Genomic DNA, 230,686 nt, shown 5'->3' with positions numbered 1-230,686 from the left:
AAGCGATAATGGGTTTCTTGACACACCTGGTGCGCGTATGCGGCAGCGCCACCCCTCTTCCGATGCATGTGGGCTCGATGGCCTCGCGTTCGATCACCTCGTGCAGGAAGGTGGCCGGCTCGGCGATGGCCTGTTGCGTCGCCATCTTCGCCACCATCGCGCGGAAGGCCTCGTACTTGTCGTGTGCGTCGAGATCCAGAAAGATCAGGTTTTCCGACAAGTAATCAGACAATTGCACGGGAAAAACTCCAAGGTCCATTCTCAATCGGCAAATGGCTGAGTTGCTTTGCCCTTCTGTTGCTCACCCGCTTCCCGGGGCCTTGCCCAAGATATTTTCCTGTCCTTGGCTTTTATATCACGGGGAATAAAACGTGCTGTCTTTCCTCTCTCCGTTTCATGCAATCCTGTTGCGGAATTTTTTTCGAGACAGCGGAATATAACGTGACGTCATCTAAGAGTCAACTAGTTTGTCGCGGCGGCACGTTCGAACCGCGCAAGTCTCCCCGGTCTGCAGATAATCAGACGGCTGTGCTGGTGCGATTGTTCAAGCAGCAATTTTGTTGTTGAGAGCAAGGCCTGCCCAAACAGGGGGACGGGGTACCGATTCACCGCCGCTTCCAGACTGCGGCAGGGACGGAAACGGCCGGTACCGGCAGCGATCCCGTTTGCTGCCAGGTGCGCAAAAAGCCGTTGCATTCGTATCCGGTTTTTGCGTTATATCCGGCTCGTCCCGGGGCATGCGGCAGAATTTCTGCTTTTTGCCACCAACTTTGTGAAACAATGAAATCCAAAGACGCTGCACGGTTTTTCCCGGTGCTCCCGCCGATCCTCTATGATTTTGAAAATCGTTGCGGCTTCGCGCCTCTGCCCGGGAGTGTCCGCCGTGCCTGAAAAGCCGGTGAGATTGGAATCTCAGCCGGTCATTTCGTTTTGGTTGAAAATGCCCTGTGCCCGATTGAGGCAGGGCGTGCAAAACTTGTCCTGGCGTCGCTTCTGCACGGACATTTTTCACGCAAGCGCCGGGCCGCGGCCGGAATCCTTTCTCAAAAGTTCACCAGGCGTTGCTTGCGTGTCTGTTTTGAAATAAAAAAAATGCCCGGGCGTTTGCCCCGCAGCCTGCACAACCCGATTAAAACTCGCAACGCGTCGCGCCGCAGCGCGCGAGATGTGGTTGTGCGACCGGCACAGTCAAAGAGGACAACGTCACATGTTTTTTCTCGTTGCGTTTGGCCTGTACGCTCTCGCCCATGCTTATGTTGGCTGGCGCCTGTTGTCGCCGCTGGCGCTGAGTGCTGCCCGTCAAAGTCTGGCCTGGCTGGCAATCCTGACAGTCATCGCCCTGCCGCCGCTCTATTTCACTTTTTCCCGCCGCCAGCAACAACGCAGGGCGCGGCGGCGGCTGGCCTGGCTCACGTTTCTGAGCATGGGTGCCCTGAATTTTCTCTTCTTCCTTTTGTTGATTCGCGATCTTGCCGGGCTGGCGCTGTGGGGCGTGCAGCATGCCATAGCCCTGGTGCAGGTTTCGCCGAATGGCGCGGCCTTGCTCAATGGCGAGCAACTGCATGAGCTGCTGCTCGCCACCAATCTCGCGGTGCTGGGATTGACCGCGGTGCTGGTGGGCTACGGTGTTTATCAAGCCCGCCGCACGCCGGCCGTGGTGGAAGTGACCGTGCCACTGCCAAACTTGCCGCCCGAGCTGGAAAGCCTCCGCCTGGTGCAGATCAGTGATTTGCATGTCGGGGATACCATCACAGCCGCCTTCGTGAAAAAAGTGGTGGCGGCCGTCAATCGTCTGGCGCCGGATGTGATCGTTTTCACCGGCGATCTGGCCGACGGCGGGGTGGCTCATCTGCGCGAGGACGTTGCGCCGCTGGCCCAACTCTCCAGCCGCTACGGCAAGTTTCACGTCACCGGCAATCATGAATACTATTCCGGTGCCGAGGCCTGGCTGGCGGAAGCGCGCCGCCTGGGCTTCACCGTGCTGTTGAATGAACATCGCGTGGTGACGCATGGCAGCAGCCGCGTGCTCATCGCGGGCGTGCCGGATTTTGGGGCCGGACCGTTTGTGCCGCATCACGATTCCAATCCCGCACAGGCCCTCGCCAACGCGCCGCCGGCCGAGTTGAAGATTTTGCTGGCGCATCAGCCACGCAGCATTTTCGCGGCAGCCCGGGCCGGCTTCGATCTGCAACTCTCCGGCCACACGCACGGCGGCCAGTTTTTTCCCTGGAATTTTCTCGTGCCGTTGCAACAGCCTTATGTCTCGGGCTTGCACCGCCACGGCAACACCTGGATCTACGTCAGCAACGGCACCGGTTATTGGGGCCCGCCGATTCGCCTGGGCGCGCCCGCGGAAGTGACGGTGATCAAGTTGAAAAGAGGATAGGCAGAACCAGCGCGAGGGCGCAGCTTGCCGCGCCGATCCTGGTGGCATCGGCATTTTCATTTCACCAGAATGGCCTGGCATTGGTGGGAAAAAATGTTATCATTTGCCCCAGCCGCCCCGAATCGGGCAGCATGCAGCAGCGAAGGGCAACGCCCTGGTGACGAAGTCAATCACAGCATCCGCAGGCCTCAGCGGGGCGGAATAGGATCGCGGTGTCGGGATCGAGCGCAGGCAATTCTATCTCACCCCGTCGGGGCTTCATACCCGTGGCGGGGACGTTTTCCAGGGCGATGCCCTTCGCTATCACAATTGTCTCCGTTGGACTGATACCGTTGCCACTTCCCATTCCAAGGAAGACCCGTGAACCCCTCACACGATGCCCCCGCACGCACTTCTTCTGCTGCTCCGCCGCAGCTCTCCCGGCAACTCGGTTTGTTCGACGCCACCATGCTGGTCATGGGCGGCATCATCGGCTCCGGCATTTTCATGAATCCCTACGTCGTCGCACAGCAGGTGCACACGCCGTTTCTCATCCTGGGTGCGTGGCTGTTCGGCGGCGTGATTGCATTGCTCGGCGCGTTCATCTATGCCGAACTGGCCGCCCGCATGCCCCAGGTGGGCGGGCAATATGCCTACCTGCGCGAAGCCTATCACCCGCTGGTGGCGTTCCTTTACGGCTGGTGCCTGCTGCTGGTGGTGCAAACCGGCGGCATGGCCGCGGTGGCCGTCACCTTCGGCCGCTATTTTCTCGAGCTGACCGGTTTGGCGCTGGCGGACTGGCTGGTTGCGGCCGTGGCGCTGGCGGTCCTGACGCTGATCAACTGCCTGGGCGTGCGGCCGGGCAGCACGGTGCAAAGCCTGCTGATGCTGCTGAAAATTGCTGCGATCGTCGGCCTGGTGTTGTGCGGCTTCCTGCTGGCAGATGAATCACGGCTCACCTGGCGGCCGCTGCTGGACCGGCCGCCGGGTCTGCCGTTGCTGTCGGCAATGGCGGCCGCCATCATTCCGGTGTTCTTTGCCTACGGCGGCTGGCAAACTTCGAGTTTTGTGGCCGGCGAAATGCGCCATCCCGGCAGAGATTTGCCGCGCGGCTTGCTGCTCGGCGTCGCGGGCGTGATCGTGCTGTATCTGGCGGTCAATCTCGTGTGCGTGCACGTGCTGGGCGCGGCGGGGCTCGCGCAAACCAACGCGCCCGCCTCGCAAGTCATGCGCGTGGTGCTCGGCGAAAAAGGCGCGGCGGTGATCGCGATCGGCATTGCCATTTCCACTCTCGGCTTTCTGAGTCAGGGCATTCTCACCGCGCCGCGCGTGTACTTTGCGATGGCGGAAGATGGCGTATTCTTCAAAGCCGTGGCGCGGCTGCACCCGCGCACACATGTACCGATTCTGGCAATCACCTTGCAGGGACTGTTCGCCATCATCATCGCCTTCTCCGGCCGCTATGAACAGATTCTCAACTATGTCGTTTCGATTGATTTCATATTCTTCGGATTGACCGCCACCTGTCTGTTCGTGTTGCGCCGGCGGGGCAACCCGCAATCCCCCGGCTATCGCGTGCCCGGCCACCCTTGGACCACGGCCTTCTTCGTGGCCTCGTGCTGGCTGATCGTGCTCAACACCTTCCTTGCCTATCCACAAAATACCTTGATCGGTCTGGCAATTTTGCTCGCCGGCATTCCGGCGTTTTTTTGGTGGCGGGGGAAAAGTGGCAGGCAATGAATCATTTCCAAAGCAGGTGAAATCATGACCCGCGTGATGAGCTCGCCCTACATGGAATGGGCCAAACTGCATTCCGGCAGCCGTTACAATCTCGCTTCGAGCGGCTTGGTGAACTATCCGCTGGCAGAATTGCAGGTGACGCTGGCCGACCTGGAATTGAGCGGGCCGGCGGGTTATGGCTACGCGCCGCTGCAACAGGCAATCGCGCGCCATTGCGGGGTCGATCCCGCTTGTGTGGTGGCGGCCAACGGCACCTCGATGGCCAATCATCTGGCGATGGCGGCGGTGTTTGCGCCCGGTGATGAGGTCTTAATCGAGCATCCGACCTATGAGTTGTTGACCGCCACGGCGCAATTTCTCGGCGCCCGGGTCCGCCATTTCAACCGCAAATGGGCGGACGGTTTTCGGATCGATCCCGCCGAAATCGAGCGCGTACTCACGCCACGCACCCGGCTCATCGTGATTTCCAATCTGCACAATCCCAGCGGCGTGTTCACCGACAACGACACCTTGCGACAAATCGGCGGGCTGGCACGGCGCGTGGGCAGCCGTGTGCTCGTCGACGAAGTCTATCGCGAAGCCCTGTTCGAGGCCCGGCCGCCGAGTGCGATTCAACTTGGTGAAGAGTTCATCGTCACCGGCAGTCTCACCAAAGCCTACGGTCTGAGCGGGCTGCGCTGCGGCTGGATTCTGGCCGAGCCGGAGCTGGCGAAAAGAATCTGGCGCTTGAATGATCTCTTTGGCGTCAACGCGCCTCATGTTGCCGAACGCCTGAGCGTGCTGGCGCTGGCGCAAATCGAACGCCTCGCCCGCCGGGCGCGGGAGATTTTGCAGGCAAACCGCCACGCCTGGCACACCTTCCTCGATTCCCGGCCGGACTTGCAGGCGGTGCGCACCGAATTCGGCATGATCAGTTTTCCGCGGTTGCTGCACGGCAGTGTCGAGGATTTGTGCACCCGCCTGCGCGAACAGCATGACACCACCGTGGTGCCCGGCCACTTTTTCGGCATGTCACCGCATTTTCGTGTTGCCCTGGGCGGGCCGGTGGATATGGTCGCCGCCGGTTTGCAGCGACTGGCCCGGGCGCTCGATGATTTGCATGCCTGATCGCATGCCCGAGCAACCACCCCGCCGGTACAGCGATTGCAAGACACCCCCCGACTTTGCCGACTACAACCGTTTGTCACGAAGCCGGCAACCTTTCCTTACTCGTTCACGTCGAAGTCGCGAAATTTTCCTCCCCAGGTAATTTGCCATGCCGGTATGGGCACCCCTCGGGATGGAAATGTCGCGCAGGCATCTGGACGAGTGTCATAACTTTTCAAACAAAGCAAAAAAAATCTCACGCCAGGAGTTTTTCTGCAGCAATTGCGAAACAACAAGCCGCAACAACACAAAAACAACATCGGCCGTCAGATTTTCCCTCGTGCTTCTGGTGGGTTGCGTGGTTCAAAAATCTTCGCGGCGACAGTTCAGTCCCCTCTCTGATCTGCCACAGCGTGGCCGTGGCACTACTGCAGAGCGCCTCCGCAGAATCGCAAGATAAAGCCACGGTTAAACCATGGCGGAACGGGTACTCTTTGCAAAGTCCCTGCGGCTTCGCGTCTTTGTGTGTTTTGGCTTTTGGATTTTATCGCTTCGAAAAAGTTGGCAGGATTGGACACCCTGTCTGCCGGCAGGCTGGAGGCCTCCGCTGCAGCATTTTCAGAGGAAAATCACAATGATCCACAAGCTGCTCACTGTTGCGTTGTTGTTGCCGGTTGCGGCATCCGCCGCGGCAGCCCGGCCCGCCGCCCAAAAAATTTACCATACCCGGCCTGCCAATCCACACGCGCCGGTCATCGACGGCCGGCTGGATGACCCGGCCTAGGAAAAACTGGAATGGGCCGGCGATTTCACCCAGCGTGAACCCCTTGACGGCAAGCCATCTTCTCTGCCAACCAGCTTCAAGATCACTTATGATGACAGGAACCTCTATGTCGGCATTCGCGCGCATGACGATCAGCCGGAGCGGATCGTGCGGCGCGTCTCGCGTCGCGACTCTTTCGACGGCGACTGGGTCGAGATCAACCTCGACAGTTACTTCGATCATCGCACCGCCTTCTCCTTCACCATCAATGCCGCGGGCGTGAAAGGCGATGAAGCCGTTTCCAACGACGGCAAGACTTGGGATGCCAACTGGAATCCGGTGTGGTTCGCGGAAGTGGCGGTGGACGACCAGGGCTGGTGCGCGGAGATGCGCATTCCCTTCAGCCAGTTGCGCTTCGGTGACAAAGAGGAGCACGTGTGGGGCATGCAAGTGCAGCGCCGCATCTTCCGCAAGCAGGAACGGTCGGTGTGGCAGTACATTCCACAAAACACCGCGGGCTGGGTGAGTTACTTCGGAGAGTTGCACGGCCTGAAAGGCATTCAAGCGGCGCAGCGCATCGAGATTCTGCCCTATGGCGTCAGCAGCCTGCGACGCGCTCAAGAGCAGGCGGGCAATCCCTTCGCGACCGGCGAGCATCGCAAACTTTCCGGCGGACTCGATGCCAAAGCCGGCGTCACCAGTGATCTGACTTTGGATCTCACCCTCAATCCCGATTTCGGCCAGGTCGAAGCCGACCCTTCCGAAGTCAACCTCACTGCCTTTGAATCCTACTTCCGGGAAAAACGGCCGTTCTTCATTGAAGGCCAAAGCATTCTCGATTACCGACTGACCGGCGGCGACGGGTCTTTTTCCAACGACCGGCTGTTCTACTCCCGACGCATTGGCCGGGCGCCGAGCCGCGCGCCGGAGCTGGCTGACGGCGAATTCATTGCAATGCCGGAGAATTCCTCGATCGTGGGTGCCGCCAAATTGACCGGCAAAACGCAAAGCGGACTTTCGCTCGGCCTGCTCGAGGCCGTAACCGAGGAGGAGGAAGCAGAGATTGCTTTCAACAGCCAGCGCCGCCGCCAAGTCGTGGAGCCGCGCACCAATTATTTCATCGGCCGCGTGCAACAGGATTTCAACCGCGGCACCAGCGCCATTGGCGGCATGTTGACCGCCACGCATCGCGATCTCGCCGGCACCGGCATCTCCACCCTGAACCGCGCGGCCTATGCCGGCGGCTTCGACATGCGCCATCAATGGCATGATCGCAAATACTATCTCGAAGCGCTGGGCGTGATCAGTCACATTCGCGGCGACTGGGCGGCAATCGCCGAGGCGCAGCAAGCTTCGCAGCGATATTTTCAGCGCCCCGACGCCGATTATCTCGAGTTCGACCCGCACCGTACTTCGCTCAGCGGCCACGGTGGCAACCTGAGCGTGGGCCATGGCGGCACCAGCCGCTGGCGCGCCAATCTCGCCGTCACCTGGCGGTCCCCCGGTCTGGAACTCAATGACGCCGGTTTCCTGCGCCAGGCCGACCGCGTGATGCAGTCCCTGTGGCTGGGCTACCGCATCACCACTCCCTTCGCCATTTTCAATCGCTTGAACCTCAACGTGAATCAATGGCAGGGCTGGAACTTCGGCGGCGAACGGGTCTTCAGCGGCGGCAACTTCAATGGGGGCGGGCAACTGAAGAACTACTGGTTGATCTGGCTGGGAGTGGGACACGAGGGGGAAAACCTGGCGACCACGGCGCTGCGCGGCGGTCCGGCGTTGCGGCTGCCGGCGCAATGGAATCAGTGGTTCATGCTGGAGAGCGACGAACGCAAGACCGTGCGGGTGGGGATCGAGAGCAGCAACAGTTGGAAAGACCAAGGTTCGACATGCCAGCACGATATTGGCGTCTGGCTGTCGCTGCGTCCGCTCAATGCTCTCGCGCTGCAATGCAATCCCTTCTACAGCTTCAATCGCGATGAGCTGCAATATATCAGCACGCTTGTCCACCGCGGAGAAAACCGTTATCTTTTCGGCCGGCTGCGGCAAAAAACGCTGGCAGTGACTGTGCGCGTGGATTACAGCGTCACGCCCGACTTGTCGGTGCAGTACTATGGCCAGCCCTTCGTCTCGGTGGGAAGATTCTCGCAGTTCAAGCGCATCACGAGCCCGCGCGCGCCCGACTATGCCGCGCGCTTTCACATTTTCACCGCTGAGATCACGCCGGACCAAGCAGGCGGGCAACTGTTGGTGGACGAAGATCGGGACGGCAACACGGACTACGCCTTCGGAAATCCGGATTTCAACTTCCAGCAATTCCGTTCGAACCTGGTGGTGCGCTGGGAATACCGCCCGGGCTCAACCGTCTTTTTGGTGTGGTCGCAGGGCCGCACCGGCACAAGTCCGGCTGGCGGATTTTCCTTCCGGGATAATCTGAATGATCTGTTCAACGTTTATCCCGACAACGTCTTCTTAATCAAACTGAGCCGCTGGCTGTCCTGGTAAGCAGGCATGCACCGGCAGCCGGCGTCAAGACCGTGCCGGCAGCGGGTTGACAGCGTCAACTGCTTGCAAGCCATCAAAGCGCTGCCTCTTGGCGCCAGTGTGGTTCATGACAGGGACGGCGCACGCCGGGTCTTCGCAAAGTGGCATTCATGCCTTTTGCGGCGTTACCGTGCCGTGAAAGTCGTGGCCTTGCTCTCCATACTTCTGCCTTACCCTCAAACGGAAATCGCATGATGCGTCCTCATGTCGAACTTGTTACGATGACAGCCCTGGAGCTGCTGACCCGCGTTGCCGACGGCATCACCACGCATATGGCCACGCCGGACCTGGCGCGGGAGTTGAATCCCCTCGCAAGCGGCGGCTGGCCGGCTTTGATCGCAGCCGCATTGGCTGTCGTGGCCGGTTCAACCTGTCTCCATGCCCAATATCTCTTTCGACCGGTTGACAACTTTCCCTCCACGGCCGCGATGGACCTGCGGGCTTTCAAAAGGCATTATTTCGACCCAAAGGAGAATGCCACGCTCCGGGAGCACCCCTGGAGGGTGGCTGCTTATGTCTTCGGCTATGTAACGCCGCGGACCCTGATATTATGGACGCTGCTGTTGATCGCAAACAATCTGGCGACGGCCGCGCCGGTTGAGTCTTATGTCGAACTCAAACGACAGTATCCGGTGTGGATCGCTTTCTATGCCGCGTTGCCCTTGATCGCGGTGCTGCTGGTGGAACGCCTGCAGCAGCGGGATTTCGCTCGCTATCGCGGCACCCGGCACGGCGTGCCGCCGCCCGGACAGGAGGGCAGGAAGGCTGTACCCTGAGGCGCCAGCCCCGACAGTCGATTCGGTGTGCGTGCCGAGCTGTCCTGCTCCATCGCATTGTGCCCGCCAGCTTGAGGTCCTGCCGCGGGAGGGGCACTATTCACCAGTGTCCTGAGTGGCATACGCGTAATCAGCGGACAACGCCAACATCTCCTACTTCGATCTGCTTATCTTCTGCCTGCCCGCCGTTAAACACCGCGTGACCGGCAACACGAGCTTGCCTGCCACCATTGCTGTGATTCATTCCGTGAGACAACCTGTTTTTGCCGGGGAATGGCCATGTCACGGCACCCATCAGTTATTCCAGTCGAACTACGGCAAAACTTTTTTCGAATGTGGAGTGGCCCTGACTGCGAGATTTGCCCGCTTGCCGATAGCGTCACGGCTTTTCTCCCAAGAAATGTTTTTTTCGTGGGAATCCTGCTTGCGTGGGCGAAATGTTTGTGTTTGAGGTTGAGCGCGACTCATTTTTTCTCTCACGAAAATGGTGTCCCGCAAAATGACTTGTTCCATCCCCTGGGTGGTTGGGCGTCGCGATCAAATCGGCGGTGCTCCCGGAGGGGATCAATCTGGATGCAAAATTCAGGAAGGAAGATGGCGGGGGAAGGCGTTGGCGAGGGTTGCGGGTGACTCAAAACCACCCCGGCATGGCTTTACGGCCATGCCGGGACAGGGGCTGATGTGTTGTCATTGCCGCGCCGGCTTGGTGGCGCAGGTGCTCAATCCCAAAAGCGCATAAAGCGGGCACCAGGACACCAGGCCGGTGAGCAGGGGTACGAAACCTACCAGCGCAAGAAAGCGCAGGTTGCCCTCCAGCACGAAATAGAGACTGAAAAGCACCAGCGCCAGAATCAGGCGGACGGCTTTGTCGAGCGAACCGACATTTGCTTGCATGACACACCTCCGTTGCAGGTGATGGTTCATTCACAACAATTTTCATTCCGCAGCATGTCTGCTGGTTTGCCTGCAAGATAGCAGATTGGCATGCACTTTTCCGTGACTTTGTCACCGAGGCAGCAAAAAAGTGCGCCGCCACGCGGGGGATCGCAAAGCCCTCACCCTGGCATGAGCGGTTGGCGGATCGCGGAAACATGCCGGCCTCATCATCGCGCCGGGATTCCGCAAGCATCCGGGGAAGACAACTGGCGGAGTTTTGCCGGGCAGACCGGGCCGTTGTCGCAGTGCCCCGGTGCGTGGCTTTCAACGGGGCATTACTCTTCCGCCAGGCGGCGCAGCACTTCTTCATTCTGCAGATGCAGCCGGCGGCGGCCCAACGCCACCGCACCCCGGCGCTCGAACTCCTTGAGCAATCTGCTGACGACTTCGCGCGCCGAGCCCAGCTCCGCGGCGATCTGCTCATGGGTGACGGCCAGCGTGCGGCGCGGCCGCCCCTGATTGGCAAAACGTTCGAGCAGAAAGCGTGCGAGCTGGAGGTCCCGTTTGCCAAACGCGACTTCTTCCACCAGGGTCATCACTTCCGCCAGGCGGGTGGCCAGCAATGCGAAAACAAAGCGCCGCACCTCTTCATGGCGGGCAATCCATTCCCGAAACAGTGGCGCCGGATAAAGCACGGCCTCGACCACTTCCTCCGCGACTGCGCTCGCCGGGTAATTGCGATGCCCGAGCAGACAGGCGGCGGTGAGAATGCAGCTTTCTCCCGGCCGTACATGATACAGAGTTATCTCACGACCGCGCTCGCCGCTTTTATAGACGCGCAAGCTGCCGGTGCCCACCAGCGGAATATGATGGCAAACGCCCCCTTCCTGAAAATAAAACTCCCCCGGCAGCAGGCGGGCAGAGCTTGCGGCCTGGAGGAGTTGATCCCGCAGCGTGCCGGGCGCGGCACGATAAAGCGGGAATTTCTGGAGGATCTGACGTTTTTCCATCACGAGCTGGCGGTGCGCGGCGAGAGGCCAAACGCCTGCCAAAATGACAATGCTGCAACGTTGGGTTCCAAAATCCCCTCCACGACTCAAAACTGTCATTCCGGAGAAATCTTCTTCAATGCTGGGATTGCTGCCTGTCTAGTGCACTGTAAACGTGAATTCTGCAATCCCCGTCCCTTGTGGGCGGCTAATGAATTTTTGCTCCTTCAGCCGCGAGCCACGAGGGGGCGCGGCTACAAAAATTAACGTAACAGTGCACTAGTCCCAAGCACTCAAAAAGATTCTTCCAGAATGACATTTGGGGGGGGAAGGTGCCAACTTAACGTTGTATTGACAAGCATCTCTCGCGAGGGTTCGGCCGGTGATTCTTTCCCAATAATCGCGAGTGACAAAGCCGCAGCCCGCCGTGTTGATGCTCACCGCGGCATGGCCGGGCCTTCCCGGCCTTCGGTCGATTGCCGGAATGACGCCGCGAGGTATCATCCAGCAGTCCGGCTGTTGCAACAACCCTCCCGCGGGCGCCGGAAGTCTGCCGCCGTGAAAAAGTCCGGCTGCTCTCCCGCTGATCCGGCAGAAATTTTGTGAAAACTCGGGCACAGTGTCAAGCCTTGCTGCGGCACTGTTGGCATGACCTGCCGGGCGGCCATTGGGATGAATCAAGCTGACGGGGCACCAGAGGCCAGCACTTGATCGAGGTGACTGGCAATCACTTTTTGCGGCACCGCGCCGACGATACGATCCACCACTTTGCCGCCGCGGAACAACAGCAGCGTGGGGATGCCGCGAATGCCCAGTTCCGAGGGCATGTCGTTGTTGTCGGCGTCCATTTTGCCGACTTTCACGCGGCCGGCATATTGCGCTGCGATGGCTTCCACTGCGGGCGCCACCATGCGACAGGGCATGCACCAGTCGGCCCAGACATCGACCAGTACCGGAATGGGGGACTCCAGCACTTCCTGCTTGAAATTGGCATCGGTGATTTCAATGGGCTTGCTCATAATCATCTCTCCTGTGCAAGATTCAATTCATCAGTTCAAATTACCAGTGCCGACGGCAAAAACGGGCACGCTCACGCGTGCGTTGTTTTCCTGCTTTGCCGGTGTCATTCCGCAGGGATCCTGTGCGCCAGACAGCGCAGGATCCCTGCAGGATGACCCTGGCGGTGATGAGACGTCCGGCTTCAGACCGTTTCCAGGCGCGAGGTGCGGGAGGTCGCAACCGCAGCCGAGACGGGCAGCGCTTTGGCCCGGCTTTCCCGCAAACCATAGAGCCAGGTTCCCAGCAAGATGCCGAGCAGCGTGAACAGCGCGGCCAGCTTGCCTTCGCCCAACATCGCGAGTGCGGTGCCGGGGCAGGCGCCCGCCAGTCCCCAGCCCAAACCGAACAGCAGGGAGCCGGGAATCAGCGTGGCCTTGTATGGTTTGCCCCTGAAGGCGATGGGCTTGCCGTCAAACAGCGAGCGGGCCTTCACGAGCCTGAGCACCGCGACGCCGAGCGCAGCGAGGGTTGCGGCCATGGCGATGACCCACAAGAGCTGCAGATCCTCGAATAAAAACAGCCTGGCGTAGAAATCGTAAGTGGTGGCGCCGGCGCGGCTGAGAATGAAACCGAATAGCGCCCCAAACAGCAGAAACGAGTACTTCTTCATCTTCTGTCATTCTCCTGTGTCAAACCAGCAGCCGAAAGAGCAGCTGCACCATAATAAAGCCGCCCACAAAAAAGCCGGCGGAGGCGAGCACACTGGGGGGATTGAGCATGGCGATGCCGGCAATGGCATGGCCGCTGGTGCAGCCACCCGCCAGGCGCGCCCCGTAGCCGATCATCACGCCGCCGAGAGTCAGCACCAGGGCTTTGGCCCACAAGGCCTGCGGCAGCACGTGGTCATACATTTCGCCCATCGCAAAGCTGACGACGATTTCACCCGGCGAGGTCAGCGCCGCCAGCAGCCCGCCGAGCGGAATGCCGAGAAGAAACCACAGCCGCCAGTTGTTGGCGTTTTGATATTCGCCCTCGTGGAAAAACGGGGCATTGGAAACATAGCTGCAGATGTTGCCGAAACCGGTGGAAGCGCCCAGGGCATTGCCGGAGACGAGCCACTGCAGCAGTGCGTAGGTACCAACGGCCAGCCCGCCAACCCAGCCGCTCCAAACGACGACTTCCGTCATATACAGGAACCTCGCAAATTAAGTGACCCTTTTTGTGTGTGCTTTGATTGATCAGAGGCTGCGGCGAACCGGAGACGATCTGCCAGTGTGCTGCGCGACAGAAAGCCGGAAACATTGCCGGCGACTGCTCTCCGTTTCGCTGCCCGCGGCCTGGCAGGGAACACCCGCCGGCCTGCTGCGCTGTTGCCTTGCTTCGTCCAGTTGGCCCCCGTCATGTCATGCCGCTAAATCCTGCGGCCGACCCGGCAGCGTGCCGGCGTTTTCGCAGGAGTCTTGCCGAATGGACACCGCGCTGGCTGGACTTTTCAAGGCAACAGACCACTAGTTGCGTGTTTCGATCTGGCCGCCGGCATTCTGCCAGGCGACATAGCCGCCGCTGAGATGGACCACGTCATAGCCTTGACGCATGAGCCAGGCAGCGGCAATCGCGGAACGATTGTCGGTGCGGCAGTGCACCAGCAGCCGGCGATCCTTCGGCAATTCAGCAACGCGCCTGGGCAGTTGCGTGTAGGGCACATGCAGTGCGTCTGGCAGATGACCGGCGGTGAATTCCGCCAGGCCGCGCACGTCCACGACCAGCGTGTCGGGCCGGGTGAGCTGGCCATTGAGTTTTGTTATGGGCATCACGGCAATATTGGCGACTTTGCCGCCGTCCGCCTGGTATTGCGCGAAGGTTTCCGGGGTGGCATAGCCCGCCACCGAATCCAGACCGATGCGAATCAAGTCGATCACCGCCTCCCGCACGCGTTGTTCTGCGACGATGAGGTAGAACGGCTGGTTGGGCTCGAGATAGGAGCCGGTGACATTGGGAAAATAGTTGGAGAGTGGCGCCCACAACGCGCCGGGGAGGTGGCTCTCGCGAAATTGCGGCCACGGCCGGGTGTCAACGATGGGGGCTTTTTCCTCCACCAGGCGCCGCAGTGCCTGCACCTCGAGCGGCCGGGGTTGCGGCAGCTTGCCGAGGATGGCCGGACCCTCCTTGTTCTCGCGTTTCATGCGGGCGAAATAAAGCGGCGGCTCGGGCTGGCCGCTGAGAATGGCCTGCACGAAGCGCTCTTCATCCGTGGCGTCGGCAATCGCGGGATTGAAGCGCTTTTCATAACCGACCGTGGATTGCGGCACGGCACCCAGGGCTTTGCCGCAGGCGCTGCCGGAGCCGTGTGCCGGCCAAACCTGCAGGTAATCCGGCAGGTTTTTGAAGCGCTGCACGGTGTGGAAGAGCGTGCGCGCCGCCGGTTCCTTGGCGCCACTCTGGCCAGCCGCGGTTTCCAGCAAGTCCGGCCGGCCGACATCGCCGACAAAGACGAAATCACCGGTGGCAATGCCCATGGGTTCATTGGCGCCGCCGCCGCGATCGGTCACCATGAAGCTGATGTGCTCGGGGGTGTGACCGGGAGTGTGCATGGCTTTGAATTCGATGTTGCCAACTTGAAAACTGTCGCCATCCTTGAGCAGCTTGTAATCATAGCTGCCCCCGCCCATTTTTTTGTCGAGCCAGCGATACTTCCAGTTGGCGTCACCCTCATCGGAAACGTACAGGCGGGCGCCGGTGCGTTCCGCCAGCTCACGCGCGCCGGAGAGATAGTCGGCATGGATGTGGGTTTCCGCGATGGCGGTGATCTGCATGCCCTCGCGCGCCGCGGCCTCGAGGTAACGGTCCACGTCACGTTCGGGATCGATCACGATCGCCTCCCCGGTGCGCTGGCAGCCGATCAGATAACTGGCCTGCGCCAGCTTCTCGTCATACAACATGCGAAAAAGCATGAACGAACCTCCTTGATGATGGTTTGAGTTTTATCGCAGGCAACACGTTCACGCCAGCCGTGTCGGCGCGCATGCGGCATGCCGACTGTTCATGCCAGAAACAACTCTCTGGTCACGATGTAGGCGCCCATGATCAGCACGAACCAGCCGAACGCCATTTTGAGCTTGCCCGCAGGCGCATGCTTGTTGAGATAGGTGCCAAAGGCGATGCCCACCAGCGGCAGCAGGGTGATGAGCGCCACAAAACCGTAATCGATGTTGGCCACGGCCTGCGCCTCGCCCATGAAACCGATCAGCGATTTGGCGGCGATGATCAGTAGATCGGTCCCGATCGCCACTTTCATGGGCAGGCCGCCGAGCAGCACCAGCACCGGCAAAATCATGAAGCCACCGCCCGCGCCCACGAAGCCGGTGATAATGCCCACGCCCAAACCCAGCGCGAAGATGAGCGGGATTTTGCGGGCAGGCAGTGCCACCGGCGGCCCGGCCGGCTCCGCCTCCTTCTTGCTGCGAATCATGGCCAGGGAAGTGATCAACATGAAGATTGCGAAGACGATCATCACCATAACATCCTTGCTCAAGACCAGGCTGCCGGATTGCAGCACCGGATTCGGAATGGCGGGAAAGAGGTAGCGCCGGGTCAGGTAAACACCCAGAATGGCCGGGGTGCCGAAGATCAGGGCCATGCGCGGGTTGGATTGCCCGCGGCGCAGATATTCCATCGCGCCGGCCAGCGCCGTTGCGCCCACGATTGCCAGGGAATAACCGGTCGCCTGCGACGGTGACACCGAGAACAAATACACCAGCACCGGCACCGTGAGAATCGAACCACCGGCGCCGATCAATCCCAGCACCACGCCCAACGCCAGCATCGCGGCATAGCCCACTGCCATACTCGTTTCCACAAGAATCTGCCCTCTTGTTGATGTTTCAACCGTAGTCCTGCCCGGGTCGGTCGGGCTTTCTGGGTGATTAGAGACATGGCAGGGGAAAAGGTTCCCGCGGATTTCTGCGGGCCGGGCCAAGCGCCCAATTCAAGAGGAATTAGGCCAATTTTCGAAAACACCACTGCCCGGGCGGCTGCTCCTTCATTGGAGCCGCGCCAGTTCCCCTCAATGGCAGATTGCAATCTTCTGGAAGCTGAGGCGAACCCGGCTGTGCCGCGGTTGAAAATTCCCATGAGGGAAACAGAAATTTTGATGAAAAAATTCAAGCAGAGCGCCTGGCCGAACGCCTGCCGCCAGCCCGGCCGGCGTGTTTGAATTCCTGCAGCAACAAGTGGCGCAGCGGCTCAGGCAACGGCCCGCGCTTGAGGTTGAGGCAAATTTCGTGGGTGAGATCGAGCGTGGCAAACAGGGATTGGCAGCGGGAGCACAACTCGCCAGCGGCAAGAGGAAATTCCACCCCGCGATCCAGGGCCTCCTGTTTGGCATGCAGGAGATGCAAACAGACTTGCTTTTCGTGATCGGGCGGCGGGGCCTTGTGCTTGGGCAGTTTCTTCGCCAGCTCCTTGCGCAGCAGCAGCCGGCCGCGATGCACACGCGTTTTGACGGTGGCTTCTTTGATGCCTAAAACCCGGGCCACTTCTTCGACGGAGAATTCCACGATGTCCTTGAGCAGCAGTGCCATGCGAAAGGGCGGGGGCAGCTTGGTGAGCGCCCGTTGCACCGCTTCCTGGGCTTCGCGTCGCAACACCTGATCGAGCGGGCCGTCGTGATCGGCGGGCAGGTCGGGAATTTCGTCGGCTTCGGGGTCGGGCAACAGCTCGGCCAGCGACTGCATGCGTTGCGGCTGGCCGGCGCGCCTGCGTTTGAGGCGCTGGCAGGCGCGCACCGCGATGGTATAGAGCCAGGTGGCCGGTTCAGAGCGGCCTTCGAATTGCTCCCACTTGCGGAAGGCGCGCAGGAAAGTCTCCTGAACCAAATCCTCCGCGTCGGTTGGCCGGCCGCACATGCGCAACCCCAGATTGTAAATGAGCCCGCCGTGTGTTTCCAACAGGCGTGGGATGGCTTTGTCAGCAGGCTCAGCGGCAGGATGGACCGGCGGATGCGGCGTGACGGGCTTCTTGATATTTCTCATTTGCTCATTTGCTCGAATACGGAAAGTTCTGACAGTCGGAAAAAGTGTACGGCCGTCTCCGGCCTCCGCGGAGGATGGCCACCACACCTGCCGGCCGGGCTTCAACCTGCAAAGGCCGGCGGGAGGCAACGGCGCCGGCGAATATAGCAAACCGGCGGCGCAGTTACAAATATTCTGCAACCGGCAGTGTTTCACTGCTTGACAATGTTGCAATTTTTGGTTATGCTTCGCCACTCCAGGATCGATCCCACCGCGCGCCATTACGGACCCCGGGCGCAATCCCGTAACGCGGCCTGCAAGCCGCACCCCAAAATTTTTGGACACGAATGAACACCGCTCAATATGGATTATTGTATCGGCGCTCATTTGTGAAAAACTGTGGTCTAAAAACCCTGGCAGCCATGCCAGGTTTTTCCCGGGACTATGCGGTAACCCACACCAACCACAAACCAGCGAAACAGGTATCGAATGAACACGCAGAGAGCAGGTTTCACCCATTCGCGAAGCCGTGAACCCCATCGTGAACGGACCAAGGAAATCCTGAACCGGCACCCGGAAGTCCGGCAGCTTATCGGAAAAAATCCCCATACCTTCCTGATCATTTGTGGTATCGTAGGGCTGCAGCTTGTGAGCGCCTACGTGATCAAAGACCAGCCCTGGTGGGCGGTGTTGCTGCTGGCTTACACCATCGGCGCCTTTGCCAACCACGCCCTGTTTGTCATGATTCACGAGTGCGCACACAACCTGATCTTCGAAAGGAAGGCCTTCAACAATTTGGCCGGCATCCTCGCGAATTTGCCGATCGTCGTGCCCAGCGCCATCTCATTTCAAAAATACCATCTCAAACATCATGCCTTTCAGGGTGTGTATGAACTCGATGCCGACCTGCCGAGCCACTGGGAGGCCAAACTGATCGGCAACTCCTGGTGGGGCAAGGCGCTGTGGCTGCTGTTTTATCCGTTTTTTCAAGCCACGCGGCCGCTGCGCCTGAAGGAGCTCAATCTGTGGGACGGGTGGAGCATTTTCAACCTGATCGTTCAGCTTGCTTTTGATGCCGCCGTGTTCGTGTTCTGGGGGCCGGGGGCTTTCTTCTACCTGCTGGCGTCGCTGTTTTTCTCCATCGGCCTGCATCCGCTCGGCGCGCGCTGGATTCAACGGCACTACATGGTGGATGAAAAGGGCGTGCAGGAAACCTACAGTTACTACGGCCGGCTCAACGCCCTCGCGTTCAACGTCGGCTATCACAATGAGCATCACGATTTTCCCTCGGTGCCATGGAATAAACTGCCCGAGATCAAACGCATCGCGCCGGAAGCCTATGACAATTTGATTTCGCACCAGTCCTGGACGCGCCTGCTGTTCAAATGGTTGTTCGACCGTGATCTGTCGCTTTATTCCCGCGTGGTGCGCGAAGAGCGCGGCCAGGTCAAGCTCAGCGACGAGGCCCGTCATGACCTCGACCTGATCAAACAGACCGCGGCATGAGCGGGCGCGCTGCCGCCGGCCACGCCACAAGGCGGGCTGTGCCCGCTGTGGCGGTGCAACCGAAAGGCCGGGGAGAGTGACCGGCCTTTCGCATTTTTCCCTGTCCTCCAGAGTGCCCATGCCTCTCCGCGATGACGAACGCACCGTATTGACCACGCCGCGTGCGCTGTTGGTGCGCCTCGAAAAGGGCGAGCTTCGCCACGGCCGGGAACGCTGGACCACCGGCCTGACCCTTGGCCGCAGTGCCGCCTGCGAGATCAGCTTCGTCAATCCCGAAGTCAGCCTGCGCCACGCACAAATCAATTTTGAAGCCGGCCGCTGGTGGCTCAGCGATCTGAACAGCACCAACGGCACATTCCTGAATGGCCGCCGCATCGACCGGGCGGCATTGCCCGCACATGCCGAGGTGGAGCTGGGCCGCAACGGACCGCGGCTGCATCTGGAACTTGAGCCACTCGGCGCAGCCGGGGAACAGCCACCTGCTGCCCCGCCCTCCCTGACGCAAATTGGCAGGCGCTACTTCACTCTTTCGCTGCCCGGTAAAATCGGCGAGCATACGCTGCTCATTCGCCAGGCCTTCCAACGGGTGCGGCGGCAGCACGCGCGGCGCTACTGGACGATCATCGGAGTCATCGCCACCCTGCTGCTGGCGACAAGCACGGCGCTTTACCATCAAAGCGTGCGGCTGAAACGACTGGAACAATTGCATGCCCGCGCGGAAAGCATGTTCTATGCGATGAAAGCCCTGGAGCTGGAGATTGCCAGGCTGGCGCCGCCAGCGGCGGCGCGGCCGGGTGCCGAACTCCGCCGCTTGCAGCAGGATTACAGCGACTTCGTGGCCGAGGCCCTGGGCATCACCCCCGACAAACTCCCGCCGCAAGACTGGCTGATCTACAAAATTGTGCGCGATTTCGGCGAGTGCGACGGCAGCATGCCGGCGGCCTTTAAGCAAACGGTGCACGCCTACATCGCCAAATGGCAAAGCACGCCGCGCTTGCGCCAGGCGCTCGCCCGGGCGCGGCAAATGGGCTATCCCGCCCGCATCAGGAAAATCATGCGACAGCACGGCCTGCCCCCGCAATTTTTCTATCTCGCCCTGCAGGAGAGTGACTTTGACGTGACGCGCTGCGGCCCCGAGACCGTCTACGGCATTGCCAAGGGCATGTGGCAATTTCTGCCGGCCACTGCCAGGGATTACGGCCTGCGCGTCGGCCCCCTGCAAGGCTATCCCGAGTTCGATCCCCAGGACGAACGCCACGATTTCGAGAAAGCCACCGTCGCGGCCGCCAAACATCTCCGCCTGCTCTATGACACCAAAGCACAGGCCTCCGGCCTGCTGGTGATGGCCTCCTACAACTGGGGGCAGGGCAATGTGCTGGCGCGCATCGAGCGCATGCCCAACAATCCGCGGGAGCGCAATTTTTGGCGGCTGCTGACCACCGAAAAGATTCCGGCAGAAACCCGCGATTATGTGTTCTACATTATCGCTGCCGCCGTGATCGGCGAAAACCCGCAGCTCTTCGGTTTTGATTTCCCGAATCCTCTGCGGGAGGATTGATCACGCCCCCCTGCCGTTGGTTATCTCTCCTCTGCCTCCCCGACTCTCCTTCCGGCGCGGGCAGACGGGCCGTGAGGGGATGGCCGGCGGGTACCACCGCGGCCGGTGTGCCGCCCGTGTTCACACTTGCATTTCGCCCATGTCGTGCCTATACTTTTGCCATGCATGAATCGGCAGCTTCTCCGCAAATCTGGCAGCTCGAGCGCGAAATCTTTCAGCTTCGCACGCTGCTGGAGGTGGCTCGCGCGCTGGGCGAGTGCCGGGAGAGCCGTGCCATTTACAGCGAAGTGCTGGCGATTCTCGCGGGCACCTTCGGTGCCCGCCAGGCCGTGGCGGTTTCGCAAAACCAGGACGGCCGCTGGCAATGCATGGCCAGCCGCGGCGAACTGACAGCGGCGGCCGTCACTGGCGCGCTGCAGCAGGCGGGCGTGTTCACGCTGGAAAAAATTCTCGCCGAGTTGCGCCGGCTGATCGATCCGGGGCGCGGCCTCGAACATTTTGCAGTGGCGAACTTCGCCACCTGGCGCAACCAGCGTGGCGGGGCCTTCCTGTTGGGCCCGCGCTTGCTGGGCGAGCCTTATGCCGAGGCCGATCGCGAACTGCTCGAAGCCGTGGCCGGCTTCACCGCCCGCGCTTTGGAAAACCTGCAGCTTTACGAAGCGCTGCAGGAGGCCCAGGAAAAACTCCGTCTGGAGAATCTCGCGCTGCGGGAGGCCGTCAGGCGGGATTTCAGCGATTCGGCGCTGCTCGGCCAGAGCGCTGCCATGCAGCAAGTGCGGCAGCAGATTCGCAATTTTGGCCGAAGCGAAGCCAACGTGCTGATTACCGGCGAAACCGGCACCGGCAAGGAGCTGGTGGCGCGCGCGCTGCACCATCACTCCCTGCGCGCGGACGGCCCGTTTCTCGGCGTCAATTGCACCGCCATCCCGGAAAACCTGGTGGAGACGGAGTTCTTCGGCATCGAGGCCGGCACCGCCACCGGTGTGAGAAAACATGTGGGTTTGTTTGAACAGGCCCACGGCGGCACGCTGTTCATCGATGAGGTGGGCGACATGCCGGCGGCTTCGCAGGCCAAATTGCTGCGCGTGTTGCAGCAACGCAGCCTGCGGCGCATCGGCGGTGACCGCGAGATTCCCGTGAATGTGCGGGTGATTGCCGCCACCAACAAGAATCTCGGCGAGGCCATTGCCGCCGGCACCTTCCGCGAAGATCTGTTCTATCGCCTGGCGGTGCTGGAACTGCGCCTGCCGCCCCTGCGTGATCACCGCGAGGATGTGGTGCTGCTGGCGCAGCATTTTCTCGGGGTGTTCGAACAAAAACTGCGCCGCAAGACCGGCGGCCTTTCGCCGGCGCTGCTGCAGCATTTGGAAAACTATCACTGGCCCGGCAACGTGCGCGAGCTGGAGAATGAAATGGAACGGCTGGTCACACTGGCGGAGGAAGGCCAGCTTCTGCTGCCGGAACATCTTTCGCCCAAGCTGCGCGGCGCCGGCCGGCCGCCTCTCCCGGCGCAACCGGCAACCCTGCGCCTGCGCGATGCCGTCGATCAGCTCGAACGCGAGATGATCACTGCGGCGCTGGCACGCCATCACGGCAACAAGAGCCAGGTTGCGCGCGTTCTCGGTCTGAGCCGCCTGGGGCTGCAGCAGAAAATGCTCCGGCTGGGCGTGGCGGATCCGCAGCGGGACAAACAGTAGCCGGCATTGCCCCGTTGCAATCCCTGATCTCACGCGGCGGCGTGGTGTCCTCTCATCAGAACCCTCCGCGGTGAGGGAGTCCGGCAGGCGCCCGAACAAGTTTTCGCACCGCAAGAAGCGCAGTGGCATGACCTCTCAAAAGCTTTCCTTTGCGTCGCGGCGGCGCGCTGTTGACCTGTGTGATGCGATGGTGTTCCGCGCCTGAAAGGTTCGTTGTCCGCCGGAGAGACCGGGAATGCCGTTGATCTACCTCCGGCGTGATCGGTGTCTGAACAAAACCCATGAAAATCCGCTCCAAACTGCTGCTCGCCGTCCTGCTCGAAATCGCGCTGACCATCGTCATCGTGATTCTGTGGGCCTATCAGGGTGCGCAGGACGAACTGGAGCAGCTTGCGCGCGATCTGCTGCGCGCCCAAACCGATTTCGCCTATGCGCTGTGCGACCGCTACAACCAGCGTTACGGCAGGCCGACCGAGGAATTGAAGGAACAGCTCAGTGCGGTGCGCATTGCGGTGGATGGTTACCTCGTTGCCCTCGACAATTCCGACACGCCGGACAAAGGCAGGCTCATCGTCCACCCCACCAATGCGGGCGACAACCTCAACAATCCGCGCTTTCCGCACATTCAGCGGATCATCAACCGCATCGACCAGGCCGGCAAGCCCGACCGCTATTCCGCCTACGATGAGTATCATCAGGAAACCGGCGCACGCGGCCGGCAGGGCGAGCGCAAGATTGCCTACTACATGTACTACAAGCCGTGGGACTGGATTCTGCTCGCCTCCGCCTACGAGCGCGATCTTTTCCAAAGCGCGGAAGTGGTGCGCCACCGCACCGTCGAAGCCATTGCGGCGGTGGCGATTCTCGCGGTCATCTTCATGACCCTGTCGATCCGCAAGATCCTGGCGCCGCTGCGGCAGTTGAATCAAACCAGCCAGGAGGTTGCCAACGGCCGGCTCGAGGCCACCTTTGCCATCGACTCACAGGATGAAATCGGCGAACTGGCGCGTTCGTTCAACAAGATGCTGCAGTCGCTGCAGCACCACCTGCGCATCACCCAGGAGTTCGAGATTGCGCGGCGCATGCAAACCGAGATGCTGCCCGCCGCGCCGCCCGATCTGCCCGGCCTGCGGCTGGAAGCGGCCTCCCTGCCTGCCACCGAAGTCGGCGGCGACTTTTATGACTTCATCACGCTGGATGACCAGCGGCTGGCGATCATCGTCGGCGATGTGTCGGGCAAGGGTGTGTCGAGCGCAATGGTGGTGAGCGCGGCACTTTCGGCCATTCGCTTCGCGGCGGAGGGACATCAAACCCCGGCGGAGATTCTCGCGCTCGCCAACCGCCGGCTGGCGGTGGATCTGCAGCGCGGCATGTTCGTCGCCGCCTTTTGCGGCATCTTCGATTTGGCGGCCGGCCGCCTGCTCTATGCCAATGCCGGGCAAACCCTGCCGATTCTCTACCGCAACGGCGAGGCCACGCTGCTGCCCCCACCGGAAGAGGGCGACCGGTTTCCACTCGGCATCAACCGGCAGGTTGCCTACGGCCAGCGTCATCTCGATCTGGCCGCCGGCGATCTGCTCGTCTTCTACACCGACGGCATCGTGGACATGATGAACCCCGAAAACGAGCCCTACAGCTTTGACCGCTTTTGTGCCGCGGTGCAACGCCACGCGCGCGCCGCCCACAATGGCCTCATTCCGGAGTTGATCAGGGACGCCGAGGCCTTCGCCGGCCGCCGTGATCATTCCGATGATCTCACCCTGCTGGTCGCCCGCTACGAAGGCGTGCCGGCCACGGTGCGGCGCTTCGAAGAAAACGGCCGCCGCGCGGCGGTTGCGGAGCAGCCCGTCGAAATTCGCCTTTCTCTGCCCTCGCAACCGGGCTTTGAGAAACTGGCGATGAATGCCGCCGCCGAGCTGGCGCAGCAACTCGGGTTTCCGGCAAACCGGGTGGAAGATTTGCGCAGCGCCGTGGCCGAAGCCTGTTTGAATGCCATCGAACACGGCAACAAGCTCAATCTCATGAACCGTCTCGATGTGCTGCTCAAGCCCGGCGCGGCCGGCCTGACCGTGCAGGTGATCGACAATGGCAGCGGCTTCGTGCCCGAAATGCCGGCCACGCTCAGTCTGGAGCGCAAGATCAGCGGCGAGGAAAGCCCGCGCGGTCTGGGATTGTTTTTGATTGCCAGGCTCGTCGATCATGTCGAGTACAAGGTGCTGCCCACGCTCGGGCACGTCACCACGCTGCGCCTCGACAAAACCTGATTCCCGGCGCTGCGGTCCCGCCGGTGATGATCGCCGCCTGAACAATGGCCTCGTGATCCCGAACCCGGTGTGCTGGGCAAGCTTGCAGCGGGCGATGAGGTTGAATTGAACGTGCCGATTGGATGGTCATCATTCCAGGATCATGCCATGCAGCATTTTCACTATGTGGATGCCCAATTGTGCTGTGAAGAAGTTGTGCTGGCGGAGGTGGCGGCCAGCGTGGCAACGCCGTTCTACCTCTACAGCCGCCGCACCTACCGGGAGAATTTTGCCGGAATCGACGCCGCCTTCGGCGATCATCCCCACCGCATTTGTTACGCGCTCAAGGCGAATTCCAATCCCCACGTGTTGCGCGATTTTGCCGCCCTGGGCGCGGGCGCGGATGTGGTCTCGGTGGGCGAGCTCGCGCTTGCCCGACAGGCCGGCATTGCCGCCGACCGCATCGTGTTTGCCGGCGTGGGCAAGCGCGATGATGAAATCATTGCCGGGTTGCAGGCCGGCATTCGCGGTTTCAATGTCGAATCCGAGGCCGAGCTGGCGGTGATCAATGCGCTGGCGCGGCAGCACGATCGCGTGGCGCCGGTGGCCCTGCGGGTCAATCCCAACATCGACATTCACGGCCATCCCTACATTTCCACCGGCCGGCAGGCGGACAAGTTCGGTGTGGAATTGCCGCGCGCGCAGGCGCTGCTCGGCCGGCTGCACGAGTTTCCGCATGTGCGTCTGGTGGGCTTGCACATGCACATCGGCTCGCAAATCACCGAAACCGCGCCCTTTGCCGCGGTGGGCAGGGCCATGGCGGAATTGGCGCGGCAGGCGCTCGCCCTCGGCCACCGCCTGGAATATCTCGATGTCGGCGGCGGGCTGGGTGTGATCTATGAAAACGTGATTCCCCTGGCTGCGCAAACCGCGCCAACCGCGGGGCTGGCGCTCGCGCCGGCGCAGGTGGCGGAGTTGCTGCTGTCACCATTGCGGTCCTTCGGTTGTGAAATTCTCTTTGAGCCGGGCCGCGCCCTGGTGGCGACCAGCGGCGTGCTGGTCACGCGGGTGTTGTATGTCAAGGAAACGCAGGGCAGGAAATTTCTGGTGGTCGATGCCGGCATGTCAGAGCTGATCCGGCCGAGCCTGTATCAGGCGCATCATCAAATCGTGCCACTGCGCTTCACCGCAGCCGCGCCGGAGAAGTATGACGTGGTGGGGCCGATTTGCGAGTCCGGGGATTTTTTGGCGAAGGAGAGAAATTTGCCGGCCGTGCAGCGCGGGGATTTGCTGGCGGTGATGACGGCCGGCGCATATGGTTTCTCGCTGAGCTCGAATTACAATGCTCGGCCGCGGCCGGCGGAAGTCATCGTTGACGGCCGTGAGATCCTGCTCTCGCGGCCGCGCGAACGGCTGGATCAGATTTGGGTGGCATGAAGTCGGGTGGGTACAGGACGGGGTTGTGCGCGGGCCGGCCGCCTCACTCCGGCGGCGGCGGGATGCTATCGTCACCGGGACCGATGACCCGCGCCGTGGTGAAGCCCTTTTCATGCACCAGCCGCAAAGTGCGCCGCGCGCGCCCCTTGGTGGCATAGGTGCCCACACACACACGCCACTCGCCATCATACTGATACACGAAATTGTTGATGCGCTTCATGCGCAGTTGATAAGCGAGATGATCGGCATCGAGGCGGTTGTGGAACGCCTTGACCAGCACGGAGTAACCATACTCGCCGAGCGGGCCGGACGGCGGTTCCAAATCACTGTCGCCGGGAGGCTTTGGGGGGCGATGCTCCGGTGGCCCGGCCGGCGTTTCGGAATCAGGTGCGCCGGTCGAGACGCCATCCCGCACGGACGGCGGATTTTGCCCGCGATCAGTGCACGCCGCCAGGAAGAGCAGCGCCACCACGACAAGTGCGAAATATCTCATTTCGGGTTTGGAAACGAGCGGCAGCACAATCATCATATTTGGCCCACGGTATTGCGCTGGAGCAGACCTCACGAGCGCCGAAGGATTGAGAGGAGCAGTTTAAAACCCACCGCTGTTACAGAGAACCATGGCATTCAATTTCTTTGTCGCCGGATTTGCGAATCTCGGCGTTGGTGTACCCAAAATCAGCCACCAACTGATTCAACATTTTTTGCGCGGGCTTGGCATCCCAATAACGTCCGACGGATACGACCCAGCAGCCGTTCTTTTGTTGATAACAATAATTGTGAATATTGTAGCCGCGCAGTTTTTGTGAGAGTCCGAGGGCTTTGCTTTCATTGGAGAACACACCAACAACAACGGTGTATTCATTCGGACCGGGCATGCCTTGGGTGTAGATGGGTTGCTGGCAGCCGACGAGGGACCGGCCGTCGGGCTTCGCGGCGTCACCGCCGTGTTTTGTGTCTTCAACGACACAGATGCAGGTGTTCCCAAATCCCAGGAGCAGGGCCATCATCAAGATGGCGAACAGCGGCTTTGTCTTCATGTCCTTCCGTTTCAGCGAGTGGCCAAATCCCTTTGTTGCTGTGCAATTTAGTCAAAAAATCCTCCGGGCGCAATACCATTCTCCAGCGCGGCGGCCTTCGTTGCACATGCCGGGCTGCGCGGCCGGGGCGCACCGGGCGCAAACCGGCGCAATCATGGTCATGAAAGCTGCGATGATTTGTGCAGGCGGGCGGCCACTCACCCGCCCGCGGACTTTGTCTGCGTTTGCAGCGAACTCATCGCACGACGGTTTTCTCCTGGTGAGGCAAAATCCAGAGCGTGATGCCACGCGCCGGCAGGCCGGACGATCGGAACGGTTGCACATTATGCCGGAATGGCGGCCGTCGGGGAGAGAGCAACCATGAGCGGCACACCGTTGATCTCCGTCATCATCCCAACTTACAATCGCGCGGCCTTCCTGCAAGAGGCGGTGGCCTCGGTGTGGGCGCAAACCGAAAGGGATTTCGAGTTGTTGATCGTCGATGACGGCTCCACCGATGAGACGCCGCAACTCTGCACCGCCTGGGGAGCGCGGGTACGTTACCTGCGGCAGCCGCGGCGCGGCGTGTCGGCAGCCCGCAACCACGGGGTGCACGCCGCAGCCGGCCGCTTTATCGCCTTTCTCGATTCGGATGATTTGTGGGCGCCGAACAAACTGGCGCGGCAGCGGCTCTGGCTGGAGCAGCATCCCGGCGTGTTGCTGTGCCATACCAACGAAATCTGGATTCGCAACGGCCGCCGGGTCAATCAAAAAAAGATTCACCGCAAGGCCGGCGGCTGGATTTACCCGCTCTGTCTGCCGCGCTGCGTGATCAGTCCCTCGGCAGTGTTCCTGCGGCGCGAGCTGTTGGAAGCGACGGGCGAATTCGACGAGGACCTGCCGTTGTGTGAGGATTACGATCTGTGGCTGCGCGTGACAGCGCATCACGAAGTCGGCTTCCTCGACGAGGCGCTGGTGATCAAACGCGGCGGCCATGCCGACCAGCTTTCGCGCAGCGAATGGGGGCTGGATCGCTACCGCGTGCGGGCGCTGCTCAAAATGCTGCACCAGGGCGGATTGCGGGCGGAGTGGCAGCAGGCAACTCTTGCAATGTTACTGCAAAAATGCCACATTCTGGTGCAGGGATACACCAAGCACGGCCGGACACTGCCGGCGGTCTACTATGCTTATTTGATGGAAACCTTTGGTGCCGCGGCCGCCGGCGAAGTTTTGCAACGATGAGCAGGTGAGGTGCGACATGATTCAAATACGCGAAATTCTGATCCCAACCGACTTCCGTGAGCCGCCGGCGGCCGCCATTGGACACGCCGCGATGTTGGCCGAGCGATTCGGTGCCCGGCTGACCATGTTGCATGTGGTCACTGCCAGGGAGCACAACGCCGTGGCGGCTTTTCCGGAACTGGATCCCGCCTGTGCCGCGGAGGAGGAGGCCGCGGAAGAGGAGGTCGCAGAGCGCCTGGGGTTGCAACCCTCGCAACGGCTGCAGGTGCGGCGCGAGCTGCGCCACAATGCCCATCCCGCCGAAGAGATCACGCGCTTCGCGGCGGAAATGCAGGCGGATTTGATCGTGACCGGCACTCATGGCCGCACCGGCCTGAGTCATCTGATCCTGGGCAGCCTGGCCGAAGATTTGATGCGCACGGCCAACTGCCCGGTTCTGGTGGCGCGCACCGCCGGGCCCGGCGCCAGCGGGGAAGTGATGCCTTATCTCCAAATCCTCGCACCCATCGATTTTTCCCCGGACAGCGAAAAAGCAATGCGCTACGCCCTCGCGCTCAGCCAGTTGTTCCGTGCCCAGCTTCATATTCTGCACGTCGTCGACTTGCCGGTTTATCCCGCACACTATGCCGTCAATCACGCGCTCGCCGAAGAGTTCAGCCGCGATTTCATCACACTCTCGCACGAGGAAATCGAACGCTGGCTCACCGGCTTCGAACAGAGGCCGCGCCACTGCCAGACCCATGTGCAGGTGGGACGGCCGTATCATGAAATTGTCAAATTTGCCGCCGCACAGGATATCGATCTCATCGTGATGGGCACCCGCGGTTTGAGCCGGCTGCAGGAGTTTTTTCTGGGTGGCAACACTGCCCGGGTGATCCGGCATGCCCCCTGTCCAGTGCTGGTGGTAAAATTACAGGAGAGAGATTTCGTGCACTGACGGCCCGGCCAGCGGTGGCGGCCAGACCTGGCGGCTGCGCTGCCCGTGCAGCAGTGAAGGCATCACCCTTTTGCGGAGACGTTCATGCAATACGGCACCGTCAAAAAATGGGACCCGGCCAAGGGTTTCGGCTTTATTACCACCGATGAAGATGAGGATCTCTTCGTGCACGTGAATGATTTGGATGCCAGCGTGCCGGGCCGCCAGCTCAAACCCGGCCAGCGCGTGGGTTTCGATGTCCGGCGGGAAATGAAGGGCGATCGCGCCGTGCGCGTGCGGGTGATCAAGGGGTAGCGGCAGGGTGCCCGCTTGCTCATTTCATCCCCATGCAGTTTGACGAGACTGCTGCGCAGGGAATGGCTGTGCTTGATCTGTCAGATCACTTCGGCTCTGATTGTATGAGTCAGCCACAGGCAGGTCTCTATTGCAGATCTAGGGTGGCCACCGGGGCACATGCTGTATCTTGCCAAATTCATGCTAGCAGGAGGGGAGTGAAGATGAGATTGCCGGTAAATACCGGCGTGCTTGCCTGGGCGCTTAAGCGTTCGGGCCGGGATCAAGAGTTGTACACCAGCTTTCCGCGTCTTTCAGAGTGGTTGAGGGGTGAAGCCAGCCCGACTCTTCGCCAACTCGAGGCCTTTGCAAAGGCCTCTCGAGTGCCATTGGGATACTTGTTACTCGAAGCCCCACCCGTCGACCCGCTTCCCATTGCTCTCTTTCGCACAAAACGAGAAAAAGACACGCATCCCAGCGTGGCCAGTCCGGAACTTGTTGATACAGTGCATTTGATGTTGCGGTGCCAAGCCTGGTTTCGTGAGCAGCTTGTCGAAGAGGGGTGGGAACCGCTGCGGTTTGTTCGCTCGGCAAAGCTCACCGCCTCTCCCGAGGAAGTTGCACGCCAGATGAAAGAGGTTTTGGGATTGGGCCCAACGTGGATTGCCGATCATCGCAACTGGACGGACGCACTGAAGGCTTTGATTGACAAGATTGATCAGGCCGGGATTCTGGTGGCTGTCAGTGGCATTGTGGGCAACAACACACACCGCATTTTAAAAGTCGACGAGTTTCGCGGCTTCGTTCTGGTAGATGAATATGCTCCGCTCGTGTTTGTCAACGGTGCGGATGCCAAAGCCGCGCAAATGTTCACACTGGCGCATGAACTCGCCCATATCTGGTTCGGCCAAAGCGCTGCGTTCGATCTGCGGGATCTGGAGCCGGCACCGGATAAGATCGAACAGACTTGCAACCGTGTCGCGGCAGAATTCCTCGTTCCTGCCGCGCTGTTGCGCAGGTTCTGGCCCTCGGTTCACAAGACGAGCAATCGTTTCCAAGTTATTGCTGAACAATTCAGAGTTAGCGAGATCGTGGCCGCCCGTCGCGCCCTTGAGCTCAGCCTCATCACGAAAGAAGAGTTCTTGAGATTCTATCTTGCCCAAACCAAACGCGAACGCCGGTCACAACAAGGTGGTGGCGACTTCTATGCAACTCAGAATCTTCGTATCGGAAGGCGTTTTGGAGAGGCCGTCGTACGTGCTGCCCGGGAAGGTCGCTTGCTGTATCGCGAGGCCTACCGCCTGATTGGTCTTCACGGCCAAAGTTTTGACCGCTACGCAGAGGCAATCTTGGGGATGCCGGCATGAATGCAATGACCACTTAGTCCTGGATGCCAATGCATTCATCGGCGGCGCGTCGGTATTATGCCTTTGATATTGCGCCGCGATTCTGGGAGGCGCTGGTGGAGTATGCTGAGCGAGGGCGCTTGATGAGCATTGATCGTGTCAAATTCGAGTCAGATCGCGGCAGGGACGAATTGACACGATGGGCTAATGATCAATTTCAACAGTGGTTTCACCCCACCGATCGTGACGATGTGCTGGTCGTCTACCGTCAAATCATGCAATGATCGCAAAGCCAGTCCCAATTTACTGCAGAGGCGAAAGCGGATTTTGCTGACGGCAACAACGCCGATGCCTGGCTGGTGGCCTTTGCCCGCGCCGAGAGCACAATCTTGGTCAGGCATGAACAATATAATCCCGATCTGCGACGGAAGATCGCCATTCCCAATGCCGCCCGGCCATTCAACCTCAAGTGCGTAGATACCTTTCAAATGCTTCGTGAGCTTGGTATCCGGCTGGGCTGATTGCTTCTTTGCGCTCTCCGCCTTGGGCCACAGAACCATCGGGGAATAACCAACGGGAGAATGATTCTATCACGTGCGGATGTCTGGAATTGGAGCAGCACTCGCCCCTACACGTTGAACCGAATGTTCAGAATATCACCATCCTTCACCACGTAATCCTTGCCTTCCAGCCGCAGCAGGCCCTTCTCCCGGCAGGCATGCAGGCTGCCCTGCGCAATCAAATCGTCATAATGCACGGTTTCCGCGCGAATGAAACCCTTCTCCAAATCGGAGTGAATCACGCCGGCGGCCTGTTGTGCCCGGGTGCCGCGCCGGATGGTCCACGACCGGCACTCGTCCTCGCCCACTGTGAAAAATGAGATCAAACCGAGCAGCTCATAGGAGGTGCGAATGAGTTTGTGGAGTGCCGGCTCGGTGATGCCGAGATCCGCCATGAAAGCCGCCGCGTCCTCCTCGCCCAGTTCCGAAATTTCGCGCTCGATTTCCGCACTCAGCGAAGTCAGCGCGCAACGCGGGGCGACCTGCGCCGCCAGGCCCTGCTCAATGGCGGCCGCCCGGGCGATCTCGCCTTCCGCGATGTTGATGACGTAAAGCAGCGGCTTGAGGGTGAGGAACTGATAGCCGCGAATCATCTTCTCCTCCTCGGCCGTCAGCTCCAGCTCGCGCAGCGGTTTCTCCTGCTCCAGTTGCTGGTGGAAACGCTGCATCAGGGCCAGTTCGCGCACCTGCAGCTCATCCTTGCTCTTGGCCAAACCCTTTGTCAGACGCTCCAGGCGGCTTTCGACCACGGCGAGGTCGCTGAGCAGAAATTCGCTGTTGATGAAATGCATGTCGCGGGCGGGATCGATGCGGTTGAGTGGATGGGGCACACGGTCATTCTCGAAGGCCCGCACCACCAGCATGATGGCGTCCACGTTCTTGAGATTGGCGAGAAACTGCGGGGTCAGCGCCAGCGGCTTGTCGCCGCTGCTGTCCATGCCCTGGACTTTGACGTATTCGATGACGGCATTGACCTTCTTTTTGGGGTTGAACATGGCGGTCAGCCGGTCAAGGCGGACATCGGGCACTTTCACCATGCCGCGCTCCATCTCGGGCTTGTGAAAGGCGCCTTCTTCGCTCTTGTGCTTCAGCAGCGTGGAGAAAATCGTCGTCTTGCCGGCAAAGGGCAAGCCTGCAATTCCGATTTGCATGGGATGATCCTGAATGAGTGGCGGTTCATGCGTGCAGCGGCAAGATAGCAAAGCCTGCCCGCCAAAGTCAAGGCGGGCTGTTGATCCCACGGCCAGGTGTGGAGTGGCGCAGGCATCTCTGCCGGCAGACAAGAGGTCCGGGCTGCGTCCCCACACGCAACTGAGGGATCATGCGGGCTACAAATAATCCGTGGTGAACCGGGTGGGCCGCTCTTTGGCTTCGTACACTTCAAAGGGAATGCGGCCGAGCAGGCGCCCGTTTTGGGTGCGTACTTCGACGCGCCAGGAGCCGGGCTCGGCGTTGCGCTTGCGGGTGTACCAGCGCCAGCCGCCGTCGCGGCCGCCGTGCGCCTCATAGGAGATCGCGTCGCGCGTCACCCAGTCGCCGGCGGCGTTTTTCTTTTGCCAGTGATGCACGATGCGCTGTTTCAAAGCGGTGGGCGCGAACACCGCGGCGAAACAATAAATCGTGTCACCCGGGGTGTAGGCAAAGTCCCGGTCGTCCTTCTTGAACACCTGCCACCAGCGCGGCGTGGTGTACTTGACTTCATAGCGGTCAGCGACCCGCCGCACGCTGCGGTAGATGCCGCCCTCCTTGAGCGCCAGCGGCACAGGCGGCATCCAGTTGAGAAAATAGAAGAGCACCTGTGCGGCGAAGATTGCGAGCGGGGGCCACAGCAACCGGTGCAGGTCGTTTTTCATCCCCGCCAGGGCTTTGCCGTAGATGGCGAACCAGAGGCCGGCAATCAGCACCAGGCTCAACACCCCGCTGGCGAGAAACATCAGCGAATTCATCACACGCGTCACCACCGGCAGGAAGAAGGTGAGAAAGGCAAAGCAGCAGAAAAAGTAGATCGCAACCAGCAGGCGCAGGTGGCGCAGACGGTGGAAAAAAAACTCGTTGAGCAGCAGCAACGCCACCAGCAGGCCGATGAAGAGGTAGGAGGTGAAGACCGCCGCGCTCTTGAAGTAAAACACCACGTAGCTCGACAACAGACTGCCGAAGAGGAAATGTAGACCGAAGGTGAGCCAATCATGGCGCTGTTCCAGCCAGAGCGGGAAGCGGTGCCCGCGCTGCATCCGGCCCAACACCACGAGCAGCACGCCGGCGAACAGGGTGTAGAGCAACAGGATGAGGTTGTCCAGCCAGGCATCGATGCGTGTCAGCGTCAGGGAATCGTAGAGGAAACCCGCGACGAAAGCGGTGACAGGGATATATTTTTCGTAACGCCGGTACGTGCGGCCGGCCTTTTGCGCGAACTGCCGCGCGTATTGCTGTTGTTGCCGGCAAAACGCCTGCCATTTCAGGCGGCCCGCCGCCAGGCGCTGCCGGCACCAGGTGATCTGGCTTTCGAACATTTTCTCCCTCGCAGTGATGGGCGCGGTTGCACGCCGGTGCCTGCCAGCCTCCGAAAAAGCGCTTGCGTCTCAGACAGGCTGGCCGTACATTGCCGACGTCAAGGTATTGAATTCACGCTTGCGGTGCAAGGGTGACGCTCCCATTCGCAGGAACACGCCATGCCCTCCTTCGATATTGTCAGTGAAGTGGATTTGCAGGAAGTCGACAACGCCCTGAACAACACCAAAAAGGAGCTGGCGACCCGCTATGACTTTCGCCATTCCAACACCCGGCTCGAGCTCAACAAAAAGGAGATGACGATCGCGCTGCACACCGAGGACGAGATGAAAGCGCGGGCCGTGCGTGAAATCCTTTCCATCCATCTCGCGAAGCGCAAAATCGATCCGCGCGCGCTGGCGTTTGGCAATCCCCAGCCGGGCCAGGGCAAAACCATCAAGGTCGAAATCAAAATCAAGAGGGGACTGGACAAGGACACCGCCCGGGCCATCGTCAAAATCGTCAAAGACAGCAAGCTCAAGGTGCAGGCGGCGATTCAAGACGAGCAGGTGCGGGTGACGGGCAAGAAGATCGACGATCTGCAGACGATCATCAAGCTGGTGCGCGAGAGCAACCTGGACATTCCGGTGCAATTCGTCAACCTGAAAAGTTGAAACGGGCGGGACGCTTTCATCTTGTCAACCACGGGAGTGCTGCCATCAAGACCCCTTCCGCCAGCCGCGTGCGCACGGTCTATCTCACCCTGCTGACGTTTTTTGCCCTGTTTGGCGCCATGCTCGGCGTGGTGGTGATCAGCGTGGTGACGCTTGGCCGGGCACAGAACTTCATCACCACCACCCTCGGCAGTTGGCTCGGACGTTTCGTGCTCGGCTGCGCCGGCGTCCGGATTAAATTTCAATACCTTGAAAAACCGGTGCGCAGCCCGGCCATCTTCATCGGCAACCACAGCTCGACACTCGACATTTTTCTGATTCTCGCACTGCGGCTGCCGCGCGTGCGCTTCGTGGCGAAATACGAATTTCTTTACAATCCCCTGTTCGCCATCATGGGCCTGCTTACCGGCCAGATTTTCGTCAAGCGACAGGACTCTGCGCAGGCGGTGGCGGCGCTCAACCGCGCCTACAACCGCATCCGGCGCCGGCGCCACAGCCTGTTCATCATGCCGGAGGGCACGCGCATCGAAGACGGCACCATCGGTGTTTTCAAGAAGGGTGCTTTTCACATGGCAATGGACCTGCAGTATCCCATCGTTCCGATCTTTTTCGGCGGCGCGCGCCGGCTTTGTCCCGGCAAGTCCCTGCAGGTGCGCCCGGGCACGGTATTGCTGCGTTTTCATCCCGCGGAAGACACCAGCACCTGGACGCCGGACAACCTGGACGCCCAGATCGCACGCATCCGCGAAAATTACGTGCGCTGGGATCAGGAGTTCATGGCGAATTACGAGGCAATGCTGGCCACTTGAAACAACGCAGCAGCGTGGTTGAACCAGTCCATCCGGCCCGCTCGTCGTTTCAGCCTGAATCCGAGAAAATTTGCGATTCCATGTTGATTTGTACGGGTAACGCATGACAAGACCCCGGCGGCAGGCGTTGCCTCAGAGCGCTTCCCAAGGCAAACGCCTGCCTGCACCTGTTTTCCCTCGCAAAAGGAGAACTCCCACGAAAATCCCGACAAAACCTTTCGTGGGAGGGCTCTTGTTTGCTGGAATGGAGCCGTGCACATCTTTCAGGAACCAGCCCGGGTGTGGGCGTGCGTTCAGGCGCGCTGCCGCCGAGCCAGCAGACTCGCAGGGTGGGCCGGCGTTGAAACATTCCCTCGCGTGCGTCACCAGGGTGACGGGGAAATCGCATCGTTCCCCTTTGCCAGAGACTGACCATGAAACGTTACGCCGAAGTGCTGCGCAGCTACCTCGGCCGGCGCGGTGAGCTGCGGCCGGCTGACGGTTATTTCCACTTCACCGTGAGCCAGGCCGCTGCCGGCAGCGCTATACTCGTCGAAATCGGGGCGGACTATGCCGAGTTTGTGATGCCTTCCGGCAATCTGCTGGTGCCGCTCGCGGTGCTGGTGCTGGAGCTGAAATCGGCGCCGCGCCCGGCTGCCGAAAAGAGGTGAGAGGGGGTAACTGCGAAACCAGGAGTATTCTTGAGCATGATCAATGTGCAGCCGCCCAGCGGCACCCGTGATTTTCTCGCCGATGAATTACGCAAGCGCCGTCAGGTGATTCGCGTCATTCAGGAAGTCTATGAGTCCTTCGGTTTCGAGCCTCTGGAGACGCCGGCATTCGAGAATCTCAGCACGCTGCTGGGCAAATATGGCGAAGAGGGCGACCAGCTCTTGTTTCGCATTCTCCGCCGCGGGGAAAAATTGCAGGAGGTGCTCGCAGCCGGCGCCCGCTCGCAAAACGAGCTCAGCGATCTGGCGCTGCGCTATGATCTCACCGTCCCGCTGGCGAGGGTGATGGCGCGCTATCGCAGCCAATTGCCGAGATTCTACAAACGCTATCAAATTCAGCCGGTGTGGCGTGCCGACCGCCCCGCCAGGGGCCGCTTTCGCGAATTCATGCAATGCGACCTGGACGTGTGCGGCAGCTCCTCGCTGCTGGTCGAAGCCGAAGTGTTGGCGGCCGCCTGCACCGTGCTTGATCGCCTGCAGTTCAATGCTTACAACCTCAGCCTCAATCATCGCGAAATCTTGCGCGGGCTGATCGAGACGGCCGGCGTGCCCGCGGAGCTGGAGGAAAGCGCGCTGGTGGCGGTTGACAAGCTCGACAAACTCGGAACTGCCGGCGTGCACGCAGAGCTGCTCCAGCGCGGGCTGGCGGCACCGGCTGCGGAAAAACTTCTGCGGCTGCTGGCGGAGGTGCAAGATCTTCCGCACAACGAACAACGTCTGGCGCGCCTGCGCGAAGAACTGCACCGGCCCGCGGCTGTTGCCGGCCTGGAGGCCTTGCGCACGATCCTGGATTTGAGCCGGGACACCGCCGCCGGCCCCCGCCTGGTTATCAGCCCCAGCCTGGCGCGCGGCCTGTCCTACTATACCGGCGCGATTTTCGAAGTGATCGTGCCGGGTGCCGCCGGGTCATTGGGTGGCGGCGGCCGCTATGATGGCCTGGTCGGTATGTTTGCCGGACAGGCGATTCCCGCCTGCGGCTTTTCTCTCGGCCTGGAGCGCGTGGTGTTGATGATGGAGGAACAGGGCCGTTTCGCCGAAACCGCCGGCGCCGTGCAAGTGATGCTCGTCAACTTTGCCGAAACCCAGGCTGAAATTCTGGCGCTTGCCAGACGGCTGCGCGGCATGGGTGTAACGTGCGATGTTCATCCTGAAGTCGCCGGCTTGAAACAGCAATTCAACTATGCCGCCAGCCGCAACGTGCAGTATGTCGCCTTCTATGGTCAGCGTGAGAAGGACAGTGGCCGGCTTCGTCTCAAACGCCAGGCTGACGGCACGGAGTTGACTCTGGCTTTGGAGGATTTGGAGAGCGAATGGCGGAGGCTGACCGCATCGCACTAACCACACCAAAAACAGCTTGACTTTGGCGGCCGGATTCTTTATTGTACTGCCGCTTTTTGGGGCTGTAGCTCAGTTTGGGAGAGCGCTTGAATGGCATTCAAGAGGTCGCCGGTTCGATCCCGGTCAGCTCCACATCGGTTTGCGAAGGCGCTTTAACGAAGCGCCTTTTTCTTTTGCGGCCAACGAGAAATTTCACCGGCCGGCAGCCTGGCCTGCCGACTTTCCGCTTGCTTATCGCTCTCATTCTTTTTAACATTGCGCCGCTTGTGCCAGCAACGAGTGATCCGCGCTCATGTGTCGTTGAGGAAAGCAGCCCATGTCGATGCTCAAGGAATCAATCGAAATCAGGCGGCCGCTTGCCGAGGTGTGGCCTTATCTCGACATCGCGCACTGGCCGAAAGTCTCCCCGATCTTTCAGGAAGTCGAAGCGCTCGACGACACCATGAAGGCGGGCGCGCGCTACCTCGTTACCGCCGGGCCGGGTGAAGCCAAGGTCAAATACAATCTTGAAATCATTGTCTTCGATCAGAGTCTGGGCCGCCTGGTGTACAAGCGCACCGGCGGGCCGTTGCCCGGCACCAGCGAATGGTCACTGGCCAGCACGCCCTCCGGCACCCGCGTGGTCTACACCAACTACTACCAGCATGATTTGAATTCCACCGTGCTCAGTTCCATCATGCGCGCGATGGAACGCTTCCTCAACGACCTGCGCAACGCGGTGGAAAATTCTGAAAAGAAGCCGCAATAGTCCCGCCGTTCCAGGCGGCGCTCTGCCGTGTTCCGGCCACCATTGTGCCCGCCGGTCTCCCTTGGCATTCCCCCGCCCAAGTCCGGCACCCTCCCCACGGTCCTTCCGCTTACCTGAAGTAGTCGCGGCCTTCGTTGAACAGAACATCCACCACACTGAGATCGGCCAGGAATTCACCGTAAAGCTGATGATAGCGCTCGACGCGCCGCGGCAGAGAGAGCAGCGCGATACCGGCTTCGGCGAAGGCGGCCGCGGGCAGAGGGAGCGCTGACGCTTCCGCAAGATAAGCCGTGCCGCCCAGTTGTTTGATTGCCGCAATCAACCAGGGCTGTGCCGTCCCTGCGAGCGCAAGTTCGGAACTGAGATGGACCGGTTTTGTCATCTCCAGGCAGGCACAAAGCGTCTCGAACAGTGCCAGGTTGAGATCGAGCAGCCGGCGCCACTCGCGGCGATAGATCGCTGCGAAACGATCGGCGAATTGCAGGAAATAGGGCGCGGGATGGTAATTGGTTTGCAGGCTGCGCCAGTGGCGTCGTGCCCAGGCTTCGTTGCGATTGATCTCGACCTCACGAATCGCCTGGCGGCCGCGGCCCCGGGTCAGCACCGGCACGGTCAGCCAGCGCGCTCCCTCCGGCGTTTTGATGCGGCCGCGATTGATCACGCTGCGTTTGGAATACTGCAGATGATCGGCAAACAGCAGCGCGTCCGCGCGCGCCAGCTTGTGGAAGAGAGCAGCACCCGGCAAATAAACAGGCAGATGTGCGGCAATGATTTTCATCGGCGCAGCCTTGCAGTGATCACAACATGGGGGTCCGGCCGAAATCGCAATACAAAAGCCCTCCGGTAATCGCCGGAGGGCTCGAGGTGTTGCGCCCGGTCTCAGAGCCGGGCGCCAAAAGAAAACAACGAGCGGCGGGATCAGGCGCCTTTGGGCGCCAGACGGCCGCCGAGCACCCGCCCCACCATCGCCACCACCGTCGCAATGATCGTGTTGACCACCAGACCGGAGAGTCGAATTCCCATGGCCCTGGCCGGCGTGACCGTTTGATCCGGCGGGACATTCAGGGCATCCCAATGGCGAAAGTAGGACGTTTCAAAATTGCCCACATAGCTGACCAGGGTCAACACCAAGATCCAAAGCTGCGCGTACAGCCCGATGCTGGCGCCGGTGAGCGCGGTGCCCAGCCAGTTGAAGCCGGCGCGCGAAGAGAGCGCGCCAAAATAAAAACTGCTGATCACCGTCGCGCCCACCACGGAAAACATGGCATTGCCACGCGGCGCATAAGGCACACCCGCGAGGCCGAGAATGAAGCGCGAAATCGCATAAATGCCAATGAGTACATATGCCAGCCGTACAAAGCGAATGGTTTGAGCCAGCATGAATTCCTCCTCTCCGGTGTAAAGTGAAATTGTCTGGTGTCTGTGCACCGTTGATTGCGACTTGCCTCTCCCAAGCCCGGTGCCCGCATGCCGTGATCCCGGCGATTGCGCAGCAGGAAGGGAAGTGGCATTACGGCATCACGGTCAGCTTCTGAATTGCGCGCAAGCCTGCCGAACGCAATTCCACGAAGTAGAGGCCGGCCGCGACGCGCTCACCGTTTGTCCCGCGGCCATCCCAACGGGTTTCGTAATAGCCGCCGGGCTGGTTTTCATTCACCAGCCGGCGGACCTCGTGGCCGAGCAAATTGAAAATGCGCAGCGTCACCGGCTGCGGCGCGGCATGCGACAACTCATAGCGAATGACTGTGGCGTCCCGGCCGCTGAGCAGCGGGTTGGGGAAATTGGGCGCCAGCAGAAAATGCCGGGGAACGTCCACGCGCACGGTGATTTCCGGCGAGTATTCGAATGCGCCATTGTAATCGACCTGGCGCAGGCGGTAGGCATATTCCCCGGGTTGCAGATCGCGATCGACAAAGCGGTAGTGCTGCGCCTGGGTGGTGGTGCCGTGACCGTTCACGAAGCCGAGGGTCAGCCACGCCTGTGCCGCCTGCCGGCGTTCGACATGAAAGCCGAGGTTGTTGGTCTCGCTCACCGTGTGCCACTCCAGCTCGGCTTGATTGCGATCGACACGCGCATGAAAGGCGGCCAGCTCCACCGGCACGGCATCGATGGTGGCAATGTTGGAATAGGGCGAAAGGTTGCCGAAAGCATCGCGGGAGCGCAGGAGGAAAAAGTAGCGTGCACCCGTGGTGAGGTTTTCGATGGTGGCAGACTCGCTGGTGCCGGGTGCGCCGGGTGCGGGCAGATTCCCCGCCTTGCTCGCGTTTTGAAACCAGGCGTCGAGATCGGCCCCCACCGGGGTGGTGGAGTAACCCAGCTCATAGCCCGTCACCGTTGAGCCGGCATCCGCCGGCGCAGTCCACGACAGCGTCACGCTGGTGGCCGTGGAGTTGGAAACGCGCAAATCCGTCACCGCCGCCGGCGCGATGCCATCATAGGTTTGCAGATTCAAAATCTGGCTCACCGGTGCCTCGGCATTGGCGTTGAGCGCCACCGCCTGCGCCCGCGTCAAATTTGGACCGAGAATGTAGGAAATGAAGCCGAGTTGAAAGGTCGCGACAATCGGGTTGTTGCCGATGCTCTGAATGATGAAGCCGCTGTCGCCGTAGGAACGGCCGTCGCCGGTGTCGGCGGTGCCGTCACCGGTGCCGCTCATCGCATCCCAGAAGTAGTATTTTTGCGTGGTGTTCAGGATGTTGTCGATCCCGAAAATGCCCAGGAAACTGCCGTGCAAAGTGGAGCTGGCGCTGAACCAATTGCGCTTGGGCAGAATGTCGATCACGCCCTCCGCTTCCGTGATGCCGCCGGAGGCGCCGGTGATGGTGCGCGGCGTGGTGCTGTTTTTGTTTTGCCAGGCTTGTCCAACCATGTTGGCATTGAAATCGAACGTCGCCCGCAGCAACCGCGCGCCCAGGGAGGAGGTCAGGGGTATCGTTCCGGAGAGTTGCTGCGAGAAGGGATAGAAGAACAGCGAAATCGCAACCGTATCGACATTGACGTTGAAAATCGAAACGGTGACGTTGATGCGTTCCTTCACTTCGCGAATGACACGGATGCTGCCCGCCACCGCACGCAAACTGTTGTCCAGCGCGATCAGATTGTCCTGCTCGTTCGCCGTGATCGTTTGATTGCCGATAAACTGAATCGTCACCACGGCGCGAATGCGCAGTTTCAAGCGGTCCAAAAAATCGACGCCGCTGCCGCCAAAAGAGCGTGGCACCGCGAGAAAATCGGGCACGCCGTTGTTGGCATGCCCCTGGATATAACTCACGCCACGCACCGTGTCGGCTGCCACCCGGCCGGCCGGGCTGGGGGAATATTTCATGTAGGAGGGCACCAGCGGATCGGCTGTCAGCGTGCTGGAACGATACAGGTAGACATAGGCTTCGCGGGAGGTCAGGGGATCGAGCAGCCGGATCTCATAGCGCGGGAAGCTGCGCGCAGAGGCGTCATCGATCCAATTCCAAAAGGCGGCCTGCTCGCCGGCGTCACGCGCCATGAAGAGAAGCTGGTCATTGTCGTCCAGGCGGCCGTCCTTCGGGGCAAAATAACTGTTCGCGATGGTATCGCCCAGCACCACTTCCAGTCCGCGCTCATCGATTTGAAAGGGAATCTGCTGCCACAAGCCGCCGCGCCAGGCATACAAAAAAAGCTGATTGACCGGTGCGATATCGCCCGAGAAATCCGGAAAACTGAAGGCTGCCATTTGCACGGGCTCATATTGACGGTCTTGCGTGAAGGTTTGCGCCGTCGCGGGCGGTGCCGCCAGCGCGGCCAGCAGCACGGTGCACAACACGAGTGCCCCATGCGCGCGATCACGAAAAAGCTCTCGCATGTATGCCTCCCGAAAGAAGAGGTGAATCACTGGCGGAGTGCCGCCTGGCTGTCCTCGAGTTGGTTGAGTGAAAATTTTATGCGCGGCATGTGTTTCGTCCTCTGCCGCGGAGTGTGAGGCCCGGCTTTTTATAAATAATGGCTGGAGGCGAACGCCGTTGCTGGCCGTTCGGCAACAACTTTGCGCCTCACAATCGCAACTTCCTTGCGGGCATTCCGGGAGCCGGGGGGATGCCTGCAGCATGACAAAGGGGGCCGGAATGTTCCTCCACACAACGCAAGTACAAAAGCCCCGCATTATTCCACCCCGCGCGCCGGGAACTGCCAGATTTTCGCCAATTGTCCAGAATCGCGAGCCCTTGAAGAGGCTCCTGCATAAATGTTTAACCACTTGCGAAAGCCACCCGCCGGGCGGTTTTGATTCCAATTCAATTTTGATTTTTGGATCCCTTCATTGATCGGGCTTCCAAAGGCTCCAAGTGCCCGGACGGTTTTTCGAATGACCAAATTTTCCGCCCATGCAATGAATTGGCGGTGGTATGAGCTCAACGGAGTTTTCGCGACACCCGGCGTTTGGGCACCCGCGGCGCAGCCGGGGGAAGCATTTCCGGAGGGCCGGTGAACCACAGGGCTTGCGGGAACGGCGTTTGCGCCGGGGTCACATGCGCCAGCGAAAGTAACACTCGCGGCCGGCAGCCGCCGGACGAAATTCCAATTCGAAGCGATCCGCGACGCGCGGGGTCCACACACAGGACCAGTTCGGGCACTGACCGGCGGCGCAAATGCGCCGGCCGCGATGCGTGACCACCACCCCGAAACAGAGCAAATCGCCGCGGCGGCCCTGCAGGCTGTCGGTGATTTGTTCCAGGCCTGTGCCGAACTGCCAGCGCAGCACGGGAAACTGGAGCTCGCGGCCACGCTCTTCGAACAGCCCGGCGACCAGCACGCCCGCGAGAGCCTGCAGCACCTCCCCCGTCACTTCGCGGTCGAGGTATTTCGCCGCAGAGACCACTCCGGCGCGCAATTCCCCGCCATCCGGCAGAACGAGTTGCGGACGAAAACGCAACTGCTCGAGCACAAACAAATCTTCATCATACAGCAACTGGCCGTAAAACTCCTGCACCAGCACAGCGACCGGCAGCGGCGGCCGGAACTCCTGCAGCGGCATTTCAATCACCTCGATGCGGCGGCGGAGCGCGGCCGGCAGTTGCTCCAGCCGCTGCCGCGCGAGTCGGGTCAGCAGCGGATTCTGTTCCACCGCATACACGCGCCGCGCGCCCAGACGCGCCATCTCCGCGGCAAAGAGCGCCAGGCCGCAGCCGCCCTCCACGCAAACGTGGTCATGGATTTGTTTCTGATGCTGGCGCAACAAGCCGCGCAAGGCGCGGGTGCGGCGGGTATCCTCATAAATCGAAATGAAAGCGAGCAGGTCATCAACGGCGCGGAATCGCCGCGGCGCAAGATGATTGAGAATGTCCATGCCGAAAATTCGTACTCATTGCCACAGATCGGCGTGCCTGTGGAAGTGGCCTGGTGCGATGACAAAGGCTCACAGCTTTGGGTGTGGTGATCATGCGATGACGGCGCAACCGTGATCCTTTTGGGTGGGGCCTGGCGGCAACGATGCGAGCTTGAAATTGAGCAAGATAATACACTGCTGGAATTTGAAACGCAAGGCATTTGTGGCATGGGGACCCGCCTGCCGCCGCCATTGCGCTTCCCGGCTTGCATTCACCATGATTTCTGTTTACCTTGGCCGGTGTTTGTGCCGGCGTATCCGGCTGCTGGTCAAGCTGAATGATACACACGAACCGAAAGCCCTCATGCCGATCCCCTCTCCCTTCTATTCACGCATGGCACCGCTCTGCCAGAGCATGGACTGGCGCAATTGGGCGGGCTATGCCGCGGTGAGTGTCTATGAATTCTCGCATGAACGCGAGTATTATGCCATTCGCAACGCCGCGGCCTTGATCGATGTTTCACCACTGTTCAAATATGACATCCGCGGGCCGGAGGCCAGGCGGCTGGTGGATCGCATCATCACGCGCTCGGCCCAGACCTGCCAGCCGGGCCGGGTGATGTACACGCCCTGGTGCGATGAACAGGGCAAGATGATCGACGACGGCACGGTGGCGTGTCTGGCAGACGACCATTTTCGCATCACCTCCGCCGATCCCAATCTGCGCTGGTTTCAGGACTGCGGCTACGGGATGCAGGCCCGGGTCGAGGAGGTCAGCACCGCGCTGGCGGCGCTCTCCCTGCAGGGGCCGAAATCGCGCGAGATTCTGCAGCAAATCGTCACCGGGGTGGACTTCGCGGCGCTCAAATATTTTCGCCTGACACATGGCCGGCTCGCCGGCAGGCCGCTCACCATCACCCGCACCGGCTACACCGGTGATTTGGGATACGAATTGTGGTTTGAACCCGCACATGCGGAGGCACTATGGGACGCGCTGATGGACAGGGGCAGGGATTACGGCCTGATGCCGGTCGGCATGGTCGCGATGGACATTGCGCGCGTGGAGGCGGCTTTGCTGCTCGGCGACGTGGACTATGTCTCCAGCCACAAGGCGCTCACCGCCGCACGCAAATCATCTCCGCTGGAAATGGGACTGGAGTGGACGGTCGACTTCAACAAGGGCGATTTTATCGGTCGCCGCGCCCTGTGGGCTGAAAAAATGCGCGGCCCGAAATGGCGCTTCGTCGGTCTCGAAGTGGACTGGGAGGAATTGGAATCGCTCTATGCCGCGGCGGACCTGCCACCGCAAGTGGCCGGCCGCGCCTCCCGCGTGGCGGTGCCCATTTACCGCGACGGCCGTCAAATCGGCCAGGCAACCAGCAGCACTTTTTCACCAATTCTCAAAAAGTTCATCGCCATCGGCACAGTCGAAAGCCAATTTGCCGCGCTCGGCACCAAGGTTGAAATGGAAATCACGGTGGAGTTTGCCCGCGAACACGCCGGCGCAACGGTGGTCAAGACGCCATTCTTTGATCCGCCCCGCAAGCGCTCTTGACAAGCCGGCCGGGGCCCGGCTTCGGAGCTTTGATGGAGACGCAACGAGTTTTCCCCGGGAATTGCCGAACACGCGTCTTATCACTACAAAGATCACCAGGGCGATCAAGTTTTCCCTCGTGCTCCTGGTGGGTTTGGTGGCTTGAAAATCTTTGCAAAACCTCCGCGGTTTCCCGTCTTTGTCCGGGAGTTTTTTGCTTTGCTTGAAAAGTTGGTGACATTGGACGCCTTGTCTGCCTGCAGACTGGCAGCCCAATGCGGCTAAATTTTGCGACGCGATAAAATCCCAAAGCCAAAACACGCACGGACGCAAAGCCGCAGGGGTTTCCAAAAGAATAACCGTTCCGCCACGGTTCGACTGTGGCTTTATCTTGCGATCCTGCGGATGCTTTCTGCAGGAATGCCACGATCAAGTCGTGGCAGATCAAAAAGAGGCTGAACTGTCACCGCGAAGATTTTTGAATCACGCAATCCCGCGGGGGCACAAGGGGAAGAGCCGGTGGTTTGTGTGATTTGCGCGGTGCTGCGGCTTGTTGTTGGACCATAGCTGCAGAAAAACTTTTGGCGTGAGAGTTATTTTGCTTTGTTTGAAAAATTAGTGGCAATGGGCTGGAAGCCCGCCCTACGACATTTTCGTGACCATGCCGGCCGCTACGACCTTCCCTCAGTCCGCTCTCACTCACCAACCGTCAGACAAATTTAACATCACCGGATTGTGCCTCATACCGACCAACCTTCCCTGACCGCGCCAGTCAGGTTGTCTGTGCCGGCACTGTTCGAAACGGTACGGCTTTTTGAGCTGATTTTGACCTTGTCTGTGCACTGCTGTTTCTCTCATCACGGCAAGTTCTTGTGAAGTCATGCCTGCCGACCGTGGCAATATTCTTGCCCTGGCAGGTGGCATCTGCGGCAGCAGAAAAATTCCCGACCACAGTAGCAGCGATTCCTTTTTTATGGAGAAGGTATGAACTTGCGTGGTCTTTTCCGCGTGGTCCTTTCCCTCACGCTTGCCGGGCTGGGCGCGACCCAGGCGGCGGCACAACCGGCACGCAATACCAAAGAACGGTTACAGGACCAGGCGGGTATCGCACACGCGTCGGCTCACGTCGCCGATGACCACCGCGATCTCGACCGGCTTTCGGATCTCATCCTGCAGTGGGACACTCTGCGCCAGGGGGGTGAGACGATTGCGCTGCAGGCGGTGGAACAAAAAATCGCGCTGGCGCTGCGGCAGGATTTGCGCGAAGCCGGTGCCGAAGTTCAGCAGGCCAACCGCGAGCTGCGCCAGTCACAGAAGGAGCTGGAAGCCGCGCGACGGAAAGTGCGGCAGGAACGCCATGATGGCGACGGCTCACTGCGGCAGTTGCGCGACGATCGCCACGACCGTCGTGATGACCGCCGCGATCGCCGTGATGACGCGGCGGATGCCCGCCAGGCGGAGGAGATTTTCAACTGCAAACTCGCGATTGCCCATGAGCTGCGGCTTTTGCAAAAACAAATCGACGCCGCCGACAAGCCGCTGGAGGCAGCCCTGCAGGAGAAACAAAAACGATTGTTGGAAGATTATCTTGCCCTGTTGCGCGAAGAAATCAAACTCGGTTTGCGCGAAGTGGCGGAAGACAAACGGGAATGGCGCGAGGATCGTCGCGAAACCCGGGAAGATCGGAAAAACTGACGGGAGACGCTGCGAACCTGTGCCGGCTGTGACAGCCGGGCAGGCACGGCTCCCTCGCGATCAAACTGCGGAGTATGATTCCATGAAAACAAGAGGCATTACCCGCCTGCTGCCGGTTATCGGCCTGCTGCTCGTGCCCGTCACACTGGGCAGTTGTGCGGCCCCGGCACGGCACCCTCATGGCGCCCGGGTGGTGGTAATCGACGCCGGCCACGTTCACACGGTGCACTGCGGACATTACCGCCACGGCAACCGCTGGTTTTACCTCAAGGGACATGTGCACGGCCCCCGCTGCGGCCATCACCTGGTGGGCGGCGTGTGGATTGTGAGATAACCTGTCACAGCCCATCTCTCGCAGGCATGTCGGCGACCGCCGCATGCCTGTTTTTTTTTGCCTGTCTGCGCTTCAATCCCCAAGAATGGAAGCAGAAGTCTGTTTCACCGGCCGTGGCGTGCGGCCCCGGCTCGAATCCGCACGCGCACCGGGAGTGCAATTGCACGCGTCAAGGAACCGGCAAGACGTGCAAGGCAAAAGTCAGCAGGGACCTCAACTACGCCGCCGTGACCGGGCGGGGCATGAGATTTTCGCCCGCGCCGGCCAGGCGCAAGGCAATCGCAGCGGTGCGCTGGCTGGCACCGGGCGTGCCCAAACGCTCGCGCACCTGCTGCAAGGCCCGGCAAATGGCCGCGCGCTCCGGTGTCGGCTGCAAATAGGGCGACAATGCCCCGGCCACACGCTGCGGTTGGAATGCCTGCTGCACAAATTCCGGCGCAATCAGGCGGCCGGCCACAACATTCACCAGACCAATATATGGCAGCTTGACCAGGCGCTTGCCGATGGCATAGGAAAGCCGCGAGACACGATAGACGATCGCGAGCGGCGTGCCGAAACAGGCGGTCTCCAGTGTGGCCGTGCCGGAGCACACCAGGCAGGCGGTGCTGTCACGCATCAATTCATAAGTGGTTCCGGCAAGCAGGCGCACGTCACCGTTTGGAATTATTTCCTGATAGAGGCGCGCCGGCAGAGTCGGGGCCTGGGCCACAGCGATTTGCAGGCCGGGGTGTTGCTGCTGCAAGATCCGGGCAGTGGCGATCATATCCGGCAGCAGACGCACAATCTCATGATGGCGGCTGCCGGGCAGGAGGCCGAGCAACGGCCTGCCTTCCACGAAGCCGTGTGCCGCCAAAAACTCCCGGCGGGAGAGACGGGGCGACAATCCTTCCAGCAGGGGATGGCCGACAAAATGTGTGCGCAGACCGGCATTGGCAAACAACGGCGCTTCGAAGGGGAACACCACGGCCATCTCGTCCACCAGCTTCGCCATTTTGGCAATGCGATTTCCGCCCCACGCCCACACTTGCGGTGCAATGTAATAGAGAATCTTGCAACCGCGCGGGCGCAGCCGCTGCGCCAGCCGCAAATTGAAACCGGGATAGTCGATCAGGATGACCACCGCCGGCCGCCGGCGCTCCACTTCCGCCAGCAAGGCGGCCATCACTTTGCGCAGGAAGGGCAGATGGCGAATGACTTCCGAGAAGCCGACCACCGCCATGTCGCGAATGTGAAAGAGCAGTTCCATGCCGGCGCCGGCCATGCCGTCGCCACCGATGCCGAAGATCCGGCAGGCGGGTGCCGCGGCTTTGAGCGCCTGCACCAGCCGCGTGCCATGCAAATCACCGCTGGCTTCGCCGGCCACGATGAGAATGTCGGGAGAGAAAGGCATGAGAGAAGAAGTACTTTTGTGCCGGACGGGCTTCTCGCGGGCGGCCGGGATTTTGGTCGGCGGGCACTGCCCGGACCCGCTGCCCGCTTGCGCCGTTTGCCACGCTTTCAAAACCGCCAGAGCAAAAATATCGCCAGGCTGACCGCCGCAAAACTCATGAGCGTATTGCGTTCGATCTTGAGCGCGCGGCGGAGCGGCATCACTTCGACCTGCTGCTTTTTGAACGGTGTCAAACGCGGCAAAAAGCGCGGCACATGGTTGAAATAGTCGGTATAAACCTGACCAAAGCGCTGCTGCAAGTGTTCTTCTTCGAGAGCAATGATCTGGCGGTATTGCCAGGCAAAGGCCGTCACGAACACCAGCAACATCCACGGCATCCAGGCATTGGCCATCACACACAGGCCCAGACTCAGAACAAAATTGCCGAGATAAAGCGGGTTGCGCACGTGGGCAAACGGGCCGTGAGTGATCAACTCCGCGCCGGCGCCGACCGGTCCAGTCGTGCGGGTGGCACCGCCGGCATGCCGCACGCCCCACAGGCGCAAACTCTCACCGGTCAAAGCGATCAAAAAGCCGGAGATCAAACTGAGGGGCGTGGGATTGGCCAGCCATAGAATGACGAGCAACAGGGGAATCGGTGTGTAGCTGCGATATTTGAACAACCACTGTCGCAGATCCATATTCATCTCGATGGGGGTAAAACGGTATTCACCCGCCGGCCTCAGTGCGTGGACGAAGAAAACCTGTCGCAGGTGTAAAGTGCGTGCCTGTCACCCGGCCTGCCGTGATTTTCCGGGCGTACTCGCCGGGCGCAATATAGCAAGCCGTCACCGCGAAAGCCAAGTGTTTTTGCGAGCAAAACCTGGCAGCGCTGCCCGCGTTTGCCCCGCCTTGCCGGTATTCTCTGCTGCTGGACGCAAACAGCCCCTCAATTCCCGCGGCGGGCCCTGACGCCATGATGAAGCTCCCCCGGTCTGTGCTTTTGACTGCCGCAGCGCGGCGGGACTCGCACACGCGGCTTTGTCGCGCTCGGAACTATTCCTCACATTGCAAGGATGGCCATGAATTTAAAACCCGTCACACTCGCTGTGCTCTGCTCGTTCTGGCTGCCGTTGCCCGTCGTGGCACAATCGCCCGGCGACACGACAGCCATCGCCCGCACATGTCTGCGTGTGGCTGCCGGGCAGCCTGCAGCGCTGGCAAGCCAGGTCCAGGCGGTGTTGCTCAGCAATGCGGACGACACCTTTCTCCCGGCGGCACAGCGATGGCGCGCACAGGGTGTGCAAGTGTACTTCAACCTCGTTCTCAATCGCGGGCCGTATCAGGACTATGTGCTGGGTACGTGGGACGGCACGCCTCATCCCGGTGAATATCAGCTTGCGGCGCCGGAAAGCAGCAACCCCGAATTGTTCCCCACGCCTGCGTTTCTCCATTATCTCGAGGCCAAAATCACACACGCGCTGAATTGTGGCGCGGCGGCCGTCATTCTTGATGATCCCGCCTTTCTGCCGGGCGCGGATTCCAGCGCGGCATTTCAGCGCGTCTGGCAGGAGGCCACTGCCAGCCCCTGGCAGAATCCCTCGCAATCCGCCAGCCTGCGCTATGCCATGAGCAAACACCAGCAGCGGCTGTATTGGGAGGCGCTGGTGAGGCTGTTTGCCCACGCCAAAAAACGCGCGCAAGAGACAAATCGCGAGGTGGCCTGTTACCTCGCCACCCCCAGCCTGCTGACCAACAGCCGTCGCGGGGCCGTCGGTCCGGCCACCCGCGGCCTGCACATTCCGGATTGCGATGGTTTGCTCGCCAGAGTTGGCCCCGAGGCATTGACGGCCGCCAGCCGCTATGCCGGCGTCGTGGCTGTCCGGCCCTTCGAAAATGCCCTGCTGGAATACGGTCTGTTTGCCAATCAAGTCCGCGGCCATGACAAACAACTTTGGCTGCAAATCAACCCCTTTGAAGGAAGCACATCGATTTCGATGGCGGAGGCCGAAAGCCGGTTGCGCGCGCAGGTGGCGGCGGCCTTGTTTTACCCGGCACATTGGCAGTATGAGTTGCCCGGTGTGGCGGCGGCTGGCAGCCACGCACCGGCCGACAGCGCCAGCCGCTTGCTGCAAATGATGTTGATTATCGCTCACGCACTGGGCAACATGCGCCAACCGGAAACCGCACACGAGGCCGCCGAGCACGGGGTGGGTATCCTGCTGAGCGAGTCCATGCTGTTGCAGCGCGCCGCACCGGCGCCCGCAGATTCTCTGCTGTCGTTTTTCTACGGCCTGGCGCTGCCGCTGCTTAAACACGGGGTTTTCATCCAGCCGCTGGTGATGGAGAACCTGCATCTGCCCCAGTATCTCACCGGCTGCAAGGTGATTTTCCTGAGCTATTCCTTCATGAAGCCGCAGGATCACGAATGGCATGAGCGCCTGAGCAACTGGGTGCGGGCAGGTGGCACGCTGATTTTCATCGACGCCGGCAACGATCCCTTCAATCGCGTCACGGAGTGGTGGCGCCGCGGCATGTTTGACTATGTGCAGCCGGCAGAACATTTGTTTGAGACGCTCAAACTCGGCTATTGGCCCAAGCCCGGCCGCAATCCCGTGGGCATGGGGTCGTTCATCTATTTGACCGAGGACCCCGCCGGCTATGCGCAAAAAAAGGAGTCAGCCCGCTATCTGCTGCAACTGGCGGGGGCAGCGCTGCCGGCGGGACGGAAAATCATACCGCAAAACTACCTGCGCTTGCGCCGCGGGCCCTACCTTGTCGCCGCCACTTTTGCCGAAACCGCGGATACCAGCGCCCAGATACTCGCCGGCGATTTCATCGATTTGTTTGACCCGCAACTTCCCCGCTGCAGGCAAATCAGGGTTGCGCCCGGCGGGCAGGCACTGCTGTTCGATCTCGCCAAACTCGACAGCGCCGCCGCCCATGTGCTGGCGGCCTCGGCGGCCATCACGCAGGAGCGCAGACAGCAGGGCGAATTTTCCTTTGTCGTGAAAGGGCCGGCGGGCAGGCAGGCGCGCGTGCTCGTGTTTGCGCCCGCACCGCAGGTGCAGGTGACGGCAAGCCACGCGGGCGCGCCCGTCACTCTCACGAGCACGCATGACGGCATGCTGCATTGGCTGGTGTTTGAACATCAGGCACAGGGCGTGGCCGTGCGGTTGCACTGGAAGGCGGGGGGAAACTGACTCGCCCAAGTTCAATCAATTTTTTGCGACGATTCGCCCGAATGGCATCAGGCGGGCCACTTCCACAGGTTATTGAAGTAGCCGCGTGCCAGGCGGAAAACATACTTCTGTAAAAAATAATTTCCCTCCCCAAACGTTCCCACCACGGCTGAGCCGGAGGATACAACCTGAATTTGGCATGCTGACTTGCTTGTGCCGGGAAGAAATGGCGTGTTCCCAAAACTCCGTCAGGAGTGACTGTTTGTAGAGAGGGGAAGCTTGCATGTCTTTAAACGCCGTTGGGAGTGGCCTGTAGCATTTCGCATGATCTGACGCGATTTTTAGAGGAGGGCCAGGCCATTGCGGGAACAGCCGTTGCAAAGTCAGTGATTTTGGACGGACACGAAACAGTCCAGTCTCCCGCTCATCACTGGAGCGCGCGGTGAAAACGCCGAGGTCTCCACGGCAGGCTGGCTCCGAAAAAAATTCCCCGGCAGAAGCGGTTGCTCTGCAGGGGAATTTCCGTTGGGTGTTGCAGTCGGCCGCATGCTGCCGGCCGAGTCGTGTCTTGCGAATAGTCTGAAGGAACAATAAATCCGCCGGCTCAGATCTCTGCCGTGCCGGGGGCGCCGCGGCCGTGTTCAAACTTTATAAAACACGATGGGGCAAACGACGGTCATCGCGCCGCTGGCGATGGCATCATACTTCCAGCGCTTGATGGCGTCGACGATCTCATTCTGGAACTCCGGGATGGCAATTTCCGAGCTCAGCACCACGGCCTTCGCCACCGTGCCGTCGGCGTTGATGGTGATCTCGACCTGCACCTTGCCGCCGATGTCGGGGTTGAGCTTGAGATATTTGTTGTAGATGTACTGCAGGCGCCCCATGTTCTTCATCAGCACGGCGCGCAGGGATTCCTCGCTGCGCGCGCCCATGGCCTCCTGTGAGCCGCCGGTCTTGCTCATGGTTTCAACCCGCACCCGCGCCGCCTTTTCCAAACTCACTTTCTTCTGTGAGCCGATGTCGCCTGCGAGAATCTCATCGATTTTGGCACCGCCACCACCCTCGCCTTCCCCGATCAGACTGGCGGCCAGAATGTCGTTCGGATCCGCCGCCTGGCCCTGTCCGGACTTGCCGCGGCCGCCGGCGGTCAACTTGGTATTGGTGACCACGCTGGTGAGACTGGTGGCCAGGTCATCATCGAGCAACTGCTGCAGCACGCCGCTTCCCTGATCGCTGCTGCCGCTGCCGGTCAGCAGCGCCAGTGCCGCCATATTTTCGAGGTTGACGCCCTGTCCGGGATTCTCCGTCTTTTCGCCATAGCCCGCATTGCCTTTGCCTTCGCGCTCTTTGGTAGAGCCCTCCTGCGCGCCCTCCTTTTTCTCATTTTTGGGGTTGTTTGCGTCCGCCCCGGCAGTGCTGGTTTGGGCAAGCGGCGGTGGCGGAGGCGGTGGCTCCTGAACTTTGGGGATAAACTTGCTGATGCGGCGCACCACCTGCTCGACGACAACCTCCTGTCGCGGCGGGGCAAACGGAATCGTGCTAAGCCAGTAAGAGACGCCCGCGCTGGTCATCAACAACGCCGTCAGGACCGAGCGGAACAGGCCGTCTTCCTGCAGGTTTTTGAGAAACGCCTGCATTGGTGAGAAGCCGGCAAAGTCGAGCGTTTCGACTGGCGTGCTGTCGAAAGCGAAGTCGATGCGCACATCCCCGAGATGAACAAAACCGAATTTGCCCGGGCTGAGGGCAATGCAGGGGTAGCCGTCCCGTTTGGGCAACAGACCGTGCGACAACAAATCCGTGAAGTCCAGTCGCTTGTTGTCCTGCACCACCTCGCCGCGGCAGCCCTCCAGCAGCCGCAATTCGTAGCCGTTGCCGTTGGGCACGAACATCTGCATCTTCTTGGGGAAATGCTCGCCATAGAGCACGATGTCGTTGTCCGGGCTGCGACCGATGCTCAAGGCTTCCTTCTGACGCAAATGGCGTTCGCGCACTTCACCGTTGCGTTCGATGCGCAGCTTCAAGTGTTGGGTACCTGCCATTCTCTATCGCATGTTTGATGAATTCGCATCCCTGGCTCACGAGGGATTGCCGTAAACCAGCAGTTCCATGTTGTTGTAACCGGTGGCGCCGCAGGTGGCCATCACCCGCTTGATGATGGCAAACGGCATGTCGCGATCACTCATGATCACCACTTTCCCTTGAAAGCCGAAACGCTCCTCCTGGGCGCCCAACTTCTCCGCCACCGAACGCGAAAATTGCAGGGATTGCTGCAGCGCCGGAATCTGCAGGCCGGCGCCCAAATCGATATCGTCGATCTTGACCAGCGGCTTGTCATCCAGCATCACCCATTCCTTCGTCACTGCCACGATGGGCGCCACTTTCGGCTTGATCGTGCTGGTCGATTTGGGCAGGGTCAACTCCGGACTGACCGTGACGAACTGGCCCTCCGCGGAAAAGCTTTTGAGCAGGAACACCAGCAGGATCGTGAACATGTCCATCATCGAGGTGAGCCGCAGCGACATATTCAGTTCGCGTTTGCGGCGGCCCACTTTTTTCAAACCGTCGGCGGAAGCTCCTGATTGTAACATATTTCAACCTGAGATTGAAACGTTGGGGAAACCGGCCTCGCGGCAGCGGTCCATGACATCGATCACCACTTGATAGCGGATGTTGTCCTCCGGCGCGATCACCACGTCCACTGCTTCCGGAAACTTCTGTTTGACCTGGGTGAGATAGGACTTCAGCAGGTCGTAGTCATAGCCCTCCTGCCGGCGTGGGATCAGACCGAAGGTAAAAGTCGGACTTTTCAACTCGATGCCGTTTTCACGAATCGCCAGCAGATTCAACACCGCGGGTTTGTGCTCCTGCGCCTGTTGTGGCGCCTGCGCCTGGCGGTTGCCGGACCGCATCTCCGGCAGGGAAATATCCAGCACGGCGAGCTCGACAAAACTCGCGGTCACCAGCAGGAAGGGCACCAGGATGAGAAAGAGATTCATCACCGGCATGATGTCGAGGTCGCCGGCGGGTTTGCGCCGGCCACCCAGGGCTGCTTTGAGATTCATTTCGTGATCCTGGTGCGGCTCAAACGTTGAAAGATGCGCGCGGTATTTTCATTGATCTCGTCGGTGATGGCGGAAATGCGCTCATTCAGCATCGAGTAAAAAATCAGGGTGGGAATGGCGACGATCAGGCCGAAGGCGGTGGTGTTCATCGCCACGGCGATGCCGGAAGCCAGCAATGCCGCTTTCTGCGAGGCATCGGCATTGGTGACCGCGGCAAAGGAGTCGATCAGTCCGAAGATCGTGCCGAGCAGCCCGAGCAGGGTTGCGATGTTGGCGAGCAGCGACAGATAGGAGGTGCGTTTTTCGATCTTGGGGATTTCCGACATCGCCGCGACCTCCATGGCATGCTGCACCTCCGCGGGGTTCTTCATGAACTCCTCCAGCCCGGCGCGCGTGATGCGCGGCAGGGCGGCCTGCGACATGCTGCAGAGCTCCACCGCGTTGGCAATATTGCCGCGTTGAATCAACTCCAAAATTCTGTTGACGAAAGCGGCCGAATCGATGCGATTCTTGAAGTTCAGCACAATGAAGCGCTCGATGATGATCGCCATCGCCACAATCATCGTGAGCAGGATGGCCCACATCCAGCTTCCGCCTGCCACGAAGAAATTGACTATTGCACCCATACCGGTTCAAACCTCCTTGACTTGGAACCAATTTGAAAGAAAAAAGAATGTCGGAAAAGGGCGCCCGTGCGGCAGCCGCCGCCGGGCAAAACGCTCACCGCCGGCGGGCGGTGCGGCCAGCCGGACTAAGGTCCATCCTGTTCCCTGCAGCACTGGGTTGTGATCAATCACCAGAGTGTTTGATCCTTGAGATAGCGGCGGGTATTCTGGGGATGGTAATCCTTCTCGACTGGCCGGAAGATGTCGCGAAAGAAGGAGCGGTCGATTTCGATGCCGTCCACCTTCGGATCACGACCGGGGATGATGAACAGCGCCTGCGGCTTGGCAATGGTGCCCAGCACTTCGATGTTCTTCATGAAGATTCTGGCACTGGCGGCATTTTCATCGACTGCGGGCGTGTCGCTCGTGTCCTGCATCGCGGCCGACAACGCGGTGTCGGGCGCCGCGGTTTGCTGCGCCCGGCCGGCCGCCGGCGCGAGCAGCAGCGCCAACAGCGCGGCGCGGCACATCCTGGTGAGTATTTTCCTCATGGCACTCGTTGCCTCACTTTCAGCCAACTCGAGCGGTTCTCCGTCTCCGGCAATTGTGCCGCAGACTGAAACCGGTTTCATTTCTGATTGCCTTTTGCGGCTGCGGCCGCCGCCGATTGCATTTCGGCAGGCTTGGCCGTGCCCGTCACCGGCGGCATGGCCTGGGCACCGCCTTCGCCGACCGGCGGCGCGTTCAGATGGCCGTTGGTGGCCGGCAGGGCCTGTTCCTCCGCGGGCAGCTCACGGCCCAGCTCACCGGCGAGCGCCTGCAAGCGCATGCGGCTTTGCTCGACCCACTCATTTGAAATGTCGTTCTCATGCGCCTGGCGCAAGTTCGCCTGGTAGGTTTCAAAGGCCTTTTCTTTGAACGGGCGAATGCGCTCTTCCAGCTTCTGCTCATATTGCGCCTTCAAATCCCCTTCGAGCGCCGGCCGCGGCGACTCCCAAAAGGCGCGCGCGAATTCTTCAAAGGCCGCACCGATGCGATGCACCGCCGCCGTGGCCCATTCCGCCACTTGATATTTTGCCGCGGTGGTGTAGGCCGTCTGCACATCTTTGAACAGGGCCTGCTTGCGCTGCAGGCTCTTGTCGAGTGGCGGTTCGAGATTGACCAGGCGGTAGGATTCAAATTGAATCTCGCCCAGCATGAACTGCGCTTGCGCAGGGAAGTAAGGCTCGACCGGCTGCCCGTTGCGCTGTGCCTGCAGAAAGACCTCGGTGACCCGGCCAAAGTAGCCGGCTGCCAGGCGGTAATCCTGCCGTTTGAAACAAATGTCACCCGCACGGCACAGCGCTTCCATGGCCTGCTCGGTGTCCGTGGGATTGCCGGCCAGGAAGCGATCATAGGTTTTCAAGGCATTCTCCTGCAAGCCCGCACTTTCATAACAGCGCGCCGCTGCGAAGATGGCCTTGCCGGCATAGGGTGAGTTGGGCCGCGCGGCGACCAGCGCCAGGTAGTTTTGCGCGGCACGCGTCCATTTGCTGTCTTCCTCGCACAACAGCGCGGCGCGGTAGAGCGCTTCATCCACGCGCGGGGAGGCGGGGAAGCGGAAATGAAATTTTTCGTAGATCTCGATGGCCTTGACCTTGTTGCCGGCCTTGTCATACGCCGTCGCCGATTCCGCCAGCGCCAGCTCGGCAATGGTGGAATCCTGGCTGCTGGCGGCGATATTTTCAAAGGCGACCGCCGCGATGTTGTGCTCGCCCCTGGCTTTGAAACCGTCCGCCAGCTTGAACTTCGCCGAGCTGATCAGACGCCGGGCGCGGTCAAGCTGCACGGTGGAATCGGGGAACTGCTCCACCACCTTGCGCGCCCATTTTTCTGCGAGCAGATAGTTGTGCAGCTCCATCGAGCATTGGGCATGCAGCAGATGCGCCTGCACCACGAAGCGGGAATTGGGGATGGTGGTGATGATCTTCTCGTAGACCTGCTGCGCCGCGCCGTACGCCTGCAAATTGAACAGGGTCTCGGCATACTTCATCAACACCTCAGGATAGCGCGGGCTGGCGCTCATGAGCACGGCAAAATCATTGCACGCAGCCAGCAGTTTGGGATAGACCGCGTTGGGCACGATGAGCGTATCCGGCCGGCCGCTGCCCAGAAAATTGGCGAGCGCGAACCTGGTGGTGTCGGGATGATTGACGGTCGCCAACTCCTCGAAATGGCTGATGATGCGGTTGTAGGCCGCATCGTCCTTGAATTCCGACTTGGGGTAATTCATCATGACACGCTTGTAGGCTTCCGCGGCGTTGGCAAAATCGCGCGTCTCATAGAAGCATTCCGCGAGATAGTAGCCGATCTTGGGCGCATTGGGCGTGCCGGCAAACTTGTTCACGTATTCCTGATAGCGCTGGATGGCGAGCTGATAGGCGGCGATGTCCTTGCTGGCCTGGGCGCGGGCCTGCGCCTCGGTGCCCAGGATGTAAAGGTGCTGCTCGGCCAGCGCCAGTGCTTTTTCGCGCTGTTCACCAGCGGGGTGTTTCTCCAGCCAGGCACTGCCGGGGCCGTAATTGTTCACCAGCGCGAGGCGCGCCGCCTCCGCTTTTTCCGGCTGGTCGCTGCTGAGATAGCTCTCCACCACTTCATTCTGCAACAGGGGCGCCTGGTCGTTGAACGGCCACATTTCCAGGGTGATCTCCACCGTACGAATGGCTTCATCGTAGAAATTGCGGGCGCGATAGGTTTCGGCAAGTTTCAAAAAGATTTCGATGCCGTAGTCCTTGCCGTTATACTTGACCAGGAACTCACGCGCCTTCTCCGGTCCGCCGTATTCCGCAAAGCTCTGTGCGATGTATTCGATGGCTTCCTGCCGCAAATCCGCCGGCGTCTTGCCCAGGCTCTGGGGATCCTTGACCTCTTTGATGTTGTTGATGTCGTCAATCAGGTAGATGAAGGTGCTAATGGCTTTGGCATAATCGTTGACGTTGTAGTAGGACCAGGCGAGCTTGTAGAGCGCCATGCTGAAGAAGGGATTCTGCCACTGGTTGAGCAGCTTGGAATAATATTGTGCCGCGGTGACATAATCCTTTTTTTCGAAACAGGCCTCCCCGATGCGGAAATTGGCCTCCAACACATAATCGCTGTTGGGATACTCCTGAATCAGGCGCTGGAAGAAGTCGCGCGCCTTGTCGTTGTTGCCTTCCTCGAGATGACAGAGCGCCAGGCGGTAGATGATTTTGTCGTTGAAGGGGGCGGTGGGATACTGGTTGAGCACCTTGTAGCCCATGGCAATGGCCTTGGCGTAGCTGACACGCGGCAGCACCGGCTCATGCTGGAGCTCGCCGGCATCGAAACGTTTGAGCTCGCGTTCATAGGCTGCCATTTGCTTTTGATACTCCCAGGCGGCACGTTTCACGTACAATTCCAGCAACTGAAACATGACGCTGGGCGAGAAATCGCTGTCCGGGTATTTCCGGATCAATTCTTCGGCGTTGACGATGGCAGCGTCAAGATCAGCGATGTAGATGCTGTCGTTTTTGAAGTAGGCATTCCTCTTCTCCGGCAGGCTGGCCGGGGTGGTGGCCGCCGGGGTCTTCTTTCCCGGGGCGGTGGCGGCCCGGGCGGCCGGGGTGGCAGCCTGGTTTTGTGCCTGGGCACCACGCCCGCAGAGCAGGGTGGCGGCAAGCGCCAGCACGAACAGTGGGGCCGTCGCGGCAGCCCCGGCGCGCTTGATGACGTGTTTCATTTTTGGCGTGACCTCATTTTGCAAGGCAAACAACCTGCATCACTTCGGCATTCCCTTCAAAAACAACGCCCGCGCCTTGCCATATTCGGCATAAGCCCGCCAATGGCGCCGCGACTCCATTCGCGTGATATCCGAGCGAACTTGTTCGACTTTTTGCGACACTTCTTCGAACAGCCGGCGCTCCGCCAGCATACTGTCCACCAGCTCATCCCGCGACTTGGCGAGATGGTCGTAATGATCCTGAATATACTTGGGCACCTGGCCGGCGCCGTCCAACCGGATGGAATCGAGCAGCTTCGACTCCAGCACCAACAACTGCACCTTGAGCTGCTCCAGCGCCTTTTCCTGCTCCCGCAAGCCCAATTCCACCAGGGCCACCCGGTCCGCCACATTGTTGCCCTCAGGGTACTTGCGGATGATGTAATCGTACTCCTGCACGGCAAAGTCGTAAAACTCGAGCTTCAAGTAGGACTGGCCCAGCAGGAAATGCGCCTCCTCGCCGTATTCCGAATCGTCGAATTTTTTGATCAACTCATTGAGGGTGATCACTGCACTCTGGAAGTCGTTCATCTTGATCGCCGACCAACTGCGCACCAGCAAAGCCCGCGGGTAATCCTTGTGGTTGACGGGGATGTTGCGCAGGTGCGAGATGGCCTCGCGAAAGTAACCCAGCTCATAATAGATGAGTCCGAGCGTCAGGTGTGCATTGATCTTGAGCTCGCGCTGCTGCTCTGGGCGGAGAATCGGCAGGCCGACCAGCTTGCGCAAAGCGGACAGGGCGTTGTTGATGCTTTTTTTTTTAGATGAGACAGGCCGATGGTGTACAGGCTGAAATCATAAAACTCGCTGCGTGAACCGACTTTGCTCAAAATGGCGATGCTCTTGTCATAATCATGTTCGTGGAAATAAGCCATGCCGGCAAAGTAGTGCACCCCGTCGATCACTTCGGTGTGCGGATATTTCGCGAGGATGGCCTCATACACTTTGAGGCTCTCGGCATAATTCTCCGCCTGATACTGGATGCGCTGCAGTCCGTACAGCCCCTGCGCCACATGTTCACTCTTGGGAAACTTGGTCACCAGAAAACGAAACATCTTGTGCGAGGAGCGGAACATGTCCATCGAATACAGGCATTCACCCAAATTGGCCAGCACGGCGTCGGCCTGGCTGAACGCGGGGTAGTAGTCCAGCAGGATGATGAACTCGCGTGCCGCTTTCCAATAGGCGCGATCATAGTAGAACTTGAGGGCTTCGCGATAAATGCGCGAGGCGACTTTTTCCATGTTGCGGTCGACACCACGGTTGCCGGCGGCCAATTGTTCCTGGGCTGCCGCCGGCGGCGCCAGCAGGCTGGTGCCAACCAGCACCGCGAGGGTCAACAGCAGGGACAACCGCCGCCAGCTCTGCGGCCAAATCACATGCGGAGCATTCATGGCTTCTCTTTTTTCCCGGGATCGTTGCCTTCCTGCAAGGATTTCTCCATCTCCTCCAAATCCTCTTTGGCGCCCTCGCGCTTGAGACGGACGCGCTCCAGTTCGGGGTCCGCACGCCGGCTGCTGCGCTTGCTGGAGAGCGCCGGAGAGGCGCCGCCTTCACGGTTGAAAGCCATCTGATAGTTCAACCCCAAAATCACCTTCCAATCGGCGTAGTCCTTTTGGAAAACGGGATTGCTGCGCACGGCTGCCGGCTTGTCCAGACCCACGTCCACCGCCAGATCCAGAATCAGATTCCACGGCCCCAGCACCTTCATGCCCTGCGACACGCGTGTGGAATTCTCGGCATAGCTTAACTGCTTGTTGTGGGCGAAAATCTCGCCGGTATATTCGGTGTAGAAAGTGATCGAACGAATCGGAAACTTGAGGCCTGCGCCCAGCAGATACTGATCTTCATCATCGACAAAGAAGTCGCGATCGAGCGTGTGATCATAGTAACCGAAATTCAGGTATGCCTTCAGCGGCACCAGCGGAAAGCTCTCGGTCATATCGATGGTGAGCAGGCCTTGCAAGCCCGCACCGACATTACCGGAGGAATAAGGCTCGAATTGCACGTTGTGATTTTTGGCCGTGGGCAGGCTGACGAAACCACGCACACCGGTGGAGAAACCGGCGCCGGAAAAAGGCAGCGCCATCTTCAACCCCACCTGGGTGTCGCCCGGCGGGCCCCAGGCATGATGCTGGTCGTCTTGATAGGGCACCACCTGCAGGCTGAATTCCAGGCTGTTGGTCAAGCCGAGTGTGATGCCCAGCGACAGCGTGTGATCCTTGCCGAGATTGCTGCGCTCTTTGGGCGGCTCGAGGAAAGTTTGAAAGTACGAATTGAGGAAAATCTGTTTGCCGCCCAGCGGCTCGGCGGTGAAGACACGCATCAAACCGCGGCCGCCGTAAATGGTGGTTTGCGCCGGCACGGAGGTCACCCCTGCCAGAGCAAGCACAAGCGAGAGGCCAAAAGACGTCGAACGAGTCACGAGAGAAACCATGATGCAATTTCAAGTGAACAAGCTGCGACGGCAGTCCGCCGGCCAGGGCGCGCTGTCGTCGATGGTGATTTGGTGGCGCTGTCCTGCGTGTGCGCCCCGCCCGGCGCTGATACCGGCGCAGGTTTCCAGGGTCGCGTGCCGGACAGCTTTCTCATGAAGCGTTATATAGCGACAAAGGCCAATGATTGCTTAAACCTTTTATCGAATTCAGACAGCCAAGCACGAAAGACGATTTCGTAAGTCAGCAGCGGCGAGAGCAGGGCTGCTCAAAATGATGGAATGACCTTGACAAGTATTATGCCATGGGAGGGATGGACACATTCCGGCCGGGCCGCCTTCACCCGGTTCTTGCCAACAGTGTATATTTGTTATGACGTACACCGCAACCCGGCGGCGGTGCGGCCGCCACACGCGCATGAACCCATGGCTCACGCTGAGACATGGCAATTGCAAAAATTCCGTTTACGTAACTCTCATCAGTTGTCACCACCGGCCTCCCTGCCAGGCGGATCAGGCAAAGCATTCTGTGCGGCAACGGCTTGTCTTTTGACTCTGGTGTGAAATCGAAACCGGTGGGCCGGCAATTCAAAGGCCGGCTTGCCAGGTCGGATGTGCAGGATGGCGGGCAGGATGCTGCAATACAACCGTTTGAGCTTACAACAAAACAAAAATCCCCACAAGCAGACTGCTCTGGGGATTTCCTGGTGCCGAAGGGGGGATTCGAACCCCCACGGGCGTTCGCCCACTGCGCCCTGAACGCAGCGCGTCTACCAATTCCACCACTTCGGCGGCTTTTCGAAGCGGGCGCAATGTATTAAAGCAGCAGGCGAAAGTCAACATTTTTGTTGGGCGGCAAGACCCTTGATTTTCTTGGCTGCAAATGCTATGTTGCGGACGCTTTGCTGTCACCATCGAACTGATTTGCGAGACCCATGGCACCCTCCGAACGAAAAATCATTGCGCAAAACCGCAAGGCCCGGCATGACTACGAGATTCTTGCCACTTATGAAGCCGGCATTGTGCTGCAGGGCACGGAAGTGAAAAGTCTGCGCGAGGGCCGCGCCAATCTCAAAGACGCTTATGCGGCGGTGCGGGACGATGAGGTCTGGCTCTACGGCGTGCACATCAGCCCGTACTCACATGGCAACCTCAACAATCATGATCCCGAGCGTGACCGCAAACTGCTGCTCCATCGCAACGAGATTCGCCGGCTGATCGGCAAAACCAGGGAAACTGGTTTGACGCTCGTGCCGTTGCAACTCTATTTTAAAAACGGCCGGGTCAAAGTGGAGCTTGCGCTGGCCAAAGGCAGGAAGCAATACGACAAGCGCCAAGCCATAGCCAAACGCGACTCCGACCGTGAACTGGCCCGTGCCCTGCGCGGCAAGCGCGCCGCCGCGCCTTGAGCGCGACGGAAGTGTGTCCATGCAATGCCTTGTGCACCTGTACTTCCAACACCGGACCCCCCTATCAGCCATGACCAATGCCTACGACATCCTGCTCGAGCGCGGCTTTGTGGAACAAGTTTCCGATGAGGCCCGGCTGCGCCAACTGCTCGGCGAAACCCGCGTCACCTGTTACGTCGGCTATGACCCGACGGCGTCCAGCCTGCATGTCGGCAATCTGCTTTCCATCATGATGCTGGGACATCTGCAGCGCGCCGGCCACCGGCCCATCGTCTTGCTGGGCGGCGGCACCGCCATGATCGGCGATCCCAGCGGCAAAACAGAAATGCGCCAGATGCTCACCCGCGAACAAATCGTTGCCAACGGCCGCAGGATCCAACAGCAGTTCAGCCGCGTGCTGGATTTCAGCGCCGGCGGCGCGCTGCTGATTGACAATGCCGACTGGCTGCTGGAGCTGAACTACATCACGTTTCTGCGCGAAATTGGCCGGCACTTCAGCGTCAATCGCATGCTCGCCGCCGAGGCCTACAAAATCCGCCTGGAAACCGGCCTGTCTTTCCTCGAATTCAACTATCAACTGCTGCAGGCCTACGATTTCCTGATGCTCTATCGCCGCCACGGCTGCCGCCTGCAAATGGGCGGCAACGATCAATGGGGCAACATCCTCGCAGGCGTGGAGTTGATCCGCCGCGTCGAAAACCAGGAGGCCTTCGCGCTCACCGCACCGCTGCTCACCACCGCCAGCGGACAGAAGATGGGCAAAACCGCCGCCGGTGCCGTTTGGCTCGATGCCGAGCTGATGCCGCCTTATGATTTCTATCAATACTGGATCAACGTCGATGACCGCGATGTGGTGCGGCTGCTGCAGTTGTACACCTTTCTGCCACTCGGCGAGATCAATCGGTTCCGCACCCTGCAGGGCGCGGAGTTGCGCGAGGCCAAGGCGCTGCTGGCCTTCGAGGTGACCAAACTCATCCACGGTGAGGAGGCCGCGCGCCAGGCGCGTGACGCGGCGCGGGCGCTGTTCGCCGAAGGCGGGGACGGCACCGGCGCCCCGCAGGTCGTGATGAAATCCGCCATCTTCAAAGAGGGCATCGGCATCGTCGACTTGTTTCACGCCGCCGGTTTGGCGCATTCGAAAAGCGAGGCCCGCCGTCTCATCCAACAGGGGGGCGCATATGTCAACCGCCGCCGCATCGAGTCGATCGAAGAGCGTGTGGGCCTGTCTGATTTTGAGAAGGGGGAACTGCTGCTGCGCGCCGGCAAGAAACGCTATCAACGCGTGGTGATCGAAACGGAGTGAAGAAAGTGGGTGAGTTGCCCGTCCCCAAACTCCGACAGCCGCACAGCTTCACCAAAAGAAACATTTCATCCACCCAAGACACACAACCGGAACGGTCACCTGTCACACGAATCGAGTTCGTCTCCCACGAAAAGGGAACTCCCACGAAAACAGCAAGGACAATTTCGCGGGAGTTCGGCTTCCGTGAAAGGAATGCTTCCCACGTGACACCTGCCGGCAGCGCGAGGCCATTCGCTGCCGGAATGACAGGCCGTCAAACTTTCAGGCAGCCAGCCGTGGCGTGGCAGAGGAGAACGGAACCTGTTTCAGCATCATTCCCACCCTGACCATTCGCAGGGCACGCTCGGCGGCCTGCGTCACCAACATGGGGGCCTGCGCGATTGCCTCGGACAGGGTGCAGGGAGCCTGCAGGATGCTGGTGAAGGAATCGATGCCATGCGCAAAGTTGACCTCGACATTGCGGCCAAGGCTGCCGGCAAACGCGATAACCGGCAGACCGCGTTGTTTGGCCCGCCGCGCCACTTCCGCGGGAATTTTGCCGGCGGGCGTTTGTTCGTCCAGACTGCCCTCCGCCGTGATGACCAGATCGGCTTCCTGCAGGAGCTCATCGAATTGCAAATAGTGCATGACGATGTCATACCGCGGGTGCAGCTTGGCGCCAAGCAGGGCCAGCAGGCCCGCGCCCAGGCCGCCCGAGGCACCGCTGCCGGGCAGGAAGCGAATGTCACAGCCGATTTGCGCTGCGATGATGTCGGCATAATGATCGAGTGCCTTGGCGAGCAATTCGACGTCTGCTGGCGAGGCGCCTTTTTGCGGGCCAAAGACCCGTGCCACTCCGCGGGGGCCGCACAACAAATTGTGCCAGTTGCACGCCACATCGATCTGTGTGTGTGCCAGGCGCGGATCGCGGCGGCTCAGGTCGATCTGATGCAAGCGCAGCAGCTCGCGGCCACCCCGGCCGATTTCGCGCCCGCCGGCATCCCGCAGGCGCACGCCCAGTGCCTGTGCCATGCCGGCGCCGCCGTCATTGGTGCCGGAATCGCCGCAGCCCACCAGAATGCGTTCCGCACCCGCATCCAGCGCAGCTTTGATCAATTCTCCCACGCCATAGGTGGTCGTCTGCAACGGGTCCCGGGCGTTGCGCGGCACCAGGCGCAGGCCCGCCGCTGCAGCCATTTCCAGCACCGCGGTTTTGCGGCCCGTGCTGCCGCCCAGAAAACCGAAGTGGGAAGCGACAGGTTCGCCGACCGGTCCTGTGACGGTCAACTCATGCAGGGTGCCGCCGGTGACGGCGACCAAAGTTTTGGTGAAGCCTTCGCCGCCATCGACCAAAGGCGCTTTCAAAAGATGGGCGTCGGGCCAGGCGCGTAAAACGCCCGCAGCCAGGGCCTCGGTCACTTCCTCCGCACTCAAACTCTCCTTGAAGCCCGAAGGGGCCAGTAAAACTTTCAGGGTCATATGCTGTTTCTCCTCGCTTTGGGGAACCCCCTGCGGGATCACACCGGTTGCGACGGCACCATTGTGGTCTTTCATCCGCAGGTTGTCGCATGCAAGCCAAAACACACCACCATCAAATTTCCGCTGCGGGGTGAGCAGCGGGGCCAGCCCGCCAGCCTCAGGGAATCATGCGCAGCGGCGCAGTGGAAGACATTGCTGATCCATAGGGCAAAAAGGGTGTGTTGGCAACGCGGGTGGAATCGCCCCGGGTGACCATCGCTGCCAGAGGCGGTTGTCCGAGTTGCAACATTGCCGTTTCCACGTGTGCCTGCACACGGCCATGGCGTTGCTCGCGAATGGCGGGCAAGCCGGTTTGTTGTTGCCACGTGGGTGAGGGAGGGGTTGTCAGCGGATCGCGCTTCAGACTGAGCCCCATCATCGGCCACACCCCCAGCGCAAAGACGAGCAGCAACACCAGGTGCAGCGGCAGGAGCACACTGCTGAGTTTGAGCAAATCACGCGGCTGGTAGGTGGTGCCGTCGAGTTGGCAGAACATCGCCACGGGCTTGGCGCTGGTGGGCAGCGTCAGACAGAAAGCGGCGGCGGCCGTGGCAAGAAAAGCCAGAGTGGTGGGGTTGTAACCCAGGGACAGGGCGAGCAGCACCACCGGTGGAATCAACACCGAGGTGCGCGCGATGCGCGAAGTGATCAGCAGATGTGAAAGCAGGGCCAGGGTGGCGATTGCGGCGGTGACGATCAGAGTGGAGCTGAGGTCGCTGTCCCGCAAGAGTGTGAACAGCGTCTTGACCAGCCAGGCCGCACCACCTGATTCCACCAGTGCCTCCCCCAGTTCGAGGGTGGCCGCCATGAACAGCAACAACGTCCAGTTCACGCCTTTGACCCCTTCTTTGAAGGAGATCACGCCCAGCCCCGGCATGGTGACGGCCAGAGCACCGAGAATGGCAACGATGGTGCTGTTCAGGCCGTGCAGGGATTCCGTCATCCACAACACGATCACGACCGCGCCGATGAGCAAGACCTGCCATTCCCGGCGGGAGAAATGCCCGCTGCGGGTGGTGGCAGGGTGGCCGTTTTTATCCGGCGGCAGAGCCAGCCGGCCGAGGGCCAGCGCCTGCCGGCGTTCCGCGGGGGTGAGAAACAAATGCAGAATCACCCAGGTCGAAGCGAAGCAACTCACCAGCGCGAAGGGCAGGCCGAGCAGCAGCCAGCGGCTGAAACTGAAGTGGTCGCCGCTCATGCGCCACAGGATTTCGGCGGTCACCAAATTGGCGCCCGCGCCAATCAGCGAGGCGATGGCGGAAAGCTCGATGATGGTGGGGAACAACAACGCCAGCGCCACCACGATGCGGCGGTTGGGCAGGGCACTGCTGAGGGCGGCGAAAACCGGCACCATCAAAGCCGCGCGGCCGGAGGTCGCGGGGATCAGGAAGGCGGTGAGCAGCAACACAGCGGTCAGGAGGTAAAAAAGCTGGCTCACCGAGCGGGCACCGGCCGCCACTCTGGCGGTCAGCCGCCGGGACAAACCGGAAGTGGTCACCGCGGCCGCGATCACAAACGAGGACAGCAGCAGCCAGATGGTGGAATCGCCGAGAGTCTCGAAGAATTCATTGGGCTCATCGATGCCGGCGGCGCTGAAAACCAGCGCCGCCGCGAGCGCAATGTAGGTGTCATCAATATCGGTGCCGACCCAGCCGATCACAGCCAGGCCGAAGGTGATGAACGCGATGCGGGCATGCACACTCAAATCGGGCAGCCCCCACCAGATGGCGGCGGCCACCGATACCGCCATCAACATCAGCAAAGCTTGCCGCCAGGGAATTTGACGGATCGCAGACAGCGGCGCCACTCCCACCTTGATCTCCTGATTGAAGGTCAATGCTTTCACAAGAACAGCCTCCTTTCTATTCCATCATTTGTTGCGCTCGACTTATTTTGCCAGCGCTGTGCGCTGCTTTTCCGGCTGGCGTGTTTGCGGGGGCGCAAAATACCAGACCAGTTTGGTCAGCACGGTGGTGTTGGTCTCCTGCCAAACCCGGGGGGCGGTATCCACACCGTGGTTGACGACGAAGAAGAAATCGGCACCCGGCCGCGGCAGCCACTGCAGGCGAAAATTCAGCAGCAGCGCCTCATCGTCGTTGTTCCACTGGGTGAACACTGCGCCGAACAGGCGTGGGTTGAAGGCGAAATCAGCGCGTGCACCGGCTTCCTGCAGGCGAAAGCGACCTGCCGGCAGTGTGATCAGATTGCTTTGATAATCGAAACTGAGATTACAGAAGCGGTTCAAAGCCCAGCTCAGGGTGCCCCCCCATTCTGTGCGCCGGCCGTTGTAAAAGTCACCCCAGTCCAGCGTGAACCGCGCCACCAGCGGCCGGCCGGGGAAAGTTTCGCCCTCGACTTCATAACGGGTGAACCAGTAGCGCCCCGCCGGCACAGCCAGATCCTTGACCACCGTGAAAGCCTCGGGCAATTGTTCCGCGAAGCGTTGCACGTTGAATTTGAAGCGTTCGCGGCTGCGGGTGGAAAAGCCCAGCGGCCGGAATTCCAGCAGCAGCGATTGCAGCGCGCCACTGGCGTCATCACGGTAGTAATCCATGTCCAACGGCTTGAATTCGAGCTGGCGCAACCACGGCAGCGCCGGCACCTGCCAGCGTGGATTGAACTCGAATTCCGTGGACAGCAGGCGATACCCCTTGCGCCGCAGAAAGCCGACCTCCGGGTTGAAGTCCGTCCCGGCACGTTCCCACTCCACTTCCAACTCGAGCAAATCGTTGGGGTAGGTGAGGAACATGCGCTGCGCACTGCCAAACTTGTCGGCGCCATTGCCGGCACGCGTCACCGCCGCTGCCAAGCCGGCCTGCAGATTGCGATTCCCCATAAATTCGGAGGTTGTGAACAGATAATCCCCGCCCAGCATGCCATTGAAATGATCGCGCTGCACCCGCGTGGTGGCGATGGTGCCGAGGCTGGAGTGCCGGCCAACCTCCTGCTGCCAGCGCAGCACGGCGAAATTCGCAGCAGCAATCGTATCACGCGCAGCGGTTTGCACAATCATCCCGCCCAGCGTCCTGGCTCCGGACTTGCCCAGCAGCCGCAAGCCACCGACCACCGGCACGGGAGCGCCATCTTCGGCCAGACCGATGCGCCGGCTGTAGAACGGTTGAATGTTTCCGCCCCAGCCACCGTCAAACACCTCACGGCTTTCCAGGAAAAATTTTCGTTTCTCGGGAAATTTCAGGGAAAAGCGGGTGAGATTGACCTGGGCGCGATCAGATTCCACTTGCGCAAAATCCGGATGGAGCGTGGCGCTCAAGTGCAGCGCCGGGGTAAATTGGTAATCGAGGTCGCTGCCCATTGCCAGCACCGTGCGTCGCTCCCGGCCGCGAATCTGCTCCACTCCCGCCAGCGAATAGGGTCGGAGTTGCCACGCTGCCGTCGCGGGCAGGCCTTTGAGATTGCTCAGACGGCCCGCGCGTGCCACCTGCTGAATGGTGGCATCCGCTGACCAGCCCTGCCAGACCACCTGCTCGCGCTTGCGCCGGATGTTGCGCTCGAAATTCACCCCCCACACCGAACGGCTGGTATCAAATTTCAGGGTGGTGAAGGGAATGGCGATCTCGGCATACCAGCCGGCGCGTCCCACCTGCACTTCCGCCTGCCACACCCCGTCCCAGTCGCAATTCGCCTGCTTGCCATTGCCGCTGAGGCGGGCATCAGCCATTGCGCCATTGGGGTTGACGGCGAAGAGATAGCCATTGCGGTCGTCATCATAGGTGTCGATGATCACGATGAAATTGTCATCGACATCATAGTCAAAGTCGCGCTGCATCTTCTGCGCGGTGAGTTGCGCCGGCTGCCGGTCATGGCACCAGATGCCGAAGTAAAGCATCCGGCCATCGTGCAGAATGGCGACTTCAGTTTTTTCACTCGCCGGCTTGCCGTTGTTCGGCTCCCGCTGAATGAAGCGATGCAATCGCCGGGATTTTTGCCAGGCTTTCTCGCGCAATCGTCCATCCACGGTTATTGGTGTGGTGATCCGCTGCGCTGCAATTTGCGGCAGGATGCCGCGACTTTGTGCCGCGGTCTCGCCTGCCAGCAGCAACATCACGCTGATAAAAATTTTAGTTTTCATGCCCCGGTTCCTCGCAAGCGCAATGCCATAGCCTCTCCATGCCGTCACCATTGTCATAAAGGCTTTCGCCACAAATGCTTGATGCGTAAACACACGATTATGAGATGATCAAGCACATGTAATCCCGCGGCATCAAAACATGGCCTCTTGATCGCCGGCTGGCAACGTCTCATGTCCACGGTCAGCACCGCCCGGGTGGCAACAAAACGGCGTGCACTGGTCGATCACCGCTTTCAGCGAAACCACAAGGTCATGAAATGTGGCCATCACTCGTGCCTTTGCCTGCCGGCAAGACGGGCGGCCCGGGCAGTCATATCTCACTTTCTTTCTCCTCGCACAAAAAGGAGCTGCCGGCCAATTCTGTCGCGTCATTTTCACGGCCATTGGGATTTTGCGGAAGCATGCTTCATCCCTGCCATGGACAAGCGGCGCTTTGCTGGAATGGCCGTCACTGCAGAGCGGAAGGTCGCATCACACCAAATCGGAGTGCCTGCTTGATGAGAGAGTCGGGAGGCGATTGCAGGTTTTGTTTGGAAACAGAAGCGATTGCCCGCGGCCTCGCATGCACCGCCGGCCGGGGTATCATGCAAGAGCAGCAGTGGAGAAGAGGAACGAAAGTGGTGAAAGCAGGGAAGTCAGCCGGAGGTTCAATTCACCGTCACTACATTGCTTTCGCAAAGTTGACTGCGCCGCGGGAGAATGAACACCTTTTCCGGTTATTCCTACAGGAATCATCCTGAACAGGACGGAGTCATCCGCCAGTGGCAAAGTATGCTGGTATGAGGGCAGAGGCTTGCTGTGCGCCGGACAGGCAACGAGGCTTGCCGATGGCGGGAGGCACCACCCTCGCAATGATTGACCCGGCTGAATTTTCCCCGGGCCTGATGCTTTTGCCGGCCCTGGTCATCGTTGTGGCGGGAGGTGTGGCATGCCCTCCCCGCTTCGATGGAGCCATGAAGAGTCGCGCTGGCCACACAGCACCAAGGAGAAGGCTGACCATCGAAGCGAGCGGGGCATATTCACACTGTCAAGCACACTGCAACGCTGCCGGGGGAGAGATGGCGAAGCCGGACCACACACGGGGAGATGGCTGGGGAAGGCCATGGCCGTGGCGTCCGGCTTCACTTTCTTTGGGTTGGGTGGCTTGCTGTCCGTATTGCAGTCCGCGCAGCGAATGTGCCGTCGCAGGTGGTTTTTGGTGCAGGAATGTGCGGCGCCTCCTCAAGCTCGCGATTCCTGTTGACCGCGTGCGCAAGACACCGCTATTGGCTGGCCGGAGGGCGGCCTGCGCGGGGCCAAAGCAGAGCGACGCCGGTCGCATTCCTGCATAAGAATGGCGGACCGGCTCATGCCCAGGCCGCCATCTCTTCTTTGATCCTGGCGATCTCGATGGTGGCCTCCACCTTTTGGAAGAGCGCAAGAGCCTGCTCGTATTGCTCGCGAGCCAGCGTCGCCGGCCCCTTGAGCTGCAGCATGCGGGCATATTCCCAGCGCGCTTCGGCCTCGCCCAGCGGGTGATGGTATTGCAGGGCGAGACGGATGCTGCGCTCGAAATAGGATTTCGCCCGTGCCCAGGCACGCTTGCGGGTGTTGATGATACCGAGAAATTTGCAGGCGTCGGCCTCGCCGAGGTGATCATGCAACTGCTGATAAGTCTGCAAAACTTGCCGGCACAACTCCTCCGCGAAGGGCAGGTCGCCGATGGCGAGGTAAAGCTCAACGCGATTGAGCCGCACCGAAGTCTGCAAATGCAGGTCGCCGGCTTGTTGCGCCAGGCGAAAACTCTTCTCGTAATAGATGCTCGCCTGCGGCCAGTCGCCATGATCGGCGTAACTCATTGCCAGGTTGTGATAGGTGCTGGCCATGCTGCCGAGATCGCCGGTGGTTTCAAAGCGCGGCAGGCTCTCACTGTAGCTGGCGAGTGCTTCCTGCCAGCGCCCCTGCACATTGGCGAGCGCGCCGCGGTTGTTGAAGATCACCGCGACCAGGTTGTGGGCGTGAACCTTTTCAGCCAACTCCAGCGCGGTTTCCCATCGGGCCGCGGCCTGTTCGAAATCGCCCTGCTCGAAGGCAATGATCCCCAGGGTGTTGTGGGCATGGGCCTCCGCGCTCTCGTCGCCGCTTTGCTGCGCCAGAGCCAGACTTTGCTCACACGCCTGCACCGCCTCCTGCCAGCGGTTCTGCCTGGAGAGAACGTTGCTGATCCAGCGCAGCGCGGTGATTTGCTGCGGCAGAAAATGCAGCCGGGCCGCCAGCAGCTCCGCACGCCGATAGGCCGCGAGCGCCTGCTCCCACGCCCCGAGATTTTCATAGGCCCGACCGGCATACAATTGAAAATCGATTTCCCGCGGGGTGTCAGAGAGGTCGGCGTGACGTTCACTCAGCACGGCGATGGCACGCTGCAAGCAGGCCTGACGCTGCCCGATCTGCTCGTCTTTCAGCAAAGAGGTGAGCAGGGCTTGCAATTCCTCCAGAAGCACACGCCAGCCTCCTGGCAGCGGTTGCGCGGCTTCGAGCCAGCTCATGATCTGCTCCCAGTAAACATCAGCATTTGCCGGCGGCATCTTGCGCCTCGTTGGCGATTGCTTGCCTGCCATCACGCCTCCAGCCTCCCCGTCCGCGTTGTCACTTACGGATCAATGCGTAGCGTGAAAAATGATCGGTATAGCCGATAACCACCATGTTCACGGTATCCACCTGCGTGGGGATGGCTTCGTAATGCGGTCCTGCCGGGTTGTAGTAATAGACCTGCAACATGGCCGGGTTTACACCGGTCAGATCGGCGTTGCGATAACTGAACACCAGGTTCACCGGCACATTGAACTGTGTGCCATGCGGGCCGAGATCGAACATCAGCGTATCGGAGAGCGGCACGGCAAAAGTCAGTTCAGTCGGGGTCTCAAGCGCTCCTGCGGGTACTTCGAGACGATGGGCCGCATGTGGCAACACGCCACCTTCCGGCCCGATCACGCGCCGGCTCACACCCTCCTCCGCAGGATCGCGGCGCGCAACCAGCAAAAAATCCAGATCATCATCGTCCTCTTCCCCGCTCTGCTGACTTGCGCTGCTGTCGTCATCATCACTGTCATCATCATCTTCTTCATTGCCGTTGCTCGGCGGCGGATTGCGTTGCTCCACCTGCACCTCCGCACTTGCTCCCTGTTGCGGCTTGGCGGCATCGGGAGTGGTGGGTGACGACAGATTGCAGCCACCGAGCGTGAGCAGCGCAAGGGCGGCCAACAGGACAATCAGCAGGCTGTAAATTCTGTGGTGGTTCATTGGTTTCTCCTTGGTGAGAGATGAAACAATCCAGAAGCAATTTTGCCGACTCTTCGTGGTGCTGCCACTTGCAAGGAAGATGCCATTCCACCTGCCCGCCACCGGTATTTCTATTGTCATTCTGCCGCCCTCTGAACGGGCACGGCAATTCCTGATCTCACAAGGGCATACCGCCACCCCCATCCTGCCGGAGTTCTGGCGTGCAAAAAATGGCAGGCTGATTCCCCCCAACTTTACATTGTCGAATGGTTACAAAACATGACCGGCGGGCATGAGCAGTGGCAACGTTTCGATGCCGCCGTTCCGCGTTGACTGCCGGGTGGCCGGTCGGCCAGCTCACTCATTCCTGGTTTTCGCTTTCGGGGTGGGGCGGCTGCAGTCGATATTTTTGAATCTTGCGTGCCAGACGCGGCCGGGAAATTTTAAAGAGACGGCTGGTGCGGCGGCGATTCCAGCCCATTTTTTCCAACACGGCCTGCAGCACTTGTTTTTCGATTTCATCGAAATGGATGCCGTCGGGCGGAATTTCGATTTTCACCACCGTGGTTTCCGCGCTCTTGGAGGTCAACATCGGGGTTTCGGATTCGATGGCGCGTTCCAGGGCGGTACGGGTGACGAACCGGCCCTCTCCCAAGAGCACGATGCGCTCGATGGTGTGCTGCAATTCCCGGATGTTGCCGGGCCAGGGATATTCGCGCAACAAGGCCTCGGCCTCGCTGGTGAAATCCGACAGCAGGCTGTCATATTCCCGCGCATAATGGGCGAGAAAATGGCGTGCCAGAATCAGGACGTCATCGCCGCGTTCCCGCAGGGGCGGCAACGAGACGGTGATGACATTGAGCCGATAATACAAATCCTGGCGAAACTGGCCGTCACGAATGGCAGCCTGCAGGTCGCGATTGGTGGCGGCGATGATGCGGGTGTTGACCTGAATGTCTTCCGTGCCGCCCAGGCGGCGGATTTTTTTTTCCTCCACCGCCTTGAGCAGCTTGACCTGCACCTGTGGGCTGATCTCACCGATTTCATCCAGAAACAGGGTGCCGTTTTCCGCCAGCTCGAAGAGGCCGCGTTTGCGGGTTTTGGCGTCGGTGAAGGCGCCCTTTTCATAACCGAACAGTTCGGCCTCCAGCAGGTTTTCCGGAATGGCGCTGCAGTTGATTTCGACGAACGGCTGGCTGGGGGTGGAGGAATTGTAGTGAATGGTGCGTGCAATCAACTCTTTGCCGGTGCCGGTTTCGCCGCGCAACAAAACCGTCACCCATTTGCGCTGAATGATGCGGTGCAGCAGGTCGAGCACTTCCCCCATCGCCGCGCTGTTGCCGATAATCCTGCTGAAATCATGCGATTCCTGCTGGCGGGCGTGCAGGTTTTCCGCCTGTTGCTGTTCGCGTCGGCGTTCGGCCAGCCTGGCCAGTTCGTTTTGCAGACGGCCGGGTTCTTCGCGGAGGTGAATAAAATCGTGACAACCGGCGCGCAGCGCGGACATCGCCAGCCGCAGGGGTCCCTGGCGCATCACGCCGATGACATGGGCCTGCCCGGCTTCCGCCAAAATGGTTTTGAGCAGCGGCAGGGGCGGGGAGGGGGGCGAATCGAAGTCGAGCACCACGGCATGGGGCTGCTCCTGCCGCACGAGCGTCTGCACCGCCTCGGCGGTGTCCGCACGGATCATCTTCATAGCGGCCACGCCGAGCAGGAGTTCGATCAAACTGTCATCCGTGCCGCAGTAGAGTATTTTGCCTTCTTGCAATCGTTCACTCCATCGAGTCTGTCGCGGTTGGCTGATCCGCCGGTTAAAGCCTGGCGCTGCCAGCCGGCTATTCCACCCGCCACTGGCGCACGTTTGCCAGCCAGCCGCGCACATCCATGTTCAGGTTGTGCACGCGGGAATGGGCAGCCGCCAGTCTTTCCTCGATAAACAGGAAGGTATAGGGACAATCTTCGAGGATCAGGCGCTGGAACTCCCGCCACAGCGGCATGGCATGACGACGATCCGGCAGGGCGCGGGCCTGCTGCAACAGCGAGTCCACCCGCGCATTCCGATAGGAAATCAAATTGTACCCCAGTGTGATGGCTTGGGAATGCCAAAGCGGCGCGGGATTGACGGCAAAGTCGGCTTCCCACGCGGCCAGCAGGGCATCGAAATCCCGTTGCGCCATCACTTGTTGCAGCAGCCGCGGCCAGCCCACCGCTTCAACTTTCACCCGCACGCCGATTTTGCGCAGTTGGGCCTGAACCATCACCGCCACATCCCGGCGCAGCGGGTTGTCCGCATTGGTGATCAAGGTGAACTCCAATTTTTGCCCCTGGCGCTCCAGCACGCTGTCACCGTCGCTGTCGTGCCAGCCTTCCTGCCGCAACAGATTCCGTGCCAGTTGCGGGTCAAAGGGCAAATCGTGCAAGTCATGATCATAGGCCCAGGCATACGGAGGCAGCGGCCCCACGGCGGGCCGGGCATGGCCGGCAAGCAAGGTCGTGATGATTTCCTGTTTATTGATGGCATGCGTCAGGGCCTGGCGGAGGGGACGGCTGAACAGCGGCCGGGCATTGTTCCAGGCGATGAATGTATAGCTGCGGCCGGGATAGCGAATCATTTGCAGCTTCACCCGCTGTGGCTGCCCGGTCCGTCGTTGCGCCTGCCCGGCGAGCTGCTGAAACGCGGCGGGCGAGAGCCCGGGCGCAACATCGATTTGGCCGGTCAACAACGCTGTCACCAGCGCCGTTTCGTCCGGGATGATTTGAAAAATCAGACGGTCGAGCGCCGGCCGACCCGGCGCAAATTTCTCATTGGCGACAAAAATCAAGTGCTGATTGGCGCGCCACTCCAGCAGGCGGAAAGGGCCATTGCCAATTGGCCGGCGATTGAATTCGCAGGTGGCGAGCTGCTCACGGGGAAGATGGGCGAGCAGGTGGCGCGGCAAAATCGGCATTTGCGTATCGAACAGGGCATCCGCGTAGGGACGTTTAAAATGAAAACGCACGGTGTAATCGTCGGGCACGCTGACGGCGGTGGTCAGCTCGAAGCGGCTGTGTGCCGGGTAGGCGACTGTGCTGTCGACCGCCAGCTCGTACGTGAAGCGGACGTCGTGCGCCGTGGTGGGCACGCCATCGCTCCAGAAAATATCACGGCGCAGCCGGAAGGTGAGCAGGGTGTCGCCGGCATCGAATTCCCAGGACTCGGCCAGTTGCGGCGCAAACTGCAGATTGGCATCGAGCGTGGTCAGGCTGAGAAACAACAGGTATTGAATGGCCTGCACCGCATCGGCATCCGCGGCATTCAATTCATTGAGCGAGTCAAAATCGCCACTGAGACCGACCACCACGGTGCCGGGACGCGGAGCGTGCCCGCGGCCGCCGCAGGACAACAGAATCAGCAGGCCCAGTGCGCTGACCAGCAGCGGTGCCGCCCGGCACAGAGTTCGACGACCAATGGCAATCACAACGCACGCATTTTTCATATGGCTTTGGCAACTTGAATCTCGAGCAGGAAGGCAGTGTTTCTTCATTGCGAGACCGGGGCATCATCCGTGGCATAACGCAGGCAGCGCACCAACCGTGTCGCCGCCGCTGTGATGGCAGGCGGCACCTGCTCGCGGCAAATTTCCTGTTGCAGCGGGCAACGGGGATGAAACGTGCAGCCCACCGGCAAAGCAGTCAAGTCCGGCACCGTGCCATGCAAAGGCCGCAAATCCTGCTGATCGCTGCCGGCAGGCCGCGGCAGACGGGGCATGGCAGCCAGCAACGCGGCGGTATAGGGGTGCAGAGGAGTGGCGAACAAGGCGGTGGCCGGTGCTTCCTCCACGATTTGACCGGCATACATCACGGCAACGCGGTCCGCCATTTCCGCCACCACGCCCAAATCATGGGTGATCAGCAGCAGCGCAAGCTGCAGCTCGGCCTTGAGCTGCCGCAACAGCGCCAGAATCTGACTTTGCACCGAGACATCGAGCGCTGAGGTGGGTTCATCGGCCACCAGCAGCGACGGCCGGCCGGCCAGGGCAATCGCAATCAGCACGCGCTGCCGCTGCCCGCCACTGAGTTGATGGGGAAAGCTGTTGTAGAGCCGTTCGACATTGGACAGTTGCACTCTTTCCAGAAGCGCCAGTGCCTGCTGTTTGCTGCGGCGGGCAGTCTCGCGAAAATGCCGACGGATGACCTCGGCAACTTGCTCACCCACCCGCATCACCGGGTTGAGTGCGCTGGCGGGATCCTGAAAGACCAGCCCCATCTCGCGCCCGCGCACTGCCGTCATTTCCCGCTCGCTGAGAGTGAGCAGGTCTCTCCCGCGCAAAATGATTTTGCCCGCCACAATGCGCCCCGGGGGTGGCAGCAAACGAAAAATCGACCAGGCCAGCGTGGTTTTGCCGCAGCCCGACTCGCCCACCAGGGCCAGCGTCTCGCCGGGATGCAGGCACAAATCCACGCCATTGACTGCCGGCAGCGTTTTACCGGCGAGCACATAATGCGTTTGCAAACCACTGAGCTGCAGCAGCGGCGCGTTGCTTTGCCCGGGGTTTTGCCGGGGAGAAAGAAGGACCATAGAAGGAGTCTTCCGGTTGCTGACCGGCGCAAGCGACAACGCCGGCTGGCAAATTGGGTGTTTCAGCGGGAGTGCAGGCTCTCACCGATCCAATGCAGGCTCAACACAGTCAGCACAATGGCGAGGCCGGGAAAGATACTGACCCACCAGGCGGTGGCCATCACGGCCTTGCCATCGTGCAGAATCGTGCCCCAACTCGCGGTTGGCGGCTGGGCGCCCAAACCCAAAAAGCTGAGCGCGGATTCCGCCAGGAGGACGTCCGCGCTGCGCAGAATGGCAGCCGCCAGCAAAGTAGCAAAGAGGTTGGGCAATAAATGATGAAACAAAATGCGCCGGCGCGGCAGCCCGGTGGCACGTGCCTTGAAAATAAAGGGCTGCTGCTTGAGCGTCAGCACCTGAGCCCGGACCAGGCGGGCGATGTCCATCCAACTGCCGAGGATCAGAATCAGCACCAGCCAGTGCAGGCCGCCGCCCACCACCGCCAGCAGGGTGATGACCAGAAAGAACAGCGGTACCGACAACAGAATGTCGACCACATCCATCAGCACGCGATCCACCCATCCGCCGGCATATCCCGCCACCGCGCCGTACAAACCACCGAGGCAAATCGCGCCTGCCGTGGCGGCCAGGGCGATGAATAGCGAGAGCCGGCCGCCATGCACCACCCGGCTGAAGACATCGCGGCCAAGCTGATCCGTGCCCAGCCAGTGTCGTGTGGAAGGCGGCGCATGCGGCGTGACAAGTGCGGGAATGGCTTCCGGCGGGTGCGGGGTCAGCCATGGCGCAAACAGCGAAGGCAGCAGCACCAGCGCCAGCAGGACCAGCCCAAACTGAAACTGTCGTTTGTTTTTCACGTTGGCTTCCGGACAACCTTATGAGCGGGCCCGCGGGTCAACCACGGGATAAAGCAAATCAGCCAGCAAATTGCCCAGCACGACCATGACACCGGCGAACAAATTGACCGCAAAAATCACGTCATCATCACCATTGAAATAGGCTTCATAGGCGAGGCGTCCCATGCCCGGCCAGGCAAAAATCACTTCGATCACGAACACGCCGCTGAACAACAGCGGCAGATGCAATCCTGCCAGGGTCACCACCGGCAACAATGCGTTGGGCAGCGCGTGGCGCAGCATGACGTGCCGCTTCGACAAACCCTTGGCGAGTGCCAGCCGGATATAGTCCTGCTGCAAGACCTGCTGCATGTGCGCCTGGACGTAACGTGCCGTGAGGGCGGCGCCGGTGATGCCCAAAACGGTCACCGGCAAAACCAGATGTTGCAAGCGGTCGCCCAGCCGCTGCCAAAAGCCGGCGGCACTCCCTTGCAATGAACTCATTTGCCCGGGTGGCAGCCACTCCAGCTCGATGCTGAAAATGCGGATGAACACCAACGCCAGCCAAAAGACCGGCAGCGCGTGCACCACCACGCTCAGAGCGCGCAACAGGCTGCCGCCCAGACGATCGTCGAGCAAGCCACTGCCCAGGCCCCACAAGCAACCCAGCCCGAAGTGGAGCAGCAGGGCGAGGCCGGCAAGTTGCAAAGTCGCCGGCATCGCTTCCGCGAGCAACTCACTCACCGGGCGGTGTTGCAGCGTGGAATAACCGAGATCGCCCTTGAACAGGCGGCTGCCCCAGTCCCGCAAGTGCGTGAGGAAGGGCTTTTCGCTGGCCCGCTGTGCCTGCAGCCGTTCCAGACTCTCGCGGCTGCTGCCCGGCCCCCAATGGCGATGAGCCGGATCTACCGGATGGATTCGGATCAGACAAAAATTCAACAGCGCCAAACCGGTCAACAGCACGGCGACATGCCCCAGACGCTGACGAAACTGCTTCAGCATGACCTCCTGCCGCGGTTTGATTGCATGGTTCCCTGTTGCTTGGTGTGGGTGCGAATGGCAAGGCCCTGGTCGCAGACCAGCATCGCAGCCGGCGCGGAGCGCGACACCTGAGTGCATTTTTTTATGCTGAAGAATGCCTGTCCGCTCCGTGCCGTGGCCAGCATCTGCGCCGGCGGTGCCATGATCCGGCTGTTGCCGAAGACATTCCGTGCGAGCCGTGCTCCCTGCAGCATGACAGACCCTGCAGCTCACTTGCTGCAGCGAAATGCGGCGAAATTGTCAGACTGTCATCTGTTGCAAGGACGCCCGGGGAAGCGGCACGGCCTGAGCCTGCACTGTCTGATGCCGGCGGTTTTCGCGGCGGCTCATCACGGCCTCAATCACGACCGCCACCAGCACACCACCGAAGGCATCGAGCACGTAGTGATATTGAATGACGAAAATGGACAGGGAAAGCAGCACCACCAGCGGCAGAATGGTCCAGAACAATTTTCGGAAGCTTTTGCGGAGCGTCAGCAACATGGTCCAGGCGGCAGCCACGTGGGAGCTGGGAAAGGCGGCACCCACCACCGAGCCCTTGCTCTGAATGAACAAAATCGCGCGATAAAACCAGCCGCCGGCAAAGAGCAGGTCGTGATCGAGATTGAGCACGTGATGCGGGCCGCGGGCGGGCAGCAGCAGAAAGCAGGCATAGCAGGTGTACATCACCAGGCAGAGGCGGTTCATCACCGCCTGGAAGGCGGGAGCGGTGGGTGCGCCATTGCGGCCCGGCCTGAGCGCCGCGTAGTGCACGGCTGCCACCGCCGGGATCAACAAGTAGTAGCTCCAATAGGCAAAAGAAAAAACTTCCGTGGTCACGCGATCGAGATGTTGCGAAAAAAATTCCCAGGGGTGCCGCTGCCAGAACCAAAAATCACTGCGCAGCAGGAAGGGCTCCAGCCAAAAGGGAAGGAAGAGCGTGACCAGGCGGCCGACCGTGCTGAAAAAGAAGGTGAACAGCAGCATCGGATACCAATCGCGCAACCAGCGCACACCGGCCGGCAGGCGATGCTGAGATCGCACCAGCGCAAGGATGCCGGCAATGAGCAGGGGATGAGCCACGGCGATCACCGGCCACAAGTGCACATGCTTGCCGGAGAGCAAAATCAACAGCGGCACGAGAACGAGATAGCCCAGGGTCAGCTTGTCGAACAGCAACAAGCGCTGTCGCCAGAAATCGTGAAAACGCGAGATGCGATTTGGCATGAAAGCAACCGTGGTTCAAAAGACTGTCGGTGGTTCGGATCAATCCGTGGTGGCGGCCATCTGCCGCACGAAAGCAATGACCTGCTGATAAATGGCCGGGGGCACCTCCCGGCGAAAGCCGTGATGCAGGCCCTTGCGGCGCAGCAACAGCTCGGCACAGGCCACCGTCGGGCACAGGTAGGCACCGCGGCCGGGCAGTTTCTGGCGGGGGTCAATAACAAAATGGCCACTGCTCTGCAGACTGATGCGCAACAGCGCGGCTTTTGCCCGTTTGCGGCCACAGGCCAGACACGTGCGCTGCGGCGTTGACGCCTGTGCAGCGGGGTCAGCCCAAACACTCACACGCAGACCCTGTATGCGCAACAAGAGTTTGACGGAGAAAAAACATGGACTGACGATAGCATGATTTCATCAAAAAATCAATGTCGAACGTAATCTCTCAGTAACGGGTGGGGTAGCGCAGGCATCCCCGCCTGCAGACAAGATGTCCGCGCCACGTCGTCACTGATAACTGAGGCCTGACGCCGCAGCCAATGTTGTGCTTGACTTTTAGGGGATGGTTTCATAATATCGCGCGGCAATTTCGGCCATGTCTGATTGATTTTTCACGCGTTTGCCGCCATCCCAATCTCATCGGCAAGCATCACCCTGCTTGTGAATCATGGCTGAATTTCGGCTGCTTCGCCGCCCGCCGGCTACGCGATTCCCGGCCGCTGCCTGTAGAACTAAAGACCTGGTCGTAAGCTAACCCCTTTTCCGGTCTCGAAAAAAAAACATGAGCATCTACGGGCAATCCCATCGTTTTGGCATCGGTTCCGCCTGGACGCCGGCGGTCAAAACGTTGATTCTTGCCAATATTGTCTGCTTCGTGCTGCAGAATCTCGTTGACCTGATTTTCAAGGTCGATTATCTGCAGGCCTGGTTTGCGCTTTCCCCGCTGGCCAGCGTGGCGCAACCGGCCCAGCTTGCCTTTCGCGAGGATTTTGCGATATGGCAGCTCTTTACCTATATGTTTCTGCACGGTGACATCTGGCATATTCTTTTCAACATGCTGGTGTTGTGGATGTTCGGCTGCGAGCTGGAACGTTTCTGGGGCACCAGGGAATTCCTTCGCTACTATTTTCTCTGCGGTGTGGGCGCCGGCGTGGTGCACTTGCTGCTTAATTTCAACTCGGCGATTCCGGTGCTGGGTGCTTCCGGCGCAATCTTCGGCGTGCTCGCCGCCTTTGGCCTGACCTTCCCGGATATGATCATCACCTTCCTGCTGTTCTTCATTCTGCCGGTGCAGCTCCGCGCCAAGTATCTGGTTATGATCGTGGCGGCGATTGCGCTCTATCTGGGCGTGCGTGGCCCGGCCGACGGGGTGGCCCACTTTGCGCACCTGGGCGGCATGCTGGTAGGATTCTTGTACCTCAAAGTGAATTGGCCGTGGAAAAACGCCGGCCGGCGCAACTTCGATTACCTCACGTACACGCCGCCCGGCAGCACTTCGCCGGGATTCTCTGCCAGAATTTCTGCCTGGTTCAAGCGCCGCGCCGAAGCCCGCCGGCGGAGGGCGATCGTGCGGCGCCGCCAGGATGAGATGCACCTGCGCGAAAGGGTCGACGCCATTTTGGACAAAATTAATGAAGTTGGATTCGACAACCTTACTCCCGAAGAGAAACAAATTCTCAAACGGGCCAGCCAGTCGCTCAACCAGGAAAACATCCGCACGCAAGATTTCGGCCCCAATTGATCCCCGCCTGCCCCGCCCGTGGCCTGCCGGAGTGAAGCGTGCGCCCGCGGGCGTTCTGCTCTTGCTCCTGTTGCTGAATGTTCTCCTGCTGTCCAGGGTTTGGTCACAGACTGGCGCGCTGCCATTCACCCTCATCAAACTGCCGGAAAGTGGCGACGTGGAGTTCGTCGCACTCGGTGAGCTGGCCGACTATCTGCAGGTGCGCACTTTTTACAGCGAAAAAGCACGCAAAGTCATCCTCTATGTCGGCGCAACGGAGATCAAAGTCACCGCCTTCAATCCCTTCGTGCAAGTGGGCGGCCGCACCGTGCAACTGCCGGTGGAGACCGGCTATGCCGAGAACGACATTCTCGTGCCGCTGCATTATTTTGCCAGCGTCATCCGGCCGCTTTATCCCCGCCCCTGGCCGGCACTCCTGGGCGGCGGCGCCACGGAGGAGACCTTCCGCGCCAATCTCACCGAAATTGCCGTGGAGGAAAAGGCCAACGGCACGCTCATCCGCATCACAGCGACACAACCGTTTGCGCGCAAACACCTGAGCACACGGATCAGCAACGGCTGGTTGTATGTGGATATTGTCGGCGGCCGTGTCGCCCCCGGCGCCGTCCGGCCGCTGACTGGCAGCGGTGTGATTCGGAGTATCGCGCCGGTGCAGGCGGGGGAGGTGGCGCAACTCTCCTTTCAACTGTCGCAGGAGATCGATCCGCAGCGCATCACCATCGGCGGCCAGGGCAACCAGATACTGGTCTCGCTGCCCACCCAGGAGGTCGTGCCCTCCACGGTGTTGCGCAATCTGGAAACGGTGCGGCAAAAGTGGCGGATTGATACCATTGTGCTTGATCCCGGGCATGGCGGCCGCGATCCCGGCGCCATGGCGAGCGACGGCACACGGGAGAAGGACATCACGCTGCAGGTGGCCAAACGCCTGAAGCACCTGATCGAGGAGAAGCTCGGCCTGCAGGTGGTGATGACGCGCGAGTCCGACGTTTATGTCAGCCTGACCCAGCGCACCTCGCTGGCCAACGCCGCGGCGGGCAAGCTCTTCATCAGTCTGCATTGCAACGCCAACCGCAGCCGGCGCGTGAACGGCACCACCACCTATTTTCTCGGCCCCGCCAAAACTGACGAAGCGCTGGAAGTCGCCCTGCTGGAGAACTCGGTGGTGAAGTATGACACCGATGCCCCTGCCGATGCCCAGAGCGAAGAGGATTTCATTTTGACGGCGATGGCGCAGAATGCCTTCAACCACGAAAGCGAGGACCTGGCTGCCATCATTCAGGAGGAAATGAGCCTGGCTGTCGGCCTGCCCGATCGCGGCGTCCAGCAAGCCGGTTTTCGTGTGCTGGTGGGCGCTTCCATGCCCAACGTGCTGGTGGAGATGGCCTTCATCTCCAACCCCAGAGAGGCGCGCTTGCTGCGCGATGCCGCGATGCAGGAGCGCATGGCACACGCAATCATGAACAGCATCAAGCGTTTCAAGGAGAAGTACGAAACCGGCTCCTGAGCACCGTCCGGTGGCCCTGCCAGAATTCCCTTGCAACAAATCCCAATTCTCTTATATTCCCCCCGACCAAACGGCCGCAAACATGTTTTGCGGCTTTGTTCATTTGGGACGATTGCATGGAAGAAATTTCAGAAGAGTTGTTGCGGCGGATCGTCCGGGAGGCGATTCTGGAATTGGGGCCGCAGGTCGACCCGGCCTTGCTGCGCAAGGTCGTTCTGGAGGTGATTCGCCGCCTGCAGCAAGAACAACCTTCCCCGCCATCATGCCAACCCTGAGCCTGGCTCGCCGGGATGGTGCCGGCTGCCCCCACACCACAACTTCATGAGGAGATTCGCATGGAAAGCGCGACCCCCTACAAGTACGTTGAAGCTGCTCCCATCAAGCCGAGCGACGATGATCCGTTTGAATCCATGATGGCACGCTTCAAAGTCGCCGCCGAAATTTTGGAATTGGATCCGGGGGTGTACGAATACCTGCGCACCCCCATCCGGCAGATCATCGTGTCGGTGCCCATCCAGATGGATGATGGCAGGATTGAAGTGTTCGAAGGGTATCGCGTCATTCACAACGAAGTGCGCGGGCCTTCCAAAGGCGGCCTGCGTTATTCGCCGGACCTGAACCTCTCCGAAGTGAAGGCGCTGGCGGCGTGGATGACGTGGAAATGCGCGGTGGTCAACATTCCCTTCGGCGGCGCCAAGGGCGGTGTGCGCTGCGATCCCAAAAAACTCACCAAAGTCGAACTGGAAAAAATCACCCGGCGTTACACCGCCAATCTGCTGGAGATTTTCGGTCCCGAGCGCGATGTGCCCGCGCCCGACGTCAACACCAACGAGCAGGTGATGGGCTGGATCATGGACACTTACTCCATGCACGTGCGCCACACCGAAACCGCGGTGGTGACCGGCAAACCGATCCATCTCGGCGGCTCGCAGGGCCGTGTCGAAGCCACCGGCAAGGGGGTGGTGATTACCACCAGCGCGATGATGGAGAAGCTCGGCATCAAGCCGCGGGACGCGCGCATCGTCATTCAGGGGTTTGGCAACGTCGGTTCGGTGGCGGCGCAGGAATTTGCCGCGCTCGGCTGCAAGGTGGTGGCGATCAGCGATGTCACCGGCGGCTACTACAACGCCAGGGGCATCGACATCGCGGCGGCAATCAAACACCGCGACACACACAAGGGCCTGCTCGAAGGCTTTCAAGGCGGGGACGCCATCTCCAACACCGAGTTGCTCGAACTCGAATGCGACGTGCTCGCGCCCTGCGCCCTGGAGGATCAAATCAACAGCCGCAATGCCGAGCGCATCAAAGCCAAAATCATCGCGGAGGGTGCCAACGGCCCGACCACGGCCAAGGCTGATCCCATCCTGGCGGAGCGCGGCATCGTCGTCATTCCGGATATTTTGTGCAATGCCGGCGGCGTGACGGTGAGCTATTTCGAATGGGTGCAGGATCGCATGGGCTACTTTTGGTCGAAGGAAGATGTCTTCTCCCGGCTGACCCGCATGCTCAACGAGGCGTTGAACGACGTCAACAACACCGCCGAAAAGTACAAGGTGAACATGCGCATCGGCGCCTATGTGCTTGCCATCGACCGGGTGGCGCAAACCCTGGCCCTGCGCGGCATCTATGGCTGAGCCGCACAACGTGGGGAAAGCAATGTTCGCCCGCAAAATCTGCCCAGTCGGCTGCGCCCGCGGGGCAGGGCTAGAGAGGGGTGGAACCCCGCGGCTCCGCATACAACGGCCAAGCCGTCGCAGAAACACTTCATCAAAAGTTGATGACTTCGGAAGGACATGAAACGACAAAAGCCCGGGCAAGGCTCGGGCTTTTCATTTGCGGGAAGCGGAACACGCCGCCGTGGCCGGCGTGCGGCTTACGCCAGGCTCGCGAAAGCACGCCAAAACGCCAGCACAAACGCGAGCACCGTCACCGCGATGGCCGCCACCCCCCACAGCCGGATGCGGTCATTTTCCCCGCTTTTCTCCTTGTGGCCCAGCAACATCGCGGCGAGATAACCTCCGGCAAAGCCACCCGCGTGCGCCCAGTTGTTGACGATGCTGCTCATCATGAAACCGTAAACGAACATGATCACGGCGAATTGCAAGGCCTGGCTGTAAACCGACTCGCCGAAGCGGCCGCCGCGGCTTCTGCCATAATACACCAGCGCACCCAGCAGACCGAACAACGAGCCGGAGGCTCCCACCGTGAAGGCAACACCGGCAAAAAAAGACAGGAAAAAACCGGCCAGGCCGGCAAAGGTGAAAATCACAATCAAACGGCTGGTGCCAAACAACTCTTCCACGGCGGGTGCGAGCTGATGCAGCCCCATGAGGTTGAACACGATGTGCGGCAGGGAGCCATGCAAATAGATCGCTGTAATCAGCGTCCACCAGCGGCCATTCTGCATGGCATAATTGCCGGTCATGCCGAGCTTGTCCAGCACCGTCCCATCCGGCGAGAGAAAACCGAGCAGCATCTGCAAAATGCCGCCGCGGCCGCGAAAAATCGCAGCGGGGTCGAGCAGCAGTGCCAGCGCGTACAATGCCAGACACACCAGCGTCACCGCCTGGGTAAACCCGAATTGCTCGAGCCACACCTTCAACTTCGGCCCCACGCCCCACAGACCGGGATTGCGGTAGCCGCAATGGATGCAGCTTGCCGCATTCCGGCTGATCAATTTGCGGCAATTCGGGCAGACGATCGCGCCCACACCCTGATTTGCCATTTTCTTCACTTTCATTGACGGTGAAACGCCCGCTGCGCAGTATCCGCGTCCACTGCCCGGCAATTTCCGCCCCGCCGTGGCGACGGATTCGACTGCAACGGACAACAGGTCGAAGTCTACGCCTTCGACTCTATTTTTGCAAGCACTTTTTCCCTCCCCATTGCCACAACCTCCAGCCGTCTTTGGGAAGACTTCTTCCGCTCGAGTTTTCTGTCAAACCGGCGGTGCAATGCCGGGACAGCACTCCGTCGGAATCACACCTTTTTCCTCTTCACGGAAATGTCATGCCATGGGTAAAATGCGCATGCTTCGCGGTTGACAGGTTTGACTGCGACGATGGTCGTGCCATGTGCTTAAGGATACACGCTGCCGGCAGCTTCCTCCGGGACCACCACAGGCAAGCCATCTTCCGGCTTGACCACTTCCCAACCCTTTTCCGGATGCACATAGATGGTCTTCAAACCCGGTGGCATGGTGAATTCCCGTGCGGGATAAAACGCGGTGGCGCGTTTCATGAAACCGGCCCAAATGGGTGCGGCGCCGCGGCCGCCATCCACCCCGCGGCCGTCGCGCGTGCGCATTTGCGCGTCGCGATCATACCCCACCCACACCGCGGTGGCGAGCGAAGTGGTGAAGCCGGTGAACCAGGCATCGGTGTAGTCGGTGCTGGTGCCGGTTTTGCCGGCGGCCGGCGCGGTGAAACCGAGCGCGCGAATGATGCGGCCGGTACCGCCTTCGATCACGCCCCGCATCATATCCAGCAATTGATACGTGATCCGCGCATCAAAACGGGTCTCGCCGAAACTGTATTCCCGGTCCAGCACCACACCGTTGACGTCTTCGACACGCTTGATCAACACCGGCCGGTGATACACGCCGTTGTTGGCAATGACCGCATAGGCCGCGGCCAGCTCCAGCGGCGACATGCCGGCGGTGCCCAGGGCGAGCGAGATCACTTCCTCGACCGGCGTAGAAATGCCCATGCGCCGTGCGGTTTCAACCACTTTTGCGGGTGTGACCTGGGCGGTCAACTGCGCCGAGATCACGTTGAGCGACTTCATCAGCGCGGCTTTCAGCACCATCTGGCCGTGATAACGGCGGTCGAAGTTGCGCGGACGATAGGGCCGGTTGTTGGCATCGCGCAGCGTGGTGAGCGTGTCATGCACCAGGGTGCGTGGCGTCACCCGCAGTTGTTCGAGTGCGGTCAGATAGACGAGCGGCTTGATGCACGAGCCGACGTGGCGGTTGGCTTCCACTGCGCGGTTGAACGCCGCCGGCACATAGCGCCGCGCGCCCACCAGCGCCTTGACTTCGCCGGTCGGCACCGCCAGCGCCACCAACGCCGCCTGCAACGGCTGCCCGGTGGAATCCAACTCGGCCTCGAGCTTGAGCGTGCCCGCTTCCACCTCCTGCTCGGCGATGGCCTGCAGCATGGGATCGAGCGTGGTGTAAATACGCAACCCGCCGTATTGCACCGGCTCGCGGCCGTAGCGCGCCTGCGCCTCGCTGATCACATAATCGATAAAATCATTGCCGAAGGAGCGCTGCCGCGAGAGGTGAATCGAATCCGCCGCCGCCTGCTGCCGCTGCGCCTCGGTCAGATAGCCCTCCTTCATCATCCGGTAGAGCACCAGCCGCTGCCGGGCCTTGGCGTTGTCAAAATAGGAGAAGGGATTGAGCTTTTGGGGCGAGTTGAGAATGCCGGCGAGCATCGCCGCCTCCGACACATTGAGCTCGGCGGCAGACTTGTTGAAGTATTGCCGGGCCGCATCCTCCACGCCGTGTGCCGCGCCGCCAAAATAGACCAGATTGCAATAAGCCTCAAGAATCTCCCGCTTGCTGAAAGTCGCTTCGAGCTGCAAACTGATGAGGATCTCTTTGAGTTTGCGGCCGAAACTCTTTTCAAAGCTGAAGAAGAGATACTTGGAGAGCTGCTGGGTGATGGTGGAACCGCTCTGCAGTGGATGACCGGTCAGGCTGCGGTAGGCCCCGCGCAGCAAGCCGAGCTTGTCGAGGCCGCGGTGGCGGTAGAAATCGGCGTCTTCCGTGGCAATAACGGCGTTGAGGAAATTGGGGCTGATCTTGTCGAGGGTGACATAGGTGCGGCCGCCCAGGCGCTGCACCAGCGTGCCATCGGCGGCGTAGATCTCGGTCGGGCGGGCATACACCAGGCTGCGCAAATCGCGGGGGACATAAGGCAGGTCACTCAGGACCACGAAAAAGACGATCATGCCCGTGAGCAGCAGGCCGGCGGTCGCCAGCATCAGGCTAGAAAGGATTTTGGTTCGCATGCTCTCCCGCGCGGGCAATGAAATCGGTGGTCCATTCCTCCGGCAAATAGTAGATGAGCGCGCGGCCGTCATCGAGTGCGAACGCCGTCTCCACGAAGCCGGCCGTACTGCGGTTGGCGAAACCGACGCGGGCGATATGCGTGCTGGGATCGGTCAACACCGGCAGCTCGCGGATCATCTCGGCGCGCTCGTCATAAAACTTGCGGTCGAGCACCTCGAAGAAATCAGCAGCGCGCAACACCCGCCCGGCAAAGCGCGCCACCTGCCGGAGGTCCATCTGCCGCTCCTTGCCGTGATTGACGATCATCTCGATGTGATCGGCGGGCAGCGAGCTTTGAAAGAGCACCTCGTGGTTGGCATCGAGCAGGAAAAGATCGAGACGATCGGGATAACGATTGACGGTGACCTGCGTGACGTTGCGCTCGCGGTTGAAGCTGACCATGCTGCCGGTGGGCACCAGCAACGGCCGAAACAACGCGGGCAGCTCGCGGTAGATCAAACCAAATTGCTCGGGCGGCAGTTCGGTGCGGGCGTTGGCCGCGGTGAAATTCACCAGCTCTTCAAACTTCGAGAGGCCGGCGATCAGGCTCAACTGCTCGCGCCGCACCTGGGTGAGACGTTCGAGGTTGGTGTTGGCGAGCAGCCGGTTTTGCTCCTCCTGCCAACTGCGCCCGATTTTCTCCCGGCCGGGGTTGTGCCACACCAGATAACGCCCAATGGCGGCCTCGACAATGTTGCAGCTCAGCTCGCCGATCACGAGGAGCAGGGCGATTGCGGCCAGCCACAGCCGGGGCGTGCGCACCAGCCTGCGATATTCCCTTAAAAATTCCGCCATTTTTCCGCCATCCGGTGTTTCAAATCACGCCCACGGCCGCCTGCGGCAGCCAGCCGACTTTGCCATCCGCCAGCCGGATGCGCGCCCAGCTTCCGTTCGATTCCTGCACCTGCACTTTGGCGCCTTCGTGCAAAATGAAAGCCTCGGTGGCATCGGCTGCCGGGGAGGTGTGCACCACCACGCGTTTCTCCAGCACGATGCCATAACGCGCCGAGTGCTGCTGATAAAGCTGTGCGGCAAACAGCAGCGCCAGCAGCAACACGCAGGCACCCGCGCTCCAGGCCACCCGCCGGCCGGCAACCTGCCAGGCACGCCGGCGGGTGAGAAGATTGACCGTCAAACCGGCGAACAGCAAAATCCAGAAAATCAGACCCACCAGCGCCACTTGTTGAATCGGGAGAAAGTCGAGTGCAGCCTGGAGCCATGCCACCAGCAGCGGCACCGGCGGCTGCGGAAGGCGGTCGATGATCGTCAAATTGGCGAGTTCGAGATTGAAGCGAATATCGTCATGACGGCGATTGAGGCGCAACGCCCGCTCATAGTTGAGAATCGCCAGGCCGGGTTGTCGCTGTTTGAAATAGGCATTGCCGAGATTGTAATAGACCTGCCAGTTTTCCCTGCCCAGTGCGATGATTTTTTCGTATGCCGCTGCCGCCTCGGCATATTGCCCGGCTTGATAATATTGATTGCCCTGCTGAAACAGGCTGCCGGCTTCATCAGCAGCGGCTCCGGCCGCAAAAACAAAAAGCAGTGCCAGCACGCCACCGGCCACGGCGTTGCGGCCAAAGTGGCGCGCCTCTCGCCTGCCGCGGTCCGGCCCGGTTGCCACGGCGCCGCAACCGAAAAAACAAGACAGGCGGAGCATCACAACGCGTCCTCCAATTGTTCGAGTACAGCGGCGGCCTGTTGATAGAACTGCTGCATCTCCGCGCTGGTGGCGGTGGCTGGCGCAAAACGCTGATAGTCGCAGGTGTACAGGCAGTTGAGATAGTCGCTGATCAGCGCCGGTGCGACATTCTTCTCCCGGAGCAACTGTTCGATGCGTTCGGTCACCAGCCCGGCCTCCGCAACATTGAGCTTGTTGCCGAGAAAACCCGTCAGTGCCCGTTGCACCTCGGCGTAGAATCCCTTGCTGTCATTGGCCTGCAGCCGTTTCCTGGCCGCCTTCAACTGGCGCTGTGCTGCAGCCGCCGCACGCCGGCTGCGGGCATAAGCCACATTGGAGGCCAGCTTGGCTTGATGGCGCTGCCACACCAGCGCGCCGAGAAAACCGGCAACCGGCAGCACCAGCAGGGTGACAAACCACGCGCTGGTGTAGTTGGCCGCTCCCAAACGCTGCAGCGGGGCGGCGTTGATGGCGATGAAGCGGATGTCCTGACCCAGCAGCCGAACATCCTCTTTCGATGCCCCGCCCAAAGTAACAGCGCTATACTCGCCGGTACCGGGGTCGACCGTCAGGGTGATGGGTTTGGAGCTGGCGGTGACGTATTGCCGGGTGCGCGGATCAAAATAGGCAAAAGTAATCGGTTTGAGCACGTGCGTGCCGGCAAAGCGTGGCACCATCACATACTCCCAGGTCTTGCTGCCGCTGATCTGTGTCTCGCCGTGCTCGACGTCTTGTGACACTTTGGGATCATACACTTCGAAATCAGGAGGCAGCTCCGGTGCCGGTGCCGGCAGGGTTTTGATGTTGCCCTGCCCGGAAATTTTCACGGTGAGGGTGATGGCTTCGTTGACCTTCAGGGTGCTGCGATCAACCGTCGCGCTCAGCGTGTAGTTTCCCACCGCGCCGGCAAATCCCGCTGGCTTGCCGGCAGCCGGAAGCGGCAGCACCTCGATGGTCACCGGTCGCGAGGCGATGGTGACACGCTCGAACGGTGCGAAGAAGGGATCATCAAAGAAACTGTCGAAGAGGTCACGCGGCCGCCGGCGTTGTGCCACCGCCACTTCGCAGTCCAGGCTCATGGCTTCAATCGTGCTGCGACCGGCGGTTTGCGGGAAAATCGCCGTGCGCTTGACCTCGGCGACGAGATAGCGCTGGCCATTGATGACTTGTTGATAGGTGCGCGGCTGCCGCGGCATGGGAAAATCCTCCACCCAGAAGCCGGTGAAGGTTGGCAGCCTGGCGTTGCCATAGTTGCGCACATTGCGCGCTGTATAAATTTTGAACGTCACGATGACCGGCTGGTTGACATACACTTGTTTGCGGTCGACTTCCGCGCGCAGAAAAAGACTGCCGTCGGCGGTAACACCGGGGTCCGTTTGCGGCGGCGGCGCTCCGGGCGCGGCCGGCGGGCCTCCGGCCGCGGGCAGAATCTCGATCCGAATCGGCGCACTGCGATAGGTTTGGCCGCCGGCCGCGACTTCCACCGGCCCAATCTCGAAGGAACCAGTGGCAACAGCAATGAAAGTGTAATGATAGGTGTGGGAGGAGGACATGCGGCCGTTGATGATCTGAATGCTCTGCGAGCTGCTGGTGCCGGCGAGCCGCGCAAAACTCTCCATCGCCGGCAGTTGTGGCTCTCCGGCATTGCCGCCACTGACTTCCACACTGAGGGTGAAATCCTCATTCAACCCGATGCGGGTGCGGTCGACCGTTGCCGTCACCGTCACTTGCGCCAGGCTGTTGGATGCCAATACAACACCGCCGATCGCCAAAAGCAAAATGGCCCTGATAGTCGTCACGGAAGCGGCGTTCGTGCCCGTCCCAACAGATGATCGCGTGCGGCGGTGCGAGAAGAAAAACCCCCGTCCTGCCGCAACCCGGCTGCTGTCCGGGCCCATGCGCGCAGGCGCATCACTTCCCCTCACTGGGGAGAATATGCACTGCAAGCTCTTGTGTGCTGCCATTTTCATCACCAATCCTTCTCCACCCGCGCCCGCCCGCGCGCCTGCACCCGGCGCTGCTTTTGTGCATCCTTCTCCTGCTTCTGCAGAGCCTCCAGCAGGCGTTCCGCCTCTTCCTTGCTCAGCTTGTGTTCCCGACCCTGTGCCGCTTGCGCCTCATTCTCCTGCTGTTCGCCGGCGGCTGACTGCTCCTGGGATTGCTGCCCGGCCTGCTGCTGTTGTTCCTCCTGGCCCTGCTGCTTTTGCTGGTCTTGATTCTGCTGCCCCTGCTGTGGTTCCTGTTGCTGTTGCTGTTGTTGCTGTTGCTGTGGCGGCTGCTTTTGCGCGTGCTGTTTCAGCTTGGCCCGCACATACTCCAAATTGTATTTCGCATCCGCATCATTGGGATTGAGCTTGAGTGCCTGCTGATAGGCCAAAATGCTCTCCGGCCACTTGTTCAACCGATAAAGTGTGTTGCCGAGGTTGTAATAGCTCTCGGCCTGCAGCCGGGGGTCGTCACTCTTTTGAATCGCCTCCTGAAAAGCCTGCAGCGCTGCTTCATAGTTGCGCTTTTGATACAGCGCATCGCCAATGTTGAATTTCACGATCGGCGAGGAGGGATTGTCGATTTCGGCGTCACGATAGCGGTCATTGGCCTGATCGTATTTGCCCTCGGCGTAAAGCCGGTTGCCTTCCAGCACCTGCCGGCGGCCGGCGCCCTGCGCGTGCAGACTGGCCGGCAACCAGACCAGTGACAACAGCAGCAACACCACGTGATTTTTGAAGGGATTCTTTCGCATTCCAGGTTCCCGCGCAAAGCATTGTCCTCAGGCGGCCGGCACAGTACGGCCGGGCCGGCCATCATCTTCCTCCGCCGTCAGCGGCGCAACCAGCCGGCCGCGCCACTCCGTCCTGACCTTGCGGCGTTCGGACAGCAACAACTCCACCAGCAACAGCACCAGAGCGAAGGGCAACACATACTGGAAGCGTTCCTCGTAGTGGGAAAACTTCAACGAGGCCAGCTCCTTCTTTTCCATCTGCGCGATCTCCTCGTAGATGCGGTCCAGCTCGGCCTCGCCCGAGGAGGCGCGATGATACTTGCCGCCGGTTTGCAGCGCGATTTTTTCCAGCGTCAATTCATCCAGCTTCGTGACGACGACTTCGCCGCTGCGATTGCGCTTGAATTCCCCGGTGCGGTTGCCCTGGGCATCGACCACGGGGATGGGCACACCCCTGGTCGAGCCGATGCCGACGGTGTAAATCACCACCCCCTGGCGCTCCGCCTCCGCCGCCATGGCCATGGTGTCCTCGTCGTGGCTTTCACCGTCTGTGATCAGGATCAGAACTTTGTATTGCCGTTCGGTGTTTTCGAAGCTTTGCAGGGCCAGCGCGATGGCCTTGCCCAGCGCTGTGCCCGGCGTGGGAATCAAACCGGGTTCGAGCACCTCGAGAAAAATTTTTGCGGCGCCGTAGTCGAGCGTGAGCGGACATTGCACGAAGGCCTCACCGGCAAAGGCAATCAGGCCCACGCGGTCGCCCTGCAGCTTGTCTATCAGCGAGACGACCTCATGCCGCGCCTTGGCCAGGCGGTTGGGCGGCACATCCTCGGCGTACATGGATTCCGAAACATCGATGGCGATCATGACATCCACGCCTTCGCGCTTCACCTCCTCCAATGCCGTGCCCACCTGCGGCCGCGCCAGCGCCAGAATCATGAAGCCCAGCGCCAGCAGCAACAACACCTGCTTCCACACCCGGCGCTTGTGGCTGAGGGCCGGCATGAGCTGTTCGAGCAGCAACAGGTTGCCGAAACGTGCCAGCGCCGCCCGCCGCCAGCGTTGCACGAAATAAAAAAACACCATCAGCAGCGGCAGGCTGAACAGCAGATACAGCGCAGTGTCATTGGCAAAACGGATCATGTCTCCCGTTCACAACGGCTTGCATGCGAATCCAACCCGGCTCCCGGCCGATCGGGCACCGGCACTGCCGGGAGCCCTCAGGGAATCTTGCGGAAAACAGTGCCGGCCAGCACGATCTCAACGAACACCAGTCCCAGCGCGACCGCCAGCCAGTACACGAACAGCTCGCGGTAGCGGGTGAATTGCTTGACCTCGATTTTGGTTTTCTCGAGCCGGTCGATCTCGGCAAAAATCTTTTCCAGGCTTTGGCGGTCGGTGGCGCGAAAATACCTGCCTTTCGTCAGCTCGGCAATTTTGGTGAGCGTGGCTTCATCGATTTCCACCGGCATGGGCACGTAGCGCTTGCCGAAAATCGGATCCTGGACGGGATAGAGCGCCTGGCCGCGGGTGCCGACCCCGATGGTGTAGAAACGGATATTGAAGGCCTGCGCCACGCGCGCGGCGGTGAGCGGATCGATCTCGCCGGCGTTGTTGACGCCGTCGGTGAGCAGAATCACGACCTTGCTTTTGGCTTTGCTGTTGCGCAGCCGGTCGATCGCGGTCGCCATGCCCAGCCCGATGGCCGTGCCGTCATCGACCATGCCGACATCCACTTTCTTCAAAAAATTGATGAGAATGCCGTAGTCGAGTGTCAGCGGGCATTGCGTGAAGCTGCGGGCGGCGAACACCACCATGCCGATGCGGTCGCTGCGGCGGCCGGTGATGAATTGCTCCGCCACCAGCTTCGCCGCTTCGATGCGGTTCTTCGGCCGGAAGTCCTCCGCCAGCATGCTGCTGGAGATGTCGAGTGCCAGCATGATGTCGATGCCCTCGGTGGTGACTTCCTCCTCGGTTTGCCCGCTCTGCGGCCGCGCCAGCGCCACAATCACCAGAGCAATCGCCAGCCAGCGCAAGCCGAACAAAATATGCCGCGAGCTGTAACGCGAGCGCTGCGGCAGCGACCTCATCAGATCGAGATTGGAGTAGCGCAGTGTGGCGCTGCGGCGCTGGTAGGTGCGGCTGTACCACCAGGCCAGCAGCGGCAGCAGCACCAGCAGCAAAAGAAACCAGGGCTGTGCGAAAGTCAACATTTCAAGCGGCCTCCGCCGGTGCGGGTTGGAGTTTGCCTGCCGCTGCTTCGCCAGCCGCGGTTTCAACAGCAGGGGGCAACGGCATGGTCAGGTGCACGAAGGTTTCGGCAGCGGCCAGCAGGCGCTCGTGTTGTTCCGCCGGCGGGATGAATTTGGCGAACTTCACCAAGTCGCTTTGCTCCAAAATTTCACGCAGCAGATCGCAGGCCTGCGGGGCCGCATCGAGGCGTTTGCAATGCTCCAGCACCTCGCAGGTGGTCATCTCCAATGCCCCGACCTGATAGCGGCCTTCGAGGTAGCGCCGCACGATTTCCGACAGAATGCTGTAGAAAAGTTTGATCTCGCCGCGTGCCGGCAGGTCGCTGCGGCGCAGCTCAGCCAGGGCGGCGAGCGCTTCTTCATGTGCGGGGCGCGGCGGGGTGACGCGCGCCGGCAGCAGGCTCCTGCCCTGGCGCCGGCGCCACCAGGAATAACCGGCCGCCGCCAGCAACAACACGGCGGCAACAATCACGCTGAGCACGATCACCTGGCGCCAGTCACGCGGCAATTCCCAGGGCGCTTTGATCTCGCGAATATCGCCCGCCTCGCTCGGCCGCAGCGAAGCGACGTGGAGATCGAGTTTTTCCGTGCGCAGGGTCTGCCACCCGGTATCCGGCGGCTGGCGAAATTGCAGCGTCAACGGTGGTATCTCGAAACGGCCGGTGTCGAAAGTCGAAATCGTATAAGCGGCTTCCTCGATGACAACCCCGCCCTCGCGCCGCGTCTGCGGCGTTTGATAGCCGCGAATTTCGAAACCGCCGAGATTGGCGGCCGGGCCGGGCCAGCGCATCTCGACATCCGGCGGCCGCCGCACCCGCACGCGGTAGCGCACCGTGTCGCCGATGGTCAGGCGGGCTTTGCTCACCCGCGATTCGATCGTCACCGCGGATTCCGCCTGGGACCGGGCGCTGCCGGCGAAAAGCAACACCGCGGCTGCCACCGCCGGCAGCAGGGCGCGCCGACCGGCGGCCGCCGGCGGCTGCACCTTTTTATTGCACTTTGTCATCGTAGATCACGACCCCTTCCGCGCGCATCATGCGTTCGATCAGGCGATCATACGCCTCCTGCTGCTTCTCGCGCACGTAATCCTGCATCACGCGATTGCGCACCTCCTGAAACGTGGGCGGCGGCCGCGTGCCGGTGGAATCAGCGGCGGCATAGCGGCTGAGATTGGCGCGATAGTACAACTCCAGATCGCTTTCCTGAAAGTCGACCTTCTGGGCGATCTCCTCCTGCAGCAGCTTTTGCACCATGAAATTTTTCTTTGCCCGAAACGCCGCATCGATCACCTCCTGATCGCGCTCGAGGCCCTTGCGCTTGGCGGTATCGTACAACAATTCCGTGGCGAGGTATTGCCGCAGAAATTCCAGGCGGTCGTTGCGGTTCTTGATCTGCGCCAGCATGAAGGGCGGCAGATTCTTGATTTCAAACTCGAGATCGCCGGAGGTGATTTCACGGTCGCCGATTTTGGCCACCACCTCGCCCGGCCGCTTCTTCGTGACCCGCGAGGTGTCGAGCAGCGTGCTCTCCTCCAGCGCCTGCTGCGCATCCGCGGAACGCTGCAGCCGCTCGAGGCATTCGACGATGCGGCGGCCGGCATCATCAACCAGGCCGCTGCGCGGATAAAGTTCCTTCACGCGCAGATAATACGCCAGCGCCGCTTCATAATTGCGCAACCGGTCGAAATAAATATTGGCGATGGTGAAGCTGATGTTGGCCTGCTCCTCCTCATCGAGCGGGTAATTTTGCAGGTAAAACTGATACTCCGCCACCGCATGCTGGTACAGTTCGCGATTGTAGAGAATGTTGGCAAAATCGCGAACTTTGGCGGCGGGGAGATTTTGTTTCTGCGCCGGCCGGCAACCCGGCGCCCATATGGCCAGCACGGCAACCATGCCGAGACGACCGGCCGCCCCCGGCAGGCTGGCGAGCAGATTCTTGAAGGCATTCATTTCCCTGGCATCCCGAAATAAACCTGCGGCTTCTGGAAGCAAGGCCTCAACGAAAGCGTTTCGCCCGCATTCTGAAAAAACGCACCAGCGGCTCGATGTAGGGCTGGTCGGTGCGCACTTCCACCGGATCGACCCTGGTGGCCCGCAACGTTTTCTCGCGCAACAGGCCGCGCCGCGCCGCCTCCTGTGCAAACGTTTTGCGGTTGGCCTCCTGCCTGGTGTCGAGCAGAAAAATCTCCCCGGTTTCCGCATCCTCCAATTCAACCAGGCCGATGTTCGGAATCTCGGTCTCACGCGGATCGGTGATGGGGATGGCCACGAGATCATGCCGCCGGCTGGCAACACGCAGGGCCTTTTCATAACCTTCGGAGAGAAAATCCGAAACCAGGAACACCACCGCCTTGCGCCGGATGACGCGATTGAGATATTCCAGCGCGGTCGCGAGGTTGGTGCCGGTGCCCGCGGGCCGGTGATAGAGAATCTCGCGCAGCACGCGCAACACATGGCTGCGGCCCTTTTTGGGCGGCACGAATTTTTCGATGCGGTCGGTGAAGATGATCAGGCCGACCTTGTCGTTGTTCTTGATCGCGGAAAAGGCCAGCAGCGCGCAAATCTCCGCGGCGATGTCGCCCTTCATCTGCGCATATGTGCCGAAATTCCCCGACGAACTGACGTCCACCAGCAGCATCACCGTCAGCTCGCGCTCTTCATCGAAGACTTTCACGTAGGGATGACCGGCGCGCGCGGTCACGTTCCAGTCGATGTTGCGGATGTCGTCGCCGTAGGTGTATTCGCGCACTTCGGCGAACGCCATGCCGCGACCCTTGAACACGGAATGGTACTCGCCGCTGAACACGTCATTGACCAGCGCCCGCGTCGTGATTTCCAGACGCCGGACTTTTTTGAGAATTTCTTTTGGAATCATAAGGCGTTGGGCCGGAGCCCGGTTCGGAGTTGGCGCGGCGGCGCGCTCGTTGTCCGGGCGCCGCCTGGCCGCTGTTTCACGGCACTTCGATCCTGCTCAACACCTGCGCCATCACATACTCGGTGGTTTTCTCCTCGGCTTCGGCTTCGTAGGTCAAAATGATGCGATGACGCATGACATCCAGGCCAATGGAGCGCACATCTTCGGGGGTGACATACCCGCGGCCGCGCAGAAAAGCATGCGCCTTGGCAGCTTGCGCCAGAAAGATGCTGGCGCGCGGGCTGGCACCGAATTGAATCAAATCCTCGAGCTCCGCCAGACCATATTTTTTCGGCTCGCGCGTGGCAAAAACCAGGTCGATGATGTAGCGTTCGATTTTTTCATCAATGTAAACTTCGGTGACCACCTGGCGGGCGCGGCGAATGTCCTCCGGCTGCACCACCGGCGTGACCTGGACGGGATGGCCGCGCGTCATCCGCCGCATGATCTCCAGCTCTTCCTCCTTGTTGGGATAACCGATGGCGAGCTTCAACATGAAACGATCCACCTGCGCTTCAGGCAGCGGATAGGTGCCCTCCTGCTCGATGGGATTTTGCGTCGCCAGCACCAAAAACGGATCATCGAGCTTGAAGGTGTTCTCCCCGATGGTCACCTGGCGTTCCATCATCGCTTCCAGCAGGGCGGATTGCACCTTGGCCGGCGAACGGTTGATCTCGTCGGCAAGGATGAGATTGGCGAAGATCGGGCCCTTCTTGGTGGTGAACTGGCCGTTGCGCTGGTCGTAGATCAGCGTACCAATCAGGTCGGCGGGCAGGAGATCAGGGGTGAATTGAATGCGTTGAAATTTGGTTTGAATCGCCGCCGACAGGGTCTTGACGGCGAGCGTCTTGGCCAGGCCGGGCACGCCCTCCAGCAGAATATGGCCGTTGCTCAGCAAGCCCACCAGCAGGCGTTCGACCATGTATTTCTGGCCGACGATCACTTTGCCGATTTCCCTGGTGAGCTTTTCAACAAAGGCACTTTCGCGTCGAATTTTCTCGTTGATGGCTTGAATGTCAACGTTCATTGCACCTCCAGTTGGATCCGAATGGCATGATGTCCTGCTGCCCGGCGGGCCGCATTTTTGCGCGGCTCACCCTGTGCCGCGCCGGCGATGTTGCCGTTTCATTTGGATGACGGCGGCGCGACACTCTCGCTGCGGTGGGCGCGCAGGAAACTCTCGGTCATGGCATAAGCGCGCGCCAACTGGCCGGGGTCGCCGCCGGCGCCGGAAAATTTGACGACATCACTGGTCTGCAACACCTCCTCCAGTTGCGTCACCCAGCCGGAGTCGGGGTGCAGACGGCGATAGGCCTCGACCACCTCCGCGGTGGTGATGCCCTGCGTGGGGATCTCGAAGCGGCGGTGCAAGTACGCGCGCAGAATCCTGGACAATTTGGTGAAGGCTTCTTTGGTATCGGGCGCATTCACCTCCACCGTCGCCTGCAACTCCTCACAGAACTCGTCTTCCAGTGGTTTGACGACCTGTGCCGCCTGTTGCGCACGCGCCGCCCGGCGGCGTTGCGCCCGCCAGAGGGCGAAGCCCATACCGCCGGCCAGTGCCAATCCCAAAGCCGCCAGCACAATCACGGTAACCGGCGTCTCTCCCGGCTCCGGCAAGGCCTCAATGACTTTGGTGCTCAAGCGGCTGGCATACAACTCATGCTTTTCATTGGTGGCTTTGTCGAGGTAGCCGACCCGCATGGTTTCGACATAGCCCATGCCCAGACCCTGCGGCCGCAGGGTGTATTCGAAGACGTGTGTGGCGACCGTTGTGCCGCTTTCGACACCGACGCGGTTCGCCGAAGCCGTGCCCACGAGTTTGAGGTTGGCGAGGCGCGGCGGCTCAGGCGGATCCACTGCCACGCGCGCCAAATCGCCGCGCCAGGTGAGCTCCACCCGGTAGATGGCGGTGCGATTGAGCGGCACCTCTTCGGGCGTGAGCGTGGCACTCAGCTTGACTTCAAGGGTTGACTGCGCATGCGCGGAGGACAAGGTGAGCAGTACAGCGCCCCACAGCCACAGGAGGAATTTGTCTTTCATATCATCATCGACTGTCTTCTGGCAGCCCGTCACGGATGCTGCCCCGTCACTGCGCTGCCCTGACCGTGCGCCGAGCCGGCTGGCGGAGGGTCGTTGCGCTGACGTTGGTTGCCGGGGTGAAGCCCCGCGCTGAAACTCAAAAAAAAAGCCGCGATGAAGCCCGGGCAGCTCATCGCGCTGCCACCGGCAAGACATCGGGCCTATAAGACAGCAATTCCGCCGAAAAAGTTTTACGGCTTGGCATTTGGACCGGCCGGTGATTTTTTCGAAGTCGCCTCGTCCGCGGCGGGATTGTCCTTGGAATCGGTGAAAAGATTGAGCTCACTCACATCCTGGCCGAGATGCTCCAATTCCCATTCCACCGAGGGGACCAATTCGTGATCGGGATATTTCTGCTTGAAGATGGTGTAGGCGGTGCGCGCCCGGTCGAGATCCTTGATGTGGTTGGCGTAAATGTAACCGATCATGAACTGGGCCTGGGGCACGTGCCGGCTTTGGGGAAAATCAGAAACCAGCTTTTGAAAGGCATCAACCGCGCGCTGGTACTGCTGTTCATGATTGAGACAGAGCATGCCGATGCGTTGCAGCACCTCGTCACGGTCCTCGGCCTTGGGAAAGCGCTTCACCAGCGCCTGGGACAGCAGCAGCACACTGTCAAATTCCTGGCGGGATTCGTGGTTTTTGATCTCGTTGCGCAGGGCGTCTTCGCCCAGGGTGTTGGCCTTCTGCAGCAAGGCCTGTCGGGTCTGGGCCTCGTCAAATTTGGCATTTTGGGGATACTGCTGATTGAGCTTTTTGTAGTAGCTTTCGGCCTTGGCAAATTCACCCCGCAACTCCAGCTCACGCGCCTTGCTGTAGAGCTGTTCTTCATTGAGTTTTTCGCCGCAGCCGGTGACGAGCAAAAACATCGCGAACAATGCGCTCAGCAGCCTGGTCGTGGACATCACATCCTCCGCTGGTAGGGTCCGATATTTTTTCAAAGCGCGGAAATCTAACGAGGGAGTGTCATAAAATCAAGGGATTTCTCCCCCTGAAAACAAAAAGGCGAGATCTCTCTCGCCTTTTGTTGCATCATGAGATGCCTGCTTTCAGTTCTTGCTGGAGCCTTCGTCAACAACTTCGAAATCTGCTTCCTCGACTTTGCCCTTGCCGGCACCGCCATTGGTGCTGGTTTGCCTGCCAGCCGCGCTGGCGGCTTCGTACATGCGGGTCGAGACCTGATTCCAAATGTTGTTGAGCTCTTCGGCGGCCGCTTTGATGTCTTCGGTCCGTTCGGACTTCATCACCTCGCGAATCTTTTTGACCGCGGCTTCCAGCCGCTCCCGGGAGGAGGCATCGAGCTTCTCGCCCATGTCGCGGATGTTTTTCTCGGTTTGATAGATGAGCTGATCGGCGCGGTTGCGGGTCTCCACCAGCTCACGCCGTTTCTTGTCCTCCGCCGCATGTTCGCGGGCGTCGCGTTCCATCCTGGCGATTTCCTCCTTGCTCAGACCAGTCGAGGCTTCGATGCGAATCGACTGCTCCTTGCCTGTGGCCTTGTCGCGTGCGGAGACGTGCAGGATGCCGTTGGCATCGATGTCAAAGGTGACTTCGATTTGCGGCACACCACGCGGCGCGGGCGGAATGCCGTCGAGGATGAAACGCCCCAGGGTGCGGTTGTCGATCGCCATCTCGCGCTCGCCCTGCAGCACGTGAATCTCCACCTGGGTTTGATTGTCGGCGGCGGTCGAGAAGATTTCCGACTTCTTGCAGGGGATGGTGGTGTTGCGCTCGATCAGCTTGGTGGTCACGCCGCCCAGGGTTTCAATGCCGAGAGACAGGGGGGTGACATCGAGCAGCAGCACGTCTTTCACGTCGCCGGCGAGCACGCCGCCTTGAATCGCGGCGCCGACCGCCACCACTTCATCGGGGTTGACGCCCTTGTGCGGCTCTTTGCCGAACAACCGGCGCACAATGTCCTGCACCTTCGGCATGCGCGTCGAGCCGCCCACCAGCACGACCTCATCGATATCGCTGGTGCGCAAATCCGCATCCCGCAGGGCGGCTTCGCAGGGGCCGATGGTGCGTTCGAACAAGTCATCGCAGAGCTGCTCGAACTTCGAGCGCGTCAGCGTGATTTGCATGTGCTTGGGGCCGGCGTTGGTGGCGGTGATGAACGGCAGATTGATGTCGGTCTGCATGACGGTGGACAGCTCGCACTTCGCCTTTTCCGCCGCTTCCTTCAGGCGCTGCAGCGCCATGGGATCCTTGGAGAGATCGACGCCCTCCTGCTTGCGAAATTCCGCCACCAGCCAGTCGATGATGCGCTGGTCGAAATCGTCGCCGCCGAGATGGGTGTCACCGTTGGTTGCCTTTACTTCAAACACCCCGTCGCCGATCTCCAGAATGCTGATGTCAAAAGTGCCGCCGCCCAGGTCGAATACCGCGATCTTTTCGTCCTTTTTCTTGTCCAAGCCGTAAGCCAGGGAAGCGGCCGTGGGCTCATTGATGATGCGTTTCACCGTCAAACCGGCGATTTCGCCCGCTTCTTTGGTGGCCTGGCGCTGGCTGTCGTTGAAATAGGCGGGGACGGTGATCACCGCCTCGGTGACTTTTTCACCGAGATAGTCTTCCGCGGTTTGTTTCATTTTTTGCAGAATCATCGCCGAGATTTCCTGCGGCGAGTATTCCTTGTCACCGATGCGTACCATGGCCACATCATTTTTGCCAGACACCACAGTGTAGGGAACCGACTCGCGCTCGCGCTTGACTTCGCTGTAGCGGCGTCCCATGAAACGCTTGATTGAATAAATCGTGTTGGCCGGGTTGGTGATGGCCTGGCGTTTCGCCACCTGCCCCACCAGGCGCTCGCCATTCTTGGAGAAGGCCACCACCGAAGGCGTGGTGCGCGAGCCTTCCGAGTTCGGGATCACCACCGGCTCGCCGCCTTCCATGACCGCCACGCACGAATTGGTTGTGCCCAGGTCAATGCCGATAATTTTGCCCATTGCAAAAATCCTCCAGGTATGAAATCAAAAGTTTTTGATTGGTTTCTGTCTCAAGACCAAAATTTTTCAACATCTCCTTCTGGAATGACAAATGCCATGCCATTGCCCGCAAGTAGATGAGATGAATTTTCCCTCCTGTTTTTAAATGGGTTACAACAATAAGAGAAAAAGGAAGGCAAAGGGGGTAGCAAGTCTTTTTTTCAGAGAGATGACAGTCTGGCAGGAAAAAAATGACGGCCCGGGTGAGTGGAGCCGTCATGCTGGGATTTTTATGTCACCGCTTGTCGCTGTAAAAATCTTCTTCACCCGCTGCCCGGCGACGCTCATACGCTTCTTGCGCTTCGCGACAGCGCGGCGTCCAGGGCATGGCTTCCAGGCGGGATTCTGGGATCTCCTTTCCAGTGTCAATGCAGTAGCCATAGGTGCCTTCCTTGATTCTCTTGAGGGCGTCTTCGATCTCGGAAAGGATGTCGGTGTCCTTGGTCAAAAGCCCGGAAATGTACTCGCGATCACGATCGAGCTTGGCCGATTCTTCGAATTCCGCACTCCGGGTCATGGTCGAGCCTTCGAAGTCATCCTCATTCTGGTTGAGCGCGCGCAAAATACGCTCGCGCTCCTGCAGCAGTCGTGACTCGTAATATTCGAGCTTCTTTTTATCCATGAGACCAACCCTTCATCGAAAAAGGTTTCCGGTCAAAGCTAGCTTCGTTGCCTGTCCAGCCGTCCCGTCCAAAATGGACTGGAATCTAATCATTCCCCTTCTTCAATGCAACAAAGAAATTGGCATCCCGCCGTGCGATGCGCAGCAAAACCACTTTGCGTTCCCGGCCCGCCGCCAGCACCTGACGATACTCTGCCACCGTGCGCACCGGCTTGCGGTCCACTTCTTTGATGATATCACCGGGACGAATGCCCTCCTCGTCGGCTGCACTGCCGGGTTCCACTTCGATGACAACAACCCCGCTCGACTCCGTCAGGTCGAATTCGCCGGCAAGTTTCTCGGTCAAATCTGCCACCACCAAACCCAGGGCTTCGGCACGCGGCGCAGCGGAAGTCACTGCCTGTTCAGGATCTTCCGGTCGTTTCCCCAGTTTCACCGTGAGCACGCGCTCGCGACCGTCACGGATCAGCTTCACCCGCACCGTGGTGCCGGGCCGGTAACTGGCTACAACATTCATAAGATGATTTTGGTCGCGAATCGGCGTTTCGTTGATCGTCACCACAAAATCCTCCTCCTGCATGCCGGCTTTTTCAGCGGGGCTGCCGGGCATCACCCGGGTGACCAGGGCGCCATCGGTGGTGGGCAGTTTCATTTCACGGGCGACCTCTTCATCGACGCTTTGAATGTTGACGCCCAGCCAGCCGCGCACGACTTTGCCGGTCTCAATGAGCTGGGTCATGATCTGGCGGGCCAGGTTGATCGGGATGGCGAACCCGATGCCGACATTGCCCCCGCCCCAGCCGCCCGAAACTATGGCAGTGTTGATGCCCACCACCTCGCCGCGCAGGTTGACCAGTGCCCCTCCACTGTTGCCGGGATTGATGGCCGCGTCGGTTTGTATGAAATCCTCATAATCGATATCGCCCACGCCCACTTGCGTGCGGCCCTTGCCACTGACAATGCCGGCCGTGACAGAATGGGCGAGCTGCAGGGAAAACGGACTGCCCACCGCCAGGACCAACTCACCGACTTCCAGCGCATCGGAATCACCCAGGCGCGCGACCGGCAGGTTGGTGGCGTCGATTTTGATCACAGCCAAATCGGTTTTGGGATCGGTACCGATGATTTTCGCGGTGTAGCTCTTCTTTTCGATCAACACCGCGATCGCATCCGACTCGCGGATGACATGATTGTTGGTGAGCACATAACCATCGGGGCTGATGATGACGCCCGAGCCCAAACCCTCCTGGCGGAATTCCCGCTCACCGCGGCCACGGCGCCGGCCCCACCACTCCTCGTGAAAAAACTCGGTGAAGGGATTGCGCACGCGCATCACCTTCTCGCTGGTGATGCTCACCACCGTCGGCATCACGCGCTTGGCCACGGCCACATAGGCTTTACTGGTGGCGGCGAGATCGGCCTCTCCGGAAAGTTCCGTCGCGGCTTGTGCTGGAGCGACGGGCGTCACCCCGGGCGTGTTTTCCGCCAAGCCGGCCCTGGTCCAATTGAAGTTGGAGGCGATAATCAAACCGGCCAGCGCGCCGAGAGCCAGCATGAGCGCCATAACACCGAGGGTTTTATATTTCGCCATCACACCTTCTCCTCAAAATAAAACAGGAATGTATATGGGCCGGCCGGGGAAACGGCACCCCGCCGGCCGCAACCAGGCCACGGCAGGGCGTTTTGCCGGCCCGTCAGACTTGCGCCGTGCCGCTGCGATAGAACCGAATCTGCGCTTTTTCCAGCGTTGCCAGGCCGCCTTGCAGGGCGTCATCCACCACGGTCATGAAGCGTTCCAGCTTCTCCCGGGTGTCGACAATTTCGACGATGATGGGGAGGTCTTCGGACAGCCGCTCGATCTTGAAGGTATGAATCCGGCTGTGGGCGCCGAACCCCATCATTCCGCGCAGCACCGTCGCACCCGCCAGGCCGTGCGCGCGCGCCTGCAGCACCAGCCATTCATAGAGCGGCTTGCCCTCATGTTTGTCGCTCTCGCCGATGAACAGGCGCAGCAAGTAACCTTCTTCGGGCAAAACCACGGATTTTACCTCCAGAGCAGGTATGCCAGTACGCGTCCCAACCACACGGCCGCAAGGCCCAAAACGAAGTGAACATGGAGATTGACCAGCGCGGCCAGAACTTCACCATTGCGCAACAGATTCATCGTCTCATTGGTAAACGTCGAAAAGGTGGTGAAGCCGCCCAGGAAGCCGATGACGATCAAAAGTCGGGCTTCCATCGTGAGAAAGCCGTGCCGCTCGGCCAGTTGCGCGAGCAGCCCGATCACCAGGCATCCAGCGAGATTGACCGCAGCCGTGCCCAGGGGAAACCCGGAGTCCTTAGCCAATTGCTGAACATAGCCACTCAAGAGATAACGCAGGATGGAGCCGGCAAAACCGCCGATGCCCACCAGAATGATTTTGAGCATGACGCTGATTATGAGAATTGAGGGTGCACAGGAGTCATCAGCGTTGGCGCGGTTGTGGGCGGACTCCATCGCCACAGAAATGCGGCCGCCCGTTTCCCCTGGCAGCCATCAGTGTCTTCAAACGACCTTGATGAATTGATCCCCAACGCGCGTGGCCGTCTTCACGCCAAAATTGCGCAGCCGGAATACCGTACCGCGCTTGGTGCCGGCAGGCACGTTCAGCTCGACGAGTTTGCCTTCTATCGTTGGAATGCGCAAACGCGTCCCGGTTTTCAACGCCGGTTCATCCACGTGGGTTTCGTAGTAGATGTCCGCGCCGGCGCGGGTGAAATGCGGGTGGGGCTCCACTTCCACGGTTATGATGACATCACCGGCCGGCCCATGATTGGATTCCGAGGCCAGGCCCCGCAGGCGCAACTGGTGCCCGCTTTCGACACCGGCAGGCAGTCGCAGGCGAATTTTCTTTCTCGAGGAAATCTGGCCGCTGCCGTTGCAACGGCTGCAGGGCGCATAACCTTCCTGGCCCTTGCCATGGCAAACCGGGCAGGCTTTCTTCTGGCGAACTGAAATCGTGCGTTCCGTGCCGCGCACGGCTTCCAAAAACGAGATGCGAATCTTGCCCGTGATGTGGCGCGGGGTGCTCTGCGCGGGTGCCGGGTCGGAATAGATGCCATTGAAGCCGAAAAGATCGCGTAACAAATCCGAGAAGGCGAACCCCTGACCGAAAAAGGAGCCAAACGGACCGTGCGCCCCCATGCCCGGCATGCCGAAACCGTGGCTGCGCAAAAATTCCGGATCAAAAGAGAACCACTCGCCGTTGCTGGTGGCATCCGGCCGGCCGTAAAAGCGCAATTGATCATACTTGTGGCGCTTGTCCGCATCGCCGATGATGTCATACGCTTCATTGATCTCTTTGAAGCGCTCCTCAGCGGACTTGTCGCCGGGGTTGGCATCCGGGTGATATTGTTTGGCCAACCGGCGGTAAGATTTCTTGATCTCCTCCGGCGTGGCCTTCTCGCTCACGCCAAGAATCTTGTAATAGTCTTTGAATCGCATCTTTGCAGCCATGATGCTCTCGCTGCATCGCGTGCGGCGAGAGGGATTTCACTGAAAAGATTCTCTGAAACCTACAGCAGCCGTTTCACCGGGCAAAGTGAACATTTTAACCGACGCTGTGACAACTTGACAAATTCAATCGATTTAGCAGATGATATATGGCAATTGATATGCCAGAATTGTTAAGAGATCGCCGCCCTGTTTTTGAAAAACTTGAAAGCGTAAAGATTACGAAGGCCAAGACTAATCTGTCATGATGGCTTGCCGTGGGATGATTTGGCAGAAGGGATATCAGTTCCTGCAGCGCAAACTTCTGTGCTTCATTCCGTGTTCAGCCGCAGGCCTTCCCAAGCCGGCGCGGTTAAAATCTGCCCGCTGACCGGGGCTTCGGCAGCGACGTGATTCAGGTCTGGTGTCAGGAAAAATCGCCCGGAGGTGGGAGGCAGATATTGCCACATCAGCCAAAATCAAATTGCCATCGCCGCATTGCGATAATCTGATCCTGCCTTTTTCAAGGGGAAAAACCGGGCAATGTCATGGCATTGCCCGGCGTTGTGGCAACCGGGAAGTCGGGGAAAATGGAGTCCCCGCACAGCGAAGCTAAAAGGCACGCCCCTGCGAGAACTGACGATCGCGGCAGAGTTTTGTGCTGCCGGCGAAAGGGATGTGCAGGGACGTGAAAACGAATCAGCTTTTTGAAAGCGTGGCAATTGTAACGACACACACCCTTCGGGCCAGAGCCCGGGCTGCCGGCGGTGCAGTCCTGCCCGCTGCCCCGCCGGACTGAAATTTGACTATTGCAGCACCAGCAGGCGGCGTACCGCACGAAATTCACGGCCGCCTTGTGCCGTGATTGCTTCCATGCGATAGAAATAGATCCCACTTGCCACCGGCCGGCCCAGTGCATCCCTGCCGTTCCAGGTGGCGAAGTGAGTGCCGGCCGGCTGCGGACCGGATACCAGGGTGGCAACCTGGTGACCCAACACGTCATAGATCATGAGTTTGACCACGGCACTTTGCGGCAGGCTGTAGGCAATCGTTGCCTGCGCGGCATTGCCGGAGATCGATGACAGATTGTGCGCAAAGGGATTGGGATAGCTTTGGCCCAGAGTGAAATCCACCGGTATTGGGGAGGATGCTTCGCGATCATTCACCGCCACGGTGACACCCGCAACGATGCGCACCCGATCCACAAACCAGCCGGCGGAAGCAGCGGCAGGGTTGCCATCGGTCTGAATGCGAAACCGAATCCGGACATTGTTGAAGCCGGCGCCGGTGTAGGCATTCATGGAGAAACCGCGCTCGCGCCACTGCGCTTGCGTCCCGCGGAACTGATCCGTGAGCTGCGCCCAATTTTGCCCGCCATCGGCGCTGATTTCCACCACTCCGAAGTCTTCCTGATTGGCGGAGAAATAATGCTGCTCGGAAAAATACAGCGTGGCTGCGGAGAGCTTGCTGAAATCGAGCGGGAGGTTGAGCGTCATCGCAGAGTTGACATTGACAGCGTAGAGGGTGCCGGGGTTGCTGGAGGCTGCCCACAAGCCGTCGGCGCGGCGTTGCCGGGTCAAGCCCCAGCGATTGGGCTCCACCTGCCAGGCATGCAAGCCGTTCTCAAAATCCTCCATGCCCACAATGAAGCTTTTCTCCGGCGTGACGCCGCGATTGGCGGCGGCCGCCACGTCGTATGCGCTGACATAATAACTCACGGTGTCGCCATAGGCAAAGCCGCCGGAAAGTGCACCGGTAAAAGCGGAGCCGCCACCGGCCGCCAGCTTCGTGCTGTCACGCAGCCCGGAGCTCGTGCGATAGTGCAGCCACACCCTGTCGGCATTCACTCCCAGATTGTCACTCACCTCCACCGTCACGGCGAACGGGCCGGCATTGTCGATCACATTGTGCAGCGTGGTGAGGTTGGTGAGTACCGGCGGTGTGTGATCAGCCGCAGAGCGATAGGAGTAGATTTGAAACGGCGCGGAGAAACCCTTCTGCGTGCGCGCCAGGATGAAGTATTCGACCGTCTTGTTCGACTGCGCCGGAATTTCGCCGCGATAATTGCCTTCGGCATCCGGCGACATGACGACTTTGTTGAACGGGAAAGCGCCGTCGACATCCCAGTAAAGCACAACTTCCTGCAGCGGGCTCAGGGTGGAAGTGATGCGTGCAGTGACGGAACGCGGCTGCACGAAATCTTCGGTGTCGCGCAGCGGTTCGTGTTCAAAGACAAAACCGTTGAGCCAGTTGACCACCCGCAGCATCACCTGCTCGCGCACCAGCGAATCGACGATGGCTTCATAGCCACCAAAGGCAAAATTCACCACGCGATAATCACCGGCATAGCGCACTGCGCCCGAGCGGCCATTGCCGTAATTGAAGATGCTCACCGCCGGAGCAAGGGCCTCGATCTCGCTGGGAAACTGCTGACTGGCCAAACGGCCGGGTTGGAACACGTCAAAGCGCAAGCCATCACCGATGGGATCGCCGCTGACGCCGGTGAGCGAGGAAAAATCCGAATCATCGGCAAGGTAGCGGGCATGCAGCCGGCTCTCATAGAAGGTCAGCGACTGGCCGCCCGAGCGGTCGAATTCATTGGTGGAGCCCGCATGGTTCTGATCGCACAGGTCCCAACCAATGTCCTGCCCGGAAATGAAGAGAGAACCGCCGGCATCGAGATATTTCCCGAGTTCGGCACGATCGGTCGAATCGAGCGCGGGGAACTGCCACTCACACAGCCAAATGACGGTGGCATAGCCCTTCATCTTCTCGAACGCAGGCGTGCCGTGGCGTACATGATCGTGCATTTCAAAGCCGAGGCCGAGGCTGTCGAGCACGCGCGTATAGTACGACTCGACGTTGTTGTTGCCATCATCATCATCCACAACGAGAATGGAGGGGCTGATGCCAAGGGTAAGCTCCAGGCTGTCGTGATAACCGTTGTCGGCGTTCAGCTCCAGTGTCAACAGTGCGCGATGTGGAAACGCGTCCGGCAGGATTGCAATGGTGAAGGGATCGGCGGTGTTGGCTTTGGTGTTCTGATTGAGATTGGAGAGCCCGGCCAGGCTGCCATAATTGGCGGAGGCTTTGGTGACCGTCACGGCCCAATCCCTGCTGGTGAGCGTGCCACGGAGGTTGGTGGCATAGCCCCAATTGTTTTCCAGCGTCACGACCAGGGAGGCGGTTTCACCGGCTTCGAGCATGCCATTACCATTGCCGCCAATGATATCGGAAGTCGTCGAGGCAGCCAGCCGGATGCGCGGCAGGGCAGTCACCGTCTCGCCCAGGGCGCGCAGCGTGTTGATGCGGCCGGTGCCGAGCTTGCCGAGATATCTGGGGTTGAGGGCGTCAATGTCGTCCGCGGTTTCCGCGACTTGCAATATCACCTGCGACGGCGTCCAGTTGGGATGCTGGGATTTGATCACAGCCGCCAAACCCGCGGTGAGCGGCGCCGCCATCGAAGTGCCGGAGTAAAACGCATAGCCATCGTTGAATACCGTGCTCAAAATGCCAATGCGGCCGCCGGGCTGATCGCCACCGGGCGCCGAAACTTTCACCCAATCTCCGTAGGATGAATACGAGGCTTTGCGATCCTGCTCAGTGAGGGCCGCGACCGAAAGTGCAAACGGCGCCAAGGGCAGCGGATTGCCGGCTTCCGAGTCGCCATTACCAGCGGAACAGACCACCACCACGCCATTTTCAAAGGCATAGCGCGCGCCGTCCACCACGATTTCGGAGTTGCCATAGCTCAAACTGGCAACATGCGCGCCATTGTCTGCCGCATAGATGAACGCCTGCGCCATCCAGTCCGAACGACCGAGACCCTGACCGCTGGTGTTTTGCCAGCCGATGCGCAGCGGCATGACGGTCACGTTCCACGAGATGGCGGCGACGCCGATGCCGTTGTCGGTCACTGCGGCGGCCAGGCCGGAGGTGTGCGTGCCGTGGCCGTTGAAATCCATGGGGTCATTGTCCGGTGTGTCGCCATCTTCACCGTTGGCGACATCGGTGATGTTGTCCACGAAATCCCAGCCGCGGATATCGTCAACGAAGCCGTTGCCATCATTGTCAATGCCGTCGAGGGCTTCATCGACGTTGCTCCAGATGTTGTCCACCAAATCCGGATGATTCCAGTCCGTTCCGGTGTCGATGATCGCGACGATGACATCCGAGCTGCCTTTGGCCACCTCCCATGCTTCTGGCGCCTTGATTTGTGGCAGATGCTGTTGCTGGGAGTAGTGCGGGTCATTGGGGATGAGGAGTGGGGCGGATAGCGGCGCGGCAACCGGCTGCGGCTCGCCGGCCACATCCAGCGGAATCAGGTAGACCGGCTCGGCATATTCCACCGCGGGATGGCGATTGAGCCGGGCGGCCAACTGCATCACGTCGCTCGGCTCCGGCACGAGCAGTGTAAAGATACGATCCAAACCGATGTCGGCGCGCTGCGCCAGGCTGCGGTTCTTTACGTTGCTGAAGGCGGGGGTGGCAGCAGTGGCGCCATACGCATGCATGATGGCCTGCAACGTTGCCATGCTCTTATGTCCGTGCTTGAGCTTGATCATCACCCGTCCGGGGACATGGCCCCAGCCCGGTGGCAGCGGGGCAGGCCCGCCCGCCGCTTCAGCATTCGACGCTGCACCTGCAAGCGCCAGCAAAACCGCAAACAGCCAGCCCGTCCAGAGATTCGAAGAACTGCTTTTCATCATCAGGCTCCTCGTTGAGGGTCAAATTGCAGGATGATCCACCCCTCCGCCGGGTGCATCAACGCATCCCCGCTTCATGGGAGGTCTAAAGAATTCGTGTAAACTGACGGGAAGGTCGACAACAAACAGGAGGGCTTGCTGACGGAGAACAAGGAGCAGGTATGGTGTGAGCGCCGGTTCACAGCAGTAAGCCATGCCTTCCTTAGTAATAGGGATTGCAGGGGGACCTTCGCGCCGTCGCAGCATCGTGAGGGAAAGGCGCTTGCCGGGGAATACATCGACACATCATGCCAACCATACGCAGCGCCGCCGGGACAAAGACAAAGTGCGTGCAATATCAGCAAACCGCCTTAGAAAGGCAAGATTTTTCTCAACAGCAACGCAATCCTTCTCAGGAGCGTATTGAGTGGCGCAGGCTTCCCTGCCCAATGTCACCAACTTTTTCAAACGAGTCATGACGGGAAGATTTATGGCACAAAGATTCAGATTTCTTGTCAAGCGACCGACCGAATTTCGCTTGCTGGCTTGCTGTTACCCAGAATAAATGGCAGGATTTTCGGGGGTGATCTTCACATCGAAGGTTGAATCGCTGCCATGCGAGGAAAAGGCTTCATGGCTTCTCTCCAACGAAAACGCACTCCCATGAAATGGCTTTTTCCGTCCCCTGGATGTGTGGGTGTCGCGATTAAATCGGCGTTTCCCGCAGAGGGATCAATCTGGGTGCAAAATTCAGCGATCAAGAATGTTTTTGATGAAAACCCGCCCACTCAATTTCCGCTATTAATTTTTCTGTCATTGCTTTTCAATTGTTTTGCACGCAATTGGCTTGCCTTTCCGAAAAGGTGGCCGCATTGGACAACAATTCTGCGCCACGCCCCCCACAAGTAACTGGGGCATTCCACTGCAGCCGGATGCAGCGGTGCGCCTGGCGTGTTTCCAATTGGGAGAGAATCAAAATTGATGCCGTCCCTGCGGTGTCATTCGAGAATTTTGGGCTTGAATGACAAAATAATTTTGCCGATCTTTTCCGCTGTTTGCGATTTTTCGCGCACCGGCGGCTGTGGTTCTGCTGATTGAAGGCCGGGCTTCCGGTCGGCGAAAATGGCCGAGTACCTGTCATCAAGCGAGTGAAGGAGGATGCGATGGCAAAGCGTTTCATATCCAACAAAGATGAAACGGCGCGGCTTTTTCAGAGCGATTTTCTCGAATTTTTTACCCATGTCCATTTCACCGTGCCGCTGTTTCTCTACGTTCCCGTCGTGCTTTACTTGTTGTATCACGCCGCGTTGCACACCCCAATTTCGCTGGCGGCCGGCAGCGGCCTGTTTGTCCTGGGTGTGTTTCTGTGGACGCTGACCGAGTATCTTTTGCACCGCTTCGTTTTTCACTATCAACCCAAATCGCAATGGGGCCAAAAGCTGCACTTTTTGTTCCATGGCATTCATCACAACTATCCCAATGACTCCACCCGCCTGGTGATGCCGCCGGTGGTAAGCATCCCGCTGGCGGTGCTGTTCGGTGTTTTGTTCCGGATGATCTTGGGCCCCGTCTTTTTCGCGCCGCTGTTTTCCGGCTATCTGGTGGGCTATCTGTGCTATGACATGATCCACTATGCCACGCACCATTTTTCCCTGAAAAGCCGGGCGGGCCTGTGGCTCAAGCATCATCACATGCGGCACCATTTCCAGAATGAAAACCGCGGCTACGGCGTCAGCACGCCGTTGTGGGATTATGTCTTTGGCACCATGCCGCTCGCCAAACAGCAGTCCCCGGCACCGGCGAATCTCTCGAAAAGCGTGAATTGACATGATTGACCTGTTCCGGAAAGTCGGGGCCGCGGTCTTCAACTTCCTGTTCCATGTCGGCAGTTTCGGCAAGCTGATGTATCGCACGCTCATCGCCTTTGCCGACGTGCGCACCTGGGCAGGGCTGGTGGCCGAACAGATGATGAAGATCGGCGTCCAATCCCTGCCCGTCGTCGCCTACATTTCGATGTTCATGGGCATGGTGACGGCCTTGCAGGCAATCCGCCAGTTTACCCAAACCGTACCCCTGTATATCACCGGCACGGTGGTGGAGAAGGCCGTGATGCAGGAGCTGGCCTCGGCCATGACAGCGCTGGTGCTCGCCGGACGCGTGGGCGCGGCCATCGCCGCGGAAATCGGCACGATGAAGGTGACCGAACAGATCGACGCACTGGAGGCCATGGCCTTCAATCCGGTGGCCTATCTGGTGGTGCCGCGCCTGATCGCCGGCATGGTGATGCTGCCGGCACTGGCCGCTTTTGCCGCCCTCATCGCCATGGTATCGGGCTGGCTTACCGCTGTTTCACTCGCCGACATCACGACCTTCGAGTTCTTCAAGGGAGCCAAGCAATATGCCAACTGGCGCGATTTCGCCCTGCCGATTTCCAAATCGCTTCTGTTCGGTGCTTCCATCATCATGGTGGCCTGCTACCAGGGCTTCAATGCCAGGCAGGGCGCGGAGGGCGTGGGCAGCGCCGCCACCAAGGCGGCGGTGGCGGCATGTCTGATGATTCTGACTCTGGATTTTGTCATGGCCACCGTCATCCTGGCATGACGCGTCCGGCGCCGGCATCGAAGTTGCAAGCTGGCGGCAGGCAAGATGGTTTTCAGCTCGCGGGACACGCATGATTGTCATAGAAAATTTGCAGAAACGTTTTGATGACCTGCCGGTTTTGCGCGGCGTGAACCTGACGCTCGAAGATGGCTGCACCACCGCGATCATCGGGGGCAGCGGTTGCGGCAAATCTGTCCTGCTCAAACACATCATCGGCCTGCTGAAACCGGACCGCGGCTCCATACTGGTGGACGGTGAGGATATTCCACGGCTTCCCTATCCCCGCCTCGTCGAAGTTCGCAAGAAGATTGGCATGGTGTTTCAGGGCTCGGCCCTGTTCGATTCCATGACCATCGAGGAAAACATGGCGATGGGCTTGATCCGCCATACCAAACTGAACAGTCGCGAAATCAAGGACCGTATCGCGGAGGCACTGGCCATGGTTGGTCTGGCGGGCGTGGAGAAGAAGTTCCCCGCCGAGCTGAGCGGCGGCATGAAAAAGCGGGCGGCGATCGCGCGCGCACTGGCCATGAAACCGCAGTTTCTGCTCTACGACGAACCCACCACCGGCCTCGACCCGCCGCGTGCGGATTCCATCAACCAGGTGATCTTCGATTTGAACCAGCAGCTCGGGGTGACCTCGGTGGTGGTGACTCACGACATGCACAGCGTCTACCGCGTCGCCCACAAGGTCGCCATGCTGCACGAGGGCCGGATTCACTTCTATGGCACGCCCGCGGAGCTGGCGCAAAGCGATGAGCCCGCGGTGCTGGAATTTCTGGAGAGCGCGCGCGGGCACGAATGGCTGAAGCGGGATGCCGCGTGAAGCGGACGGCAGCGGCTTGTCCGGCCGCTGCAAACAATCAAGTGAACTGAAATTTCCCGCAACAATTACCCGCAAGACAGCGTTTCAGGACGGAGCCAAGTTCAGGTCCAGGCACGGGCCACGCGTTTTTTCGTCATCTGTGATCCGTTTGGGAGTTACGCCATGCGGCGATGGACAAATGAAGTAGTCGTGGGTGCGATGATCCTGATCGCGATCGCGATCGGCATCTACGGATACATTTTCCTGCGCGACATACCCGTCCGGCAGCACGGGTTCGAGATCAACATCATTTTCAACAACGTCACCGGTCTCGAAAAAAACGATGCCATCACGGTGGGGGGATACAAGGTCGGGCGCATCCTCGATATGCGGCTGGAACAGGGCCACGTCATCGTACGCGCCTGGCTCAACGGCCAGACCCCTTTCAGCCGGGACTCGCGCTGCGCCATTCGCAGCATCGGCATGATCGGGGAAAAATACATCGATTTGATGCCCGGCAGCTCCCCGGAATTGCTCCAGGAGGATGACACCATTGTCGGGGAATACATCAGCGACCTTGCCGATGCCGGCGGCGGCATGAACGACATCATGGCCGAAACCAGGGCCCTATTGCAGCGCCTGAATGCCGCGATGGACTCGGCTTTCGACCGCTCTGCCCAGCGCGCTATTTCCGCCACCCTGATCAACATGGAAAGCATCTCCAACAAGATCAATGCCAACCTTGACAAAGACCGCCGCCACTTGAGCAACACTATCGCCCGCTTCGACAGCATTTCGCGCGAGCTGCGTGCCTTCTGGCAAACCAACAACGCCTCCGTCGACAGCATCATCAACAACGTGAACGCCGGCACCGCCAACCTGCCGGTCATCATCGCCAAACTCGACAGCGCCGTGACCACCGCGCAAAAATTGCTGGCAATGGTGGAGAACCGCCAGGGCGCGGTGGGCAAAGCCATACATGACGCAGAGCTGTACGACAAATTCAACCACACCCTCGAAGAAGCCAATCGCCTGCTGGAAGATATCAACAAGAACCCCTCGAAATACCTGCAATTCAGCGTCTTCCGCTTCTGACGGGCCGGAACTGGAAAGCTGAAAAACCAAAAGCCATCCCCGCATCGGGATGGCTTTTGGGGCGCGGCCGGTGCAGGCCGCCAATCACTCATATCGTTTGAACGCACCGGCGGCTGCCTTTTGCTTCATTTTGCTGGGAGTGCGCCGCGGCGTCTCAACCCGCACATCTCCGCTGCAATTCGATCCTGCACCCGCCGCACGCCGCCGGCGGAACCCAGAAAATGCTGCATCATCATCGCGAACGCGATTTCTTCGCCTTCCGCCGTTGTCGCATAACCTGAGAGGGAACTCACCCCGGTCAAGCTGCCGGTTTTCGCGCGCAGGAGGCCCTCCGCCGCCGTACCTTTCATGCGATTCGCCAATGTGCCATCCACACCCGCAATCGGCAGGGTGGCCAGAAACTCGTTGCGCACCGAAAAATCCCGCCACATCGCGCTCAGCAGCTTCACGATTTCTTCCGGCGTGATGAGATTGTAGCGCGACACTCCCGAGCCGTCCGCCAAATGCAACGCATTAGTATCAACCTGGGCGCTGGCCAGAAACCGGCGAATCACCTGCATGCCCTTCTCAGCCGTGCCCGGCCGGCCGGCAACCTCCGCCGCCACCACTTTCAACATCAATTCGGCACTCAGATTATCCGAAATCTTGTTGAGATTGATCAGCACCGGCAGCAGCGGCGCACGATGCTCGGCGAGCGTCACCGCCCTCGCCGGGTGCAAGCCGCGCTGCACGCCGCCGTGGCATTTGATGCCAAGTTGCTGCAACAGCCCGCGCAGGATTTGCCCCGCAAAAATTTCGGGTTCCACCACGGTGCAGGTGAAGGTGCGCGGTTGCGCATCGCGCGCCAGCGCACCCTCCACCACCAACACATTCGCCGCACGCCGTGTCACCGCAAGAGCCGGCAGGCGCAGGGAATCGCTCTGCGCCGTGCTGGCCGTTGTCACGCTGGTGTTGACGATGGTTGTGTGGGGCGTGTTCGGGACGACCTCAACCTGTGCCACGTCACCCACTTTCGCTGCCGGCGAGACGGTTAGCCGCACCAGGTTGTCATTTACCGTCAGCGCCGTGAAGCGCTCGTAATCATCATCCCACATCCAGCCGGCACCCCAGCGCACCTCGTCAAAATAATAATCGTCGCACAGCAAATTGCCGCGAATCTCGCGAATACCCCGCTGTGCCAGCGCATGCGCCAGGCTCAACAAATCATTCGTCGTCAAATCAGGATTGCCCCGGCCGACGAGATAAAGATCACCTGCAATGACGCTCTCGTGCAGGGCGGCGGAGTCACAGACCAGACTGGTGTTGAATGTGAAGGCCGGGCCGAGCAGTTTCAACGCCGCCGCCGCGGTGAGCAGCTTTTGATTGGAAGCGGGATGGAACAGCAAATGCGCGTTGCGTTCGTACAGCACCTCGCCGGTTTGCAGGGACACAATTTTCACGCCTGCCGTGGTGCGCGCGAGGGCGGAATCAGCGAGCAGGGCGTCGAGGCGGCGCCGCAGGGCGGCGACGGGATGGGTGTCATTTTCCTGCAATCGGATCCCGGCGGCGCAGCCCAGCAGGCTGAGCGCGGCCAGCGCAATGAGTGGCCACGGCAGATTGTAAAATTTTGCCATATCACCTCTCTCCACGAATCACGGAAATGGTCATCGCCCATTGGGCTGTCGGCAGGGGGGAATTTTGCAAAGTGCCTGCGGCCATGCCGGGAGCTTGCACAGCTTTCACGCTCACTGGCGCTTCACAAGATGCTTTCATCATGACCGCACCGCGCGGAGGGCGCGGCACGGTTGTGACAAACTCGAGGCCGCTCTGACAATGCTGCCCCGGCGAATTCACCCGCACAACATTTCCGTCCGGCTGAGAACGCCGGGAGCACGCGGGACGCAACCTGGCCGGACTACAATGATGCCAAAATGGTCAGACACCCCAGCGCCGGAGCCGTCAATTCTGCGTGACGGGCTGCGCAGAATTCCCGCACGGCGGAAACCTGCACCGCCAGCAATTCGGTGAATTCCTCCGCTTCACGGGCGTGCGCGACGAGCTGTCTGACTTCCGCCATGGTGCACCGCAGGCGCACCAGGAAAACCAGGTCGGGTTTCAGTGTGACGGGATTCTCGACCATGCCAGTGCAGCTTTCCACCGCAACGGCTTCCGGCTGCAGGCCCAACTCCGCGGTGACTTCTTCGGCCATGGCAGCGAACAAATCCGGCCGGCCGCCGCGCAGATGCAGATGCGGGTGGGCATGCCCGCCGATGACATCCAGCATGCCCGGCGCCTCCCCCAGGTGCAGACTGCGGCGAATGATGGGCGTGCAGTTGTCGCTGGTGATGACAATCGCGCTGATGCCCAGGCCGCGCGTGGCCTGCGCCTCACCCAATTCCCGGAGACGGGCATTGTTGTAGAGTTGATCGCGATAGCAGGTGCGCGTCAAACGCAACTCCAAAAGCTGCGGGCTGGCGGAAAATTTTTCCAGGCGGAAAAGTTCGCCGTTGTAGAGATGATTGCCGGAAGTTGCCACGAGCTCCTGCCAAAACGCCGCGGCCTGTCGGGCATGCGGCGGCGGCAAGACGTGGAAATGATCCTGAAAAACGACATTCACTTGCGCGGGCGGCCAGCACCCGCGGCAGAGCAGGCGAAAGGGAGGGAGGGAGGCTTTCATGAAAAAGGCGTGATCGCACTCATGCATTTATTCCCTGCGGGCGCCTGTCAACGGCCCAACCCGGCGGCAACGTCAAACAAACACCTTGTGTGCTTTTGCCAGCTCGGCGGCAGCGGGTGTCACCCTGGTGCCGGCCGGCACTTTGATTCTTCTTTTTTCCAGAATGGCCCGGCGCACGTCGTTTTCGGTGATCAGCTTCGCGGCTGTGGTGACGTTTTTGGAATGGCCGATGATGCAAACTTTGTCGCCGGTGACGAGACCCGCCGCATTAGCTTCGTCGGTGTCCAGATGAAAATCGAGCACAAAGGAGGGATCGACGCGGATCAGCACATTGTCAAAGATGAGACGGCGGTCTTCGCTGCCGGCCGGCAGGATTTTTGGCAGGGGCGCAACGATGACGCGGTCGCGATCCTTGACCCCGAACCGCTTCGCATCCGCAGGACTCATGTGAATGTGGCGCTGCGGAATGATGACGCCTTCACGCAAAACCACATCGCCTTGCGGGCCGACCAGCCGCGCGCCGGGCGAGCCCTTTAAATCGCCGGAATAACGCACCGGCGGATCGAGACCGAGCACGATGGCATCGGTGCGCGAGATTTCCAGTTGCGTCTGCCCGCGCGGCGGGCCGACGACCCGCACGCGTTCGAGCCGGCCTTTGGGACCGACGACCTCGAGGGTCTCATGCGCGGCAAACTGGCCTTGTTGCGAAATGTCACGCCATTTGGTGAGTTGATAACCGGTGCCGAAAAGTTTTTCGACATCCGCCGGCGCGAGATGAAAGTGACGGTTGGAGACGCCTACAGGAATGGCGGGAGACATTGATTCCATCCAGGGAGGATTCACTGCCTGCTGCTCATGTTGACTTCCGCACAACGGTCTGCCGGCATGGCGTGCAGGCCGGATGCGAACATTTTTTTTCACAAAGCGCCGGTTCCAGCCGCCGCCCCGCCGTCTCCGGCATGCCCGCGTTCAAACCACCCGCGCCGGCCATCTGCAAAAAGCTTCCTTCCAAACCGGTGCGCGGCCTTTTACTCAGCAATGCTCCTCAAACGTCCACAGCTCGGGAATACTGCTGAAGGCAATGCGCGTGGGGGCGGCGTGTTTGGAAGCGTGAATGCCGCCGAAATAGACGGCATCCGTGCCGTATTTCGCATTGATGGCATCCATCGCCCGGGCGAGCTTGCCGCGCCTGGGATCTTCGAACAGCGAGAGATTGTGCAATTCGTTGGGCACGAGATCGAGCAAGGTCACGCCCACCGCCAGGGGATTCCCCGGCGGCCGTTGTCGCCACAACTTTGCCAGGGCCTCGAGCATGGTCAAGGTGTCCTGGCATTCGACCATGCTGATTTTTTCCGACCAGCCCTCCTGCCACCCGAAGCGGATACTCAACGCCAACACGCCCGCCCAGTAATTCATGTGCCGCAAACGCGCGGCCGCCTTGTGCACGAGTTTTTTCGCCACGGCATAGGCGTCTTCATCATTGCGCAACTCCGGCGGCAACACATGCGAATGTCCGACCGTGCGGCGGCGGGTGGCGATTTCCGGCAAATCATCCCCGCGCAGCCAGTGCCAAAAACGCTCACCGATGATGCCACCCCAAATTTTGGCCATCTCGGTTTTCGAAAGTGCGCACAGTTGCCTGACGGTACGGATGCCGTGGCTGAGCAGTCGTGCATGCATGCGTGCGCCGATGCCCGGCAAATCCTGCAACTGCACCGGATGAAGCACGGCGGGCAGATCCTGCACGCGAATCACCACCAGTCCGTCCGGCTTTTGCAAATCTGTCGCGACTTTCGCCAAAAAGCGGTTGGGTGCCAGGCCCACCGAGCAGCGCAACGTGCTGCCGACTTTTTCCCGCAGCGTCTGCTTGATTTTGCGGGCAAAGGCCAGGGCATTTTCGATCTCGCGCTCCCGCCCGATCAGCCGGCACGCCATTTCGTCGATCGACAGCACCGCGGCCACCGGCAGGCAGGACTCCACCGCCTGCACGATTTTGTGGTGATACTCGACATAGATGCGATGCCGCGCTTCGACCAGTTGAATTTTCGGGCAGAGCTTTTTGGCGTCGGCCACGAGCGTCCCGGTTTTCACACCGAACGCCTTGGCCTCGTAGCTCGCGGCAATGCAGCACGTGCGGTCGGTCATCACCGGCACCACGGCCACGGGTTTCCCGCGCAGCTCCGGCCGCAGCTCCTGCTCGATCGAAGCGAAGTAGGAATTCAAATCGAGAAACAACCAGCGCAGCGGCGTGGCATTTTCCTGGATGGCGGGGGAGACAGACATGCGTGAGAATTTTCCAAGCAAGCCAGAAGCGACACGTGCAGAACCACCATGCGCCTCCCGCGTGGATCGTGCGGCTGTTTTGACCGAACCGGGCCTGGCACACCCGCAGATTGGCCCGCCCGGGCAGGGTGGCTTCACGGACCGGATCAACTTTCCCGCCATCGCCGGCGAACATTTACGCCGCTATTCAGCCCGGGAATGCCAAACGAGAGGGCACAACACTAACGCCACGCACCCAGAATCGCACCAGCGAGGATGAAACCAACGACGTTGTAGCCGGCGTCGATGAGGAAGAGCTTGAGCGGCCGGGCCTCGAAGGTGCTGGTGGTGAATGCCGTCATGGCCACCAATCCCACGCCGGTCATCAAGCCGGTTTGCGCACCGGTAAACAGGTTCGCCGGCGTCTGTTGGTTGACCAAAATCGCCAGTACAAACGCGATGATCAACGAGCACAGAACGGCCACGGCATAAGCCTTTCCCGCTCCCCCCTTTTGCCGGATCTGCTCCTCTGAAATGCCCACCAGCGCCATCCAGGGCCTGGCAAACATGAGGGGTGAATACCACAGACCTCCCAACACAAAATAGACCAGCGCTGCCACCAAAACCGCCACAGGACTGGTTGGCATATCTCACCTCCGACGACCTGGGTTCACAACCGGGGCACGCAAGGACTGCGCGCGTGGCAACGGACGTCAATCTAATTTTCCGTCTGCAAATTTCAAGCGTTTTGTTGCAGGGGCCGGCCGCGGCGGCCGAAATTGCGCTTGACATCCAAACAAAAACTGTCTATATTTTTTGCGTTTAAATCAGCCGGGCGCGGTTTTTTATTGGGCAAGTAAGCAAGGAAACCGGGCTGCCGGCGCAAAGCAAGGAGGTTGTCGAACGTATGCCACGCGGCCGGGTCAAGTGGTTCAACGAGAACAAGGGGTATGGTTTCATCGAACAGCTTGACGGAGGGGAGGACGTTTTCGTGCATTTTTCCGTGATCCAGATGGAAGGCTTCCGGACGCTGCCGCAAGGGGCGGAGGTCGAATTCGAGTGTGTGCAGGGGGAAAAGGGATTGCAGGCGACGAAAGTCATCAAGCTGTGACGACCGGCGCGCCGCAGCGCCGCCGGGGCATCGCTGTGCGGTGGCCGTGATCACGCTGAGGAGTGAATGTGAAGTTTGATGCCAAAGCCATCCAGAAGATTGCCGGAGCTTTGCAGACGGAAGCCAAGCAGCGTGGCAACAACTTTCGCATGGTTCTGGACCATCCTGAATCGGGGCGGCGGCTCTCTTTGGAAATTTATCCCGATATCGCCATCGGCAAAAAAAACGGCAGCCTGATCTCGGTCTACACGCCCTCCAGTCATCTCCAACTTCATTTTTGCACCGGCTACGTGGTGAGTGAATCCCTGGGCGAAGTCACCTTCGTGGCGGAAAACAAGGGCAAGGTGTGCGGCCTGATTATCGAGAAAGAAGCGGGCTGCTCGCTGTTTGCCAATGTCGATGCCCGGGTGCTGTCCGGCGATTTCACCAAACTCGGGCCGGAGGTCATGCTTTCCGGGATTGCCCTGTCGCTCACGGAAAACATCCTGCCCAAGCCCAGGACAGCCAGACGGCCGAAAAAGCCTGCCAGGAGCAGGGCGAAATCAACCCGGAAAAAAACCGTGCCGCGCCGGCAAAAATAAAGATTCCACCCTGTCGCGCCGGGCTTCAAGCACACGCCTGCGCACGAACATGGGCAGCAAGACCTGGCGGCCCGTGAGCGTTTTACCGGCAGCATGCCGGCAGGGCTGTGAATCCCGCTTGCGGAACATGTCATTCTCCTGCCACAACCAGATGATGGGCATTGAGCACCGCCCTGGGAAATTACCTCGCTGAGTTTCTCGATTACCTGCGCGCCGAGAAGCACCTCGCCAAGAACACCATCATTTCCTACGGTTTCGATCTGCGCCGTTACACGGCTTTTCTCGCCGAACGTGGCATCACCACCCCCAATCAGGTCACCGTCGGCGATATCCGCACACTGCTCGCCGAATTGACACAACTGGGGCTGGCCACCACCAGCATCGGCCGGCAGCTCGCTGCCATTCGCATGTTTCATCGCTATCTCGTTGGCGAGAAGTATTGCGACCATGATCCGGCGGAGCCCATTTCGCTGCCGCGCCAAAGCCAAAAAGTTCCCCGCGTCCTGGACATCACCGACATCGAACAATTGCTGCGGCAGCCGGACGTCAGCACCGCGCTCGGCGTGCGCGATCGCGCCCTGCTGGAGTTTCTTTATGCCACGGGCGCGCGGGTGTCCGAAGCCGTCGAGCTTGGCATGGACGATCTCTTCCTGGCGCAGCGGTTCGTGCGTCTCTTTGGCAAGGGCCAAAAGGAGCGCCTGGTGCCCATCGGCGAGGTCGCGGTCAAGTGGCTGCAGGAGTACTTCACGCATATCCGCCCGCGTCTGATTCGACGACGCCGGATGCAGGAGAAAGTCTTTGTCAACGCGCGCGGCGGCAAGCTCTCGCGCATGGGCGTGTGGAAAATTCTGCGCGGCCATCTGCAGGCGGCCGGCATCACCAAGCCCGCCTCGCCGCACACCATTCGGCATTCCTTTGCCACCCATCTGCTGGAGGGCGGGGCGGATCTGCGCGCGGTGCAGGAGATGCTCGGCCATGCCAGTCTCGCCACCACCCAGATCTACACGCATCTCGACCGCGCCTATTTGAAGGAAGTTCACCGACAGTTTCATCCGCGCGAACGCCATTTTGAGGCTACAGGTAAATAATTCGTGTCCGCCGAAAGCACCGAGATTGGAGAATATCTTCCGGCAACGACCCGGCCGTTGTTGCAAAATCCTGCGGAGCTGTGCAAAACTCCGGCTCAGCCGGGATCGGAACGTTTTCGGACGGACACTTATTCGTGCAACGTTAAGTTGGCACCTCCACCCCCCAGTGTCACTCTGCAAGAATCTTCTTGAGTGCTTGAGATAATGTCAGAACAAGCATCAATCGCGGTGCTCGGGAAGATTACTACGAAAATACCGTAGCGCAGGCTTTCAGCCTGCTGCAGACAAGATGTCTGCATTTTCACTCCGATGGGTGTCCATACGGGCATGACAAATTCCTCCGGAATGACAGTTTGGGGTTGCAGAGCGGATTTTAGAACTTAACGTTGTAGTATTATTATTTTTGTCCGAGGGTGGTACTTCACAGGTTGAACCGGGGTTTTGGGAATGCCACCGGCCTGCATTGCCTGGAAGCGCACGGCATTGCTGTACCGGTCGAACCGCGGCAGAAATGCCGCCCTCCTCAGGTGCAAACCACACAACGCGCACACACATGCCCGCGGGCATTTTAAGGCCCATTCATACGAGGACCCTGTCATGAAAACCGACGCCGATATCGAACTCAAAAATCTCTATACCGCCGCCGATGTTCCAGCGGCGCCGGAGCCTGCCGGCGAATACCCTTTCACCCGCGGCATCTTTGCAGAAATGTACCGCGCCCGGCTGTGGACCATGCGCCAATACAGCGGCTATGCCACGGCGGAGGACACCAATGCCCGTTTTCACTATCTCCTGTCGCAAGGCCAAACCGGCCTCTCCACCGCCTTTGATCTGCCCACTCAAATGGGCTATGATTCCGACCACAAGCTGGCCGACGGCGAGGTGGGCCGGGTGGGGGTGGCGATCTCGAGTCTGGAGGACATGGAGCGGCTGTTCGCCGGCATTCGTCTCGACCAGGTCACGACCTCGATGACGATCAACGCCACCGCCGCGATTTTGCTGGCGCTTTACATTGCGGTGGCGAAAAAACAAAATGCGGATTTGAAGGCCATCAGCGGCACGGTGCAGAACGACATTTTGAAGGAGTACATCGCACGCGCCACCTACATCTTCCCGCCCGCCCCCTCACTGCGCCTGGTCACCGACATGTTCGAGTTTTGCTCGCAACATCTCCCCAAATGGAATCCCATCTCGATCAGCGGCTATCACATCCGCGAAGCCGGCTCGGATGCCGTGCAGGAGGTGGCGTTCACTTTCGCCAATGCCATTGAATACGTGCGCCATGCGGTGCGGCGCGGGCTGGATGTCAATGTCTTCGGACCGCGGCTTTCCTTCTTTTTCAACAGCCACAACCATTTCTTCGAGGAAATCGCCAAATTTCGCGCGGCGCGGCGGCTGTGGGCGCGGATCATGAAAGAACGCTTTGGCGCGACCAACCCGCGGGCCATGATGTTGCGGTTTCACACGCAAACCGCCGGTTCCACCCTCACCGCCCAGCAACCCGACAACAACATCGTGCGCGTGACCCTGCAGGCTTTGGCTGCCGTGCTGGGCGGCACGCAATCCCTGCACACCAACTCCCGCGACGAAGCCCTGGCACTGCCCACCGAGGAGTCGGTGATGATCGCACTGCGCACCCAGCAGATCATCGCCTATGAAAGCGGCGTGCCGGCAGTCACCGACCCGCTGGGCGGCAGCTACCTGGTCGAAAGTCTTACCAATGAAATCGCGCGCCGCGCCGAAAACTATATCGAGAAAATCGAAGCCCTGGGCGGTGCCGTTGCCGCCATCGAGGCGGGTTATTTCCAGGAGGAAATCAGCCGGCGCGCATGGGAATATCAGCAGGCCGTCGAACGCGGCGAAAAAATCATCGTGGGCGTCAACAAATTTCAGGTGAAGGAGGAAAAGAAGATCGATCTCCTGCGCGTCGATCCCCGCATTCAAGCGCAGCAGATCCAGCGCCTCGCGGCGCTGCGCCGCCGCCGTGACCATGCCAGGGTCAGCGAGCTGCGGCAGCATCTGGAAGCGGCAGCCAGGGGCAGGGACAACCTCATGCCCTACATCATTGCCTGCGTCGAGGGCGATGTGACCCTGGGAGAAATTGCGGACTCGTTGCGCGAGGTGTTTGGCAGATATCAGGCAAAATAGACAGCTCTCGCAGCAAACGAAGACACCTCTCAGGCCCGGCTGTGCTGGCACCCGCTTCCCCGACCTGCCGTGCCGATTCAATCCCGCTTTGCCCGAAGTTTGCCAGGCAAGATTGCCCTTGAGTCTGAACGAATGTTTTCGTACTCTCTGGCGTCGCGGCCGGGTGACCGCCGCCCGCCACCATCGGCCAGCGTGATCAAATGTGACGAGTCGTTTCCGTGAGCCAAATCCCCGCCAGCGCTGCACATTCCCATGAGCCGACGCACTGAGATCCCCTTCTGGAAGCCGGACGCCCTGCAAGCCCTGCTGCCGACGCGCATTGTCGGCCGCAATCTGATCATTTTCAACCGCATCACTTCCACCAATGATTTTCTCAAGCGCGCGGCACGGCGTGGCGCAGCCACCGGCAGTGTGGTGCTGGCGGACGAACAAACCGCGGGCCGCGGCCGCATGCAGCGGCCCTGGCAGTCGCCCGCCGGCAAGGGTTTGTGGTTCTCCGTCCTGCTGCGACCACAGCTCGCGCCCGAACGCCTCGGCATGATCTCTCTGGCGATTGCCGCAGTGGTGGCGGAGGTCTTCTCGAAGTTTTGCCGCCGGGAATTTCAGGTGAAATGGCCGAATGACGTCCTGTTCGAGGGCCGGAAGGTGTGCGGCATCCTGTGCGAAACGCAAATCGTACAGGATGAAATCGAAGCGATCATCGCCGGCATTGGTGTGAACGTTTCACAGCAGCCGCAGGATTTCCCCGTCGAACTGCGCGGTCGTGCCACTTCGCTGGAACAAATTTGCGGCCGTCCCCTCGACCGCCAGCATCTGCTGCTCGAACTGCTGGCGGCACTGGAAAAAAGCCTGTTCGGCAATCTGCGCAGCAAGCTCGCCCTGCTCAAGGCCGCGTGGTGCAGCCGCTGCCACGATTTGGGCCAGCACCTGACCGTGACGCAGACTCCCATGAGCAAGCTCAAACGCATCACCACCGGCGTATTCGAAGGCATCAGCGACAGCGGGGAGTTGATCCTGCGGCTTTCCAACGGCACGCTGCAATTCTTCTCGGCGGGCGAGATCACCCTGGCCCGCGAAGGCTGGTCGCCCTCCAGCCCCTGAGTGTCCCTTGCCACACCACCACCGCTCCGCTACAGCGGCGACCTCCAAAGAGAGCCCCGGCATGCTTCTCGTCATTGACATCGGCAACACCAACATCACCCTCGGCCTGCTCGAACAGCGCCGCCTGCATGCAAGCTGGCGGTTGCACAGCAAGAATGCCCACACCAGCGACGAAGTCTGGATCATGCTCAAGCTGCTGCTGGAATCGGAGGGCTTTGGCCCGGCGCAAATCCGGGGCTGTGCGCTCAGCTCGGTGGTGCCGCATCTCACTCCGGTTTTCGAAGGCATGGTGCAGCAGCGCCTGCGTGTTCCCTACGTCAATGTCACATCAGATTTGGACACCGGCATCAAAATCCTCTATGAGAATCCCCGGCAGGTGGGCGCGGACCGCATTTGCAACGCGGTGGCGGGCTATGACAAATTCGGCGGGCCGCTGGTGGTGGTGGATTTCGGCACGGCCACCACTTTCGACGTGGTGACCCGAAACGCGGAGTATCTCGGCGGCATCATCGCACCGGGGCCGGAAACCACGGCGACGGTGTTGCATCACGTTTCGGCCAAGCTGCCGCGCGTGGAACTGGAATTCCCGCCGAGCGTGATCGGCCGCACCACCGAGACCAGCATTCAGGCGGGCTTGATGTTCGGGGGGGTGGAGTTGATCGACGGCCTCAACCGCCGCCTGAAGCGCGAGCTGGGCGAGGACACGCACATCATCGCCACCGGCGGGCTGGCGCGCGTGTTTCTGCCTCATCTCACCACAGTGGCGCGCGTCGAGCCGGCTTTGACCCTGGAAGGTTTGGGAATTATCTTCGAGCGCTGTGCCCCGCGGTAGAATTTCAGAACCCCTTGTCACAACACCCTTCCTTCATCTCCCGGCATCGTCATCCGTTGCCGGGCCGTCCGACTGCGGCGGAGACAGGCGCAATTGCTTTCACACAAACCGCCCCTCTCTCGTTCCAATATCATCTGACAAAGCCGCGCGCAGCAAGTGGCCGCGTTTGAGCAGGGCGTGTGCCAATGCCTTTGGCAGCGGCGCATCCGCTGCTCCTTCCAGGCCGGGATTGTCAATGATCGCCTGCATCTTCCGCTTGAGCGCAAAGTAGGGTCCCCGGCTGGCGCGCGATAAAAAGATGCCACCGTTGTCGAAATACCAATCCCGCATGGCCGCCGCGGTCTGCTTCACCAGTTGCGGCGTGAGCGGCTGTTCCGGGGAATAACGCGCGAGTGGCTTCATGATCCGCCACAGCTCCTGATAGGTGGCCAGCCGGTTCTTGCGCAATTCCCGGTCATATTCGACTGAGAGCTCCACCCGCGCCTTGGACAAGGTCACGAAGTAGGTGATGACCGCAGTGATCGCACTGGAGACCAACCCGGTCAGCAATGATTGCAGGGTTTCGTTCATCAGGCGCTCTTCAGAAAAGGCGAATTCTCACCCCGTGAAAATCTGTGCCGGCCAGCGGATGCCAGCCATCGATGTCATAGCGGGCATAGTCGTAGCACACATCGACATGTTCCGCCACCAGCCGGATGAACCTGGAACTTTGCGGGGAGGGCTCCAGGATGACATTGAACAGGCCGTAAGAGCTGAGGCTCACACCGAAGGTGTTGTATTTGACCTGGCCCAACGGATCGCGATAGCGGCCATAGCGCAGGAAAACACTTTCATTCGCCGCCAGTTCCCAGCCCGACTTGGTGATGATCCTGTCATTCTCCTGCCGCAGGATCACATTTTTGAAGAAGTGGATATCGCCCAGAAAAGTGGCATATGTAATTCGGCCGTCCGGCCCCTGGCGGACGAGCAATTGTTCGGCTTCATATTGATGTTCGAGTGAGAGCGTGCGCCAGGGACGATTGTTGTGCGTGCTCACCAGGCCGGCGTTCAGGCTCAACCCCACGCGGGCCGTACGCGGCAGGGGATCTGCTTGCGCGGGGACAATGTAGCTGATGGCATCCCCAATATTGCTTTTCGAATATCCCAAGCCCAACCCGAAGGTGGGGCGCACGCCCGGGCGAAGCTCCAGGGCCTGCCGGTGAGACGCGCAACGATTTCCTCGCCGGGGGCATACAAAAGCACCCCGAAATCGTGTGCACTGCCCGTCGCGGTAACGGGTCCCGGCTGCGATGTGATGCTCCTGAGGCTCAACGCAAATCCCGCCTTGATGACATGATCGACACGGAGTCCGGCGGTCCAAACTTTGGCGCTTTCGATGGCATGAAATGCAACAACCGTTGTGGGGTCGCCTGCGCCGGGGATTTCCCCATTTCCGTAATCGAGTGCGACCCGACTGTAACTGATTCCGACACTCACGGGAAGGCGATTGCCGATGGCCCGGAACCTGTATCCTCCGGCAAAAGTCCTGGCATCATAGGAAATATCAGAGGCCAGTGCACCCAACCAAATAGTTTTCCCCGGATAGAATTCCGCCATGAAACGATTGTCACCTGCCATGCTGCCCAAGCGGGCGGGGTTGAACATGATGCCGAGGGCATCGTTTGCCATTGACGCAACCGAGGCGCCACCCATGCCGTTGGCGCGCAGCGAGGGCTGAATGAGTAAGAATGTTGCAGCAGCAGTACCAGGGGCTTGCGCCCAGGCCACGGGCAAGAGGCTCAACATCAGCAGCACGGACAGCAATCTGATCGCCTTCATAGGAACCCCATTGCACTTGAGTTTGAGAAAGGGCAATCGCTTTGGCACGTAGCAGCGTATCATCTCATCAAACGGCGAATGCCACGCGCAAGTTCATTCCAAGCCGTCGTCACCGGCAACGCTTTCAACTCAAGGGTGGGGTTGTGGCCACTGGCGGCCGGCATCATTCAAAAAAAGCCGAGGCCAGGGAGCGCGACGCTGCCATGCTCACGCTGCCGTTACACCGAGGCCGGCATCATTGTACCGTTGCCATGCGGAATCAATTCCGGCTTTGCCTTCATCTCTTCCGAAGCGGTTACCGGCATTGTGCTGGTTTCCGGTGATTGCCGGCGCGACCGCGGCGCCAGCAGCGTCAACTCGCGCTCGGGTCGGGGCAAATACTCCCAACGCTTCAACTCTGCCTGCCAGCCGCGCGCCGGCAGCCGGTGCAATTCCACAAAAGATTTGCTCAAGTCATTGCGCACCACACCGCTCTCTTCCTCAAAAACTGCCGTCCAGGTGCCACTATTCAAATAAATCATGCCGGCCTCCGGCCAAAACTGCTGGTCGGGCTTGTGCGTATGCCCGCTCACGGCAAGGAAGGGGACGGCAGCAGGGCGGGGCAGTTCTTTCGTCATGAAAGCACGCGGGCCTTGTTCTCTGCCGCGGGCGTAACGGTGGTGCAGGAGTTTGCCCCATCGCGTAAACAGCCAGGGCAGGGCAAGAAGCGCAAGCACAAGCAACAGCCAGCGCTCCGCTCCGCTTGTGGCAAAAAACAACCATGGCGCAGCAGCCACCGGAACCATCACGCGCGCCACCTGCAAAGCACCCAGATAGATCAGCCGGCGGGCCGCCGGTTTCGGCCAAAGCAGAAAAACTGCCCGGAGCAATTGCGGCAGCAGTTTGACCGCCTTGCCCGGATGCGACCGCAGGAGATACTTCACCACGCGAATGCTGGGCCGTACGTTGTCGAGATAGGGCACTTCCATCTCGATTTGATTGACGAAATAACGATTGAACCAGGAGCCGGCCGGAAGCTGCAGCGTTTGCATGCGCGCCTCCCGCCATTCAACGGGTGTGTCCGTGACCCATTCGTAGCGATGGCCGTGCTCGATGCGAACGGTCTGCCACAACTCAACGCCCCGGCCGCAGAACCGCAGCCGGCGGTCATGGGACGCGAGCCCGAGTTTATGGCGCAGCCAGGCCTGCACCACCTCCTGGTCGAATTCCTGATCATGATTGCCGGTGATGATGAGCACGGGGAAACCGGCCCGCAGCCAGGCTTGCAGTGCGGCAAAGACAGCGGCATGCCCCTGCCAGGCGAGATACAGACGATAAACCGACTTGAAGTCTTGCGTGTCCAGTCCGTAACGTTTCTCCTGCAACACGCTTCGGTCAGCCGCCGGGCATGCACGCCACCGGTGCCGGCCCGGCAGATGCCTGCGCCAGCACGCGGCAAAGGCATCGAAGTCGGCCAGCAGTTCCTCCTTGTCACGCAGACGCAAATCGGACGCCGGAATTTCCTGCAACTGGTCGCGCCAGACCTGCAGCTCCGCCAGGGAGGCGGGCGTGCGCGTGATGCGCAGAAAGTCGATGAAATCGCCGTTGATGACCAGCAGGCACTTCTCGCCGCGCGCGCAGGCCTGCGTGCGCTTGTGCTGCAGGAACGCGGCGAAATCCTCGTCGCAGGTGAAGTTCTCCAAACGATGCCAATAGATCGAGCGGGGCGCACGGCCCTCGCCGAGGTGAAGATCGCTGACCACCAAAACCTGCGACAGATCATCCACGCCGAAATCCCGCGGCGTGAGCGGTTGATAGAAAGGCATTGTTTTGTGGAACTTCTTCATGACCAAAAACCTCCTGCACAGTGTGTTTGGCTCATTCTCCCGGCTTGTCATCGAGGGCCAGCAAAAAGGCCACCAATGCCGTGACGGTGTCGCCGCCGGGTTCATCTGCAATCCAATACTCATGACCAATGCCCTGCACATTCATGTCTTCCATCGCCACGCGCGCCGTGCTGCCCGGCACCGGATAAACCTTTTCTTTGTTCGCCGCAATCACTTTCTCCCGCTCGGATTGCAGCAGCACGGCTTGCAAACTCAACGCCGCATTGGGCCGAAAGTATGACTCGGGATGTTCTTCCCGATAGGCGAGAATCTGACCGGCACCGTAAATCTTCTCCGCGGGTGCACGGCGCAACAGCGCCTGTAAATCGTCACCCGCCGGCGGCATTTGCGGATCAAGCGCCACCGCCACCCCGCCGTCATGCAGATACGGCGCAGTGCCCCAGAGATAGCGCAGGGTGACGACTTTATAGCCGTACTTCTGTTTGCTGCCGAAAAACTTTCCCAGAAAACCCCAGAAGCCCTTGGCGATGGCTTTCCCGGTGGCGGGATCATACTCCGGCGCGATGAAGGTTTGCAGCGGCTCGGTTGCCAGTGCGCGTGCGCTGTTTGTGCCGATTTCCTGCAGCGGGATGATCTTGTTGTTGGTGAAAAATGGTCCGGCGTGGCATTTGGCGCAACCCTGTGCCTTGAAAATCTCATACCCCTTTTCCACCAACCCGGCGTTGCGCGCCCGGGCGAGCAGCGCGGTATGATTGGTGGGCGGCTGCACCCAGTCCAGCATCAGACTCACGGCATCCGAGACAAACTCATCGGCATTGAGGCCGTAGGTCGCGGCCCACTGTTCAATCCGGTATTGCTCGCGCACGTGGCGCGGCGTGATCACGCGCGTTCCCAGCAAGCCCGTCATCTGGTGGCGCAGGCTGCCGTCGCTGCCGAACTCGGCGGCTTTGCGCACGCGGCGGTGCGCTTTGTTGTCGGGATGCTCCAGCACCTCCCGGGGCACAACCGCAGGAAGATCATCGATCAACACCATGGCCGCATTGTTCAACACACCGGGCATGCCGTCGCTGATGCCGAGAATGTCGTCGCGCAGCGCCTGTCGTTGCGCGGGATCGTGTGCCACCGCGGGCGAATAACGGACGAGCAGATCGGCATACTGTTCCGCCGTCAGCACGGAAAAAATACCGGGCTTCATCCAGAAAAGCAGTTTGGCGGTTTTGCCGCCGCGATCCTTGCACAAACCCACGAGCTGGGAGGGATCGAAGGAAATCGTCCACACATTGTTGTTGCGGTCCGAGGCATTCAGCATCACGCCGTCATAGTTGAACGGCCAGTTCCGCCGCGTGAACAGCACGGGATATTGCAGCGGATTGTGAATCGCATCGGGCGTGTCATCGAAATAGCCGCGCGGCATCATCTGTACGCCGCGCACGATTTCGCTCGTGACTTCCTGCGGACGGCTTTCATAGTTCCTCAGAATCTCTTCCATCCAGGCCTTGGCCTCAGCGGGCGTCTTTTGCCCCGGCCGGCCGGAAGCGAACAACGCGGCGATTGGATTGGAAGCCGAAACGAAAATCCAACCGAGGTGCAAATCTTGATTGCCAATCGCCCAGGCATCTTCCGGCTTGAACGGTGTGCCGGGTGTGGCAGCGCCCAAACGCGCGGAGTGGAGATCGGTGCGGCCGTCCCAATCGACATCAAGAGAATAATGGCAAATCGCGCACGACATGCCGACGCGATATTTTTCCGGCGGCGCGGGTCCCACACCGCGTTCGCCGCCGGCGTAGCGATTGGCATCGAGCAGATAAGGCAGGTCCCGCTCTTCCCCGGATGCCGGCACCGCCACGATGCCCAGCGGCCAGGTGGCGCCGGCCTCGACATCCAAACCGGTGTGCAGCCGTTCGGGCAGCGGCAAATCGCCATGCAGTTTGCTCCCGGCAGGAAAGGTCAAAATCAGGTCATGCGTGTAACCGCCCCCGTTGCCGCTGTAAAGATTTCCCCTCACGCTGTCGAGCGCATCGATCGCCTCGACAAAAAACTTGAAGAAGCTTTCCTGGCGCCAGCCCGTCCCCGCCGGCACGTCCACCGTGCCGTTGAGAAAACCGGTCACGTCCGTGAGCAGCCGTTCGTTGCCGAATGTTTCGTTGCGAAACCACTCCTCGCCCCATGCCACCCATTTCATGTATTCCTCATAGGGAATTTCTTGTCCGTTGTATTTCGGGATCGTTGGTCCCGGCAACTCGTCGCGCAGAACGTCGTGGTTGCCCCAATCGAAGGGCGCGGGCGGGCAGCCCAGCACAAACAGGGACAACAGCGCGCTTGCGACAATGAAGATGCTTCCACCGTGGCGCTTCATATGCACTCCTTTTGTGATCGAAACGGGAATTCCACTGGCGTCCCTCGGGACATGCTCCCACCGCGGCGGAGCCGAAGTTTTCCAACATTCGGGCACCGTGGGACCCCCGGGGTTTTCAACCGCAACGGCCGGGTCGTCGCAGGAGCATGTCTCGCAGGTTGACTTTGCCGGCGGACGATGAAGCAATCAATCTTGCACCCCGCATGGCGGCTTTGCATGCCGCATGCAACATGACGGATGGGAATCCAGAGCAGTCGGCTCACAGTTTGAGCCGTCGCGCATGCGACACCACACGAATTGCCACGCCCGCCAGGATCGCAGCAGCTTGCAGCACACCCAGCACGACAACGAACGGCTCCTTGTTGTCCACGCCGTGCAGAATGACGGTCGAAGCAAAAAAAGTCACGGCAATAATGATCTGTATCGCACCCCGCTGCAGCCGCAGCCACCAGGCAGGGAAAGGCCGGGTCCACACTGCCATGATATCGAAGGCCCACCAAATGGTGATGATCAAATTGATGGTTGCCACCAGCATGCCCTGCGCGGCAAAAAACTCCCTCAGGCTGCCATGAAAGAAGATGACAAAGGCGTAGTAAAGATGAATCGCGTAGGACAGAAAGCTGAAAGTCCAAAACAGCAGCCAATAGTTTCGCCTGCTCTGCGAGTATCCCGGCAACACATAGAGACAGATGGCCGGGGTAAACAGAATCATGGTGGCCCGGGCGGTGTAAAGGATTTTGTAAAACAGAACCGGTTCCCTCTGCTCCGCCAGCAGCAGGGCCGCCGCCATCACAGCCAGAAAGCAGGTACTGGTGATCAAAAGCTCCCGCCGGGAAAAGGTTTGAAAAAATGGGGGCATCGTCGCTTTCCGATTTTGCCGATGAAAATGATGAGGCGGAGACCTGAATCCGCACTGTCTCAAGATGCCGGCGGAGCGGAATTTTCTCGCAAAATTTTCACGAGGGCGGCAGCGGGGTGGAAAGCGATCCCGGCATCCCGGGCTGCCGGATTTGCGAGGGCAGAGCAAACAAAAAAGCCGGGAGTGATCATGCGATCGACTCCCGGCTGGTTCAAACAGGCGGTGTTTAAAGGCGCGCCGAAGCGGGCACACCCGACTCACAAACGCCGGCGCTCACGCGCAGGCGCGGAGCCGCCCTGCTTTCAAAAGAAATAACTCAACCCCACCCGCACATTTCTCGGATTGCCCGGCGTGAAATGCAGCTCCGACACCGGCTCCGTTTCGTTGGGTAATCGCGATTCGGTGTCAAATTGCGCCTCGTTCCAGTCGGTGTCCGTGAGATTCTCCAGAATGAAATGAAGCTGGTAATTGCCAAAACGATAGCCGGCGGTGAGATCTAATACGGAATAGCCGAGCGCGGTGACGGTGTTGGCTTCATTGGCAGGCCGATCGCCAATGTGGCGGTAGCGCAAGCCGCCCTCGAGGCCGGAGGGATGCTTCACCGTCAGGCCACCGGCGGAAGAGAGACGCGGTGCCAGCGGAATTTCATCCGCCTCGGCCGGCGCATCACGCAATTTGCCGCGGGAGAGATTGAGATCGACATCGGCATAAAGCCAGGAAGTCAAGCCGCAGCGGGCTTCGAGATCGAGGCCATGGCGCTGCGTGCGGCCGCTGAGTTCAGTCGTGCCCTCGTCGCCGACATACACGAACTCGCGTTCGAGATTGAGGCCCCACAGCGCCGCGCCGAAGTTGAGACGATTGCCCAGGCGCATTCGAAATCCAATCTCGCCGCCGGTGGCGCGCGGCAGCGTTTCCTCACTGCCCATGGCAGGGTCGAAATTGGCCTGCGCCAGACGCGCGGCGATCTCCTCTTCGCTCAAACCCTGCTGCCGGTAGCGGCGAATGGCATCGCTGACGCGGCGGGCAATCACCACGTCGCGAGCATCATTGGAATGAAAGCCGGTGCCAAAATTCACAAACAGCTCCAGGGCCTGTGCCGGGCTGATCACCAGATTGGCCTTGGGGCTGAGAATCGTCTTTTGTGCGAAACCGGAAGCATGCGGCAAATCCGAAGGCGTGCCTTCGAGATGATCCTCCACATCGTAGGTGAAATAATCGCCGCGCAAACCAAGCTGCAGCCGCACCATTGGACCAAGAATCAACTCTTCCTGCGCCCAAAGGTAGAGATTGCGTTGAAAGATGTCAGAATTCACCAATGCCTGATCGCGCACTCTTCCCGGACTGCGCCACAGCGCGACCGCAATGTCATCAGCACGATAGCCGCCGCCGAGTGTCGCCGTTGCGAGCAAGCCGCCGATTTGATGATGAAAGCGATGGCGGCTGTTCAAGCCCAGCAGCGTTCGGCTGTCGGTTTGCTCGATCATGTCGCCGTTGACGGGATCATTCAGGAAAAATGTGAAATTCGAAAACAGCTTGAAGTTGTAACGTGTGGTGTAAGCGCGAATCAAAAACTCGCTGTTGCCCTCGCCATGTGCTTCATAGGCGAGATTGAGATTCTGCCGGCCGGTGGTGCCGCCTTCAAAATCATCAATGGCGCCGAAGCGGTCGATCAATCCCGATCGCACGGCGCGCCACGGAATCTGGCCGGAAGCGTTCCAGGCCGAGCTGAAGCCGCCGATGTCAAGCGAGAGCTTGGAAGTCTCATTCAAGTGGGTGTGAAATTTTCCAAAAAGATTGACGCGACGAAAGCCCTGAGGACTATCAACCGGGCCGTCCGTGCCATAAAACTGCCCGGCCAGGTAGGCATTGTTGTGAATGCCGGTGCCGGGGATTTGATAGAGGGTGGTCAGACGATACGTTTCAAACTGGCCGCCTTCGAGCCGCACCAAATTGGATTCGACATGATCGCGCGTGCGCATGGCCACCGCGCCGGCAGTGGCGAGATCGCCGAACTCCGCAAAGTAGGGGCCTTTGTAAACTTCCAGGGCGTCGATCACCTCGGGAATGATGAAATGCAAATCGGCATAGCCCTGGCCGTGGCCGTGCGACACCATGTTCACCGGCATGCCATCCACCGAGATGTTGACGTCGGTGCCGTGATCCGCATCAAAACCGCGCAGGAAAATTTGCTCGGCCTTGCCGCCGCCGGCGTGTTGCGCGATGATCAAGCCGGGCGCGGTTTGAAGTAATTCCTGTGCAGAGCGGTTGGGCCGCACGCGCAAGTCGAAATCCCGCACGGCGCGCGAGGAAGCAGCGGAATACGGCCGATCGGCCTGCACCAGAATTTCGCTGAGATCGAGCGGCTTCTGCTGCAGCTCGAGGGCGAGAGTCGTCTCGCTTCCAGCCGTCACAACAAGGCGCTGGCGAAGCGTCGCGTAACCGATCAAGCTCACGATCAGCTCATACTCGCCGGGCTTCACACTCGTGATGCTGAAGCTGCCGTCGGCAGCCGTGTTGGCGCCACGGCTTGTGCCGCTGAGCACAACATTCACCTCCGCGAGACCCTTGCCGGTTTCAACGTCCTTGACGGCGCCCTTGATCGCGCCGGTTTCCTGGGCCAAACTCATCACGGGGTACAAGCCGATCAAGCTACAAACCATTGCCAGGTGAAATATCCGCTGAAAAACACGCATGCATTTCCTCCTTGATGCCGGATACTTGATACTGGTTGTGGGTGCGGTTGCATGATAACCAGATTGAGAACGGTCAAATTCCGCAATCTGCTATTGTTAATTCCCCTTCCCTGCCGCTGTGATGTGCTTGGCGGTGTCGGCATAATGCCGCAAGCGAATGACTTTGCCGTTGCCGTCAAACGTCCACAAGTGCATCTCCTCATCGCGGCAAATGGCGCCGGTGTCCGGCGCTTCGAATTCAATGACGAACTCGGCGGCGACTTGATTGCCGCCGGCCAGCAGCGACAACACTTGAAACTCTCTGATTTTTAACGTGCCAACGATTTCAAAGAATTGCAAGGCGCCGGCCCTGCCCGAGCGCGCTTGCAGCCACGGCACGCCGGCCTTTTGTGCGGAATTGTCCGCCCACGCCTCCCACTGCACGTTGTCGGACAAATGCTGGATGATGCCCGGAATATCGCCCTTGCCAAACGCCGCATAAATGGCGGCAACGGTGTCAAGATGATTGGCCATGATTTTCCTCGAGTAGATGGGTTGTAGTGATTGCACTTCTCAGATACGAACGGCAGATGGCACTGGATTGCCTGTGAGCCGGGAAATTCTCCTGTGCACAAATGACGGCTTACCTGTGTTCGTGCACGCTGGCGAGCAATTCCCGCGCTGTCATGTCATGCCGCGGGTTTATTCGCCGGGGCACGCAAGTCATCAGCAATATGACGGCCTGCGGTAATCATCCTGGCGAAAATGGCTCGAAAAAGACCATGACAACAGCAGCGCCTCTCGCACTCGTGACGATCATTGTCAGGGGGCTGTCTTCAATCACGCATGGCAACAGCCCTATGAGCCTTACTTGAAATTGATTTATGGTGCCGGGGGCATCTAGCAGGGGAGGGTTTACCCCATGAACAAGATTCGAAAAGATCTTCATCCCAATGCGGCAGTCCGCGCGCGGACAGCCGCATGAGGACACCCGTGCTTGCCGCTCATGTCGAAATAGTAGAGGCGAGGGGATGCTAACTGCCCGGGCGCTCGCAGCGCCCGGGCAGGGTCAAACTCACTCCACCACAATTTTCTCGATCCCCTCGGGCGCAGGCGGATATTTCATCTGCAAACCCTCCAACGCCGCGACGATACATTCGGAAATCACCAGATTGCGATACCACTTCTTGTTCGAGGGAACGATATGCCACGGTGCCCAGGGCGTGTTGCATTTGTTGATCGCGTCTTCGTAGGCTTGCATGTAATCATCCCACAACGCGCGTTCTTTCAAATCGCCGATATTGAATTTCCATTGCTTGGTTTTATCGTCGCGGCGTTCCTCCAGCCGCTTTTTCTGCTCGTCTTTCGAAATATGCAGGAAGAATTTGAGGATGGTGACGTCGCTGTCCGCCAGCAGCTTTTCGAAGTTGTTGATGTGGTCGTAACGTTTCTTCCAGATTTCTTTGGGCACAAGATTGCGCACGCGCACGATCAACACATCTTCATAATGCGAGCGGTTGAAAATGGCGATGTAGCCGCGCGGCGGCACGTGCTGGTGAATGCGCCACAAGAAATCGTGCGACAATTCCTCCGGCGTCGGCGTTTTGAAACTGGCCACGCGCACGCCCTGGGGATTCACGCTCGACATGACATGCTCGATCACGCCGTCTTTGCCGCTGGTGTCCATTCCTTGCAAAACAATAAGCAGGGCATGCTTGCCTTCGGCATACATGACTTCCTGCAATTCATCCAGCCGGGCGAGATTCTTTTCCAAATTCTTTTTCGCCTCGTCTTTATCTTTATATTTACCGGTGTAACCGGGATCAAAATCTTGCAGGCGAATCTTTTCATTTGGGGAAATCAAGAGAGGTTGTTTCATAGCCTTTTCCTGCTTATGAGTCGTTATCTTCTGGAACGTTGGATTTTTGGATGGTTGCAGGTTAAGGCTGCTGCCGATCCCTCAATCCACTAATCCGATTGTCAGTGCATACATCCGCACTTCACTTCGCCAAAACCCACACCTGCGCCCTTCCACACAAACGCGTCACTGGTTTTGGCATGCTCCCAGTAAAACGGCAGCCGCGGCCGCGAGACGTTGCCGGTCTCATTCATGGTTTCGGCATCGTACAGCCGGCCGTTTTTCATCACCAGCGTGATGAATTCCGTGTTTTGAATGTTCTCCAGCGGATTCTTCTCCAGCACAATCAAATCGGCGAGCTTGCCGGGTTCGAGTGAACCCAACTCTTTGCCCATGCCGATGTATTCGGCGCCGTTCAGCGTGGCCGCACGAATCGCTTCGAGCGGCGTCATGCCGCCCTGCACGAACATCCACAATTCCCAATGCGCGCCCAGACCCTGCAACTGGCCGTGCGCGCCGAGATTCACTTTCACGCCGGCGTCGCTCAAAGCCTTGGCCACCCGTGCATTGCCGATATGGCCAAAATCATCGTCGGGGATCATCATGCGCCGCCGCGCGCGGGCATCGACGAGGGGACGGGGGGTGAACTGCAGCAGGCGCTGCTTTTCCCACACATTGGTTTTCTGGTACCAATAATTCTCGCCCCAGATGCCGCCATAGCCCACGATCAAGGTCGGGGTGTAGGCCGTGCCGCTGCCGCCCCACAGTTGCAGGACATCCTGATAAACCGGCGCGATCGGGATCGAATGCTCGATGCCGGTGTGGCCGTCGATCACCATTGACAGGTTGTGATAAAAAAACGATCCGCCTTCGGGAACCACCAGCATGTTCAACTCGCGCGCCGCCTGCAGCACCTGCTGGCGCTGGTTGCGGCGCGGTTGATTGTAACTCTTCACCGAAAAGGCGCCCACCGCCTTCAGCCGGCGCAGATGTGAGCGCGCCTCCTCGAGACTGTTGATCACGGCCTTGAAATCGCCGTCGGCGCCGTAGAGAATCGTGCCGGTGGAGTACACGCGCGGCCCGATGATTTTGCCGGCAGCAACCATTTCAGCCAGCGTGAACACCGTTGCCGTGTTGGCGGAGGGGTCGTGCATGGTGGTCACGCCGTAGGCAAGATTGGCGAAATAGGCCCAGCTCTGCTGCGGCAGCAAGCCGGTGAAAAAATGATCCGCGTGTGCGTGCACATCGATGAGGCCCGGCATGATGGTTTTACCGCCGGCCTCGATGCGCTTGGCGTCGGCAGGAATGTTGACTTCATTCGCCCGGCCGATCGCAGCGATGCGATTGCCTTCGATCACGATCGTGCCGTTCTCAATCACCTCATCGCCGCGCATGGTGATAAGGCGCGCGCCGGTGAACGCGAGCTTGCCGGCAGGCACATCCGTCATCAATTTCAAACCGATCTGCAACCCGACGGAATCCGGGCCCGCAACGCTGTCGGGCGCGCCCGGGAGAAAGGTAAAACTCTGGCGCAGCTCGCGCGAGAACAATTCCGGGCCGATCAGCCAGTACAGCCTCTGGCTGTCGCCGGACCAGTGCAGATAATCACCGGCATCACGTGTGACACGCTTCACGGGCAGCGCCTTGGTGCCGCTGTGCAGGTCAATCGCTCCGCCGGTTTGCGGGAACGGCGCGATATAGGCATTGAACAGCTCGGTGAAAGCCACCCATTGCTCATCGGGGCTGGGCACGATTTGATTGACATACTTCAAACTGAAATGCGTGCGTTCCCCGCCGCCATCGAGGCGGACACTCTTGTATTTTTTCTCCAGCCCGCCGCCGCTGAGGAAGAAAATACGGTCACTCATGCGATTGAAGCGCGGAGCATAACCTTCTTCTTGAATGAAATGTTCCTCGCCGCCTTCGGCAGACATCCAATACAAACCCGGCTCCACGCCATGCGCGAAACCGAGCAGCGAGTTGCCACCCGTGCGTTGATAGACGATCTTCCTGCCATCCGGGGAGAACGAGGGCGTGAGATAATAACCCTTGCGCCGTGTGAGTTTGACCGGCTGGCGACCATCGAGCTTGACTTTATACAGACCGCCCAGGGCCGTGTCGCTCCAGGTGGAATAGACCACCCACTGGCCGTCGGGGCTGAATGCCGGGAAAAATTCATGCAGCGCGCTGTTGGTCAGGCGCCTGGGCTTGCCGTTGGGCAGGACTTTCTTCCACAGCGCGCCCACGGCGCTGAAGACCAGTGTCCTGCCATCGGGTGAAGTCACGGCGTCACGAATCATTTTCACGGTGAATGAATCCGGGTGAACAGTTTGCGGGAAATGCAGGGCTTCGGTGACAGTTTGTTTGACGTGGACGGTAAAGGGAATCTGAGTGGCCTGCTTCGTGGCGATGTCGATGCGCCAGATTTTGCCCTGCGCCCAGATCACGATATTTCTGCTGTCCGGTGTCCAGGCATAGTTGGGATAAACGCCGAAAGTGGCCCAGGTCTCCTGCTGATCCTTGTTCAAGCCGTCGTAAAGGGGAATTTGCTCGCCGGTGCTCACATCCTGCAGATAGAGCACACTTTTCAGGCGCACGCGCCGCACGAAGGCGAGATACTTGCCGTCGGGCGAGGGCTGCGGCCGCACCGCACCGCCGGCGCCGGTGACATAATTTTTCAAGTCACCCGTCTCGCGATCGAGACGGCGGATGACATAGATCTGGCCGTTGGGATCCTTGTTGTACTGAAACGTATTGCCGCCGCTCATGTCCTCGCTGAAATAGAGGTAGCGGCCGTCCGGGGAAACTGCCGGCTCGCCGGCGTCCTGCTGATCGTTCTTGCGCCTGGTGAGCGGCAGGCCTTCGCCGCCGGTGACATGATAGAGCCACATCTCGCCCGCGCCCAGCGAGCGCGTGCTGGTGAAATGCTTGCGCGCAATGAGATAATTGCCGTCGGGCGTCCACACCGCATTGTTGAGCAGCCGAAAATCCTCCCTGGTCACCTGCCTGGGTTTGGAGCCGTCGCGTTGCATGATCCAAATATTGTCCCCGCCGGAACGGTCGCTGGTGAAGCTGATGCGCTTGCCGTCGGGACTGAAGCGCGGTTGCACATCGAAGGCCGGGCCGCCGCTGAGCAGTTTTGCTTCGCCGCCGGTGATGGGCATGAGGTAAATGTCGCCGAGCAGATCGAACACAATTTCCCGGCCATCCGGGCTGACATCGAGATTCATCCACGTGCCTTCACTGGTGGTGAAGGCAATTTCTTTCGTCGGGCCGTGGGGCGCGGTGACATCCCACTCCTTCTTCTCCGCTTTCTTCGCACTGGTTTTCGCAGTATCGCCGGCGGCGTGCGGCTGTGCCGGCATGCTTTGCAGCAGGATCAGCAGGCCCAGACAGGCAACCAGCACGGGGTATTTCGTTTGACACATCACACTCCTCCTCATGGGATGGTGGAAATCTTGGTTGCTCCAGCTCAAAAATCTTTCTCACGTCATTTCGCAGGGATAGCGCAACCCCCACTGCCGGCGGATTTCGTCCATGGTTTGCATGAGCTGCAGGGACTCATCCAGCGGCATGATTTCGCTTTCCAGCCGGCCGGCACGCAAACAGGCCATCACCTCAGCGGCCTCGTATTGATACCCGAAACTTTCGTAGGGTGCCTGCACCGTTTGTTCCGGCCGGCCGTGGCGCGCCAGCGTGACGCGGGTGGTTTTGAAAAAGGGGGCATGCAGCGTGATGCGGCCTGCGCTGCCGATGATGGTCGCTTCCTTGGGCGTTTCGCTGCGATTGGCGGCGGCCAGAAGGGCGAGCGCACCGCCGTCATAGCCGAGAATCATGCCGCATTGCTCATCGACACCGGTGGGGCCAAGATGCGCCATGCTGGCGAGGCGTTGCGGCGGCCCGAAGATCATTGCGGCCAGGGCGAGCGGATAAATGCCGACGTCCAGCAGCGCACCACCCCCCAACTCGGGCGCGAACAACCGGCTGGCGGGATCGAACTCGGCGCGAAAACCAAAATCGGCGAGCAGCAGACGCGGCTCGCCAATCATCCCCTCCGCCAGCCACTCGCGCACCTGCACCACGGCCGGCAGGAAGCGCGTCCACATGGCCTCCATCAAAAAGCGCCGCTGATGGCGGGCAAATTGAATGACGGTTTCCGCTTCAGCGGCGTTGATGGTGAACGGCTTCTCGCACAACACCGCTTTGCCGGCCTGCAGGCACAACAGGCAGTTCTCGGCGTGCAGAGAGTGCGGGGTGCCGATGTAAATCACTTCGACTTCTTCATCCGCAGCAAGCGCGGCATAACTGGCATGGCGCCGGGGCACATTGAAACGCGCGCCGAAGGCTTCTGCCGCGGCCGCGCGGCGCGAGCCGACCGCGTGCAGTTGCGCATCCGGCAGAACAGCCAGTGACTGCGCAAAAGCCTGTGCAATCCGGCCGGTGCTGAGAATGCCCCAGCGGATTTTTCGCTGTTGCATGTTCGCTTCCACGGTGATGGTGGCCTGCAGGTCCACGGTTGGGGGGTTCATGCCTCGCAAGATAGCAATTTCGCCGCCAATGTCCAGTCGGCGCGGCGCAAATGACTGATTGCCAGAGAGGGCGTTTGCGGCGGCAGGTTCTCACAGGCAGCCATGGTCCGCAACATAGCGGAGGGAGTTTGCGCGGATCATGCTGTCTCATTCCGACGGATGCTGCGCCGCGGTGTCTGGCAGCGCTCGTCAGGGGCATTACAACTGCCAACAAAAGCAGCGGCGCGGCAGGGGTGACGGCCTGCCGCAGTCGCACGGTCAATCGTGCCGGGGTTGCCGGCGAAACAACAAAAAAGCCGTCCGGTAATCCGGACGGCTTGTGCGCTGCGTTCGAGGCCTCCGCTAAAAGCGATGTGTCAAACTCAGGCTGAAAATCCGCCCCAACTGGCTGAAGTGGAACCCGTCGTAGGTCATGATGTCGTAACGGCCGTTGAAGGTGACCAGATTGCGTTGCACCTTGGTCTGCGCCGGATCTGCCAGAATCGCACGGCCGGCATCATTGAGCGCCTCGAATTTCCACTCGGGGATCACGTCGAGCAGGTTGTTGATGTTGGCGCTGACGCTGATATTGTGAAAAAGATCGTAGGTCAACGCCAGGTCGGTGACGATCTTGGGCTGAAAGACGGTCTTGAGGTTGGGGTCAAGACCGGTTTGGTGAAATTCGGTTTTGCCGAAGTAGGTGGCATTCAGACCAATTTCCACGCGGCGCATGGTGTAGGTGGCATTGGTCACGAATTTCTGCTTGGGCCGGGAGGTGAAGAAGAGGGCCTCCTGGGTGGCATCGATGACATCGACGCCCCTGACTTTGAGGATGTCACCGACACGCTTGTTTTGCAAATTGATGTTGCCGGCCAGCGACAGATTCAGAGAGCCCGGCCGCAAGGCGATGTTTTTGTAATCGACCACCACATCCAGGCCGGTGGTTTTGGTGTCGATGGAATTGGTGAAGAATTCCAGCTCACCCCCACTGGTGGCCACGCGGTTGCTGATGACGATGCGATCATCGACTTCGATGTCGTAGTAGTCGAGCGTGAGGTTGAGGCTGGAGGTCAGGTTGGCGCCCACGCCGAACGTCAGGTTGCGGGACTTCTCGGGATCCAGCGGTTTGACACCCAGCAGCCGCGCCTGCGGGGAGACGTTGTTGATCAGACCGATGACCTGAACGCCCTGGCCGGGTACGAAGCTGTACTGCGCGCGCTGGGTGTAGATTTGATGCAGGGTGGGCGCCTTGAAACCGGTGGAGTAGGAGCCGCGCAGCGTCAACCGGTCATCAGGAGTCTTGATGCGCGAGCTGAGTTTGTAAACGAAGGCATTGCCGAAATCGCTGTAGTATTCGTTGCGCAGCGTGGCAGACAGCAGGAATTGCTTGCTGACATCATAGGCGATGTCGAGGTAACCGCCGAAGTTGAAGCGGCTGAAGATTCCGGAGTTCTCCGGGCGGTTGCCGGCAAAGGAATCGGCGCCGATGCCGTCCCAGGAGGCCTGATCACCGGGGGTTATCTCGAAGGTTTCGCTGCGAAACTCGCTGCCAAAACCGAGGTGCAACTGCTCGTTGACCGCCTTGGAGATGTCGAGGTTGCCCACTTTGTGCGAAAACTTGCTGCCGCCCGGCTTGAAATTGATCGGGCTGTTCTCGCGATAGACGTTGACGCCATTGGCATCCCTGATGTCAGAACGGTTGTGCGAGTTCAGCACGGTGTAATCCTGGCTGTTGAAGCCCAGGGTGTAACTGACATCATACTTCCAGCCGCCCTTGCTCGAACGCAGGCCGAAGGTGGCGTTGTAATCCACCAGATCGCCGTCGAAGGTGGGGAGATAGCCCTGGTAGGAGGCTGGTGTGCCGTCGCCGAAAAAGTCTTTGAGATAGGGATAATCCGCCAGTGTGCGCCAGTAGGGCGTGCGGTAGTTGGCGAAGGAGTTTACCTTTTTGTAAATGTAGGCGGCGTTGCCGTAAAGCTCGGTGTTATCGGAAAGATTGACCCCGCTGTTGACCAGAAACTTGGCGGCCGAGGTGGCCGGCGAGGAGTTGCGGTTGCCGGCATATTTGTCGCGTGCCAGGAACGCTCTCACATCGTTGATGTCGGCGCCAAAATCGGAGGCCTCGCCCTCGGCGTCCACCACTCCCGAGCGCCGCGCCTCGTTGACGCGTGAGAAATCCACGGTGTAATTGATGAAACCCTTGTCGTCAAAAATCGCGTTGCCGTTGTTGAGCGAGATGCCGATGCGTTCGCCATCCCCCTTGCCGGTGATGCCGGTGCTGATGGTGTAATAGCCGCCCTGGGTGTCATCCTTCAACACGATGTTGACAACCCCCGCCAGCGCGTCGGAGCCGTATTGCGCCGAGGCACCATCCCGCAAAATTTCGACACGCGAGATGGCATCCACCGGAATCGCGGAGAGGTCGACTGCGCTTTCCCCGCGGCTGGGCGAGGTTTGCGTGTAAACCAGCGAGCTCAGATTCTTGCGCTTGCCGTTGATGAGAATGAGGGTGCGGCTCACCCCCATGTTGCGGATCTCCCACGGATCCAGCAGCGCGGTGGCGTCGTTCACCGGCGTTTGCACCGTGCTGAAGGAGGGCACGCGGTGCTGCAGCATTTTGTCGAAGCTGTTCTGGCCCGTGCGTGACAACTCCTGCACCGGCAGAATGTCGATCGGCAGCGGGGAGTCCGTGACTGTGCGGGCATAGGCACGCGTACCGACAATAACCACCGCTTCCTTGCTCGCCAGCGCCTGCGAGCGCAGATCAACGTTCAGTTGTCGTTCCTCGTTCTCGGCGAGCGTCACCGTTTCTGTGCGCTTGGCGTAGCCCAGGAGTGAAAAGACGATCTCATAGGTTCCGGGCTCCAGCTTGAGAGAATACTTGCCATTCGCGTCCGTGACGGTTCCGCGTTTGGTGCCTTTCGCCAGCACGGTGGCCCCGACCAAAGCCGAGCCATCGCCCGTAACTGTTCCGGTCAACACCTGGGACAGTGCCAATCCCGGCGCCAGGAGCATGGCCAGCAGCCATTGTCGGTGAATGCTGCGTTTCTGCATATTTCCTCCCTGAAGATGGTGAATAGAGACCGGGATTCATTACAAAAAAATCCCGGGCGGGGTTGAATAGTCAAAAAATAATCATCTCTTTCAGCTTGTCAATCTTTTTTTTTTGAGATTGCCGTCTGCCTGGCCGCGCAAGCCCCGTCTGGCCGGCTGCGAGAGCGTCAGCTCATACCGCCGCGAGCGTTGTCGAACCGGGGCCCCGCGCACCGTCGTTCTCCGCGCATGCGTGCGGCACTGCGGCAAACTTTAGCTTGAGAATTTCGCCTTTATTTCAGACATTGCGCCGCGCTTCGTGACGCGAACGCCGGGCTGGACAACGAGGTTGACAAGGATGCCGGGTCCATGCCTGCAATTGTCTGGAGAGATCCGCTGTTCAACCGGAAAGGGGTTGTTGCATGAGGTTCAAAGACACTGGTTGGCTTGCCATCCTGCTTTTCCTCTTCTGTGTCGTCACCGCGAGCCCCGGACAGGAGGAGAAACCGCGCATCGCGGTGCTGGATTTTCAAAGCATCGGCTGCGACTCCTCCCTGGGGCTGGCGGCCTCCGAGATTTTGCGCACCGAACTGGGCAGCCTCGGCACCTACCGCATCATCGAGCGTTCCCAGCTCATGAAGGTGATGCAGGAGCAAAGCCTGCAACTTTCCGGTGCTGTGGATGAACAAGCCATGGTCGAGATCGGCAAGATTTTGGGGGCGCGCATGGTGGTGGTGGGCAGTCTGGTGCGCACCGGCAGAACCTTCACACTCAACTCACGCTTCATCGATGTGCAAACCGCCGAGGTGAGGAAAAGCCAGAACATTCGCGGCAACAGCGAAGACGAGATCTCCAACATGTGCTCGAGCCTGGCCAAGGTCATTTCCGAAGAGGGCACCAGCAGCGGCGGCACGGTCAGCGAAACCACGCTCGGCCGCATCTGGCTGGTGCAGGAAAGTGATTTCACCGGGATATGGACGCGGCGCGGCCAAAGCAACGTTTTCGACGCGGTCTGGTTCCCCAGCAAAACCGGCCTGCGCGCCGAGCTGACGATGGCCGAGCCCGCCGGCGGCGCATTGGAAATCAAACGCACGGACCAGGGCAGGCTGCTGGGCACCTATCACGGCACGGCGGATGTGGATGGTCGCGGCTTTCACGGTGGCGCCACCTGGTCTGCCCAGGTGGCCTGGCAGGGCGAGCCTTATTTCGAAGCGCCAAACACACAAAGCGGCATGGGCGCAGTATGGGTGGTAAGAGAGGGGGATTTCACCGGCATCTGGCGCCGCCTGGGCGAGAGCAACAATTTCGAAGCCACTTATTTCCTGAACAAAAGCGCGGTGACTGCCGAACTGGTGGTGGAGAGCATGGAGAAAGGCAAGTTGCGCATCAAACGCACGAGCAAGACCGGGGTGCTGGGCAATTATCAGGGCTGGTTCAGCGCCGGCATGCGGCATGTGAGTGGCAACGCCGACTGGTCGCCGAATGTGGTGTGGTCGGCGGAGATTTTCTATTGAGCACGACCTCCTTCCTCCGGCATTGTTGCGCACACCAGGCAATCAGACTTGCCCCGTCGCAGCGGCGGGAATGACCCGTGCGAAGATGCCGGTTCCGCAGTGAAAAAACTTTCCCCGTGGTCAGCGGCCTCTGTGCGAAGCACACCGGAGGCCGCTGCAGCAACGTTCCCTCCGCTTTTCCCCCTGAGCCGCAGATTGAAAAGTGTCCGTCCGAAAATTTTCAACCCCGGTTGACCCGGGGTTGCTCAAAGCCGGATATCGTGAAGACTCTGGAGATGGTGAGGCAACGGTCAAACCGTAGCAAAAACCATCTTTGAAAGTCGGCAAATTTCGCACGGGCACTAAAAATGAGCCGTGGCGACCATCAACGTGGTGGTGGCCACGTTAATGGGGCCGGAATTGGGCGGCAGCGTGATGGATATTCCCGGCTCCACGCCCAGGCTGAATTTGGGATTGATGAAAAATTCGCCCCCGAAATAAATGCTGCCGGCATAACCGGTTGCACTGCCGCCGGGGCCGCTGAGGTTGATGTTGATTGCCCGCCCATTCACGCCCCAATAGGGGGCGACGCGCTGCATGGATGGGTAGATGCGCAAGGCAAAGCCCGCCCCCAGAGTGGTGGCCGCTTTCTCCTGATAGTTGACATTCAGCAGAGGGGCCAGCACAAATTGTGGCGTGAGCCAGATGGGGATGACAATAGTGACCGGCGCCGTCTGCAAATAGGTCGAGACACCCCAGGTGCGTTTGATTTCCTGATTCTGGGCGTGGGCAGGGCGCGGTATTACTGCGCATGTCAGAAATGCAAGCGCATACAGCAGGGCTGACCGGCGGGAAAAGTTGTTCATGGAGTTAATCCTTTCGATGGCTGAAACCGAGCAAATGAAGGTCAACTTTGCCGGCAAAACTGGCACGGCGGCAAATTGTTCGCTCGATATTACAGCCTCTGCAGGGCCAATGCGGAAGGGCAAACGGCGGGCGGTCACAAGCGTGTGACAAAAAAACCTGCAGCAAGGCGGGCCCGCCGCCCGCTTGCTGCAGGTTTTTGGTTACATTCTTCGGCTAATGTTCAGACCCGGCTGCGGCGGAGCTTTCACAATCAGGAGAGTCGAAAAATCCATGTATCCCGCCGGGCTGTGGCAGCAGTCCTCTCTCAACAAACTCACGTTTGCAGGCAAGCGCGCACTACATGTTTGCGATCAACGCCTGCCCAAACTCCGAGCATTTCACTTCTTGCGCGCCCTCCATCAAACGGGCGAAATCATAGGTCACGATTTTCTGCTGAATCGTTTTCGCCAGGGCGGTTTCAATCAGGCGCGCGGCCTCGTTCCACCCCAGGTATTCCAGCATCAGGGCGCCGGAGAGAATGACCGAACCAGGGTTGACTTTGTCGAGGCCGGCATACTTGGGCGCGGTGCCGTGGGTGGCTTCGAAGATGGCATAGCCGGTGTCATAATTGATATTCGCGCCGGGCGCGATGCCGATGCCGCCCACTTGCGCGGCGAGCGCGTCGGAGATGTAGTCACCGTTGAGGTTGAGCGTGGCGATGACGTCGTATTCATCCGGGCGGGTGAGGATTTGCTGCAGGAAGGCATCGGCAATGGCGTCCTTGATGAGCAGTTTGCCGGCCGGCGGCTTGCCGCCGCATTCTTCCCAGCTCACGGTTTGCTCACGGAACTCTTCGCACGCCACCTCATAGCCCCAGTCCCGAAACCCGCCCTCGGTGAATTTCATGATGTTGCCTTTGTGCACCAGGGTGACGGATTTGCGTTTGTGGGCGAGGGCATATCTGATCGCCGCGCGCACCAGCCGCTTGGAGCCTTCGCTCGAAACCGGCTTGATGCCGATGCTGGAGGTTTCCGGGAAGCGGATTTTCTGCACGCCCATTTCAGTCTGCAGCCAGGCGACGACTTTTTTGGCCTCGGTGGTGCCGGCGCGATATTCGATGCCGGCATAGATGTCTTCGGTGTTTTCACGAAAGATCACCATGTCGACCAATTCCGGCCGTTTTACCGGCGAAGGCACGCCGGAGAAATAGCGCACCGGTCGCAGACAGACGTAGAGATCGAGCAATTGCCGCAGCGCCACGTTCAGACTGCGGATGCCGCCGCCCACCGGCGTGGTGAGCGGGCCTTTGATCGCCACGCGGTATTTTTTGATGGTCGTCAGTGTTTCATCCGGCAGCCAGGTGTTGTTGCCATACACCGCCACGGATTTTTCACCCGCATAAACCTCCAGCCATTCAATCCGGCGGCGTTGCGTGTAGGCTTTGGCGACGGCGGCATCCAGCACGGCCCGGGCGGCACGCCAAATGTCAGGGCCGGTGCCGTCACCTTCGATGAACGGAATGATCGGATCATCGGGCACAATCAGCCGGCCTTCCGCAAAGCCGATGGCGTGGCCGGCGGAAGGGCTTGTGATGCGTGACATCTGTTCCATCCTCAGTCCCTCTCATATGAGTGAATCTTGCATGTACGTTGATGAGATGTTGCAGGCCTGCCAGCAACAACCAGGCGCGGGGGGCATATCGGATCGCAGTGGCAGTCTGCCGGGGGGCCGGGGTTGATTTGAAAAAGGGCGGGCATCAAACAATTTCACACTGTCCAAAACGAGAAAAACCCCGGAGCGTGCGGGGTTTTCAGCCAGATGCAGTGAACCATCGAGAATCGCAACGAGAGGCCAGGGTCAGACGGCTCTTTGGCGCAGGAAGTCCAGACGTTTTTGTTTGGAGTCCAGGCCCAGGTCTTTGAGACGGCGCCGCACTTCGAACCAGCTCAGGCGATGCATGCCGAAGCGCGGGGTCGAGAGCATTTGTTTGATCTTGAACGTGCCGGCTTCCGGCTGTTCCGCGATGATTTCGCGAATGTAGTCATCGACGCTGCGGCCGCCGCTCCGGGATTTGGCGGGCGCGGGTTGATCCATCACCATGGCGCTGGGGGCATCCGTGACCATCACGCCGCCATTATCCGCGGGGGCGGCTTTGGGAGCCGGACGCGGGGGCGTCTTGCGCGGCAAACTGCTGTTGCGATCAAAATCATTGACGGCTTCTTCGATGGTGTCAAAGGCTTTCAGAATGTAGTGGAACTCCAGCAGCTCGAAGACTTCATAGACATCGGGGATCATGCGCACCAGCTTCAAGTCGCCGCCCTTCTCCCGGATGCCTTTGATTTCACTGATGAAAATTCCCCAGCCCGCGCTGCTGATATAGTCAACATTGCCGAGATCGATGATGATGTCATTCATGCCGTTCTTGAGCAAGCCTTCGAGCGCGTGCTCCAGCTCGGCGGAGGTGGTGGTATCGATGTAACCACCGACCTTGATCACGGCGATGTTGTTGTTGACACCGGTTTTTTCCACGGACACCTGAATACCTTCCATGGTTCACTCCTGAGGCATTCTCTCTATTTTCGAACCGTTGCGCAATATACAAGAATAGGGATCAAAGTCAACAGCGATTTGCCGCTCCCCGCGCCGGCAGCGGCCGGCAAGTCTGGCAGAATCGAATGACCGGCACCGGGCGCAATGGCAGATCGGTTTGACAGCCCGCCGGCTTTGGTGTCAGGCAGGGGCGCGCTTCATCATCATGCGCGCGGCCAGCTCGATTTTGCGGCGAATATCGTCACGGCTGGGGTCGATCTCCAGCACCCGCTGCCATTCCCTCATGGCTTCAAGATACTCACCGCGATTGGCAAAGATCACGCCCATGTTCTCATAGGCGGTGGTATCCGAGGGATCCAGCTCCTTGACCCGCTGGTAGGCACGGCGGGCTTCTTCATACATGCGATTGCGGAAATAGGCATTGCCCAAAATGCTGTGCGCTTCTTTGAAATTGGGATAGCGCGCGATCGTCTGGCGAAATTCCGCGATCGCCTCGTCGAACTGCCCGCGTTTGTAATAGCGCAGACCGGTAATCAGCAGCTTTTCGCGCTCTTCCTCGCTGGGTTCACCGTTTCTGCCTGACGGAGGTGGTGCGGCCAAGGGAGCCGGCGCGGGTGCAGGCGCTGCATCCGCAGCGGAGCGAAACTTGGCGGTGACCACCGCGGGTGACGCATCAGCAGGAGGTGCTGCGCTCACCGGCACGGATTGTTCCACATGCCCGGTTGGCGGCTGCGCTTCTGCCACCGGCGATTCCCCGGGTGCACCGGTAAAGTCATACTGCAACAACTCGTCAACCTCGACGAACGGCAGTGCCGAGGTTTCGGTGGTGATCGGCGGCGTGGTGCCGGTCAATGCCGCCGGTGCAGGACTTGTGTCTTCATGCGCCCCGTTGGCCGGCGGGGTGTCGGCCGCGGGTGTGCCATCTTCAAAGCCAAAATTCGACTCGATCTCACTCTGCAGCAGATCGTCGACCGCAGAGTAGATGTCGTCGTCACCACGGTTGAGGATAAGACCGCTGGAGTCTTCCTCGCGCGGACGCCCGCCAGAGCGGGCGTCCTGCACAGCCGGCTCGGGAAGCACTACAGGCGCAATATCCGGCGGCTCAGGCACGACCGCCGGCGGCACGGTTGGCTCATCGATAACGCTGCTGCCGGCAAAAAGCTCGGCAAAATCCAAATCTGTGGCCGCAATGGCGTCGAGACCGCCGGTGGTGGTGCTGTCGGCGACCGGCGTTTCCGGGGCGGCGTTGAAATCAAAAATCGTGGGATCGACCGACAAGTCCGGCGGCGGCACCTGTTCCGCAACCGGTTCGTGCACCGGCACGCCGCTTTCTCCGCCGGTCTTGGCCGAGTCCCGGCGGCGCCGCGAGATGACGACGGGCGTCTCCACCGGGCTTTTTTCCGGCACGACGCGCGCCTGGCGTTCGCGGGCAGGCGGCTCGATCGTGGCCGGTTTTTCGGATGGCAGTTTGGTTTTGCTCTCGGCGGGAACCGGTTCGCCGGCAGGCGGCCGGGTGATGATGACTTCGCCCTTGAGTGTCAACATCGGCGTGCCCGGCGGTTTCATCGGCCGCTTGCTGCGCATGCCGCGCGCAACAAACGCCTCGCGCAGTTGCCGGGTGTTCAGCCGGCTGCGCACCAGCTCGTCATAAATTTTGTTTTCGCTGATGACGCAGAAGTCATACTTCTCGGTGTTGAGCTCTTCACTGATGCGCTTGGCACCAAATTCGGGATTGTGCTTGATGATGTCGTAAATCTTGATTTTGTCTTCGATGGCGATGTGTTTGGCTTCGACCGAGGTTTCGCTGTCAATCTCAAAATTTTCGAAACCCTTCTCTTCGAATTCTTTTTTGTATTTGTTGTAATAGGCGTAGGTGGTGATGCCGGCGGTTTCACAGGCCACGCGAATGCTGGCACCGGCGAGAATCGCCAGATGTGCCTGCTTGGCACGCCGCAGCTCCTCCTTTTCCGGGGAGGTTTTTTCCTTGATCGCGACCAGGGTGATGTCATCCGACTGGGGGGCGCCCTCGGTGAACGACAGGATTTCGTCCTTGATTTTTTCGACAAAGGGTTTTACCCGCAGATGGCCGTAGTCGCGGATAATTTTCAACAACCGTTCTTCGCCAAACAGCTCGCGCCGGCTGTTCATCGCTTCGGTGATGCCGTCGGTGTAGATGAGCAGGATGTCATCTTCCATCAGTTGGATGGTGTCGCTCTCAATCGACTTGCGGAACAGGTCTTCATCGGGAAGCTGAATGCCCACCGGGAAACCGCGCGGATTAAGATAGTAGGTCCTTTTCGTGGAGGCGCGGTACAGGATCATTGGGTTGTGACCGGCACTGGCGTAGTTCAGCCGCCGTCGCTTGCTGTCGATGATGACGTAAAACAGCGTGACGAACATGCCCTTCTTCACGTCGCCGCTGACGAACTTGTTGACCCGGGTCAACACTTCCGCGGCATCCTTCACGCCGCGCGCCTCGGTGCGCAGCGCGGTGCGGATCATGGTCATCACCAAACTGCCCGGTACGCCCTTGCCGGAGACATCCGCCACCACCACGCCCAGCGTGTCCTTGTCGACTTCGACGAAGTCATAATAATCCCCGCCCACTTCGCGCGCGGCCTCGTAATAGCTGGCCAGCTCGTAGCCCTCCAGCTCCGGGAAATCGCTGGGCAGCAGCGTTTGCTGAATCTCCTGCGCCACCTGCATTTCGCGCTGCAAGCGCTCTTGATCAGCCAGGTTTTTCTGCGATTCACGAAACTTGCTGGTGATCTCTGAAAACGCCTGCGCAATCTCTCCGATCTCCGAGGAGTCGTCGATGTCCATCTCGTCGCCGAGCTCGCCATGACCGGCCCGCCGGATCCACTCCGTCAGCTTGCGCAGCGGATTCATCAACATGTAAATCAGGAGAAACGAGCCGATGCCGGCCGCCACGGTCACCACGATGGCGAACCGCGCCTGCTCCCACCGCTGTGCGGCAACGCGGGCCCGCAGATAGGCGGCAGCGCCGCGGACATGCAGAGTTTTGGTGCCGCCCATGGCATCCTTCACCGGCAGAACGCTGGTGAGATCATAGACTTCGGTGGGGCCGGCGGGGGGATTAATGATGCCGGGGGCTTGATACAATTGAATGCCGTCCGCGACGACTTCCCCCGGCGTCACCGATTTGCTGTAGGGCAGAAACAGGGCGGCGGTGTTGTTGTGGCCGATGATCTCGTCGTGCTCATTCACCAGCACGATGTCATAAAGCAGATTGTTGTAGGGCCGGTATAGACTGCCCAGGAGGTTGACCAGGGCATCGCCCGTCACGTCATCCAGGACTTCCGGCTGCTCGCGCAAGGCTTTGGTGACCTGGGATTCGACGGCACGCAGGGTGTTCAGAAAGGCTTCGCGCTCGGTGCGTTCCAGCATGAAAAAGGAGTAGAAATAGCCCGCGGTGATCACCGTGAGCAGGATGCCGAAGGTGCGCAGCCAGTACTTGGCCTTGAGCGAAAAGGGGATGGCCTTGACCGCGGAGGCGATGGGTTTGGCCAGGCCACGATGCAGGCGGGCGCTGTCGCGCATCTTGGTCAGGCGCAACTCATTGCCTTCTTCGGTTTTGCGGTAATCGACCTCGTCCATGAGCTTGCGCATCATGAAAATGCCCAGACCGCCGCGCTTGCCGATTTGCACATAGCGCTGCAGATCGGGGGCCTGCACATGTTTGGGGTCGAAGTATTTGCCCTGATCGATCAGGCAGATGGTGAGGCTGTTTTTCTTGATCAGCGCGCGAATGAGAATGGAGCCGCCCCCTTCGACTTCGCGGTAGGCATGACGGATGACGTTGGTGGCGGCTTCATCGATCGCCACTTTGAAGTTCTTGATGACTTTTTCGGAAAAGCCGTACTTCTTCCCGATGCGGCTAATGAACTCACGCAAATCCGCCAGGTAGTCGATATGAGCCGGAACTTTGAGTTCCTCTTTGACGATTTGCTTGAACAAGAGGCTTCTCCGATAGGCCCATGCAGGCATGGTCGCTTGCGGGCGGGGGACCCCGGCCGGAAACACGCGGGTGGCGCAAAATCAAGGCACAAGGAGGCACGCCGAGGCGCGCTTCCTTGTGCCCTTGCGGGCCGCCGCCCGTCAAAACATCGGCATTTTTTGCGAGAGATGCAAGTCCGGCGTTTACTTGCGCAGCTTGTCGCGGATGAGATCGATCAAATCCAGGATGCGTTTGTTGTAGCGCTGCTGGCGCTGGATTTCCTCGAGCATCTTGAGGGCCTCCTCCGCGCGGCCGCTCTTGTTGAGGCGCAGGGCTTCCACATATTTGCTGCGAATTTCCTCGCTGGCGAAGGCTTCCTCGCGCGCATTCAGGCGGGATTCCGCATCCCAGATGTATTTGTCGATGGTTTTGTTGCTTGGTTCCGCCTCCTTGGCACGCTTGAACGACTCAATGGCCTCGGCATAGCGGCGGTCGATGTAATACTTCACGCCCTGGTTGAAATGCTGGCCGATGGTGAGTTTGCGGTCCAGCTCCGCCACTTTGGCGGCAATGGCATTGCGTTCCGCGGCGCTCAACTCGGCTTCATTCAGCAGGCGGTTGTACGTTTGAATGGCTTCGACATTGTTGCCCTGCGCCTCGTAGGTTTGGGCCCGGCGGCGCATCTCCGCCACCCGGTTTTCCATCAGAGTTTTGGTGCGCTCGATCCAGCTCTTCAGCTCGGTGTTGTTCGGCACGCGCACCAGCCCGGCCTCCCAGGCATCGATCGCCTGGCGGTACTGTTCCACGTCGAAATAGCGCTTGCCTTTTTCGAGTTGCTGCGCCACGAACATGCTGTCGGCACGCGCCACCTTGGCGGCCTCGGCCTGGGCAATCTCGGCCTGTTTGCGCGCCTCCTCTTCCTCCATCTTCTTTTCCGCCCGGCTCTTCCACACCAGCGCGTCTTCGTTGTTGGGGAAGATGTTGCTGGCCTGCGCGAAGTTCAGGCGCGCCTGGAAATAATTCTGCTGCTGGAAATAGGTCCGGCCCTTGCCCATCAGCTCGTCGAATTCCGTCTGCTGCTCCAAACGGCGCTGGTTCTCGATCTGTTTAGCAATACGCTCTTTTTCCCGGTCGCGCGCAAGCTGAATCAGCTCATTTTTCGTGCGGCCGAAGTGGATCGTCAGGCTCACACGATGTTCCATGCCGAACACGCCGAAGCTTTCCTCGTTGGCATATTTGCCCATGGCATAATCGATCTGGAAATTTTGGTAGACGACGCCACCGCCATAGCTGAAGACGGTGCCGTTGTATCCGGCGCGCAGCATGGCCTGGTTGCGATAGATGTACTCGCTGCCAAAGGCCATGCGGCTTTCAGCCTGCGCCCGCTGTTCATAGCACAGGGAAAGGTTGAGGGCGTCGCCGCCTCCCCCGACATGAATGGGCTTGGCGAGACCGGCGCGCAGCAGCCGCGGGAAAGTCTCCTCCGCGGTCCCTAATGTCAACGGCGTCATCACCAGATTTTCCAGCGCCACACCCAGTGCCAGGTCCTGCAGCGGGCCCTCGCCGAGATCCGGGCGATAAACCACGCCTAGATCAAAAGCCACGCTCGCGGTCGGATCAGACTGGATCGAAATCACCTGCCGGTCGATTTTGAGATTGGCACCGACCGAAAGTCCAAAGTTCAGACTTTTGGCGCCGCCAATAATAATGCGATCCTGGCCAAAGCTGTTGTTCTCACTCAGAATCTCGCCGTCGTCCCGCACGTGCTTAATGTCACCCACGTCCCAGTGCAGCCAGCCGACGCCAAAGGTGCCGTAATTGAGCGTGGGATGCACATACCCGACAAAGTGATATTTGGTGCCGTCGATCAGCGGGGTGTAAAACAGGGCGATATTCTTTTGCTGGATGAAATCCAGGCCGCCGGGATTCCAGTAAAGCGTGGTGGCATCCGTTGGCATCGCCACTGTAGCCCCCCCCAGGCCGATGGCGCGCGCACCCACGCCCAGGACAAACAGGGGATGCGTGCCGCCCTCCTGCCCCTGGGCGGGCAGGGCCAGGAGCGCGCTGGCAAGGAAGGAAAGCCAGGCCGGCAGACCTTTTCTCACGTGACAAACCCGCCCGCCCTCACGGCCGGGATTGTTCGCATTGGTTTGCAGTTGCATCATGTCGTCACCTGCTGGGATTCTGAACGTTGACCGGCCCCGCCTGCCGGGGGTAGTGCCGGTTGGAGTTCTCTCGCGATGTGTCATGTCAACATCACTCAACAACCCGTCATGCCTTCTCGAGCCGCCGGCAGCTATTTCACCACGGCGACTTTGGTGGTAGTCACTCCAAACCTGGTTTTCAAGATGGCAACATAAACACCATTGAGCACCAGATTGCCCCCGCTGTTCAGGCCGTTCCACTCAATGTGGCTGCTGGCAAAGGAGCCGCCGCGGCTGCCCGCCCGGCCTTGCGGATCAGTCGCTTTGTAAGATTTTGCATATACCAACTCTCCGAGCAGGGTGAAGATGCGAAATTCCACCTCGGAGTCCTGCGGCAGGAAGTAATTGAAACGAGTGACCACACTGCCATCTGCACGTGGCGCGAAGGGGTTGGGATAATTGTAGAACGAAGTTTCGAATTTGTCGTCGAACGGCACCAAAGTGGCCGAGGCCAGCACAAAGTCACTGCCGCTCAAGCCCTCGCTGCTCACCACCTGCACCCGCGGCTGGGGCTCAACTTCATCGATGGCTTCGATGTTGTCACTGTTGATGAAAGCCAGCTTGAAATTCTTCACTGACACGTTATCCGCAATATCGACAAGCACATCGACCAAATTCGGCACGCCGCTGTGCAAGCTATCATGCCGGGTGAAGGAGACAAGCAGGGGATTGGTGCCGGTGATCGCGGACAACTGCCCATACTGAACTGCCGGGTTGGCATGCGATACCACCCGCAGGCGCTTGATGGCAGCGCTGGGCGGAATGGCGTTGCCGTTTCGATCAAGCAAATGAAATGCCAGTGCTTTCAACAAAATATTGCTGGAAGTGGCACGGCCATCATTGAGAAGGCGCAGCGTCATCGCCGGCACATTTTCCTGGCCGCGTGCCACCGGACCGTCCTCCGGGCCGCCCTCGCTGTGGCTCAGGGCAGCCACGATCAGACGCTTGGGTTCCGTTTGAATCGAAACATTGGCGCGCTGCACCCGCACCTCCGCCGGACGATTGGTGTTTTCGTCAAAGGGCAGCGGCTCTTTCAGCTCCAGTAGAATGTTCTCCTGCGTGGTCGAGGGCGTGCTACGCGCCTTGATGCGCCAACGTACGCTTGCTGCCGTGGTATTTTGTTCCAACGGCTCCGGGGTGGCATACCCCTCCGGCAGTTGAATGCCGAAGCGAAAAGCCGTATTGACCTGCGCCGTCCCGAGATTGACCACGCGCGCGGTGATCGTGAAGATTTGGTTGAGCCCAACCACACCATCCGCCGCGGCCGACAGCGGTTCGGTAATCTGCCCTTCCAACGCCAGCGTGGCACGCGCCACCACATTGATTTTCAACGGCGGCGATACCGCCAGCAGCTCTTCTCCGCTGTTGCGGTCCCTGCCGCTCACGCGCACGTGCATGAGCTGGCCGGTCATCGCAAGCAGCGGTGCTTTCAGGCGCCAGGTGGTGCTCACCTTGGTGGAATCCAAAGAGCTGATGAAAATCTCGCGATTGTCGATGACTTCGAAAGTCGCCGGGAACAACTCCGCCTTCACGCCCACCAGCTTACGGCCGGAGATGGTGGCCTGCACCTTGAATTCCTGCTCGGTGCTGACCGTGCCATCGGTGGCGCCTTCGGGATCGGAAATCACGAGTGCGATGGGATTGATGGCGGCCGCCAGTTCGGTCCGCACCGGCAGGCGCTGCAAGCCTTCATTTGCCGATTCCGCCCAGGCCGCTTCCAGGCCGATGTTCTCATCAAACGGCCGTTTGGTGATGCGCAACGTGAGAAAGTCCGACACTGTGGGCGTGGCCGGCGCTTGTGCCAGCCATTCCACCACGCCATCCACGGGAATGTAGCGTTCCAACTCATCGAGCGCGACCACGCCTGTTTGTCCCAATTGCAGCGCGACGCGCGCAGAGTCGACCACGCCGGCGCGGCCGAGATTGCTCAAGCGCGCGCGGATCTTGAAAGTCTGTCCCACCGACAGTTCGTCTTTCAGCTCAACATTGTCTTTGTTGTACAAGCTCACGCTGAAATCCAGGCGGGCTTTGCTCACGGTGGTGACGGCAAGAGTATCGCGAGCGGTGACAATCGTGCCCAGACCGGTGCGTCCGGAGGCGACGACCACGAACTGGCGCGCGGTTTCCGCCGGTTCACCGGGCGCGGCGATTTCCCAGCGCACGGTATCGGGCAATTCTGCTTCGGCCGGCACCAACAACAGCAGGGGCGTGGGGGATTCACTGGTCAAATTGTAACCGGCGCCGCCCGGCAGGAGGAGCTGAATGCGGCGATCACTCAGATCACGGCTGCCCTGCAGGGTTGCCACCAGCATGAATTCCTGGCCGGTGGAGACGGTACCGTCGCGTGCACCGGCCGGCTCGCTGATGTAGGTTTTGAGCACGCTCAAATCCGATTTGACCACTTCCACCTGCACTGAATCGGCGTCATTTTCGATCTCCGCCGAAAGCCGGCTGTTCAAATCCATCGGCACCGTGGTCATGCGCACCACCAGCGGCGTGAGCTGGAGGGGTATGTCGGGTGCGCGAATGCTCCACGATACACTGTCAGCCACCGTGAAAGACTGTTCGTTCCCGCCCGGCACCGGGCCAATGATTTCAAAGCCGCTGGGCAGGAACACGGTGAGACGACCGCTGCCATCCACCGCCGCGGCATTGGCACGGTTGCTCACGCGTGCCGACAACCGGAAAATCTCACGCGTGGTAAGATCCTGCTTCTCGACGCTGGCTGTGAGTGCCAGCCGCGCGGGCAGTTGAATCCGCACCAATGCCGTGGTATCGGTGCCGGAAAAAATCAGTGCCGGCCCGCCACTGCTGGCGGCGGTCGCGGAGAGAATACGCGCCACGAAGCGCTCATTCGTGACGCCCGGGGTGGGGACGGCAGCAGCCTGAACAGCAAAACTCAGCATGCCGCGCTGGCGCAGTGGCAGCCGTGCAAGCATTTGTTGCGGCGTCGGAATCAACGAGCCGCCATCCGTCGCAAGCTCGACCAGCACGTTTTCGACATCTTCGAAACCGCTGTTTTCGATCTCGACGTTCACCCGGAAGTTTTGATTGGTATTGACCAGACCGACGCTGGTGCCGGCAAAGAAATTGTTGACCACCGCCGTGGTGGTGCGCACAAACACCGCCGCGGTGGTGACGATCTCGAACTGGCTGTTGCGGCTGTCCCGCAGTCTTTGATTGTTGTTGACGTCCACACCATTGGCCGCCACCTGCAAGGTGGCCAGGCCGCCCAGGCCCCCGGTCCTGGTCACGGTGTAGATCAACGTATCGACTTCGCCGGGTCGCAGCAGCAAATCCCCACTTTTCACCAGGGCCGCAGGAGGCGTGATGACGTAGTCTTCCTGCACAACATCATTGATCTTGATGACGATGTCGGATTTCTGTGGGGGATCGAGCTTCACCACCGCGCCACCGGTATCCTGCACCACCGCCCGAATGAACCAGGGAACGCCGGACTCCGCATTCACCTTTGTGATCGAGGGGATGACTTTGCTGAGATACAGGCCGGCCGGCCGCTGCACAATCACCGTCTCGGAATGGTCCACCGGCGGGGCGAGATTCGCGGTGGTGAGGGTGTTGCCTGCCGTCGCCGCGGCGATCGTGGCCGTGATCACTTCATTGGGATTCTCGCTCGCGCTCGCACTCAGGGTGAAATTGACCGTGCGCGCCTGCAAGCCGGGCACGCCGCCCAGCACCGGCCGCTCCGCCGGATTGCTCACCGAGCCGCCGCTGCTCGCCAGCCGCACGCGCACGTCCTGCGTGCTTTCCTCGCCGGAATTGTAAATCTCCACCTGCACGCCAAAACTCTGGTTGGTGTTGACGCGTGGCAAATTCGGCGCGGAGTTGGGGGTGAGAACCGTTGAAAGAATTTGCAGCATCGCCGGAGTCTGCACGGTCACGCTCGTTCCCCCACCGCTGTCGGTGTCATCGAGGCGCACCTCCCCGCTGTTCAACTCGGTGGCACGCAGCCGGGCCGTGATGCTGTTGGGGCCGGTCTGCGTACCGGTGCGGGTGATGCGGAATTGCAGGGTGGCCGAGGCCCCGCCGGCGATACGGTTCCCGCCGCCCAACAGGGCGGTGGGATACTCCACGACATAACTGCCACCATCCGTGCCGAAATCGATGCGTGTTTCTGCCGGCGCGAAATCGACCTGCACTTCGCTTTCCCCGCGATTGGTCACGTTCAGATCAACCGTCCAGGGTCGGGTTTGTTCGCGCGTGAGGGTGCTCTGCGAGGCCGCCAGCGAGGTGATGTCCAGCAGGGCGGGTGACTGCACCACAAAGCTGCCACTGCTGCCATCGCTCACTGCCTCGATGGTGCGGCCGTTGGATTGATCGATCACACGCACCAAGCCAATCACCGTGGTCGGGCCGCGTTTGATGCCGGTGCGCCGGATTTCAAAACGCAATGAGTCCGTGGCTTTGGGCGCCAGAATCACCCCTCCCGAACCGCGGAAGGTGGCGGGTTTCACAATATCATACTCGCCGGTCACCTGGCCGCCATTGAACATCTGCAAATCCACACTCTGCAGCCGCACGTCGAAATCGCCGTTGTTGGTGACCGTCATCATCACGAACCAGTCCTTGTCCATGTTTTGCGTCACGGTCGCCTGGCTGCTGCGCAAGCTCACCACCTGCACCTGGCCGGCGCCGGTCACGGTCAGCTCATTGGTGTTGGTGGTGAGATTGGTGTTGAAGCCGTTGCCATTGTGCGAACCGCGCAATTCAATCGTGGGCGTGTAGGTGGTCTTCGGCATGTCCGCCGGGACGACCTGTTGCTGGAACGTCAGAATCGTCGTGTCATTGCCCGCCAGGCGGGTGGTCATGTTGGCATCGAGATTGGCGAGGTAGCTCACACCGCCACTGCTGAAGCGCAGGCGCGTGAGGTTGGTGAGCAGCTCGACTTCCGCCGTGCCGCTGTTGATCACGCCGACCTTGAAGGCGTAAACCCCGCCGTTGTTCACGATCTTCGGAGTCAAGCTGCCGCCCAGATAGGTGACCACCGGAATGGTTTGCACCTCCACCAGCGTGCGGCCAATCGTGGTGTCGGCCACCGTGACATTGCTGTTGGTCTCGATCGCCGCCACTTTGGGCCACAATCGCACGAAGCCGGGGTTGCTGCCGGTGATGGTGACATTGAACCGCAGACTGTCGGTGCGGCCACCCAGCAGCACGGGTGAGGAAGTGCCCAGCCAGTACGCCGGCTGCAACAACGCGGTATAGCCGCTTTGAAATTGATTGCCCAGCCGGAAACGCAGATTGGTTGAGGTATCGGCGCGCACACTCACCTGGCTTTCGCCATGATTGCGCACCGCCACCACCACATTCCAGGCCATGGTTTGACCGGCCGTCACCTTCACCTGCGAGGGCCGCACGCTGACAATCTCGAGCAACGCCGCGCTTTGCACCGTCACCGATCCGCTGCCAATGTTCGAGGCCAGCTCGCGGTTGCTGTTGAGCTCGACCCCTTTCAGTCGCAGGGTGAGCGGCTGCGAGCCGGTGAGCAGGCCGGTCTGCGTAACGGTGACGCGCAACGTCTTGGTCGCGAGTCCGGCGATGATGGAATCGCCGTCGGCAAAGCTGCGCGGCTTGTCGAAAACATAGCCCTGGCTGCTGCCCACGGCCACGGCGATCGAATCCGGTTTCAGCTTGATCGCGCTGCCACCGCTGTTGGTCACCGTCGCGGTGATCGTCCAGGGGAAGCTGCGGCCGGCCGTGACATTCGGCTGCGAAGCCTGCACCGCCACGACATTCAACACGCCGCGGGTTTGCACATTCACCTCGCTGCCGCCGCCATCGTTGGTATCATCGCTGACCTGCAGGCCGGTGCCGGAATCCATGCCGCGCGCCACCCCCGAGATGCCCGCGATCCCCGGCGTGCTGCCGGTTTGCGTAATCCGGAAGATCAGCGTGCGGGTGGAATTGCCGGGCAGCACCGTGCCCCCGCCTTCCATCGTCGGCGGGGCAATGGTGTATTGCGACGTCACGTTCTGACTGCCGATGGTGAAGGTCAGGCGTGTCGCGGCCAGATCGAGGTTGACATTCGAGGGCGCGAGATTCTGCAGCACCATTCGGACATTCCACTCGCGCGTCATGCCCACGGTGACCTCGCTCTGCGAGGGCGTGAGCGAGACGATGCGGAAGGCGTTGCCTTCGATCACCACCCAACTGTCGGTGGTGGTGGCATTGAGGTCGCTGGTGAGCGCCACCGAGTTCGAATCCCTGCCATAGACCGCGGCATCGAGCATGATCGTGCCGGTGCTGGCACCCAGGCCGACATTCACGATGAAGCTGAAATCTTTCGCCTCATTGCCGGCAAGCACCGTGGGATTGCCGGGGTTGGCCGCGACAATATAGTCGCCGGTTTTGTCCAGCAGACCCTGGGAAAATTTCAACCGCACACTGTCGATCACCGCCGGCGCGGAATTGCTGATACCCAAATTGTTGGCAATGCGCACCGTGACCGCGATGCCGGTCTGGCCGCGCGCCACCGTGTCGCGTGCGGTGGTGACCGATTGCACCGTCAAACTCGCCGGCCGCAGAACCGTCCAGGTGTCCTTGTTGCTGGCGTTGTTGGAGCTGACCGGGGTGCCGTTGATGGTGCCGGAGACGTTGCCGTTGATCGTGATCAGTTCCAGCGCCGCGCCCGGCTTCACCGTCACATCGAAAGACAGCGAGCGCGTCGAGTTACCCGGAATGCTGGTGGGGTTGCCCACGCCGGGTGTCACGATGTAGTCCGCTGTGCGATCCACCGTGCCCTGAAAGGTCAGGCCGCCGGCGAGATCCTGGATCGTCGCCGTCCCGAGGTTTTGCACCGACATGCTGACGTTGATGCCGCTCTGGCCCTGCGACACAAAAGTCGGATTGGTGGAGATGCTGACGATGCTCAGGCTGCCGAGCGTGATCGTCGTGCTGCCGTTGGCGCTCAAGCCGCTGGTGACATTGATGGTGGCCGAACCGCCGAGCGTGCCGGCGCGGAAGGTGAATTGCAACCGGCTCTGCGCAGTGGTCGCGATCTGATGGCCGGGCGTCTCGCTGTCCACGTCCGGCTCCACGATCGCACCAAACACCTGCGGCGTAATCGAAACCGTAAAAGTCCGGCCCGGGCCGACGAGATTGCCCTCGGCATCACGGATGAGCGAACTGGTAATCACGGCCGTGCTGGCACCATCTGCCGGCAAACTTGCCGGCACGGGCGTCAGGGTGACCGCGCCCTTGGGTGCGCCCGGCAAAACCGTGATGACGCCGGTTTCCGCGGCTATGCCCGGGCTGTAGGTCCCCACAATCTTGCCGGCCACCGAGCCGTCCGCCGCACCGGCGGAAGGAGCAAAGGTGAAAGAAGAACCCGTGCCGCTGGCCGGTGGTGCAAGGGTGCCGGTGCTCGACCAGGTCACCTGCACGTCCCCGAGGTAGTTGTTCCCGACATCATAGCCGGCCGCGTAAATGGCGATTTCCTGATCGGTGTTCATCGTGCGGCCGGGGTAGGGCGCGCCGCCGTTGTTGGGCGCGGTGCGCAACACGATGTAGGACACCTGGCCGCGGATGACGCTGATCGTGCCGCTGTTGCCGTTGATCACTGCCGGATTCGGATGCAGGGTGCGGATCGAGCCCGTGCCTTCGGTCACTGCCGTAAAAGTGGTGGAAATTCCATTGTTCGTGCTGAGATTGCCGATGCTGCCATCCAGGCTCCAGTTCACCACCTCATCGGAAATGTAGTTGTTGTCAGCATCATAGCCGCCGGCATGCACGGGCAGCGTCTGCCCGGGATTCAGCGTCACGTTGCCCTGTGGGGCAGTTTCACCCACCAGACCGCTCAACACCACGACGTGATGCAACGCCCCGACATTCACCGTAATTGTACCGGTGTTGTCGAAGCCGGCGCTCGCATGCGTGGCGCGAATGGTGCCACTGGCGGGCGCCTTCGTCGGCCGAAACACCACCACCGTACCGCTGGCAGTGATGGCCGGCAACAGCGTGCCGGCACTCGACCAGGTCACCGACTCATCCCGGATGTAATTATTGTCGGCATCGAAGCCGGCGGCATGCAGGGTCAATTCCTGATCGGCGGTGAGGGTCTTGTTGCCCAGTTCCCCACCCGGCCCGGCGGGGCCCTCCACGACCTTCACATAACTCAGGGCACCCGGGGTCACGGTGATGGTGCCGGTCAAGTCGCTGCCGGCATTCGCGTGCGTGGCGCGAATTTGTCCGGCGCCCACTTTGGTGGCATTCAACGTGGTGGAAAGGCCGGACGTCGGGGTCAGCACACCGATGCCGTTGGTCACGCTCCAGTTCACCGAAACGTCTTCGCGATAGTTGTCATCGGCATCAAAGCCGCCCGCGTGCACGGTCCGGCTCTCGTCGGTGGTGAGCGAATCGTTTTCCAACTCCGCCGTTTGGCCACTGCCACCGAGCAGGACTTTGATGTGATGCAGCGCCCCGACGCTGATACTCAGATCGCCGGTGACGTCATCGGTGGCAAACGCATGATCCGCCTGCACTCTCCCCGTGCCGGGCTGGCGCAGCACCAGCATCGTCGCGCTGCCGCTGATGGTGGTCAGTGTGCCAATGTTGTTGGTCACCGTCCAGGTGACGTTTTGGTCGCCGAGATAATTGCCATTGGCATCATAGCCGGCGGCGTGCAATTCCAGCACGTCATCGGTGGTCAGGCTGAGATTGCCCAGCTCCGGACCATTGCCACTGGGGCCGCGCACGATCCGGATGTAGCTCAGATTGCCGGCGATCACCGTGATCGGGCCGGTGGCGTCCGACTCCAGCGTGGGATGCGTGCCGGTAATCACGCCGGTGTTGGGTGTGGTGGCGGTAAACACCGTGCTGCTGCCGACACTCGTGCTCAACGTGCCGATATTTCCGCTCACCGACCAGCTCACGCTCACGTCGCCGATGTAGTTGTTGTCCCGATCGAAACTGCTGGCATGCACCGGCAGGGTTTCGCCGGTGGTGAGCGTCGGGCTTTGCACCTCGGCGGTGTTGCCCGACAAATTGTTCAAAACTTTGATGCGAAAAGCCTGGCCGCGATTGACCGTGATCACACCGGTGCTGTCATCCGGCACCGAGCCATGATCGGCAACGAGGCGGCCGCTGCCGGGCACGCGCGGGTCGAAGTCGGTCACCGTGCCCACGGTGGGCGTCACCACGCCGATGCCGTTGCGCACCCGCCAGGTGACGGATTCATCGCCCAGGTAATTGCCCTCGGCATCGTACCCCGCCGCATGCACTTTCAACAGATCATCCGTGGTCAGCGTGCGCGCACCCACTGGCGGGCCATCGCCGCTCGGGCCTTCGACAATGCGAATGCGTGCGAGATTGCCGGCATTCACTTGAATCGCGCCGGTGGTGTAATCGATCAGGCTGGCGTGATCGGCGGTGATCTGGCCCGAACCGGCGCTGCGCGCGATGAAGCGCGTGGCCATGCCACTGGACGGATTCAAATCGCCGATGCCACCCGTGACACTCCAGGTCACGGACACATCCTGAATGTAGTTGTCATCGACATCGAAGCTCGCCGCGTGCATGTCAAAGGTGGCGCCGGTGGTCAAATTCAAAGTGGTCACCACCCCGCTGTTGCCGGCCGTGCCGGCAAGAATCTTGACGCGAAAGGCGGCGCCCGGCGTGATGGTGATCACCCCCGAGCTGTCGTCAATCACGCTGGCATGATCCGCCACCAGCCGGCCGGTGCCGGTTTTTTTGGCATTGAAAATCGTGGTGCTGCCCGTAACCGGGGAAACTTCGCCAATGCCGCTGCCGGTCACCGTCTGCACCAGCCAGGTCACCGTCTGGTCGCCCGCATAATTGTTGTAGGCGTCATAACCGGCAGCCCGCACGGTCAACGATTGATCGGCATTCAACGACTTGGCCCCCAACTCGACGCCGTTGCTCTCCACGATCCGCACGCGCTGCAGCGGCCCGGGATTCACATTGAAGCTGTTGGAGGTGCCGGTTTTGCCGCCGCCGCTGGCGGTGAGTGTGAGACCGTTCTGTGCCCTGGTGATCACGGCATTCGTCACCGTCACGCTCGTGCCGTTCATCGCCACCGTCGTGGGGGAAAGCGTGCCGGTGGCCTCGCTCAGCGTCAGCGTGCCGATGAAACTGACGTCGTTGCCGTTGGCATCCCGGGCGGTGATGGTGAAGCTGAAGGGAGCCCCCGCCGCCTGCGTGCCGATGTTGCTGAACACGAAACGATCCAGGCCCGCGGCATTGACATTGAAAGCATTCGACGAGCCGGAATGCCCGGCGCCGTCATTCACCGTGATCACGCGGTTGCCACCCGCCTGCGGCACCGTCACCGCCTCGGTGCGCACGCCCGCGCTGAAGGCGCCGCTGTTCGCCGGCTGAATCGTGCCGCTGTTGATGGCGATGCTCACCGTGCCGCTGAAATTCATCACCGTGTTGTCATATTGATCCTGCGCCGTCAGGATGAGCGGGAAACTCTGACCGGCCACCTGATCCGTGAGCGGCGCGATATGAAACTTGGTCAGAGCCGCATGGCTGACGTTGAACGCATTCGAGCTGCTGGATTTGCCCACTCCGGTGACCGTCAGGCGGTTGTTGCCCGCACTTTTGGTGATCGTGAAATTCTGCGTCAGCGTGCCCGCCGTGAAGGGATTGCTGGTGGCCGGCGAGACCGTGCCGGTGCCATCGCTCACCGTCACCGTGCCGTTGAAGCCAGTCACGGTGTTGTTGCTGGCGTCCCTGGCAATGATGGTCACGCTGAATGGCACGCCCGCGGTTTGATTGCCGATGGTGCTGATGTCAAAATGATCGACGGTGCTGGCAATCACGTTGAAGCTGTTCGAACTCCCGGTCTTGCCGCTGCCACTCACGTTGATGCGATTGGCCGTGCGCGTCTGCGTGATGGTCACGCTTTCGTTGCGCACGCCGCCGATGAACGCACCGCTGCTGGCCGGCGCAATCGTGCCGGTCAAATCGGAGAGCGTGACCGCGCCGTTGTAGCCGGTCACGAGATTATTGTAGACATCCAGCGCACGCAGGGTGATGGTGAAGGGCACGCCCGCCGCCTGGTCGGTGATGTTGTCGATCGCGAAGTGATCGAGTGCGGCCGGCACAACATTGAACAGGTTGGACGTCCCGCTTTTGGCCGGCACACCGCCGCTTGCGGTCAGTTGATTGTCGCTGCGCGCCTGCGTGATCGTCAGGCTTTGCGAGGCCAGCACGCCGTTGCTGAAATTCGCCGTGGTGATATTCAGACCGGTCAGATCGGTGAGGATCACGGGTTGATTGAAGCCGGTCACCGTGTTGTAGTATTGATCCCGCGCTACAATTCTGATGGTAAACGGCGTGCCGGCGGTCTGCGTGCCGATGGCGTTGCCGCTGGTGTTGGTCAGGCTGAAATGATCCAGCAAATCGGGATTGACCGTGAAGGCGGCGGATTGGCCGACCTTGCCACTGCCGCTGGCGGTGATCACCACGCCCGTCTGCGCTTTGGTGATGCGCGCATCGGAAATCGTGCGGAAGGTCTGCCCGCTGAACACCAAGGCAGAGGCGGTGAGCGTGCCGGTGTTGTCGCTCAGCGTCACCGTGCCGGTGTATGCCACCTCATTGTTGTTGGCATCGCGGGCGCGCACCGTCACGCTGAAATTCTGGCCGGCGGTCTGCGTGCCGATGGTGTCGATGACAAAACGGTCGAGTGAGCCGGCATTCACCGTGAAGGGATTCGATTGCTCGCTGAATCCTCCATTGGAAACTGTAATCTGGCGGTTGGTGCCGGAGTTCGAAATGCTCACGCTGCCGTTCCACACGCCGTTGATGAAGTTGCTGCTCACGTTGGGTGAGATCGTGCCGCCGCCACTGACCGTCAGATTCACGGTGCCGGTGAAACCGGTGACCGTGTTGTCATGGGCATCCACCGCCCGCACAATCACCGGGAAAGGCACACCCGCGGTCTGTGGCGAGGCAATGTTGGCAATGCGAAAATCCGCGTGCGGCCCGGCGTTCACTGCAAAATTGTTGGATACCCCGTTGCGCGCCGGCGTGCCGCCGCTCACCGAAATGGCATCGGCGCTGGACGTTTTGGTGATCGTCACCGTGAGCGAAGCCAGCTCACCATTGGTGAAATTGCCGCTGCTCGAAGGAACCAGACTGCCGGTGGTGTTGGACATGGTCACCCCGCTGTTGAACGAGGTCACCACATTGTTGAAGGCATCGCGGGCAACGAGCTTGATCGTGAAACTCGTGCCGGCCGTCTGGCTTGCAATGTTGCCGCCCGCGGCGCTGGTCACGTCGAAATGATCCAGGTCCGCGGGCGCAACGGTGAAGCTGTTCGATTGCGCCGGCTTGGCGCTGCCGCTGGCGGTGATCACCACATTGCTCTGTGCTTTGGTGATGTACGCCGTGGTGACGGTGAGTGACGCCTGATTCGAAAAGGTCACGCTGTCTGGTTTCAACGTGCCGGTGTTGTCCGTCAACGTCACCGGGCCGGAAAACGCCACATCATTATCATTTGCGTCTTTGGCGCGAATCGTCACACTGAAATTCTGCCCGGCAGTTTGATTGCCAACCGGATCAATGACAAAATGATCAATGCCATTCGCCGTGACATCAAACGGGGTGGAAGTTTCGTTGAAGCCGTTCCCTGAAACTGTGATGACGCGACCCGAGCCGGTGTTGGAAATGCTGACGCTGCCGTTCCACACGCCTGCCACAAAATTCCCGCTGGTGTTGGGAGTAATCGTGCCGCCACCGTTTACTGCCAGATTCACAGTACCGGTGAAGCCGGTCACGATGTTTTCATAAGCATCCACCGCACGGACGACCAGGGGAAACGGCACGCCCGCAGTTTGCGGGCTGCCCACCGGGTCCAGGCGAAAATCTGCATGCGGCCCGGCCAGCACCGCGAAGTTGTTCGACACGCCACTCCTGCCGGTGGCACCGTGGCTGACGGTGATCGCGTCTGCGCTGGCGCTCCTGGTGATCGTCACGGTTTGCGAGGCCAGGATGCCGTTGGAGAAATTCCCGCTGCTGGCGGGGGAGAGGCTGGCCGTCGTGTTGGACAACGTCACCGCGCTGCCCGGCCCGCTGTGTGAGGTCACGATATTGTCGTGGCGATCGCGGGCCACAATCCGTATCGCAAAAGCCGACCCGGCAGTCTGGCTGCCCAGGCTGCCACCGCCGGTGCTGGTTACTTCGAAATGATCGAGCGCGGCGGGATTGACCGTGAAGCTGTTGGATTGCCCGGTTCTGCCGCTGCCGCTCGCGGTGATCACCACATTGGACTGTGCCTTGGTAATCATCGCGTTGACGGTTTTTGTGGCTTCGCCGGCGAACAGCACACTGGTGGGAGTCAACGTGCCGGTGTTGTCGGTCAAGGTCACCGTGCCGCTGTAAGAAACATTGTTGTTGTTGGCATCCCTGGCGGTGATCGAGAACAGAAACGAGTTCCCGGCAACCTGCGGGTCGGGAATCACCGACAAAACAAAACGATCGAGGGCACCGGCGTTCACGTCAAAGAAATTGGACTGGCCGTTTTTGCCGCCGCCGCTCACCGTAATCCGGTTGTTGGTGGAAGCCTGTGTGATGCGCAGGGTTTCGGTGCGCACGCCGAGATTGAAGGCCCCGCTGGTGACCGGGGTCACCGTGCCGGTCAGATCGGCAATCGTCACCGGTCCGGTGAAAGTGGTGACGGTATTGTTGAGGGAATCCTGGGCGGTGAAGGTGACGGCGAAACCCGCTCCCGCCGTTTGTGGTGTGGCAATCAGAGAAACGCCGATATGGTGCAGCGGCCCGGGATTCACCCGGAACGCATTCGAGCTGCCCGTGTGATTGAGACTGTCTTTCACGGTGATGATGCGGCCCTCGCCGGCCCGGGTGATGACGACTTTCTGCAGCCGCTGGCCCAGCACAAAGGTGTCGCTCAGCGCCGGGGTGATGGTGTCGGCATTGAGCGAGATTGAGACTTTGCGCTTGAAGGTCTTGACCAGATTCTCATAAACGTCGCGTGCCGAAATAGTGATGAAAAACGAATCGCCCGCGGTTTGCGTGGCCACGCTGTCGATTTTGAAATGATGCAGCGGCGCAGCCGCGATGCGGAAGAAGGCCGAGCGGGCACTGTCGATGGCCACGCCGGCGGCGTTCAGCGTCTGCACAAAAATTCGGAAGCTGTCCGCAAGCGTCGAATTATAGACGATGGCAACGCTGAACACCGCGGTGTCGCCGGCGGCGAGCGCGGTGCCGGTGCTGTCGCGCGTGAGCGTGATCACGTGATTGGTGTCGGCGATCGCGGCATAACCGCCGTCCAGGCCGTTGTCGTTGAATGCCGCCGTCACCGTCGAATCCACGAAGCTCGGAGGGAACGACAGGCGGATTTTGCCGTTGGCGGGAATGCCGGCGCCCCCCGGGCCGCCAGTGAGACTGGTGATGAAACTGATTTTGTAGATGGCACCCTTGCCGGCAGTGGTGTCGGAGGGCGTGACCGTGACTTGCGTTAGACTTCCCTGTCCGAAGGCGGGTGCGGTGGCGAGAAACAGAGCCAGCCCCAGGATGCGCCAGCTTGGCGCCGCAACCCGCTGCGCGGCAATCTTCATGACTTGCATTGCTGATCTCACGGGGAGTTAGAATTCGATGCGATGATTCTTGCGGGCCACCAGCACGCTCTGGCTGGAGGAGCGGATCTCCATGCCGACTTCATAGTTGCCCGTCAGCCGGCCGGGGTTTTTGATCAAGCCGAGCTGCAGCTCCACGTTGCGGCCGGGCGGGATCATGGCACCCAAACCGGTGCGCTGCACCCGCACCTGATTGCGTTCGCGCACCAGCTTGAACCCGCCGTTGATGCTGGTCGAGCTGGCCACCCGCAACAGGCTCAAATCGAACTCTGCCGGAAAATCGAGGATAATTTCCGCGCGGGCAGCGAGGGAATCACCCGTGGTGAAACGGATTTCGTACAGCGAAACCTCGCCCGGTTGTGCCGCCAGCGCCCGCACCGTGACGGGCCAATCCCGCCGCGCGGCAGCGGTGGGGCTGTTTTGTGCCTGGCCGGAGGCGGAGCTCAGCAGGCTGACCGCGAGGGCCACCATCAGGCACCCGGAGAGGCATCTCGAGTTTCTCATGCGCTCCTCTTTCTGTATCAGCGAAGTGACATTGTTTCGGGGTGAGACAAGAAAGCAGTTGTTAACATTTGAACTTTCGGTAACCGGCGACCTTTTGTGCAAATCCCAAGCCATGAGGGTTGACCCCGGCGTTGCAAGGAAAGCGATGACCTGGCAGCAGTTCGAAGGGGGAAGGGATGGACGGCACTATAAGGAGAGCAAAAATTCCCGGAAAGTATCACAGATGCTGCAACCGCAAATCGTTCTGCTCCACGGCATGGCATTTCACGCCACACGCTCCACAGCCGGAAAAGGACACGGCCGCTTCCATCACGCAAACACCGGCGGCGCGCCGGTGCGATCCCCGCCGCCCGGGTTATTTGAACAGCGCACGCAGCAGAATGAGAAAACCCTTGCCGTCGTTCTCGGTCAGCTTCAAATTTTTTTCCGCACGCTTGAAATTCGGATTGATGCGCAGCGCGGTGCGAAACTCCTCCAGGGCGCGCAGGAAGAGATTGCGGCACTGAATCAAATAAGCGATGCCGAGATGGTTGTGCAAATCGGCATACTCGGGATAGTTTTGAATGGCTTCGCGCAGCTTGTCGGTGTAGCGCTGCACGAAGGCGTCGTCACGGCCCTTGCCGCCGTACATGAATTTGAGATAAAACTCGTTTTCGTAGTGGCTGAAGGCCTCCGCCTGCATCTCCTGCCGCATGGCTTGCAGCTCGGCAGCGGCCCGGCCTAACTCGTTGCGGCTGAGGTGTTCCCGGCATTTCACCAGCCGGCTGTGGTCGTGGCCTGCCGGCATTGCCTGCAGGACGCGCTCCAGTTCTTCACGCACCTGTTCGCGATGCGCCGGCAGTTCGGCGAGCGTGCCGCGCACCGCCGGCGAGGCCAGCATGCTGAGATGGGCAAGCGTGCGCAGCAGGAGGGCGCGGAAAAATTTGGGGTTGATCTGCAGCGCCGTTTCGAAGGCCTGCAGCGCCTCGGCATACTTCTCCTGCTCGAGATACGCCACGCCGAGATTGCAGTAGCCGTCGGCATATTGCGGGGCGCGCTCGAGACCCTCGCGCAGAACTTTTTCGCTGCGGGCAAATTCACCGCGGCGCAGATAGGCCATGCCCAGGTCGTTGTAAGCATGGGGGGAGTCGACGTCCAGCGTGATGGCGAGCTCGAGGGTGGCAATGGCGTCGTCCAGCAGATTCTTCTGCAAAAAAAGCCGGCCGAGTTTGAGGCAGGAGAGCGGGTGTTTCACTTCGCGCACTTTGTCGGCGATGTGAAACAGCAACTCCATTTCCGCCACCATGTCCTGATGGATGGCATGCAGCTTCCGGGCGAGATGTTGATCGCCCGCCTCCCCGTTCATGGGCACTTCGCGCTGCGCAACGATGCGGCCATGATCGAAAATGTGAGAGATGATCTTGGCGTTGCTGGCCGAATAGCTCGTTTGCACATGAAAGCGATGGCCTCCGGCCTGAACGTCACTGTTCAATCCGAGGTGTGGCATGATTGTGTCTGAAAGTAAACTGCACGACTGTTCCTGAGGTGAAGGCAGGTTCTTTCCAATCCTGCCCGCGCCGACGGGTCATGCCGGCAGATGCGCCCCCGCTGGCGGAGACGGCGGACTGCTCCGGCCAACCAGTGGAGCGGTGTGCATTCCACGCACCGGCACGGTTTATTCCGCGGAGACCGGCGAAGCTTCCGTCTTCTTCGCAGTGGAAGCCCTGCCGCTCTTGTCCTGGTCGGCGGTTTCGTTGCCGCCGGTGGTGGACGTGGCCTGGTCGGCTTTGCCGTCGCCGTTTTTTGCGCCGGCGTTCTTGTAATCTGTCAAATAAAACCCACTGCCTTTGAAGATCAAACCGGTGCCGCCGGAGATGCGGCGCGTCACCCGGCCGCCGCAATGCGGGCACTTTTCCACCGGCGGCGCGGTGATGCTCTGGAAAATCTCCGTAGTGCGGCCACAGGAAGAACAGTCATAATCGTAGGAGGGCATCATCTTACTCCAGCTTGCCTGGCAATCCCGTGCGCCTCCATCTCAAAATCGGAAGATCGCACAGACGGACGCACATCTGTTGTTTGTTAGCTTCATCTGCAAAGCGTGCCGATCAAAACAACATTCAGCGCACTGCCGGGGCACAGAAAACAGCCCCAGCGGTGCAAAATCCACACGCCCGGGATACCGCTTTGAAAAAGCGGATCCCCGTGCTCGATGAAATTAGCATGAAAATACTTTTCTAGTAGACCCTTCAGGATCGGTGCCTGAGGGCACTACAGAGCTCTTTTTCATTCTGATGGGTGCCGCGCGCGGCATGGCAGTTACTACTACAACGTTAAGTTCCAAAATCCGCTCCACAATCAAAACTGTCATTCCGGAGGAATCTTCCTTAGTGCCGGGATTGAAGCCTATTCCCGCGTTATCCCAAGCACTCAAAAAGATTCTTGCAGAATGACTTTTGGGAGCGGACGTGCCAACTTGACGTTTTACTATTATCACGAAAATTGCGGGAGTGCCACGGCCAAGCCGTGGCAGAGCAAAACGGAATCGTTACTGCGTTTTCCTTTCGAAACACCAACACGCGGAGTGGCCACACCGAAAAGGAAAACCTTGCGGCGTTCCTGGCGGCGTGGCCACTTTGCGTTTACCACGGTAATGGCTTTCGTAGTAGACGCTTCGGGATTGGTGCCTGAAGGCCCTACTACGAAAGCTCATTTTCATCATGATGGGTGGCCATGCGGGCATGGCAAATTTCCCCGGCGGCAATGGAGGAGTATTCGAACTGAGCCAGCGACATCATTTTCAGTTATTCGCAGATTTCAACTTCATGGGCATTGCCTACTCGCCCCCAAAAAAATCCGCCGGCGCAACGCGCCTGCTATCGCCAGCCATAGTACCGCAACACGTTGCGAATGTCAAGGATGAATTTGAGGGATACTGCCGGCTGCAAGCCGCGAGCCGGAGACCAAACTCAAGGTATGCCCAACGCGATTTGCTGCTTTGTAAGCACGCGCATGGCGTCGCACGCTGTGCTGTTGTCCGGAACTCCCGGCGTTGCCGGGGTGATCGCAGTTCAGCAACGCCGGCCGGCCGTGGTTGCAAGCGGCTGCTGTGCTCTGATGGTGCGGCAGTCATCCTGCCGGCAGGCAGATGCCATTTTCACACTCGCAGGCCCAGGGCCTCAAAGCTGTTAAATTTCCACCTGCTGCAGCGTTTCCTCCAGGCGTCGCATGGCCGTGCGCAAGTTCTCCATCGAATTCGCATATGAAATGCGCACATGCTGGCGGCTGCCGAAGGCCTCGCCGCCGACCAGTGCAACACCGGCATGCTCAAGCAGCAGCTTCACCAGATCAGCCGGCGCGGCAATTGTTTGTCCGAAAAGCCGGCGGCCGAGCAAGGCACTGACATTCACAAACAGATAGAACGCGCCGCCCGGCAGGCAGGCCGAGAGCCCCGGCATGCGATTGACCGCGGCGTGCACGAAATCGCGACGCCGCTCGAACTCGTCGCGCATCGCAACCAGCGTCTGCTCATCCATCGCCAGGGCCGCGCAACCGGCCTCCTGGGAAATGGAGCAGGGGTTGGAGGTGGTATGGCTCTGAATCTTTGCCGCCGCCCTGGCAATCGCAACCGGTGCCGCCAGGTATCCCAGCCGCCAGCCGGTCATGGCGTAGGCTTTCGAGAAGCCGTTGATCAAAATCAACTGCTCGCGCAGCTCGGGAAAACACGCCAGGCTGCACGTTTGCGTTTCGCGATAGACGAGCTTGAAATAAATCTCATCCGCGAGCACAAAAATCTGCTTCTCCCGGATGATCGCCGCCAGCGCCGTGAGTTCAGCGACAGAATAGACTGCACCGGTGGGATTGCCCGGGCTGTTGAGAATGAGCAGGCGGGTGCGCGGGGTGATCGCCGCCGCCAGCGCCGCCGGCGTAATTTTGAAACCAGTCGCGTCCTCCGTGGGCACGAACACCGGCGTGGCACCCGTCATCTTCACCTGCTCGGGATAACTCACCCAGTAGGGTGCGGGCACGATCACTTCATCGCCGGGATTGCAGAGCGCCAGCAGGGCATTGTGAATCGCCTGCTTGGCGCCATTGGAGACCACCACTTGCGCCGGCGTATAAGCCGGGCCGCCGAGCGTTTGCAAATGCCGGCAAATCGCTTCACGCAATGCCAGTGTGCCGACATTGGGCGTGTACCTGGTTTTGCCCTCGCGAATGGCGCGAATGCCCGCCGCCTTGATGTCTTCCGGGGTGTCGAAATCCGGTTCACCCGCACCCAGGTCGATGATGGATTTGCCCTGGCGGCGCAATTCGGCGACCAAGGTGGTGAGGGCGAGCGTTTCGGAAGGTTGAATGCGCTGGCAGAATTCAGATTCTTGAAATTGCATGCGACGCTCTTTGGCAAAATTTGAAACACCGCATCGGGAAATTGCAGCGACTGCCGCCGGCCGGATGGTGGACGTGTCAACGCGGATCGTTCACAGCAGAAGCCCACAAATGTCTGTGCGAAACCGCCGGCGCACAAACCTGCTCTTGCAACGGCCGGGCCGTTACAAGAAAATCCGCAAGGCTTCCCCACCGCCTCCAGCCCTACCCAACCCGCTCCTCCCGGGGTGAGAATACGGTCAGACGAGTACGAATTAGGGTCAGTCCCAAATCACTGACCTGGCAATGACTGTTTCTGCAACGACCTGGGCGTTGCTTCAAACACCCCGGATTTTTCCCGAGGCCGGCTGTTTTGACACTCCGGCTCAGCCGGAATGGGCACGTTTTCTGACAGACACGAATTAAAACGCCTCTCCCGCCATGATGGAACAGATACACGCGACGTTTACAATGTCTTCGACCATACAGCCACGAGAGAGATCGTTTGCCGGTTTCGCCAAACCCTGCAATATCGGGCCGATCGCCTGATAGCCGGCCAGCCGCTGCACCAGCTTGTAGGCGATGTTGCCCGCGTTGAGGTCGGGAAAGATCAGGACATTGGCGTTGCCCCGCACGATGCTGTCCGGGGCCTTGCGTTGTGCGATCTCCGGCACCAATGCGGCATCAGCCTGCAACTCACCATCAAGCGCCAGGGCCGGTCGCAACTGCTGCGCGATTGTGGTGGCAAGCCGCACTTTCTCCACTGCCGCATGTGTGGCGCTGCCTTTGGTGGAGAAGGACAGCAACGCCACCACCGGCGTTTCGCCGGTCAATTTCCGGTGCGTGTCCGCCGCCGTTACCGCAATCTCGGCGAGTTGTTGTGCCTCCGGCTCCGGCACGACCGCGCAATCCGCGAAAGTCAACACCCGGCCATTGTGCGGACTCACCATCAAGAATACGCTCGACACCAGGGAGATGCCGGGCGCCATGCCGATGCACAGCAGCGCGGCCCGCAGAACCTCGGCGGTGGCAGCAGCGGCGCCCGCCACCGTGCCTGCTGCCAGACCGGCCCTGACATACGCGGCAGCAAAATAGAGAGGATTCTGCAACCTTGCAAGCGCCTGCTGTTGTGACAGCGGCTTGTGCACCTGCCGCTGCCGGAGTTCGTCCGCCCAGGCCTCGAGCTGCGGATGGCGGCAGGGGTCAATGATCTCGATATCTGCCAGCGCAAGACCAAGCTCCCGGGCGGCAGCCTGGACCTGCTGCGGGTCGCCGATCAACACCGGCACGGCCAGGCGGCGCCGGTGCAGTTCCGCGACGGCTTGCAGCGTGCGCGCCTCGGTGGCTTCGGGAAAAACGAGGCGGCGGGGCTGCTGCCGGGCGCGGGCTGCCAGGGATTCCAAAAAAGTCATGACTGTGCCAGCTTTTGCCGGATGCGCTCATTCACCGCCGGCGGCACAAAACAACTGACGTCGCCGCCGAGCCGGGCCACTTCCTTGACGATGGTGGAATTGAGGTAGGTGTATTTTTCGCTCGCCATCAGAAACACTGTGTCCAGGCCGTGGGAGATTTTGCGGTTGATGAGCGCCATCTGGAATTCGTATTCGAAATCCGAAATGGCGCGCAAGCCGCGGATCAAGACGCTCGCGCCACGCGCCGCGGCGTATTCCACCAGCAACCCGGAGAAGCTTTCCACCTCAATGCGCGGCAAATGCCGGGTGGCTTCGCGAAACATCATGATGCGTTCCGCGACCGTGAACAGGGGATTTTTGGTGGGATTGGTGGTGACTGCGATCGTGACGGCATCGAACAACTGCACGGCGCGCTCCACAATGTCGAGATGGCCGTTGGTCACGGGGTCGAAGGTGCCGGGATAGATCGCCAATTTCATTGTTATTCCCGTTGGTAGAATAACAGCCTGGTTTCACTGATGCGTCGTTCCGACCGGAGTTGTAGTCCTGAGGGTGCAGCAGGCAGGTTGAGACGAATGGAGGTTTCCAGCACCACCCTGCCGGAAGCCGCCAGCAGGGCGGGTGTGGCCAGCGCCTGCAACAGCCGGGAGTAAGCGTCGAAGGTGTAGGGTGGATCAGCCAGGACCAGATCATAAGGCGGCAGGTCGTCGCCCCGGCGAGCCAAAAAAGCAAACGCATCTTCAACCAGCACGGCGGCGTGGTCGTCAAGATGCGTTTTCTGCAAATTCATCCGAATGAGCCGGGCATGCTGGCGGTTGCTCTCCACAAAATCGACCCAGGCCGCGCCCCGGCTGAGTGCTTCGATTCCCAGACCGCCTGTTCCGGCAAACAGGTCAAGCACGCGCGCGGCGGTGAGTTCCCGCCCCAGCACGTCGAACAAAACAGTGCGGACGCGGCTGCTGGTCGGGCGCACCTGCCGGTGACGCGGTGCCAGCAACACATGGCCTTTGCGCGTGCCGGCGATCACTCGCATGGCAATCAGAGCATCTCGACAAGATTGAAGTTCAGCACCAGATCCAGATTTTCGTCGCTAAAGGTCCTGTGATCCACCGGGCAAAGGATGATTTTTGCAATCGTGATGTTGGGGTTGGCATCAGTGAATTCCTGCAGGAAGCCCTGAATGCCGGCATTGGGACCGGCGAGGTGAATCTGCATCGGCGTGCCGGCACCCGCGGCTTCTGCCTGGCCGGTGCGCAGGCTTTTAATGCTCAAGCCCTGGCGCTGCGCCAGCTCGCGCAGCCAGGTGCTGAGCTGCTCGTTGCTCATGCGATTGAGCGTGCCGCGAAAGCCGGCCAGTCCGGCGCGATCATCCATGGTGCCCGCAACCAGAACCTTGCGCAACGTGCCGCTGCTGCTGGGTTGCTCCGATTCCGAGACGGTTTTCAAATCGCTGGGCGAGACATTGGCCTGAATGGTGCTGGTCAGGCTGCCGGTGGCATCGGCAGAGGTGGAGAGAAACTCCACCAGAAAACGATTGTTGCGGTCGCCGTGATAGGTGATGAGTGTAAAGTTGTTGGGGGCGGAGAAGGAACGCAACAGCGACAGCACCGCCCACATGCCCGTGCGGGTCGAGGCCACCACTTCCCGTTCCCGCGGTGCGAGCATTTCGAAGGCCTCCACTCCGGTTGGTTCCGGCGGGGTGGTGCCCGCCATCGAATCCACGCCCGTGTTTGCTTGCGTGGCCGGCGGCTCTTCCGGCTGGGTTTGCATGGGAGGCAACTGCGTGGTGGTTTTGCGTTCGCTGCGCGGGATCATGAAAAAGACCGCGGTCAGCGCGGCCAGGATCAGGCCAAGGACAATGAGATAGGCCTTGGTGCGGGAGGAGCCTTCGCTCTGGGTCTCCAGCGATTTGCGCGCGAAGGAAGCCCCGATCGTATCGCGTTGAAAACTGGCTCCGGCGGTTTCGCGGCCAAACGGAGTTGTTCCCACATCATTGGCCTTGCTGGGCTCATCGAGGTTCACCGTTTTGGCGTAATTCTCTTCGTTTTGGCGATCCTCGCTCGCGTCGTCGTCTCCCAACAAATTGATATCGACCATTACCGGCCTCCACTCGATGATAGAAGTGATGAATTGCGATCTAGAGTTTCTTCAGCGCCGCGCCGACAGAGACCACGAAAGTTTCGGGATTCTCCTGCATGGAGAGATCGCCAACGAGAGGCGCCGTTTTCAAGCGGCGAAAGGGATTGGCGCGATCGATGCGGACGTTGTGGCTGTTTTGCAAAGCCTCGACCAGCCGATCGGTGACGTGGTCGCCGTAGACAAAAATGGCATTCAATTCCTCCACCCCCTTGCCCACCTTGTTTTCCAGGACGATGCGCCGCAATTCCTTGGAAATGATGCGCGGCAGAAAATCGCGATCGCGGTTGGTGAGATCGCTCTGCTCCTCCAGGGGATATTCCACCTCCTGCGCGGCAAAGAATTGGGCGTTCTGCAGCAGGGAGAATTGCAGATTTTCCCGGCGCACATCCACCAGGGCCACCCACGGTGTTTCGGCAAAATCGTAGTTGGCTTCCACCACGCGCTGCGCCGCAAACACATCGACGTCCACCGCGCGCAGACGCAAATCGGTGTTGTGGAAAACTTCCTTCAGAAATTCCACGATCATTTTGCGCACGATCACCACCACGACTTCGGCGAATTCCTGCCCGGGAGCCGGCTCAAAATATTCGTAGGCAATATGATAGTCGGTGAGGGGATTGATCACGCATTGTTCCACTTCCCAGTCGACGTGATCCTTCAAACTGCTGTCCTTCAGGCTCATGTCCACCGGGATCTTCTTGATCAGGACCGCATTGGAATCGAGGGTAAAAACAGCCCGACGGGCCTGGAAATCGGAGACCTCATACAGCCGGTTGACGTCTTCAGCAAATTTGTGGATCAGTGACCGGTCTTTGAAAGAAGTAATCTGCAACGGCACGCGCACCCGGCCTTGCGCCAGCCGGGTGATCTTGGCCTCGCCGTTGGCACGGGAGATTTCTGTCAGGCGCAGCGTTGTCTCTCGAATACTTACGCCCACAATCCCTTGCGAAGAAGCGTCCACCATAGTCGTCCCAGCCGTTCACCTCGTGAAGACGATTCAACCCAACCGCGGTACATTTTGATTGTCACTCGAGCTGACCTGCGGCCTGCCTGCATGGCGACCCTGACAGCCGGATTGCTGCACATTGTCTTTTACTATCGACAATGATCGGATTTTGGCGAAGGCGTCCCGTCCTGTGTCAGGCCTTTGCGCTATTCAACGGTCACCAGTGGCGTCAACTCAGCCAGCCGTTTTCGGCCAATGCCGCGGACTTTTGCCAGCTCTGCCACGCTGCGAAAGCGACCGTGCTGCGTGCGGTAGTCGACGATGCGCTGTGCCGTCACCGGCCCGATACCGGGCAGGGCCAGCAATTGTGCGCGCGTGGCGGTGTTGAGATTCAAGCGCGCGGCCAATTTCACAGAATCGGGCAGGACCGTATCCGCGGCTGCCGGACGCGCGGGCGGCTGCACCGTCCGGATGAATTCATCCATGAGCGCGGTCTGCTTTGCATCAAGCGCTGGCGGCGGCAATTGCTGGCGGTAAAACATCACAATACAGCCGGCACCGAAAGTCACCAACAAAAAAATGGTCGCGCGCTGTTCCTGTTTGGTCAGCCCCCACATGGGCACCCGGTGCGTTTGGGCCCGAATCATCTAGGCCGGTTTGTACGAATCGCAGGTTTCAGGAAAATGCTTCCTTCATCTTCTGGAAGAAACTCCGGCTGTCGGACGGCGGCTTCAGCCCGTCGAGCTTGGCAAGCTGTTGGAAGGCCTCGCGCTCCTTGGCTGAGAGTTTGGTTGGAATCCACACCAGAACCCGCACGAGCTGGTCGCCGCGGCCATAGCCATTCAAATGCGGAATGCCTTTGCCGCGCATGCGCAGGATGCGGCCCGATTGCGTGCCCGGCGGAATCTCCAAAATCGCCTCGCCGTCCAGCGTGGGAATGGTGACCCGATCACCGAGCACGGCCTGGGTGATGCTGATCGGCAATTCATAAAGAACATCATCGCCATGACGTTCAAAATGCTGGTGCTCCCGCTCACCAATCACAACCACCACGTCGCCGGGTGCGCCCCCGCGCGGACCAACATGCCCTTCACCCCGAATGGTGAGGTAATTCCCGCTTGCAACCCCGGCAGGAATCTCAACCGACAACGTTTTCTCACCTTCCACCCGGCCCTGTCCGCGGCAGGACTGGCACACTTCCTTGACAATGCGGCCTTCCCCTTCGCATTGCGGGCAGGTGGTCACGTTGATGAACTGTCCAAAAATCGTGTTCGAGCGTTGCCGAATCTCACCGCTGCCACCGCATGCCGGGCAGGTGACCGGTTTGCTGCCCTTGGCGCCGCCCGAGCCCTCACACGCTTCGCAGCGGAGGTAGGCTTTAATCTTGATCTTTTTGGTGACGCCGGTGGCGATCTCTTCGAGGGTGAGATTCAAACGCACCTGCAAATCACTGCCGCGCGGGCTTTCGCCGCGGCGCCGGCCGGAACGACCGCCCCCGAAAAATTCGCTGAAAATGCCCTCCGACATGAAGGTACGCAGAGCATCCGAAAGATCGAATTCAAAATCACTGAAGCCACCGCCCGCGGCACCGCGCAGACCGGCATGGCCAAAACGGTCATAGGCCGCACGCTTCTGCGGATCCCGCAGCACTTCGTAGGCTTCCGCGATCTCCTTGAATTTCTCCTCTGCCGTCTTGTCGCCGGCGTTGCGGTCCGGGTGATACTGCATCGCCAGCTTGCGATAGGCTTTCTTGATGTCCTCTTCCGAAGCACTCTTTTGCAGGCCGAGTACCTCGTAATAGTCTCGTTTGGGCATGATCGCGTTTACCGGGTGCTAGGCCGCGTTCGTGGTTGAAGGCTTCTTTTCTTCACTGACAATCACTTGCGCCGCGCGCAAAACACGATCGTTGTACATGTAACCGCGTTGCAACTCCTCCACCACCACGCCCGCGGGCTTGCCCTCCACTTCCTTCGCCGAAACCGCCTGGTGGAAAAGGGGATTGAACTCCGCGCCAACCGTGGTCATGGGCTTGACGCCACGATCCTCCAGCACTTTGAGAAACTTTTGGTGAATCAGCATCATGCCATTGAGCAGGGAATCGTAATCCCTGGTCAGGTCCTGGGAATTGAGCGGTCGTTCGAGATCGTCGAGAATCGGCAGCAGCTCGATGATCAGGCTGGCGAACGCGTTTTGCAGGCGGTTGTTGAAATCGCGGTCGGTGCGCTTGCGGAAATTGTCGAGCTCCGCGGCCAGCCGCAGATAGCGATCTTTCAAGCTTTCATGATCGCTCACCAGCTTCTCATGCGCCGCTTTCAGTTTTTCCAGTTCGGCATTCGTGCTCTTGCGCCTGGCAAACAGCCGCGGTTTTCTGGCACCCTCTTCGCCGGCCCCCTCCTCGAGCGGGGCTTCGTCAAATGCACCACCCCCACCTTCCGCTGACGGTGCCTCTGCCATCGCCACCTCGGCCGCTGTCTCCTCCACCGTCTGCTCCGAAGTTGCCGCTTCCGCTGCATGGCCATTGCCATTGCTGGTGCCTTCCAGCACAGGGTCAGCCGTGACCGCCATACTCTCCGCGCCCTCCTCTGCAGCAGTTGGAGGTTGCGACTGCGCAATGGGGACTTCTTGATCGTTCTTGTTCATGGTCCTGGTGTGCAATCCTTTTTTTTCCAATACAACGTTCAATTCGCGTTTGCAGACTGCCGCCACTGCATGCCCGCAGCCCTGCGGCGGACGAAGCAGCCGGGGTTGCACACGCGCCCCGCTGACTGAGAGAATGCGGGGCGGTGTTTTCCGGGGTCAACGGCCATTAGTTTATGGAACTGCTGCCGGCCACTTCCTCCGTCAGGATGTTGCTCAGCGCCTTGGCCATGAAATCGACCAGCGCCACAACTTTGGAGTAGTGCATGCGCGTCGGCCCCAGCACCCCGAGCGTGCCCGAAACACCGCCGATGTGATAGGAGGTCGTGATCAGGCTGCAATACTTGATCAGCTCTTCGCGATTTTCCTCGCCAATGGCGATTGACAAATCACCCATGCTGTCGTTCTGCTCGAAGAGGTGGATGAGAATTTCCCGGCGCTCCAGCAGATTGAGCACATTGGAGAGCTTCTGCTGATCGGAAAACTCCGGCTGCGCCATGATGTTGTTGGTGCCGCCGAAATGGAGACTGCGATGAACCACCTGTTCGAGCTGGGGCGCCATCGAATAGGCTATGGTCAGCGCCAGCTCCGGGTTGGGGATATTGAGATCGCGCAACCGGCCATCGAGCGTGCGCTTGATCTCCTGCAGACTCAGGCCGTGCAGGCGCTCATTGATCACCTCCGCGGTGCACTCCAGCACCTCGCGCGAAACTTCTGCATCCATTTTGAGCATGATCGTGCGCACCAGGCCGGAGTTGATGGTCAACACCATCAACACCTTCTTCTCCGCCACCGGCACCAGCTCAATTCTGGTGAAAATCCCCTGAAAGAAACGCGGGGACAACACCACGCCGAGCTGGTTCGACACCCGCGCCAGCACTTGCGACGCGGCATCGAGAATGACCTCGACTTCCCGGGAGACACGCACGAGCTGATCGGTGATCTTCTGCTTCTCCTCTTCCGAAAGCGTCTCCACCCCCATCAGGGAATCGACATAAAAACGGTAGCCTTTGTCGGTCGGCACGCGGCCCGCCGAAGTGTGCGGATGGGTCAAGTAGCCGCGCTCCTCAAGGTCGCCCATGACATTGCGGATGGTGGCTGAACTCAAAGTCATGCCGACTTTCTTGGCGATCATGCGGGAGCCGACCGGCACCGCGCTACGGACGAAGTTCTCAACAATCAAGTTCAGAACCAGTCGTTCGCGCTCCGTCAGCGACTCATGACTTTTGCTCGCTTCCATTTTTTGTTAAATGGATTCGATGATATTCTCAGGCATGAATGGCGGCGATGGTCAACAAAATTTGGGTTTTGGCCGGGGAAGATACTACATTTGCTTCCGCTAGTCAAGCAAAAATTCCCCCGGGCAACCGGCAGGATGTTACAGAAAAACAATTCGTTGTAACAATTGGCCCTGCATTTGCAGTCAAAAACAAAAGGCCTTGGCGCTTCATTCTGCGCTCCAAGGCCTTTTGTTCACAACCAGGTGTGGCACCTTTTGGGACGAGAGGCCACGTCAAAACATCTCCCTTGGGGAGTTTTCACTGCGGCGTCCCAGCCGTGTCATCAGAGGTCATTCCCGGCGGGCGCACCTCCGGCTGATGCCAGCGCAGTGGCTGCAGAGGTTGCTTCGCCCATGCCTGGTCATCCTCAGGCGCCGCGGCGATGGCCTGCAGCAGCGTCTGCAAATACTCCCGGAATGCCGCAAGAGCCAGACCGGCGAAATCAGGCGGTGCCACCGCCAGTTTGACCAGCGCATTTTCGAGATGCTTGAGTGCACCGTGGCGGATGCGCCGACGGATTTGATGATGCGCGGCTGCCGCTTGAATCAAACCCTGCACAAAGAAACGCCAGGCTTCCGGGTGGCGACGCCAAATTTGCTCCCAGACTTCGTGCGCCTCCCAATACGCGCCGGCATTGAACAACGCCACGCCGCGGGCAAGGTCGTCGCGATCCTGCTCACTCAGCTTCGGCGTGAGCTGCGCGGCGTGCGGGGGCGCCGGCCGCAGGCGGTACCGGCTCGATGATTTCACCGAGCACGGAGCGGATGGTCCATTCTTCGGCTTTTTGATAGGCCTCATTGAAGTCCAGCATCGCGATGGTTTCCCACGGGCAGTATTTCGCGCACAGTGTGCAGCCGATGCAGCGGGTGAGATCCACTTCGACGAGCTTGTGCACAGTGGGATTGTTCGGATCCGGTCCGGGCACCACCACGATGCAATCGGGCGGACAAAAATCGATGCACACCATGCAGCCCGTGCAGCCGGCTTGGTTGATCACCGCGAGCTGCTTGGGCCGCCGTGTCTTGCGCAACTGAATCGGCTTGTCGTACTTGGGATCTTTCAGCGCCATGAATGCTCCTGCCGTGCAAGGTGAGCGTTTCCGCCCGTTGAGCGGGCGCCGGCCAAAAATGTGAATCGTAATGTAAAATTCTCCCCCAGAAATGCAATCCGTTTTTTCGCAGCAGCCGGCGCGAGCCGATGCGTGATGACTGGTTTTGCCGCTGGCCATCGCCACCGTGCCCGCGGCCGGATGAAATTCCCGAGATCCAACCGCAGCAGGGCAGGCGGACAGCGTACCATATAATTCCGCGACATGGAAACAGCCGGGCAGCCATTTCCCTGCGCCGGATGCCTCGGATTGTTCCTGTTGCAAGATCAGCGTGCACGCACCGCGGCGAGGCCGGGGAAACGCGCACTCCCGCCCAGCATCTCCTCGATGCGCAGCAGTTGGTTGTACTTGCAGATGCGGTCGGTGCGCGAAGCGCTGCCGGTTTTGATCTGGCCGGCATTGGTGGCCACTGCGAGGTCGGCGATGGTGGCGTCCTCGGTTTCGCCGGAACGGTGCGAAATCACCGCGGTGTAGCCGGCGCGCTGCGCCATCGCGATCGCGGCCAGCGTCTCGGTGAGCGTGCCGATTTGATTGACTTTCACCAGAATCGAATTGCCCACGCCCTGTGCAATGCCGGCCTGCAGCCGCCGGGTGTTGGTCACAAACAGATCATCACCCACCAGTTGCAGCTTGTCGCCCAGCTTCGCGGTCATTTCCTGCCAGCCCGCCCAATCGTCCTCTGCCAGGCCGTCTTCAATCGAGATGATCGGATATTTCTTCGCTAGCTCGGCATAATACGCAATCATTTCGGAGGCGCTCAGGCTGCGGCTTTCCGATTTCAGCTCGTAGACTTTGCGCTCCTTGTTGTAAAACTCGCTGGAAGCGGGATCGAGCGCAATGCAGAAGTCCACGCCCGCTTTCAAACCCAGGGCTTCGGCTGCCTGCATGATCACGATCAAGGCTTCTTCATTGGATTTCAAATCCGGTGCGAAACCGCCTTCGTCACCCACCGCGGTGTTGTAGCCCTTCTTTTTCAAAACGGCTTTCAGGCTGTGAAAAATTTCGGTTCCCATGCGCAGCGCCTCGGCAAAGCTGGTGGCGCCCACCGGCATCACCATGAATTCCTGCAGGTCAACATTATTGTCGGCATGTGCACCGCCGTTGATGATGTTCATCATCGGCACCGGCAGCGTGCAGGCGGAGACGCCGCCGAGATAGTGAAACAGGGGCAGATCACAGGCCTGCGCCGCCGCCTTGGCGACGGCCAGCGACACGCCGAGAATGGCGTTGGCGCCGAGCTTGCTTTTGTTCTCGCTGCCGTCCAGCTCGATCATGGTGTAATCAATCTGCATCTGCCGGGTTGCTTCCAGGCCGACGACCGCCGGCGCAATCACTTCATTCACGTTCCGCACCGCCTGCAACACCCCCTTGCCGTTGTAGCGTCTGGGGTCTTTGTCGCGCAGCTCGATGGCTTCATGCTCGCCGGTGGAGGCGCCGCTCGGCACCGCCGCACGGCCAAGCAGGCCGTTTTCCAAAACTACATCCACCTCAATGGTGGGATTACCGCGGGAGTCCAAAATTTCGCGGGCATGGACTGCGACAATCGTGGTCATAAAATCTCCTTGCAAATGACCGGCGGCAGGATCAGAGACCGCCGGTGGTGTGAAAATGCTGCAACTGCGGATGCCGCTTCTGCCCGGCGGAATGCCGCCAGCGAGCGGGAAGGCAGGTGTACCCTGTCAAATCCAGTCTGCGCAGCGTGGAAAATTTCCCATCGTCATCACTCGGTCAGATGATTCTCAAGTCGAATTTTGCCTCGTGTCTGCAGCGATCGCGATCGATGAATTCGACATGGTTTGCCCAATTACTCACCGGGCACACTTTAAAACCGCCGGGGGCCACCAGTCGTTGTATGGTGTTTATTCATCTCGCCCCCGCGGTTCACTCTTTGGGATGCGTCTGCCAGCGGGAATTGACCCGCTTCGGCCGCCTCCTCCACCACCTCCACTTTCAGCAGATTGGTCTTGCTGCTTGCGCCCGGCGGCAGGCCCGCGGCAATCACCACTTTCTCGCCCGGCTGAACCAGGCCGTGAGAAAGGGCGATTTCCTTGCACTTGGCGATCAACTCGTCGGTGTGTTCGTATTCGCGTTCGATATGGACGGGATAAACGCCCCACACCTGCGCCAACTGCCGGGCCGTGGCCAGCACCGGCGTGATCGCCACGATCGGCACCATGGGGCGGTAGCGAGCGATCATGCGCGCCGTCGCGCCCGATTGCGTTGGCGTGAGAATGGCCGCCACTTTCAAATCCACGGCGATGGCCGCCACCGCATGACTGATGGCCGCCGGCACCGTCACCTCACCGCGCGTGCGTTCCACCGGCAGCCAGTTTTTCACGGTCAGGCGCGTTTCCGCGGCACGCAGAATGCGATCCATCACTCGCACCGTCTCCAGCGGATACTGGCCCACCGCCGTCTCCTCTGACAACATCACGGCATCGGTGCCGTCGAACACGGCGTTGGCCACATCCGCGGCTTCGGCGCGCGTGGGGCGGGGATTTTCGACCATGGACTTCAACATCTGGGTGGCGGTGATCACCGGTTTGCCGAGCTGGTTGCATTTCTCGATCAGGTTTTTCTGCACCAGCGGCACGCGCTCGAGCGCGGTCTCCACCGCCAAATCCCCGCGTGCCACCATCAGACCGTCGCTCACCGCAAGGATTGCGTCGATGTTCTCCAACGCCTCGTGCTTCTCGATTTTGGCAATAATCGGCACCACCCGGCCAAAGTGCTGCATCAGCGCACGCAACTCTTCGATGTCTGCCGCCTGCCGCACGAAGGACATGGCCACATAATCGACCCCGGCCTGCAACCCGAAGCGCAAATCCTCCCTGTCCTTTTGCGTCAAGCCGTGCACGCGCAACGAACGGTTGGGGAGATTGATGCCTTTGTGGGAGGTTAACTGTCCGCCCGTGAGCACGCGACAGGTGATGTCGTGCCGATCCGCGTGCAAGACCCGCAGCTCGAGGGCGCCATCAGCGAGCAGAATCATGTCGCCCACCTGCACTTGTTCCGGCAGATCCGCCACCGAGATCGAGACTTCCCGTTCATTGCCGTCCACGGGGCGGTTGGTGAGCGTGAAGATCGCGCCTTCCACGAGGGTGACCGGCTCGCGCAGCGTGCCGATGCGAACCTTCGGGCCGGCCAGATCCTGCAAAATCGCCACCGGCTGTGCGGCAGTGGCGGCTGCAACACGAATGAGATTGATGCGCTGCTGATGTTCCTCATGTGTGCCATGAGAGAAATTCAGACGCGCCACGTTCATGCCGGCGGCGATCAACCCGGCAATTTGTTCCGCCGTTTCACTCGCCGGCCCGAGGGTGCACACGATCTTTGTTCGTCGCAAAATCACGGGATTGCCCCTTGCTACCATGATCACCCGCCGTTCCGCCCACAAGCCAGCCGGGCGGCGCACCGCAACCATCCGCCGCCGCGCCGGCCGGCTATTGGGTTACGTATTCGATCAACTTGCGGCCCACGAAAGTGTTGTCGCGAATGCCGCCGAACACCGCACTGCCCGGACCAAAAGCAAAGATCGGGACCATCACACCGGTATGGCCTTTGGTGGTGAAGGCGGTCCGGCTGATTTTCTTCCCGTCAACCGACCCGTCGAGCAGGCTGTAGCCACCAGTCTCATGATCGGCGGTCACGACGATCAGTGTTTCATGGTTGTTTTTGGCAAACTCCAGCCCAACGCCGACGGCGTCATCAAAATCGATCATTTCGGCGATGATGCCGTCGCTGTCATTGTCATGGCCGCTCCAGTCGATTTGCGAACCTTCCACCATCAAAAAAAAGCCTTTGCGGTTTTGGGAGAGAATGTCAATGGCCTTGCGGGTCATGGCTGGCAGACTCACTTCCCGTTTGGCGGCAGCGGGCAAATGCCCGGGGTCAAACAGGCCGACGAGCCGGGCGGGGGTGGCCAGTTTTTGAAACTCGGCGGGCGTGCGAATGGCGACACGGTCTTTGGCCATTGCCGCCCACCAATCCCGTTGGTCATCGCGCTGGCCGCCAATCTGTGATTTGGGGGTGAAAGAGCCCCAGCCGCCACCGAGCATGACATCGATTCGAGCCTGCGCCAGTTGTTCGGCAATCTCGTTGTTCTTGCCGCGGTCATCGACATGCGCGGCAAAGGCGGCGGGCGTGGCATGCGTGATCGTACTGGTCACCACCAGTCCCGTGGCCTTGCCTTTTTCCGCCGCATATTCCAGCACGGTTTTCACCGGTTGCTTGTTCACATCAACACCGATGGCCTTGTTGTAGGTTTTGATGCCTGCCGCCAGCGCGGTCGCACCGGCGGCCGAATCGGTCACATACTCGTCCGCCGCATGAGTGGTCATCAGGCCGACAACGGAAAATTCTTCGAGGTGAAGCGTGCCTTTGACCGTCTTGCCGGCGGTCACCTGGGCGACGCCCATACCGTCACCGATGAAGAGAATGATGTTCCTGGGCGGACGTTCCGCCGGCAGGCAAACGCACAACGAGCCAAGCACCAGCAGAATGGCCAAAGTCGCAGCACGAAGTTTTTGCATAGCGAAACCGTCTCCTTGTGTTCTGTCTCATCTCATCGTCTACTGTCTTCCTTGAACCGCGGGTTCGATCGCGGGCAGGGTGAGGGAGGAATCGGGATGCGCACGCTGTTGCGCGGCCCGCACTTTTTCTTCCAGAAGCGGTATTGCCTGATTCATTACTTCCTGCCACAATTCGGGATGCGCGCGGTAGTGTGCCGCAGCGGCCTGCAGCATGCGCCGGTCACAGCCGTGTGCCGCCAGGATCGAATCGGCCACTGCCGGCGTCAGGGAATCCAGTTCGGCTGCCTGCAACAGGCCGACATACACTTCGGCGAATTGGGCGGCGTCCAGCAGCGGGTTCTTCGGCTCACGCTGGCAGCCTGGCAGCAGCAAAACCACGCTCATCACCATCAGGCGCAGGGCGGTGATCGCGCATGCCTCGAACCGTTTCCGCGGTGCCGGCCAAACCGCGAGGAGCCGGGCTGGCGTGCCCGTGTGCGCGCCGGCGCAAGATTTCGTCATTTTCGAATAAACTCGACGCGCTGATTCACCTTTTTACTCTCGACCGTGTTGACATCGCTGAGCGGCCGGGTCTCACCCCAGCCTTTGGTGCTGAGCTGTTGTTCGGGAATCCGGTATTGTGCGATGAGGTGATCTTTGAGAGCTTCGGCGCGCGCCTGCGACAGTTTGACGTTGTCGCTTTCCGATTCCAGTTCGTTGTCATGGCATTCGATGGAGATGTTCAACGTGGCATCGGCGCGCAGGAGATCGGCCAATTGCTTGAGGGTGGGGGTGGAGCGTGGCAGAATGGTGGCTTTGCCTGCTTCGAACGAGATGCCATAAGCCACGATCTTGCCCGAACTGTTGAGCTGGTTCGAGAACGGTGCCGGGCCGGCGGCAACGGTGAAGTTGGTGAACCAGCACTTGTCATCGCCGGCGTCTTCCTCATCCGCGCCGGCGAGTAAAAGCTGCAAACGGCTGGCTTTGAAATCGCTGCTTTTGGGGAGGTTGAGCACACGCTCATCGTCCACATAGCATTTCAGGCTGCTGCCATCCACCTGGACGGCAAGATGATGCGGGCCGCCGGTGAGATCCAGGTTTTTTTCTGAAGTCAGGCCGGATGACATGCTGAAAAAGAAGGAAGGCGGTTCCAGGGCGAGGGAAAGCCAGTCGTCCTCCGCGGCACCGATGAAGTCCAGACGGTAACGGCCGCTGTAACCCTGGGGCGTGACGTTGAAATCCATCTCCACCGTGAATTGCGGCGGTAGCTTGAGTTCGAGGGGAGCGAGCGTCACCCGATCCTGCGCATGCAGCCAAAACTGCCTGCTGATTTGCAACACGCGCACCTTGGCGTTTTGCGGCTGCATTGACCAGGCAGCGGGCGGATCGCCGGGCCGGTCGCCGGAAAAATCATCATAAAACAAAACCTGATGGCCGGGCATGTAATCGTAGCTGGTCCAATCAATCGGCGCGCGGGGCAGGGGTTGCGCCTGCAGGCTGGCGCACGCCAGCAGCAGCCCCAGCCATCCGCCGCGGCTTTTAGGCAAAGCAATCATGTGTCTTTCTCCAACAACGGATGCGTGAGCCTGAGCGCGCAATTTAACAGAATTTGGGGAAAGTACAAGCGCGGGATGGATGGGGAGGGCGATTTTTTTCCGCTGTGATATTGCTGCCTGCGCTGCTCACTTTGCAACCCTCTGTGCCAAAGCGAAGGTTCACACGCACACGCAAATTGGAATGAAGCGCAGGCACACCACGCGCAACTTCGCGCGCTTGATGGCAGGCGGCCGGGCCGCGGGATGACTGCAGCTTGCTTGTGAGGGAGAAGGTCGCGCCAAAGCATCACTCCCCGGGCGCTTTTTCAGGAACACGCGTCCGTCTCATACAAGTTTGGCAGGCGCCGGGGCGGTTGGCATGCAGCGGGACAAATATGGGCCGGGTAAAATATCATGCACAGCGGTCGCGGCGAGCTTCGAGAAAAATGCCTGCAAACACAACTCTGTTGCGGCACCACGGCATCACGCCGCGGCCAGACTCACATTCGCGCACTCCGGCTCCTGGCTCAAGAGCTGCAAAACTTCCCGGGACGTGGTGGCGGATAAAAGTTGCTCGCGGAAGGCATGGTTGCGAAGAAGACGGCAAAGTTGGGAGAGCACTTGCAGATAGAGGTTGGGGGCGTCTGCCGGCGTGCCGATCATGAAAATCAGTTGCACCCGATCTTGCGGCGTGGGCGTGAAGGGGATGCCGCGCTTGGCACGCGCCATGATGATGACGGGTCGATCCACGCAGCGTGTGCGGGCATGGGGCAGGGCAATACCGTGGCCCACGCAGGTGGGCTCGATCTCTTCGCGCGCAATCACTTCTTTGAGGAAGGTTTGAGGCTCGCTGACGATGTTGGCATGCGCCAGCTTTGAAACCATCGCGCGAAAGGCTTCGATCTTGCTCTCAGTGTTCAGATCCAGCAGGATCAGGCTTTCGGAAAGATATTCGGATAACCGCATCGGAAGTCTCTGACGTCCATTCATGAGAAAAAATCCTTAGTCCTTAAGTGTTTACTGCCTTCCTTGTTGGGGAGCCGTTCCTTTTGAACCGCTTGCGAACAAGCAATGCTCATGCCAGGGCTCAAGTGACAATCCTGTTATGGGGCTGCTTCAGGTGAAACATTTACTTGGCAATTTCTCAATGACGCGCGACTAAACCGGCAATATTGTTTCACTCTGAAGCAATGTCGCAGCGCATGGCAGGCGGCCGTTTTTTGCATGAAGTTGATTAAAAATTCAGCGGACGCACGCAGTGCCTGCCCTGGGCCGAAGACCGGCGGAAGAAGACGCCCGGCACCTGGCAACTCTGCAATTGCATTGTCCGGCCGATTTGGCTATATTGCACGAAATTTTTGACCAAGCTGCTCACCTTATCACAGGGGTCAGGTGGCGGTGATTGCAATTCTTCTCTCTCCCTCTATTTCCCCGCGCTTCGCGCTCCGGCGCCCGCCGGCTGCTATGGCCCGGTTGATCACGGCTGCGCTGTCCCTGCTGACAACGGCTTGGGCCGCTTCTCAAAACGAACGCAGCCTGGCGGAAGTCCTCGCCAAAGCGACACAGTTGCGGCAGGAAGGCAGTCCGCGTGCTGCCATCCGCACCTGTTTTCAGAAACATGCCGAGGGGCAACTGTTCGAGCGTGCCTCGTTGGCGCTGCAGGAGCGTTTCTTGTTCGAATACATCGATGCCTGCATGCACGCCGCCGACCGGCTGCCCCTACGCGAAGCCAGGATTTATCTGGAGGAGGCCATTACTGTGGCGCGGCGCTATCTGAAATGGTGCAGGGGTCCGGGCGCCGGCCTGGTGAACCAGTGGCGCCAGGAAGGCAGTGACCGCGAGCGCATTCCGGCAGTCACTTTCGCCCTGGGGATTGCACATAAACGACTGGCCGCCCAGCAGTCGGCACAGCGTCGTGCCCTGCTGGAGGCCTATGAGGAAATTGCCGCCCTCTCCGCGCATTTTTTCAGCCCGCGCTCGCTCGAGCTGTGGGAGGAAACACTGCGCATGTATCCCGCCTTTGTCCGCGTGGAAACAAACGATCGACGCATCCGGGAGCGCATCAAAAATGATCTCGAATATCGCGAGCGCTGGCAGGCCTATCAGAAATTTCTGGAGGCGTTTGAATCCGTGCCGCGCATGCGCACGCTGGCGCGTAACAAGCGCAAAATGGTTTTCACGCTCTTGCGGGAAAGCTGAACGCCGGCCCGCGATTGCAGGCGGGTGGCTGGTGTTGCTGCTGGCCTCGTCCCTGTGGTCGCAAACCTTGCCACCGCTGTGCCTGCATTTCGATCCGCCGGCGATGGCGACGGCCACTGATCCCATCTCCGCTCATCTGCTGGTGCGCAATGCCTCCTGCTCCCACTTGACGGTGTTGAGCACCACGATCGAGTTGCCGGAGGCCCTGACCGCCGGCAGCCGGCAGCGTGAAGTGCCGGTGGCGCACGGGACGTTTGATCTCGATCCCAATGGCAGCAAGGAGCTGCAAATCCGCGCGGCCGGGGTGGGACTGGGCGCAGCCTGGCAGCTTTTGTTTTATCGTCACCAAAAATACAGCGGCACCATCCGCATCAAATACGAGGTCGTGGGCGAGGCCAACCGTCCCGAGCACGTGGTCGAACTGCCCTTCTCTCTCAGCCCGCTGGGCACCTGGTGGGCAGTCGTGATGGGTGGAATTCTGGGTGTGATTGTGATCATGGGGTTTCGCTGGTTATGGGGGAGATATCGCAGCATGGCGGCGCCGGTTGCCCACCCGCCCCACTGGCTGACGTTTGGCGTGGGCAGCCTGGTGGTTCTGCTGGCCACTTTTCTTTTTCGCTTCACCGCAATGGAAATGCCCGAGTTGCCCATCGCTTTTCATGTGAGAGACTTTTATGGCGGGGTGTTGATCGGACTGGCGTTTGAACCGCTGGCCAAGTGGTTCTCCAATCTCATCAAGCCCGGGGGGAATTCTTGAAGTGCCGGCATGCCGTTTCGTCGGCGGTGCGACGACGGGCTGGTGCAGCCGCGTATCTGAAAGTTTTCGGGTGACAAAGCGCGTGCGGCGGCCCATTTGGCTGTGCCGGCCGGCGGGAAAACGGTATGAACACCCGCATTCTCAAGCGTATTCGCACAAAACTCGCGCGCCAGCGCCAAAACCTGCTGGAGTGGTGGCAAACGGCACCCCCTGCCAGGAAAAAAATCCGCACCGGCCCGGTGGCGGAAAGCGCGGTGCAGGCGCTCGCCAGAGCCGATGACCGGACCCTGGGTCTGTATGAAGTCTGCCACGAATATATCGAAGCCGACCGGCTGGCGATGGACTTCACCGCCTGTGTGTGCATCGATCACTATTCCGCCAGGCAACGCCGCGAACTAGAAGCCGAACTCGAACTTTCACACAAGGTGCAGAAGGCTCTGCTGCCCCGGGAGATTCCACAGCTTCCCGGCCTCGAGCTCGCAGCCTTCAGCCAGCCCGCAGCCCTCGTGGGCGGCGATTACTTCGATTTCTTTCGCTTCCGTGACGGCGCGCCCGGTCTGGCGGTTGACGATGTCATGGGCAAGGGCGTGCCCGCCAGCATGTTGATGGCCAATCTGCAGGCGGCCTTGCGCATTCTCGTGCCGGAAAGCGACGGACCGGCAGCGGTGATCAGGCGGCTGAACCGGCTATTCTGCCACAACGTGCATTTGATCAAATTCATCACCATCTTTTTGGCGCGCTTCGAGGCCGGCAGCCGGGTGCTGGCATATTGCAACGCCGGCCACAATCCGCCGTTGCTGCTGCGCGGCCGGGAGCAAGCCGGCCCGCCGCTGCAATGGCTGCAACCCACCGGCGCCGCCATCGGCCTGGCCAAAAGTTTCGACAACCCCGAGGCAGCGGTGACACCTGCCCCGGGTGATGTGTTCGTGGTTTACACCGACGGCGTCACCGAAGCGAGGAATCAGGCGCAGGAGGAATTTGGCGAAGATCGGCTGGCACAAACCATCGCACTGCTTCGCCACGCCCCGCCCCGGGACATGATCCGGGGAATGCGCCTGGCTTTGCGCGACTTCACCGGCAGGAAAGGCTTTGCCGATAAGGCTTTGCCGATGATGTGAGCATTGTAACCGGCAAAGTGAAATAGACCGCGCGCGGCGCGCCTCCCCCTGTGCAGCATGGCAGGGAACACGCAGGCGGGCGCCGGCTCAAATGATCCGGCAACGCCAATTATCGCATTATCTCCCACGTTTCACGATGCTGATTGCCGCCATGGCGCTGCTCGTCGCATTGACCCTGGGCTATGTTGGTGCCCTGCTCTGGCTGGCACGGGGACTGCGGGTGGCGCAACAATTCCACGGTAATGAACAGGCGCGCCCCGTCCCACCCGCGACGGCGTCCCCGCCCGCCGTCAGCGTCGTCGTTTGCGCCCGCAATGAAGAAGCGCATCTGCCCCGGTTGCTGGCGGATCTCGCACGCCAGGATTATCCCCCGGACCGCCTCGAATTTCTGCTGATCGACGACCGCTCCAGCGACGGCACCGGTGCATTGATGGCGGCCTTTACCACGCAGCACCCGAACGCCCGCCACTTGCGCATGCACGACACGCGGCCGGACTTTGCGCCCAAGAAGCGCGCCCTCGACCATGCCATTCGCCGGGCGCACGGTGATCTCATTCTGCTCACCGATGCCGACGCGCACGTGGGCCCAACCTGGGTGAGTGAAATGGCGGCGCAATTCCGGCCGGGCGTCGTCATGGTGTGCGGTTACTCGCCATATCATCCCCGCACGACCTGGCTGCAAAACATTCTGGCCCTGGAATATTTTTCGCTTGCCGCCGTGGCGGCCGGCAGCATCGGTGCCGGCCGGCCGCTCACCTGCACCGGCAGCAATTTCGCTTATCGCCGCGAAGCCTATCTCGCCATCGATGGCTTTGCAGGGATTGCCCATTTCGTCTCCGGCGACGACGATCTCCTGCTGCACAAGATGCACGCGCAGCGTCGCGGCCGCATCGCTTATGCCGGCCATCCCGCGGTTCAAACAGCGGTACGGCCGCCGGCTTCCTGGCGGGAGTTTCACGCGCAGCGCACGCGCTATGCCTCCAAGGGCCGGCATTATGAACCGGGCGTGACGCTGGGGCTGGTGGCAGTCTATCTGCTCAATCTCCTGCTGCTCACCGGCCTGCTGTCCTTCATGTTTGGCGCAAAAGCGCTGCCCGCTCTGGCGCTGCTCTGCGGCAGCGTCAAAGCGACCGGCGAATTCCTCCTGCTGCGCCGGGCAGCCGCCTGGTTCCAAGAGCAGGGTTTGCTGAAATATTTTGTCCCGGCTGCACTTCTGCATCCGCTCTATGTGGTCTATTTTGCCACGCGCGCGCCTTTTGCCAAATTCACCTGGCGCGGGCAAAGCTTTGCCACCACCACGGCGCATCAGCCGGTGGCCGCGCACCGTCCGCAACATGCCGGGTAAATCGCTGCCTGGCGCCGGCGCTTTCGTCTGCCGCTCCGGCAAGGCTGGATCGTTGCAAGCAAAGCGAATTTTACCCCACGGAATGCTGATCGTTTTCCGGGGAGTTCAGATTTTATGGGGGTAATCCCACGGTAACTCGTGGAATAGCGCAGGCATCCCCGCCTGCAGAGAAGAGATGCAATGCTGCCAACTTTTTCGCAGCGATAAAATTCAAAAGCCAAAACGCGAGGACGCGAAGCCGCAGGGGTTTCACCAAGAATAACCGTTCTGCCACGGTTTGACCGTGGCTTTCTCTTGCGATCCTGCGGTGGCTCTCTGACAGAATGCCACGGCCAGGCTGTGGCGGATCAAAAAGGGGACTGACCTGGCACCGTGAAGATTTTTAACCATGCCCATCCCAAAAGCACGAGGGAAAACCTGGTGGGCTGTGTGATTTTTGTGATGCTGAGGCTTGTTGTTCGGCAATTGCTGCAGAGAGACTCTTTGCGTGAGAGTTTTTTTGCTTTGTTTGAAAAATTAGTGACAATTAGACATCTTGTCTGCCGGCAGGTATTTTCGTGACAATTGCGGAGAAACCGCCATCTTTCCTCTCCCACGAAAATACACTCCCACGAAAATTTTTTTCGTCAGACTTCGCTTTCGCAGGCGGAGCTTTTTCCCAAAAAAACTTTTTCCATGAGCTTTCATTTTCGTGTGAGGGTTTTGGAGGGCTGCTGCCAACGCCGCCCTCGCCTGCTGTGTCGCCGCGGCGGAAGCGGTTGCGCTCCAGCGTAATGCCTCAATTACGTGCGGCGACTCAGCGCAGAGATCATCCTGTCCGCCGGCAGACTGGCAGCCTGCCGGCGTTTCCGTGGCAACACTGACCAAACCATACCTTCATTTTGCAATGACTTCTTTCCACGCTCACCATCCTGCGGCAGCGAAAAAGCAGCGGGTGATGCTCGTGCGCGCACTGTCGAAACTCGGCGTGTGCTCACGCCAGGAGGCACGGCGCGCCATTCGCGCCGGTCGCGTGCAGGTGAATGGCAAAACTGCACGCAACACCCTGTATTGGATCACCCTCGGCGAAGATCAAATCGTGTTCGATGGCCAGCCACTGACCACGGCGCAACCCTTGCGCTATTACATGCTGCATAAACCGCCGGGCTATGTCACCACCCGCCGCGACTCCTTCGGCCGGCCCACGGTTTTCGATCTGATGCCCATGGCGCAACCCGGGCTCGGCAACAGCTCTTCCGACAGGCCGGACGGCCGTGCATGGCTCTTTCCCGTCGGCCGGCTGGATTATGATTCGGAAGGCCTGCTGCTCTTCACCAACGATGGTCCTCTGGCAGACGCCATCGCCAGTCCCACCAGCCGCGTCGAAAAGGTCTACCGCGTTCTGTTGCATCGCGTGCCACCCGCAGCGGAACTGCGGCGCCTGGAAGAGGGCATTCTGCTCGACGGCCACCTGACGCTGCCGGCCAAGGTCGAACCTGATCCGGATTCCCAGGAGGGCCGCTGGCTGCGCATCACCATCCACGAAGGGAAAAACCGGCAGGTACGGCGCATGTTTGCCGCGGTCGGCAGCCGGGTCCTGCGCCTGCAGCGCATCCGCATTGGACCGCTCACTCTCGGCAACCTGTCCGCCGGCGAATGGCGGGAACTCACCACTGCCGAAGTGCAGGCCCTGCGCCGGGCAGTGGCGCAACCTCCTGAATGAGCAAACGCCGGGAACCTCCCTCCCAACCACAATCTGCGGAAAACCATGGTCTCTCGCCGGACGCCTGCATGATTGCACTCGAAATCACTCTGCTTTGCCTGTTCGGTGTGTATGCCCTTGTCTCCCTGCTGTTGCTGCGCGGCATTTTTGTACCAGCAACGGGAAAGAACGACACCAGCCGCAGAACCTGGCCGCGCGTCAGCGTTCTGGTTGCGGCCCGCAATGAAGAGCGGTATCTCGCCGCCTGCCTGCAAACCCTGGTGCAGTGCGACTATCCCGCGGAACACCTCGAAATCCTGGTGATCGACGACCGCTCGACGGATCGTACCCGTGAGATTGCCGCGGATTTTGCGCACCGCCACCCCCGGGTGCGAGTGGTTTCACTCACACAGCGGCTGGCGGGCATGTCCGGCAAAGCCAGTGCCCTGTGTCAGGGGCTGGCGCACGCCACCGGCGAAATCATTCTGGTCACGGACGCCGATTGCCTGGTGCCACCCACCTGGGTGGCAGCCCTGGTCCGCCATTTCACCCCGCAAACCGGCCTGGTCGGCGGCTTCACCCTGCTCAGCCCGTTTCACACGCTGCGGCCGGCGCAGGCGCCAGATCACTGCGGCAGCCGCGTGCAAACACTCGACTGGATGTTCCTGTTGGCCATCGGCGCCGGGGCAGCCGGCTGGGGCAGGCCGCTTTCGATTCTCGGCAACAACTTTGGCTTTCGCCGCCAGGCTTATGAACAAGTCGGCGGCTATCAGGCCATCGGCTTCACCATCATCGAGGATTTCGCCCTGATGCAGCGGATCGTCCGCACGACAGCATGGCGGGTGCGCTTTCCGCTGGATCCAGCCACGGCGATCTACTCTTTTCCACCGGCGAGCTGGCGGGAGTTTCTGCACCAGCGCCAGCGCTGGGCGGCAGGCGGCAAGGAAATGGGCCTGCCCGCCAAAACCCTGATGGGGATGGGCTTCAGCGTCCAGCTCGCGCTCGTGCTTGCCGCCGTGGTTTCGCCCGCGCTGCTCGCCGCCGGGCTGCTGCTCAAGCTGGGCAGCGATTTCGCCGTGCTGTGGCGTTGCGCCAGCGTGTTGCGGGCGCGGCCGCTGTTGCGCAGCTTTCTGCTTTTCGAGGGCTATTTTTTCCTCTACAGCTTTGTGCTCGCGCCCACCATCCTGCTGCCGGCCACGGTTCAGTGGAAGGACGTGCGTTACCGCTGGAATGTCCGGGGTCAAATCAAGAGTGTCGAGGAAATGCCCGGGGCGGCGCCCCGATGATGACGGCTTGCTTTGCAGTGCATCGCAACGAATGAGATGACATGCCCCATCTGCCCGGCTTTTGTGGTTTCGTGGCGGCCGTTGTTTTTGATTGTGACGGGATGATCCTGCCGGCCGCGCTGCTGTTTTTGCTCTATGCCGAGATTCACTATCGCTTCAAATTCACGCCCAGCCGGCTCTATCGCCGCCAGCCCGAGATTGTGGCGGATGTGCCGCAGCGCCTGGAGCCGCACACGCCCCTGCCGGTTTTATTGCTCGTCAAAGATGCCGGCCGCTTTCCCTGCGAGCTGCAATCGCTTACCGTCACGCTCCAGTTCGCCACGCCCGCAGCCAAATGCAACCAGCCCCTCACCCACAAGCTCACTCTCAACGAAATCATCACCGCGCCGCTGTGGTGGCGGGTGGTGCCGGTGCCCCTGCCTGCCGCGGCGCAGGGGCCGGCGCTGGTCACCATTACGATCGACTATCGCCTTGCCGGCCGGCAGCTTCGTTGTGTGAATGACAACTATGTCGGCACCAGCCATGCGCCCTTTCACCTGCTGCTCGCCGGCGAGCCGCTGCCCGCTCTGCCGGGCTATTGCCAGGGCGATCTGCACTGCCACAGCGATGCCACCAGCGACCAGGTGGAATTCGGCGCGCCCCTCGGCGCCTGCGCCGCGCTCGGCAAAGCCATGGGCCTGTCTTTCTGCGCCGTCACCGATCATTCTTATGATCTCGATGACTTCCCCGATGATTATCTGCACAACGATCCGGCGCTGCGCAAATGGCATGCGCTGCGCGCGGAAATCGCGGCGCACAATGCCGGTGCTTCCGGTTTTGTCATCATTCCCGGCGAGGAAGTCTCGTGCGGCAACGCGCAGGGCCGCAACGTGCACTTTCTCATTTTCAATCATTCCCGCTTCATTCGTGGCAGCGGCGACAGCGCCGAACGCTGGCTGCGCACCCGGCCTGAACACACCATCACAGAGGTGCTGGCCCAGCTCGAGCCGGACGCGCTCGCCTTTGCCGCACATCCCGCCGTGCCCCCGCCCGTGCTGGAGAAATGGCTGCTCGGCCGCGGTCATTGGCAGCATGCGGATCTGGCCCATCCACGGTTGAACGGCCTGCAGTTTTGGAACGGCGGGAAAAAGTGGGAGGAGGAAGGTCTGCAACAGTGGCGCGCACTGCTGCTGGCCGGTCGGCGCATTTACACCATTGCCGGCAGCGATGCCCACGGCAACTTCAATCGCTTCCGCCAGATTGCGTTCCCCTTTGTGAAAATGGTGGAACATCACCGCCATCTTTTCGGCAGTGTGCGCACCGCCGCCCTGCTCGAAGGCCGCCTCGGGCTCGATTCCCTGCTGGCCGCACTGCGCCTCGGCCGCGCCTGCCTGACCACCGGTCCGCTGCTCGATTTGCGCGTCATCGCTGCCACGGGCAGGCAAGCCCGTCTGGGCGATTACATACCGCTGGCATCCGGCAGGCTTCAAATCGCGGCGGTGAGCACGGCGGAATTCGGCAGCCTGGCGCAGGTGAGAATTTGGCGCGGCGATCCGGCGCAGCACCGGGAGGAAATTATTCATGAAGTGCAGCCGGCGGCGCGGACATTCACTTATCAGGCGGAAGTCCCGTTACCGCACACCGGCCGTGACTTCTACCTGCGCGCTGAAGCGCTCAGCGAGCGCACGCCGCTGCTGCCCGGGCAAAGCACATTTTGCCGGGCCTTGACCAATCCCATATGGGTCACGCCGGCGCATGCAGAAACGTGAGTATTTTGCTCTGCGAAGATGAGCTGCACGGCATATTTTCCGGCGAGGCAGCTCTGAACCACCGGGGATCACGCGAGGCGAATCAACTGAGAAAACGAATTGCACCGCCGTGCCAGCTCATGGCAGTCGTCAAAGCCGGACGGGTTTTCGGAAAATCATCAACTTTGTTGAGAGGGAGGTGCGCTCATGAAAAAGTTCGCTTTGCTGGCCGCAACGTTGGTTCTGCTGGTGATGAACGGCTGTCTCTTTGTCGAGGCCGTGGAGGTTCGCTTCCGGTTCTTTGGCAACGATCAGCCGCCGGAGGTGACACTGATCCATCACAATCTCTCGAGTGATGCCGAAAGCGCAACCAGATTGAAGGAAGATTTTGCAGACCTGCTTTCGAGCTGGCAGAGCAATGCGGATTCGCTCGAGCTGGCAGAAAAAGGATTCCAGCTCAAGAGTCAGCAGCTCTACCTGGAAGACGGCAAACTGCAAGCGCGCCGGCTGGCGGTTGTCACGGACAATCTGGCGGAGGCGCTGCGGGAAAGCGGGCAGAGCGCGGTCGCCGGTGAGTTGCTTTCCAACGACGAGAGAATGCTGGTGATCGACGCGAGCGAAGGCACCATCCCCGCGACCCATGCGAAAGCGTACAAGACCGGCAAGAACTTCGTGCTGACCTGGCCTGAGGAGATGCGGGAGATTTAATTGGAGTCAACACGTGCCGACCAATACCGAGGAATATCGACAGGCATGCCGCAATCGCCCGGCCTTTGTGAAGATGTTCCAGACGTTTCAGCAAGAGCAGGCAGCAGACGCGAACGAGCGTCCGTAAATCGCCCGGCGAAGAAAACCGGCGGCAGCGAGATGATGGCAGCGCGCGAGCCAACCGGCCTTGCACCGCTGGAACGATGCTGGTCGGAAATACTTCAGCGCAACAGCAAAAGCTTTTGCGTGGCAACCTGCCGGCGGCCGTGCGCCTCGGTGCGCGTCACGCGCACGAAATAAACGCCGCTGGCGGCCGGCGTGCCGGTTTCATCATTGCCCGTCCAGCGAAAGTACCGCGCCCCGCCCGGCAGCAGGCGGCGCAAAATCCGGCGGCCGGCGAGATCATAGATCATCACTTCGAAGGAGGTTGCAGGCGCCGGCGCGAACACAATGCTGGCGGCAAACGGCGGCTGGGTGGGTGAGAAAGGATTGGGATGGATATGGGACAAAGTGAAGCCGCGCGGCGTTGCGGGGGAAGAGGTGACCGCGCTGGTGGCTGCGGAGCGAACGGTTTTGGCCGCCACCAATGCGCCGAATTCATCCACGATCTCCAGCCGCACCGAATCGGCACCAAACACCGTCACACGGCCATAGGCATCATTGAAATTGCCGTTACTGCTGTTCTGCCCGCCCCCGTTCCAGATGTTGAAGCGGAACAATTCGAGCAGAAACACCAGCCGGGAATTCGATTGCTCGAGTGCGCCCGCCATCGCCTCCGGCAGCCCGGCATTGCTGCCATCGTCGATCGCCGCGGTGTGCGAGTCACCGCTGAGCACGATCACGTTTTTGATGTCATGCGCGGCGAGGAATTGCAGCAGCCGCTCCTGATCGGCGGGAAAGCCCACCCATTTGTCCGCCAAACCCAAACCGACGCGCAGCAGCGAGCCGGTGCCATAGCCCGGCACCGTGAGAATGCTGTCCTGCATGCTCACCGACAAATCGATCACCGGCCGCAGTCCGCGATTGAACGGCACGGTGGAGACCAGGAATTTCCAATCGGCAGTCGAGGCCTGTAATTCCCGAAACAGCCAGTCCATTTGATTTTCGCCGGGCACCTCATATCCGGCCAACATGGAATGCTGCGGGCCGGGCGCGAATTCGATGCTGTCGGTCACGGGATTGTAAACGAAGGCTTCGAGATTGGGGCGGCGCTGGGAACGCGTGTCGAGCATGAAAAAGTCGGCATTCCCGCAGGTGAATTTGTGCCAGATGCCGGCCTGGGGATTCGGCAGTGGATAGCCGGGGAAGTTCTCGCGGTAGGCGCGCAGGCTGTTCTCCCGCGCCACCGGCGGCACGGTGATGGTGCGCATGGAATCGTTGCGGGGATAACTGAGCGCCGAGGCATCGTCGTTCAAATAATCGTGATCATCATAAACATAATCGACCGGCGTGGTGCGCAGCACCTGCTGCAGCGCGTGCGTGGTGTCATACTTGGCGCGATAGCTCTCCTGCACGCGGCGCAGGTCGGCACTGAACACACGCTGCGGCTGGGCCGGTGAATCCGTCGTGTCAGGATAACACCAGTCGCCAATCTGCAGGAAAAAACGCAGATCATCATTCTTCATGGCCGTGAAGACGCGGCCGTCCCCGGGCTGCGGTTGCCGGCGCACGACGATGCACGAACCAAAGGCGAATTGAAATGGCGCGCGTCCGCCTTCCCGCGGAAAGGTTTTGAAGCGGCGCACTTCGCCGGCGGGTTGGCCGTTGATCCGCGTGCGATAGTAGTAGCGTTGATCGGACTGCAGACCGGAGAGTTCGAGCAGCGCGGCATAATCCCGCAGCGAATCGGTGTGCAGCGCGGCAGTGATGCGGGAGTCATTGAAATCCGGCGTCGTTGCGAGCTCAATGGCAACGGCAGCGGCCGGCACCACGCGCGCATAGAAGCGGGCAGATTGTGAAGTGACCGCGCCGACAAACGGGCCGTGGGTGAGGGTTTGCGCGGACAACGGCACCACGCAGACGGTTATCGCGACGAGCAACCCATGCGGCGGGCAGCGGCGCCATGCAGAAAGCAGAAAAACCGGGGATGGCATTTGGGCTTTCATCCTTGTTTTCGTCCGAAATCGCTGACTTTTCAACGACTGCGACTGCAATGGCCGGGCCGTGGCGTCAAAATCCCCGGGGTCTTCACCACCTCCGGCTTTGCAAGCCCCGCCTCAGCCGGGGTGAGAACGTTTTCCGACAGACAATCGGTATCGCAAAGCGGGATGGAAACCATGGTGGTCTGCACAGCGCATCGTGCCGCCGGGCCGGCGCATGGCGATTTTTTGTTTTCCAGGAGGAAGCCCGGACTTGCCTGGCATTCCGGGGAAATCCTTCCTGGCACCGGCATCGTCGCCCCGGCAATTTGGGCCCGGGGCTGCTGAAAATTGTTCCACAAAATGACATCATGCGGGCTGGTGAGCCCGGGGCTGTGTTGTGTCAGCGTGCAGGGGACAGAAAACGCTCAGGCCGGACGAAGGCATAGATGAAATCATCGATAGTCTGGCCGTCCTTGGTGGCGCTGCCGCGCAGCCGGGCTTCGCAGACATAGCCCGCCTTCTCCAGCACCCGCATCGAGGCCTTGTTCCATTCGAACACCATGGCCTGAATGCGACAGAGATCGAAATGTTCGAACATGTAGGCCGTCATCGCCCGCACCGCCTCGGTGGCGATGCCGCGGCCCCAAAACGCTTCGCCCAGCCAGTAGCCGATCTCGGCGGAGCGGCGATCGACATCATCTTTCAGCACGAAACCGATGCCGCCCGCGGCCTCGCCGGCTACCACGATCGCGAAATTGATGCAAGGATCTTGGGCGCCGGCAAATGCGATCCACGCCTCAGCATCGGCCAGGGTGTAGGGATGAGGAAAGCGATCGCGCACATTGCGCCAGATTTTGCGGTTGTTGGCGTGGCGCACCAGCGCGGCTTCGTCACCCGGTTGCCACGACCGAATGGTGCAACGTTCGAGTTTGAGCTCCATTGCTTTCTTCCAGCCGGTGCGGTTACCTGGGCAGAGTGGTTTTCACCAGCACGGTGCAGAGGGAGTCGGTGATGCTCTCGCGGACGATCGTGCCATTGGGCACAGTGCCTTGCAGCGAGCCGAAGGCAGTGGCATAATCATTCTTCTGCCATTCCAAAAGGTAGGCGGCCCAGCGGCTGGCGTCCAGCAGTGCGGCCTGCCGGGCTTTGCTTTGCGCCACTGCTGCCAGATTCTCACCGGGCGGAATCCTTCCGCGGCCGACGGTCCACAGCGTGCCGGCGGCGGCATCCATTGCGCGCGCGCCCAATTCGCGGCGCGCTGCGATCTCCTGCGGCTGTTGCATCACTTTTTCCTGAAGCTGCAGCAGGGCTTGCGCCGCAGCTTCATCAGGCACGCGCGCTTCCGGCGCCGAGGGCGCGCCTTCGCGCGGCGAAATGGCGCCGCCCGTTTCCGTCTCAGGCTGGCGCGGCGGGTTGCCGTTTTGGCAGGCCAGCAAGGCGAGCAGGGCAACGGGAAGGAGAAAGAATGATCGCATGAATGCAGCTCCTTGGTTCGACTTTTTCGAGATGAAGGATGCTGGCTCGGCGCAATGGCCATTCTACTTCCAACACAACACTGCTTTACTTCAATAGAAGTAGCGTCGAAAGCGGCAGCGAGATGATGCGCGGATCATCTGTCCCCGCCTCCTCACCGAGCGTGATCAGAAGGCCGAAAGGTGCGTTGTAGTGCGACTTTTCGAGAAAAGCACGCAAGCCGAGCGTGTCTTTGAAATCGATCTGCCGGCGGTACTTGACTTCCAACGGAATCCGCTGCTCGCCAACGGTAAGAATGAAATCGACCTCCGGTTCGGCGCCGCGTTCAGGAAAATGAGTGACACCGAGATTGACGATCGAGCGCAGGAAATAGCCGGCAACGCTTTCAGCAATTCGCCCGGCCAAATCAGCAAGATGCGGAGATCGTTCCAATGCCGCAGGTGCGAGCGGTACGGTTTCTTGCAGCCAGGCGGCACGCAGAGCGTGATCGCACAGACAGAGCTTTGGCGCTCCCCTCTTCTTCTTTAAACGCAACTCATGGGGTTCGATCAAGCGCAACAGCAGCGTGCCGTCCAGAAACTTTAGATAGGCCAGCACGCGTTGCGGCCCAATATTCGCATGCAAGCTCTGGCGCAATTCCGTCAGGTAGAGGGCTTGCGACGGTGCCTGACCGGCATAGCGGCAGGCCAGGCGAAACACTTCTGCAAGCAGATGTTCATCACGTCGCTGGCCGCGCAGTCCCATCCTGAGATCATGCTGAATGGCGCGGCGGATGACGGTTTCGTTGAGGTGATCCGCGAGTTTTTCCCAAAGCAGTTCGGTGCGGCCGTGGGCCACGGGATAGGCGCCGCGCTCCGAGAAAGCCGTGAAAGCAAGACGCCGGAACTCGTGGTGCTGCTCGCCAAAGCGGCGCAACTCCTGCCAGAAGCCTTTTTCCTTGAGCGCTGCCAGGCCGTTGTCAGGAAGAAATGCCGCAACATCTCCGAATGCTCTCATGTGACCGATCTCGCGCAGAAACAGCGGCCCCATGTCCAGCGTGGTGATGCGTCCCGCCAGGCTGTCCCTGCCGGCCTCAATGCGGAGAGCAGAGCTGCCCGTCACCACCATCCGCACCGGCTGCATATCCACCAGGTGTTTCAGTTGCGGCGCCCAATCCGAGAGGTTCTGAACTTCATCCAGGAAAATGAGCGCCTGCTCGCCGTCCCATGCGGCCTGATTCAGGCTCTTCCCTAGTACCGAGTCGGCATACCAACGCACCAGGGTGAGTATCGGTTCGTGCAATCGTTGCAGTTGCGGCAACTCATCGAATTGCACGCGGAAGATGCGCGAGGGAGCGATTCCTTCATCGAGCAGAGCTTGAATCATCTGGTTGATCAGCGTGGTCTTGCCAACCTGGCGCGGGCCGCGCAAAACAGTGATCGGCGCAACACCATTCTTGAGATGGGTGAGAACCGGTGTAAAAGCCCAGCGCCTGGTCGCCGGCAGGCCAAAAATCCGCTCGCCGCGCCACCAGGGATTGTCCTCTCGCAAGGTGGCTTCCAAGTCAGCAGAGAGCGAAGAAAACAGAGTTTGTTGTTTCATGGGAGTTAGAAAACTTCCTGGCACTGAAGCGCTGACTTGCTGCAATTATCCTGCTTGCCTGTAGGCCGCAGCGAACTCGCGAAATGCCGAAAACGCCACCGCGTGCTTCACAGGATTCCTTCAGAATGACACAGGAAATCACTTGTGCAAGTCAAGACTGCAAGGCACTAGCGCATCGTCGTCTGCGGCGCCGCGGGCGGCTTGGGCAGATCCTTGCGCGGCAACTTTTCGTCGCGCATGGCGGCATGATAGACGAATGTTGCCATCACCACGGAAGCTTGCATCAAATCGCCGGCCTGCAGGTGATCGTAAACATCCATGTTGGAATGATGTGTGCGCGTGCTGTATTCCATCGGATCCTGAATGAACTGAAAGCCGGGGAGACCCACGGCCTCGAAGGCCAGATGGTCGGTGCCGCCGGTGTTGCGAATGGTGAGCGTGGTTGCGCCCAGGTCCTCCAGCGGCTTCAGCCAGGCGGCGAAGATCGGCCGCACCATTTCGTTGCCCTGCAAATACACGCCGCGAATCTTGCCGGTGCCGTTGTCGAGATTGAAGTAGGCTGACAGCTTTTCGTGGGCGGGGGTGAAGCGCATGGTTTCGGGATCGCCGAAATGCTTTTTCACGTAGGCGCGCGAGCCGAGCAGGCCCTGCTCCTCGCCGCTCCACAGGGCGATGCGGATGGTGCGGCGCGGCTGCACCTCGAGCGCACGCAGAATGCGCACCGCCTCCATGGCCACGGCACAACCCGCGGCATTGTCGGTGGCACCCGTGCCGGCATGCCAGGAATCGAGATGGCCGCCGAGCATCACGATTTCATCCTTGAGTTTTTTATCGACGCCGGGGATTTCCGCCACGGTGTTGTATGCCAGCGAATCGGCATCGTGGAATTTGTTTTCGATCTGCACGGACAGCTTCACGGCAATGCCTTTTTCCAGCAGACGGACGATGCGGTTGTAGTGCTCCGCCGCCATCACCAGCGCGGGCAGCTCGGGTGGCGCCCCCATCGCGCGGTTGCCACCGCCCTGCACGAAAACGGTGCCGTAGTCACCCTTGCGACTGGGCTGCACCAGCACCAGTGCGCCTTCCTCCTTGAAAAAGCGTGCGGCCTTGTCGCGCAGCTCCCGCTGCCGGCGATATTCTTCACGGCGCGCCTGCCAGTCGGAGCGGCCACCCGGCATTTCCATTTGCGCCAGCTCAGCCAGCTCGGTTTCATCGTGGCGGTCGCCTTCGGGCTTGTCATGAAATGTGATGGCCGCCGCGGGCCGCGTGAACACGATCGCACCGCGCAGCTTGCCGCGATATTTCGCGAAATCCGCCTCGGATTCGACACTGGCATGCACCACGTCCGCCGTCACCACGCCGGCGGTGCTGCCGGTCCAGGCCTCGGGATAGGCAAGCAGCGGGGCGTAATGCGGAACGATCATCTCCACCACACATTTCTCCATTGTCCAGCCGCGACCAAAGGTGCCCCAACTCTCCAGCGTGGCGTTGGCGAGGCCCCATTCCGCCAGTTTTTTCGCCGCCCATTCGCCGGCGGCCTTCAGATTGGGCGAGCCGGTGAGGCGCGGGCCATGCACATCGGTGAGATAAAAAACCGTCTCCATTACTTTGGAATTATTGAGACCCTCGGCCTTGATACGGCTGACCATGCGCAGATCGACATTTTCCTGCGCCCACAGCAGCCTCGGGCCGTAAAGCGCCAGCCACACAAAAACGGCAAACGTTTGTCGCATCGTTCACTCCTGCTTGATTGGGGGTGATGAGTGCACTGCACTTCGGATTGGCGGAAAATACAAAATGGGGCCATCCCTGGCGAGAGTTTTTTCACCACTGGTGGTGGTTGGCGGCCTTTTCAGGGCCCGCACGCACGCACTGAGTTTTCGCAACGACTCTTGCTGCAACGGCCTGCATTCTCTCACCCTCCCCGGTTTCTTCACGACCTCCGGTTTTAAGAAAGCCGGGCACGGGCAAAATTGGAACATCCTGGGCTAACACTTTTTCAATCCACTCAGGCCGGTTGTTCGTAGCTACGAGTGACACGAGGGCAGCGCGCAGGGTCAGGCGGGTTGTGCGTTTGACCGCCGGCTGCCGTCCCTCTGGCAGGTTTACAGGCCCGTATTCCTGAGATAATTTTCTCTGCCTTTAATCACCACCGTTCATCGCAAAAGGAAAATGCATGAAGATGAAAAGGATCACGGCCCTGCCGGCCGCGTTGCTGGCTGCCGCACTTTTTCTCGCCGCCTGTCAAAACGATTCCAGCATCACCAATGCGCCTGTGACGGACGACCACACCGCCGGGCTGCAAAAAGGCAGTGACTTCGAGCAGGACAATGGTTCGCATGATATCATCTACGCGGTCACCGCGGCCAACAGGCTGTTGAAATTCAGCAGCCACCAGCCCGACAAGATTCTTTGGCAGGAACGGGTCACCGGTTTGCAATTTGGTGAAGTTCTGCTCGGCCTCGATTTCCGTCCGGCAAATGGCAAGTTGTATGCAGTCAGCAGCAACAGCAGGTTGTATGTGATCGATCGGCACACCGCAGCGGCCACTCCGGTCGGCGCGCAGCCCTTTTCACCGGTGCTGGAGGGCACTTCGTTCGGCTTCGATTTCAACCCCACCGTCGATCGCATCCGCCTGATCAGCAATACCGGTCAGAATTTGCGGCTGCATCCCGATCTGGGTACGGTGGTCGCAGTGGACGGCAGGCTGGCCTATGCCGGCGGCGACCGCAACGCCGGTCGGCAGCCTGCTGCGGTGGGTGCTGCCTACACCAACCCGGACAATGATCCGGCGACGGGCACGACGCTTTACGATCTCGACGCGGCAACCGATGTCCTGACCATTCAAAATCCGCCGAATAACGGCGTGCTGAACACAATCGCCCCGCTCGATCGCAATATCAATTTGCTGACCGGCTTCGACATTGGGCCCTCCGGCTCGGCCTACGCCGTGCTGTTCGATCGCAGCAGCCGCGGCAATGCCAAACTGGTGAGAGTGGATCTTGCCACCGGCCGCTTGCACACTCTCGGCCGTATCGACAAGCGCCTGCCGATCACCGCCATGGCTGTGCAAGTTCCCTGATCCTCACGTCCCTTCCCTGCGATCATCCCGACAAACACCGGGACGTGAAACGAGCGCGGGCGGGTTGCAAAATCCGCCCGCTGCTGTTTGGGAAAGCCGGCAAACCTGACAGTGTCATTTACTTTTTTCCGAACAAAGCCTCCGCGCCGGAACGCGGAGGGCTGTCGATTACAAGAAGAAGACGAGGATGGGGGAGCACTCCTGCGGAACGCCCGACGGTGGCGTGTGCTTCTTCCAGCCGGCAAGTGCCGTGTGTTGCTTGATTGCGGCATCGTGACATCATGAGTCCATCCTGCTGCTCTCTCAAGGGAAATACCGGGGCGGGTTTTGCAACGTGCTTTTCCGGCCAAACGCCGGACAAGATTTTTCCTCGTCCTGCCGGGAAACCGGCCCAATGCTGCCTACTTTTTCGAAGCCATAAAATCCAAAAGCCAAAAGCCAAAATACGCAAGGATGCGAAGCCGGAGGGATTGTCGCAAACAATGACCGTTGCGCCGCGGTTTGACCGCGGCCTTGTTTTGCAATCCCCCAGAGGCGCTCTGCAGGAATGCCACAGCTTAGCCGTGGCAGATCAAAAAGGGGGCGGAACTGTCACGGCGAAGATTTTTGACCCACGCAATCCACCAAGCGCATGAGGGAAACTTGGTGGCCTGTGTGATTTTTGAGGCGCTGGGGGGTTGTTGTTTGGCGATTGCTGCGGAAAAACTCTTTGCGTGAGAGTTTTCTGTTTTGCTTGAAAAAGCAGTGACGTTGGGGGAACCGGCCTGCCCGATGAAAAAAGAGGGATCATCGGAATTTTGCGTACATTTTGCGACAACAAGATGAAAAGAATCGCAAAATCAGTTCAGGGCCTTCTCTGCTGAGAGCCACTTGCCCCAACTTGATAGCGAACGGCCCAACCCCGCCAAGGGTGAAATGGCTGTAGTAATTGCCAACACCTCCAACTTCAAACTCCTTGAGGAGTGACCTGTAACGGCGTTTGCCTTCAATTCAAGATGAGGTCAATGAGGAGGCACGATACACATGTCACCCCGCTGGGGTTTCATTTCGGCGAACGGCACTTCGCTATAAACATCTCCATCCTAGCGGAGTTCATCAGATGCAAAGAACAGTCATGTGGCCATGTACGCTTGAGTCGGATGATCTAAAAAAAGTGGCGGTTGACCCCGGCTCTGCAATGGCCTGGCCGTGGCCTGGAACGACACACAAAACTTTTGCAAGCCGTGGCCGAACTGTCATGCAAAAGATTGCTGTGAGCTGTCACCAATCCACCCGCATGGTGAATGCGGCCTGCCGGCGGTGGCTGGTCAGGCCCGTCACGAAGCCGGCATTTTTTGCGGCCTCCCACTCCAGCTCAATCCCCAAATAAACATCCCGTCGGATTTGATTCTCCAGGGCGAGGTTGCCGTACAGCGTCGTGATCACCGTTCCTTTCAGGAAGCCCTTGGCATTGCCGTCTTCCGGCCGGTGGGCGCGGAACAAATCGCCGCGGCCGGTGCGCTGCCAGTGCAACCGGCCAGTGGCTTGCAGATCGCGATGCGGTCGCCAGCCGAGTGCCAGCGTGAGACGATCGGCATTTGGACCGAAGCGGCTGCCCAGGGCTTCGCCATCCTGCTCGTAAACGTTTTGGGGAAATTCGTGGGTGTAAACGAAGGGATCGACACGGCTGTACTCCAGACGCAGGTCGGCACTGCGCCAGCCCAATGGCCGCGTCCAGAAAGCGCCGGCGAGCCAGGCAAGTTTGTTGCCAAAATAGGTGCCGAGCGGAAATTCCAAACTCAAATCGTCGATGAAGCTTTCGCCGTAGAGCTTCAGCCCCGGCCGCGGAAACCACGCGAAGTCGAGGGTGAGCACGTTGTTGTCCCTGTCACCCAGGAGATGCTCGGCGGCGTGATAGAGCATGAGTGGATTGAGGTACTCGAACTCGGCGCCGCGGCTGCCATAGATCACGGTTTCTCCAACGGCGCAAAGGAAAGTGGGGAGGGGCATGATCTCCAGGCGGTGCGCCGCCAGAAACTTGCGCTGTGCCGCGCGCAGGCTGGCGTGGACGAACACAAAGCGAAACCTGCGCCAGCGGGAATCCAGCCGCACGAGATCGAAGGGTTGATTTTCGCGATTGAGGGCAAGCTGCGTAAGCGGACTGACACCCCAGGCGAACTGATTGCGGCCGGCTTCGATTTCAAACCAGGGCAGTTGCAGCCGGGCATAAGCGATCGCCGTCTCGCGGAAGGCTGACCCCCCGGAAAGCACGAGGGGCTGGCCGCGACCGGGTGTGAACACCTCCGCGGAATCCGGCGCACCGCGCTCCATGCTGTTGCTCACTTCCACCGCCAGCAACAAGCGCGGCGGGAGCTGGGCGCGCAGGCGGCCGCCGGCGCGCGTGCGTGAAATGTCCAGATCTTGCCCGGCGCTGTCACCGCGCTGGAATGCGAAGCGTTGCATGCCGAAGACATCGACGAAGAGGCGGGCACCGCGTTCTTCATGGCGCCAGAAATGGCGCTCCGCACCGGCGGGCGGTGTTGCGCCGGCAACCGGATCCGTGAATTCCGCGAGATATTGTTCCAACAGGGCTTGATCGGCCCGCGAGAGTTGCAGGTTGGCGCTGCGCGCCGCCAGCAGAATTTGCCGCACCTGCTCGCGATCCACCGGAATCACATGTAAAGCGAGACTGTGTTGCGGGAGATCGGCGGCCAGTTTTTCCAGAAAGGGATAAACGGTGTGATAAAGGGGAACGGCGGCGGACTGGGCATGCAGAGCGGCATTGCCCGTCAGCCAGAGGGAAAAACTCAAAGCCATGACGGCCAGCTTCAACCTCTGCCTGCTTCGCACCACCTGCTCCTGCCGGCGGGCGGTGAGTGCAGCGGCACCGGGCGTGCGACCGCGGTGGTGTGCCCGCGATACCGGCCGGCTGTCAGAAAGAGATGCCAAAAAACGAGCCTGCTGTTTGTGATGACCGGGATGCGGCCGGCGCACCGCTGAGATCGCAATTGGGCAGCGGCGCGAACGTGAAACCGTGTTCGAGCAAAACCGGCAGCGCGACGCGCAGGGCAGCGGCGGTTTTGCCGGCGCAGGCGTGGCCATCGTGCAGCACGATGATGCTGCCGGCGGTGGTGTGGCGCACGAGACAATCAGCGATCTGTGCGGCGCTGCGCTCGGGACGGAAATCCCACGGCAACACCTGCCACAGCACGATTTGATGATCGTGCCTGCGCGCATAGCGCGTCAACGACGGCCCGAATGCGCCATAGGGCGGCCGGAACAGGCGCACGGCGGTGCCCGCCAGATCTTCGAGAAGTTTGCGGGTGGGTTCCAGCTCGGCAGCAAACACGCGCGGCCCCCGCCAGCGCAGATTGGGATGATTCCAGGTGTGATTGCCGAGGCGATGGCGCGCGGCGAGACGCTGCACCAGCCCGGGGTGACGCTGTGCCCGCTTGCCAATGAGGAAGAACGTGGCGCACAGTCCAAACTCCTCCAGCACGTCGAGAATCAGGGGCGTGCGTTCGGGATGCGGGCCATCATCGAAAGTCAGATAGACGCGATTGTGCGAGGCCGGTGCGCGACACCACAAGCGCGGCAACATTCGCACGAGAAATTCGGGCATGCGCTCGAAGCGCTTGAAAAAGAATTGCGTCACGTTGTTCCCGTGGTTGAAGAGCATTTGAGCCGGGCGGCGGCCGGTCTTCACACAAACAGGCCGATTCCTTGATTGCAATTTTGACAGATGGCGATGGTTTCGCGTTGCCGCAACATGCGCTGCCGGAATTGCTGGTAGGCACCGGCCTGCCACACCTGGAGGAAGCCGGTGGTGCGCAAATCGCCGGTGGTGTGATGGCCGTTTTTGTCGAAGCAGCAGGGCACCACCGTGCCATCCCAATTCACCATCGTCGTCAGCCATGGCCGCGGGCACACGCCCCTGCCGTGCTTGACGGCAAAGTCATTCTCGCTGAGATGATAGCGGCGATAGCGCTCCTCGCCGGGCAGCCAGAGGCGCGCTTCCTCGAGGGTCTCAACTTGAATGTTCTTTTTCAGAAAACGATCGACGCCGAGCTCGCGCGCCAGCTGTGCCATTGCCGGCAGTTCGTGCTCGTTGTGCTTCATCAGCAGGAATTGCAGGAAAAGGTGGGGAGTTTTGCTGCGCAGCCGCTGTCTGGCCGCCACCAGATTGCGGATGCCCTGCAACACCCGGGCAAGCGAGCCGCCGACGCGATAGCGACTGTAGGTCTCCTGCGTCGCGCCATCCACCGAGAGCACCAGGGTGTCCAGGCCGCTGCGCACCGTGGCCTCGGCGGTGGCGGGATCGAAGTAATGCGCGTTGCTGCTGGTGGTGGTGTAAAGGCCGCGGCGATGGGCATAGGCCACCATCTCGAGGAAGCGGCGATGGATGAACGGCTCGCCCTGGTTGAAGAACACCACATAAAGCGCGCGCTCCGCCAGCGCATCGATCAGTCGCGCATAGAGCGGAAAATCCATGCGGCCGTTGGGTCGTTCCATCGTGCCATTGCCGGTTACACACAGTGGGCAGTGCAGGTTGCAAATGTTGGTCGGCTCGATGGTGAGCACCGGCGGCACACCCCAGACGATGTTTCTTTTCAAAATTGCGGAGAGCGTAAAGGAGGCGAGCGCCTGGACGGCATTCCACAAGCGCCTGACCGTCAGGGCGCGGAGCAGCCGGCCGAGGGCGACCTCCCTGCCGAAGGGTATTTCCCAGCGATCCAGCAAGGAGGCGCGGCTTGCCGGCGCGCGGGCGGGGGGGGCAGCCACTGCCGGTGCCGATTTCAGGATGGGCAAGTTGATCATAGCGGCAGGAATGCCTTCCTTAACAGCGTAAGGGGATTAACCGCCATATTCACTCTGATGCCGCAACGGACAGGTGACCATCGAAGCACGGCTTGGCAGCCCGCGCCGTGTGAGCGTCCTTTTCCTGCTGCGCCAGATTGAGGCCTTTCCACCTCAGTCACAGACAGCGTGCGAATTTTCCAAAAGCGCAAAGCAGCAGCATGTCAGAAAATGGCGACGGCCGTGGGCGGAAATGATTCATTCTCCCTGCGGCCCCTGATCGTTGTGAATGAGAGCGCCGCTGCCGGCGTTGCCGACCGAAATTGGTTCAGTCAGTTTTTCCAGCGCGGCTTGCCCACAAATGTCGCGGCACCGGCGAGCAAATGCAACAGGAGATGCACAATTTCCCATCCCCAGAAGAAAACCCAGGGCGGTCGCCAGGTCAGACGCACCGCCGCACCGCGCAGAACCCAAAAATCTGCGACGCATTTCAGCACCAGCAGCAGCAGACCCCGCCAGCCGACCAGCAACGGTGCCAGCCAAAGCGCGACATTGCACGCATGAAAAACCAAATAGCCGAGCTGCACGGCCGGCACATAGCTGCGCGCTGCAGAAAGGTGCCGGCGTTTCTGCCGCAGCCAGGCGCGCAGCGAAGCCGGACCACCGACACTCCAAACATGTGACGGCGGTGGCAGGGCATATTCCACCCTCCCCACTCGTGCGAGCCGTTGAATCAGAACATCATCATCGCCGGAAACTTGCCGGGCAAAGCCTGCAAAGCCACCGGCAGCCATAAAAGCAGATTTGCGATAGGCGAGATTCCGCCCGGTTGCCAGGAAGGGTTTGCGCCAGCCCACGCCTGCGAGACTGGCGGCGGCCACGGCCAGACTGTCCAGCAGCAGCAGACCGTTGAGAGTCGCATGGCAACTCATCACCGGAGAGAAGCCCACCACCGCCACAGTGCCCGGTTGAAAACAGGAAACCACAAGCTTCACCCATTCCGGGCCGGGCCGGCAATCGGCATCCGTCAGCAAAATGATATCGTGTTGCGCGGCGGCCAGGCCGTGGTTGAGCGCGTACTTTTTTGGACTGTATCGCTCCGGAACATTTTCGAGCCGCAGGGCCTCGAACCGGTTGTGTTTTTGCAGCTCCGCCAGAATGTCCGGGGTGTCATCCTCACTGCGGTCGTCAACAATGATGATCTGCAGCCGATCATTGGGATAGGATTGACGTTGCAGACACGAATTGAGATCTGCAAGTTGAGCGGCTTCATTGCGCGCGGCGACTATAATCGTGACCGGTGGCCACTCGGGCAGGCTACAATCTTTTACAGACACCCGATAGCGCCAGATACCACGCATCAGCCAGCCGACCAGCGCCAAGTAAATAATAAAACAAGCACTGAGAAGCATGTGCAAAGTGGCGCCAAAGTATTTATCCGCGCTTTAAAAGGCAAGTGAATTTTGGCCACGCCAGCTCTTCAAATGGTTTGCAGCGCATGTAAACTTTGTCCTGATGCCGCCCCGAAGCTTGCGGCTCGGTGCCCGCGCATCGCGGTCGCGGGAGTGGGGACATGTGACTGGTAAAGAGGATGTAACTTTCCGGTCGGTAATGCTTGGAGCAGAGGCCAATAAAAAAGGGACACGGCGCGCGAAACCGTGTCCCTTCTCTTTGGGGTAGGTGTCCTTAAAAACGAGTTTTAAGGATGGAAGTATAATGGATGATGGGGTAGCCGAACTCCTGTTTTACCTCGGTAGCCCCATCGCCGTTATCGAATGTAGTCGTGCAAGTTGCGTGCGGCGAGGTGCTCTCATTAACCAGTCAAGTTAATAGCCATGTTGTATCACTTGACTGCTCGCCATTTCATTTAGCCAACACTGTGCCAGAAAATCGATCGCAACCGGTTCATTGTAAGTCAAGAATTATTTTGTTCGTTATGCCACCCCCATAGCCGCCGGAGATATTGCAGAAATTTCAAAAAAATGTTTCAACTCAAGACACCCGGTCTGCGAGTGTATTACTTGAGAACAATCTCCACAGGACAAACAGGTTGACTTGACATTGTAGGCAAAATCTGATAACTTCGGCGGCCTTGAGAGTGCCATTACACAGCCGGCCGGCGGGTGGCAGGGGGGCTTTTGCCCGTCATGGTCATCCCAAACGAAGGCCTTTTTCTGGATTTGAAGCTCTCATGATTTTGAAACTGAAATACGGCACGGGTGCGCTGCAGGCGGAGTTTCGGCCGCCGCGCCAATTCGTCGAGCTGAAGCCCAAATATGTGGCCACGCTGCAAAAGCCCGAGGATCTCATCACCCAGGCGCTGGACCATCCGTTGGGTTGCCATCCGTTCGACGAAGTCTTTCGCGGCGCCGGCAACGTCTTGTTGGTTGTGCCCGACGATGTGCACAGCGCCGGTGGCGCCCTCTTCCTGCCGGTCTTATTGGAGCGGTTGCGCCGCCTGGGTCTCGCAGGCCGTGACATTACCATCCTGGTAGCCGGAACGTGGGGCGCACGGCGCAACGGCGTTCCGAATTTGGTGAGATCGACCACCACCCGCCGCGATTCGCCAACGGTGCTTTACCACGATGCACTGGATGTCCACGCCCTGGAATACGCCGGGCGCACCCGCCGCGGCACGCCAGTGTTTGTGAACCGTCTGCTGTTGGATTTTGACCGCGTGATTTTGGCCGGCGCAGTCAGCCTTCATCCCTTTGCGGGGTATGCCGGCGGGCCCAGCTTGATCGTGCCGGATTGTGCCGGCGCCGAAACCATCGAACGGCTCTACGGCCTTGCGCTGGCTGCCGGTGGTCAGGGTTTGCATCCGCTTTGCCGCGCCGGCGTGGTGGACGGCAATCCGCTGCAGCAGGATATGCGCGAGGCCTTTCGCTTTCTCACCATTGACTTTTTGCTGCATACGATTTTGAACGATTGCGGCAATCTCATCGGTGCGGTGGCAGGCGAGGCGCTGCAGGCCTTTGCCGCCGGCTGTCATCAGGTGGATGATCTTTATCGCATCCCCATCTCCCATCCCGCCGATTTGGTGATTGTCAGCAGTGGTGGCGCGCCCCACGATCATAGCTTCAGCGAGGCGCACACCGCCCTGCACAATGCCATGGCGGCTGTGCGGCCGGGCGGCGTGGTGATTCTGGCGGCCGCGTGTGATCAGGACATGACACTGAAAAAAAACGCCGGCGCAACGGCCGTGCCCATGCCCCAAAGAGCCGCCGGTGCCTTCCTGCACCAGCATCATTTCCGGGAGGCGCTGGAGGTTTCGATGCGGCAGAAGACTGCGCAAGCACGCATCATTCTGCTCAGTCAGTTGGAAGCGGCTGCCGTGGGGCGCCTGGGTTTTCATCCGGCCAACAGCCTGGCCGAAGCGCTGCAGCTTGCTTTCACCTGGCTGCCGGAGGCGAAGTCCTGTTACCTGCTGCCGAACGGCGCCATGACGGTACCCTATCTGGTATGACTCGGGCAGTTTCTGAAGTCGAGCCTGTTTGCAGGTACATGCTGAACTGCCATTCCTCGCGCCAACAAGATGCGCCCGCGGCAACATCTGTGCGCCCGCGCGGGCTGGCCTGAAGTTCCGGCAAGCGCCTGCTCTTTCACCGCAATCGTGCCCGCGGCGCCGCGGCGGGCCGGGTACGAGTCGTCCATTCATCACCCATCACAATCGCAACACGTGTAAAATCGCGGGGGGATTTGGATTGGAAAGGAGAGGCCCTGATGAAGGAAACACCGGTGTTTTCGCTGGACATTGCCGCGGTGCAGGCCGCGCTGCGTCGCGACGGACTGGCCGGATGGTTGATCTACGACTTTCGCGGGTTGAATGCCGTGGCGCGCGAGCTGTTCAATCTCGCCGACTATCATATTACGCGGCGCTGGTTCTATTTCATCCCGCAGGCTGGTGAGCCGGTGCTGCTCGGCCATGCCATCGAAAAAATGAACCTGCCCCCGCTGCCGGGGCGCATGATGCTGTATGCCGGTTTGCAGCAGATGCGGCAGCGCCTGGATGAGCTGCTGCCCCGGCCCGGCAAAATCGCCATGGAATACTCGCCGGGCAACGATGTGCCAACCGCCTCCTATCTCGATGCCGGCATGTTCGAATTGCTGCGCTCCTTAAACGTCGAGATCGTCACCTCCGCGAATTTGATTCAGGAATTCACGGCGCGCTGGAGTGCGGAGCAATTGCGCAGCCATGTGGCCGCGGCGCACGTCGTGGATGCCGCGCAACGCGCAGCCTTCAAAATGATCGAGGCCGCGCTGCAGGCGGGCCGCCCCCTCAATGAGTATGAGGTGCAACAGTTCATCCTGCAGCGCTTCGCGCAGGAGAATTGCTTCACGGATTCGCCCCCCATCGTGGCGGTCAATGGCAATGCCAGCAATCCGCATTACGCCCCCACCGCCACGCAGCACAGCCCGATCCGCAAGGGCGACGTGATTCTCATCGATCTCTGGGCCAGAAAAAAAACGCCGCGCGCCGTCTTTGCCGACATCACCTGGGTGGGTTTTGCCGGCCGGGAGGTGCCACCGGCGGTGCAAAAGGTGTTCGACATTGTGCGCCAGGCGCGCGATTTGGGCGTGGATTTCCTCCGGCAAAACTGGCAGGCCGGAAAACCCGTGAAGGGCTACCAGATCGATGAAGTGGTGCGGCGGTTCATTACCCAGGCCGGCTACGGCGAATACTTCGTGCACCGCACCGGCCACAGCCTGGGCACCGAGGTGCACGCCAGCGGGGTGAATATCGACAGTTTTGAAACACGCGACTCCCGTGACATCATTCCCGGCCTGGCGTTTTCCATCGAACCGGGCATCTATTTGCCGGAATTCGGCGTGCGCCTGGAGATCAACGTTTACGCGGGGGAGAACGGTCCGGAGATTTACACCGAACCGCAACACGAGCTGGTGCGGCTCCAGGTCTGATCGCACCGCCCCCGCAGGGCGCGGCCGCCATTTCGTGAGCAGGACGGGCACCTGCCCGTGCTGCACCGGGTTCACCACGCACAATGGATGGCAGAAAGATGGAAATTACGCTCAAAAAAGGCAGTGAAATCGAGCTGGAGGTCGAGGGCCTGGCCTTCGGCGCCAAGGGTCTGGCACGGCTGAACGGATACGTCATTTTCGTTGGCCAGGGTTTGCCGGGCCAGCGCGTGCGGGCGCAGATCATCAAAAAGAAAAAAGCCTTTGCCGAAGCCCGTGCGCTCGCTGTCTTGCGGCAATCGGAAAACTACGTGGCCCCGCGCTGCCAGCACTTCGGCGAGTGCGGTGGCTGCCTGTTGCAGCATTTGCGCTACGAGGTGCAACTGGCCTACAAGCGCCGCCAGGTCATCGAAACCCTCGAGCACCTTGCGGGCATCCCCCAGCCGCAGGTGAATGAGACGGTGGGCTCGCCCCGGACCTTTTTCTACCGCAACAAGATGGAGTTCTCGTTTTCGCGTCAGCGCTGGCTGACACGCAACGAAATCGAGAGCAACGCGCCCGCGGCCAGCCGCGATTTTGCCCTCGGCCTGCACGCCGCCAATCACTATGACAAGACCCTGGCGATCGACGCCTGCTGGCTGCTCTCCGAGCGCAGCAACCGCGTGCTGCAATTCGTGCGCGCAGCAGTGCAGCAACATCCCCTCCTGCCCTACACCACGCAGGATCACACCGGCTTCTGGCGCTTCCTCGTGCTGCGCGAGGGCAAACGCACCGGCGAGTTCATGGTCAACTTTGTCACCAGCGAGGTGCCCGGCGGCCGTGAGGCGGTGGCGGAGCTGAGCCGCAAGCTGGTCGCCGCCTTCCCGGACATCACCACCATCGTGCACAACCTCAACCGCTCGAAGGCGCAGATCGCCCTGGGTGAGGAAGAGATCATCCTGCACGGCCCCGGCTTTGTGCGCGACCAGATCGGCGATTACACTTTTCAAATCTCCGCCAATTCCTTCTTCCAAACCAACACCGAAGGCGCCGAAAAGCTCTATGGCATTGCGCGCGATTTTGCCGGCCTCACCGGCAGGGAAACGGTTTACGATCTCTACAGCGGCGCCGGCACCATCTCGATCTTCATCGCCAAACATGCACGCCAGGTGCTGGGCTTCGAAATCGTGCCCCAGGCGATCTATGATGCCGGCGTCAATTGCCGCATCAATGAAATCACCAACTGCCACTTCATTCTGGGTGATCTGAAGGATGAGCTGGCGCGGGTGCCGCTGTTGATCCACCGCTGGGGCCGGCCGGAGGTGGTGATCGCCGACCCGCCGCGTGCCGGCATGCACCCCAGGGTCGTTCAAAAACTGCTGGAGCTCGCGCCGCAACGCATCGTCTACATCTCCTGCAATCCTGCGACCTTTGCCCGTGATCTCAAAGACCTGTGCAGCCGCGACTATCACCTGCAAAAGGTCCAGCCGGTGGACATGTTTCCGCACACCGCGCATTGTGAAGTCGTGGGATTGTTGGAAAGAAACTGACACACACCCGCCTGAGAAAATGAAAATCCCCGGCCGCTCATCGCGCCGGGGATTTTTGGTCTTCACCTGATCGGGGGCGACCTGCTCCAACGTCGACATATTTCCACACGCCCGCATCCGGAGATTCCACGCGCGGTCAGGGGGAACGGCAGGCCGCTCACTTCACGCGCCCGGCGCCCTGTCCGCAAATTCCACCGCCGGCGAACGCCGGCTTCCGGTCAGATCCTGGGGGCATAGATCACGTAACCGCGCGGCGGTGCATAGAACTCGGCACGGCCGTCGGCCGCCGCTTGCTGGTCGTTGGGGCGATTGCGATCTCTCGCACTCCACCACGCCACCGGCGTAAAGCCCGTGTTGCGCCACTGCGTGGTGACCCATGCCCCGCGCCAGATATCGCCGCGATTGTTGAGGGCATAGATCAACCCCGGCCGCCCGCCCGCACCGGTGCGCTGCATCAGATAGAAATCATCATCGACATACAAAACCGCGGTGGTGCCCGCCGCGTAGGTCTCGTGCGCCTGAATCAGTGCGGCGATGCCGTGTGGCGTGCCGCGCAGATGCAGGCCGGCGTTGAAATAATCCTTCCAGAAGACGCAGGGATAGCCCTCGTGCGCCAGGATGAAACTATAGGCCAGCAGCTTGTCGTTGACGATGGGGCGGCCCTCGTCGCGCAAATCGTGATTCTCGACAAAAGTGACGGTGCTTTGCGGCTGGTCTTGCAGCAGCGTCTCGCCGGTCACGAGATGGCGCAGACTGAAGCCGTATTGATCGCACAGCCCCTTGAGCAGCTCGCGCAGGGGGAAGTCGAAGGCATCCACCGGATTGGTGTTGGAGAAATTGGTCACATTGACCCATTGCTCGATGGCACGCGCGCTGTCCCAGTGTTCCGCCACGCCATAGGGTCTGAACAACTGGCCGTTGCGCTGATAGCGATACTCCTGAATCGCCGCCACGGTGCCGGCGCCATAGCCCTTGACGAAATCATAGCGAAAGCCATCGAATCCGATTTCCTCCACCAGCCAGCGCGCCAGTTTGATGATCTCGCCAAAGACGTAGGGATTGCGGTGCGAGAGATCGGGCATGTCACCGAACGTGCTCTCGTCCCATGATTCATACATGTTGGGATGAAAACATTCCCAGTTGCGCGGGAAACGGCCGCTCTTGGGCTGGAACAGCGTCCAGCGCGCCTGTCCGGTGATGGGATTGACCTCGGTGGCGTCGGCGCCGCTGTTGTGGTTGATCACCATGTCGGCGATCACCGTCATGCCGTGTTGATGTGCGGTCTGGATCAAAGCAAGCAACTCTGCTTTGGTGCCAAACCACGTGGGCACACCGCCTTTTTGATCGAACTCGCCGAGATCATAGTAATCGTAAGGATCATAGCCCATCGAGGGCCCGTCGAGATTGGCGGCCTTGTGTGCCGGCGGCAGCCACAGCGCGGTGAAGCCGGTCGCCGCCAGTTCCGGAATCTGCGCCCGCACATATTCCCACCATTGGTAATCGCGGCCCTCCTCGCCGGGACAGTTCCAATAAAATGCCTGCAGCATCACACCCATAAAAATTGCTTCTCCTGCAAAAATGCAAGGTTTCAAGCTGATCAATGTGGGTAAGGCATGACAAGATTTAGACCGGGGGGTTGCACAAGAGCGTTTCCCCAGGCCAGTGTTTGCCTTGTCATCGTATGCCGTAAAAATGCCCCAGCGCCGGCCGGCAGCCTGCCGGCAAAAAAGAGGTCTGCTCTACGGTTAACACGAAAATATTTTTGTAGTAGATCCTCAGGGTCGGTGCCTGAAGGCACGACTGCGAAAGCTCATTTTCGTTCTGCCGGGTGCCGCGCGCAGCATGGCAAAATTACCCACATCAATCAACATAGAGCCCAGTTTAATCCTGCTTACGGAACAACCGGAATCATGCGCCGGCAGTTCATTTGAATTGCCACAAGGACAAGCTGAATTTTGCATGAATCGTGCAGCCTCACCAGCATGCCGCCCCTCCGGCCGAAAGATGCCGCGCCGGCGGCGCGAGGTGTGCCAGGGGATGATTGCTTGACCACACCGGGGGCGGTTATAAGTCAAAAGACAACGGCCGGGGGCGAGCCAATATGGATCATTGCCGGCCGTTGCTGCATGCCGCGCAAAGATGGCAGTGGCCAATGCACCGGCGTTCACGCCTTGCGCATTTCCTCCGCCTCGACAGGCTTCATGCTGCTGAAGATCCTGCCCACCGCCGCCACGATGCCGGCGACATCGGAAAGGTTGGAGGGAATGATCATGGTGTTGTTCTTCTGCGCCAGCTTGCCGAACTCGCCGAGATACTGCTCGGCAATGCGCAAATTCACCGCGTCCAGGCCGCCCTTTTCACTGATGGCCATTGCAATCTCACGAATCCCCTTGGCGGTCGCCAGGGCCACGCGCTCGATCTCCTGGGCGCGGCCCTCGGCCTCGTTGATGCGCTTCATCTTTTCACCTTCGGAACGGGCAATGGCCTCCTGTTTGTCACCCTCGGCGCGGTTGATCTTCGCCTGCTTTTCACCCTCTGATTCCGCGATCAGGGCGCGTTTCTCGCGCTCGGCCCGCATCTGCTTTTCCATCGCGTCGCGGATGCTGGCGGGCGGCACGATGTTCTTCACCTCATAGCGCGTGACTTTGATGCCCCAGGGATCGGAGGCCTTGTCCACGGCATTGACGATTTCATGGTTGATTTTCTCGCGCTCTTCGAAAGTGCGGTCGAGGTCGATCTTGCCGATCTCACTGCGCATCGTGGTTTGGGCGAGCTGAATCGAGGCGAAGCGGTAGTCACTCACTCCGTAGGAGGCTTTCACCGGATCGATGATTTGCATGTAGAGCACGCCGTCCACTTCCACCTGAATGTTGTCCTTGGTGATGCAGGTTTGCGGCGGCACATCGATCACCATTTCCTTGAGCGAATGTTTATAGGCCACGCGGTCCACAAACGGCATGAGAATATGAAAGCCGGCCTCCAGTGTGCCGGAGTATTTGCCCAGCCGTTCGACGATGAACACGGTTTTCTGTGGCACCACGATCGCGGTGCGTGCGAGCGTGGTGAGTGCAAACAGAATCAGTCCCAGAATGATAATGGTTTGCAGTGACATCCCTTCTCCTCCTTTCAGGAAAGCGGTCGGACTCGTAACGTGAGATTGTTGCGGCTGACAATTTCGACAACCGTGCCCGGCGCGATCTCGACCTCGGCCTCCGCCGCCCAGGGCGTGCCGTTGTACTCCACTTTGCCACCCAGTGTGTTCGGCTTGATCGTGGTGAGCACCACCGCCCGTTTGCCATGAACATCATCCAGCGATTCACCGGGCGGCAGCTTGCCCGAGACCCTGCCCTCGAAATAGCGCCGACCCTGTTTGCGAAACAGCATCAGCGAGACGATCGACGAAATCAAAAACATCAGCAACTGCTCGTTGAACGATTCGATCAACCCCGCCATCAGGGCCAGCGCCGTGAGCCACGCGCCCGCGGCAAAAAAGATGACGATCAACCCCGGAATCAGGAACTCTGCCAGTGCCAGCACCAGTCCGACCAGGAACCACGCCAGCTCTGCAGGTTCGGTCCACATTGACATGGGCACCTCCACTTTTTTTGAAAATCACAATTTGCAGGCCCTTCTACGCACGCCGCAGCCATGAGTTCAATGGTTTCTTTGCGCCGGCCGACCTTTGCCCCGCCGGGGGCGGCGTTGGGAGCAGACTCTCAATACCCTCCGAAAATGAAGCCCCACAGAAAACGCTCTTTCGGGCAATGCTTCGCCCATGAAAGTGAAATCCCACAAAAAAGCTTTTTCGTGGGAGGGTGTTTTCGCGGGAGAAGCAAGGCGGCGGTTTCTCCGCAATCGCCACGAAAGTAACAAACCCTTCGGGGTCGGTGCCTGAAGGCGCGACTGTGAAAGCTCATTTTCATCCTGAGGGCTGCCATACGCAGCATGGCAAATTACGCGGAAAAACAAGGATCATCCGAATTTTGTGTACATTTTGCGACAACAAGATGAAAAGAATCGCAAAATCAGTTCCGTGCCTTCTCTGCTGAGAGCCACATGCCCCAACTTGATAGCGAACGGCCCAACCCCGCCCGGGGTGAAATGTTTAGAGTAATTGCCAACACCTCCAACTTCAAACTCCTTGAGGAGTGACATGTAACGGCGTTTGCCTTCAATTCAAGATGAGATCAATGAGGAGGCACGATACACATGTCACCCCGCTGGGGTTTCATTTAGGCGAACGGCATTTGGCTATAAACATCTCACTCCTATCGGAGTTCATCAGATGCAAAAAACAGTCATGTGGCCATGTACGCTTGAGTCGGATGATCTCAAAATTTTGGCTGCCGCTCGCAAGCCGCGTGATGACAGTTGCAAGCCGGAGACTCCGCCTCATGCGGGGGAGAGTTCCGGGACAAGGATCGTGTCCGCTCTCCGCGAACGCGCCGGCTCGATCAACCTTTTGTGCGTTGCGAGGTTTGCCGGAATATCGCCCTTCACCGGCCGGATTTGCACCGCACAGATTTTCATTATTTCCCCTCAAAAAAATCATCCTCCGCCTGGCTGCCCTCTGCCTGCAGCAGCGCGAACAGCTTGTGCCAAAGCCGCTTGCGTTCGGCTTCGTTGAGGGTTTGCAGAATGGCGGTGACTTCTTCCGGCGCGCGGGCGCGAAAAGAAATGGTGAGCTCCTCGCCCTCAAAATAACGCGGTGGTTTGATCTCCAGCGGCTTGCCGCCGGCCAGGAGTTTCGTTAGAGCTTCAAAGCGCTGTTCCAGACTGCCGAGCCGGGGAAAGCGTTCGCGGTGCAGCAGGGTGCGCAGTTCCTGCAGGCGCTGCCGCGGCGTCCAGTCATCACGCCCCAGGATTTCCCTGACAGCGGGCCGTTCGAACACTTCGACCACGCGCGTGCCGTGGCGTGCGGCCAAGCCGGCGGCGTCTGCGATGATCTCGCGTGCGTCGCGCAGCGGAATTTTTTGACTGCCGAACAGATATTGCACTGCCGCCTGGCGGTCTTCAGGCGCCAGCGCGCGCAACAAATCCGCATGCTGCGGTGTGAGGCGGCCGGCGGCAATTTCCTCCTGCCGGGCTTCGGGTAATTCCTTCAGGAAAAGGTGGGTCTCCACCGCGGCGGCGGTGGCGGGCAGGCCAAGCACGGGACAAATCTCATTTTGCAAACGCTCGATGTCGCCCTGCCACAATTCGGCGAAACGTTGCAGCACGCGCGCTTTCTCCAGCGCGTTGAGCGGCCGGCTGCCGGCCTTCTCATGCAGACACAGCCACAACAGTTGCTCGTGGCTCTGCGGCGGATGCACGATCGCGGGTATCTCCCGCCAGCCCAATTCCCGGCAGGCCAGCACGCGGCGCACGCCGATGAGCAGGCGGTATTTCTTCCTCCGGGGTGTCACCACCACCGGCTGTTGCAAGCCGATGGCGGCGATCGATTCCTTCACCGGCCCCGGTGCCAACGGGTAGGTGAAAATGAACTCATCCCAGCCAGGGGAGCTGAGGTCGATTTTCGTGAGGGGAATGTTTTCGATTTGCATGCCTGGCACCCGTGAGCATGATCGCAACGGGGAGAACCTTCATGCCTGCCGCATTTTTTGAAATCTCATTGCCAGCGCGGTGTTGGCGAAGACTCCCGGCAGAATGACAGCCCAAACAGGGATCCTGATCATCCGGAGCCCAAAGACGCAAAAGAGCAGCCGGAGCAAAGCGGGAAACTGGGGACGCAAACGTTCACACGAGCAGCGCGCCAGTCGAGAAAAGGCAGCCGGGTTTTGCCCTGCAGTGAATGCTGTCTTTCCAGTGCTCGCGAGAAGCTAACAAAGCGGGCAAAAGATACAAGGGATTTTCACCGCTCCGCTTTTGATCGTTGATGACTGCCCGATCACGGCTTGGCCGTGGCTTGCAACGGTCTGGTGTGAAGTTGTGATTTTTTGGGTTTGGAATTTGAATGGTGGAGTGCCGGGCTTCAGCTTTGTACTCCAGCTTGAAAACTGTCCCAAACGGGTATCTTTGCAACAGCCAAACCACCATTGTCGATCGAATGGCTTTGCGGGAGACAGGCGACCTGAACATGCAAAACCCTGCATGACGATATGCAAGCAGCTGCACAACGCCCACCACATAGCCGCGTGAGGCCGAGCGCGAAACTGTTCCAGTGATTTAAAAAACATTCCAGTGGGAGGAGAGAAAATTTTGCTTTATGAGTGGCAGCTTTTTTGCTGACTGATTTAAAACTCAGATCATCATCCATCCTGCCGAGGATTATCACGACAAGGATTGCATGAGAGTACGAACATTGGCAGCATCCTGATTCCCCGGTCGTGATCCCCGATGAAGAGTTGCTTCCCACACGCGCATCTGTCGGTGATCGTGTTCTCACTGTTGCGCGGGGCATTGACCGCCCTGGAGCAAAGGGCAGAAACCTTAACAATTCAATCCCATCCACTGCATCATCAATCTTATCTCACCAACAGAGGAGGGTGACATGCGATCTTTGGAGACCAGATTGTCCCGAAGAGCAGCGGCACTGAGTTTTGGAATGGCATGCCTGCTGCTCCTGTGCACCACCGGGATGGCATTGGCCACCGGCATGGTGAGTGGGAAGGTGACGGACAAAAAAAGCGGGGAGGCGCTGCCCGGCGCCAACGTGGTGGTGAAGGGCACACGCTTTGGCGCCACCACGGATGCCGAGGGCAACTACACCATAAGCAATCTGCCAGCGGGCACCTACACGCTGGTGGTGAGCTACATCGGGTATCGGACCCAAAGTTTTGACGTGCAGGTGCGCGACGACCAGCGGGCGGTTGCCAATTTTGTCATGCGGGAGGACATTCTCAACCTGGACGAGGTGGTGGTGACCGGCATTTCGTCACGCACGGCCAAGGAAGTGGCGGAGGTGGCGGTGTCGCGCGTGGCGACCAGTACGCTGACCCAAAGCAACGCCTATCAATCGGTCACGCAACTGGTGAGCGGCAAGGTGGCGGGCGTCAACCTTGCGCCCAGTTCGGGTAATGCCGGCAGCGGTTATCGTTTCAACGTCCGTTCGGGCGGCGGTTTGAAGGGAGACGAGCAACCGGTCATCTATATTGACGGTGTGCGGGTGGACAATTCCGAGGTGGTGGGATATGGGGTCGGTGGTCAGGGCCTCAGCGTGCTGGCCAGTCTGAATCCTTCCGACATCGAAAAAATCGAATTCCTCAAGGGGCCGGCGGCGGCGGCCTCCTACGGCACCAGCGGCGCCAATGGCG

Annotated in this window: 172 protein-coding genes, 2 tRNA genes, 3 pseudogenes and 1 riboswitch (2 of these 178 cut by a window edge); of the genes and pseudogenes, 56 read left to right on the top strand and 121 right to left on the bottom strand. The window is 60.1% G+C overall.

The window, feature by feature from the left end:
• Positions 1-238: the 5' portion of a PTS sugar transporter subunit IIA gene (locus tag ONB52_07565; GenBank protein ID MDZ7416005.1), read on the bottom strand. The gene continues 227 nt to the left of window position 1, outside the view; the window shows 238 of its 465 coding nt (coding positions 1-238); its start codon is at positions 236-238; its stop codon lies beyond the left edge, outside the window.
• A gap of 969 nt (positions 239-1,207) precedes the next feature.
• Between ONB52_07565 and ONB52_07560 the strand changes: the two genes are divergently transcribed.
• The 6 genes from ONB52_07560 (at position 1,208) to ONB52_07535 (ending at position 9,274) form a co-directional block, all read left to right on the top strand.
• Positions 1,208-2,386: a metallophosphoesterase gene (locus ONB52_07560; GenBank protein ID MDZ7416004.1), complete on the top strand. Its 1,179-nt coding sequence runs from the start codon at positions 1,208-1,210 to the stop codon at positions 2,384-2,386.
• Positions 2,387-2,746: 360 nt separating this feature from the next.
• A complete protein-coding gene (locus tag ONB52_07555; protein MDZ7416003.1) occupies positions 2,747-4,105 on the top strand; it encodes an amino acid permease in 1,359 nt (452 codons plus the stop codon).
• A gap of 24 nt (positions 4,106-4,129) precedes the next feature.
• Complete coding sequence (locus tag ONB52_07550; GenBank protein MDZ7416002.1) at positions 4,130-5,212, top strand: pyridoxal phosphate-dependent aminotransferase; 1,083 nt, start codon at positions 4,130-4,132, stop codon at positions 5,210-5,212.
• A gap of 613 nt (positions 5,213-5,825) precedes the next feature.
• Positions 5,826-5,975: a hypothetical protein gene (locus tag ONB52_07545; GenBank protein MDZ7416001.1), complete on the top strand. Its 150-nt coding sequence runs from the start codon at positions 5,826-5,828 to the stop codon at positions 5,973-5,975.
• Positions 5,976-6,038: 63 nt separating this feature from the next.
• Positions 6,039-8,459, top strand: coding sequence for a carbohydrate binding family 9 domain-containing protein (locus tag ONB52_07540; GenBank protein MDZ7416000.1), 2,421 nt, complete (start codon positions 6,039-6,041; stop codon positions 8,457-8,459).
• A gap of 230 nt (positions 8,460-8,689) precedes the next feature.
• Positions 8,690-9,274, top strand: a complete 585-nt coding sequence (locus ONB52_07535) for a hypothetical protein (protein MDZ7415999.1) — start codon at positions 8,690-8,692, stop codon at positions 9,272-9,274.
• A 687-nt stretch (positions 9,275-9,961) separates the two neighbouring features.
• On the opposite strand, the gene ONB52_07530 is transcribed toward ONB52_07535, so the two are convergent.
• The 8 genes from ONB52_07530 to ONB52_07495 all read right to left on the bottom strand — a co-directional run bounded on the left by ONB52_07530 (position 9,962) and on the right by ONB52_07495 (position 17,168).
• Positions 9,962-10,168: a DUF2892 domain-containing protein gene (locus ONB52_07530; GenBank protein MDZ7415998.1), complete on the bottom strand. Its 207-nt coding sequence runs from the start codon at positions 10,166-10,168 to the stop codon at positions 9,962-9,964.
• A gap of 317 nt (positions 10,169-10,485) precedes the next feature.
• Entirely contained in the window at positions 10,486-11,160 is a 675-nt protein-coding gene (locus tag ONB52_07525; protein MDZ7415997.1) for a Crp/Fnr family transcriptional regulator, read from the bottom strand.
• Positions 11,161-11,816: 656 nt separating this feature from the next.
• A complete protein-coding gene (gene trxA / locus ONB52_07520) occupies positions 11,817-12,158 on the bottom strand; it encodes a thioredoxin (GenBank protein ID MDZ7415996.1) in 342 nt (113 codons plus the stop codon).
• Between the two features lie 182 nt (positions 12,159-12,340).
• Positions 12,341-12,808: a YeeE/YedE family protein gene (locus tag ONB52_07515; GenBank protein ID MDZ7415995.1), complete on the bottom strand. Its 468-nt coding sequence runs from the start codon at positions 12,806-12,808 to the stop codon at positions 12,341-12,343.
• Between the two features lie 19 nt (positions 12,809-12,827).
• Positions 12,828-13,325 carry a YeeE/YedE family protein gene (locus tag ONB52_07510; protein MDZ7415994.1) on the bottom strand — a complete coding sequence of 166 codons (498 nt, stop codon included), beginning with the start codon at positions 13,323-13,325 and terminating at the stop codon, positions 12,828-12,830.
• A gap of 321 nt (positions 13,326-13,646) precedes the next feature.
• Positions 13,647-15,089 carry an MBL fold metallo-hydrolase gene (locus tag ONB52_07505; GenBank protein MDZ7415993.1) on the bottom strand — a complete coding sequence of 481 codons (1,443 nt, stop codon included), beginning with the start codon at positions 15,087-15,089 and terminating at the stop codon, positions 13,647-13,649.
• An 89-nt stretch (positions 15,090-15,178) separates the two neighbouring features.
• Positions 15,179-15,982, bottom strand: coding sequence for a sulfite exporter TauE/SafE family protein (locus tag ONB52_07500; GenBank protein ID MDZ7415992.1), 804 nt, complete (start codon positions 15,980-15,982; stop codon positions 15,179-15,181).
• 316 nt (positions 15,983-16,298) lie between these two features.
• On the bottom strand, positions 16,299-17,168 hold the full coding sequence (locus ONB52_07495) for an RNA polymerase sigma factor (GenBank protein ID MDZ7415991.1): 870 nt from the start codon (positions 17,166-17,168) through the stop codon (positions 16,299-16,301).
• A 468-nt stretch (positions 17,169-17,636) separates the two neighbouring features.
• Between ONB52_07495 and ONB52_07490 the strand changes: the two genes are divergently transcribed.
• The 5 genes from ONB52_07490 to lysA all read left to right on the top strand — a co-directional run bounded on the left by ONB52_07490 (position 17,637) and on the right by lysA (position 25,588).
• Positions 17,637-18,653 (top strand): fatty acid desaturase, encoded by a 1,017-nt coding sequence (locus ONB52_07490; protein MDZ7415990.1) that lies wholly within the window; start codon positions 17,637-17,639, stop codon positions 18,651-18,653.
• A gap of 118 nt (positions 18,654-18,771) precedes the next feature.
• Positions 18,772-20,211, top strand: coding sequence for an FHA domain-containing protein (locus ONB52_07485; GenBank protein MDZ7415989.1), 1,440 nt, complete (start codon positions 18,772-18,774; stop codon positions 20,209-20,211).
• A 116-nt stretch (positions 20,212-20,327) separates the two neighbouring features.
• Complete coding sequence (locus ONB52_07480; protein ID MDZ7415988.1) at positions 20,328-21,908, top strand: sigma-54-dependent Fis family transcriptional regulator; 1,581 nt, start codon at positions 20,328-20,330, stop codon at positions 21,906-21,908.
• Positions 21,909-22,189: 281 nt separating this feature from the next.
• Positions 22,190-24,172, top strand: coding sequence for a SpoIIE family protein phosphatase (locus tag ONB52_07475; protein MDZ7415987.1), 1,983 nt, complete (start codon positions 22,190-22,192; stop codon positions 24,170-24,172).
• A 147-nt stretch (positions 24,173-24,319) separates the two neighbouring features.
• On the top strand, positions 24,320-25,588 hold the full coding sequence (gene lysA / locus ONB52_07470; GenBank protein MDZ7415986.1) for a diaminopimelate decarboxylase: 1,269 nt from the start codon (positions 24,320-24,322) through the stop codon (positions 25,586-25,588).
• Between the two features lie 43 nt (positions 25,589-25,631).
• On the opposite strand, the gene ONB52_07465 is transcribed toward lysA, so the two are convergent.
• Positions 25,632-26,117: an SPOR domain-containing protein gene (locus ONB52_07465; GenBank protein ID MDZ7415985.1), complete on the bottom strand. Its 486-nt coding sequence runs from the start codon at positions 26,115-26,117 to the stop codon at positions 25,632-25,634.
• A gap of 79 nt (positions 26,118-26,196) precedes the next feature.
• The gene (locus tag ONB52_07460) at positions 26,197-26,628 is read right to left on the bottom strand and encodes an SPOR domain-containing protein (GenBank protein ID MDZ7415984.1); all 432 of its coding nucleotides are present in this window, start codon (positions 26,626-26,628) and stop codon (positions 26,197-26,199) included.
• A 360-nt stretch (positions 26,629-26,988) separates the two neighbouring features.
• On the opposite strand from ONB52_07460, the gene ONB52_07455 reads away from it, so the two are divergent.
• The 4 genes from ONB52_07455 to ONB52_07440 all read left to right on the top strand — a co-directional run bounded on the left by ONB52_07455 (position 26,989) and on the right by ONB52_07440 (position 30,426).
• Positions 26,989-27,849: a glycosyltransferase gene (locus ONB52_07455; protein ID MDZ7415983.1), complete on the top strand. Its 861-nt coding sequence runs from the start codon at positions 26,989-26,991 to the stop codon at positions 27,847-27,849.
• Positions 27,850-27,865: 16 nt separating this feature from the next.
• Complete coding sequence (locus ONB52_07450) at positions 27,866-28,786, top strand: universal stress protein (GenBank protein ID MDZ7415982.1); 921 nt, start codon at positions 27,866-27,868, stop codon at positions 28,784-28,786.
• Positions 28,787-28,870: 84 nt separating this feature from the next.
• Positions 28,871-29,080, top strand: a complete 210-nt coding sequence (locus ONB52_07445) for a cold shock domain-containing protein (GenBank protein ID MDZ7415981.1) — start codon at positions 28,871-28,873, stop codon at positions 29,078-29,080.
• A 203-nt stretch (positions 29,081-29,283) separates the two neighbouring features.
• Positions 29,284-30,426 (top strand): ImmA/IrrE family metallo-endopeptidase, encoded by a 1,143-nt coding sequence (locus tag ONB52_07440; protein MDZ7415980.1) that lies wholly within the window; start codon positions 29,284-29,286, stop codon positions 30,424-30,426.
• 149 nt (positions 30,427-30,575) lie between these two features.
• On the opposite strand, the gene ONB52_07435 is transcribed toward ONB52_07440, so the two are convergent.
• The 3 genes from ONB52_07435 to ONB52_07425 form a co-directional block, all read right to left on the bottom strand.
• Entirely contained in the window at positions 30,576-30,965 is a 390-nt protein-coding gene (locus ONB52_07435; protein ID MDZ7415979.1) for a hypothetical protein, read from the bottom strand.
• A 68-nt stretch (positions 30,966-31,033) separates the two neighbouring features.
• Entirely contained in the window at positions 31,034-32,116 is a 1,083-nt protein-coding gene (gene ychF, locus ONB52_07430; protein ID MDZ7415978.1) for a redox-regulated ATPase YchF, read from the bottom strand.
• A 177-nt stretch (positions 32,117-32,293) separates the two neighbouring features.
• Positions 32,294-33,475 carry a DUF2914 domain-containing protein gene (locus ONB52_07425; GenBank protein MDZ7415977.1) on the bottom strand — a complete coding sequence of 394 codons (1,182 nt, stop codon included), beginning with the start codon at positions 33,473-33,475 and terminating at the stop codon, positions 32,294-32,296.
• A 159-nt stretch (positions 33,476-33,634) separates the two neighbouring features.
• Here ONB52_07425 and ONB52_07420 point away from each other — a divergent pair, with 159 nt between their 5' ends.
• From ONB52_07420 to ONB52_07395, 6 genes are all read left to right on the top strand, one after another.
• Positions 33,635-34,126 (top strand): YajQ family cyclic di-GMP-binding protein, encoded by a 492-nt coding sequence (locus tag ONB52_07420; GenBank protein ID MDZ7415976.1) that lies wholly within the window; start codon positions 33,635-33,637, stop codon positions 34,124-34,126.
• Positions 34,123-34,935 (top strand): 1-acyl-sn-glycerol-3-phosphate acyltransferase, encoded by an 813-nt coding sequence (locus ONB52_07415; protein MDZ7415975.1) that lies wholly within the window; start codon positions 34,123-34,125, stop codon positions 34,933-34,935. The genes ONB52_07420 and ONB52_07415 overlap by 4 nt, the downstream gene beginning before the upstream one ends.
• A gap of 413 nt (positions 34,936-35,348) precedes the next feature.
• Positions 35,349-35,585, top strand: a complete 237-nt coding sequence (locus ONB52_07410) for a hypothetical protein (GenBank protein MDZ7415974.1) — start codon at positions 35,349-35,351, stop codon at positions 35,583-35,585.
• Positions 35,586-35,621: 36 nt separating this feature from the next.
• Entirely contained in the window at positions 35,622-36,983 is a 1,362-nt protein-coding gene (hisS, locus tag ONB52_07405; GenBank protein MDZ7415973.1) for a histidine--tRNA ligase, read from the top strand.
• A gap of 58 nt (positions 36,984-37,041) precedes the next feature.
• Positions 37,042-37,115, top strand: a tRNA-Ala gene (locus ONB52_07400).
• 184 nt (positions 37,116-37,299) lie between these two features.
• Positions 37,300-37,731 carry an SRPBCC family protein gene (locus ONB52_07395; GenBank protein ID MDZ7415972.1) on the top strand — a complete coding sequence of 144 codons (432 nt, stop codon included), beginning with the start codon at positions 37,300-37,302 and terminating at the stop codon, positions 37,729-37,731.
• Positions 37,732-37,840: 109 nt separating this feature from the next.
• On the opposite strand, the gene ONB52_07390 is transcribed toward ONB52_07395, so the two are convergent.
• From ONB52_07390 to ONB52_07375, 4 genes are all read right to left on the bottom strand, one after another.
• On the bottom strand, positions 37,841-38,509 hold the full coding sequence (locus ONB52_07390) for a WbqC family protein (GenBank protein MDZ7415971.1): 669 nt from the start codon (positions 38,507-38,509) through the stop codon (positions 37,841-37,843).
• A gap of 140 nt (positions 38,510-38,649) precedes the next feature.
• Entirely contained in the window at positions 38,650-39,111 is a 462-nt protein-coding gene (locus tag ONB52_07385) for a hypothetical protein (protein MDZ7415970.1), read from the bottom strand.
• A 130-nt stretch (positions 39,112-39,241) separates the two neighbouring features.
• Positions 39,242-41,566: a fibronectin type III domain-containing protein gene (locus ONB52_07380; protein ID MDZ7415969.1), complete on the bottom strand. Its 2,325-nt coding sequence runs from the start codon at positions 41,564-41,566 to the stop codon at positions 39,242-39,244.
• Positions 41,567-42,223: 657 nt separating this feature from the next.
• Complete coding sequence (locus tag ONB52_07375; protein ID MDZ7415968.1) at positions 42,224-43,045, bottom strand: hypothetical protein; 822 nt, start codon at positions 43,043-43,045, stop codon at positions 42,224-42,226.
• Positions 43,046-43,388: 343 nt separating this feature from the next.
• Here ONB52_07375 and ONB52_07370 point away from each other — a divergent pair, with 343 nt between their 5' ends.
• The 3 genes from ONB52_07370 (at position 43,389) to ONB52_07360 (ending at position 46,587) form a co-directional block, all read left to right on the top strand.
• Entirely contained in the window at positions 43,389-44,579 is a 1,191-nt protein-coding gene (locus tag ONB52_07370) for an aminomethyltransferase family protein (GenBank protein ID MDZ7415967.1), read from the top strand.
• Between the two features lie 963 nt (positions 44,580-45,542).
• Positions 45,543-46,253: a hypothetical protein gene (locus ONB52_07365; protein ID MDZ7415966.1), complete on the top strand. Its 711-nt coding sequence runs from the start codon at positions 45,543-45,545 to the stop codon at positions 46,251-46,253.
• An 82-nt stretch (positions 46,254-46,335) separates the two neighbouring features.
• The gene (locus tag ONB52_07360) at positions 46,336-46,587 is read left to right on the top strand and encodes a hypothetical protein (protein MDZ7415965.1); all 252 of its coding nucleotides are present in this window, start codon (positions 46,336-46,338) and stop codon (positions 46,585-46,587) included.
• A 217-nt stretch (positions 46,588-46,804) separates the two neighbouring features.
• On the opposite strand, the gene lpxB is transcribed toward ONB52_07360, so the two are convergent.
• Positions 46,805-47,977, bottom strand: a complete 1,173-nt coding sequence (gene lpxB / locus ONB52_07355) for a lipid-A-disaccharide synthase (protein MDZ7415964.1) — start codon at positions 47,975-47,977, stop codon at positions 46,805-46,807.
• A 107-nt stretch (positions 47,978-48,084) separates the two neighbouring features.
• Positions 48,085-48,657 (bottom strand): isoprenylcysteine carboxylmethyltransferase family protein, encoded by a 573-nt coding sequence (locus tag ONB52_07350; GenBank protein MDZ7415963.1) that lies wholly within the window; start codon positions 48,655-48,657, stop codon positions 48,085-48,087.
• A gap of 381 nt (positions 48,658-49,038) precedes the next feature.
• Between ONB52_07350 and ONB52_07345 the strand changes: the two genes are divergently transcribed.
• Positions 49,039-51,159, top strand: coding sequence for a hypothetical protein (locus ONB52_07345; GenBank protein ID MDZ7415962.1), 2,121 nt, complete (start codon positions 49,039-49,041; stop codon positions 51,157-51,159).
• A 620-nt stretch (positions 51,160-51,779) separates the two neighbouring features.
• Here the strand turns inward: ONB52_07345 and ONB52_07340 are convergent.
• The 10 genes from ONB52_07340 to ONB52_07295 form a co-directional block, all read right to left on the bottom strand.
• Complete coding sequence (locus tag ONB52_07340; GenBank protein MDZ7415961.1) at positions 51,780-53,180, bottom strand: TonB family protein; 1,401 nt, start codon at positions 53,178-53,180, stop codon at positions 51,780-51,782.
• A gap of 36 nt (positions 53,181-53,216) precedes the next feature.
• Positions 53,217-53,729: a biopolymer transporter ExbD gene (locus ONB52_07335; protein ID MDZ7415960.1), complete on the bottom strand. Its 513-nt coding sequence runs from the start codon at positions 53,727-53,729 to the stop codon at positions 53,217-53,219.
• Between the two features lie 3 nt (positions 53,730-53,732).
• Positions 53,733-54,203, bottom strand: a complete 471-nt coding sequence (locus tag ONB52_07330) for a biopolymer transporter ExbD (protein ID MDZ7415959.1) — start codon at positions 54,201-54,203, stop codon at positions 53,733-53,735.
• The gene (locus ONB52_07325; GenBank protein MDZ7415958.1) at positions 54,200-54,829 is read right to left on the bottom strand and encodes a MotA/TolQ/ExbB proton channel family protein; all 630 of its coding nucleotides are present in this window, start codon (positions 54,827-54,829) and stop codon (positions 54,200-54,202) included. The genes ONB52_07330 and ONB52_07325 overlap by 4 nt, the downstream gene beginning before the upstream one ends.
• Before the next feature lie 167 nt (positions 54,830-54,996).
• Positions 54,997-55,359, bottom strand: a complete 363-nt coding sequence (locus ONB52_07320; protein ID MDZ7415957.1) for a hypothetical protein — start codon at positions 55,357-55,359, stop codon at positions 54,997-54,999.
• 77 nt (positions 55,360-55,436) lie between these two features.
• Positions 55,437-58,544, bottom strand: a complete 3,108-nt coding sequence (locus tag ONB52_07315; GenBank protein ID MDZ7415956.1) for a tetratricopeptide repeat protein — start codon at positions 58,542-58,544, stop codon at positions 55,437-55,439.
• Between the two features lie 39 nt (positions 58,545-58,583).
• A complete protein-coding gene (locus ONB52_07310; protein ID MDZ7415955.1) occupies positions 58,584-59,312 on the bottom strand; it encodes a tetratricopeptide repeat protein in 729 nt (242 codons plus the stop codon).
• Positions 59,240-59,977 (bottom strand): hypothetical protein, encoded by a 738-nt coding sequence (locus tag ONB52_07305; GenBank protein MDZ7415954.1) that lies wholly within the window; start codon positions 59,975-59,977, stop codon positions 59,240-59,242. The genes ONB52_07310 and ONB52_07305 overlap by 73 nt, the downstream gene beginning before the upstream one ends.
• Positions 59,974-61,008: a hypothetical protein gene (locus ONB52_07300; GenBank protein ID MDZ7415953.1), complete on the bottom strand. Its 1,035-nt coding sequence runs from the start codon at positions 61,006-61,008 to the stop codon at positions 59,974-59,976. Before ONB52_07300 ends, ONB52_07305 begins: the two co-directional genes overlap by 4 nt.
• Positions 61,009-61,722: 714 nt before the next feature.
• Positions 61,723-61,809 (bottom strand) — tRNA-Leu (locus tag ONB52_07295).
• Between the two features lie 143 nt (positions 61,810-61,952).
• Here ONB52_07295 and smpB point away from each other — a divergent pair.
• Together smpB and tyrS are read left to right on the top strand one after the other, a co-directional pair.
• Positions 61,953-62,426 (top strand): SsrA-binding protein SmpB, encoded by a 474-nt coding sequence (smpB, locus tag ONB52_07290; protein ID MDZ7415952.1) that lies wholly within the window; start codon positions 61,953-61,955, stop codon positions 62,424-62,426.
• Between the two features lie 70 nt (positions 62,427-62,496).
• Entirely contained in the window at positions 62,497-63,729 is a 1,233-nt protein-coding gene (tyrS, locus tag ONB52_07285; protein MDZ7415951.1) for a tyrosine--tRNA ligase, read from the top strand.
• A 261-nt stretch (positions 63,730-63,990) separates the two neighbouring features.
• Here tyrS and ONB52_07280 read toward each other — a convergent pair whose 3' ends face one another.
• From ONB52_07280 to ONB52_07260, 5 genes are all read right to left on the bottom strand, one after another.
• A complete protein-coding gene (locus tag ONB52_07280; protein ID MDZ7415950.1) occupies positions 63,991-65,187 on the bottom strand; it encodes a glycerate kinase in 1,197 nt (398 codons plus the stop codon).
• A 157-nt stretch (positions 65,188-65,344) separates the two neighbouring features.
• On the bottom strand, positions 65,345-67,072 hold the full coding sequence (locus tag ONB52_07275) for an SLC13 family permease (protein MDZ7415949.1): 1,728 nt from the start codon (positions 67,070-67,072) through the stop codon (positions 65,345-65,347).
• Positions 67,073-67,114: 42 nt separating this feature from the next.
• Positions 67,115-69,316 carry a carbohydrate binding family 9 domain-containing protein gene (locus ONB52_07270; GenBank protein ID MDZ7415948.1) on the bottom strand — a complete coding sequence of 734 codons (2,202 nt, stop codon included), beginning with the start codon at positions 69,314-69,316 and terminating at the stop codon, positions 67,115-67,117.
• Between the two features lie 1,346 nt (positions 69,317-70,662).
• Positions 70,663-71,841 carry a tetratricopeptide repeat protein gene (locus ONB52_07265; GenBank protein MDZ7415947.1) on the bottom strand — a complete coding sequence of 393 codons (1,179 nt, stop codon included), beginning with the start codon at positions 71,839-71,841 and terminating at the stop codon, positions 70,663-70,665.
• Positions 71,842-71,941: 100 nt separating this feature from the next.
• Entirely contained in the window at positions 71,942-72,595 is a 654-nt protein-coding gene (locus ONB52_07260) for a hypothetical protein (GenBank protein ID MDZ7415946.1), read from the bottom strand.
• Positions 72,596-72,674: 79 nt separating this feature from the next.
• Between ONB52_07260 and ONB52_07255 the strand changes: the two genes are divergently transcribed.
• Positions 72,675-72,857 carry a hypothetical protein gene (locus ONB52_07255; protein MDZ7415945.1) on the top strand — a complete coding sequence of 61 codons (183 nt, stop codon included), beginning with the start codon at positions 72,675-72,677 and terminating at the stop codon, positions 72,855-72,857.
• Positions 72,858-72,935: 78 nt separating this feature from the next.
• Here the strand turns inward: ONB52_07255 and ONB52_07250 are convergent, their stop codons facing one another.
• The 7 genes from ONB52_07250 to ONB52_07220 form a co-directional block, all read right to left on the bottom strand.
• A complete protein-coding gene (locus ONB52_07250) occupies positions 72,936-74,342 on the bottom strand; it encodes a sigma-54 dependent transcriptional regulator (GenBank protein MDZ7415944.1) in 1,407 nt (468 codons plus the stop codon).
• Between the two features lie 67 nt (positions 74,343-74,409).
• Complete coding sequence (locus ONB52_07245; GenBank protein MDZ7415943.1) at positions 74,410-76,050, bottom strand: peptide-binding protein; 1,641 nt, start codon at positions 76,048-76,050, stop codon at positions 74,410-74,412.
• A 44-nt stretch (positions 76,051-76,094) separates the two neighbouring features.
• Positions 76,095-77,132 carry an ABC transporter ATP-binding protein gene (locus ONB52_07240; protein MDZ7415942.1) on the bottom strand — a complete coding sequence of 346 codons (1,038 nt, stop codon included), beginning with the start codon at positions 77,130-77,132 and terminating at the stop codon, positions 76,095-76,097.
• A gap of 62 nt (positions 77,133-77,194) precedes the next feature.
• Positions 77,195-77,986, bottom strand: a complete 792-nt coding sequence (locus ONB52_07235) for an ABC transporter permease (protein MDZ7415941.1) — start codon at positions 77,984-77,986, stop codon at positions 77,195-77,197.
• An 18-nt stretch (positions 77,987-78,004) separates the two neighbouring features.
• Positions 78,005-78,967: an ABC transporter permease gene (locus tag ONB52_07230; GenBank protein ID MDZ7415940.1), complete on the bottom strand. Its 963-nt coding sequence runs from the start codon at positions 78,965-78,967 to the stop codon at positions 78,005-78,007.
• A 279-nt stretch (positions 78,968-79,246) separates the two neighbouring features.
• Positions 79,247-80,212, bottom strand: a complete 966-nt coding sequence (locus ONB52_07225; protein MDZ7415939.1) for a phosphatase PAP2 family protein — start codon at positions 80,210-80,212, stop codon at positions 79,247-79,249.
• A 39-nt stretch (positions 80,213-80,251) separates the two neighbouring features.
• Positions 80,252-80,554, bottom strand: a complete 303-nt coding sequence (locus ONB52_07220) for a YlxR family protein (GenBank protein ID MDZ7415938.1) — start codon at positions 80,552-80,554, stop codon at positions 80,252-80,254.
• 433 nt (positions 80,555-80,987) lie between these two features.
• Between ONB52_07220 and ONB52_07215 the strand changes: the two genes are divergently transcribed.
• The 4 genes from ONB52_07215 to ONB52_07200 all read left to right on the top strand — a co-directional run bounded on the left by ONB52_07215 (position 80,988) and on the right by ONB52_07200 (position 85,085).
• Positions 80,988-81,947 (top strand): rhomboid family intramembrane serine protease, encoded by a 960-nt coding sequence (locus ONB52_07215; GenBank protein ID MDZ7415937.1) that lies wholly within the window; start codon positions 80,988-80,990, stop codon positions 81,945-81,947.
• Between the two features lie 61 nt (positions 81,948-82,008).
• The gene (locus tag ONB52_07210; protein MDZ7415936.1) at positions 82,009-83,451 is read left to right on the top strand and encodes an N-acetylmuramoyl-L-alanine amidase; all 1,443 of its coding nucleotides are present in this window, start codon (positions 82,009-82,011) and stop codon (positions 83,449-83,451) included.
• Between the two features lie 116 nt (positions 83,452-83,567).
• Complete coding sequence (locus tag ONB52_07205) at positions 83,568-83,726, top strand: hypothetical protein (GenBank protein MDZ7415935.1); 159 nt, start codon at positions 83,568-83,570, stop codon at positions 83,724-83,726.
• A 60-nt stretch (positions 83,727-83,786) separates the two neighbouring features.
• The gene (locus ONB52_07200; GenBank protein MDZ7415934.1) at positions 83,787-85,085 is read left to right on the top strand and encodes a Glu/Leu/Phe/Val dehydrogenase; all 1,299 of its coding nucleotides are present in this window, start codon (positions 83,787-83,789) and stop codon (positions 85,083-85,085) included.
• 239 nt (positions 85,086-85,324) lie between these two features.
• Here ONB52_07200 and ONB52_07195 read toward each other — a convergent pair whose 3' ends face one another.
• The 22 genes and pseudogenes from ONB52_07195 to ONB52_07090 all read right to left on the bottom strand — a co-directional run bounded on the left by ONB52_07195 (position 85,325) and on the right by ONB52_07090 (position 111,944).
• Positions 85,325-86,176 (bottom strand): rhomboid family intramembrane serine protease, encoded by an 852-nt coding sequence (locus ONB52_07195; protein MDZ7415933.1) that lies wholly within the window; start codon positions 86,174-86,176, stop codon positions 85,325-85,327.
• 353 nt (positions 86,177-86,529) lie between these two features.
• Positions 86,530-88,467: a penicillin-binding protein gene (locus tag ONB52_07190; GenBank protein ID MDZ7415932.1), complete on the bottom strand. Its 1,938-nt coding sequence runs from the start codon at positions 88,465-88,467 to the stop codon at positions 86,530-86,532.
• Complete coding sequence (locus ONB52_07185) at positions 88,445-89,302, bottom strand: hypothetical protein (protein ID MDZ7415931.1); 858 nt, start codon at positions 89,300-89,302, stop codon at positions 88,445-88,447. The genes ONB52_07190 and ONB52_07185 overlap by 23 nt, the downstream gene beginning before the upstream one ends.
• A 19-nt stretch (positions 89,303-89,321) precedes the next feature.
• A complete protein-coding gene (locus ONB52_07180; GenBank protein MDZ7415930.1) occupies positions 89,322-90,167 on the bottom strand; it encodes a tetratricopeptide repeat protein in 846 nt (281 codons plus the stop codon).
• Complete coding sequence (locus ONB52_07175; protein MDZ7415929.1) at positions 90,167-91,987, bottom strand: BatD family protein; 1,821 nt, start codon at positions 91,985-91,987, stop codon at positions 90,167-90,169. The genes ONB52_07180 and ONB52_07175 overlap by 1 nt, the downstream gene beginning before the upstream one ends.
• Before the next feature lie 170 nt (positions 91,988-92,157).
• On the bottom strand, positions 92,158-92,928 hold the full coding sequence (locus ONB52_07170) for a tetratricopeptide repeat protein (protein ID MDZ7415928.1): 771 nt from the start codon (positions 92,926-92,928) through the stop codon (positions 92,158-92,160).
• 27 nt (positions 92,929-92,955) lie between these two features.
• Positions 92,956-94,047, bottom strand: a complete 1,092-nt coding sequence (locus ONB52_07165) for a VWA domain-containing protein (GenBank protein ID MDZ7415927.1) — start codon at positions 94,045-94,047, stop codon at positions 92,956-92,958.
• A gap of 77 nt (positions 94,048-94,124) precedes the next feature.
• Positions 94,125-95,117, bottom strand: a complete 993-nt coding sequence (locus ONB52_07160; protein MDZ7415926.1) for a VWA domain-containing protein — start codon at positions 95,115-95,117, stop codon at positions 94,125-94,127.
• Position 95,118: 1 nt separating this feature from the next.
• A complete protein-coding gene (locus ONB52_07155) occupies positions 95,119-96,162 on the bottom strand; it encodes a hypothetical protein (GenBank protein ID MDZ7415925.1) in 1,044 nt (347 codons plus the stop codon).
• Positions 96,146-97,108 (bottom strand): hypothetical protein, encoded by a 963-nt coding sequence (locus ONB52_07150; protein MDZ7415924.1) that lies wholly within the window; start codon positions 97,106-97,108, stop codon positions 96,146-96,148. Before ONB52_07150 ends, ONB52_07155 begins: the two co-directional genes overlap by 17 nt.
• Before the next feature lie 46 nt (positions 97,109-97,154).
• Positions 97,155-98,033, bottom strand: a complete 879-nt coding sequence (locus tag ONB52_07145; GenBank protein MDZ7415923.1) for a DUF58 domain-containing protein — start codon at positions 98,031-98,033, stop codon at positions 97,155-97,157.
• 76 nt (positions 98,034-98,109) lie between these two features.
• Positions 98,110-99,099 (bottom strand): MoxR family ATPase, encoded by a 990-nt coding sequence (locus ONB52_07140; protein ID MDZ7415922.1) that lies wholly within the window; start codon positions 99,097-99,099, stop codon positions 98,110-98,112.
• A gap of 98 nt (positions 99,100-99,197) precedes the next feature.
• Positions 99,198-100,115 (bottom strand): hypothetical protein, encoded by a 918-nt coding sequence (locus ONB52_07135; GenBank protein ID MDZ7415921.1) that lies wholly within the window; start codon positions 100,113-100,115, stop codon positions 99,198-99,200.
• Positions 100,116-100,345: 230 nt separating this feature from the next.
• On the bottom strand, positions 100,346-101,059 hold the full coding sequence (locus ONB52_07130) for a tetratricopeptide repeat protein (GenBank protein ID MDZ7415920.1): 714 nt from the start codon (positions 101,057-101,059) through the stop codon (positions 100,346-100,348).
• A gap of 144 nt (positions 101,060-101,203) precedes the next feature.
• Complete coding sequence (gene dnaK, locus ONB52_07125) at positions 101,204-103,102, bottom strand: molecular chaperone DnaK (protein MDZ7415919.1); 1,899 nt, start codon at positions 103,100-103,102, stop codon at positions 101,204-101,206.
• A 274-nt stretch (positions 103,103-103,376) separates the two neighbouring features.
• Positions 103,377-103,763 (bottom strand): TraR/DksA family transcriptional regulator, encoded by a 387-nt coding sequence (locus ONB52_07120; protein ID MDZ7415918.1) that lies wholly within the window; start codon positions 103,761-103,763, stop codon positions 103,377-103,379.
• An 85-nt stretch (positions 103,764-103,848) separates the two neighbouring features.
• Positions 103,849-105,354 carry a Do family serine endopeptidase gene (locus tag ONB52_07115; protein ID MDZ7415917.1) on the bottom strand — a complete coding sequence of 502 codons (1,506 nt, stop codon included), beginning with the start codon at positions 105,352-105,354 and terminating at the stop codon, positions 103,849-103,851.
• A 103-nt stretch (positions 105,355-105,457) separates the two neighbouring features.
• Positions 105,458-105,802, bottom strand: a complete 345-nt coding sequence (locus ONB52_07110; protein MDZ7415916.1) for a DUF190 domain-containing protein — start codon at positions 105,800-105,802, stop codon at positions 105,458-105,460.
• A 5-nt stretch (positions 105,803-105,807) separates the two neighbouring features.
• Entirely contained in the window at positions 105,808-106,191 is a 384-nt protein-coding gene (crcB, locus tag ONB52_07105) for a fluoride efflux transporter CrcB (protein MDZ7415915.1), read from the bottom strand.
• Positions 106,192-106,212: 21 nt separating this feature from the next.
• A riboswitch (Fluoride riboswitch) is annotated at positions 106,213-106,273 on the bottom strand.
• 35 nt (positions 106,274-106,308) lie between these two features.
• On the bottom strand, positions 106,309-106,947 hold the full coding sequence (locus ONB52_07100) for a hypothetical protein (GenBank protein ID MDZ7415914.1): 639 nt from the start codon (positions 106,945-106,947) through the stop codon (positions 106,309-106,311).
• 99 nt (positions 106,948-107,046) lie between these two features.
• A pseudogene (locus ONB52_07095) lies at positions 107,047-107,259 on the bottom strand (DnaJ domain-containing protein).
• A gap of 782 nt (positions 107,260-108,041) precedes the next feature.
• Positions 108,042-111,944, bottom strand: coding sequence for a S8 family serine peptidase (locus tag ONB52_07090; protein MDZ7415913.1), 3,903 nt, complete (start codon positions 111,942-111,944; stop codon positions 108,042-108,044).
• Between the two features lie 1,139 nt (positions 111,945-113,083).
• Between ONB52_07090 and ONB52_07085 the strand changes: the two genes are divergently transcribed.
• From ONB52_07085 to ONB52_07070, 4 genes are all read left to right on the top strand, one after another.
• The gene (locus ONB52_07085; protein MDZ7415912.1) at positions 113,084-113,746 is read left to right on the top strand and encodes a sterol desaturase family protein; all 663 of its coding nucleotides are present in this window, start codon (positions 113,084-113,086) and stop codon (positions 113,744-113,746) included.
• A gap of 1 nt (position 113,747) precedes the next feature.
• On the top strand, positions 113,748-114,521 hold the full coding sequence (locus tag ONB52_07080; protein MDZ7415911.1) for an ABC transporter permease: 774 nt from the start codon (positions 113,748-113,750) through the stop codon (positions 114,519-114,521).
• A 70-nt stretch (positions 114,522-114,591) separates the two neighbouring features.
• Positions 114,592-115,347 carry an ABC transporter ATP-binding protein gene (locus ONB52_07075; GenBank protein ID MDZ7415910.1) on the top strand — a complete coding sequence of 252 codons (756 nt, stop codon included), beginning with the start codon at positions 114,592-114,594 and terminating at the stop codon, positions 115,345-115,347.
• Positions 115,348-115,509: 162 nt separating this feature from the next.
• On the top strand, positions 115,510-116,421 hold the full coding sequence (locus ONB52_07070; GenBank protein MDZ7415909.1) for an MlaD family protein: 912 nt from the start codon (positions 115,510-115,512) through the stop codon (positions 116,419-116,421).
• Positions 116,422-116,546: 125 nt separating this feature from the next.
• Here ONB52_07070 and dacB read toward each other — a convergent pair whose 3' ends face one another.
• The 5 genes and pseudogenes from dacB to ONB52_07045 all read right to left on the bottom strand — a co-directional run bounded on the left by dacB (position 116,547) and on the right by ONB52_07045 (position 121,986).
• The gene (gene dacB / locus ONB52_07065) at positions 116,547-118,034 is read right to left on the bottom strand and encodes a D-alanyl-D-alanine carboxypeptidase/D-alanyl-D-alanine-endopeptidase (protein ID MDZ7415908.1); all 1,488 of its coding nucleotides are present in this window, start codon (positions 118,032-118,034) and stop codon (positions 116,547-116,549) included.
• Positions 118,035-118,315: 281 nt separating this feature from the next.
• The gene (locus tag ONB52_07060) at positions 118,316-119,077 is read right to left on the bottom strand and encodes a hypothetical protein (GenBank protein MDZ7415907.1); all 762 of its coding nucleotides are present in this window, start codon (positions 119,075-119,077) and stop codon (positions 118,316-118,318) included.
• Positions 119,078-119,305: 228 nt separating this feature from the next.
• Positions 119,306-119,905, bottom strand: a pseudogene (locus ONB52_07055) (phosphate propanoyltransferase).
• Between the two features lie 204 nt (positions 119,906-120,109).
• A complete protein-coding gene (locus ONB52_07050) occupies positions 120,110-121,360 on the bottom strand; it encodes a DNA polymerase (GenBank protein ID MDZ7415906.1) in 1,251 nt (416 codons plus the stop codon).
• 221 nt (positions 121,361-121,581) lie between these two features.
• The gene (locus tag ONB52_07045; GenBank protein ID MDZ7415905.1) at positions 121,582-121,986 is read right to left on the bottom strand and encodes a DUF1761 domain-containing protein; all 405 of its coding nucleotides are present in this window, start codon (positions 121,984-121,986) and stop codon (positions 121,582-121,584) included.
• Between the two features lie 260 nt (positions 121,987-122,246).
• On the opposite strand from ONB52_07045, the gene ONB52_07040 reads away from it, so the two are divergent.
• From ONB52_07040 to ONB52_07015, 6 genes are all read left to right on the top strand, one after another.
• Entirely contained in the window at positions 122,247-122,450 is a 204-nt protein-coding gene (locus ONB52_07040; GenBank protein MDZ7415904.1) for a cold-shock protein, read from the top strand.
• 68 nt (positions 122,451-122,518) lie between these two features.
• The gene (locus ONB52_07035) at positions 122,519-123,031 is read left to right on the top strand and encodes a hypothetical protein (GenBank protein MDZ7415903.1); all 513 of its coding nucleotides are present in this window, start codon (positions 122,519-122,521) and stop codon (positions 123,029-123,031) included.
• 161 nt (positions 123,032-123,192) lie between these two features.
• Complete coding sequence (xerD, locus tag ONB52_07030; GenBank protein ID MDZ7415902.1) at positions 123,193-124,119, top strand: site-specific tyrosine recombinase XerD; 927 nt, start codon at positions 123,193-123,195, stop codon at positions 124,117-124,119.
• A gap of 597 nt (positions 124,120-124,716) precedes the next feature.
• Positions 124,717-126,267 (top strand): methylmalonyl-CoA mutase family protein, encoded by a 1,551-nt coding sequence (locus ONB52_07025; GenBank protein MDZ7415901.1) that lies wholly within the window; start codon positions 124,717-124,719, stop codon positions 126,265-126,267.
• Positions 126,268-126,519: 252 nt separating this feature from the next.
• Entirely contained in the window at positions 126,520-127,368 is an 849-nt protein-coding gene (locus ONB52_07020; GenBank protein ID MDZ7415900.1) for a biotin--[acetyl-CoA-carboxylase] ligase, read from the top strand.
• 61 nt (positions 127,369-127,429) lie between these two features.
• Positions 127,430-128,200, top strand: a complete 771-nt coding sequence (locus ONB52_07015; GenBank protein ID MDZ7415899.1) for a type III pantothenate kinase — start codon at positions 127,430-127,432, stop codon at positions 128,198-128,200.
• 99 nt (positions 128,201-128,299) lie between these two features.
• Here the strand turns inward: ONB52_07015 and ONB52_07010 are convergent, their stop codons facing one another.
• The 12 genes from ONB52_07010 to ONB52_06955 all read right to left on the bottom strand — a co-directional run bounded on the left by ONB52_07010 (position 128,300) and on the right by ONB52_06955 (position 147,151).
• A complete protein-coding gene (locus ONB52_07010; protein ID MDZ7415898.1) occupies positions 128,300-128,770 on the bottom strand; it encodes a hypothetical protein in 471 nt (156 codons plus the stop codon).
• 10 nt (positions 128,771-128,780) lie between these two features.
• The gene (locus tag ONB52_07005; GenBank protein ID MDZ7415897.1) at positions 128,781-129,257 is read right to left on the bottom strand and encodes a hypothetical protein; all 477 of its coding nucleotides are present in this window, start codon (positions 129,255-129,257) and stop codon (positions 128,781-128,783) included.
• Entirely contained in the window at positions 129,254-130,018 is a 765-nt protein-coding gene (locus ONB52_07000; protein MDZ7415896.1) for a hypothetical protein, read from the bottom strand. Before ONB52_07000 ends, ONB52_07005 begins: the two co-directional genes overlap by 4 nt.
• A 218-nt stretch (positions 130,019-130,236) precedes the next feature.
• Complete coding sequence (locus ONB52_06995) at positions 130,237-131,844, bottom strand: hypothetical protein (GenBank protein ID MDZ7415895.1); 1,608 nt, start codon at positions 131,842-131,844, stop codon at positions 130,237-130,239.
• A 31-nt stretch (positions 131,845-131,875) separates the two neighbouring features.
• Positions 131,876-134,200 (bottom strand): hypothetical protein, encoded by a 2,325-nt coding sequence (locus ONB52_06990; protein ID MDZ7415894.1) that lies wholly within the window; start codon positions 134,198-134,200, stop codon positions 131,876-131,878.
• Positions 134,201-134,459: 259 nt separating this feature from the next.
• Positions 134,460-135,059: a hypothetical protein gene (locus ONB52_06985; GenBank protein ID MDZ7415893.1), complete on the bottom strand. Its 600-nt coding sequence runs from the start codon at positions 135,057-135,059 to the stop codon at positions 134,460-134,462.
• A 302-nt stretch (positions 135,060-135,361) separates the two neighbouring features.
• Entirely contained in the window at positions 135,362-137,752 is a 2,391-nt protein-coding gene (locus tag ONB52_06980; GenBank protein ID MDZ7415892.1) for a TonB-dependent receptor, read from the bottom strand.
• 96 nt (positions 137,753-137,848) lie between these two features.
• Complete coding sequence (locus ONB52_06975) at positions 137,849-138,265, bottom strand: nuclear transport factor 2 family protein (protein ID MDZ7415891.1); 417 nt, start codon at positions 138,263-138,265, stop codon at positions 137,849-137,851.
• 541 nt (positions 138,266-138,806) lie between these two features.
• Positions 138,807-139,610, bottom strand: coding sequence for a polyphosphate kinase 2 family protein (locus tag ONB52_06970; protein ID MDZ7415890.1), 804 nt, complete (start codon positions 139,608-139,610; stop codon positions 138,807-138,809).
• Between the two features lie 101 nt (positions 139,611-139,711).
• Positions 139,712-143,017, bottom strand: coding sequence for an amidohydrolase family protein (locus tag ONB52_06965; protein MDZ7415889.1), 3,306 nt, complete (start codon positions 143,015-143,017; stop codon positions 139,712-139,714).
• Positions 143,018-143,074: 57 nt separating this feature from the next.
• The gene (locus tag ONB52_06960; GenBank protein MDZ7415888.1) at positions 143,075-144,067 is read right to left on the bottom strand and encodes a Gfo/Idh/MocA family oxidoreductase; all 993 of its coding nucleotides are present in this window, start codon (positions 144,065-144,067) and stop codon (positions 143,075-143,077) included.
• 393 nt (positions 144,068-144,460) lie between these two features.
• A complete protein-coding gene (locus tag ONB52_06955) occupies positions 144,461-147,151 on the bottom strand; it encodes a TonB-dependent receptor (GenBank protein MDZ7415887.1) in 2,691 nt (896 codons plus the stop codon).
• Between the two features lie 401 nt (positions 147,152-147,552).
• Between ONB52_06955 and ONB52_06950 the strand changes: the two genes are divergently transcribed.
• On the top strand, positions 147,553-148,644 hold the full coding sequence (locus tag ONB52_06950; protein ID MDZ7415886.1) for a CsgG/HfaB family protein: 1,092 nt from the start codon (positions 147,553-147,555) through the stop codon (positions 148,642-148,644).
• Positions 148,645-148,985: 341 nt separating this feature from the next.
• On the opposite strand, the gene ONB52_06945 is transcribed toward ONB52_06950, so the two are convergent.
• The 27 genes and pseudogenes from ONB52_06945 to ONB52_06815 form a co-directional block, all read right to left on the bottom strand.
• On the bottom strand, positions 148,986-149,489 hold the full coding sequence (locus ONB52_06945; GenBank protein ID MDZ7415885.1) for a hypothetical protein: 504 nt from the start codon (positions 149,487-149,489) through the stop codon (positions 148,986-148,988).
• Between the two features lie 337 nt (positions 149,490-149,826).
• Complete coding sequence (gene icd / locus ONB52_06940) at positions 149,827-151,071, bottom strand: NADP-dependent isocitrate dehydrogenase (GenBank protein MDZ7415884.1); 1,245 nt, start codon at positions 151,069-151,071, stop codon at positions 149,827-149,829.
• A 255-nt stretch (positions 151,072-151,326) separates the two neighbouring features.
• The gene (locus ONB52_06935) at positions 151,327-152,019 is read right to left on the bottom strand and encodes an STAS domain-containing protein (GenBank protein ID MDZ7415883.1); all 693 of its coding nucleotides are present in this window, start codon (positions 152,017-152,019) and stop codon (positions 151,327-151,329) included.
• Positions 152,020-152,199: 180 nt separating this feature from the next.
• Positions 152,200-155,997 carry a SpoIIE family protein phosphatase gene (locus ONB52_06930; GenBank protein MDZ7415882.1) on the bottom strand — a complete coding sequence of 1,266 codons (3,798 nt, stop codon included), beginning with the start codon at positions 155,995-155,997 and terminating at the stop codon, positions 152,200-152,202.
• A 183-nt stretch (positions 155,998-156,180) separates the two neighbouring features.
• Entirely contained in the window at positions 156,181-158,142 is a 1,962-nt protein-coding gene (locus ONB52_06925; protein MDZ7415881.1) for a PorV/PorQ family protein, read from the bottom strand.
• A 131-nt stretch (positions 158,143-158,273) separates the two neighbouring features.
• Positions 158,274-172,751: a hypothetical protein gene (locus ONB52_06920; GenBank protein ID MDZ7415880.1), complete on the bottom strand. Its 14,478-nt coding sequence runs from the start codon at positions 172,749-172,751 to the stop codon at positions 158,274-158,276.
• Between the two features lie 18 nt (positions 172,752-172,769).
• Entirely contained in the window at positions 172,770-173,264 is a 495-nt protein-coding gene (locus tag ONB52_06915; GenBank protein MDZ7415879.1) for a hypothetical protein, read from the bottom strand.
• 355 nt (positions 173,265-173,619) lie between these two features.
• Positions 173,620-174,750: a tetratricopeptide repeat protein gene (locus ONB52_06910; GenBank protein MDZ7415878.1), complete on the bottom strand. Its 1,131-nt coding sequence runs from the start codon at positions 174,748-174,750 to the stop codon at positions 173,620-173,622.
• 168 nt (positions 174,751-174,918) lie between these two features.
• Positions 174,919-175,239, bottom strand: a complete 321-nt coding sequence (locus ONB52_06905; GenBank protein MDZ7415877.1) for a zinc ribbon domain-containing protein — start codon at positions 175,237-175,239, stop codon at positions 174,919-174,921.
• Between the two features lie 1,189 nt (positions 175,240-176,428).
• Entirely contained in the window at positions 176,429-177,628 is a 1,200-nt protein-coding gene (locus ONB52_06900) for a pyridoxal phosphate-dependent aminotransferase (GenBank protein ID MDZ7415876.1), read from the bottom strand.
• A gap of 399 nt (positions 177,629-178,027) precedes the next feature.
• On the bottom strand, positions 178,028-179,017 hold the full coding sequence (pta, locus tag ONB52_06895; GenBank protein ID MDZ7415875.1) for a phosphate acetyltransferase: 990 nt from the start codon (positions 179,015-179,017) through the stop codon (positions 178,028-178,030).
• A complete protein-coding gene (gene coaD / locus ONB52_06890) occupies positions 179,014-179,496 on the bottom strand; it encodes a pantetheine-phosphate adenylyltransferase (protein MDZ7415874.1) in 483 nt (160 codons plus the stop codon). Before coaD ends, pta begins: the two co-directional genes overlap by 4 nt.
• Before the next feature lie 2 nt (positions 179,497-179,498).
• Complete coding sequence (gene rsmD, locus ONB52_06885; GenBank protein MDZ7415873.1) at positions 179,499-180,050, bottom strand: 16S rRNA (guanine(966)-N(2))-methyltransferase RsmD; 552 nt, start codon at positions 180,048-180,050, stop codon at positions 179,499-179,501.
• Positions 180,051-180,055: 5 nt separating this feature from the next.
• A complete protein-coding gene (locus ONB52_06880; GenBank protein ID MDZ7415872.1) occupies positions 180,056-181,114 on the bottom strand; it encodes a hypothetical protein in 1,059 nt (352 codons plus the stop codon).
• A gap of 40 nt (positions 181,115-181,154) precedes the next feature.
• Positions 181,155-182,093, bottom strand: a complete 939-nt coding sequence (pilM, locus tag ONB52_06875) for a pilus assembly protein PilM (protein MDZ7415871.1) — start codon at positions 182,091-182,093, stop codon at positions 181,155-181,157.
• A 215-nt stretch (positions 182,094-182,308) separates the two neighbouring features.
• Positions 182,309-182,500, bottom strand: a pseudogene (locus ONB52_06870) (ComEA family DNA-binding protein).
• Between the two features lie 277 nt (positions 182,501-182,777).
• On the bottom strand, positions 182,778-183,917 hold the full coding sequence (gene dnaJ / locus ONB52_06865; GenBank protein MDZ7415870.1) for a molecular chaperone DnaJ: 1,140 nt from the start codon (positions 183,915-183,917) through the stop codon (positions 182,778-182,780).
• A gap of 18 nt (positions 183,918-183,935) precedes the next feature.
• Positions 183,936-184,742 (bottom strand): nucleotide exchange factor GrpE, encoded by an 807-nt coding sequence (locus ONB52_06860; GenBank protein MDZ7415869.1) that lies wholly within the window; start codon positions 184,740-184,742, stop codon positions 183,936-183,938.
• A 166-nt stretch (positions 184,743-184,908) separates the two neighbouring features.
• On the bottom strand, positions 184,909-185,979 hold the full coding sequence (hrcA, locus tag ONB52_06855; GenBank protein MDZ7415868.1) for a heat-inducible transcriptional repressor HrcA: 1,071 nt from the start codon (positions 185,977-185,979) through the stop codon (positions 184,909-184,911).
• A 298-nt stretch (positions 185,980-186,277) separates the two neighbouring features.
• Positions 186,278-186,769: a DUF309 domain-containing protein gene (locus ONB52_06850; protein ID MDZ7415867.1), complete on the bottom strand. Its 492-nt coding sequence runs from the start codon at positions 186,767-186,769 to the stop codon at positions 186,278-186,280.
• On the bottom strand, positions 186,696-187,088 hold the full coding sequence (locus ONB52_06845; protein ID MDZ7415866.1) for a 4Fe-4S dicluster domain-containing protein: 393 nt from the start codon (positions 187,086-187,088) through the stop codon (positions 186,696-186,698). The genes ONB52_06850 and ONB52_06845 overlap by 74 nt, the downstream gene beginning before the upstream one ends.
• 305 nt (positions 187,089-187,393) lie before the next feature.
• The gene (gene eno, locus ONB52_06840) at positions 187,394-188,680 is read right to left on the bottom strand and encodes a phosphopyruvate hydratase (GenBank protein ID MDZ7415865.1); all 1,287 of its coding nucleotides are present in this window, start codon (positions 188,678-188,680) and stop codon (positions 187,394-187,396) included.
• 269 nt (positions 188,681-188,949) lie between these two features.
• Positions 188,950-190,500 (bottom strand): pyruvate kinase, encoded by a 1,551-nt coding sequence (gene pyk, locus ONB52_06835; GenBank protein ID MDZ7415864.1) that lies wholly within the window; start codon positions 190,498-190,500, stop codon positions 188,950-188,952.
• Positions 190,501-190,570: 70 nt separating this feature from the next.
• Positions 190,571-191,659: an alkaline phosphatase gene (locus ONB52_06830; GenBank protein MDZ7415863.1), complete on the bottom strand. Its 1,089-nt coding sequence runs from the start codon at positions 191,657-191,659 to the stop codon at positions 190,571-190,573.
• Positions 191,660-191,698: 39 nt separating this feature from the next.
• Positions 191,699-192,160 (bottom strand): hypothetical protein, encoded by a 462-nt coding sequence (locus ONB52_06825; protein MDZ7415862.1) that lies wholly within the window; start codon positions 192,158-192,160, stop codon positions 191,699-191,701.
• The gene (locus ONB52_06820; GenBank protein ID MDZ7415861.1) at positions 192,157-193,194 is read right to left on the bottom strand and encodes an OmpA family protein; all 1,038 of its coding nucleotides are present in this window, start codon (positions 193,192-193,194) and stop codon (positions 192,157-192,159) included. The genes ONB52_06825 and ONB52_06820 overlap by 4 nt, the downstream gene beginning before the upstream one ends.
• Positions 193,195-193,656: 462 nt before the next feature.
• Positions 193,657-194,139: a PTS sugar transporter subunit IIA gene (locus ONB52_06815; protein MDZ7415860.1), complete on the bottom strand. Its 483-nt coding sequence runs from the start codon at positions 194,137-194,139 to the stop codon at positions 193,657-193,659.
• Between the two features lie 498 nt (positions 194,140-194,637).
• On the opposite strand from ONB52_06815, the gene ONB52_06810 reads away from it, so the two are divergent.
• From ONB52_06810 to ONB52_06775, 8 genes are all read left to right on the top strand, one after another.
• Positions 194,638-195,372: a hypothetical protein gene (locus tag ONB52_06810; protein MDZ7415859.1), complete on the top strand. Its 735-nt coding sequence runs from the start codon at positions 194,638-194,640 to the stop codon at positions 195,370-195,372.
• Between the two features lie 31 nt (positions 195,373-195,403).
• Entirely contained in the window at positions 195,404-196,129 is a 726-nt protein-coding gene (locus ONB52_06805) for a hypothetical protein (protein ID MDZ7415858.1), read from the top strand.
• Between the two features lie 125 nt (positions 196,130-196,254).
• Positions 196,255-197,247 carry a PP2C family protein-serine/threonine phosphatase gene (locus tag ONB52_06800; protein ID MDZ7415857.1) on the top strand — a complete coding sequence of 331 codons (993 nt, stop codon included), beginning with the start codon at positions 196,255-196,257 and terminating at the stop codon, positions 197,245-197,247.
• 91 nt (positions 197,248-197,338) lie between these two features.
• On the top strand, positions 197,339-198,592 hold the full coding sequence (locus tag ONB52_06795) for a glycosyltransferase (GenBank protein MDZ7415856.1): 1,254 nt from the start codon (positions 197,339-197,341) through the stop codon (positions 198,590-198,592).
• Between the two features lie 937 nt (positions 198,593-199,529).
• Positions 199,530-200,294, top strand: coding sequence for an rRNA pseudouridine synthase (locus ONB52_06790; GenBank protein MDZ7415855.1), 765 nt, complete (start codon positions 199,530-199,532; stop codon positions 200,292-200,294).
• A gap of 68 nt (positions 200,295-200,362) precedes the next feature.
• Positions 200,363-201,559 carry a glycosyltransferase gene (locus ONB52_06785; protein ID MDZ7415854.1) on the top strand — a complete coding sequence of 399 codons (1,197 nt, stop codon included), beginning with the start codon at positions 200,363-200,365 and terminating at the stop codon, positions 201,557-201,559.
• Positions 201,560-201,600: 41 nt separating this feature from the next.
• Positions 201,601-203,307, top strand: a complete 1,707-nt coding sequence (locus ONB52_06780) for a CehA/McbA family metallohydrolase (protein ID MDZ7415853.1) — start codon at positions 201,601-201,603, stop codon at positions 203,305-203,307.
• Between the two features lie 186 nt (positions 203,308-203,493).
• Positions 203,494-203,994 carry a hypothetical protein gene (locus ONB52_06775; GenBank protein ID MDZ7415852.1) on the top strand — a complete coding sequence of 167 codons (501 nt, stop codon included), beginning with the start codon at positions 203,494-203,496 and terminating at the stop codon, positions 203,992-203,994.
• A 221-nt stretch (positions 203,995-204,215) separates the two neighbouring features.
• Here ONB52_06775 and ONB52_06770 read toward each other — a convergent pair whose 3' ends face one another.
• The 5 genes from ONB52_06770 to ONB52_06750 form a co-directional block, all read right to left on the bottom strand.
• Complete coding sequence (locus tag ONB52_06770; GenBank protein ID MDZ7415851.1) at positions 204,216-206,087, bottom strand: alkaline phosphatase D family protein; 1,872 nt, start codon at positions 206,085-206,087, stop codon at positions 204,216-204,218.
• A 388-nt stretch (positions 206,088-206,475) separates the two neighbouring features.
• Positions 206,476-207,015 carry a GNAT family N-acetyltransferase gene (locus ONB52_06765; protein MDZ7415850.1) on the bottom strand — a complete coding sequence of 180 codons (540 nt, stop codon included), beginning with the start codon at positions 207,013-207,015 and terminating at the stop codon, positions 206,476-206,478.
• 22 nt (positions 207,016-207,037) lie between these two features.
• Positions 207,038-207,550 (bottom strand): hypothetical protein, encoded by a 513-nt coding sequence (locus ONB52_06760; GenBank protein MDZ7415849.1) that lies wholly within the window; start codon positions 207,548-207,550, stop codon positions 207,038-207,040.
• Positions 207,551-207,635: 85 nt separating this feature from the next.
• Positions 207,636-209,129 carry an AAA family ATPase gene (locus tag ONB52_06755; GenBank protein ID MDZ7415848.1) on the bottom strand — a complete coding sequence of 498 codons (1,494 nt, stop codon included), beginning with the start codon at positions 209,127-209,129 and terminating at the stop codon, positions 207,636-207,638.
• Between the two features lie 167 nt (positions 209,130-209,296).
• Positions 209,297-210,862 carry a M20/M25/M40 family metallo-hydrolase gene (locus tag ONB52_06750; protein MDZ7415847.1) on the bottom strand — a complete coding sequence of 522 codons (1,566 nt, stop codon included), beginning with the start codon at positions 210,860-210,862 and terminating at the stop codon, positions 209,297-209,299.
• Between the two features lie 443 nt (positions 210,863-211,305).
• On the opposite strand from ONB52_06750, the gene ONB52_06745 reads away from it, so the two are divergent.
• Positions 211,306-212,211 carry a DUF4394 domain-containing protein gene (locus ONB52_06745; protein ID MDZ7415846.1) on the top strand — a complete coding sequence of 302 codons (906 nt, stop codon included), beginning with the start codon at positions 211,306-211,308 and terminating at the stop codon, positions 212,209-212,211.
• Between the two features lie 1,260 nt (positions 212,212-213,471).
• Here ONB52_06745 and ONB52_06740 read toward each other — a convergent pair.
• From ONB52_06740 to ONB52_06725, 4 genes are all read right to left on the bottom strand, one after another.
• On the bottom strand, positions 213,472-215,139 hold the full coding sequence (locus tag ONB52_06740; protein MDZ7415845.1) for a capsule assembly Wzi family protein: 1,668 nt from the start codon (positions 215,137-215,139) through the stop codon (positions 213,472-213,474).
• Entirely contained in the window at positions 215,123-215,845 is a 723-nt protein-coding gene (locus ONB52_06735; GenBank protein MDZ7415844.1) for a polysaccharide deacetylase family protein, read from the bottom strand. Before ONB52_06735 ends, ONB52_06740 begins: the two co-directional genes overlap by 17 nt.
• Before the next feature lie 47 nt (positions 215,846-215,892).
• A complete protein-coding gene (locus ONB52_06730; protein ID MDZ7415843.1) occupies positions 215,893-217,008 on the bottom strand; it encodes a radical SAM protein in 1,116 nt (371 codons plus the stop codon).
• Between the two features lie 311 nt (positions 217,009-217,319).
• Positions 217,320-218,399, bottom strand: coding sequence for a glycosyltransferase (locus ONB52_06725; protein MDZ7415842.1), 1,080 nt, complete (start codon positions 218,397-218,399; stop codon positions 217,320-217,322).
• Positions 218,400-219,178: 779 nt separating this feature from the next.
• Here ONB52_06725 and larA point away from each other — a divergent pair.
• The 3 genes from larA to rlmD all read left to right on the top strand — a co-directional run bounded on the left by larA (position 219,179) and on the right by rlmD (position 223,433).
• The gene (larA, locus tag ONB52_06720) at positions 219,179-220,453 is read left to right on the top strand and encodes a nickel-dependent lactate racemase (GenBank protein ID MDZ7415841.1); all 1,275 of its coding nucleotides are present in this window, start codon (positions 219,179-219,181) and stop codon (positions 220,451-220,453) included.
• A 257-nt stretch (positions 220,454-220,710) separates the two neighbouring features.
• A complete protein-coding gene (locus tag ONB52_06715) occupies positions 220,711-221,907 on the top strand; it encodes a M24 family metallopeptidase (protein ID MDZ7415840.1) in 1,197 nt (398 codons plus the stop codon).
• A 98-nt stretch (positions 221,908-222,005) separates the two neighbouring features.
• On the top strand, positions 222,006-223,433 hold the full coding sequence (gene rlmD, locus ONB52_06710) for a 23S rRNA (uracil(1939)-C(5))-methyltransferase RlmD (GenBank protein MDZ7415839.1): 1,428 nt from the start codon (positions 222,006-222,008) through the stop codon (positions 223,431-223,433).
• Between the two features lie 218 nt (positions 223,434-223,651).
• Here the strand turns inward: rlmD and ONB52_06705 are convergent, their stop codons facing one another.
• The 4 genes from ONB52_06705 to ONB52_06690 form a co-directional block, all read right to left on the bottom strand.
• Positions 223,652-224,989 carry an alpha-amylase family glycosyl hydrolase gene (locus tag ONB52_06705; GenBank protein ID MDZ7415838.1) on the bottom strand — a complete coding sequence of 446 codons (1,338 nt, stop codon included), beginning with the start codon at positions 224,987-224,989 and terminating at the stop codon, positions 223,652-223,654.
• Positions 224,990-225,597: 608 nt separating this feature from the next.
• On the bottom strand, positions 225,598-226,545 hold the full coding sequence (locus ONB52_06700) for a paraslipin (protein ID MDZ7415837.1): 948 nt from the start codon (positions 226,543-226,545) through the stop codon (positions 225,598-225,600).
• 14 nt (positions 226,546-226,559) lie between these two features.
• Entirely contained in the window at positions 226,560-227,021 is a 462-nt protein-coding gene (locus ONB52_06695; protein ID MDZ7415836.1) for an NfeD family protein, read from the bottom strand.
• Between the two features lie 941 nt (positions 227,022-227,962).
• Positions 227,963-228,976: a ParB/RepB/Spo0J family partition protein gene (locus tag ONB52_06690; protein MDZ7415835.1), complete on the bottom strand. Its 1,014-nt coding sequence runs from the start codon at positions 228,974-228,976 to the stop codon at positions 227,963-227,965.
• 1,001 nt (positions 228,977-229,977) lie between these two features.
• Here ONB52_06690 and ONB52_06685 point away from each other — a divergent pair.
• Positions 229,978-230,686, top strand: the beginning of a protein-coding gene (locus ONB52_06685) for a TonB-dependent receptor (GenBank protein ID MDZ7415834.1). The gene runs 2,207 nt beyond the window's last position; the window shows 709 of its 2,916 coding nt (coding positions 1-709); it begins with the start codon at positions 229,978-229,980; its stop codon lies beyond the right edge, outside the window.

The sequence above is a fragment of the candidate division KSB1 bacterium genome (assembly GCA_034506255.1).
GTDB classification, from domain to species: domain Bacteria; phylum Zhuqueibacterota; class Zhuqueibacteria; order Zhuqueibacterales; family Zhuqueibacteraceae; genus Coneutiohabitans; species Coneutiohabitans thermophilus.
The sequence above is the reverse complement of the archived record's forward strand: the minus strand, read 5'-3'. Positions and strand labels throughout refer to the sequence as shown.

Bases quoted from the DNA above. Each gene is read 5' to 3' on its own strand.
- ONB52_07560 (MDZ7416004.1), top strand. From the start codon at position 1,208: ATGTTTTTTCTCGTTGCGTTTGGCCTGTACGCTCTCGCCCATGCTTAT.
- ONB52_07550 (MDZ7416002.1), top strand. From the start codon at position 4,130: ATGACCCGCGTGATGAGCTCGCCCTACATGGAATGGGCCAAACTGCAT.
- ONB52_07545 (MDZ7416001.1), top strand. From the start codon at position 5,826: ATGATCCACAAGCTGCTCACTGTTGCGTTGTTGTTGCCGGTTGCGGCA.
- ONB52_07535 (MDZ7415999.1), top strand. From the start codon at position 8,690: ATGATGCGTCCTCATGTCGAACTTGTTACGATGACAGCCCTGGAGCTG.
- ONB52_07530 (MDZ7415998.1), bottom strand. From the start codon at position 10,168: ATGCAAGCAAATGTCGGTTCGCTCGACAAAGCCGTCCGCCTGATTCTG.
- ONB52_07525 (MDZ7415997.1), bottom strand. From the start codon at position 11,160: ATGGAAAAACGTCAGATCCTCCAGAAATTCCCGCTTTATCGTGCCGCG.
- trxA (MDZ7415996.1), bottom strand. From the start codon at position 12,158: ATGAGCAAGCCCATTGAAATCACCGATGCCAATTTCAAGCAGGAAGTG.
- ONB52_07515 (MDZ7415995.1), bottom strand. From the start codon at position 12,808: ATGAAGAAGTACTCGTTTCTGCTGTTTGGGGCGCTATTCGGTTTCATT.
- ONB52_07510 (MDZ7415994.1), bottom strand. From the start codon at position 13,325: ATGACGGAAGTCGTCGTTTGGAGCGGCTGGGTTGGCGGGCTGGCCGTT.
- ONB52_07505 (MDZ7415993.1), bottom strand. From the start codon at position 15,089: ATGCTTTTTCGCATGTTGTATGACGAGAAGCTGGCGCAGGCCAGTTAT.
- ONB52_07500 (MDZ7415992.1), bottom strand. From the start codon at position 15,982: ATGGCAGTGGGCTATGCCGCGATGCTGGCGTTGGGCGTGGTGCTGGGA.
- ONB52_07495 (MDZ7415991.1), bottom strand. From the start codon at position 17,168: ATGAGAAATATCAAGAAGCCCGTCACGCCGCATCCGCCGGTCCATCCT.
- ONB52_07490 (MDZ7415990.1), top strand. From the start codon at position 17,637: ATGAACACGCAGAGAGCAGGTTTCACCCATTCGCGAAGCCGTGAACCC.
- ONB52_07485 (MDZ7415989.1), top strand. From the start codon at position 18,772: ATGCCTCTCCGCGATGACGAACGCACCGTATTGACCACGCCGCGTGCG.
- ONB52_07475 (MDZ7415987.1), top strand. From the start codon at position 22,190: ATGAAAATCCGCTCCAAACTGCTGCTCGCCGTCCTGCTCGAAATCGCG.
- lysA (MDZ7415986.1), top strand. From the start codon at position 24,320: ATGCAGCATTTTCACTATGTGGATGCCCAATTGTGCTGTGAAGAAGTT.
- ONB52_07465 (MDZ7415985.1), bottom strand. From the start codon at position 26,117: ATGATGATTGTGCTGCCGCTCGTTTCCAAACCCGAAATGAGATATTTC.
- ONB52_07460 (MDZ7415984.1), bottom strand. From the start codon at position 26,628: ATGAAGACAAAGCCGCTGTTCGCCATCTTGATGATGGCCCTGCTCCTG.
- ONB52_07455 (MDZ7415983.1), top strand. From the start codon at position 26,989: ATGAGCGGCACACCGTTGATCTCCGTCATCATCCCAACTTACAATCGC.
- ONB52_07450 (MDZ7415982.1), top strand. From the start codon at position 27,866: ATGATTCAAATACGCGAAATTCTGATCCCAACCGACTTCCGTGAGCCG.
- ONB52_07445 (MDZ7415981.1), top strand. From the start codon at position 28,871: ATGCAATACGGCACCGTCAAAAAATGGGACCCGGCCAAGGGTTTCGGC.
- ONB52_07440 (MDZ7415980.1), top strand. From the start codon at position 29,284: ATGAGATTGCCGGTAAATACCGGCGTGCTTGCCTGGGCGCTTAAGCGT.
- ONB52_07435 (MDZ7415979.1), bottom strand. From the start codon at position 30,965: ATGGTTCTGTGGCCCAAGGCGGAGAGCGCAAAGAAGCAATCAGCCCAG.
- ychF (MDZ7415978.1), bottom strand. From the start codon at position 32,116: ATGCAAATCGGAATTGCAGGCTTGCCCTTTGCCGGCAAGACGACGATT.
- ONB52_07425 (MDZ7415977.1), bottom strand. From the start codon at position 33,475: ATGTTCGAAAGCCAGATCACCTGGTGCCGGCAGCGCCTGGCGGCGGGC.
- ONB52_07420 (MDZ7415976.1), top strand. From the start codon at position 33,635: ATGCCCTCCTTCGATATTGTCAGTGAAGTGGATTTGCAGGAAGTCGAC.
- ONB52_07410 (MDZ7415974.1), top strand. From the start codon at position 35,349: ATGAAACGTTACGCCGAAGTGCTGCGCAGCTACCTCGGCCGGCGCGGT.
- hisS (MDZ7415973.1), top strand. From the start codon at position 35,622: ATGATCAATGTGCAGCCGCCCAGCGGCACCCGTGATTTTCTCGCCGAT.
- ONB52_07395 (MDZ7415972.1), top strand. From the start codon at position 37,300: ATGTCGATGCTCAAGGAATCAATCGAAATCAGGCGGCCGCTTGCCGAG.
- ONB52_07390 (MDZ7415971.1), bottom strand. From the start codon at position 38,509: ATGAAAATCATTGCCGCACATCTGCCTGTTTATTTGCCGGGTGCTGCT.
- ONB52_07385 (MDZ7415970.1), bottom strand. From the start codon at position 39,111: ATGCTGGCTCAAACCATTCGCTTTGTACGGCTGGCATATGTACTCATT.
- ONB52_07380 (MDZ7415969.1), bottom strand. From the start codon at position 41,566: ATGCGAGAGCTTTTTCGTGATCGCGCGCATGGGGCACTCGTGTTGTGC.
- ONB52_07375 (MDZ7415968.1), bottom strand. From the start codon at position 43,045: ATGGACATTCTCAATCATCTTGCGCCGCGGCGATTCCGCGCCGTTGAT.
- ONB52_07370 (MDZ7415967.1), top strand. From the start codon at position 43,389: ATGCCGATCCCCTCTCCCTTCTATTCACGCATGGCACCGCTCTGCCAG.
- ONB52_07365 (MDZ7415966.1), top strand. From the start codon at position 45,543: ATGAACTTGCGTGGTCTTTTCCGCGTGGTCCTTTCCCTCACGCTTGCC.
- ONB52_07360 (MDZ7415965.1), top strand. From the start codon at position 46,336: ATGAAAACAAGAGGCATTACCCGCCTGCTGCCGGTTATCGGCCTGCTG.
- lpxB (MDZ7415964.1), bottom strand. From the start codon at position 47,977: ATGCCTTTCTCTCCCGACATTCTCATCGTGGCCGGCGAAGCCAGCGGT.
- ONB52_07350 (MDZ7415963.1), bottom strand. From the start codon at position 48,657: ATGGATCTGCGACAGTGGTTGTTCAAATATCGCAGCTACACACCGATT.
- ONB52_07345 (MDZ7415962.1), top strand. From the start codon at position 49,039: ATGAATTTAAAACCCGTCACACTCGCTGTGCTCTGCTCGTTCTGGCTG.
- ONB52_07340 (MDZ7415961.1), bottom strand. From the start codon at position 53,180: ATGGCAGGTACCCAACACTTGAAGCTGCGCATCGAACGCAACGGTGAA.
- ONB52_07335 (MDZ7415960.1), bottom strand. From the start codon at position 53,729: ATGTTACAATCAGGAGCTTCCGCCGACGGTTTGAAAAAAGTGGGCCGC.
- ONB52_07330 (MDZ7415959.1), bottom strand. From the start codon at position 54,203: ATGAATCTCAAAGCAGCCCTGGGTGGCCGGCGCAAACCCGCCGGCGAC.
- ONB52_07325 (MDZ7415958.1), bottom strand. From the start codon at position 54,829: ATGGGTGCAATAGTCAATTTCTTCGTGGCAGGCGGAAGCTGGATGTGG.
- ONB52_07320 (MDZ7415957.1), bottom strand. From the start codon at position 55,359: ATGAGGAAAATACTCACCAGGATGTGCCGCGCCGCGCTGTTGGCGCTG.
- ONB52_07315 (MDZ7415956.1), bottom strand. From the start codon at position 58,544: ATGAAACACGTCATCAAGCGCGCCGGGGCTGCCGCGACGGCCCCACTG.
- ONB52_07305 (MDZ7415954.1), bottom strand. From the start codon at position 59,977: ATGAATGCTCCGCATGTGATTTGGCCGCAGAGCTGGCGGCGGTTGTCC.
- smpB (MDZ7415952.1), top strand. From the start codon at position 61,953: ATGGCACCCTCCGAACGAAAAATCATTGCGCAAAACCGCAAGGCCCGG.
- tyrS (MDZ7415951.1), top strand. From the start codon at position 62,497: ATGACCAATGCCTACGACATCCTGCTCGAGCGCGGCTTTGTGGAACAA.
- ONB52_07280 (MDZ7415950.1), bottom strand. From the start codon at position 65,187: ATGACCCTGAAAGTTTTACTGGCCCCTTCGGGCTTCAAGGAGAGTTTG.
- ONB52_07270 (MDZ7415948.1), bottom strand. From the start codon at position 69,316: ATGAAAACTAAAATTTTTATCAGCGTGATGTTGCTGCTGGCAGGCGAG.
- ONB52_07265 (MDZ7415947.1), bottom strand. From the start codon at position 71,841: ATGAGCTGGCTCGAAGCCGCGCAACCGCTGCCAGGAGGCTGGCGTGTG.
- ONB52_07260 (MDZ7415946.1), bottom strand. From the start codon at position 72,595: ATGAACCACCACAGAATTTACAGCCTGCTGATTGTCCTGTTGGCCGCC.
- ONB52_07255 (MDZ7415945.1), top strand. From the start codon at position 72,675: ATGCCATTCCACCTGCCCGCCACCGGTATTTCTATTGTCATTCTGCCG.
- ONB52_07245 (MDZ7415943.1), bottom strand. From the start codon at position 76,050: ATGAAAAATGCGTGCGTTGTGATTGCCATTGGTCGTCGAACTCTGTGC.
- ONB52_07240 (MDZ7415942.1), bottom strand. From the start codon at position 77,132: ATGGTCCTTCTTTCTCCCCGGCAAAACCCCGGGCAAAGCAACGCGCCG.
- ONB52_07230 (MDZ7415940.1), bottom strand. From the start codon at position 78,967: ATGCTGAAGCAGTTTCGTCAGCGTCTGGGGCATGTCGCCGTGCTGTTG.
- ONB52_07225 (MDZ7415939.1), bottom strand. From the start codon at position 80,212: ATGCCAAATCGCATCTCGCGTTTTCACGATTTCTGGCGACAGCGCTTG.
- ONB52_07215 (MDZ7415937.1), top strand. From the start codon at position 80,988: ATGAGCATCTACGGGCAATCCCATCGTTTTGGCATCGGTTCCGCCTGG.
- ONB52_07205 (MDZ7415935.1), top strand. From the start codon at position 83,568: ATGGAAGAAATTTCAGAAGAGTTGTTGCGGCGGATCGTCCGGGAGGCG.
- ONB52_07200 (MDZ7415934.1), top strand. From the start codon at position 83,787: ATGGAAAGCGCGACCCCCTACAAGTACGTTGAAGCTGCTCCCATCAAG.
- ONB52_07195 (MDZ7415933.1), bottom strand. From the start codon at position 86,176: ATGGCAAATCAGGGTGTGGGCGCGATCGTCTGCCCGAATTGCCGCAAA.
- ONB52_07190 (MDZ7415932.1), bottom strand. From the start codon at position 88,467: ATGCGAACCAAAATCCTTTCTAGCCTGATGCTGGCGACCGCCGGCCTG.
- ONB52_07185 (MDZ7415931.1), bottom strand. From the start codon at position 89,302: ATGGCGGAATTTTTAAGGGAATATCGCAGGCTGGTGCGCACGCCCCGG.
- ONB52_07180 (MDZ7415930.1), bottom strand. From the start codon at position 90,167: ATGCTCCGCCTGTCTTGTTTTTTCGGTTGCGGCGCCGTGGCAACCGGG.
- ONB52_07170 (MDZ7415928.1), bottom strand. From the start codon at position 92,928: ATGCGAAAGAATCCCTTCAAAAATCACGTGGTGTTGCTGCTGTTGTCA.
- ONB52_07165 (MDZ7415927.1), bottom strand. From the start codon at position 94,047: ATGATCCGTTTTGCCAATGACACTGCGCTGTATCTGCTGTTCAGCCTG.
- ONB52_07160 (MDZ7415926.1), bottom strand. From the start codon at position 95,117: ATGTTGACTTTCGCACAGCCCTGGTTTCTTTTGCTGCTGGTGCTGCTG.
- ONB52_07155 (MDZ7415925.1), bottom strand. From the start codon at position 96,162: ATGACAAAGTGCAATAAAAAGGTGCAGCCGCCGGCGGCCGCCGGTCGG.
- ONB52_07150 (MDZ7415924.1), bottom strand. From the start codon at position 97,108: ATGAATGCCTTCAAGAATCTGCTCGCCAGCCTGCCGGGGGCGGCCGGT.
- ONB52_07145 (MDZ7415923.1), bottom strand. From the start codon at position 98,033: ATGATTCCAAAAGAAATTCTCAAAAAAGTCCGGCGTCTGGAAATCACG.
- ONB52_07140 (MDZ7415922.1), bottom strand. From the start codon at position 99,099: ATGAACGTTGACATTCAAGCCATCAACGAGAAAATTCGACGCGAAAGT.
- ONB52_07135 (MDZ7415921.1), bottom strand. From the start codon at position 100,115: ATGAAAGACAAATTCCTCCTGTGGCTGTGGGGCGCTGTACTGCTCACC.
- ONB52_07130 (MDZ7415920.1), bottom strand. From the start codon at position 101,059: ATGTCCACGACCAGGCTGCTGAGCGCATTGTTCGCGATGTTTTTGCTC.
- dnaK (MDZ7415919.1), bottom strand. From the start codon at position 103,102: ATGGGCAAAATTATCGGCATTGACCTGGGCACAACCAATTCGTGCGTG.
- ONB52_07120 (MDZ7415918.1), bottom strand. From the start codon at position 103,763: ATGGATAAAAAGAAGCTCGAATATTACGAGTCACGACTGCTGCAGGAG.
- ONB52_07115 (MDZ7415917.1), bottom strand. From the start codon at position 105,354: ATGGCGAAATATAAAACCCTCGGTGTTATGGCGCTCATGCTGGCTCTC.
- crcB (MDZ7415915.1), bottom strand. From the start codon at position 106,191: ATGCTCAAAATCATTCTGGTGGGCATCGGCGGTTTTGCCGGCTCCATC.
- ONB52_07100 (MDZ7415914.1), bottom strand. From the start codon at position 106,947: ATGGGGGCGCACGGTCCGTTTGGCTCCTTTTTCGGTCAGGGGTTCGCC.
- ONB52_07090 (MDZ7415913.1), bottom strand. From the start codon at position 111,944: ATGATGAAAAGCAGTTCTTCGAATCTCTGGACGGGCTGGCTGTTTGCG.
- ONB52_07085 (MDZ7415912.1), top strand. From the start codon at position 113,084: ATGGCAAAGCGTTTCATATCCAACAAAGATGAAACGGCGCGGCTTTTT.
- ONB52_07080 (MDZ7415911.1), top strand. From the start codon at position 113,748: ATGATTGACCTGTTCCGGAAAGTCGGGGCCGCGGTCTTCAACTTCCTG.
- ONB52_07075 (MDZ7415910.1), top strand. From the start codon at position 114,592: ATGATTGTCATAGAAAATTTGCAGAAACGTTTTGATGACCTGCCGGTT.
- ONB52_07070 (MDZ7415909.1), top strand. From the start codon at position 115,510: ATGCGGCGATGGACAAATGAAGTAGTCGTGGGTGCGATGATCCTGATC.
- dacB (MDZ7415908.1), bottom strand. From the start codon at position 118,034: ATGGCAAAATTTTACAATCTGCCGTGGCCACTCATTGCGCTGGCCGCG.
- ONB52_07060 (MDZ7415907.1), bottom strand. From the start codon at position 119,077: ATGAAAGCCTCCCTCCCTCCCTTTCGCCTGCTCTGCCGCGGGTGCTGG.
- ONB52_07050 (MDZ7415906.1), bottom strand. From the start codon at position 121,360: ATGTCTGTCTCCCCCGCCATCCAGGAAAATGCCACGCCGCTGCGCTGG.
- ONB52_07045 (MDZ7415905.1), bottom strand. From the start codon at position 121,986: ATGCCAACCAGTCCTGTGGCGGTTTTGGTGGCAGCGCTGGTCTATTTT.
- ONB52_07040 (MDZ7415904.1), top strand. From the start codon at position 122,247: ATGCCACGCGGCCGGGTCAAGTGGTTCAACGAGAACAAGGGGTATGGT.
- ONB52_07025 (MDZ7415901.1), top strand. From the start codon at position 124,717: ATGAAAACCGACGCCGATATCGAACTCAAAAATCTCTATACCGCCGCC.
- ONB52_07020 (MDZ7415900.1), top strand. From the start codon at position 126,520: ATGAGCCGACGCACTGAGATCCCCTTCTGGAAGCCGGACGCCCTGCAA.
- ONB52_07015 (MDZ7415899.1), top strand. From the start codon at position 127,430: ATGCTTCTCGTCATTGACATCGGCAACACCAACATCACCCTCGGCCTG.
- ONB52_07010 (MDZ7415898.1), bottom strand. From the start codon at position 128,770: ATGAACGAAACCCTGCAATCATTGCTGACCGGGTTGGTCTCCAGTGCG.
- ONB52_07000 (MDZ7415896.1), bottom strand. From the start codon at position 130,018: ATGAAGGCGATCAGATTGCTGTCCGTGCTGCTGATGTTGAGCCTCTTG.
- ONB52_06995 (MDZ7415895.1), bottom strand. From the start codon at position 131,844: ATGAAGAAGTTCCACAAAACAATGCCTTTCTATCAACCGCTCACGCCG.
- ONB52_06990 (MDZ7415894.1), bottom strand. From the start codon at position 134,200: ATGAAGCGCCACGGTGGAAGCATCTTCATTGTCGCAAGCGCGCTGTTG.
- ONB52_06985 (MDZ7415893.1), bottom strand. From the start codon at position 135,059: ATGCCCCCATTTTTTCAAACCTTTTCCCGGCGGGAGCTTTTGATCACC.
- ONB52_06980 (MDZ7415892.1), bottom strand. From the start codon at position 137,752: ATGCGTGTTTTTCAGCGGATATTTCACCTGGCAATGGTTTGTAGCTTG.
- ONB52_06975 (MDZ7415891.1), bottom strand. From the start codon at position 138,265: ATGGCCAATCATCTTGACACCGTTGCCGCCATTTATGCGGCGTTTGGC.
- ONB52_06970 (MDZ7415890.1), bottom strand. From the start codon at position 139,610: ATGAAACAACCTCTCTTGATTTCCCCAAATGAAAAGATTCGCCTGCAA.
- ONB52_06965 (MDZ7415889.1), bottom strand. From the start codon at position 143,017: ATGTGTCAAACGAAATACCCCGTGCTGGTTGCCTGTCTGGGCCTGCTG.
- ONB52_06960 (MDZ7415888.1), bottom strand. From the start codon at position 144,067: ATGCAACAGCGAAAAATCCGCTGGGGCATTCTCAGCACCGGCCGGATT.
- ONB52_06955 (MDZ7415887.1), bottom strand. From the start codon at position 147,151: ATGCAGAAACGCAGCATTCACCGACAATGGCTGCTGGCCATGCTCCTG.
- ONB52_06950 (MDZ7415886.1), top strand. From the start codon at position 147,553: ATGAGGTTCAAAGACACTGGTTGGCTTGCCATCCTGCTTTTCCTCTTC.
- ONB52_06945 (MDZ7415885.1), bottom strand. From the start codon at position 149,489: ATGAACAACTTTTCCCGCCGGTCAGCCCTGCTGTATGCGCTTGCATTT.
- icd (MDZ7415884.1), bottom strand. From the start codon at position 151,071: ATGTCACGCATCACAAGCCCTTCCGCCGGCCACGCCATCGGCTTTGCG.
- ONB52_06935 (MDZ7415883.1), bottom strand. From the start codon at position 152,019: ATGGAAGGTATTCAGGTGTCCGTGGAAAAAACCGGTGTCAACAACAAC.
- ONB52_06925 (MDZ7415881.1), bottom strand. From the start codon at position 158,142: ATGATGCAACTGCAAACCAATGCGAACAATCCCGGCCGTGAGGGCGGG.
- ONB52_06920 (MDZ7415880.1), bottom strand. From the start codon at position 172,751: ATGCAAGTCATGAAGATTGCCGCGCAGCGGGTTGCGGCGCCAAGCTGG.
- ONB52_06915 (MDZ7415879.1), bottom strand. From the start codon at position 173,264: ATGAGAAACTCGAGATGCCTCTCCGGGTGCCTGATGGTGGCCCTCGCG.
- ONB52_06910 (MDZ7415878.1), bottom strand. From the start codon at position 174,750: ATGCCACACCTCGGATTGAACAGTGACGTTCAGGCCGGAGGCCATCGC.
- ONB52_06905 (MDZ7415877.1), bottom strand. From the start codon at position 175,239: ATGATGCCCTCCTACGATTATGACTGTTCTTCCTGTGGCCGCACTACG.
- ONB52_06900 (MDZ7415876.1), bottom strand. From the start codon at position 177,628: ATGCAATTTCAAGAATCTGAATTCTGCCAGCGCATTCAACCTTCCGAA.
- pta (MDZ7415875.1), bottom strand. From the start codon at position 179,017: ATGACTTTTTTGGAATCCCTGGCAGCCCGCGCCCGGCAGCAGCCCCGC.
- coaD (MDZ7415874.1), bottom strand. From the start codon at position 179,496: ATGAAATTGGCGATCTATCCCGGCACCTTCGACCCCGTGACCAACGGC.
- rsmD (MDZ7415873.1), bottom strand. From the start codon at position 180,050: ATGCGAGTGATCGCCGGCACGCGCAAAGGCCATGTGTTGCTGGCACCG.
- ONB52_06880 (MDZ7415872.1), bottom strand. From the start codon at position 181,114: ATGGTCGATATCAATTTGTTGGGAGACGACGACGCGAGCGAGGATCGC.
- dnaJ (MDZ7415870.1), bottom strand. From the start codon at position 183,917: ATGCCCAAACGAGACTATTACGAGGTACTCGGCCTGCAAAAGAGTGCT.
- ONB52_06860 (MDZ7415869.1), bottom strand. From the start codon at position 184,742: ATGAACAAGAACGATCAAGAAGTCCCCATTGCGCAGTCGCAACCTCCA.
- hrcA (MDZ7415868.1), bottom strand. From the start codon at position 185,979: ATGGAAGCGAGCAAAAGTCATGAGTCGCTGACGGAGCGCGAACGACTG.
- ONB52_06845 (MDZ7415866.1), bottom strand. From the start codon at position 187,088: ATGGCGCTGAAAGATCCCAAGTACGACAAGCCGATTCAGTTGCGCAAG.
- eno (MDZ7415865.1), bottom strand. From the start codon at position 188,680: ATGACCACGATTGTCGCAGTCCATGCCCGCGAAATTTTGGACTCCCGC.
- pyk (MDZ7415864.1), bottom strand. From the start codon at position 190,500: ATGGTAGCAAGGGGCAATCCCGTGATTTTGCGACGAACAAAGATCGTG.
- ONB52_06830 (MDZ7415863.1), bottom strand. From the start codon at position 191,659: ATGCAAAAACTTCGTGCTGCGACTTTGGCCATTCTGCTGGTGCTTGGC.
- ONB52_06825 (MDZ7415862.1), bottom strand. From the start codon at position 192,160: ATGACGAAATCTTGCGCCGGCGCGCACACGGGCACGCCAGCCCGGCTC.
- ONB52_06820 (MDZ7415861.1), bottom strand. From the start codon at position 193,194: ATGATTGCTTTGCCTAAAAGCCGCGGCGGATGGCTGGGGCTGCTGCTG.
- ONB52_06815 (MDZ7415860.1), bottom strand. From the start codon at position 194,139: ATGCGGTTATCCGAATATCTTTCCGAAAGCCTGATCCTGCTGGATCTG.
- ONB52_06810 (MDZ7415859.1), top strand. From the start codon at position 194,638: ATGGCCCGGTTGATCACGGCTGCGCTGTCCCTGCTGACAACGGCTTGG.
- ONB52_06800 (MDZ7415857.1), top strand. From the start codon at position 196,255: ATGAACACCCGCATTCTCAAGCGTATTCGCACAAAACTCGCGCGCCAG.
- ONB52_06795 (MDZ7415856.1), top strand. From the start codon at position 197,339: ATGATCCGGCAACGCCAATTATCGCATTATCTCCCACGTTTCACGATG.
- ONB52_06790 (MDZ7415855.1), top strand. From the start codon at position 199,530: ATGCTCGTGCGCGCACTGTCGAAACTCGGCGTGTGCTCACGCCAGGAG.
- ONB52_06785 (MDZ7415854.1), top strand. From the start codon at position 200,363: ATGATTGCACTCGAAATCACTCTGCTTTGCCTGTTCGGTGTGTATGCC.
- ONB52_06780 (MDZ7415853.1), top strand. From the start codon at position 201,601: ATGCCCCATCTGCCCGGCTTTTGTGGTTTCGTGGCGGCCGTTGTTTTT.
- ONB52_06775 (MDZ7415852.1), top strand. From the start codon at position 203,494: ATGAAAAAGTTCGCTTTGCTGGCCGCAACGTTGGTTCTGCTGGTGATG.
- ONB52_06770 (MDZ7415851.1), bottom strand. From the start codon at position 206,087: ATGCCATCCCCGGTTTTTCTGCTTTCTGCATGGCGCCGCTGCCCGCCG.
- ONB52_06765 (MDZ7415850.1), bottom strand. From the start codon at position 207,015: ATGGAGCTCAAACTCGAACGTTGCACCATTCGGTCGTGGCAACCGGGT.
- ONB52_06760 (MDZ7415849.1), bottom strand. From the start codon at position 207,550: ATGCGATCATTCTTTCTCCTTCCCGTTGCCCTGCTCGCCTTGCTGGCC.
- ONB52_06755 (MDZ7415848.1), bottom strand. From the start codon at position 209,129: ATGAAACAACAAACTCTGTTTTCTTCGCTCTCTGCTGACTTGGAAGCC.
- ONB52_06750 (MDZ7415847.1), bottom strand. From the start codon at position 210,862: ATGCGACAAACGTTTGCCGTTTTTGTGTGGCTGGCGCTTTACGGCCCG.
- ONB52_06745 (MDZ7415846.1), top strand. From the start codon at position 211,306: ATGAAGATGAAAAGGATCACGGCCCTGCCGGCCGCGTTGCTGGCTGCC.
- ONB52_06730 (MDZ7415843.1), bottom strand. From the start codon at position 217,008: ATGATCAACTTGCCCATCCTGAAATCGGCACCGGCAGTGGCTGCCCCC.
- ONB52_06725 (MDZ7415842.1), bottom strand. From the start codon at position 218,399: ATGCTTCTCAGTGCTTGTTTTATTATTTACTTGGCGCTGGTCGGCTGG.
- larA (MDZ7415841.1), top strand. From the start codon at position 219,179: ATGATTTTGAAACTGAAATACGGCACGGGTGCGCTGCAGGCGGAGTTT.
- ONB52_06715 (MDZ7415840.1), top strand. From the start codon at position 220,711: ATGAAGGAAACACCGGTGTTTTCGCTGGACATTGCCGCGGTGCAGGCC.
- rlmD (MDZ7415839.1), top strand. From the start codon at position 222,006: ATGGAAATTACGCTCAAAAAAGGCAGTGAAATCGAGCTGGAGGTCGAG.
- ONB52_06705 (MDZ7415838.1), bottom strand. From the start codon at position 224,989: ATGGGTGTGATGCTGCAGGCATTTTATTGGAACTGTCCCGGCGAGGAG.
- ONB52_06700 (MDZ7415837.1), bottom strand. From the start codon at position 226,545: ATGTCACTGCAAACCATTATCATTCTGGGACTGATTCTGTTTGCACTC.
- ONB52_06695 (MDZ7415836.1), bottom strand. From the start codon at position 227,021: ATGTCAATGTGGACCGAACCTGCAGAGCTGGCGTGGTTCCTGGTCGGA.
- ONB52_06690 (MDZ7415835.1), bottom strand. From the start codon at position 228,976: ATGCAAATCGAAAACATTCCCCTCACGAAAATCGACCTCAGCTCCCCT.